The 230,686-nt window shown below is 72.5% G+C and carries 194 protein-coding genes, 1 pseudogene and 1 riboswitch (2 of these 196 running past the window's edge); of the genes and pseudogenes, 61 read left to right on the forward strand and 134 right to left on the reverse strand.

The annotated features are described in order from the left end of the window. The 8 genes from OG553_RS06600 to OG553_RS06635 all read right to left on the reverse strand — a co-directional run. Positions 1-861 carry the 5' portion of a proline racemase family protein gene (locus OG553_RS06600; RefSeq protein WP_405978081.1) on the reverse strand. 159 nt of this gene lie to the left of the window's left edge, so only the first 861 of its 1,020 coding nucleotides appear in the window; it begins with the start codon at positions 859-861; the stop codon falls past the left edge of the window. Further along, on the reverse strand, positions 858-1,862 hold the full coding sequence (locus OG553_RS06605; RefSeq protein ID WP_405978082.1) for a proline racemase family protein: 1,005 nt from the start codon (positions 1,860-1,862) through the stop codon (positions 858-860). Before OG553_RS06605 ends, OG553_RS06600 begins: the two co-directional genes overlap by 4 nt. A 17-nt stretch (positions 1,863-1,879) precedes the next feature. Beyond that, positions 1,880-2,806: a dihydrodipicolinate synthase family protein gene (locus tag OG553_RS06610; protein ID WP_405978083.1), complete on the reverse strand. Its 927-nt coding sequence runs from the start codon at positions 2,804-2,806 to the stop codon at positions 1,880-1,882. Positions 2,807-2,882: 76 nt separating this feature from the next. Then, complete coding sequence (locus OG553_RS06615) at positions 2,883-4,337, reverse strand: NAD(P)/FAD-dependent oxidoreductase (RefSeq protein ID WP_405978084.1); 1,455 nt, start codon at positions 4,335-4,337, stop codon at positions 2,883-2,885. Next, entirely contained in the window at positions 4,318-4,629 is a 312-nt protein-coding gene (locus OG553_RS06620; RefSeq protein WP_405978085.1) for a (2Fe-2S)-binding protein, read from the reverse strand. The genes OG553_RS06615 and OG553_RS06620 overlap by 20 nt, the downstream gene beginning before the upstream one ends. Before the next feature lie 198 nt (positions 4,630-4,827). Then, positions 4,828-5,994 (reverse strand): NAD(P)/FAD-dependent oxidoreductase, encoded by a 1,167-nt coding sequence (locus OG553_RS06625; RefSeq protein ID WP_405982978.1) that lies wholly within the window; start codon positions 5,992-5,994, stop codon positions 4,828-4,830. A gap of 80 nt (positions 5,995-6,074) precedes the next feature. Continuing rightward, entirely contained in the window at positions 6,075-8,462 is a 2,388-nt protein-coding gene (locus OG553_RS06630; protein WP_405978086.1) for a collagenase, read from the reverse strand. 186 nt (positions 8,463-8,648) lie between these two features. Beyond that, positions 8,649-9,545 carry a LysR family transcriptional regulator gene (locus tag OG553_RS06635; RefSeq protein ID WP_405978087.1) on the reverse strand — a complete coding sequence of 299 codons (897 nt, stop codon included), beginning with the start codon at positions 9,543-9,545 and terminating at the stop codon, positions 8,649-8,651. A 101-nt stretch (positions 9,546-9,646) separates the two neighbouring features. Between OG553_RS06635 and OG553_RS06640 the strand changes: the two genes are divergently transcribed. Beyond that, the gene (locus OG553_RS06640; RefSeq protein WP_405978088.1) at positions 9,647-10,393 is read left to right on the forward strand and encodes an SDR family NAD(P)-dependent oxidoreductase; all 747 of its coding nucleotides are present in this window, start codon (positions 9,647-9,649) and stop codon (positions 10,391-10,393) included. Between the two features lie 35 nt (positions 10,394-10,428). Further along, positions 10,429-10,638 (forward strand): 4-oxalocrotonate tautomerase family protein, encoded by a 210-nt coding sequence (locus tag OG553_RS06645; RefSeq protein ID WP_405978089.1) that lies wholly within the window; start codon positions 10,429-10,431, stop codon positions 10,636-10,638. Positions 10,639-10,640: 2 nt separating this feature from the next. Here OG553_RS06645 and OG553_RS06650 read toward each other — a convergent pair whose 3' ends face one another. Further along, on the reverse strand, positions 10,641-11,039 hold the full coding sequence (locus OG553_RS06650; protein WP_405978090.1) for a RidA family protein: 399 nt from the start codon (positions 11,037-11,039) through the stop codon (positions 10,641-10,643). Beyond that, positions 11,036-12,163: an acyl-CoA dehydrogenase family protein gene (locus tag OG553_RS06655; RefSeq protein ID WP_405978091.1), complete on the reverse strand. Its 1,128-nt coding sequence runs from the start codon at positions 12,161-12,163 to the stop codon at positions 11,036-11,038. The genes OG553_RS06650 and OG553_RS06655 overlap by 4 nt, the downstream gene beginning before the upstream one ends. Before the next feature lie 148 nt (positions 12,164-12,311). Here OG553_RS06655 and OG553_RS06660 point away from each other — a divergent pair, with 148 nt between their 5' ends. The 4 genes from OG553_RS06660 (at position 12,312) to OG553_RS06675 (ending at position 16,798) form a co-directional block, all read left to right on the forward strand. Next, positions 12,312-13,931, forward strand: a complete 1,620-nt coding sequence (locus tag OG553_RS06660) for an AMP-binding protein (RefSeq protein WP_405978092.1) — start codon at positions 12,312-12,314, stop codon at positions 13,929-13,931. A gap of 4 nt (positions 13,932-13,935) precedes the next feature. Then, positions 13,936-14,742, forward strand: a complete 807-nt coding sequence (locus tag OG553_RS06665; RefSeq protein ID WP_405978093.1) for a PaaX family transcriptional regulator C-terminal domain-containing protein — start codon at positions 13,936-13,938, stop codon at positions 14,740-14,742. 72 nt (positions 14,743-14,814) lie between these two features. Further along, complete coding sequence (locus OG553_RS06670; protein ID WP_405978094.1) at positions 14,815-15,654, forward strand: GNAT family N-acetyltransferase; 840 nt, start codon at positions 14,815-14,817, stop codon at positions 15,652-15,654. A 160-nt stretch (positions 15,655-15,814) separates the two neighbouring features. After that, entirely contained in the window at positions 15,815-16,798 is a 984-nt protein-coding gene (locus OG553_RS06675; protein WP_405978095.1) for an IS481 family transposase, read from the forward strand. Here the strand turns inward: OG553_RS06675 and OG553_RS06680 are convergent. Both OG553_RS06680 and OG553_RS06685 read right to left on the reverse strand, forming a co-directional pair. After that, entirely contained in the window at positions 16,795-19,056 is a 2,262-nt protein-coding gene (locus OG553_RS06680) for a bifunctional salicylyl-CoA 5-hydroxylase/oxidoreductase (protein WP_405978096.1), read from the reverse strand. The two genes, OG553_RS06675 and OG553_RS06680, sit on opposite strands and share 4 nt — an antisense overlap. 4 nt (positions 19,057-19,060) lie before the next feature. Continuing rightward, entirely contained in the window at positions 19,061-19,888 is an 828-nt protein-coding gene (locus OG553_RS06685; RefSeq protein WP_405978097.1) for an enoyl-CoA hydratase family protein, read from the reverse strand. Between the two features lie 223 nt (positions 19,889-20,111). On the opposite strand from OG553_RS06685, the gene OG553_RS06690 reads away from it, so the two are divergent. Beyond that, the gene (locus tag OG553_RS06690; RefSeq protein ID WP_405978098.1) at positions 20,112-20,534 is read left to right on the forward strand and encodes an ATP-binding protein; all 423 of its coding nucleotides are present in this window, start codon (positions 20,112-20,114) and stop codon (positions 20,532-20,534) included. 57 nt (positions 20,535-20,591) lie between these two features. Here OG553_RS06690 and argF read toward each other — a convergent pair whose 3' ends face one another. The 8 genes from argF to OG553_RS06730 form a co-directional block, all read right to left on the reverse strand. Beyond that, on the reverse strand, positions 20,592-21,602 hold the full coding sequence (gene argF, locus OG553_RS06695) for an ornithine carbamoyltransferase (RefSeq protein ID WP_405978099.1): 1,011 nt from the start codon (positions 21,600-21,602) through the stop codon (positions 20,592-20,594). A 167-nt stretch (positions 21,603-21,769) separates the two neighbouring features. Continuing rightward, positions 21,770-22,996: an arginine deiminase gene (locus tag OG553_RS06700; protein WP_405978100.1), complete on the reverse strand. Its 1,227-nt coding sequence runs from the start codon at positions 22,994-22,996 to the stop codon at positions 21,770-21,772. A gap of 55 nt (positions 22,997-23,051) precedes the next feature. Then, positions 23,052-23,549: a hypothetical protein gene (locus OG553_RS06705; protein ID WP_405978101.1), complete on the reverse strand. Its 498-nt coding sequence runs from the start codon at positions 23,547-23,549 to the stop codon at positions 23,052-23,054. Between the two features lie 170 nt (positions 23,550-23,719). Further along, positions 23,720-26,308, reverse strand: a complete 2,589-nt coding sequence (locus OG553_RS06710) for a polynucleotide kinase-phosphatase (protein WP_405978102.1) — start codon at positions 26,306-26,308, stop codon at positions 23,720-23,722. Next, complete coding sequence (locus OG553_RS06715; protein WP_405982979.1) at positions 26,305-27,825, reverse strand: 3' terminal RNA ribose 2'-O-methyltransferase Hen1; 1,521 nt, start codon at positions 27,823-27,825, stop codon at positions 26,305-26,307. The genes OG553_RS06710 and OG553_RS06715 overlap by 4 nt, the downstream gene beginning before the upstream one ends. A 51-nt stretch (positions 27,826-27,876) precedes the next feature. Further along, positions 27,877-28,107 carry a hypothetical protein gene (locus tag OG553_RS06720; protein WP_401241913.1) on the reverse strand — a complete coding sequence of 77 codons (231 nt, stop codon included), beginning with the start codon at positions 28,105-28,107 and terminating at the stop codon, positions 27,877-27,879. 90 nt (positions 28,108-28,197) lie between these two features. Continuing rightward, complete coding sequence (mmuM, locus tag OG553_RS06725; RefSeq protein ID WP_405978103.1) at positions 28,198-29,064, reverse strand: homocysteine S-methyltransferase; 867 nt, start codon at positions 29,062-29,064, stop codon at positions 28,198-28,200. Positions 29,065-29,075: 11 nt separating this feature from the next. Beyond that, positions 29,076-30,002: an LLM class F420-dependent oxidoreductase gene (locus OG553_RS06730; protein WP_405978104.1), complete on the reverse strand. Its 927-nt coding sequence runs from the start codon at positions 30,000-30,002 to the stop codon at positions 29,076-29,078. Between the two features lie 561 nt (positions 30,003-30,563). Between OG553_RS06730 and OG553_RS06735 the strand changes: the two genes are divergently transcribed. After that, entirely contained in the window at positions 30,564-30,845 is a 282-nt protein-coding gene (locus OG553_RS06735) for a hypothetical protein (protein WP_405978105.1), read from the forward strand. 91 nt (positions 30,846-30,936) lie between these two features. Here the strand turns inward: OG553_RS06735 and OG553_RS06740 are convergent, their stop codons facing one another. The 4 genes from OG553_RS06740 to OG553_RS06755 form a co-directional block, all read right to left on the reverse strand. Continuing rightward, positions 30,937-31,425, reverse strand: coding sequence for a DUF6099 family protein (locus OG553_RS06740; RefSeq protein WP_405978106.1), 489 nt, complete (start codon positions 31,423-31,425; stop codon positions 30,937-30,939). 122 nt (positions 31,426-31,547) lie between these two features. After that, positions 31,548-31,943, reverse strand: coding sequence for a nucleotide pyrophosphohydrolase (locus OG553_RS06745; protein WP_405978107.1), 396 nt, complete (start codon positions 31,941-31,943; stop codon positions 31,548-31,550). Then, entirely contained in the window at positions 31,940-33,241 is a 1,302-nt protein-coding gene (locus tag OG553_RS06750; protein WP_405978108.1) for an ATP-binding protein, read from the reverse strand. Before OG553_RS06750 ends, OG553_RS06745 begins: the two co-directional genes overlap by 4 nt. Before the next feature lie 66 nt (positions 33,242-33,307). Beyond that, positions 33,308-33,706: a cell division protein SepF gene (locus OG553_RS06755; RefSeq protein ID WP_405978109.1), complete on the reverse strand. Its 399-nt coding sequence runs from the start codon at positions 33,704-33,706 to the stop codon at positions 33,308-33,310. Positions 33,707-33,804: 98 nt separating this feature from the next. On the opposite strand from OG553_RS06755, the gene OG553_RS06760 reads away from it, so the two are divergent. The 3 genes from OG553_RS06760 (at position 33,805) to OG553_RS06770 (ending at position 36,232) form a co-directional block, all read left to right on the forward strand. Further along, on the forward strand, positions 33,805-34,467 hold the full coding sequence (locus OG553_RS06760; protein WP_405978110.1) for a TetR/AcrR family transcriptional regulator: 663 nt from the start codon (positions 33,805-33,807) through the stop codon (positions 34,465-34,467). A 43-nt stretch (positions 34,468-34,510) separates the two neighbouring features. After that, positions 34,511-35,248, forward strand: coding sequence for a DUF2470 domain-containing protein (locus OG553_RS06765; protein WP_405978111.1), 738 nt, complete (start codon positions 34,511-34,513; stop codon positions 35,246-35,248). 63 nt (positions 35,249-35,311) lie between these two features. Beyond that, positions 35,312-36,232 (forward strand): NADP-dependent oxidoreductase, encoded by a 921-nt coding sequence (locus OG553_RS06770; protein ID WP_405978112.1) that lies wholly within the window; start codon positions 35,312-35,314, stop codon positions 36,230-36,232. A gap of 62 nt (positions 36,233-36,294) precedes the next feature. On the opposite strand, the gene OG553_RS06775 is transcribed toward OG553_RS06770, so the two are convergent. The 6 genes from OG553_RS06775 to OG553_RS06800 all read right to left on the reverse strand — a co-directional run bounded on the left by OG553_RS06775 (position 36,295) and on the right by OG553_RS06800 (position 42,088). Then, on the reverse strand, positions 36,295-37,626 hold the full coding sequence (locus OG553_RS06775) for an LLM class flavin-dependent oxidoreductase (RefSeq protein WP_405978113.1): 1,332 nt from the start codon (positions 37,624-37,626) through the stop codon (positions 36,295-36,297). Between the two features lie 64 nt (positions 37,627-37,690). Then, on the reverse strand, positions 37,691-38,647 hold the full coding sequence (locus tag OG553_RS06780) for an ABC transporter permease (RefSeq protein WP_405978114.1): 957 nt from the start codon (positions 38,645-38,647) through the stop codon (positions 37,691-37,693). Further along, positions 38,644-39,465, reverse strand: a complete 822-nt coding sequence (locus OG553_RS06785) for an ABC transporter ATP-binding protein (RefSeq protein ID WP_405978115.1) — start codon at positions 39,463-39,465, stop codon at positions 38,644-38,646. The genes OG553_RS06780 and OG553_RS06785 overlap by 4 nt, the downstream gene beginning before the upstream one ends. Positions 39,466-39,471: 6 nt before the next feature. Beyond that, positions 39,472-40,515 carry an ABC transporter substrate-binding protein gene (locus tag OG553_RS06790; RefSeq protein WP_405978116.1) on the reverse strand — a complete coding sequence of 348 codons (1,044 nt, stop codon included), beginning with the start codon at positions 40,513-40,515 and terminating at the stop codon, positions 39,472-39,474. Between the two features lie 14 nt (positions 40,516-40,529). Next, positions 40,530-41,093 carry an NADPH-dependent FMN reductase gene (gene ssuE / locus OG553_RS06795; protein ID WP_405978117.1) on the reverse strand — a complete coding sequence of 188 codons (564 nt, stop codon included), beginning with the start codon at positions 41,091-41,093 and terminating at the stop codon, positions 40,530-40,532. 26 nt (positions 41,094-41,119) lie between these two features. Then, positions 41,120-42,088, reverse strand: a complete 969-nt coding sequence (locus tag OG553_RS06800) for a TauD/TfdA dioxygenase family protein (protein ID WP_405978118.1) — start codon at positions 42,086-42,088, stop codon at positions 41,120-41,122. Positions 42,089-42,965: 877 nt separating this feature from the next. Between OG553_RS06800 and OG553_RS06805 the strand changes: the two genes are divergently transcribed. From OG553_RS06805 to meaB, 4 genes are all read left to right on the forward strand, one after another. Next, positions 42,966-44,189 carry an ROK family protein gene (locus OG553_RS06805; RefSeq protein WP_405978119.1) on the forward strand — a complete coding sequence of 408 codons (1,224 nt, stop codon included), beginning with the start codon at positions 42,966-42,968 and terminating at the stop codon, positions 44,187-44,189. Between the two features lie 63 nt (positions 44,190-44,252). Then, entirely contained in the window at positions 44,253-46,139 is a 1,887-nt protein-coding gene (locus OG553_RS06810; protein WP_405978120.1) for a methylmalonyl-CoA mutase family protein, read from the forward strand. Then, positions 46,129-48,348 (forward strand): methylmalonyl-CoA mutase, encoded by a 2,220-nt coding sequence (gene scpA, locus OG553_RS06815; RefSeq protein ID WP_405978121.1) that lies wholly within the window; start codon positions 46,129-46,131, stop codon positions 48,346-48,348. The genes OG553_RS06810 and scpA overlap by 11 nt, the downstream gene beginning before the upstream one ends. A 12-nt stretch (positions 48,349-48,360) precedes the next feature. Beyond that, positions 48,361-49,344 (forward strand): methylmalonyl Co-A mutase-associated GTPase MeaB, encoded by a 984-nt coding sequence (gene meaB, locus OG553_RS06820; protein ID WP_405978122.1) that lies wholly within the window; start codon positions 48,361-48,363, stop codon positions 49,342-49,344. 61 nt (positions 49,345-49,405) lie between these two features. Here meaB and OG553_RS06825 read toward each other — a convergent pair whose 3' ends face one another. Then, entirely contained in the window at positions 49,406-50,407 is a 1,002-nt protein-coding gene (locus OG553_RS06825) for an asparaginase (RefSeq protein ID WP_405978123.1), read from the reverse strand. A 123-nt stretch (positions 50,408-50,530) separates the two neighbouring features. On the opposite strand from OG553_RS06825, the gene OG553_RS06830 reads away from it, so the two are divergent. Together OG553_RS06830 and OG553_RS06835 are read left to right on the forward strand one after the other, a co-directional pair. Beyond that, positions 50,531-50,980: an Lrp/AsnC family transcriptional regulator gene (locus tag OG553_RS06830; RefSeq protein ID WP_042802011.1), complete on the forward strand. Its 450-nt coding sequence runs from the start codon at positions 50,531-50,533 to the stop codon at positions 50,978-50,980. A 133-nt stretch (positions 50,981-51,113) separates the two neighbouring features. Then, positions 51,114-52,946 carry a BTAD domain-containing putative transcriptional regulator gene (locus tag OG553_RS06835; protein WP_405978124.1) on the forward strand — a complete coding sequence of 611 codons (1,833 nt, stop codon included), beginning with the start codon at positions 51,114-51,116 and terminating at the stop codon, positions 52,944-52,946. Between the two features lie 31 nt (positions 52,947-52,977). Here the strand turns inward: OG553_RS06835 and OG553_RS06840 are convergent, their stop codons facing one another. Beyond that, positions 52,978-53,538, reverse strand: a complete 561-nt coding sequence (locus OG553_RS06840) for a hypothetical protein (protein ID WP_405978125.1) — start codon at positions 53,536-53,538, stop codon at positions 52,978-52,980. A gap of 117 nt (positions 53,539-53,655) precedes the next feature. Continuing rightward, on the reverse strand, positions 53,656-54,444 hold the full coding sequence (locus OG553_RS06845; RefSeq protein ID WP_405978126.1) for a 4'-phosphopantetheinyl transferase family protein: 789 nt from the start codon (positions 54,442-54,444) through the stop codon (positions 53,656-53,658). A 218-nt stretch (positions 54,445-54,662) separates the two neighbouring features. Between OG553_RS06845 and OG553_RS06850 the strand changes: the two genes are divergently transcribed. Next, on the forward strand, positions 54,663-55,670 hold the full coding sequence (locus tag OG553_RS06850) for a TauD/TfdA family dioxygenase (RefSeq protein WP_405978127.1): 1,008 nt from the start codon (positions 54,663-54,665) through the stop codon (positions 55,668-55,670). Between the two features lie 76 nt (positions 55,671-55,746). Here the strand turns inward: OG553_RS06850 and OG553_RS06855 are convergent, their stop codons facing one another. The 25 genes from OG553_RS06855 to sbnA all read right to left on the reverse strand — a co-directional run bounded on the left by OG553_RS06855 (position 55,747) and on the right by sbnA (position 92,367). Next, entirely contained in the window at positions 55,747-58,308 is a 2,562-nt protein-coding gene (locus tag OG553_RS06855) for an FtsX-like permease family protein (RefSeq protein WP_405978128.1), read from the reverse strand. Beyond that, entirely contained in the window at positions 58,308-59,087 is a 780-nt protein-coding gene (locus OG553_RS06860; RefSeq protein WP_405978129.1) for an ABC transporter ATP-binding protein, read from the reverse strand. Before OG553_RS06860 ends, OG553_RS06855 begins: the two co-directional genes overlap by 1 nt. 205 nt (positions 59,088-59,292) lie before the next feature. Then, positions 59,293-59,982 (reverse strand): hypothetical protein, encoded by a 690-nt coding sequence (locus OG553_RS06865; protein ID WP_405978130.1) that lies wholly within the window; start codon positions 59,980-59,982, stop codon positions 59,293-59,295. Positions 59,983-60,130: 148 nt separating this feature from the next. Beyond that, on the reverse strand, positions 60,131-60,952 hold the full coding sequence (locus OG553_RS06870; protein WP_405978131.1) for a 4'-phosphopantetheinyl transferase superfamily protein: 822 nt from the start codon (positions 60,950-60,952) through the stop codon (positions 60,131-60,133). A 31-nt stretch (positions 60,953-60,983) separates the two neighbouring features. Next, positions 60,984-62,381 carry an alkaline phosphatase family protein gene (locus tag OG553_RS06875; RefSeq protein ID WP_405978132.1) on the reverse strand — a complete coding sequence of 466 codons (1,398 nt, stop codon included), beginning with the start codon at positions 62,379-62,381 and terminating at the stop codon, positions 60,984-60,986. Continuing rightward, complete coding sequence (gene eboE / locus OG553_RS06880; protein ID WP_405978133.1) at positions 62,378-63,619, reverse strand: metabolite traffic protein EboE; 1,242 nt, start codon at positions 63,617-63,619, stop codon at positions 62,378-62,380. The genes OG553_RS06875 and eboE overlap by 4 nt, the downstream gene beginning before the upstream one ends. Before the next feature lie 20 nt (positions 63,620-63,639). Beyond that, positions 63,640-64,497: a TatD family hydrolase gene (locus tag OG553_RS06885; RefSeq protein WP_405978134.1), complete on the reverse strand. Its 858-nt coding sequence runs from the start codon at positions 64,495-64,497 to the stop codon at positions 63,640-63,642. A gap of 30 nt (positions 64,498-64,527) precedes the next feature. Next, on the reverse strand, positions 64,528-65,211 hold the full coding sequence (locus OG553_RS06890; protein ID WP_405978135.1) for an EboA domain-containing protein: 684 nt from the start codon (positions 65,209-65,211) through the stop codon (positions 64,528-64,530). After that, positions 65,208-66,107 (reverse strand): sugar phosphate isomerase/epimerase family protein, encoded by a 900-nt coding sequence (locus OG553_RS06895; protein WP_405978136.1) that lies wholly within the window; start codon positions 66,105-66,107, stop codon positions 65,208-65,210. Before OG553_RS06895 ends, OG553_RS06890 begins: the two co-directional genes overlap by 4 nt. After that, positions 66,104-67,120: an SCO3242 family prenyltransferase gene (locus OG553_RS06900; RefSeq protein ID WP_405978137.1), complete on the reverse strand. Its 1,017-nt coding sequence runs from the start codon at positions 67,118-67,120 to the stop codon at positions 66,104-66,106. The genes OG553_RS06895 and OG553_RS06900 overlap by 4 nt, the downstream gene beginning before the upstream one ends. After that, complete coding sequence (locus tag OG553_RS06905; protein WP_405978138.1) at positions 67,117-68,328, reverse strand: inositol-3-phosphate synthase; 1,212 nt, start codon at positions 68,326-68,328, stop codon at positions 67,117-67,119. The genes OG553_RS06900 and OG553_RS06905 overlap by 4 nt, the downstream gene beginning before the upstream one ends. A 79-nt stretch (positions 68,329-68,407) precedes the next feature. Then, positions 68,408-69,196, reverse strand: coding sequence for a Tat pathway signal sequence domain protein (locus OG553_RS06910; RefSeq protein ID WP_405978139.1), 789 nt, complete (start codon positions 69,194-69,196; stop codon positions 68,408-68,410). Positions 69,197-69,410: 214 nt separating this feature from the next. Continuing rightward, complete coding sequence (locus OG553_RS06915; protein ID WP_405978140.1) at positions 69,411-71,039, reverse strand: MFS transporter; 1,629 nt, start codon at positions 71,037-71,039, stop codon at positions 69,411-69,413. Beyond that, on the reverse strand, positions 71,036-72,061 hold the full coding sequence (locus tag OG553_RS06920) for an ornithine carbamoyltransferase (protein ID WP_405978141.1): 1,026 nt from the start codon (positions 72,059-72,061) through the stop codon (positions 71,036-71,038). The genes OG553_RS06915 and OG553_RS06920 overlap by 4 nt, the downstream gene beginning before the upstream one ends. Before the next feature lie 4 nt (positions 72,062-72,065). After that, complete coding sequence (locus OG553_RS06925; protein ID WP_405978142.1) at positions 72,066-78,599, reverse strand: amino acid adenylation domain-containing protein; 6,534 nt, start codon at positions 78,597-78,599, stop codon at positions 72,066-72,068. Continuing rightward, entirely contained in the window at positions 78,596-83,911 is a 5,316-nt protein-coding gene (locus tag OG553_RS06930) for an amino acid adenylation domain-containing protein (protein ID WP_405978143.1), read from the reverse strand. Before OG553_RS06930 ends, OG553_RS06925 begins: the two co-directional genes overlap by 4 nt. 102 nt (positions 83,912-84,013) lie before the next feature. Then, positions 84,014-84,253 (reverse strand): MbtH family protein, encoded by a 240-nt coding sequence (locus OG553_RS06935; protein WP_405978144.1) that lies wholly within the window; start codon positions 84,251-84,253, stop codon positions 84,014-84,016. Between the two features lie 144 nt (positions 84,254-84,397). Further along, positions 84,398-85,579, reverse strand: a complete 1,182-nt coding sequence (locus tag OG553_RS06940) for an FAD-dependent monooxygenase (protein ID WP_405978145.1) — start codon at positions 85,577-85,579, stop codon at positions 84,398-84,400. After that, positions 85,576-87,021, reverse strand: coding sequence for a condensation domain-containing protein (locus tag OG553_RS06945; protein ID WP_405978146.1), 1,446 nt, complete (start codon positions 87,019-87,021; stop codon positions 85,576-85,578). The genes OG553_RS06940 and OG553_RS06945 overlap by 4 nt, the downstream gene beginning before the upstream one ends. Next, positions 87,018-87,749 carry a 2-hydroxychromene-2-carboxylate isomerase gene (locus OG553_RS06950; RefSeq protein WP_405978147.1) on the reverse strand — a complete coding sequence of 244 codons (732 nt, stop codon included), beginning with the start codon at positions 87,747-87,749 and terminating at the stop codon, positions 87,018-87,020. Before OG553_RS06950 ends, OG553_RS06945 begins: the two co-directional genes overlap by 4 nt. Before the next feature lie 46 nt (positions 87,750-87,795). Then, the gene (fabG, locus tag OG553_RS06955; RefSeq protein ID WP_405978148.1) at positions 87,796-88,539 is read right to left on the reverse strand and encodes a 3-oxoacyl-[acyl-carrier-protein] reductase; all 744 of its coding nucleotides are present in this window, start codon (positions 88,537-88,539) and stop codon (positions 87,796-87,798) included. A 104-nt stretch (positions 88,540-88,643) separates the two neighbouring features. Then, positions 88,644-89,738, reverse strand: coding sequence for a beta-ketoacyl synthase N-terminal-like domain-containing protein (locus OG553_RS06960; RefSeq protein ID WP_405978149.1), 1,095 nt, complete (start codon positions 89,736-89,738; stop codon positions 88,644-88,646). Next, complete coding sequence (locus OG553_RS06965; RefSeq protein ID WP_405978150.1) at positions 89,735-91,003, reverse strand: beta-ketoacyl-[acyl-carrier-protein] synthase family protein; 1,269 nt, start codon at positions 91,001-91,003, stop codon at positions 89,735-89,737. Before OG553_RS06965 ends, OG553_RS06960 begins: the two co-directional genes overlap by 4 nt. Continuing rightward, the gene (locus OG553_RS06970) at positions 91,000-91,263 is read right to left on the reverse strand and encodes an acyl carrier protein (RefSeq protein WP_007267082.1); all 264 of its coding nucleotides are present in this window, start codon (positions 91,261-91,263) and stop codon (positions 91,000-91,002) included. Before OG553_RS06970 ends, OG553_RS06965 begins: the two co-directional genes overlap by 4 nt. Before the next feature lie 69 nt (positions 91,264-91,332). Next, a complete protein-coding gene (gene sbnA / locus OG553_RS06975; RefSeq protein ID WP_405978151.1) occupies positions 91,333-92,367 on the reverse strand; it encodes a 2,3-diaminopropionate biosynthesis protein SbnA in 1,035 nt (344 codons plus the stop codon). Positions 92,368-92,543: 176 nt separating this feature from the next. Between sbnA and OG553_RS06980 the strand changes: the two genes are divergently transcribed. The 3 genes from OG553_RS06980 to OG553_RS06990 all read left to right on the forward strand — a co-directional run bounded on the left by OG553_RS06980 (position 92,544) and on the right by OG553_RS06990 (position 96,182). Continuing rightward, positions 92,544-94,142, forward strand: coding sequence for a tryptophan halogenase family protein (locus OG553_RS06980; RefSeq protein WP_405978152.1), 1,599 nt, complete (start codon positions 92,544-92,546; stop codon positions 94,140-94,142). A 101-nt stretch (positions 94,143-94,243) separates the two neighbouring features. Continuing rightward, positions 94,244-94,882 carry a flavin reductase family protein gene (locus OG553_RS06985; RefSeq protein ID WP_405978153.1) on the forward strand — a complete coding sequence of 213 codons (639 nt, stop codon included), beginning with the start codon at positions 94,244-94,246 and terminating at the stop codon, positions 94,880-94,882. Beyond that, complete coding sequence (locus tag OG553_RS06990) at positions 94,869-96,182, forward strand: cation:proton antiporter (protein WP_405978154.1); 1,314 nt, start codon at positions 94,869-94,871, stop codon at positions 96,180-96,182. Before OG553_RS06985 ends, OG553_RS06990 begins: the two co-directional genes overlap by 14 nt. Before the next feature lie 102 nt (positions 96,183-96,284). Here OG553_RS06990 and trpD read toward each other — a convergent pair whose 3' ends face one another. The 7 genes from trpD to OG553_RS07025 form a co-directional block, all read right to left on the reverse strand. Continuing rightward, on the reverse strand, positions 96,285-97,382 hold the full coding sequence (gene trpD / locus OG553_RS06995) for an anthranilate phosphoribosyltransferase (protein ID WP_405978155.1): 1,098 nt from the start codon (positions 97,380-97,382) through the stop codon (positions 96,285-96,287). A gap of 36 nt (positions 97,383-97,418) precedes the next feature. Further along, positions 97,419-97,625: a hypothetical protein gene (locus OG553_RS07000; protein ID WP_405978156.1), complete on the reverse strand. Its 207-nt coding sequence runs from the start codon at positions 97,623-97,625 to the stop codon at positions 97,419-97,421. Positions 97,626-97,889: 264 nt separating this feature from the next. Next, on the reverse strand, positions 97,890-99,218 hold the full coding sequence (locus OG553_RS07005) for a class II 3-deoxy-7-phosphoheptulonate synthase (protein ID WP_405978157.1): 1,329 nt from the start codon (positions 99,216-99,218) through the stop codon (positions 97,890-97,892). A gap of 26 nt (positions 99,219-99,244) precedes the next feature. Continuing rightward, positions 99,245-99,841: an anthranilate synthase component II gene (locus OG553_RS07010; RefSeq protein ID WP_405978158.1), complete on the reverse strand. Its 597-nt coding sequence runs from the start codon at positions 99,839-99,841 to the stop codon at positions 99,245-99,247. Continuing rightward, positions 99,838-101,376 (reverse strand): anthranilate synthase component I family protein, encoded by a 1,539-nt coding sequence (locus OG553_RS07015; protein ID WP_405978159.1) that lies wholly within the window; start codon positions 101,374-101,376, stop codon positions 99,838-99,840. The genes OG553_RS07010 and OG553_RS07015 overlap by 4 nt, the downstream gene beginning before the upstream one ends. A 66-nt stretch (positions 101,377-101,442) precedes the next feature. Further along, a complete protein-coding gene (gene sbnB / locus OG553_RS07020) occupies positions 101,443-102,477 on the reverse strand; it encodes a 2,3-diaminopropionate biosynthesis protein SbnB (protein ID WP_405978160.1) in 1,035 nt (344 codons plus the stop codon). Positions 102,478-102,554: 77 nt separating this feature from the next. Further along, positions 102,555-105,521, reverse strand: a complete 2,967-nt coding sequence (locus tag OG553_RS07025; protein ID WP_405978161.1) for a BTAD domain-containing putative transcriptional regulator — start codon at positions 105,519-105,521, stop codon at positions 102,555-102,557. A gap of 655 nt (positions 105,522-106,176) precedes the next feature. Here OG553_RS07025 and OG553_RS07030 point away from each other — a divergent pair. Then, on the forward strand, positions 106,177-107,277 hold the full coding sequence (locus OG553_RS07030; RefSeq protein ID WP_405978162.1) for an amidohydrolase family protein: 1,101 nt from the start codon (positions 106,177-106,179) through the stop codon (positions 107,275-107,277). A 37-nt stretch (positions 107,278-107,314) separates the two neighbouring features. Here OG553_RS07030 and OG553_RS07035 read toward each other — a convergent pair whose 3' ends face one another. The 8 genes from OG553_RS07035 to OG553_RS07070 all read right to left on the reverse strand — a co-directional run bounded on the left by OG553_RS07035 (position 107,315) and on the right by OG553_RS07070 (position 120,766). After that, entirely contained in the window at positions 107,315-108,184 is an 870-nt protein-coding gene (locus tag OG553_RS07035; protein WP_405978163.1) for an IS3 family transposase, read from the reverse strand. Continuing rightward, positions 108,181-108,489, reverse strand: a complete 309-nt coding sequence (locus tag OG553_RS07040) for a transposase (protein WP_405978164.1) — start codon at positions 108,487-108,489, stop codon at positions 108,181-108,183. Before OG553_RS07040 ends, OG553_RS07035 begins: the two co-directional genes overlap by 4 nt. A 129-nt stretch (positions 108,490-108,618) precedes the next feature. Then, complete coding sequence (locus tag OG553_RS07045) at positions 108,619-109,938, reverse strand: hypothetical protein (RefSeq protein ID WP_405978165.1); 1,320 nt, start codon at positions 109,936-109,938, stop codon at positions 108,619-108,621. Between the two features lie 793 nt (positions 109,939-110,731). Then, entirely contained in the window at positions 110,732-112,393 is a 1,662-nt protein-coding gene (locus OG553_RS07050; RefSeq protein ID WP_405978166.1) for a protein kinase domain-containing protein, read from the reverse strand. Positions 112,394-112,468: 75 nt separating this feature from the next. Further along, a complete protein-coding gene (locus tag OG553_RS07055) occupies positions 112,469-115,675 on the reverse strand; it encodes a type I restriction endonuclease subunit R (RefSeq protein ID WP_405978167.1) in 3,207 nt (1,068 codons plus the stop codon). A 26-nt stretch (positions 115,676-115,701) separates the two neighbouring features. Then, on the reverse strand, positions 115,702-116,928 hold the full coding sequence (locus OG553_RS07060) for a restriction endonuclease subunit S (protein ID WP_405978168.1): 1,227 nt from the start codon (positions 116,926-116,928) through the stop codon (positions 115,702-115,704). 77 nt (positions 116,929-117,005) lie between these two features. Continuing rightward, positions 117,006-119,036, reverse strand: a complete 2,031-nt coding sequence (locus OG553_RS07065; protein ID WP_405978169.1) for an N-6 DNA methylase — start codon at positions 119,034-119,036, stop codon at positions 117,006-117,008. After that, complete coding sequence (locus OG553_RS07070) at positions 119,033-120,766, reverse strand: N-6 DNA methylase (protein WP_405978170.1); 1,734 nt, start codon at positions 120,764-120,766, stop codon at positions 119,033-119,035. The genes OG553_RS07065 and OG553_RS07070 overlap by 4 nt, the downstream gene beginning before the upstream one ends. 215 nt (positions 120,767-120,981) lie before the next feature. On the opposite strand from OG553_RS07070, the gene OG553_RS07075 reads away from it, so the two are divergent. The 3 genes from OG553_RS07075 (at position 120,982) to OG553_RS07085 (ending at position 124,858) form a co-directional block, all read left to right on the forward strand. Continuing rightward, a complete protein-coding gene (locus OG553_RS07075) occupies positions 120,982-122,673 on the forward strand; it encodes a DUF6119 family protein (protein ID WP_405978171.1) in 1,692 nt (563 codons plus the stop codon). A 1,073-nt stretch (positions 122,674-123,746) separates the two neighbouring features. Further along, positions 123,747-124,073: a hypothetical protein gene (locus OG553_RS07080; protein WP_405978172.1), complete on the forward strand. Its 327-nt coding sequence runs from the start codon at positions 123,747-123,749 to the stop codon at positions 124,071-124,073. Then, positions 124,073-124,858 carry a nucleotidyl transferase AbiEii/AbiGii toxin family protein gene (locus tag OG553_RS07085; protein WP_405978173.1) on the forward strand — a complete coding sequence of 262 codons (786 nt, stop codon included), beginning with the start codon at positions 124,073-124,075 and terminating at the stop codon, positions 124,856-124,858. Before OG553_RS07080 ends, OG553_RS07085 begins: the two co-directional genes overlap by 1 nt. Here the strand turns inward: OG553_RS07085 and OG553_RS07090 are convergent. Next, positions 124,845-126,218: a hypothetical protein gene (locus OG553_RS07090; protein WP_405978174.1), complete on the reverse strand. Its 1,374-nt coding sequence runs from the start codon at positions 126,216-126,218 to the stop codon at positions 124,845-124,847. The genes OG553_RS07085 and OG553_RS07090 overlap by 14 nt on opposite strands. Positions 126,219-126,442: 224 nt before the next feature. On the opposite strand from OG553_RS07090, the gene OG553_RS07095 reads away from it, so the two are divergent. Both OG553_RS07095 and OG553_RS07100 read left to right on the forward strand, forming a co-directional pair. Continuing rightward, positions 126,443-126,757, forward strand: coding sequence for a hypothetical protein (locus OG553_RS07095; protein ID WP_405978175.1), 315 nt, complete (start codon positions 126,443-126,445; stop codon positions 126,755-126,757). 588 nt (positions 126,758-127,345) lie between these two features. After that, positions 127,346-127,783 carry a peptidase inhibitor family I36 protein gene (locus tag OG553_RS07100; protein WP_405982980.1) on the forward strand — a complete coding sequence of 146 codons (438 nt, stop codon included), beginning with the start codon at positions 127,346-127,348 and terminating at the stop codon, positions 127,781-127,783. 218 nt (positions 127,784-128,001) lie between these two features. Here the strand turns inward: OG553_RS07100 and OG553_RS07105 are convergent, their stop codons facing one another. After that, positions 128,002-129,651 carry a flavin monoamine oxidase family protein gene (locus OG553_RS07105; protein ID WP_405978176.1) on the reverse strand — a complete coding sequence of 550 codons (1,650 nt, stop codon included), beginning with the start codon at positions 129,649-129,651 and terminating at the stop codon, positions 128,002-128,004. 734 nt (positions 129,652-130,385) lie between these two features. On the opposite strand from OG553_RS07105, the gene OG553_RS07110 reads away from it, so the two are divergent. After that, on the forward strand, positions 130,386-131,480 hold the full coding sequence (locus tag OG553_RS07110; protein ID WP_405978177.1) for an oxygenase MpaB family protein: 1,095 nt from the start codon (positions 130,386-130,388) through the stop codon (positions 131,478-131,480). Positions 131,481-131,779: 299 nt separating this feature from the next. On the opposite strand, the gene OG553_RS07115 is transcribed toward OG553_RS07110, so the two are convergent. Then, entirely contained in the window at positions 131,780-132,400 is a 621-nt protein-coding gene (locus OG553_RS07115) for a chitin binding peritrophin-A domain-containing protein (protein WP_405978178.1), read from the reverse strand. A gap of 357 nt (positions 132,401-132,757) precedes the next feature. Here OG553_RS07115 and OG553_RS07120 point away from each other — a divergent pair, with 357 nt between their 5' ends. Next, the gene (locus tag OG553_RS07120; RefSeq protein WP_405978179.1) at positions 132,758-132,883 is read left to right on the forward strand and encodes a hypothetical protein; all 126 of its coding nucleotides are present in this window, start codon (positions 132,758-132,760) and stop codon (positions 132,881-132,883) included. A gap of 260 nt (positions 132,884-133,143) precedes the next feature. Here OG553_RS07120 and OG553_RS07125 read toward each other — a convergent pair whose 3' ends face one another. From OG553_RS07125 to OG553_RS07135, 3 genes are all read right to left on the reverse strand, one after another. Next, positions 133,144-133,332, reverse strand: a complete 189-nt coding sequence (locus tag OG553_RS07125) for a hypothetical protein (RefSeq protein ID WP_405978180.1) — start codon at positions 133,330-133,332, stop codon at positions 133,144-133,146. Further along, complete coding sequence (locus OG553_RS07130; RefSeq protein WP_405978181.1) at positions 133,329-133,931, reverse strand: hypothetical protein; 603 nt, start codon at positions 133,929-133,931, stop codon at positions 133,329-133,331. The genes OG553_RS07125 and OG553_RS07130 overlap by 4 nt, the downstream gene beginning before the upstream one ends. Before the next feature lie 359 nt (positions 133,932-134,290). Beyond that, on the reverse strand, positions 134,291-134,833 hold the full coding sequence (locus OG553_RS07135) for an EF-hand domain-containing protein (protein WP_405978182.1): 543 nt from the start codon (positions 134,831-134,833) through the stop codon (positions 134,291-134,293). 190 nt (positions 134,834-135,023) lie between these two features. Between OG553_RS07135 and OG553_RS07140 the strand changes: the two genes are divergently transcribed. The 3 genes from OG553_RS07140 (at position 135,024) to OG553_RS07150 (ending at position 136,783) form a co-directional block, all read left to right on the forward strand. Then, positions 135,024-135,698: a hypothetical protein gene (locus OG553_RS07140; RefSeq protein WP_405978183.1), complete on the forward strand. Its 675-nt coding sequence runs from the start codon at positions 135,024-135,026 to the stop codon at positions 135,696-135,698. Between the two features lie 482 nt (positions 135,699-136,180). Continuing rightward, entirely contained in the window at positions 136,181-136,363 is a 183-nt protein-coding gene (locus OG553_RS07145; protein WP_405978184.1) for a hypothetical protein, read from the forward strand. A gap of 96 nt (positions 136,364-136,459) precedes the next feature. Further along, positions 136,460-136,783 (forward strand): hypothetical protein, encoded by a 324-nt coding sequence (locus OG553_RS07150; protein ID WP_405978185.1) that lies wholly within the window; start codon positions 136,460-136,462, stop codon positions 136,781-136,783. 228 nt (positions 136,784-137,011) lie between these two features. Here OG553_RS07150 and OG553_RS07155 read toward each other — a convergent pair whose 3' ends face one another. The 4 genes from OG553_RS07155 to OG553_RS07170 form a co-directional block, all read right to left on the reverse strand. Next, positions 137,012-138,415, reverse strand: coding sequence for a cytochrome P450 (locus OG553_RS07155; protein ID WP_405978186.1), 1,404 nt, complete (start codon positions 138,413-138,415; stop codon positions 137,012-137,014). A gap of 166 nt (positions 138,416-138,581) precedes the next feature. Then, entirely contained in the window at positions 138,582-139,670 is a 1,089-nt protein-coding gene (locus OG553_RS07160) for a hypothetical protein (RefSeq protein ID WP_405978187.1), read from the reverse strand. Positions 139,671-139,787: 117 nt separating this feature from the next. Then, entirely contained in the window at positions 139,788-140,990 is a 1,203-nt protein-coding gene (locus tag OG553_RS07165) for a polyprenyl synthetase family protein (protein WP_405978188.1), read from the reverse strand. Between the two features lie 829 nt (positions 140,991-141,819). Next, entirely contained in the window at positions 141,820-142,881 is a 1,062-nt protein-coding gene (locus tag OG553_RS07170) for an oxygenase MpaB family protein (protein WP_405978189.1), read from the reverse strand. Positions 142,882-143,552: 671 nt separating this feature from the next. On the opposite strand from OG553_RS07170, the gene OG553_RS07175 reads away from it, so the two are divergent. From OG553_RS07175 to OG553_RS07190, 4 genes are all read left to right on the forward strand, one after another. Then, positions 143,553-144,065 carry a hypothetical protein gene (locus tag OG553_RS07175; RefSeq protein ID WP_405978190.1) on the forward strand — a complete coding sequence of 171 codons (513 nt, stop codon included), beginning with the start codon at positions 143,553-143,555 and terminating at the stop codon, positions 144,063-144,065. A 110-nt stretch (positions 144,066-144,175) separates the two neighbouring features. Next, positions 144,176-144,868 (forward strand): class F sortase, encoded by a 693-nt coding sequence (locus tag OG553_RS07180; RefSeq protein WP_405978191.1) that lies wholly within the window; start codon positions 144,176-144,178, stop codon positions 144,866-144,868. Between the two features lie 130 nt (positions 144,869-144,998). Then, complete coding sequence (locus OG553_RS07185; RefSeq protein WP_405978192.1) at positions 144,999-145,187, forward strand: hypothetical protein; 189 nt, start codon at positions 144,999-145,001, stop codon at positions 145,185-145,187. Positions 145,188-145,191: 4 nt separating this feature from the next. Continuing rightward, positions 145,192-145,368 (forward strand): hypothetical protein, encoded by a 177-nt coding sequence (locus OG553_RS07190; protein ID WP_405978193.1) that lies wholly within the window; start codon positions 145,192-145,194, stop codon positions 145,366-145,368. Positions 145,369-145,770: 402 nt separating this feature from the next. On the opposite strand, the gene OG553_RS07195 is transcribed toward OG553_RS07190, so the two are convergent. Both OG553_RS07195 and OG553_RS07200 read right to left on the reverse strand, forming a co-directional pair. Then, on the reverse strand, positions 145,771-146,442 hold the full coding sequence (locus tag OG553_RS07195) for a response regulator (RefSeq protein ID WP_405982981.1): 672 nt from the start codon (positions 146,440-146,442) through the stop codon (positions 145,771-145,773). After that, positions 146,442-147,644, reverse strand: a complete 1,203-nt coding sequence (locus tag OG553_RS07200; protein ID WP_405978194.1) for a sensor histidine kinase — start codon at positions 147,642-147,644, stop codon at positions 146,442-146,444. Before OG553_RS07200 ends, OG553_RS07195 begins: the two co-directional genes overlap by 1 nt. 210 nt (positions 147,645-147,854) lie before the next feature. Between OG553_RS07200 and OG553_RS07205 the strand changes: the two genes are divergently transcribed. Then, on the forward strand, positions 147,855-148,103 hold the full coding sequence (locus tag OG553_RS07205) for a hypothetical protein (RefSeq protein ID WP_405978195.1): 249 nt from the start codon (positions 147,855-147,857) through the stop codon (positions 148,101-148,103). 403 nt (positions 148,104-148,506) lie between these two features. Here OG553_RS07205 and OG553_RS07210 read toward each other — a convergent pair whose 3' ends face one another. Beyond that, positions 148,507-148,881 (reverse strand): hypothetical protein, encoded by a 375-nt coding sequence (locus OG553_RS07210; protein ID WP_405978196.1) that lies wholly within the window; start codon positions 148,879-148,881, stop codon positions 148,507-148,509. Between the two features lie 45 nt (positions 148,882-148,926). On the opposite strand from OG553_RS07210, the gene OG553_RS07215 reads away from it, so the two are divergent. Further along, positions 148,927-149,073 (forward strand): hypothetical protein, encoded by a 147-nt coding sequence (locus tag OG553_RS07215; protein WP_405978197.1) that lies wholly within the window; start codon positions 148,927-148,929, stop codon positions 149,071-149,073. A 12-nt stretch (positions 149,074-149,085) separates the two neighbouring features. Here OG553_RS07215 and merB read toward each other — a convergent pair. The 3 genes and pseudogenes from merB to OG553_RS07230 form a co-directional block, all read right to left on the reverse strand. Continuing rightward, positions 149,086-149,259, reverse strand: a pseudogene (merB, locus tag OG553_RS07220) (organomercurial lyase); the annotation flags it as partial. Positions 149,260-149,643: 384 nt separating this feature from the next. Continuing rightward, on the reverse strand, positions 149,644-150,975 hold the full coding sequence (locus tag OG553_RS07225; protein ID WP_405978198.1) for a class I SAM-dependent RNA methyltransferase: 1,332 nt from the start codon (positions 150,973-150,975) through the stop codon (positions 149,644-149,646). Between the two features lie 102 nt (positions 150,976-151,077). Beyond that, on the reverse strand, positions 151,078-153,132 hold the full coding sequence (locus OG553_RS07230) for an APC family permease (protein WP_405978199.1): 2,055 nt from the start codon (positions 153,130-153,132) through the stop codon (positions 151,078-151,080). A gap of 210 nt (positions 153,133-153,342) precedes the next feature. Here OG553_RS07230 and OG553_RS07235 point away from each other — a divergent pair, with 210 nt between their 5' ends. Both OG553_RS07235 and OG553_RS07240 read left to right on the forward strand, forming a co-directional pair. Continuing rightward, a complete protein-coding gene (locus OG553_RS07235; RefSeq protein ID WP_405978200.1) occupies positions 153,343-154,011 on the forward strand; it encodes a potassium channel family protein in 669 nt (222 codons plus the stop codon). Further along, on the forward strand, positions 154,008-154,673 hold the full coding sequence (locus OG553_RS07240; protein ID WP_405978201.1) for a potassium channel family protein: 666 nt from the start codon (positions 154,008-154,010) through the stop codon (positions 154,671-154,673). Before OG553_RS07235 ends, OG553_RS07240 begins: the two co-directional genes overlap by 4 nt. An 87-nt stretch (positions 154,674-154,760) precedes the next feature. Here the strand turns inward: OG553_RS07240 and OG553_RS07245 are convergent, their stop codons facing one another. The 7 genes from OG553_RS07245 to OG553_RS07275 form a co-directional block, all read right to left on the reverse strand. Then, positions 154,761-155,540: a DUF3159 domain-containing protein gene (locus OG553_RS07245; protein WP_405978202.1), complete on the reverse strand. Its 780-nt coding sequence runs from the start codon at positions 155,538-155,540 to the stop codon at positions 154,761-154,763. A gap of 3 nt (positions 155,541-155,543) precedes the next feature. Next, the gene (locus OG553_RS07250; protein ID WP_007267057.1) at positions 155,544-155,963 is read right to left on the reverse strand and encodes an OB-fold nucleic acid binding domain-containing protein; all 420 of its coding nucleotides are present in this window, start codon (positions 155,961-155,963) and stop codon (positions 155,544-155,546) included. 43 nt (positions 155,964-156,006) lie between these two features. After that, on the reverse strand, positions 156,007-156,693 hold the full coding sequence (locus tag OG553_RS07255) for a response regulator (RefSeq protein ID WP_405978203.1): 687 nt from the start codon (positions 156,691-156,693) through the stop codon (positions 156,007-156,009). Further along, the gene (locus OG553_RS07260) at positions 156,690-159,392 is read right to left on the reverse strand and encodes a DUF4118 domain-containing protein (RefSeq protein ID WP_405978204.1); all 2,703 of its coding nucleotides are present in this window, start codon (positions 159,390-159,392) and stop codon (positions 156,690-156,692) included. The genes OG553_RS07255 and OG553_RS07260 overlap by 4 nt, the downstream gene beginning before the upstream one ends. A gap of 210 nt (positions 159,393-159,602) precedes the next feature. Then, positions 159,603-160,379 (reverse strand): DUF3710 domain-containing protein, encoded by a 777-nt coding sequence (locus OG553_RS07265; RefSeq protein ID WP_405978205.1) that lies wholly within the window; start codon positions 160,377-160,379, stop codon positions 159,603-159,605. 1 nt (position 160,380) lies between these two features. Continuing rightward, complete coding sequence (dut, locus tag OG553_RS07270) at positions 160,381-160,920, reverse strand: dUTP diphosphatase (protein ID WP_125816974.1); 540 nt, start codon at positions 160,918-160,920, stop codon at positions 160,381-160,383. After that, positions 160,920-161,504, reverse strand: coding sequence for a PaaI family thioesterase (locus OG553_RS07275; RefSeq protein WP_125594768.1), 585 nt, complete (start codon positions 161,502-161,504; stop codon positions 160,920-160,922). The genes dut and OG553_RS07275 overlap by 1 nt, the downstream gene beginning before the upstream one ends. A gap of 58 nt (positions 161,505-161,562) precedes the next feature. On the opposite strand from OG553_RS07275, the gene OG553_RS07280 reads away from it, so the two are divergent. After that, positions 161,563-162,033 (forward strand): DUF3093 domain-containing protein, encoded by a 471-nt coding sequence (locus OG553_RS07280; protein ID WP_405978206.1) that lies wholly within the window; start codon positions 161,563-161,565, stop codon positions 162,031-162,033. A gap of 11 nt (positions 162,034-162,044) precedes the next feature. On the opposite strand, the gene OG553_RS07285 is transcribed toward OG553_RS07280, so the two are convergent. The 4 genes from OG553_RS07285 to OG553_RS07300 all read right to left on the reverse strand — a co-directional run bounded on the left by OG553_RS07285 (position 162,045) and on the right by OG553_RS07300 (position 165,570). After that, positions 162,045-162,977 carry a hypothetical protein gene (locus OG553_RS07285; RefSeq protein ID WP_405978207.1) on the reverse strand — a complete coding sequence of 311 codons (933 nt, stop codon included), beginning with the start codon at positions 162,975-162,977 and terminating at the stop codon, positions 162,045-162,047. A gap of 8 nt (positions 162,978-162,985) precedes the next feature. Further along, a complete protein-coding gene (locus OG553_RS07290) occupies positions 162,986-163,282 on the reverse strand; it encodes a DUF4193 domain-containing protein (RefSeq protein WP_007267048.1) in 297 nt (98 codons plus the stop codon). Between the two features lie 385 nt (positions 163,283-163,667). Next, the gene (locus tag OG553_RS07295) at positions 163,668-164,912 is read right to left on the reverse strand and encodes a sensor histidine kinase (protein WP_405978208.1); all 1,245 of its coding nucleotides are present in this window, start codon (positions 164,910-164,912) and stop codon (positions 163,668-163,670) included. Between the two features lie 4 nt (positions 164,913-164,916). Continuing rightward, positions 164,917-165,570 carry a response regulator transcription factor gene (locus OG553_RS07300; RefSeq protein WP_007267046.1) on the reverse strand — a complete coding sequence of 218 codons (654 nt, stop codon included), beginning with the start codon at positions 165,568-165,570 and terminating at the stop codon, positions 164,917-164,919. A gap of 296 nt (positions 165,571-165,866) precedes the next feature. Between OG553_RS07300 and OG553_RS07305 the strand changes: the two genes are divergently transcribed. Further along, entirely contained in the window at positions 165,867-166,034 is a 168-nt protein-coding gene (locus OG553_RS07305; protein ID WP_164720975.1) for a hypothetical protein, read from the forward strand. A 96-nt stretch (positions 166,035-166,130) separates the two neighbouring features. Here OG553_RS07305 and OG553_RS07310 read toward each other — a convergent pair whose 3' ends face one another. Further along, positions 166,131-166,934 (reverse strand): inositol monophosphatase family protein, encoded by an 804-nt coding sequence (locus tag OG553_RS07310; RefSeq protein WP_405978209.1) that lies wholly within the window; start codon positions 166,932-166,934, stop codon positions 166,131-166,133. A 9-nt stretch (positions 166,935-166,943) separates the two neighbouring features. Next, positions 166,944-168,110: a ferrochelatase gene (locus tag OG553_RS07315; protein WP_405978210.1), complete on the reverse strand. Its 1,167-nt coding sequence runs from the start codon at positions 168,108-168,110 to the stop codon at positions 166,944-166,946. A 168-nt stretch (positions 168,111-168,278) separates the two neighbouring features. Here OG553_RS07315 and OG553_RS07320 point away from each other — a divergent pair, with 168 nt between their 5' ends. After that, positions 168,279-169,544 carry an MFS transporter gene (locus OG553_RS07320; RefSeq protein WP_405978211.1) on the forward strand — a complete coding sequence of 422 codons (1,266 nt, stop codon included), beginning with the start codon at positions 168,279-168,281 and terminating at the stop codon, positions 169,542-169,544. Beyond that, positions 169,486-170,823 (forward strand): D-arabinono-1,4-lactone oxidase, encoded by a 1,338-nt coding sequence (locus tag OG553_RS07325; RefSeq protein WP_405978212.1) that lies wholly within the window; start codon positions 169,486-169,488, stop codon positions 170,821-170,823. The genes OG553_RS07320 and OG553_RS07325 overlap by 59 nt, the downstream gene beginning before the upstream one ends. 21 nt (positions 170,824-170,844) lie before the next feature. Here OG553_RS07325 and OG553_RS07330 read toward each other — a convergent pair whose 3' ends face one another. Next, the gene (locus OG553_RS07330) at positions 170,845-171,660 is read right to left on the reverse strand and encodes a hypothetical protein (protein ID WP_405978213.1); all 816 of its coding nucleotides are present in this window, start codon (positions 171,658-171,660) and stop codon (positions 170,845-170,847) included. Between the two features lie 538 nt (positions 171,661-172,198). Here OG553_RS07330 and sepH point away from each other — a divergent pair. After that, positions 172,199-173,230, forward strand: a complete 1,032-nt coding sequence (sepH, locus tag OG553_RS07335; RefSeq protein ID WP_405978214.1) for a septation protein SepH — start codon at positions 172,199-172,201, stop codon at positions 173,228-173,230. A gap of 48 nt (positions 173,231-173,278) precedes the next feature. On the opposite strand, the gene OG553_RS07340 is transcribed toward sepH, so the two are convergent. Next, a complete protein-coding gene (locus OG553_RS07340) occupies positions 173,279-174,112 on the reverse strand; it encodes a sulfurtransferase (protein ID WP_405978215.1) in 834 nt (277 codons plus the stop codon). 176 nt (positions 174,113-174,288) lie between these two features. Here OG553_RS07340 and OG553_RS07345 point away from each other — a divergent pair, with 176 nt between their 5' ends. Then, on the forward strand, positions 174,289-175,080 hold the full coding sequence (locus OG553_RS07345) for a VOC family protein (protein ID WP_405978216.1): 792 nt from the start codon (positions 174,289-174,291) through the stop codon (positions 175,078-175,080). Here the strand turns inward: OG553_RS07345 and OG553_RS07350 are convergent. Beyond that, complete coding sequence (locus tag OG553_RS07350) at positions 175,077-175,871, reverse strand: SGNH/GDSL hydrolase family protein (RefSeq protein WP_405978217.1); 795 nt, start codon at positions 175,869-175,871, stop codon at positions 175,077-175,079. The genes OG553_RS07345 and OG553_RS07350 overlap by 4 nt on opposite strands. Next, positions 175,858-176,430, reverse strand: a complete 573-nt coding sequence (locus OG553_RS07355) for a PadR family transcriptional regulator (RefSeq protein WP_405978218.1) — start codon at positions 176,428-176,430, stop codon at positions 175,858-175,860. Before OG553_RS07355 ends, OG553_RS07350 begins: the two co-directional genes overlap by 14 nt. 108 nt (positions 176,431-176,538) lie before the next feature. Here OG553_RS07355 and OG553_RS07360 point away from each other — a divergent pair, with 108 nt between their 5' ends. From OG553_RS07360 to OG553_RS07375, 4 genes are all read left to right on the forward strand, one after another. After that, entirely contained in the window at positions 176,539-176,979 is a 441-nt protein-coding gene (locus tag OG553_RS07360; protein WP_405978219.1) for a nuclear transport factor 2 family protein, read from the forward strand. 109 nt (positions 176,980-177,088) lie between these two features. Beyond that, positions 177,089-177,505, forward strand: a complete 417-nt coding sequence (locus OG553_RS07365; RefSeq protein ID WP_405978220.1) for a hypothetical protein — start codon at positions 177,089-177,091, stop codon at positions 177,503-177,505. Further along, positions 177,502-177,834 (forward strand): winged helix-turn-helix domain-containing protein, encoded by a 333-nt coding sequence (locus tag OG553_RS07370; RefSeq protein ID WP_405978221.1) that lies wholly within the window; start codon positions 177,502-177,504, stop codon positions 177,832-177,834. The genes OG553_RS07365 and OG553_RS07370 overlap by 4 nt, the downstream gene beginning before the upstream one ends. 215 nt (positions 177,835-178,049) lie before the next feature. Then, positions 178,050-178,796 carry a VOC family protein gene (locus OG553_RS07375; RefSeq protein ID WP_405978222.1) on the forward strand — a complete coding sequence of 249 codons (747 nt, stop codon included), beginning with the start codon at positions 178,050-178,052 and terminating at the stop codon, positions 178,794-178,796. A 9-nt stretch (positions 178,797-178,805) separates the two neighbouring features. Here the strand turns inward: OG553_RS07375 and OG553_RS07380 are convergent, their stop codons facing one another. The 4 genes from OG553_RS07380 to OG553_RS07395 form a co-directional block, all read right to left on the reverse strand. Continuing rightward, positions 178,806-179,456: a thymidine kinase gene (locus tag OG553_RS07380; protein ID WP_405978223.1), complete on the reverse strand. Its 651-nt coding sequence runs from the start codon at positions 179,454-179,456 to the stop codon at positions 178,806-178,808. A 62-nt stretch (positions 179,457-179,518) separates the two neighbouring features. Continuing rightward, positions 179,519-180,724, reverse strand: coding sequence for an alkaline phosphatase family protein (locus OG553_RS07385; protein WP_405978224.1), 1,206 nt, complete (start codon positions 180,722-180,724; stop codon positions 179,519-179,521). Beyond that, positions 180,724-181,320 carry a DUF5998 family protein gene (locus OG553_RS07390; RefSeq protein WP_405978225.1) on the reverse strand — a complete coding sequence of 199 codons (597 nt, stop codon included), beginning with the start codon at positions 181,318-181,320 and terminating at the stop codon, positions 180,724-180,726. The genes OG553_RS07385 and OG553_RS07390 overlap by 1 nt, the downstream gene beginning before the upstream one ends. A gap of 47 nt (positions 181,321-181,367) precedes the next feature. Then, entirely contained in the window at positions 181,368-184,154 is a 2,787-nt protein-coding gene (locus tag OG553_RS07395; RefSeq protein WP_405978226.1) for a GNAT family N-acetyltransferase, read from the reverse strand. Between the two features lie 210 nt (positions 184,155-184,364). On the opposite strand from OG553_RS07395, the gene OG553_RS07400 reads away from it, so the two are divergent. Further along, the gene (locus OG553_RS07400; protein WP_007267025.1) at positions 184,365-184,646 is read left to right on the forward strand and encodes an HPr family phosphocarrier protein; all 282 of its coding nucleotides are present in this window, start codon (positions 184,365-184,367) and stop codon (positions 184,644-184,646) included. A 223-nt stretch (positions 184,647-184,869) separates the two neighbouring features. On the opposite strand, the gene OG553_RS07405 is transcribed toward OG553_RS07400, so the two are convergent. The 4 genes from OG553_RS07405 to OG553_RS07420 form a co-directional block, all read right to left on the reverse strand. Then, positions 184,870-185,535, reverse strand: a complete 666-nt coding sequence (locus OG553_RS07405) for a GntR family transcriptional regulator (protein WP_405978227.1) — start codon at positions 185,533-185,535, stop codon at positions 184,870-184,872. 181 nt (positions 185,536-185,716) lie between these two features. Beyond that, on the reverse strand, positions 185,717-186,520 hold the full coding sequence (locus tag OG553_RS07410; protein WP_405978228.1) for a M23 family metallopeptidase: 804 nt from the start codon (positions 186,518-186,520) through the stop codon (positions 185,717-185,719). Between the two features lie 12 nt (positions 186,521-186,532). Next, positions 186,533-186,692, reverse strand: a riboswitch (cyclic di-AMP (ydaO/yuaA leader). Between the two features lie 217 nt (positions 186,693-186,909). Then, positions 186,910-188,277, reverse strand: coding sequence for a M16 family metallopeptidase (locus OG553_RS07415; protein ID WP_405982982.1), 1,368 nt, complete (start codon positions 188,275-188,277; stop codon positions 186,910-186,912). A gap of 20 nt (positions 188,278-188,297) precedes the next feature. After that, entirely contained in the window at positions 188,298-189,650 is a 1,353-nt protein-coding gene (locus OG553_RS07420) for a M16 family metallopeptidase (RefSeq protein ID WP_405978229.1), read from the reverse strand. Between the two features lie 227 nt (positions 189,651-189,877). Between OG553_RS07420 and OG553_RS07425 the strand changes: the two genes are divergently transcribed. Both OG553_RS07425 and OG553_RS07430 read left to right on the forward strand, forming a co-directional pair. Next, positions 189,878-192,334 (forward strand): DNA topoisomerase (ATP-hydrolyzing) subunit A, encoded by a 2,457-nt coding sequence (locus OG553_RS07425; protein WP_405978230.1) that lies wholly within the window; start codon positions 189,878-189,880, stop codon positions 192,332-192,334. Positions 192,335-192,452: 118 nt separating this feature from the next. Continuing rightward, entirely contained in the window at positions 192,453-194,567 is a 2,115-nt protein-coding gene (locus OG553_RS07430) for a restriction endonuclease (RefSeq protein ID WP_405978231.1), read from the forward strand. On the opposite strand, the gene OG553_RS07435 is transcribed toward OG553_RS07430, so the two are convergent. Together OG553_RS07435 and OG553_RS07440 are read right to left on the reverse strand one after the other, a co-directional pair. After that, complete coding sequence (locus OG553_RS07435) at positions 194,564-195,724, reverse strand: CobW family GTP-binding protein (RefSeq protein ID WP_405978232.1); 1,161 nt, start codon at positions 195,722-195,724, stop codon at positions 194,564-194,566. The genes OG553_RS07430 and OG553_RS07435 overlap by 4 nt on opposite strands. Before the next feature lie 14 nt (positions 195,725-195,738). Then, positions 195,739-196,905 carry a citrate synthase/methylcitrate synthase gene (locus OG553_RS07440; protein WP_405978233.1) on the reverse strand — a complete coding sequence of 389 codons (1,167 nt, stop codon included), beginning with the start codon at positions 196,903-196,905 and terminating at the stop codon, positions 195,739-195,741. 55 nt (positions 196,906-196,960) lie between these two features. Here OG553_RS07440 and OG553_RS07445 point away from each other — a divergent pair, with 55 nt between their 5' ends. From OG553_RS07445 to OG553_RS07455, 3 genes are all read left to right on the forward strand, one after another. Next, complete coding sequence (locus OG553_RS07445) at positions 196,961-198,196, forward strand: citrate synthase (RefSeq protein ID WP_405978234.1); 1,236 nt, start codon at positions 196,961-196,963, stop codon at positions 198,194-198,196. Between the two features lie 121 nt (positions 198,197-198,317). Then, positions 198,318-199,934: an ATP-binding protein gene (locus tag OG553_RS07450; protein WP_405978235.1), complete on the forward strand. Its 1,617-nt coding sequence runs from the start codon at positions 198,318-198,320 to the stop codon at positions 199,932-199,934. Continuing rightward, positions 199,931-200,632: a response regulator gene (locus OG553_RS07455; protein ID WP_405978236.1), complete on the forward strand. Its 702-nt coding sequence runs from the start codon at positions 199,931-199,933 to the stop codon at positions 200,630-200,632. Before OG553_RS07450 ends, OG553_RS07455 begins: the two co-directional genes overlap by 4 nt. A gap of 14 nt (positions 200,633-200,646) precedes the next feature. Here the strand turns inward: OG553_RS07455 and OG553_RS07460 are convergent, their stop codons facing one another. From OG553_RS07460 to OG553_RS07470, 3 genes are all read right to left on the reverse strand, one after another. Beyond that, positions 200,647-202,239, reverse strand: a complete 1,593-nt coding sequence (locus tag OG553_RS07460) for a cation acetate symporter (protein ID WP_405978237.1) — start codon at positions 202,237-202,239, stop codon at positions 200,647-200,649. Beyond that, positions 202,236-202,772 carry a DUF485 domain-containing protein gene (locus OG553_RS07465; RefSeq protein WP_405978238.1) on the reverse strand — a complete coding sequence of 179 codons (537 nt, stop codon included), beginning with the start codon at positions 202,770-202,772 and terminating at the stop codon, positions 202,236-202,238. The genes OG553_RS07460 and OG553_RS07465 overlap by 4 nt, the downstream gene beginning before the upstream one ends. Positions 202,773-202,957: 185 nt before the next feature. Next, positions 202,958-205,078, reverse strand: a complete 2,121-nt coding sequence (locus tag OG553_RS07470) for a type IIA DNA topoisomerase subunit B (protein ID WP_405978239.1) — start codon at positions 205,076-205,078, stop codon at positions 202,958-202,960. Positions 205,079-205,524: 446 nt separating this feature from the next. Here OG553_RS07470 and OG553_RS07475 point away from each other — a divergent pair, with 446 nt between their 5' ends. Next, the gene (locus OG553_RS07475) at positions 205,525-205,758 is read left to right on the forward strand and encodes a hypothetical protein (RefSeq protein WP_361598799.1); all 234 of its coding nucleotides are present in this window, start codon (positions 205,525-205,527) and stop codon (positions 205,756-205,758) included. 215 nt (positions 205,759-205,973) lie between these two features. Here the strand turns inward: OG553_RS07475 and OG553_RS07480 are convergent, their stop codons facing one another. From OG553_RS07480 to OG553_RS07510, 7 genes are all read right to left on the reverse strand, one after another. Then, positions 205,974-206,828: a serine protease gene (locus tag OG553_RS07480; RefSeq protein WP_405978240.1), complete on the reverse strand. Its 855-nt coding sequence runs from the start codon at positions 206,826-206,828 to the stop codon at positions 205,974-205,976. A gap of 284 nt (positions 206,829-207,112) precedes the next feature. Continuing rightward, the gene (locus OG553_RS07485; protein WP_405978241.1) at positions 207,113-208,684 is read right to left on the reverse strand and encodes an RNA polymerase sigma factor; all 1,572 of its coding nucleotides are present in this window, start codon (positions 208,682-208,684) and stop codon (positions 207,113-207,115) included. Between the two features lie 394 nt (positions 208,685-209,078). Continuing rightward, positions 209,079-210,020 carry a FadR/GntR family transcriptional regulator gene (locus OG553_RS07490; protein ID WP_405978242.1) on the reverse strand — a complete coding sequence of 314 codons (942 nt, stop codon included), beginning with the start codon at positions 210,018-210,020 and terminating at the stop codon, positions 209,079-209,081. Positions 210,021-210,167: 147 nt separating this feature from the next. After that, entirely contained in the window at positions 210,168-212,192 is a 2,025-nt protein-coding gene (locus tag OG553_RS07495; protein WP_405978243.1) for an ATP-binding cassette domain-containing protein, read from the reverse strand. A 164-nt stretch (positions 212,193-212,356) separates the two neighbouring features. Beyond that, positions 212,357-213,103 (reverse strand): NUDIX domain-containing protein, encoded by a 747-nt coding sequence (locus tag OG553_RS07500; RefSeq protein ID WP_405978244.1) that lies wholly within the window; start codon positions 213,101-213,103, stop codon positions 212,357-212,359. A 117-nt stretch (positions 213,104-213,220) separates the two neighbouring features. Then, a complete protein-coding gene (locus OG553_RS07505) occupies positions 213,221-215,197 on the reverse strand; it encodes a glycogen debranching N-terminal domain-containing protein (RefSeq protein WP_405978245.1) in 1,977 nt (658 codons plus the stop codon). Between the two features lie 542 nt (positions 215,198-215,739). Then, the gene (locus OG553_RS07510; protein ID WP_405978246.1) at positions 215,740-217,002 is read right to left on the reverse strand and encodes a DUF4192 domain-containing protein; all 1,263 of its coding nucleotides are present in this window, start codon (positions 217,000-217,002) and stop codon (positions 215,740-215,742) included. A 124-nt stretch (positions 217,003-217,126) separates the two neighbouring features. On the opposite strand from OG553_RS07510, the gene OG553_RS07515 reads away from it, so the two are divergent. Together OG553_RS07515 and OG553_RS07520 are read left to right on the forward strand one after the other, a co-directional pair. Beyond that, positions 217,127-219,286, forward strand: a complete 2,160-nt coding sequence (locus OG553_RS07515; protein ID WP_405978247.1) for a RecQ family ATP-dependent DNA helicase — start codon at positions 217,127-217,129, stop codon at positions 219,284-219,286. Positions 219,287-219,501: 215 nt separating this feature from the next. After that, positions 219,502-220,131 (forward strand): hypothetical protein, encoded by a 630-nt coding sequence (locus OG553_RS07520; RefSeq protein ID WP_405978248.1) that lies wholly within the window; start codon positions 219,502-219,504, stop codon positions 220,129-220,131. A 234-nt stretch (positions 220,132-220,365) separates the two neighbouring features. Here the strand turns inward: OG553_RS07520 and OG553_RS07525 are convergent, their stop codons facing one another. The 3 genes from OG553_RS07525 to OG553_RS07535 form a co-directional block, all read right to left on the reverse strand. Next, positions 220,366-221,031 carry a hypothetical protein gene (locus OG553_RS07525; RefSeq protein WP_405978249.1) on the reverse strand — a complete coding sequence of 222 codons (666 nt, stop codon included), beginning with the start codon at positions 221,029-221,031 and terminating at the stop codon, positions 220,366-220,368. Positions 221,032-221,090: 59 nt separating this feature from the next. Then, positions 221,091-221,801 (reverse strand): ribonuclease HII, encoded by a 711-nt coding sequence (locus OG553_RS07530; RefSeq protein ID WP_405978250.1) that lies wholly within the window; start codon positions 221,799-221,801, stop codon positions 221,091-221,093. A gap of 91 nt (positions 221,802-221,892) precedes the next feature. Further along, complete coding sequence (locus OG553_RS07535; RefSeq protein ID WP_405978251.1) at positions 221,893-222,498, reverse strand: TetR/AcrR family transcriptional regulator; 606 nt, start codon at positions 222,496-222,498, stop codon at positions 221,893-221,895. 140 nt (positions 222,499-222,638) lie between these two features. On the opposite strand from OG553_RS07535, the gene OG553_RS07540 reads away from it, so the two are divergent. Further along, entirely contained in the window at positions 222,639-224,192 is a 1,554-nt protein-coding gene (locus OG553_RS07540; protein WP_405978252.1) for an MFS transporter, read from the forward strand. A 139-nt stretch (positions 224,193-224,331) separates the two neighbouring features. Here the strand turns inward: OG553_RS07540 and OG553_RS07545 are convergent, their stop codons facing one another. From OG553_RS07545 to OG553_RS07560, 4 genes are all read right to left on the reverse strand, one after another. Next, positions 224,332-225,246 carry an ADP-ribosylglycohydrolase family protein gene (locus OG553_RS07545; protein WP_405978253.1) on the reverse strand — a complete coding sequence of 305 codons (915 nt, stop codon included), beginning with the start codon at positions 225,244-225,246 and terminating at the stop codon, positions 224,332-224,334. A gap of 11 nt (positions 225,247-225,257) precedes the next feature. Then, positions 225,258-225,917 carry a histidine phosphatase family protein gene (locus OG553_RS07550; protein WP_405978254.1) on the reverse strand — a complete coding sequence of 220 codons (660 nt, stop codon included), beginning with the start codon at positions 225,915-225,917 and terminating at the stop codon, positions 225,258-225,260. Between the two features lie 73 nt (positions 225,918-225,990). After that, positions 225,991-226,596: a YdbC family protein gene (locus OG553_RS07555; RefSeq protein ID WP_267803478.1), complete on the reverse strand. Its 606-nt coding sequence runs from the start codon at positions 226,594-226,596 to the stop codon at positions 225,991-225,993. A 32-nt stretch (positions 226,597-226,628) separates the two neighbouring features. Then, a complete protein-coding gene (locus OG553_RS07560; RefSeq protein ID WP_405978255.1) occupies positions 226,629-227,471 on the reverse strand; it encodes an arylamine N-acetyltransferase in 843 nt (280 codons plus the stop codon). 67 nt (positions 227,472-227,538) lie between these two features. Here OG553_RS07560 and OG553_RS07565 point away from each other — a divergent pair, with 67 nt between their 5' ends. After that, the gene (locus OG553_RS07565; protein ID WP_405978256.1) at positions 227,539-228,498 is read left to right on the forward strand and encodes a DUF1152 domain-containing protein; all 960 of its coding nucleotides are present in this window, start codon (positions 227,539-227,541) and stop codon (positions 228,496-228,498) included. A 94-nt stretch (positions 228,499-228,592) separates the two neighbouring features. Here the strand turns inward: OG553_RS07565 and OG553_RS07570 are convergent, their stop codons facing one another. After that, a protein-coding gene (locus OG553_RS07570; protein ID WP_405978257.1) for a vitamin B12-dependent ribonucleotide reductase crosses the window boundary here: on the reverse strand, positions 228,593-230,686 show its 3' portion. The gene runs 789 nt beyond the window's last position; the window shows 2,094 of its 2,883 coding nt (coding positions 790-2,883); its start codon lies beyond the right edge, outside the window — the gene reads right to left on this strand; its stop codon occupies positions 228,593-228,595.

Below are 230,686 nucleotides of genomic sequence, written 5' to 3' on the forward strand. Positions count from 1 at the left end.
CGCCCCCAGCCGGCCGTCCTCCGCCAGCAGCGCGAGCCGGGCGGAGGTGCCGGAGCCGCAGGGCGAGCGGTCGATCTGCCCGTCGGCGAAGACGGTGACGTTGCGCTGGTGCGGTCCGAAGGGGGTGTCGGGCAGCTCCTCGTACAGCACCACCCCGTAGACCCCGGACAGGAGCGGGCCGCCCGGGTGCCAGGTCGCCGGGTGCGTGGCGAGGGCGGCGCGGACCTCCCGCCCGGCGCGTACGAGTTCGGGCAGGGCGGCGCGGGTCACCTGGAGCCCGAGGTCCCGCGCGGCGACGGAGGCGTAGCAGGCCCCGGCGTGGGCGATGTCCACCTCCGCCAGGCCGAGGGTGGTGGCGACGGGGACCTTGCGGGCGGCCACCCGGGCCGGGACGTTGCGGAAGGTGACCCCGGTGGTGCGGCCCTGGGACCGGTGGACGGTGGCGGCTACCCGGCCCGACGGCACGTCGATGCGCACCTGCGCGTCCCCGTCGTCGGGCGCCGGGACGCGGCCGGTGTCCACGGCCCAGGCGCCGAGCGCCATGGTGCCGTGGCCGCAGGCGGTGGAGTAGCCGTCCTTGTGCCAGAACAGCACCCCGAGGTGGGCCCCGTCGTCGTCCGGGGGCACCACGAACCCCCCGTACATCCCGGCGTGTCCGCGCGGCTCCTGCACCAGCAGGCGCCGCACCTCGTCGAGGGGGCTCCGGCGCGGCATGGTCCCGGAGCCGCCGGGGCCGATGGCGGTGGCGCAGCGCTCGGCGACGGTGTCGCCGGGGACGGGCGGCAGCCCGCCCGCGGTGGTGTCGACGATGCGGAAGGGCTCCCCCGCCGTGTGGTAGTCGGTGGTGCGGACCGTGGTCACAGCAGGAACCCTCCGGGGAAGGGGTCGGTCGGGTCGAGGAAGTACTGGGCGGTGCCGGTGATCCAGGCCCGCCCGGTGACGGTGGGGACCACCGCCGTGACGCCCGCGACCGTGGTCTCCCCGACGAGCCGGCCGGTGAACTCGGTGCCGATGAAGGACTCGTTGACGAAGTCCGTGCCGAGCGGCAGCAGCCCCCGGGCGTGCAGCTGGGCCATGCGCGCACTGGTCCCCGTGCCGCAGGGCGAGCGGTCGAACCAGCCGGGGTGGATGGCCATGGCGTGCCGCGAGCGGCGGGCGTCGGAGCCGGGGGCGGCGAGGTAGACGTGCTTGACCCCGGCGATGGACGGGTCCTCCGGGTGGACGGGTCGGTCGGGTCCCCCGTTGACCGCGTCCATGACGGCGAGGCCCGCGGCGATCAGGTCCTCCTTGCGGGCCCGGTCGAAGGGGAGCCCGAGGGCGTCGAGTTCGACGAAGGCGTAGAAGTTGCCGCCGTAGGCGAGGTCGTAGGTGACCGTGCCGAAGCCGGGCACCTCGGCCTTCAGGTCGAGGCCCACGCAGAAGGCCGGGACGTTGGTGAAGGTGACGGCGGTGGCCGCGCCGTCCTCGACGCGTACGTCGACGCTCACCAGGCCGGCCGGGGTGTCGAGCCGGACCGTGGTGACCGGCTCGACGGCCGGGACCATGCCGGTCTCGACCAGGACCGTGGCCACGCCGATCGTTCCGTGCCCGCACATGGGCAGCAGGCCCGACACCTCGATGTAGAGCACGCCGAAGTCGGCGTCGGGCCGGGTGGGGGGCTGCAGGATGGCACCGCTCATCGCCGCGTGGCCGCGCGGTTCGTACATGAGCAGGGTGCGGACGTGGTCCATGTGCTCCATGAAGTGGAGCCGCTTGTCGGCCATGGTGGCGCCGGGGATCACCCCGACTCCCCCGGTGATCACCCTGGTGGGCATGCCCTCCGTGTGGGAGTCCACGGCGTGGTAGATGTGGCGCGTGCGCATTGCGGTCCCCCCTGGGACTAGTTGAGGCCCTCGGCCAGGGCCTTCTCGGTGGCGGCGCGGACGGAGGCCTCGGTCTCCCCGGTGAGCGGGAAGCGCGGCGGGCGGGTGGCGCCGCCGGGGCGTCCGGCGAGGTCCATCGAGAGCTTGATGGCCTGGACGAACTCCGTCTTGGAGTCCCAGCGCAGCAGGGAGTGCAGGGACTTGTAGAGCGGCAGGGCGGTGGCGAGGTCGCCCGCGACGGCCGCCCGGTAGAGGGTGGCGCAGGACTGCGGCAGGGCGTTGGGGTAGCCGGCGATCCAGCCGACGGCGCCGGCGAGGGCGAGTTCGAGCAGGACGTCGTCGGCGCCGATCAGCAGGTCGAGGCCGGGGGCGAGCTCGGCGATCTCGTAGGCGCGGCGGACGTCGCCGCTGAACTCCTTGACGGCGACGATGCTGCCGTCGGCGTGCAGCCGGGCGAGCAGGGCGGGGGTCAGGTCCACCTTGGTGTCGTACGGGTTGTTGTACGCGACCACCGGCAGGCCGGACCCCGCCACCTCGGCGTAGTGGGCGCGCACGGTCTCGTCGTCGGCGCGGAAGGCGTTGGGGGGCAGGAGCAGGACGGAGCCCGCGCCGGCCTCGGCGGCCTGGTCGGCCCAGCGGCGCGCCTCGGCGCTGCCGTACGCGGCCACGCCGGGCATCACGCGGGCGCCGTCGCCGGCGGCCTCGACGGCGGTGCGGACGACGCGGGCCCGCTCCTCGTCGGTGAGGGTCTGGTACTCGCCGAGGGAGCCGTTGGGGACGACGCCGTCGCAGCCGTTGGCGATGAGCCAGGCGACGTGTTCGGCGTAGGCGTCGTAGTCGACGGAGAGGTCCGCGCGCAGGGGCAGGGCGGTGGCGACCATGATGCCGTGCCAGGGGCGGGTACGGGTGTCGACGCCGGGCGCGGGGGTGGGCGCGTGGTTCATGAGGAGACTCCCTAGTGTGGTGTGTGACATTTTACTAGTGGGTGTGAGTCGGCCACAAGGGTCCGGGCGGACCCGATCAGTGGCCGGGGGCGGGAAGTTCGGCGTCCGGGGACGGGATCTGTTCCAGGGCCGCCAGGTGGCGCAGCGGGACCGGGCAGGACAGGGGGCGGCGGTCGGGGCCCGGGACCCCGCCGCCCGCCAGGGCCGCCACGGCCGGACCGCACATCCGGCCCTGGCACCAGCCCATTCCGGCCCGCGTGAGCAGCTTGACCGTACGGGCGTCCCGCGCGCCGAGCTCCTCCACCGCCTCGCGGATCCGGCCCGCCGGGACCTCCTCGCAGCGGCACACGTCCGTCTCCTCGCGCAGCCAGCCGGTCCAGCCGGGGCCGGGGCGGTGGGCGGCGGCCATGGCGCCGGCGAAGGCGCGCAGGCGGGCGCGGCGGCGGACGAGAGCGGTGGGGGCCGGGCGTCCCGCCACCGCGTGCGCGGCGATCTCCCCCTCCGTGAGGGCGAGTTCGGCGCCGCCGATACCGCCCGTCTCGCCGGCGGACCAGATGCCGGGGACGGAGGTGCGCTGCTCCGCGTCCACGTCCAGGGCGGCGGTGCCGTCGGCCGTCTCGCGGGTGGCGCAGCCGAGGCCGGTGGCCAGCTCCAGCTGCGGCACCAGGCCGTGGCCCACCGCGAGGGCGTCGCAGGGGATCCGGCGGGCGGTGCCGGGCAGCGGACGCCAGTCGCCGTCGAGGCGGGAGACGGTGACGGCCTCCACGCGGGTGGTGCCGTGCGCCTCGGTCACGGCGTGCCGGGTGAGCAGGCGGATGCCGTGGCGCAGCAGGGCGCCGCCGTAGGTGGCGCCCTCGGCGAGCTTGGCGGGGTTGCGCAGGAGGGCGGGGGCCTGGGGGGCGTACGCGGTGTACGAGGCGGCCTCGACGACGGCGGGGACGGTGGCCCCGGCGGCGGCGAGGGAACCGGCCACGGCGAGCAGGAGCGGGCCGGAGCCGGCGACGACGACGCGGCGGCCGGGCAGGACGAGGTTGTTCTTCAGCATGGCCTGGGCGCCGCCCGCGCCGACCACTCCGGGAAGGGTCCAGCCGGGGAACGGCAGCTGGCGCTCGTAGGCGCCGGTGGCCAGGAGGACGTGGCGGGCGCGGAGGGTCGCCGGGGTCTCGTCGGGGGCGTGGCCGGCCACCGCGTGGAGGGTCCATCCACCGTCGCCGGCCGGGACCACCGTCCATACGTGGTGGGCCGGGAGGTATGCGATGCGGCCCGCCGCCCGGTGCGCGCGGAGCGCGGCCTCGCGGGAGGCGAAGGCGGGCCAGCCGTGGTGCAGGGCCTGGGGGCGGGTGGCACCGAGGGTGGGGGCGGGGTGGCGGTAGTACTGGCCGCCGGGGCGGTCGGCGGCGTCGAGGAGGGTGACGCGCAGGCCGAGGCCGGCGGCGGTGACGGCCGCGGCCAGGCCGGCGGGGCCGGCGCCGATCACCGCCAGGTCGGTGGTCGGGGCCGGGGAGGTGTGCTCAGACGGCGAGGTCGGCATGGCCGGCGCCTTCCTGGGTGGTGACGGAGTCTCCGGGGCGGGCCGGGACGAGGCAGGCCCGCTGGTTGGGGCGGCCGTTGACGGTGGCGAGGCAGTCGTAGCAGGCGCCGATGCCGCAGAAGGCCCCGCGGGGGGTGCCGCCCTCGCGGGTGGTGCGCCAGGCGAGGATGCCGGCGGCCCACAGGACGGCGGCGATGGACTGGCCCTGCTGGGCCGGGAGTTCACGGCCGTCGAAGGTCAGCGGGAACGTTGCCGCCGGGCTGCCGCCCACCAGCTCGCGGGGGCTGCGCATCAGGGGTCTCCTCGGGGTGGTCTGCCCTGCCGGGCGGGGTCGGAGTGGGTCGGGGGCGGTGCCCTTGCCCTGGCCGGGCGGGGTGGGGGCGGGCCGGAGACGGGGACGGGGTGGGGTGTCGTCCGGGACGGGCTTCGATGTTCGGCGCCCGATCCGGATCCGGTTGCGCGAGGTGCCTCGCGCCGGATTCATCTCGTTTTAGTCCCGGACGACACCCCACCCCGTCCCCGTCCCCTCCTGGAACCTGTCCGGGCGGAACGGGTGCAGGGGCGTCGGGGGTTCGGCTCCGGTCAGGGCGGCGGCGATGAGGACTCCCGTCGCGGGGGCCAGGCCGATGCCCGCGCCCTCGTGGCCGCAGGCGTGGAAGAGGCCGGGCACCCGGGGGTCGGGGCCGATCGCCGGGAGGTGGTCCGGGAGGTAGGGGCGGAAGCCGTGGTAGGTCCGGATCACCTTGGCGTCCGCGAGCACCGGGAAGAGGGCCGCGGCCTGGGCGGCCAGGCGGCGGAGGGCTTCGGTGGAGAGGGTGCGGTCGAAGCCGACGCGTTCGCGGGTGGCGCCGATGAGGACCGGGCCGGAGGGGGTGCCCTCCACCACCCCCGAGGACTGGAGCGCTGCGGAGTCGCTGGCCACGTCCGCGATGTAGTCGGCCGCGTAGACCTTGTGCCTGACCACACGGGGGAGGGGTTCGGTGACCAGGACGAAGCCCCTGCGGGGGAGGACGGGAAGGTCCGTTCCGGCGAAGGAGGCGATCCGGCCGGCCCATGTGCCCGCCGCGTTGACGACGTTGGGGGTGTGGAGGGTGCGGTGGGTCGTGCGGACGCCCGTGATGTTTCCGTCGTGGGTGAGGAGGTCCGTGACCTCCTCGTTCAGGTACAGCTCGGCGCCCGAGGCCTTCAGGAGGTGGGCGGCCGCCTGGGCCGGCTGGACCTGGGCGTCCTGGGGGTAGTGGAAGCCGCCCGCCAGGCCCGGGGCCAGGTGGGGTTCCAGTTCGTGCAGGGCGTCCGGGCCCACCTCGGTGGAGACGACCCCGGCGGCGCGCTGGCCCTCGGCGAAGTGGCGCAGGGCCTTGAGGGTGGTCTCGTCGGGGGCGACGACCAGGCCGCCCTTGGGTTCGTACTCGACGGCGTGCGGGAGTTCGGCGGCGAGGTCCCGCCAGAGTTCCGTGGAGAGGAGGGCCAGGTCGAGTTCGGGGCCCGCCTCCTTGTCGGAGACGAGCAGGTTGCCCTCGCCCGCGCCGGTGGTGCCGCCCGCGACGGGGCCGCGGTCCACCACCGCCACGGAGAGGCCGGAGCGGCTCGCGTAGTACGCGCACGCGGCTCCGACGACGCCGGCGCCAATGATCACGACGTCCATGGTCAGTAATATGTCACATTCTTTAGAGTGTGCCTAGGGTGGCCCGGCCGGCCCCGCCCCCCGTTCGGATCCGGGGCCGGCCGGGCGCGCGGTCAGCTGCGGAGCGGGCCCTCGCAGCTGTAGGAGGAGGTGCCCGCCGCCTTGTTGTCCCAGATCTCCACCGGGCCGAAGGAGCAGTTCATGTCGGCCAGGTTGTTGGAGGCGGCGCCCGCCCGGTCGAGGATGAAGTAGTCCACCGTCTCCGACATGTCCTTGAAGTTCTGGTCGTCGCTGCGCCAGTTCTTCAGGTTCGCCGTGATCCGGCCGGTACAGGTGAAGCGGCGCTTGCCGGGGTCGCCGTTCTCCACGCAGTCGGGCGTGTTGTACGTGGCCGTCGCGAAGGAGGACTTCACCGAGGCGAGCGCCGCGTCGCGCAGCCGCTCGTTCGGGGTGAAGACGGTGTTCGGGACGTAGAGCTGGTCCACCTTGGCGATCTGGGCGTCCAGGAAGCGGTTGTAGTCGCGCTGGAGGTAGGTGTCCGCGCCCGTGCGGTGGCGCCACGCGTCGTACCCGGCGACGTCGTTGGCGCGCAGGTACCCGTACATCTCGCGCAGCAGCGAGGGCTTCTCGGTCCACAGGAACTCGAAGAAGGTGCCCGCGTAGCTGTAGAAGCGGAAGCCGTCGCCGTCGTAGGTGGCGTTGAGCAGCTGCTCGACGGTCATGCGGGGGCCGCCGCCGGCGGTGTCGTTGATGATGCTCTTGACCAGGGACTTGCGGACGGCGATGCCGTTGTCGCGGGTGGCCCCGTCGAAGAACTCGGCGGTGCCCTCGTCCATGGCGGTGGTGCGGTCGCCCTCGTACCAGGGGCCCTGGCCGAAGAAGCCGGGGACGGCGAAGCGGCCGTTGAGGTAGTGCGTGTACTCGTGGCGGAAGAGCTCTTCCAGGGTGAGGGAGGAGTCCTGCGGGACGCGGCGCTGGTAGGTGTAGAAGGTGGCGCCGTTCTCGATGTAGATGCCGCCGTTGTTGGTGCCGTAGCCGGTCAGGATCGGGTGGTAGTTCTCGTAGTCGGCGCGGGAGGCGTACAGCACGATGTTGAGGGTGCTGTTCGGGTCCCCGGCGAGCGGCTGGTCGGTGCCTATGACGCGGTGGAACTGCGTCTTGACCTGCTTGCTGGCGTAGTAGAGCTGGTCGACGGTGGCCTTGTCGAGGGCGGTGCGGACCTTGATGGCGCCGTTGTCGTAGCTGTAGGTGTAGGGGAAGAGCTGCTTCTCGATGTCCTCCTTGCACACCCCGTACGGCTTGCAGGCGTTGTAGAAGTTGAGCCAGGACACGATCTTCGCCCAGGCGTCGGTGCCGTGGCCGGACTTGACGCGGTCCAGCATGCCGCCGAGGTCGGCGACGACCTGGTCGCGCAGGCCCTCCACCTGGCCGAAGCGGGCGTACTCGCTGAGGGCGTCGCGCACCACCCAGGCGTTGCCGGTGCCCTTGAGGTAGGTGTAGTCGGCGAAGGCCTTGAAGGCGGCGCGGTACGAGGCGTCCCCCGCGACCGCCGCGTGGAAGGCCGCGTCCTGGTTGCCCGGGTAGACGCCCAGGTAGTTGGTGGAGAGGGCGGCGAGGACGGCGCCCGCCCAGCCGGCGTCGAGGTTGGTGGCCGGGTGCGCCGGGTCCATGGTGGCCAGGACCTTCTTGATCAGGCCGATCTGGTGGTGGCGCAGGCCGGGGCCGGCGGCGTAGAGGGCCTCGCGCAGGGTGCGGGCGTTGGACGGGGTGACGTCGAAGCTCCGCGCGGCGTTGCCGAAGTCGTCGATGGCCTGGCGTATCGCGGCGGTGGTGGGGGCGTCGGTGACGTCTATCTCGCCGCGCGAGAAGTCGTGGTAGGCGACGGCGTGCAGGTAGGTGAACATCTCCTCCAGGTGGGAGGAGTTACGGCCGTCGTGGCTCGCGGCCAGGCTGGATATGCGGCGCGAGACGGCCTGGACGTGGGCGTCGGACATGACGGGCGCCAGACGGGCGTCCCAGGTCCAGATCAGCCCGCGCAGGCAGCCGTCGGCGGTGACGGCCTGGTCGCCGAGGAAGTCGGCGAACTGCTCCGGGGTGAGGTTCTTGATCCCGTCGAGGGTGCAGGGGACGCCCGCGGCGACGCTCTTCGCGGTGGGCGCGGCCTGGGCGGACCGCCGGTTCTTCTCGGTGCGTTCGGCGCTCGCGGTGGAGCCCGGGGCCTCCACCGCGGGGGCTGCGCCCGGGACGCGGCCGTCGGTGACGGCGCCGCCGCCGGGGGCCGGGGCGGGCGCCGGGACGAGGGGCTTGGCGTCGGCCAGGCGGTCGACCTCGTCGAACGGGTTGGGCGCCGTGGCGACCGCGCCCTGGACCCCGGCGGAGAAGGTGCCCGTGGGGGTGGCCCGTTCCGCCGCCTGCGTCGAGGCCTGGCCGGCGGTGGCGAGGAGGGTGACCGTGACGGCGGTGGCGAGGAGAGACGTACGCACAGCTCTGTGCTGGAACACCGATGACTCCAGGTGGGAGGGAGGTGGGGGAAAGGTGCGAACTGCCCTGCGTCACGCGGCGTTTGACGGGGATTAACGTGCCGCGGTGTGAGCTGTAACATAGTAATGTGAAATTGCACTGACAAGACCTGCGCGCACACCAGTTCAGCGGTTCTCAAGGCGATTTCGCTCCGAACCGGGACGAACCTAGGCCTTGAGGCGGGCGAGGAGTTCCTCCACGAAGCCCTGGAGGTGGGGCGGGTGGGGGCCCGGCCGGGTGGCGCAGAACCAGGTCCGGGTCAGCGGCCGTTCGCCGATCCGCACCAGCGCCAGGCCGTGCGAGGCCGCGTACGGGGCGGCCGTCCAGTTGGGCAGCACCGCCACCCCCTGGCCGCCCGCCACCATCTCCACCACCAGGTCCGTCACCACCGGCATCGTGGTGATCCGGCCGGGCCGGGCGCCCGCGGGGATCGGCAGCGGCTCCGCCGGGATCCGCCGCTGGTCGTAGAAGTCGTAGAGGACCAGGTCGACGCCGTCGAAGTCACCGGCGGTCAGGTGCGGGAGCCCCGCCCAGGGGTGGCCGGCCGGCACCACCGCCACCATCTCGTCCTCGAAGAGCCGGGTCAGGGTCACCCGGTCCATCTGCGCGTCCGGCTTGGTGACGAGCGCGACGTCGACCCGGTCGGCGAGCAGCGCCGGGATCGGGGCGTCGTCGGGGACGGTCTCGATCCGCACCTCGATGTCCGGCTCCCGCTCCCGGTAGGCGCGCAGCACGGGCGGCAGCCACGGGAAGGTGGTGCTGCACTGGGCGGCGAAGCGCACCCGCCGGTCGTGGCCGTCGCGGATGTCGCGCAGGTCGCGGGTGGCCGACTCCAGCTCGCCGAGGATGCGGCGGGCGGCGACGAGCATCCGGCGGCCGGCCGCGTTGGGCACCAGACGGCGGCCCTTGCGGTCGAAGAGCCGCGTCCCCAGGCGGTCCTCCAGCCGGGTCAGCCGCTGGCTGAGGGCGGGCTGGCTGACGTAGAGCCGCTCGGCGGCGGCCGTCAGGGAGCCCGTCTCGGCGGTGGCGTCGAGGAGTTGCAGGTCCCGCAGGTCGAAATCCATAACCTGGGATTATCACATGCTCCAATTTCCGTCGTGGTGTTATCGGTTGGGGGCTCGTACGTTTCCGGTGTCACCCAGGAACCCCCCGAAAGGCACCGGTCATGACCGACACCACCACCCGCCGCACCGCCCTGATCACCGGCTCCTCCAGCGGCATCGGGCTGGACATCGCCCGCGCCTTCCTGGCCGACGGCGCCAACGTCGTCCTGAGCGGCCGCGACGCCGACCGCCTCGCCAAGGCCGCGGCCGCCCTCGGCCACCCCGGCCGCACCGCGTGGGCGGCGGGATCCATCGCGGCGCCGGAGACCGGCGAGCTGCTCGTGCGCACCGCGCTGGAGCGCTTCGGCGGCATCGACGTACTGGTCAACAACGCCGGCACGTTCGCCTCCAAGCCCTTCACCGAGGTGACCGAGGAGGAGCTCGACGGGTTCCTCACCGGCAACCTCAAGGGCACCTACCTCACCACGCAGGCCGTCGTACGGGCCCTGCGCGCCCAGGGCCGGGGCGGCAGCATCGTGAACATCGGCACCGTGCTGGTGGACCACGGGATCGCGGGCTTCCCGGCCTCCGCCCCGGTGGTCAGCAAGGGCGGCGTGCACGCACTGACGACCAGTCTGGCCGCCGAGCTCGCGGCGGACGGCATCCGCGTCAACCTGGTGTCCCCCGGCATCGTCCGCACGCCGCTGCACTCCGGCGCCGACGTGGACTCCTTCGGCGGGCTCGCCCTGCTGGACCGGGTCGGGGAGGTCTCGGAGATCTCCGAGGCGGTGCTGTACCTGGCGGGGGCCTCCTTCGTCACCGGTCACGCGCTGCGCGTGGACGGCGGCCACGTCACCGGCCGCCCCTGACCACCCTCCACCCCCTGAGCGAAAGGACTTCCGCGATGCCGTACGTGAACGTCAGGATCACCCGCGAGGGGGCCACGGCCGCCCAGAAGGCCGAGATCATCGCCGGTGTCACCGACCTGCTGGTCAGGGTCCTGGACAAGGACCCCGCCACCACCTTCGTCCTCATCGACGAAGTCGCCCTGGAGGACTGGGGCGTGGGCGGGGTCACGACCGACGAGTACCGCCGCCGGCTGGTCGACGGGTAGCCCTACGGGAGCACCGCGATGCCGTCCAGTTCCAGCTGGGCCTCGGTGTCCCACAGACGGACCACCCCGACGACCGCCATCGCCGGGTAGTCGCGGCCCGCGAGGCGGCGCCAGACGCGTCCCAGTTCGGCGGCGTGCGTCCGGTAGGCCTCCACGTCCACCGCGTACACCGTCACCCTGGCCAGGTCCGAGGGGTGGCCGCCGGCCGCGGCGAGGGCGGTCAGCAGGTTGGCGAGGGCCCGCTCGAACTGCTCGGGCAGGCTGTCGCCGACCACCTTGCCGGAGCCGTCCAGCGCGGTCTGGCCGGCCAGGAAGACGATCCGCGAGCCGGTGGCGGACACCGCGTGGGAGAAGCCGGTGGCCGGGGACAGCTCCGGGGGGTTGAGGCGTTCGGGGCTCATCGGGCCGCCACCGCCTTGTAGAGCTCCTTGGCGATGATCGCGCGCTGCACCTCGCTGGCCCCCTCGTAGATCCTGGGCGCCCGGACCTCCCGGTAGAGGTGCTCCAGCAGGTGCCCCCGGCGCAGGGCGGCCGCGCCGTGCAGCTGGACCGCGTGGTCCACCACGTACTGGGCCGTCTCCGTGGCGAGGAGCTTGGCCATGGCGGCGCGGCCCGGAACGTCGGGGGCGCCGCTGTCGTACGCGCCGGCGGCCGCGTACACCAGCAGCCGGGCGGCCTCGGTGCGGGTGGCCATCTCCGCGACGCGGTGCGCGACCGCCTGGAGGTCGGCGAGGACCCCGCCGAAGGCGGTCCGGCCGGCGGTGTGGGCCACGGTCGCGTCGAGCGCGGCCCGCGCCATGCCGACCGCTAAGGCGCCCACGCTGGGCCGGAAGAGGTTCAGGGTCTCCATCGCGACGCGGAACCCCTGCCCGGGGGCGCCCAGTACGTCCTCCCGGCCGACGGGTACGCCGTCGAAGGCGAGCGAGCCGATCGGGTGCGGGGAGAGCATCTCCAGCGCCTCGCCGGTCAGCCCCGGGCGGTCCGCCGGGACCAGGAAGGCCGTGATGCCCTTCGCCCCCGGGGCCTCACCCGTTCGGGCGAAGACGGTGTAGAAATCGGCCTCGGGGGCGTTGGAGATCCAGCACTTGGCCCCCGTCAGCCGCCAGCCGCCCGGCCCGTCGGCCTCCGCCGTCAGGGCGAGGGCCGCGGCGTCGGAGCCGGCGCCGGGCTCGCTCAGCGCGAACGCCGCCACGTGCCGGCCGGCCCGGACCCCGGGCAGCCACCGCTCCCGCTGGGCCTCGCTGCCCGACCGGAGCACCGGGTGCGCCCCGAGCCCCTGGAGGGCGAGGGCCGTCTCCGCTTCGGTACACCCGTAGGCGAGGGACTCCCGCAGCAGGCACAGCTCCAGCGCCCCGGAGCCGAATACCCGCTCCAGCAGGCCCAGTTCCCCCAGTTCGGCGAGGAGGGGCCGGTTCACCCGTCCGGGCTCGCCCTTCTCGGCGAGCGGCCGCAGCCGCTCGCGCGCGAGGGTGCGCAACCGGCCGCACCATTGCTCTTGTTCCGCCCCGAGCGCGAATCCGGCCATCCGAATGCCCCCAAGTCCTGTCGCCGAAGTCCTGCGGACACTCTTATCGCGTCCTGTTGACTGCCGTCACCATCACGATACGCTCGGAACGTATTCGCACGGCCGGCTCCACCACAAAATCCGGACGTTGCAAGGGGGCGAACCCGCCTTGGAGCTCAAGCCATCCGCTCACGCCGACACCTTTGCCCGCGACCACCTGCCGCCCGCCCACGCCTGGCCGCGGCTCCTCTTCGAGCTGCCGGAACTGGCCTACCCGGACCGGCTGAACTGCGGCACCGAACTGCTCGACGCCACCATCGAACGGTTCGGCCCGGACCGGCCCGCCTTCCGGGACGGCACCGGCGGGGTGTGGTCGTACGGGGAGCTCCGCGCGCGCGTCGACGCCCTCGCCCACGTCCTCACCATCGACCTCGGCGTCGTCCCCGGCAACCGGGTGCTGCTGCGCGGGCCCACCGGCCCCTGGCTCGCGGCCTGCTGGCTGGCGGTGATGAAGGCGGGCGCGGTGGCCGTCACCGTACTGGCCCAGCAGCGGGCCCAGGAGCTGGCCACGGTGTGCGCCATGGCCGAGGTGCGGCACGCCCTGTGCCACGTCGACGCCCTCGACGACCTCGTCAAGGCCGAGGTGCCCGGACTGCGGATCACCCCCTACGGCGGCACCGGCGAGGACGACCTGCTGCGGCTCGCGGCCCCGCACACGACCCCGTACCCGGCCGTCGCCACCTCCGCCGACGACGTCGCGCTGATCGCCTTCACCTCCGGGACCACCGGCCGCCCCAAGGGGTGCATGCACTTCCACCGCGACCTCCTCGCCGTCGCCGACACCTTCTCCCGCCGCGTCCTGCGGCCCCGCCCCGACGACGTGTTCGCGGGCAGTCCGCCCCTCGGGTTCACCTTCGGCCTCGGCGGACTGGTCGTCTTCCCGCTGCGCGCCGGCGCCAGCGCGCTGCTGCTGGAACAGGCCACGCCCCGGGTGCTGCTGCCCGCCCTCGCCCAGCACCGGGTCTCGGTGCTGTTCACGGCGCCCACCGCCTACCGGTCGATGCTGGACACCCTGGGCCCGTACGACACGGGGGCCTACGACCTGTCGGCGCTGCGCCGCTGCGTGTCGGCCGGCGAGAACCTGCCCGCCGCGACCTGGCGGGCCTGGTACGAGCGCACCGGGCTGCGGATCATCAACGGCATCGGGGCCACCGAGCTGCTGCACATCTTCATCTCCGCCGCCGACGAGGACATCCGGCCCGGCACCACCGGCCGCGTGGTGCCCGGCTGGGAGGCGCGGGTGGTGGACCCCTACGGGCGGCCCGTCGCCGACGGCGAACCGGGACTGCTGGCGGTGCGCGGACCGGTCGGCTGCCGCTACCTCGCCGACCCCCGCCAGGGCGAGTACGTCCGGGACGGCTGGAACCTCACCGGCGACACCTACGTCCGCGACCCCGACGGCTACTTCCGCTACGTGGCCCGCGCCGACGACATGATCATCTCCTCGGGCTACAACATCGCCGGCCCCGAGGTCGAGGAGGCCCTGCTGCGCCATCCGGACGTGGCGGAGGCCGCCGTCGTCGGCCGCCCGGACGAGCGGCGCGGGCAGGTCGTGGTGGCCTACACCGTGCCGCGCGACGGGGCGGTGCTGACGGAGGAGGCCCTGCGGACCTTCATGAAGGGCGAACTGGCCCCGCACAAGTGCCCGCGCTCCTTCGTCTTCCTGCCCGCCCTGCCCCGCACACCCACCGGCAAACTCCAACGCTTCCGGCTGCGCGATCTAGAGTGACACCGTGGCCGAGCAGCACACTCCGCGATCCCTGATCGTCACCTTCTACGGCGCCTACGGGCGGTCCTTCGAGGGCGCCGTCCCGGTGTCCGCGCTGGTCCGGCTGCTGGGCGCGGCCGGGGTCGACGCGCCGTCCGTCCGGTCCTCGGTGTCCCGGCTGAAGCGGCGCGGGTTCCTGGTGCCCGCGAAGGCCGCCGACGGGTCGGCCGGGTACGAGCCGTCCGAGGAGGCCCGGCTGCTGCTGGAGGACGGGGACCGGCGGATCTACCAGGCCGTGCCGGTGTCCCCGGAGTGGCTGGTGGCCGTGTTCTCCGTACCGGAGCAGGAGCGGCACAAGCGGCACCTGCTGCGCTCGCGCCTGGCCAGGCTGGGCTTCGGGACGGTGTCACCGGGTGTCTGGATCGCCCCCGCCCAGCTGGCCGACGAGACCGCGCACACCCTGGAACGGCTGCACCTGACCGGGTACGTGGAACTCTTCCGCGGCGCCCACGCCGGTTTCGCCCCCACCGCCGAAGCGGTGGCCCGCTGGTGGGACCTGGCCGCGCTGGCCAAGCAGCACGAGGAGTTCCTCGACCGGCACGAACCGGTCCTGCGCGCCCTCCAGTCGGGCCCCGAGCCCACCCCCGAGGCCGCCTACCGGGACTACCTGGCCGCCCTGGACACCTGGCGGCGGCTGCCCTACGCCGACCCGGGCCTGCCCCGCGAGCTGCTCCCGGCGGACTGGCCGGGCGACCGGTCCGCGGCCGTCTTCGCCGAGCTCCACGCCCGGCTGCGCGACCCGGGCGCCCTCTTCGTGCGGCAGCGGCCGTAGACCCCGTCCAGGCCGCCCCTCCCGGGCGGAAATTGCGGTGCGGGCGGGCCTCCGGGGGCGCCAGCATGGGGCATGACATGGACCTTCAGCACTGATCTGGCGGCCTATCTGGCCGCCGCGCGCCCGGCGCTGGCCGCGCAGCCCGTCGTCAACACCACCCTGCTGACCGTCACCGACGCCCTGCAGCGGCGGGGCCCCCGGGCCTTCGGCGACACCGACCCCCTCTTCGGCTGGTGGACCGGCGCGGACGGGACCGTCGACGGGGCCCTGCTGCACACCCCGCCGTTCCCGCTGCTGCTCGGCGCCACGCCACCCGAGGCGGTCCGGGCCCTGGCGGGCGCGCTCGGCTCCGACCCCCTGCGCACCCGGGTCGGCGGGTTCAACGCCCGCCGCGCCGACGCGGAGGCCCTGGCGGCGGGGTGGGGGACGCCGGCCCGGGTCGCGGAGGAGCTGCGCCTGTACCGGCTGGGCACCCTGGCCGCGCCCGATCCGGCCCCGGAGGGCCGGGCCCGGACCGCCGCCGAGCCGGACCTGCCGCTGCTGCTGGAGTGGGTCGAGGCCTTCAACCGGGAGTGCGACATTCCCGGCAGTCCCTCCGAGGCCTCCCTGCTCGACCGGATCTCGTACGGCGGGCTGCTGCTCTGGGAACACGAGGGCCGCCCGGTGTCGCTGGCCGGCTTCTCCCGCCCGATCGGCGGCGCCTCCCGCATCGGCCCCGTCTACACCCCGCCCGCCGACCGGGGCCGCGGCTGCGCCGCCGGGGTGACGCACGCGACGAGCCGGGCCGCGTACGCAGCCGGGGCGGCCGAGGTACTGCTCTTCACCGACCTGGCCAACCCCACCAGCAACGGCGTCTACCAGCGCCTCGGCTACACCCCGGTGGAGGACCGGGTGGTGCTGGAGGCGGTCTGAGCCAGGCCGTGTCTTTTGGATCGGGCCCGGCCTGATCCGAAAGACACGGCCTAGCTGTATTGATCACGAGCGTTGTTGACACTCGGTAGGTCTTGAACATGGCGAAGACCTCCGGTGTGGTGGGAGCTGTCTAGGAACCCATTGCACGACGGAGGTCTTCGTGTCCCACCGTAATGCCCGGCTGACCGTCTTCGGTAGGCAACTGCTGGTCGAACGCGTCCGCTCGGGCCGACCCGTCGCGCACGTCGCGGCCGAGATGGGCATATCCAGGGCCACCGCCCACAAATGGGTCCGCCGCTGGCGCACGGAAGGCGACACCGGTCTTCACGACCGCTCCAGCCGCCCTGGCACGACCCCGCACCGGACTCCTCCGGCGGTCGAAGCCCGCGTCTGTGACCTGCGCAGGAGCCGCAAGCTCGGTCCTGCCCGGATCGGCCCGGTCCTGGGCCTGCCAGCTTCGACCGTGCACCGGATCCTGGCCCGTCACGGCCTGAACCGCCTGGCCTGGCTCGACCGGCCCACCGGAGAGCCGATCCGCCGCTACGAACGCGACCGGCCCGGCGAACTCGTCCACATCGACATCAAGAAACTCGGCAACATCCCCGACGGCGGCGGATGGCGGGCCGTGGGCCGCACGGCCGGCGACCACAACCGGCAGGCCACCACCCACCAGCGCAAGAGCAGCACACCGGTGATCGGCTACAGCTACGTCCACTCCGCCGTCGACGACCACACCCGCCTCGCCTACAGCGAAGTCCTCGCCAACGAACGGCAGGAAACCGCGGCCGGTTTCTGGCAGCGGGCGAATGCCTTCTTCGCCGCCCACGGCATCACCGTCGAACGCGTCCTGACCGACAACGGCTCCTGCTACAAGTCCAAGCTCTTCACCCAGACGCTGGCCTCGGCGGGCATCACCCACAAACGCATCCGGCCCTACCGGCCGCAGACCAACGGCAAGGTCGAACGCTTCAACCGCACCCTCCTCGAGGAATGGGCCTACCTGCGGCCCTACACCTCGAACGACGAGCGGACAGCCGCCCTGGCGGACTTCCTCCACACCTACAACCACCACCGCTGCCACACCGCACTCGCAGGCAAGCCCCCGATCAGCCGCGTGAACAACGCTGCGGGTCAATACACCTAGCCCTTGCCGGTCGGGGGCCTGCGGCTGCCCGCGCGGTAGGGGGCGGGCCACGGGGCGCCGGGGCCCGTGTAGCCCTGTTCGGCGGCCGCGTGCAGCGTCCAGTGCGGGTCGTACAGGTGCGGGCGGCCCAGCGCGCAGAGGTCGGCGCGGCCGGCCAGCAGCAGGGAGTTGACGTCGTCCCAGGAGGAGATGGCGCCGACGGCGATGACGGGGACGCCGAGGGCGTTGCGGATCCGGTCGGCGTAGGGGGTCTGGTAGGAGCGCCCGTACTCCGGGGACTCTTCGGCGACGACCTGTCCGGTGGAGACGTCGACGGCGTCGGCGCCGTGGGCGGCGAAGGCGGCCGCGATCCGTTCGGCCTCCTCGGGGGTGGTGCCGCCGGGGGCCCAGTCGGTGGCGGAGAGGCGGACCGTCATGGGCCGGTCCGCGGGCCAGACCTCGCGGACGGCGTCGAAGACCTCCAGGGGGAAGCGGAGCCGGTTCTCCAGGGGGCCGCCGTAGGCGTCGTCGCGGTGGTTGGTGAGCGGGGAGAGGAACCCGGACAGCAGGTAGCCGTGCGCGCAGTGCAGTTCCAGCAGGTCGAATCCGCAGTCGGCGGCCCGTACCGCGGCGGCCGCGAAGTCGGAGCGGATCGCGGCGAGGTCGGCGGCCTCCAGGGCGCGCGGGACGGCGGAGACCCCCGCCTTGTAGGGCAGTGCGGAGGCGGCGACCAGGGGCCAGTTGCCGTCCGGGAGCGGGTCGTCCATGCCCTCCCACATCAGCCGGGTGGAGCCCTTGCGGCCGGAGTGGCCGAGCTGGACGCCGAGGGCCGTGCCCGGCGCGGAGGTGTGGACGAAGTCGGTGATCCGCTTCCAGGCGGCCGCCTGCTCCGCGGTCCACAGGCCGGCGCAGCCGGGGGTGATGCGGCCTTCGGCGCTGACGCACACCATCTCCGTCATGACCAGCCCGGCTCCGCCGAGGGCCCGGCCGCCCAGGTGCACGAGGTGGAAGTCGCCGGGGACTCCCTCCTCGGCCGAGTACACGTCCATGGGCGAGACCACGACGCGGTTGCGCAGGGTGAGTCCCCGGAGGGTGAACGGGGTGAACATGGGCGGGGTTCCCGTGCTGTCGGCGTCCTCGGGGCAGCCGAAGTCGCGTTCCACCGCGCGGGTGAACCGTTCGTCGCGCAGCCGCAGGTTGTCGTGGGTGACGCGGCGGCTGCGGGTGAGCAGGTTGAAGGCGAACTGCCGGGCGGGCTGGTCCACGTATCCGGCGAGGTCCTCGAACCAGCGCATGCTGGCGGCGGCGGCGCGCTGGGTGCTGGCCACGGCCGGGCGCCGCTCCTCCTCGTAGGCGGCGAGGGCGGAGGGGACGTCGGGCAGCCGGCCGAGGGCTTCGGCGAGGGCGAGGGCGTCCTCGACGGCGAGTTTGGTGCCGGAGCCGATGGAGAAGTGGGCGGTGTGCGCGGCGTCGCCGAGCAGCACCACGTTGCCGTGCGACCAGTGCTCGTTGACGACGGTGCGGAAGCGGGTCCAGGCGGATCGGTTGCCGCGCAGCGGCCGGCCGTGCAGGGCCTCGGCGAAGGTCTTGGCGCAGCGGGAGGCCGATTCGGCCTCGTCGCACAGGTCGAGGCCGGCCGCCCGCCAGACCTCCTCGCGCATCTCGACGATGACGGTGGAGGCATCGGGGGCGTACGGGTAGCCGTGCAGCTGCACGACCCCGTGTTCGGTCTCGGCGATCTCGAAGCGGAAGGAGTCGAAGGCGAAGTCGGCGGCGAGCCAGACGTACCGGCAGCGGCCGGGGGTCTCGGTGGGCCGGAAGTGCGCGGCGCCGCGCGCGCGGGTGGCGCTGTGCACCCCGTCGGCGGCGACCACGAGGTCGTACGCGTCGGCCAGCGCGAAGGCGTCGGGGGCCTCGGCGCGGAAGCGCAGGCGTACGCCGAGGCCGGCGCAGCGTTCGTGGAGGATCTCCAGGAGCCGGCGGCGGCCGAGGGCGGCGAAGCCGTGGCCGCCGGAGGTCAGCAGCCGGCCCCGGTGCACGACGTCGACGTCGTCCCAGCGGACGAACTCGGCGGCGAGGGCGGCGTGGACGACGGTGTCGGCGCGTTCGATGCCGCCGAGGGTCTCGTCGGAGAGCACCACGCCGAAGCCGAAGGTGTCGTCGGGGGCGCCCCGTTCCCAGAGCTCCACCGCGTGGCCCTGGCGGGCCAGCAGCGCGGCGGTGTAGAGCCCGCCGGGTCCGCCGCCGACGACGGCGACCCTCATGGCGCTCGCGGACATGCGGCTACCTGCCCTTCCACTCCGGGGGCCGTTTCGCGGTGAAGGCGGCGTGGAACTCCGCGTAGTCCCGGCCGTTCATCAGCAGGGCCTGGGTGTTGGCGTCGAGTTCCACGGAGGCGGCCAGGGGCATGTCCAGCTCGGCGGTGAGCAGGGCCTTGGTCTGGGCGTGGGCGAGGGCGGGTCCGGCGGCGAGGCGGGCGGCGAGTTCGGCGGCGCGGGCGTCGGCCTTGCCCTCGTCGACGAGTTCGCTGAGCAGGCCGATCCGCTCGGCCTCGGCGGCGCGTACGGGCTCTCCGAGCATCAGCAGCCGGGTGGCGTGGCCGAGGCCGACGACCCGGGGCAGCAGGTAGGCGGCGCCCATGTCACCGCCGGAGAGGCCGACGCGCGTGAAGAGGAAGGCGAAGCGGGCGGAGGGGTCGGCGATCCGGAAGTCGGCGGCGAGGGCGAGGACGGCGCCGGCTCCGGCGGCCACCCCGTGCACGGCGGCGATCACCGGGAAGGGGCATTCGCGGATGGCGCGGACGACCTGGCCGGTCATCCGGTTGAAGTCGAGGAGCTCGGCGGTGTCCATGGCGAGTGTGGCGCCGATGATCTCGTCCACGTCCCCGCCGGAGCAGAAGCCGCGGCCCTCGCCGGCGAGGACGAGGGCGCGCACGGAGCGGGTGCGGGAGAGTTCGGCGAGCAGATCGCGCAGGTCGGCGTAGGCGCCGAAGGTGAGCGCGTTCAGCTTCTCGGGGCGGTCGAGGGTGACGGTGGCCACGCCGTCCTGCCGGGTCACCCGCAGGTGGCGCCACCGTTCGGTCTCTGGTGTGGAACCGGTGAAGGGGCTCACACCGTCGAAGCTATCACCGAAGCGTGACTGCCGTCAGAGAAACGCGACAAGTGGTGACCCGGGCGGCGGTACGGGCGCGGCACACGGGGCGAAGGTCCTCGGGCTCCCCCGCCCTGGTCCCGCGGCATCGCGCCGGGGTGCCCTACGGGGAACCCGGCCCGGTCCGTATCGTTGAAAGCAGGACTTCCCCCGATCGCCCCCCTCACGGAAGGACGGACCCGCCGTGCACGACGCCTCCGCCTGGCGGATCGCCCTCCCGCACACGACCGCCGCCGTACCCATGGCCCGCGCCCTGATCCGCACCGCGCTCACCGACCTCGACCGGTGTCCCGACAGCGACACGGCGGAGCTGCTGACCGCCGAGCTGGTGGCCAACGCCGTCGAGCACACCTCCGGGGGCGCCCCGATCGAGCTGGTCGTGGAGGTGCGGCCGAACGGCTGCCAGGTGGAGGTGCACGACGGCGACCCGCGGCCGCCGGGCGACCTGACCGCCGGGCGCCCCGGGCCGCCCCCCGACCCGTGGCAGGAGGACGGCCGCGGGCTGCTGCTGATCCGGGCCCTCAGCTCGGCCTGCGGCCACCGGCCCACCCCGCGCGGCAAGGCCGTCTGGTTCACCCTGCCGAGCCGGGCGGCGGCGACGGCCTGACCGTCCGGCCGGCCGCCGCCGGAGCCCGCATGACTATGCGGCCGGGTATCCGGCCGACTACGCGGCGGGACGGGCGAGGGTCGCGACGAGGACGGCCTTGATGGTGTGCAGCCGGTTCTCGGCCTCGTCGAAGACGACCGAGTGCGCGGATTCGAACACCTCGTCCGTGACCTCCAGCGAGTCCAGGCCGTGCCGCTCGTGCACCTCCCGGGCCACCTTGGTGCCCAGGTCGTGGTAGGCGGGCAGGCAGTGCAGGAACTTCACGTCCGGGTTCCCGGTGGCGCGCAGCACGTCCATGGTGACGGCGTACGGGACCAGGGCCGCGATCCGCTCGTCCCAGACCTCCTTGGGCTCGCCCATCGAGACCCAGACGTCCGTGGCGACGAAGTCGGCCTGCGCCACGCCCTCCGTGACCTCCTCGGTCAGGGTGATCCGGGCCCCGCTGGCCGCGGCGAGCTCGCGGGCCCGCGCCACGACGGCCTCGGCCGGCCAGTAGGCCTTCGGCGCGACGATGCGTACGTCCATGCCCAGCAGGGCGCCGGTCACCAGGTAGGAGTTGCCCATGTTGAAGCGGGCGTCGCCCAGGTAGGCGAAGGCGATCCGCTCCAGCGGCTTGGTGCTGTGCTCGGTCATGGTGAGCACGTCGGCCAGCATCTGGGTGGGGTGCCAGTCGTCGGTGAGGCCGTTGAAGACCGGCACGCCGGAGTGGGCGGCCAGCTCCTCCACCGCCTGCTGGCTGTCGCCCCGGTACTCGATGCCGTCGAACATCCGGCCCAGCACCCGCGCCGTGTCCCGGACGGACTCCTTGTGGCCGATCTGTGAGCCGGAGGGGTCGAGGTAGACCGTGTGGGCGCCCTGGTCGGCGGCGGCGACCTCGAAGGCGCAGCGGGTGCGCGTGGAGGTCTTCTCGAAGATCAGCGCGAGGTTCTTCCCCTGGAGCCGGCGCTGTTCCGTCCCGGCCTTCTTGGCCGCCTTGAGTTCGGCTGCGAGCTCGACCAGGCCGCGGAACTCGGCGGCGGTGAAGTCGAGCTCCTTGAGGAAACTGCGGCCGAAGAGGTCGGTGGCCATGGGGACTCTCCAGAGTGGCGCTGACAGGGGATGCTGGAAGTCTATACGACGCTCTGCATTGATATACGGAACAGTGGATCACATCACACGGCGTCCGTCACACGGCGTCCATCACACGGCGTCCATCACACCGCGCCCCTCACACGGCGCCCCTCACACGGCCCCCGTCACACCGGGTCCCGCTCCACGGGGCAGCTCATGCACCGCGGACCGCCCCGTCCGCGCCCCAGCTCGCTGCCCGGGATCTCGATCACCTCGATGCCCTCCTTGCGCAGATGGGTGTTGGTGGTGACGTTCCGCTCGTAGGCGACGACCACCCCCGGCTCCACGGCCAGCACGTTGCACCCGTCGTCCCACTGCTCGCGCTCCGCCGAGTGCACGTCCTGCGTGGCGGTGAGCACCCGCACCTTGTCCAGGCCGAGGGCCGCCGCGATGGCCCGGTGCATGTGCTCCGGCGGGTGGTCGCTGACCCTCAGCTCGCTCGCCCCCTCCCCCGGCCTGATCGTGTAGGAGCGCAGCATGCCGAGTCCCGCGTACTGGGTGAACGTATCCGCGTCGACCATCGTCATCACCGTGTCCAGGTGCATGAAGGCCCGCCGCTTGGGCATGTCCAGGGCCACGATGACCGAGGCCGAACCGGCCGCGAACAGGCCCCGGGCGAGCATCTCCACCGCCTGCGGGGTGGTCCGCTCGCTCATCCCGATCAGTACCGCGCCGTTGCCGATGACCAGGACGTCCCCGCCCTCGATGGTCGACGGGTAGTCGGCCTGGCCCTGGGACCAGAAGTGGAAGGGGCCGGCGCCGGTGAACAGCGGGTGGTGCCGGTAGATCGCCTCGAAGTGCACGGTCTCGCGCTGGCGGGCGGGCCAGCGCATGGCGTTGATGGACACCCCGTCGTAGATCCAGGCGGAGGTGTCGCGGGTGAAGAGGTGGTTGGGCAGCGGCCCCAGCAGGAAGCCGTCCGTGTCGAGGGCGTGGAAGCGCACCGAGACCGGCTCGGCGTGCCGCTCCAGGAACTCACGCTTCGTCATGCCGCCGACCAGGGCCTCCGCGAGGGCGGGGGAGGGCAGCCCGTCGAAGACCGCGCGCAGGTGGTCGGTGGCGAGCGGCCCGTACTCCTTCTCGTCGAAGACCCGGTCCAGTACCAGGTGCCGCGCCTCGGGGACGTCGAGGACCTCGCGGAGCAGGTCGCCGAAGAGGTGGACGGCGACGCCGCGGTCGCGGAGCACGTCCGCGAACCCGTCGTGCTCCTGGCGGGCCCGGCGCACCCACAGCACGTCGTCGAAGAGCAGGGCGTCCTTGTTGCTCGGTGTGAGCCGCTTCAGCTCCAGGTCGGGCCGGTGGAGGATGACGCGGCGCAGCCGCCCGGTCTCGGAGTCGACGTGGAATCCCATGCCGTACACATTCCCAGACCGGGCGGCTTTGCGACCTCGGGTCGGCCGTACCCGGTCAGCGCAGGCCGAGAAGTGCCGTCGGGGTGCCGATGAGGTCCGGGGCGGCCAGGCCCAGCTTCGGGACGGCCAGGTTGGGGACGCCGTTGTTGCTCGCGTCCGGCATCGTCAGCGGAGCGCCCACGACCGCGCCGGGGGTGCGGGTGATCAGGGTGGTGGCCGGGGACTCCAGGGAGCCCTCGCCGTCCGTCTCGGGCTCGCCCAGCAGGTTGGGCACCGGGGAGGTGAGGCTGGTCGCCCCGAGGTCGGCGGCGATCGGGACCACCGGGAGCAGTGGGGTGGGCAGCAGGTCGCCCTGGTGGAACCGGGGCGCCTCCGGGGAGCCCACGAGCGGCACCGGGACCCCGGTGGCCAGGTGCGGGGCCGGCACGCCCAGCGTGGTCTCCACCGCCTCCAGCGGGACACCCACCGGGACCGAGTCGGCAACGGCCGGGGAGGCCGCGCCGGCCGCGGCCATACAGGTCATGAGCGCCGCAATGCTTCCGCGCGCGGTCATCTTCATAGGTGACGTTCCGTCCTTCCAGGGTCGCGGACACTCCGCTGCCCTGGATGAACGATCCCGCCGCCGCTTTCCCCGGGCTTCCGCGGCAAAGTTCCCCCATACGACCTAATTCGAGGCCGTACGGGGGCTGCCGCTTTACGCCCCGCCTTTACCCGTGCGGGGGCTCACAGGCGCGGGTCGACCGGCTCCGACTCCAGGGCGAGCACGGCGAACACCGGCTCGTGGACCCGCCACAGCGGCTCCCCCGCGGCCAGCCGGTCCAGCGCCTCCAGGCCCAGCGCGTACTCGCGCAGCGCGAGCGAGCGCTTGTGCCCCAGGAACCTCTGGCGCAGCCGCTCCAGCTGCTCCGGACGCGCGTACTCCGGCCCGTAGATGATCCTCAGGTACTCGCGCCCGCGGACCTTCACCCCGGGCTGGACCAGCCGTCCCTTCCCGTCCCGGGCGTACGCCTGGAGCGGCTTGACGACCATGCCCTCGCCGCCCTCCGCGGTCAGCTCCAGCCACCACTCGGTGCCCGCCCGGACGGATTCCTCGTCGGCGGTGTCCACGTACACCCGGCGGGTGCGGCGCAGCAGCGGCGCGTCCGTGCCCCCGTCGGCGTCGGCGAGCCGGTCCAGCCAGGCGAGCTGCTCGTCGTGCGGTACGGCCGCCAGCGACCGGCCGGCCGCCGCCAGCAGCTGGAACGGCGCGAAACGTACGCCGTCCAGCCCGTCGGTGCTCCAGCAGTAGCGCCGGTACGCCTCGGTGAAGGCGGCGGCGTCGGCGGCCCGCCCGCGGTGGCGCTCCAGCAGCGCGCCGGTGTCCACGCCCCGGGCCGCGGCCGCCTCCAGGGCGGCGACGGCGTCCGGGAGGACGGCGCGGGAGGCGGCGCCCACGGCCGCGTACTGGTTGCGGAGCAGGCCCGTGGACTTCAGGGACCAGGGCAGCAGCTCCCCGTCGAACAGCAGCCAGTCGGTGCCGAGTTCCTCCCACAGGCCCGCGCGGTCGACCGCCGTGCGCAGCCGGGCGAGGAACTCCTCGGTGAGCTCCGGGTCCGGGAAGAAGGGCCGGCCGGTGCGGGTGTAGAGGGAGCCGGTGGGCCCGTCCTCGACCCCGAACCGCTCGCGGGCCGCGTCCGCGTCCCGGCACAGCAGGACGGTGGCGCGGGAGCCCATGTGCTTCTCCTCGCACACGACCCGCCCGATGCCGTCGGCCCGGTACTGGGCGAAGGCCTCGGCGGGGTGCTCCAGGTGGCCCTCCTCCTGCGAGGTGGCCGTCGGCGCCATGGTCGGCGGCAGGTAGGGCACCAGCCGGGGGTCCACCGCGAAGCGGCTCATGACCTCCAGGGCGGCGGCGGCGTTCTCCTCGCGGACGCCGACGTTGCCCAGGTGGCGGGTCTCCACGACGCGTCGGCCGTGGACGTCGGCCAGGTCGAGCGGGCGCCCCTCGTGTCCTCCCGGCACCTCGGCGGCGAGCGGTTTGACCGGCTCGTACCAGACCTTCTCGGCCGGTACGTCGACCAGTTCGCGCTCGGGCCAGCGCAGGGCGGTCATCCGGCCGCCGAAGACGGCGCCGGTGTCGAGGCAGATGGTGTTGTTGATCCAGGTGGTGTCCGGGACGGGGGTGTGGCCGTAGACCACGACCGCCTTGCCGCGGTAGTCCTCGGCCCACGGGTAGCGCACGGGCAGGCCGAACTCGTCGGTCTCGCCGGTCGTCTCGCCGTACAGGGCGTGCGAGCGGACCCGGCCGGAGGTGCGGCCGTGGTACTTCTCGGGCAGCCCGGCGTGGCAGACGACCAGCTTGCCGCCGTCGAGGACGTAGTGGCTGACCAGGCCGGCGATGAACTCCCTGACCTCCTTGACGAACTCCTCGCTCTCCCGGGAGAGCTGCTCGACGGTCTCGGCGAGGCCGTGGGTCTGCTGGACCTTCGATCCCTTGAGGTAACGGCCGAGCTTGTTCTCGTGGTTCCCGGGCACGCACAGGGCGTTGCCGGACTTGACCATGCCCATCACCCGGCGCAGCACGCCGGGGCTGTCGGGGCCGCGGTCGACGAGGTCGCCGACGAAGACGGCGGTGCGGCCGGCGGGGTGGACGCCGTCCTCGTAGCCGAGCTTGGCGAGCAGGGTCTCCAGCTCGGAGGAGCAGCCGTGGATGTCGCCGACGATGTCGAAGGGGCCGGTGAGGTGGGTGAGGTCGTTGAAGCGCTTCTCCAGCACCACTTCGGCGGATTCGGCCTCCTCCACCGTGCGCAGGACGTGCACCTTGCGGAAGCCCTCGCGTTCCAGGCCGCGCAGGGAGCGGCGCAGCTCGGAGCGGTGCCGCTGGATGACCCGGCGGGGCAGTCCGGCCCGGTCGGGGCGGGCGGCGTTGCGCTCGGCGCACACCGACTCGGGCATGTCGAGGACGATCGCGATGGGCAGGACGTCGTGCTCGCGGGCCAGGCGGACGAGCTCGCGGCGGGACTCCTGCTGGACGCTGGTGGCGTCCACGACGGTGAGCCGTCCGGCGGCCAGCCGCTTGCCGGCGATGTAGTGGAGCACCTCGAAGGCGTCCTTGCTGGCGCTCTGGTCGTTCTCGTCGTCGGCGACCAGGCCCCGGCAGTAGTCGGAGGAGAGGATCTCGGTGGGCTTGAAGTGCTTGCGGGCGAAGGTGGACTTGCCCGATCCGGTGGCGCCGACGAGGACGACGAGGGACAGGTCGGTGACGGGGAGCACGCGGTGGGTCCTGCGGTCGGCCGTGCGCTCGGCGGTGGTGGGGGTGGTGGGGGTGGTCATGCTGCCTCGCCCTCCTTCGGGGTCTCGGTGGCGATGGTGAAGACGGCCATCTGGGTCGGGGCCCCGACTTCGGGGTCCTCGTCGCCGACGGGTACGTGGGCGACGGTGTAGCCGTGCCGGCCGGCGACGCGGTCCGCCCAGGCGCGGAACTCCTCGCGGGTCCACTCGAAGCGGTGGTCGCGGTGGCGGACGTGCCCGGCGGGCAGGGACTCCCAGCGGACGTTGTACTCGACGTTCGGGGTGGTCACGAGGACGGTGCGGGGGCGGGCCGCGGCGAAGACGGCGTACTCCAGCGCGGGCAGCCGGGGCAGGTCGAGGTGCTCGATGACCTCGCTGAGCACGGCCGCGTCGTAGCCGGCGAGCCGCTTGTCGGTGTAGGCGAGCGAGCCCTGGAGCAGCCGGACGCGGGAGCTCTGGCGCTCCCCCATCCGCTCCAGCCGCAGCCGGCGGGCGGCGATGGTCAGCGCCCGCACGGACACGTCGACGCCGAGGACCTCCGTGTACGCCGGGTCCTTGAGCAGGGCCTGCACCAGGTGTCCCTCGCCGCAGCCGAGGTCGAGCACCCGCTGGGCGCCGGCCCCGCGCAGCGCGCCGAGGATCGCCTCACGCCGGCGCACGGCGAGCGGTACGGACCGCTCCGGGGCGGCGGGGGTCCCGTCGGGGCCTTCGGGGGTGCCTTCGGGGCCGTCGGCGCCTTCGGGGGTGCCGTCCACGGCGTTGTCGAGCTCCTCGGCCTCGCTCCCGTCGGCCTCCGCCAGCCGGGCCAGCTCCAGGCGCTCCATGGCGTTCTGGGTGAGCCGCTTGTGGCGGGCCAGGTAGCGGGCGGTGATCAGCGCGTGCTCGGGGTGCGCGGCGAGCCAGCCGTCACCGGCGCGCAGCAGCTTGTCGACCTCGTCGGGGGCGATCCAGTAGTGCTTGGCGTCGTCGAGCACGGGCAGCAGGACGTACAGCTGGCGCAGGGCGTCCTCCAGCCTGAGCACGCCCTCCAGCACGAGCCGCACGTAGCGGCTGTCGCCCCACTCCGGGAACCGCTCGTCGAGCGCGATCGGCGCGCACTCCACCCGTTCCCAGCCCAACGGGCCGAACAGGCGGCGCACCAGCTCCGGTCCTCCCCTGGCGGGCAGTACCGGGATCTCGATCCGCAGCGGGCGCGGCCGGCCCGGCAGTTCGGGGCGGAGTGCGCACTGGCCCTTGAGGGCGGTGCGGAAGACCCCGCTGAGCGCGACGGCGAGCAGTGAGGAGGCCGCGTACGGGCGGTCGTTGACGTACTGGGCGAGGGCCGCGTCGGGCGCACCGCCCCGGCCCTTGCCCTGGCCGCGCCGTACCAGCGCGACGGGGTCCACCTCGAGCAGCAGCGCCGCCGTGCACCGTTCGGCCGTGGCCTCGGGGTAGAACACGTGGGCGGTGCCGTGCGAGGTGGAGAACGCCTGCGCCTTGCCGGGATGCTTGTGCAGCAGAAAGCCCAGGTCGGTGGCCGGATTCTCCGTCGTGCCGGTGGTGCTGATCGTCAGGAACATGGGCTCCAGCATGACCCGGGCACCACCGTCGGGGCGAACGGATTTACGGTGTCAGCGCTGCTTGGGGATGTTGAGCGGACGGCCGATGTGCCAGTGGGGCTCGGTGCCGCTGTACGGACAGAGGTAGGCGATCCGTTCGTGCTGCCACGGCTGGATCCGGTTCATCTCGCTCGCGGCGTGTTCCGCCGCGGCCTCGTTCGCGAACTGCTTCTTCTCCCCGCACGCCCTGGAGCGGGTGATGCGGCGCCTGGCGGCGGCGCCCGTCCTGCTGGTGCGCTTCATCTGTCCTGCCTATCCCAGCAGGAGCCGACCAGAAAGAGCCTTCACCCGATCGAGTGATAGTCGGCCGCGGACCCTTGCGTTCGCCCCGGATCAGGCCAGGCGCGGCCCCAGGGCGGCGATGCGGTCCGGGCCGATCCGGCAGCAGCCGCCGACGAGCCGGGCGCCGGCCGCGAGCCAGGCCTCCACGGGCCAGGGGGCGGGCGCCGCTGGGGCGTTCCAGCTGCCGGTGGCGGCGTCCCAGACGGAGCCGTCGTTCGGGTAGGCCACCAGCGGTTTGGCGGTGACGGACGCGGCGGCCTCCAGGGCGGGCAGCACCTCGGCGGGATCACAGCAGTTGACGCCGACCGCGATCACCTCGGGGGCGGCGGCCGCCAGGGCGAACGCCTCCACGAGGGGCTGGCCCGCCCGGGTGCGGCCGCCCTCCACCGTGTACGTGAGCCAGCCGCGGGCCCCCGTGCCGGCCAGCACCCGCAGCAGGGCCTCCGCCTCCAGGGTGTCCGGGACGGTCTCCAGCGCCAGCACGTCGGGGCCGGCCGCCAGCAGTGCCCCGATCCGGGGCCGGTGGAAGGCGGCCAGCTCCGCCGCGGTCAGCCCGTACCGGCCCCGGTACTCGGAGCCGTCCGCCAGGACCGCCCCGTACGGGCCCACCGAGGCGGCCACCCAGACCTGCTGGGAGGCGGCCCGCGCGGCGTCGCCGGCCACCCGCACGCTCCGCTCCAGCAGGTCCGGATCGTGGCCGATCTGGTAGCTCGCGGTGATCAGCACCTCGGCGCCGGCCCGGGCGTACGCCGTGTGGGCGGCCTCCACCTGGGCGCGGCGTTCGGCGAGCACCCGGCCCGTCCACATCCCCCCGGTCAGGTCGCAGCCCTGGTCGGCGAGCTGGTTGCTCAGCCCGCCGTCCAGGAGTACGGCCCTGCGGGCCAGGGTTTCGGCGAGCGGGCCGGTCGCGCGGGGCACGGTCGGCGGCCCTACCGGCCGAGCTGGGACAGGACGCGGGCGGAGATCAGCTCCAGGTGGTCCAGGTCGTCGAGGTCGAGGAGCTGGAGGTAGACGCGCGAGGAGCCGATGGCGGAGTAGGTGCCCAGCTTCTCGACGACCTCGTCCGGGGAGCCGGCCAGGCCGTTGGCCTTCAGCTCGTCGACCTCGCGGCCGATGGCGGCGGCCCGGCGGGCGACCTCGGCGTCGTCCTTGCCCACGCACACCACCAGGGCGTTGGAGTAGACGAGCTCGTCCGCCTTGCGCCCCGCCCCGGCGGCGGCCTCCCGGACCCGGGCGAACTGCCGCCGGCTGTCCTCCACCGAGGCGAACGGCATGTTGAACTCGTCGGCGTAGCGGGCGGCCAGCCGCGGGGTGCGGCGCGCGCCGTGCCCGCCGATGAGGACGGGCACCTTGGCCTGGGCGGGCTTGGGGAGCGCCGGGGAGTTCTCCACCTGGTAGTGGACGCCCCGGTAGTCGAAGGCGGCGCCGGGCTCGGTCGCCCACAGCCCGGTGACGATGGCCAGCTGTTCCTCCAGCCGGGCCATCCGCTCCGCCGGGAAGGGGATCCCGTACGCCTTGTGCTCCTCCTCGAACCATCCCGCGCCGAGGCCCAGTTCCACCCGGCCGCCGGACATCTGGTCGACCTGCGCCACCTGGATCGCGAGGACGCCGGGCAGCCGGAAGGTACCGGCCGTCATCAGCGTGCCCAGCCGGATGCGCTTGGTCTCGCGGGCCAGGCCCGCGAGGGTGATCCAGGCGTCCGTGGGGCCCGGCAGGCCGTCGACGGAGCCCATCCGCAGGTAGTGGTCCGAGCGGAAGAACGCGTCGAAGCCCAGGTCCTCGGTGGCCTTGGCGACGGTCACGAGGGTCTCGTAACTCGCACCCTGCTGCGGTTCGGTGAAAATGCGAAGATCCATGCCCCCATCCTGCCCTTCCCACCCCTGCCGGGTGGTCGGCAGTTGATTTGGCGCGGCAAGGCCTTTCGCCGCACGGTCGCCGGACTCCCCACCGCCCGCTTCCGGGAACGCGCGCGCGGCATGGCCCACCACGCGGGGCTCGTCGTCGTCGCGGTCGATCCCGCCTGCACATCCCGCTGGGGCGGCCAGTACCGGCAGGCCCCACCCGAGGACGTGCGGGACCGCGAGCCCGCCAAGGACCACAGGCACGCCCCACCAGGGCATCAAGACCTGCCGGGACCGAAGCGACCAGCTCGCGCTGCTCCCCGTTTCCCAAGACCGTTCGGGGAGACAACCGGCCGGCCCGGTTCACGGCGATCCGGCCAACAGCGGCCAACATCGCTGGGAATGGTGAATCTGCGTCAACCGGAAGGGCCACCCCCCGCCCTGCCAGTGACCAGCGCCGATGGGGATCGTTGGCTCGGACGGAGCCGGACCGCCCGGCCCGCGCGCCGGCGGCCTCCCGCCGATGCGTCCACCGCCCCCTTCCGCACCGGAAGGGCCAGGGCCGAGGAGGCCGCCATGTCCCACGAGTCCGCGCCAGAGCATCCCGGACAGACCGGACAGGCAGCACACGACCACGCACGTCAGGAGTCCGCGGCACCCGCCCAGGGCGGCGCGCCGAAGGGCCTGCTCCAGCAGATGGAGGAGCTGATGGCGGCGCTGAACGCCGACCTCTCCCAGCTCGACGCCGACCTCCAGCACTCCGCGGACCGCACCGTCCCGGCCGCGCCGGCGGCCCCCGGGGGCCGCGCGTACGAGGGCGAGCTCCGCTCCGACCGCCACTCCGACCGGTCCTTCTGACCGCGCTGGGGTCCCGTCGCGCGCGGCGGGACCCCGCAGCCGCACACCCGCCCGGCCGCGCACCCGCCCGCAACCGCCCGCTCCCGGCCGGTCAGCTCACTCCCGAGGCCGAGCCCCGCTCGCGTACGGCCGCCATCCGGCGCAGCAGCGCCCGCACCCGGTCGCTCGACTCGTCCGCCGCGTCGATCGACTCTATGCACTGCCAGTACAGGCCCTCGTCGTCCGTCGCGCAGGCCACCCCGACGAGGGCTATGCCGACCTCGCCGAGCAGCTCCTGGAGCCCGAGCAGCGCCTGCCGTACGTCGGCCGTCCCCGTCAGCTGTGCCGCCCTCGGCGGCTGTTCGGGAGGTCTTCCCTCACCGCGCAGGGCCGCCCGGTCGATGACCCCGCACCCTCTGCCTCCTGATTCCCCCAGCCCCCGTGCCTCCGCTCTCAGCTCCGGCGGCCCGGTGACCGCCAGCCAGCTCCCGATCCCCTGTGCGAGCGCCTGGGCCTGCCAGGCCTCGCCCACGATGTCCCATGCCTCCCCGCTCCGTGCCAGCGCGTGCCGGCCGGCCGCGATGAGCCGTACCGCATCCATATGCCGTCCCCCGTCCGCACGACATCCCGCCGTTCTCCACTACCCAGAGTGAAGGCAACGAGCCAGTAAAGCCAGGGGTATTCGGAAATCTGTGGACACAAACATGGTTGTGGACGACGCCATCACTCCGAAGAGTGACGATCTGGTGTCGAAGTACCGGTTACCGGGAAGCGGCGCTCGTTCCTCTCGATCTTCGCGGCCAGCGCATCCAGCACATCAACCCCGAGGACCTCACAGAACTGCAGCAGGTACGCCATCACGTCGGCGACCTCGTCGGCCACTCTGTGTGCGTTCTCGGGCTCTTCCATGACCTTCGCCGACTGTTCCGGGGTCAGCCACTGGAAGATCTCGACCAGTTCGGATGCCTCCACGCTCAGGGCCACGGCCAGGTTCTTGGGCGTGTGGTACGGGGCCCAGTCCCGGGCGGCCGCGAATTCGGCCAGCCGTCGCTGGAGTTGGTACAGGCGTTCGCCTTGCCGGGGTGCGGGCCCGTCACCCGTGGGTGCTGCGTCGTTCATGGGGACAGGTCTACCACTGAGACGCCGGGGACCCCCCGTCCGGTTCCCGCGGTGTCCTCGCCGACCGCCGCCACCAGCCCGATGTGCCCGCGCGCGCCGGACAGCAGGGCCAGCCGGAGCAGTTCGGCGGTCTGCCGCCGGTCCAGCCCCCGGTCCATGCCGTCGGCGAGGACGGTGAGGGCCTGGCGGGCGGAGAGCAGTTCGGCGGCCGGGTCCACTTCCAGCACCCCGGGTCCGGTGAGCAGGACCAGCGCCAGCGCCAGGAAGCGCAGTTCGCCCGCGCCGAGCCGGTCGAGGCCGGTCTCGGGCCGGCCGGGGCCGCGGTCCAGCACGGCGGCCACGAGCCCGGGGCGGCCCGCGCCCGCCCTTACGTCCAGCCCCGCGACCGGCCCGGCGCAGCCGGCCCGCGCCGCCCCGGCGAGCAGCGCGTGGCGGGTGCCGCATTCGTGGCGGGTCCGGCGCAGCACGTCGGCCAGGTTGCCGCAGTCGGTCCGCAGCCGGCCCTCGCCGGCCGGGACGGGCTCCCGCATCCGGCCGGGTTCCGGGTCGCAGGCGAACACCGCGCGCAGGGCCACCACCACCTGCTCGGCGGCGGCCAGCACCCGGCGCTGGCCCGCCGTGGACCCGGCGACGCGCAGCGGCAGCAGTCCGGTGCCGAGGCGGTCGTCGGGCATCGGCGCGCGGGTCACGCCCACGGTGCCGCCGGTGAACCAGGCGGCCTCGACGGTGCGTCGGCGGGGGTCGCGCAGGGCGGTGGTGAGCAGGATCCGGCCGTCCTGGGAGAGGCGTTCGCCGGCGATGCGCAGTACGGGCTCGGCCTGGACGGCGAGGTCGAGGCGGACGGGGCCGGAGGGGCCGTCGACCGTGCAGCCGAGCCGGAAGCCGCGCCGCCCGCCGCCGTCGGGCAGGGCCCGGTCGGGCACCCGGGACCCCGGGGCGGGGAAGGCCTCGCGCAGGGTGGCCCCGGAGGCGAGTGCGGCCAGCGCCCGGTAGGCGTCCAGGGCCTGGGTCTTGCCGCTGCCGCTGGGGCCGGCGAACAGGGTCACGGGGCCCAGCGGGAACACGGCCGACCGGTGCGGCCCGAAGGCGGAGAGCCGCAGCTCGGTGACGGCCGGGCGTAACGGGCCGCCGGATCCCCCGAGGCCGCCGGAGCCCTCCAGGCGGTCAAGGCCCTCATTGCCCCCGAGGCCGTCAGGGCCGTCGAACGGGCCGTCAGCCGCGGGCTCGGCGCAGGGCGGTGTACCGGTCGGGGCGGCGGCGGGCCGGCCGCGCCCCACCGTGTCCAGGGTGGCGTCCATGGCCGGACCGTACGGCCCGCCCGGGTGCCGGGGCGCCCGCCGAACCGTTCCGCCGCCGCGACCTTCCTACGATCGGGGGACGGCGGCCGCCGCGATCCCCTCCACCTCGGTCCCGACGGGGGCCAGCAGGAAGACGTTGCGGTCGACCCGGTGCATGCCGCTGCCCAGTCCGAAGACCACACCGCTGCTGAAGTCGAGGATCCGCTTGGCCACTTCGCTGTCCGCGCCGGTGAGGTCGAGCAGGACCGGGATCTGCGCGATCAGGTACTCCGCCACCTCCCGCGCGTCGGCGAAGATCTGGACCCGGATCACCACGAAGCGCCGCTGCTGTTCCGCCGCGGCCGCTCCCGCGGCCTTGGGGATCGTGCGGTGGTCCACCCGGGAGGGCCATTCGTTGCGACTGCGCAGCGGCACCACCTGCGCGAGTCCCTCCCACTGCTCGTCGGTGACGTCGTACCTGCTCACCGGGCCGCCTCGGCCGTGCGCTTCATGTGCATCCACCCATCCTCTCGTGTTTCACCCGTTCAGCCCAACACCGACACGAAGGACGTAGGGTCGCCGCCATGACCAATGGCGACGAGGTCCGCACGTTGAGCGACATCGCGGGCTCCGGGCCCGCCCCGCGCGGCGCCGGGGGGACCGGCGGGGCCGTACGGCCGCTGCGGCGCGAGGACGCGATCCGCAACCGCGCGCAGATCCTCGCCGCCGCGGAGCAGCTGTTCACCGAGCGGGATCCGCGCGGCGTGACGATGGACCACATAGCCAAGGCGGCCGGCGTCGGCCGGGCCACGCTCTACCGCCGGTTCCCCGATCCGGCCTCCGTGGCCGCCGCGCTGCTGGACGAGCACGAGCGGATCCTGCGCGGGCGCCTGGCGTTCGGCCCGCCGCCGCTGGGGCCCGGCGCTCCTCCGGCGCAGCGGCTGGCCGCCTTCTACGCGGCGGCCCTGGAGCACCTGGAGCGGCACCTTCCGCTGGTGCTGGGCATCGGTCCGGGTCCGGCCCGGTTCGCGGGCGGCACGTACCGGCACTGGCGCGCGCACGTCCGGGCCCTGCTCGTGGAGGCGGGCGCCGACGATCCCGACGTCAGCGTGGACGCCCTGCTCAGCCCGCTCTCCCCGGAGGTCTACCAGTTCCAGCGGCACACCCTGGGCTTCGCGCCCGAGCGGATCGCCGGGACGCTCGGGCGGCTGGCGCGCGGGGTACTCCCCGACTCGGAGATAGGTTAGGTTAGGCATACCTAAGTCAATCTCCGATGAGGGAGAGATCCGCATGCGCCTGCCCGGTGCCCCCGCCGCCACGCCCCCCGCCCGGCCCACCGAGGCCGAACTGGTCCGCTCCGTCCTCGCCGCCGCCCACTCCATGACGGTCGTCATCGACGGCGAGCGCCACGAGGTCCGCAACCTGGACGGCGGGGACGTGCTCGGCCGGCTGCACCTGCACCCCGCCGCACCCCTGGCCGGACACCCCGCCTCCCTCCTGAACGACGGACTGCCCGCCATCCGTCTGGAGTTCACCGACATCGCCCCGACCCCCGTACGCGACCGGGTGCGCGCCCGCGTCACCGTCCTGGGCCACCTGCTGACGCCCTGGGCCGACGAGTCCTCCGCCCCCGGCACCACCACCTGTGTGGAGTACGGCCAGGCCGTACTGGAGACCGCGCGGGGCACCTCGTACATCGGTCTGGACGAACTGGACGAGGCCTGGCCCGACCCGCTGGCCCCCTACGAGGCCGGGATGCTCACCCACCTCCTCGACGACCACCCCGAGCTGGTCACCCTGCTGCTGCGGCTGGTGCGGCCGCTGCCCTCGGCCGCCGTCGTCCGCGCGCTGCCGCTCGCCATGGACCGGTACGGGATCACCCTGCGCCTGGAGGAGCGCACCGGCCACCGCGACGTACGGCTGCCCTTCCCCTCCGTCCTCGACGACGTCGACCAGGCGGGCACCCAGATCCAGGCGCTGCTCAGCGCGGCCCGGCGGCGCTCGCACCGCAACTCCCTCCCCGCTTGAGGACCGCTCGATCCGGGGTGTCGGCCCGGAATTCCCGCCGTGACCTGCTCGGTTGTGGCGTACATGAAGGCAATCACGTACAGCAGCTACGGAACTCCGGCCCCGTTGGAGCTCGTTGAGGTACCCGAGCCCAAGGTCGGCCCGGGGGAGGTCCTGATCCGGGTCAAGGCCGCCGGGGTCAACCCGGTGGACTGGAAGCTCGCCGCCGGATACCTCGACCCGATCCTCGAAGTCCGCTACCCCGTCGTACCCGGCTGGGACGTGGCCGGAGTCGTCGAGGCCGTCGGCCCCGACACCTTCGACTTCGCCGTCGGCGACGAGGTCTACGGGTACGTCCGCAAGGAGTGGGTCGAGCTCGGCACCTACGCCGAGCTCGTCTCGGCCCCCGTGCGGACGCTGGCCCGCAAGCCGCGCGCCCTGACCTTCGAGCAGGCCGCGGGCATCCCGCTGGCCGGCCTCACCGCGTACCAGTCCCTCACCCGCGTGGGCCTCAAGGCCGGCGAGACCGTCGTGATCCACTCCGCGGCGGGCGGCACCGGTTCCTTCGGCGTGCAGATCGCCGTCGCGCTCGGCCTGCGCGTCATCGGCACGGCCGGCGCGCACAACCACGACTACCTGCGCTCGCTGGGCGCCGAGCCCGTCCTGTACGGGGACGGCCTCGCGGACCGGATCCGCGCACTCGCCCCCGAAGGCATCGACGCCGGGCTGGACTTCTTCGGCGACGGCGCCGTGGACATCCTCCAGTCGCTCGTCAAGGAGCGCGGCCGGGTGGTCTCCATCGCCGACTACGAAGCCGCCGCCAAGGGCGCGCACCAGATCTGGGTGCGCCCGGACACCGACGACCTGACGTTCCTGGCGGAACTCGCCGACACGGGCCGGCTCGCGGTCAACGTCGAGCACGCGCTGCCGCTCGCCGAGGCCGCGAAGGCCTGGGAGCTCAGCGCTGCGGGCCGCACCCGCGGCAAGATCGTCCTCACCCTCTGACGACATGCGGCGGCCGCCGGAGTACGGGACTCCGGCGGCCGCGCGCCCCGCTGCCGCAGCCCCTACCCGACGGCCTGCGCGTACCGGTTCGCCGGACGTGCGAGGCCGTAGTTCTCGCGCAGGGTCGTACCCGTGTACTCGGTGCGGAACAGGCCCCGGTCCTGGAGGATCGGCACGACCTGGTCGACGAAGTCGGTGAGGCCGGTGGGCAGGACGGGCGCCATGATGTTGAACCCGTCGGCGGCGCCCCGGGTGAACCACTCCTCCAGCTGGTCCGCGATCTGCTCCGGGGTGCCGGCGAAGACGCGGTGGCCGCGGCCGGCGCCGAGGCGGGCGATCAGCTCCCGCAGGGTGAGCCCGTCACGGCGGGCGATCTCGGCGACCAGCGTGAAGCGGCTCTTGTTGCCGTTGATCTCCCGCTCCTCGGGAAGTTCGGGCAGCGGGCCGTCCAGATCCGCCCCGGTGAGGTCGGTGCCCAGCATCCCGGAGAGCTGGGCGAGCCCGTACTCGGGCACCTGGAGCTCGGTGAGCTCCCGCTCCAGGGCCTTCGCCTCGGCCTCGGTGGCACCGATGACGGGGGCGATGCCCGGCAGGACGAGCAGCTCGTCCTCGCCGCGGCCGTAGCGGGCGAGGCGGGACTTGAGGTCCTTGTAGAAGGTCTGGCCGTCGGCGAGGGTCTGCTGCGCCGTGAAGACGGCCTCGGCGTACTGCGCCGCGAACTCCTTGCCGGCCTCGGACGAACCCGCCTGCACGAGCAGCGGGTACCCCTGCGGTGAGCGGGGCACGTTGAGCGGACCCGCCACGCCGAAGTAGTCGCCCTTGTGCGCGGCGGGGTGGAGCTTGTCGATGTCGGCGTAGACGCCGCGCTCCTTGTCGAGGACGATCGCGTCGTCCTCCCAGCTGTCCCAGAGCTTGGTGGCGACGTCGAGGAACTCGCGGGCCCGGTCGTAGCGCAGCCCGTGCTCCAGGTGCTCCTCCCGGTTGAAGTTGCGGGCCTCGTCGAGGGTGCCGGAGGTGACGATGTTCCAGCCGGCGCGGCCGCCGCTGATGTGGTCGAGGGAGGCGAACTTGCGGGCGAGGTTGTACGGCTCGTTGAAGGTGGTGGAGACGGTGGCGATCAGGCCGATGTGCTCGGTGACGGCGGCGATCGCGGAGAGCAGGGTGATCGGCTCGAAGCCGCCGAGGGCGTTGTACCGGGCCTTGCCCCACAGGGCCACGCCGTCCGCGAAGAAGATCGAGTCCAGCCGTCCGCGCTCGGCGGTGCGGGCCAGCTCCTGGAAGTAGCGCACGTCGGTGACGCGCTCGGGGCTGCTGGCCGGGTGCCGCCAGGCGGCGTCGTGGTGGCCTGCGTTCATCAGGAAGGCGTTGAGGTGGAGCGTACGGGGTGCGGGCATGTCTGTTCCCTGGGTCGGGCGGGCAGGCGGGAAGGCGAGGGGTGCGGGGCGCGCGGGCCGGGGGTCAGGCGGGGACGCGCCAGAGGCTGAGCCGGCGTTCGACCGCCACCAGGACCTGGTTGAAGGCCACGCCGATCGCCGAGATCGTGACGATCCCCGCGTACATCTGCGGGATGGCGAAGTTGAACTGCGAGGCGTTGATCAGGTAGCCGAGCCCCGCCTTGGCGCCGATCATCTCGGCGGCCACCAGGACCAGGATCGACACGGCCCCTGCCAGCCGGATGCCGGTGAAGACGGCGGGGACCGAGGCCGGCAGGATCACCTTCTGGAAGAGCCTGGGGGTGGAGAGGTCCATCGACCGGGCCAGCCGGACCAGGGTGGGGTCCGCGTTGCCGACGGCGCTGATGGTGTTCAGCAGGATCGGCCAGACGCAGGCGTAGACGACGATCGACACCTTCGAGGTCTCCCCGATGCCGAGGAGCAGCACGAAGACGGGGAGCAGGGCGAGGGCCGCCGTGTTGCGGAACAGCTCCAGCAGCGGGCCGAGGAACACCGCGACGGGCCGGTACCAGCCGATCAGCAGCCCCAGCGGGACGGCCACGGCGACGGCGATGGCGAAGCCGCCGAAGGACCGGGCGAGGCTGGCCCGGGCGTGCTCCCCGAGCTGACCGTCGCCGAGCAGCTCCCACCAGGCCCGCGCCACCTCGCTGACCGGGGGCAGGAAGGTGGCGTCGACCAGCCCGAGCCGGGGCGCGGCCTCCCACAGCGCGAGCAGGGCGAGGATCGCCGCCGACCGCAGCAGCCCGGCCCGCAGCCACCGCAGTACCGGGACCCCCCGGGCCGCCCGGCGGACGGCCGGCGCGGCGGGGGCGGGGGCGGCGGGGGCGGCGGGGGCGGGAGCCGCCGGCCGGGGCGCTTCCCGTACGTCCCCCGGGGCCGGCAGCGGCTCGGCGCGCGTGAGCGCGGCGGTGATGTCGGCGGTGACGCCGACGGGTGCGGGTGCCGGTGCTTCGGTGCTCATGCGGCGGCCTCTTCCTTCTCCAGTTGCTGGGCGCGGGCCACCTCGTCGTGGAGCAGGCTCCAGATCTCGTGGCGGTAGCGGGCGAACTCCGGGCTGGAACGCAGGTCCTCGCCGGTGGCCCCGGTGAGCCGGTCGCCGAGCGAGACCGGGACGACCTCCTTGACCCGGCCGGGCCGGGAGGTGATGACCGCCACCCGCTGCCCGAGGTACACGGCCTCCTCGATGCCGTGCGTGATGAACACGACCGTCTTTCCTGTCCGCTGCCAGATGCGCCGCAGCTCGTCCTGGAGGGACTCGCGGGTCTGCGCGTCCAGCGCGGCGAAGGGCTCGTCCATCAGCAGCACGTCCGGGTCGTACGCCAGCGAGCGGGCGATCGCGACCCGCTGGCGCATCCCGCCGGACAGCTCGTGCGGATGCCGGTCCTCGAATCCGCCGAGTCCCACCAGATCCAGGAACTCGCGCGCCTTCGCCGCCCGTTGTCTGCGCGGGACGCCGGTGGCCTCCAGGCCGAACTCGACGTTGCCGAGCGCGGTGCGCCAGGGCAGGAGCGCGTACTGCTGGAAGACGATGCCCCGGTCCAGACCCGGCCCGGTGACGGGCGCGCCGTCGAGCAGGATCCGGCCGGAGGTGGGCGGGGTGAGGCCGCCGAGGAGGTCCAGCAGCGTGGACTTGCCGCAGCCGCTGGGGCCGACGACGACCAGGAACTCCCCCGCCTCGATCTCCAGGTCGATGCCGTCGAGCGCGGTGAACTCGGCTCCCCGCCCTCCCCCCTTGACCGGGAACGTCTTGGTCACGGACTCGAACACGATCTTGGCCACGCCGGATCAGCCCTTCCCCTGGCCGTTGAACTCGTTGGTGTACAGGTCGGCGGCCTTCAGCTGGCCGGGCTTGATCTCGCCCCGCTCGCCGAGCCAGTCCAGCCAGAGCTGGAACTCCTTGTCCTCGATGCGCCCGTACTGCCCGGCGACCCCGTACGAGCGCCAGTACTGGAGCGTGGCGGTGTCCTCGTTGCGGCCCCGCTTCCTGACGATCTCGGTCTGACGGGCGATGACCTCCTCGCGCGGGGTGGTGCGCGACCATTCGATGGCCTTGCCGACCCCGGTGACGAAGGTGCGTACGGTGTCCGGGTTCTCCTTCACGAACTGCTTCGTCATCACGTACGAACCGGCGCTGAACTTGCCGAGCAGGTCGTAGTCGCTGAACAGCGGCCTGATCCCGCCGGACGCGAGCGCCTTGTCGCGCAGCACGCCGCCCAGCACGCCGACCTCGATCTGCTTCTGCCGCAGCACCTGCTCGGTGTTGACCGGCGGCACGACGAGCGCCTCGACCTTGGCGGAATCGGCCTTCGACAGCCCGTTGCGGCTCAGGTAGATGTCCAGGAGGGCCTGGGAGTGCGCGCCCAGGGTGTTCATGCCGACCTTCTTGCCGAGCAGGTCGCGGGCCGAACGGATCGGGCTGTCCTCCAGGACGTAGTAGCCGCTGAACGCGTCCTGGTCGACCCCGTAGTAGGAGATGACGGACGTGATCGGAGCCTTGCTGGAGGCGAGTTTGACGATCGCGCCGTTGAAGGCGCCGCCGAAGTGGATCTGGCCGGTGGCGGCCGACTGGATGTCCTGCGGGCCGCTGATGGTGTTGCCGACCCATTCCAGCTTGAGGTCCCCCAGGTGGCCGAGGTCGGCGGCCAGCTCGGGAAGGGTGACGGAGCCCACGTTGCCCTGGTACTTGAGCGTGGTGACCTGGCCGCCGGAGCGGCCGGAGCCGCCTCCGGTGGCGGTGGCCGTGCCGCAGCTCACCGCGGCCGCCGAGATGCCGAGCAGGGTCAGGAACTGGCGCCGGGAACGGGTGGCCGTGGTGGGTGCTGCGGACATGACGGTTCCTTGGGTTACGGGACGGTGGTGAGGGCGGAGAAGGCGGGGAGGGAGCGGAAGGCGTCGGCGAACTCGTCGACGGCCTGGAAGAGGTCCAGCTCCGCCTCGGGACGCAGCCGGTCGGGGCCGGCCCCCCGCTCGACGGAGGAGTCCAGGACGAACCGGCCGGCGGTGACGTGCCGGGCGCCGAGCGCGGCGAGCACCGGGCGCAGGGCGTAGTCGATGGTCAGGACGTGGGCGAGGCTGCCGCCGGTGGCCAGCGGCAGGACGGTCTTCCCGGCCAGGCCGTCCTGCGGGAGCAGGTCGAGGAAGGCCTTGAGCAGCCCGGTGTACGAGGCCTTGTAGACCGGCGTCGCGATGACCAGGCCGTCGGCTTCGGCGACGGCCTCCAGGGCGCGGCGGATCTCCGGCTCACCGCGCCGGGCGGAGAGCAGGTCGGCGGCGGGCAGGGTGCGCACGGCCAGGTGCGCGGTCTCGAACCCGGCATGGGCCAGGCGCCGCAGCACGTGATCGGCGACGACCTCGGTGCGGGAGTGGGCGGAGGGGCTGCCGGTGAGGGCGAGCAGCTTGGACGGCACGGCGTACTCCGTTCTCGGGCGTGGGGTCAGACGGAGGCGGAGGAGGAGGCCCCGGACGCGATCCCGAAGGACGGCTCCGGCACGCTCTCGGGGCTGATCAGGCGGGACGGCTCCCCGTCGGGCCCGACCGGGACGTCGCCGTCGACGGTGACCCGGCGCAGGGTGCGCTCGTGGTCGTCGGAGTCGTCGACGCCGTAGTGCTGGGTGGCGCGGTTGTCCCAGATCGCGACGTCACCGGCGCGCCACTGCCAGCGCACGGTGTTCTCGGGGCTCTCGACGTGCGCCTGGAAGAGGTCCACCAGGGCCCGCGAGTCCCGGCCGGTCAGGCCCTGGATCCGCTGCACGAAGTTGCCGAGGAGCAGGGTCCGCTCGCCGGTCTCGGGGTGGACGCGGACCAGCGGGTGCTCGGTGAGGAACTTCGTGGACGTGAACACCTCGCGGTACTGGGCGAGGGCCTCGGGAAGGGCGTCGGGCTTCAGGGCGGCGTAGTCGTACTCGTTGGAGTGCACGGCCCGCAGCCCGTCGGCGAGCGCCCGCAGCGGCTCGGGCAGGTGGGAGTAGGCGGTGGCCGTGTTGGCCCACAGGGTGTTGCCGCCGTACGGGGGGATGGTGACGGCCCGCAGGATCGAGAAGGCCGGGTAGGCCGGGACGAAGGTCACGTCGGTGTGCCACTGGTTGGCGCGGGCGCCGTGGTGGGAGTCGATGCCGAGCGCGTACCGGCCGTCCGCGGAGGGCACGGTGGGGTGCGCGACGGGCGTCCCGAGCAGCTGGGCGAAGGCCTCGTGGGAGGCCTCGTCGAGGTGGTCCTGGTCGCGGAAGAAGACGACCTTGTGGGCGAGCAGGGCGGCCCTGATCTCTGCGACGGTCCCGGCGTCGAGATCGCCGCCGAGGCGTACGCCGCCGATCTCGGCGCCGATACGGCCGCCGATCTTCGTGACGGTGGTGGTGTGGGAGGTGGTGTCGGTCGCGGTGTCGGTGGCGGTCGCGGTGGCCATGAGGACTCCTGGGTTTATTTCCGCAGCGGAAGAAATGGGCGCAGCATTGACCCGGACCCGGCGGTACGCCGGGGCACGGCAGAACGGTGGCGCTGGAGCGGCCGGGGCTGCGCCCCGGGCCCCGGCGCGATCACGCGGCGGGGGTGCGGGGCGGCCGGGGGCCGACGGGTCGGGGGCTCAGGCCCCGAGAAGGGCCGGACAGCGGCCCGGACACCGGCCCGGCGCGCTACAGGGGCCGGAGATGTGGAGCCGCGGGGCGAGGTGCGCGTTCGCGGTCATGGCTCGGAGCCTGTCAGCGCCACCGCACGGGGTCAACCCCCGCCCCACCACCCGACGAACCCCTGCCGCACCCCTCCTGCACCCCCGCTGACCTGCAACTTCTCCACACTGCCCGGCCGAAAACCCCTGGCCGGATTTCACGGCCCCGCAACGCCCCCGCCATGTCGCGGTGCGGGGGGACGGGGAGAGCGGGGCCCGGCCTGGGCCGTCTCTGAGCGGCCCAGGGAGCACCGCTCCCCCACCCCATCGCCCCGCAACCGAAGCCGCCCATCGCCCGGCGGGGCCTGGAGCCCCCGCGCCCCGCGGCCGCGCGCTGCGCACCCCGGCACACCCCGGGCCAACACCGCCCCGCCCCGCTCCGGCCGGGCCGTCGAACCTGCCCCCACGAGCCGACGTACGCACCCACCCGCACCCAGGGAGGCGGGTGGGCAACCACCGAGCGGGCCCGGGGGGTCGAGGGGGAGATAGCGGGCCCGCACCGCGCGCCCCGTCCCGCACCGCACCGCACCGCGCCGGCCGGCCCCACGAGTCGGCGTACCCGCCCGCGGCCGGGGGCCCGCACCGCGAGTGCCCCGTCCCCGACCGGCATCATCGACCCATGAGCAGAATGCCCGGCGACGGCCGGGGTGCCGTCAATGCCGCCGCCGTGTTGCGGACCGTGCTGGACCACGGGCCCGTCGCGCGGAGCGGGATCTCCGCGTTGTGCGGGCTGAGTCCGGCCGCGGTGTCGCGGCAGGCGACCGGGCTGTTGCGGGCCGGGCTGCTGCGCGAGTTGCCCGGGCCCTCGGCGCACGCCGGGTCCGGGCGGCCGCGCGTGCCGCTGGACCTGCACACCGGGGCCGTCGGCGGGCCGGTCGCCGCCGGGCTGCACATCGGGGTGCCCGCCTCCACCTTCAGCCTCGTGGACCTGCGCGGCCGGACCCTGGCCCGCCGCTCCCTCCCGCACCACGCCGGGCGGAACGACCCCGCCCGTATCGCCGCCGGGCTCCGTGACTTCCTCCGCGACTCCCTGCGCGAGTCCGGTACCGGCGGCCGCCCCCTCCTCGGTGTCGGCGCGGCCCTCGGCGGCTGGGTCCGCCCCGATACCGGGACCGTCGTGCGCCACCCCGCGCTCGACTGGCACGACCGCCCCCTCGCCGAGGAGCTCGGCGCCGCCCTCGGGCTGCCCGTACGTGTGGACAACCATGCCCGGGCCGTCGCCGCCGCCGAGGTCCTGTTCGGGCACCCGGCGGCCCGCCGCAGCCTCGTCCACCTGTTCATCGGCAACGTCGTCGACGCCGCGTTCGGCATCGAGGGCACCGTCCACCGGGGTCCGGGCTCGGCCGCCGGCGACGTCGCGCACCTCCCCGTGCCCGGGTCCGCCGCCGTCTGCGCCTGCGGCCGTACGGGGTGCCTCCAGGCGGCGGCCTCCGACACCGCGCTCGGCGCCGAGGCCGTGCGGCGGGGCATCGTCCCCGACCCGTCGGTCCCGCTGCTGGCCGACGCCGCGGCCGCGGGCGACCCGCGTGCGGACCGCCTGCTGCGCGAGCGCGCCCGGGACGTCGGCCGGGCCGCGGCGCTCCTCCTCGACGTGTTCAACCCGGCGGTCATGGTCGTCACGGAGCTCTCCAGCGTCCTGCACGACGAGTACCTCGACGAGATCCGCACCGCCGCCCTGGAACGGTCCCGCGCGTGCGACGACCCGGCCCGGATCGTCGCCCCGCACGCCGGCCCCGCCGTGCTCCCCCAGGCGGCCGCGACGGTCCTGCTCGGCCCCCTGTTCCGGGACCCGGCGGGCGGTGCCCAGGGGTCCGCCGCGTCCGCCTACCCACAGCTCATCTGAGAGGGGGAGATCACATCCGGTGGTTCTGGTAACCGTCGAGTAGCCACCCCTAGCATTCGAGCCATGACGGTCCTGCCTGACGACGGGCTCTCCCTGGCCGCCGAATTTCCTGACGCGACACATGAGCAGTGGCAACGCCTCGTCGAGGGCGTACTGCGCAAGTCGGGCAAGGAAGTCACCGGCGAGGCAGCGGAAGCAGCACTGTCCACCAAACTAGAGGACGGGCTCATCACCCGCCCGCTGTACACGGCGCGCCCCGACGCGGCCGGCCCCGACGCGGACTCCCCGGACACCGGCTTCCCCGGGTTCGCGCCGTTCGTGCGGGGCGGCACCCCCGAGGGGAACAGCGCCGCGGGCTGGGACGTGCGCCAGCGCATCTCGGGCAGTGATCCGGTACGGGTCAACGAGGCGGCGCTCGCCGACCTGGAGAACGGCACCACCTCCCTCTGGCTGACCGTCGGCCGGGAGGGCGTCCCCGCCGGGGAGCTGGGCCGCGCCCTGCAGGACGTCTACCTCGACCTCGCCCCGATCACCCTGGACGCCGGCGCCGGATACGCCGACGCCGCCCGCGCGTTGCTCGACCTCTACGCGGAGCGCGAGGTGGCCCCCGGGGCCGCCCGCGCCGCGCTCGGCATCGACCCGCTGGGCCACGAGGCCCGCACCGGCGAGGCCCTGGACACGGCCCCCGCCGTGGAGCTGGCCCGTGAGGCGGCGGCGTCCTGGCCGGGCGTGCGCGCGCTGACCGTGGACGCCCTGCCGTACCACGAGGCCGGCGGCTCGGCGGCCGAGGAGCTCGGGCTGTCCCTCGCCACGGGTGTCGCGTACCTCCGCGCCCTCACCGGGGCGGGTCTCGGTACCGAAGCCGCCTTCGGGCAGCTGGAGTTCCGTTACTCCGCCACCGCCGACCAGTTCCTGACCATCGCCAAGCTGCGGGCCGCGCGCCGCCTGTGGGCGCGGATCGCCGAGGCCTGCGGCGCGCCCGGCGCGGGTGCCCAGCGGCAGCACGCCGTCACCTCGCCGGTGATGATGACCCGCCGCGACCCGTGGGTGAACATGCTGCGGACGACCGTCGCGTGCATGGCGGCCGGGGTGGGCGGCGCGGACTCCGTCACCGTGCTCCCGTTCGACAGCGAGCTCGGCCTGCCGGACGCGTTCGCACGCCGCATCGCCCGCAACACCTCGACCGTCCTGCTGGAGGAGTCGCACCTGGCACGGGTGATCGACCCGGCGGGCGGCTCGTACTACGTGGAGCAGCTCACGGACGAACTGGCCCACGCGGCCTGGGAGTTCTTCCAGACCGTGGAGCGGGCGGGCGGCCAGGCCGCCGCGCTGCGCTCCGGTCTGGTCGCGGAGCGGCTCGCGGCCACCTGGGCGGCGCGCTCGAAGAAGCTGGCCACCCGTCGCGAACCGATCACCGGTGTCAGCGAGTTCCCGCTGCTGTCGGAGAAGCCCCTCGTGCGCGAGGCGGCCCCGGCCGCTCCTTCCGGGGGTCTGCCGCGGGTGCGGCGCGACGAGGCGTACGAGGCGCTGCGCGCCCGCAGTGACGCGCACCTGGCTGCGACCGGCGCCCGGCCGCGGATCTTCCTCGCCGCCCTGGGTCCGGCCTCCGCGCACACCGCGCGGGCGACCTTCGCCTCGAACCTGTTCCAGGCGGGCGGCGTCGAGCCCGTGCACGACCCGGTGTCGGTGGACGCGGCGGGCGCCGCGGAGGCGTACGCGGCGAGCGGCGCGGACGGCGTGGCGGTGCTGTGCTCGTCCGACGCGCTGTACGAGGAGCAGGGCGCGGCGGTGGCCGCCGCGTTGCGCGGGGCCGGTGCGACGACCGTGTTCCTCGCGGGCAGGCCCGGTACCTGTGCCGACGCCGTGGACGAGTACGTGTTCGCCGGCTGCGACGCGGTCGCCGTGCTGTCCTCCGTACTCGACCGGATGGGAGTCCCCCATGGCCAGTGAGCGCCGCGTGAGCAGCATCCCCGATTTCTCCGAGCTGGCCCTCGGCGCGGCGCCGGGCGGCGCTTCCGAGGACCAGTGGCGTGCCGCGGTGAAGGAGTCCACCGGCGCCACCCCGGCCGACCTGCTGTGGGAGACGCCGGAGGGCATCGGCGTACAGCCGCTGTACACGGGCCGGGACCTGGAGGGCCTGGACTTCCTGGGGACGTACCCGGGTGTGGCCCCGTACCTGCGCGGCCCGTACCCGACGATGTACGTGAACCAGCCCTGGACGATCCGGCAGTACGCGGGGTTCTCCACGGCCGAGGAGTCGAACGCCTTCTACCGGCGCAACCTGGCGTCCGGCCAGAAGGGCCTGTCGGTGGCCTTCGACCTGCCGACGCACCGGGGCTACGACAGCGACCACCCGCGCGTGACGGGTGACGTCGGCATGGCGGGCGTGGCGATCGACTCGATCTACGACATGCGGCAGCTGTTCGACGGGATCCCGCTGGACAAGATGTCGGTGTCGATGACGATGAACGGTGCGGTGCTGCCGGTCCTCGCGCTGTACATCGTGGCGGCGGAGGAGCAGGGCGTCTCGCCCGACAAGCTCGCCGGGACCATCCAGAACGACATCCTCAAGGAGTTCATGGTCCGCAACACGTACATCTATCCGCCGAAGCCGTCGATGCGGATCATCTCGGACATCTTCTCGTTCACTTCGCAGAAGATGCCGCGCTACAACTCGATCTCGATCTCCGGGTACCACATCCAGGAGGCGGGGGCGACGGCGGACCTGGAGCTGGCGTACACGCTCGCGGACGGTGTGGAGTACCTGCGGGCCGGTCGGGGTGCCGGGCTGGACGTGGACGCGTTCGCGCCGCGCCTGTCGTTCTTCTGGGCGATCGGCATGAACTTCTTCATGGAGGTCGCGAAGCTGCGGGCGGCGCGCCTGCTGTGGGCGAAGCTGGTGAAGCAGTTCGACCCGAAGAACGCCAAGTCGCTGTCGCTGCGCACGCATTCGCAGACGTCGGGCTGGTCGCTGACGGCGCAGGACGTGTTCAACAACGTGACGCGCACGTGCATCGAGGCGATGGCGGCGACGCAGGGCCACACCCAGTCGCTGCACACCAACGCCCTGGACGAGGCGCTGGCGCTGCCGACGGACTTCTCGGCGCGCATCGCCCGCAACACCCAGCTTTTGTTGCAGCAGGAGTCGGGGACCTGCCGGTCGATCGACCCGTGGGGCGGCAGCGCGTACGTGGAGAAGCTGACGTACGACCTGGCGCGCCGGGCCTGGCAGCACATCCAGGAGGTGGAGGCGGCCGGCGGCATGGCGCAGGCCATCGACGCGGGCATTCCGAAGCTGCGCGTGGAGGAGGCCGCGGCCCGTACGCAGGCGCGGATCGACTCGGGCCGGCAGCCGGTGATCGGCGTGAACAAGTACCGGGTGGAGAACGACGAGCAGATCGACGTGCTCGTGGTCGACAACTCCTCGGTGCGCGCGCAGCAGATCGCCAAGCTGCGGCGGCTGCGCGAGGAGCGCGACGAGGCGCGTACGCAGGACGCGCTGCGGGCGCTGACGAACGCGGCCGAGCGCGGTGCCGGTCAGGGGCTGGAGGGCAACCTCCTCGCGCTGGCGGTGGACGCGGCGCGGGCGAAGGCGACCGTGGGTGAGATCTCGGACGCACTGGAGAAGGTGTACGGGCGGCACGCGAGCCAGATCCGTACGATCTCGGGTGTGTACCGCACCGAAGCAGGCGAGTCCCCGTCCGTGGAGCGCACCCGTGCGCTGGTCGACCGGTTCGAGGAGGCGGAGGGCCGTCGTCCGCGCATCCTGGTCGCGAAGATGGGCCAGGACGGCCACGACCGCGGCCAGAAGGTCATCGCGACGGCCTTCGCCGACCTGGGCTTCGACGTGGACGTCGGCCCGCTGTTCCAGACCCCGGCGGAGGTGGCCCGTCAGGCCGTCGAGGCGGACGTCCACGTGGTGGGCGTCTCGTCGCTGGCGGCCGGCCACCTGACCCTCGTTCCGGCGCTGCGCGAGCAGCTGGCGGAGGAGGGGCGCGAGGACATCATGATCGTGGTGGGCGGTGTGATCCCGCCCGCGGACGTCCCGACGCTGCTGGAGATGGGTGCGACGGCGGTGTTCCCGCCGGGCACGGTCATCCCGGACGCGGCCCACGACCTGGTGACGCGGCTGGCCGCGGACCTGGGCCACGAGCTGTAGGCGGCCGAGCGGATGCCCCCGAAGATCGACATCGACGTGTACGCGAAGGGCGTGCTCGACGGGAAGCGCGCGCACATCGCGCGCGCCATCACCCTCGTCGAGTCCACCCGGGCGGACCACCGGGCGCTGGCCCAGCGGCTGCTGACGGAGCTCCTGCCCCACACGGGGAAGGCGCGCCGGATCGGCATCAGCGGGGTGCCGGGGGTGGGGAAGTCCACCTTCATCGACGCGTTCGGCTCGATGCTGACGGGCCTCGGGCACCGGGTCGCGGTCCTGGCGGTGGACCCGTCGTCCACGCGTACGGGCGGCTCCATCCTGGGTGACAAGACCCGGATGGAGCGGCTCGCGGTCGACCCGGCGGCCTTCGTACGCCCTTCCCCGTCCGCCGGAACGCTGGGCGGGGTGGCGAAGGCCACGCGCGAGTCGATGATCGTGATGGAGGCGGCGGGCTACGACGTGGTCCTCGTCGAGACGGTCGGCGTGGGCCAGTCGGAGACCACGGTCGCCGGCATGGTCGACTCCTTCCTGCTCCTGTCCCTGGCCCGTACGGGCGACCAGTTGCAGGGCATCAAGAAGGGCGTCCTGGAGCTGGCGGACGTCCTGGCGGTGAACAAGGCGGACGGCCCGCACGAGCGCGACGCGAAGGCCGCCGCCCGGGAACTGTCGGGCGCGCTGCGGCTGATGCACCCGGCGGACGCGGCGTGGACCCCGCCGGTGCTGACGTGCAGCGCGCGGGAGTCGTCGGGCCTGGACGAGGTCTGGAACCGCCTGGAGCAGCACCGGGTGCTGCTGGAGGCGGGCGGCCGGCTGGCCGCCAAGCGGGCGGCGCAGCAGGTGGAGTGGACCTGGTCGATGGTCCGCGACGAGCTCTTGGAACGGCTCCGCTCGAACCCGGCGGTCCGCGAGCTCGCCCCCGCCCTGGAAGCGGCCGTCCGGGCGGGCACGGTCACGCCGACTTCGGCGGCGGACCGGATCCTGGGGGCGTTCGGGGGCTGAGTGCCGGTGCCCCGGCCGGGCCCGTCGCCGCGTCACGCGGTGGCGGGCCCGTCTGCGTTCCCTACGCGTCGACCAGTGCCGGGTCCGGGGTGCCGAGGGTGGCGCGGAGGGTGCGGGTGCGGGCCGCCGGGTCGGTGGTCGAGAGGAGGGCCGCGAGGACGGCGATGCGGGCCTGGCCGGCGCGGAGGGTGCCGGTGGGGACGGCGCCGGCGGCGACGAGGTCGACCGCTCCGCCGTGCGTGTAGATCTCGGTGACCGGGCCGGCGGCGACCCGTGTGGTCAGGGCGACGAGGACGCCCCGGGCCACGGCGGCGCGTACGGCTTCGACGATCTCGGGGGTGGCGTTGCCGGCGCCGGTGCCGATGAGGACGATGCCCTGGGCGCCGGCCTCGACGGCGGCGTTCAGCAGCAGCGGGTCGCCGTCGGCGTGGTGCATGACCATGTCGACGCGCGGCGGCAGCTCGGGCATGGCGGGCAGGGTGAGGGGGGCCGGGCGCTCGGGGTGGCGGAGTACGGCGACCTTGCCGAAGCCGATCTTGCCGAGCAGTTCCTTCGAGGGGTCCGCGAAGGCGTCGAGGGCGACGGCCTGGGTCTTCACGGTGCCGCGGGCGGCGTGCACCCGGCCGGCGAAGGTGATCAGGACGCCGAGCCCGCGCGTGGTCGCGGCGGTGAGGAGGGCGTCGTAGAGGTTGCCGGGGCCGTCGCCGTCGGCGGAGCCCATGGGGAGCTGCGAGCCGGTGAAGACGACGCTGCGCGCGTCGTGGTGGTGCAGGTCGACGAGGAAGGCCGACTCCTCCAGGGTGTCGGTGCCGTGGGTGACGACGATGCCGTCGACGCCGGGGTCGGCGAGGACCTCGTGGACGGTGCGCAGCAGGGTCAGCTGGTGGGCGGTGGTGAGGCGGGGGCTGTTCACGCTGAACAGGTCGACGACCTCGACGCTGACGCCTTCGGGCAGCGGTGCGGTGGCCATGACCTCGCGGCCGTCCGCCTCGGCGGCGAAGCCCGAGCCCATCCACCGGCTGGCTATCGTCCCGCCGGTGCTGATGACGACGATGCGCCCCATGGTCACCCGTCCTTCGTGTCTTTCGTACAGATTTTCTGGAGGGGGCAATGATAGTGAGATCTACGCGCAATGCGATTGCGTGTTCGAGCTGATCTGTAATACAAGCTGAGTGATAATTGCGCGATGGACGCGATTGACCGTGAAATCTTGCGCGAGCTCCAGCGCGACGGCCGGCTCAGCAACCAGGAGCTCGCCCAGCGCGTGGGCCTGACCCCCTCCCCCTGCATGCGCCGGGTGCGGCAGCTGGAGCAGGACGGGGTGATCCAGGGGTACCGCGCGGTGATCGACCCCGAGGCGGTGGGCCGCGGCTTCGAGGTGCTGGTCTCGGTGGAGGTCCGCCGGGACCGGGACGCCGTCGAGGCGTTCGAGGCGGCGCTCCAGGACATCCCCGACGTGGTGGAGGCCTACCGGCTCTTCGGCAGCCCCGGCTGCCTGCTGCGCATCGCCGTCGCGGACCTGCGCGCGTACGAGCGGCTGTGGATCGAGCGGCTGACGGCGCTCGAAGGGGTCACCGAGGTCAACTCCCAGATCATCATGAAGCGCGTCAAGGACCCCACGGGCCTGCCCGTGTGACCCGGCGCCACCCTCCCGGCCTGCGGATATCGCCGCGGGCCGGCAGGCGCACGGCGAGCGATAACCCTCCAATAAGGCCCCCGCATAGCTTCTGGACTCCAGAACGGATGCTCACACCAGAAGGGGGTGCCGCATGGACTTCCGGCTGCTAGGGCCGATCGAGGCCAAACGGGGAGGCGGCGCTACGATCCCGCTCTCCGGTTCGAAGGTGCACACGGTGCTCGCCGCGCTGCTGCTGTCCGAGGGACGCGTGGTCTCCGATGCACGGCTCAGCGCGCTCCTGTGGGGGTGGGACCCGCCGGCCACGGCGAGCGCGCAGATCTACACGTACATGTCGAGGCTGCGCAAGCACCTCGGCGAGGAGATCGAGATCGTCCGGCGCCAGCCCGGCTACGTGCTGCGGGCGCCCGGGGCGTGGATCGACCTGACCGAGTTCGCCCGGCTCGACCGGCTGGGCCGCGAGGCCCTCGCCGACCGGCGCTTCGAGGAGGCCGGAGCCCTGCTGCGCGACGCGCTGGACCTGTGGCGGGGCACCGCGCTGGCCAACGCGACCGAGCAGATGATCGAGGCGGAGCTGCCCCCGCTGGAAGAGGCGCGGATGATCGCGCTGGAGAGCCGGATCGAGGCCGACCTGGCCGTCGGGCGGCACGAGCAGGTGACCGCCGAGCTGACCGGGCTGGTCGCCGAGCACCCCGTACGGGAACGCCTGCGCGCCCAGCTGATGACGGCCCTGTACCGCTGCGGGCGGCAGGCCGACGCGCTGCACACCTACTACGAGGGGCGCGCGGTCCTCGCCGACCAGCTGGGCGTGGACCCGGGCGAGGCGCTGGGCTCCACCTACCAGGCGGTGCTCGGCGGCGGACTGGGGCTGGCCTCGGCCGCGCCCGCGCCGGCCCCCGCGGACAGCGCCCCGGCCGCCCCGGCGGCACCCGCGGGGCGGACCGCGCCCTCGACGCTGCCGGCGCCCTACGGGGAGTTCACCGGCCGTACGGCCGAACTGGCCGCGCTGCGCGAGCGGTTGACCCGGGAGGACGGCCGCCCGCGCCGGCTGCTGATCACCGGCATGGCCGGGGTCGGCAAGACGGCGCTCGCGGTGCGTGCCGCCCAGGACTGCGCCGCGCGGTTCCCGGACGGGCAGCTGTACGTGGAGCTGTGCCACCCGGACGGGACCGCGAAGGAGCCCGCCGAGGTGCTGGTGCGGCTGCTGCGCGCCCTCGGGGAGCCGCCGCCGGCGTCCGCCGCGCAGGACCTGGAGGAGCTGGTGCGGCTGTACCGGACCCGGACCTCTGGGGCGCGGCTGCTGCTGGTGCTGGACGGGGCGGTGGGCGACCGGCAGGTGGCGCCGCTGCTGCCGGGCGGCCCGGAGGCGGCGGTGCTGATCACCAGTCAGGCCCGGCTGGCCCGGGTGGCGGGCGCGGACACCACCGCGCTGACCCCGGTCGACGACGACGAGGCGATGGAGCTGCTGGCCTCGCTGGCCGGCCGGGACCGGCTGGAGGCGGATCCGGACGCGGCCGACGACCTGGTCGCGTACTGTGCGGGGCTGCCGCTGGCCCTGTCGGTGACCGGGGCCCGGCTCGCGGCGCGGCCGCACTGGCCGGTGGCCCGGCTGGCGGCCCGGCTGGCCGATCCGGACGGCCGGCTGGCGGAACTGGCGTACGGGGACGTGAGCGTGCGCGAGGCGCTGGTGCACTGCGTACGCCGGGTGGGCGGCCCGGAGCTGGCCACGCTGACCGGACTCGCCGACTGGGACGGGGAGCCGTTCTCCGCCCAGTACGCGGCGCTGGTGCTGGGCTCCGCGGAGGAGGAGGCGGAGGCGGCCCTGGACGCCCTGGTGGACGGCGCCCTGATGGAGCTGTCCGGGCTGGACGCCCAGGGCAGGCCGCTGTACCGGTGCAACGACCTGGTGCGGCTGCTGGCGGCCTCGCTGACCACGCGGGACGCCTTCCCCTCCGCGGTGCGGTGAACCCGTGGCGGGCCGGGCACCTACGGGGCGCTCACCAGGAGCTGTGGGAGCGCGGCTGGAAGGTGCCGGCCGGCCGCAGGGCGGGCTCGATGGTCTCCCGGACGATGGTCCACACGTCGCCGACGACCCGCTCGCGCGGCGGGCGCGGCGACTGGGAGAGGGCGTCGGCCGCGATGGCCCAGGCCGACGCGACGGCGGCGGTGGCCCGTACCTCGGCGGAGGGCTTCGCCGCCTTCGCCCGGGCCCGGCCCACGTCGATGCGGAACGCGAGTTCGGCGGCCTGGCCCAGCTGTACCTCGCGGATGAGCCGGGTGACGGGCAGCGCGAAGACGGCCGGCGAGAGCGGGTGTTCGTAGACCCGGCGGACCCAGGTGGAGAAGCGCAGCCGCTCCCGCTCCTCCCAGCCGCCGCGCGCGGCCGGGCCCGGGTCGTCCTGCTCGACGGCTTCCGCGATCCGGGTGAAGTAGGTGTTCAGGTCCTCGGCGGTCAGGCCCAGCAGGCTGGTGCCGGCCGGGGCCTGGGACGCCTGGTGCCCGGGGAGGGAGTTGGCGGCGATCAGCTCTTCCACGGGGAAGAAGGACTCGATGGTCATGGCTCTGCGGGCCTTTCGCTGAGGCGGTACCGGGGCGGTCGGGCGGGACGGGTGCGTGCGGATGCGCTGCGTACGGACGCTGTGCGCGGACGCGGAGTACGGATGCGGGGCGCGGGTTCAGGGGGCGGTCGGCCGGTCGGTGTGGTGGTGGACGGGGCCGTGCGCGGCGGGTCCCGCCGGCCGGGCCAGTGCCACCGCGATCCCGTCGAACACCCGGAGGTCCTCCACGGTCCAGGCGGTGGTCCGGCCGCGGTGGGTGTGGGTGACGCGGACCGGTCCGGTGCGGGCCGGATGGGTTTCCAGCAGGCCGAGTTCGACACCGGACAGGCCCAGGCCGGTGGCTTTGACCACGGCCTCCTTGCGGGTCCAGATCCGGTGGAAGGCCTCGTCGCGTTCGGGTCCCTGCGGCAGGGCGGCCAGGTGGGCGCGCTCGGCGGGGGTCAGGTCCGGGTCGGTGGTCGCCGAGCGGCGTACGGGGCGCAGTGCCTCGGCGTCGATGCCGATCGCGGGGCCCGCCCCGAGCACGAAGACCCCGCAGCCGTTCGTCCGGCTCATGCTGAGGGCGAGCGGCACGGGCGGTACGACCAGCCGGGGCGGACCGTGGCTGCCGTCGCCGCAGCCGGGACAGTCGTCCCGGCCGAGGGCGATGTCCCGGGGTTCGAGGCGGAACAGTTCCCCCAGTGCCCGGCGGGCGGCGGCGCGGGAGCGGACGAAGGCCGCGGCGTCGCGTTCCGCCGGCAGGGACAGGGCCCGCCGGAACTCCTCGGTGTCCAGCAGCGGCAGATCCGCCGGATCGGTGTTCTCGGGCGGACGCCACCACCAGACGTGGGCCTCCCCCTGGGCGCCCAGTGCGCCGGCCGCGGCGATCGCGGCGGCGCGGGCGGGGTCCTCTTCCCTCAATGCCATGAAATCCTCCCTTCTTCTCCCCCGTCGAACGGTGCGGGAACTGCGGCCTGCCGGTGTCCTCACCGGGGACAAAGCCGCCCCATAAGCATTCGGCGGGCGACTATGGCCCGCCTATACCTATTTCCGCTGCCCGTTCGGGAGTGTTTTCCATAGGAATGTGATAGGGCACGTCCGGAAACTGACTCGGGTCAAGGCTCGTCTACCCCGAGGAATTCTTCATGCCAAGGACGCGAGAGCACACCCTTACCCTTACCGCGACCGGTACGACGCCGGACGCCTTCAGCCTCACCGACGCCGAGCGCGACGAGCTGGTCGCCCTGGCCACCGGGCTGCTGGCTTCCGGACCGGCGCTGATCGACGAGCCGGCCTGGCTGGACACCGTCCGGGACGCCTCGGCGATGCTGCCCCGCAGGATCCTGGCCGAGCTGCGCCGTTTCCGGCACGACGCCGGACCGGACGCGGTGCTGCTGCTGCGCAACGTCCCGGTGGTGGCGAACGACCCGCTGCCGGAGACTCCGAGCGTGCCCGGTTCCGTGGAGCGGGTGCCGGCCGTCGCGTCGGCCCTGGTCACGGCGGCGATGCTGCAGCTCGGCGAGGTCATCGCCTATCGCAGCGAGAAGACCGGCGCCCTGGTGCAGAACGTCGTGCCGGTGCCGGGGAGCGAGAATTCCCAGAGCAATGCGGGATCGGTTCTGCTGGAACTCCACGTCGAGAACGCCTTCCACGACAACAAGCCCGACTACGTCGGTCTGCTCTGCGTGCGCGAGGATTCGACGGGCGACGCGAAGCTGTGCACGTCCTCGATACGGCGGGCGCTCCCGCTGCTTTCCGAACGCACCGCCGCGGTACTGGCCGCGCCCCGGTTCCTCACCGAGCCGCCGCCGTCCTTCGGCGACCTGAACTCCGTCACGCCGGCGCACCCCATCCTGGTCGGGGACCCCGAGGACCCGAACATCCTGGTGGACTTCGCCGCGACCCACCCGCTGGACGACGAGGCCGCGGCCGCCATGGCCGAGCTCCGCGAGGCGCTCATGCGGACGATGTCGGCGCTGGCGCTGCGGGTCGGCGACCTCGCCGTGGTGGACAACCGGCTCGCCGTGCACGGCAGGACCTCCTTCACCCCTCGCTACGACGGCCAGGACCGCTGGCTCCACCGGGTGTACGCGCACCTGGACCACCGGCGCAGCCGGGTGGACCGCAAGGGCGGCGGGGCGGTGCTCAACTGAGGACCGGGACGCACGCACCGAAGGCCGGAGGGCCGGCCCCCACCAGGGGGGCCGGCCCTCCGGCCGTTCGCGGCGGCTACTGGCGCGAGCCGATGACGTCCGCGGGGCGGCCCGCCAGGGCGAGGCGGCCCGGGACGAGCGTGGCCAGGGCGGTGAGCACCGCGGCGAAGCCCAGCACCCCGAGGTACATCCAGGGGTCGATGGACGGGGACGCGGAGCCCGTCATCCCGATGCTGAAGGCGGTGAGCACCGCGAAGGCGATGCCGGTGCCGAGCACGGCGGAGATGATGACCACCAGGGCGGACTCGATGCGGAGCATGCCCATCACCTGTCGGCGGGTGGTGCCGACGAGCTGGAGCAGGGCGAACTCGCGGATCCGGTCGGAGACCGACATGGCCAGGGTGTTGACCACGGCGATCGCGGTGAAGGCGATGATCAGGCCCATCGCCACGTAGTTGACCTCGGCGTTGGACTGCTGGACCTCGGCCTGGAGGTCCTCGACCTGGTCGCGGTCGAGGACGCCGACGCCGGGCAGCGCTCCGACGGCCTTCTGCAGCTCGGCGCGGCCGGCCCCGCCGTCGCCGGCGGTCTTGACCAGCAGCGAGGAGGCGAGCGGGTTGTCGACGTGCTTGACGACCAGCTCGTGGGACATCGTCAGGTCGCCGAAGCCGAGCCCGCGGTCGTAGACGGCCGCGACGTTCAGCTCGGTCTCGGTGCCGTCGCCGAGGGTCAGCTTCAGCTTGTCCCCCGGCTTCTTGCCCAGGTTGTCGGCGGCGACGTCGCTGAGGGCGACGGACTGCGGTCCGAAGCCGTCCAGGGTGCCGGCGCTGACGCCCGGGTCCCAGGTGTGGGTCAGGCCCTGGGTGGAGACGCCCTGGGCCGGGTACTTCTCCAGGCCGACGCGCACGGAGGTGCGTACGACCTCGGTCACCGCGGTGACGCCGGGGACCCGGCGGAGGCTGTCGGCGGCCTGTGCGGGCACACCGGGGCCGGCCGAGCCGACGACCCAGTCGGCCTTGTTGCCGGCCTTGGCCTGGGCGGTGGCCGCCGCGCCCATCGTGGTCTGGACGAAGAACACCGTGCAGGCCATGCCGATCAGCAGGGCGAGCGGGGTGACGGCCGCGGACAGCCGCTTGGTGTTGGCGCGGGCGTTGGCGGTGGCCAGGTAGCCGCCGACCCGGGAGGCCTTGAGCGGGACCCCGAGGACGGCGACGGCGATCCGGGCGATCAGCGGGCCGAGCAGCGACACCGCCACCGCGAGGACCACGACCGACAGGAAGGTCACCGGGGTGGACGCCGGCTCGCTGCGCAGGACCGAGAGGACCACGAGCAGGACGACGCCGCCGGCCAGGAACGCGGCGCCGGCGCCGAGCCGGCCCCAGGCGAAGTTCCGCTGCTCCATGGCCGCTTCGGACAGGGCCTCGGCGGGGCGGATGCGGGCGGTGCGGCGGGCGGAGATGCGTGCGGCCGCCCAGGCGCCCAGCAGGGCCGCACCGATCGCCGCGAAGAACGGGAAGACGCTGAAGGTGACTTCGAGGGTGTCGGGGATCGCCTTGAAGCCGACGAACTTGCCGTGCAGCCAGTAGGCGATGGGCAGGCCGGTGACCGAGCCGAGGACACCCGCGAGGGCGCCGACGATCAGTGCCTCGCGGCCGATGAGCTGGCGGATCTGCTTGGGCGTGGCCGCGATGGCGCGCAGCAGGGCCAGTTCGCGGTAGCGCTGCTGGATGGACAGGGCGAAGGTGCCGACGACCACGAGGATGGCGACGAGCAGCGAGGTGCCGCCGATGGCGCCGCCCATGGAGACCAGCTTGATGCGGGCCTTGGCCGCGTCGAGGAACTCGACCGGGCCGCGCTCGCCGCCGGTGACCACCTGGGCGGTGGTGCCGTCGAGGGCCTTCTCCACCTGCTTGGCGAGGTCCGCGGTGGACACGCCGGGCTTGGCCAGTACGCCGACCACCGCGACCTGTCCGGCGCGGCCCGAGAGCCGCTCGGCCTCGGCGTCGGAGAAGAAGAGGGAGGTCTGCTGTTCCAGGTCTCCGCCGGTGGGGGCGGCGATGCCGCTGACCCGGTACTTGCGCGGGGAGCCGGTGGCCTGGACGGTCAGCTCGGTGCCGGGCTTGATGCCGGCGCGGCGGGCGAGTTCGCGGTCGACGACGACCTCGTCGGAGCCGGCCGGGGCGGCGCCCTCGGCCAGGGTGAAGGGGGTCAGGGCCGCGGAGGTCCAGGAGTGGCCGTAGGAGGGCTTCCCGTTGACGCCCTGGACGACCTGCCCCTTGGGGCCGACCGCGTAGGCCGGGAAGGTGACCTCGGGCAGCGCGGCCTTGACGCCGGGCAGCGAACCGAGGGTGGCGGCGGTGTCGGCGGGCAGCCAGACCCGCTCGCCGAGCGGCTTCTCCTTCTCCTTGGTCTTGGTCTTGTCGCCCTTGTTCTTGACGGTGACCTGGTGGACGTTCTGGTCACCGCCGACGATCACCGGGGCACCGGCGTAGCGCTCGGTGCCGATCTCTCCTCTCAAACCCGTCTCCAGGAGGATCCCGCAGGCCGTGACGAGCGCGGCGGCGCAGAAGAGGGCGAGGAAGGCCCCGATGAAGCCGCCCTTGCGGGCGCGCAGGGTCTGCAGGGCGTAGCGCAGCATCAGGCCCACGCTCCCAGGTGGGTCATGCGGTCGGCGACGCGGTCGGCGGTGGGGGCGTGCATCCGGTCGGCGATGCGGCCGTCGGCGAGGAAGAGGACGGTGTCGGCGTAGGAGGCGGCGACCGGGTCGTGGGTGACCATGACCACGGTCTGGCCGGTCTCGTCGACGCAGGACCGCAGCAGGGAGAGGATCTCCTTGGCGGTGACGGTGTCGAGGGCGCCGGTGGGCTCGTCGCCGAAGATGACGTCGGGGCGGGTGATCAGGGCGCGGGCGATCGCCACGCGCTGCTGCTGGCCGCCGGAGAGTTCGGCGGGCCGGTGGGTGGCGCGGCCGCCCAGGCCCACGCGGGTGAGGATCTCCTCCAGCCAGACCGGGTCGAGGCGCTCGCCGGCCAGGCGCAGCGGAAGCTCCACGTTCTGGCGTACCGAGAGGGCCGGGATGAGGTTGAAGGCCTGGAAGACGAAGCCGATGCGCTCGCGGCGCAGCTTCGTCAGCTGGGTCTCGTTCATCCCGCCGAGTTCGGTGTCGCCGATGTAGGCCTTGCCGCTGGAGGGCTTGTCGAGGCCGGCCGCGCAGTGCAGGAAGGTCGACTTTCCGGAACCGGAGGGTCCCATGACGGCCGTGAACGAGCCGCGCTCGATGCCGACCGAGACCCCGTCCAGGGCGCGCACGCCGCGTCCGCTCTTTCCGTACTCCTTCACGACCCCGTCCAGGCGCAGCGCGAACCCGGGGGATCCGGTGCTGCTCTGCCCACGGAGGCTGTTCGTCTGGGTCCGCATGCGCGACCAGTCCTTCCCATGCGTTTGAGGGGGGTTTGTCAGCAGCCCCATCCGCCCAAGTCGGCGGATGCAACACGCCGATCCTTGAGGGCGGGTCTATATTCCCTCTACGCGAGAAGGCCCCGGGCGCGCGTTTCCGGCCGGGGGCGGTGCCCTCCGGCCGGAACCGTGCGGTCCGGGGCCGTTCGGTCAGCGGAAGGGGCGGTCAGCGGGGGCGGCGGCCGCGGGTGAGGCGGTACGCGAGGGCGGCGACGGTGGCGGCGCCGCACAGGGCGTAGCAGGCGACGACCCAGCCTGCGGGGGGGCGGCCGGCGCCGAGTCCGTGGACGAGGCCGACGGCCCAGCCGGCGTACGCGGCGCCGTGCAGGACGCGGAAGGGACGGATCCAGCGGCGGGTGGCGAAGACGCCCCGCCACAGGCCGGTGAGCAGGGCGAGCACGAAGAGCTGGGCGGCCAGGGTGCCGAGGTCGACCAGGAGGTCCCCGCTCCCCCAGCCGAGAACGGCGTCGGCCGCGCCGATCTTCTCCCCGGCGACCTTGACGCCGATGTGGACGAGGAGGAAACCGACGCCCGCCAGGCCCGCCGCGCGGTGCAGGAGCTGGGCCAACTGCCGCTGGGCGGGGGTGAGTACGTCGCGGAAGACGGTGGCGAGGCCGAGCATCACGGAGCCGGAGAGTGCGACGAGCGCGAACACGCCGGCCATCCGGTCCAGGAACTCCTGGACGGCGCCGCCTGCGAGGGGGCCCGCGCACAGCAGCAGGGCGACGACGAGCAGCCCGCCGGTGACGGCCGCGGCCCCGGGGGCGGGGGTGTGCGGCGGCCCTGGCCGGGCGGGGGCGGGGGCCTGCGCGGCGGGGGCCGGGTCGGCGGTGCGGGTGGCGGTGGGCTGAGCCATGGGGTGCTCCGGGAAGGGGTCGGTCCTCCGTGCGGGGAGGTCGGCCGGACCGGGCCCGGACCCCACGGGGGAGGGATCCGGGCCCGGAGCCTGGTGGTGGACGCCGCTGCCCTGCCGGGCGGGGCGCCGGGATGGTCTCCGGCCGGGGCTACGCCGGGCGGTGGCGGTGGACCGGGCCGAGGGGGGAGCCGTCCACCGGGCGGGCCAGGGAGGCCGACCAGTTGCCGTCCAGGTCGAGGTCGTCGATCTGCCAGCGGCTGACCTCGCCCTGGTAGCCGTGTTCCACCTCGACCGGGCCGGGCGTGCCCGGGGTGACGTCCAGGGCGTTGAGGTCGATGCCGAGCAGCCCCAGCCCGACCCCCTTGAGCACGGCCTCCTTGCGGGTCCACACCCGGTGGAAGGCGGCGGTCCGCTCCGGTCCGGCGGGCAGCGACAGGATGTACGCGTGCTCCGCCGGAGCGAGCACCACGTTGGCCAGGGAGCCGGACTCCACGGGCCGCAGCGCCTCGACGTCCACCCCGATCCAGTCCCCCGCGTGCAGGGCGAGCACCCCGCAGCCGCTGGTGCGGGTCAGGCTCACGGCGAGTCCGACGGCGGGGCTGGCCACGGCGGGCGGGCCGTGCTCCAGGTCTCCGCAGCCCGGGCAGACGCGGCGGCCGAGGGCCACCGTACGGGCGTCCACCCCCAGCAGTCCACCGATCGCGCGCCGGGCGGCGGCCCGGGTCCGGATGAACGCGGCGGCGTCCTTCTCGGCCCGGTAGCGGCGGGCGCGTACCTGCTCGACCTCGTCCAGCAGGTCGAAATCGGCCTGGTCCACCCGGTCTTCGAGCGGCCACCACCACACGTGCGCCTCGCCCGTGGCGCGCAGTCTCGCGGCCTCCCGTGCGGCCGTTGCGGGCACGGGCAGTACACCGGTCGTGGCGGTGTGGTCGATGCGGCCGCGCACGGCGGTCAGGGTCTGGCTCGTCATCGGGTCCTCCTCTCCCCCCTTGAGGGCGTTGTCAGGTCAGTCCGCCCAGGCGCAGGAGCAGGTCCTTCACCTCGGTGGCGTGGTAGCGGGGCCGTTCCTGGGACGGGTCCGAGCAGAGCAGCACGGGCGCGTCCCGGTCGTCGCCGGGCAGTCGTCCGTGGCTGCCGCGGACACAGCCCGGGTCGAGCGGCACCACCTGGAGCGGTGCGCGCATCCCCGCCTTCTTCTTCAGCACCGCGAGGGCCGCCTTCGCCTTGGCCGCCGGATCGGCGGGGTCGAAGAACAGCTCGGCCGGGTCGTAGCCCGGTTTGCGGTGGATCTCGACGCCGCGCGCGAAGTCCGGGGCGCGGGCGTCGTCGAGCCAGTAGTAGTAGGTGAACCAGGCGTCGGGTTCCGAGACGGCGACGAGCTCGCCCGCGTTCGGGTGGTCGATGCCGTAGTCGGCCTGCTGGGTGCGGTCCCAGACCTCGTCGACGCCGTCCAGGGACTTCAGCACGTCGCGCACGCGCGGGACGTCGGCCGGGTCGGCCACGTAGACGTGGGCGGCCTGGTGGTCGGCGACGGCGAACGCCCGGGAGGTGTACGGGTCGAGGTACTCCATCCCGCGCTGGGCGTAGACGGACAGCAGGCCCTCGCGGCGCAGGGCGCGGTTGATGTCGACGGGCCGGCTCACGGGCGAGATCCCGTACTCGCTGAGGGCGACGACGGTGGTGCCGCGGTCGCGCAGGTCGGCCAGGAGCGGGCCGAGGGCGGCGTCGGCCTCGCGGGCGGCGCGGACGGCCTCGGGGCTGTCGGGGCCGAACCGCTGGAGGTCGTAGTCCAGGTGCGGGACGTAGATGAAGGACAGGTCGGGGTCGCGGGTGTCGGCGACGTGCCGGGCGGCGCCGGCGATCCACCGGGTGGAGGTGAGCGAGGCGGTCGGGCCCCAGTAGTTGAAGAGCGGGAACTCGCCCTGTGCGGCGGTCAGTTCGTCGCGCAGGGCGGCGGGGACCGTGTAGCAGTCGGGGGCCTTGCGGCCGTCGTAGTGGTAGACGGGGCGCGGGGTGAGGACGGTGTCGACGTCCGCGCCCATGGCCCACCACCAGCACAGGTAGGCGGTGGTGTGGTCCGGGTCGTGGCGGCGGGCGGCCTGCCAGACCTTCTCCCCCCGCACGAGGGCGTTGTGCTGGCGCCACATCATCACTTCGCCGTGGTCGCGGAAGTACCAGCCGTTGCCGACGGCGCCGTGCTCGCGGGGCAGGGTGCCGGTGGTGAGGGTGGCCTGGACGGTGGCGGTGACGGCGGGGAACACCGTGTCGAGCGGGGCGGTGAAGCCCTGCTCGCCGATGGCCCGGACGTTCGGCATGTGCGGCAGCAGCCGGGGGGTGAGGCCGACGGTGCACAGGACGGCGGTCTTCTTCCGCCGGACGGCGGGGGTGGGGGCGGTCATGAGCCGGGCTCCTTCTGCGCGGCGGGTGCGGCGGATGCGGCGGGTGCGGCGGATGCGGTGGCGACCGGGGTGAGTGCCGTGAGGCCGAGCGCGGTCAGCTCCCGTGCCGTCCAGTCGAGTTCGGCGGCGATGCCCCGGGCGAGGCCGGCCTCGCCGACGGGCCGGGACTCCTCGGGCAGCACGGACCAGGTGTAGGTCTCCACCTCGATGTGGTCGGTGACGGCGTGGTCCCCGCCGAACAGGGTCCGCAGGGTCTCGCGGAGCACCGGCCCGGTGGAGGCCAGCGGCGGGGCCGGCTCCTCGTGCAGCGGCACGTGGTAGTGGATGCGCCAGGGGGCCTTGCCGGGCAGGGCTCCGGCCAGGGCCGGCCCGAGGTCGTCGGAGCCGTGGAGTCCGGTGCCGTCGGGCCCGGCCTCGCGGGTCTGGTGCAGGAACCTCGGCTCGGCGAAGGCGGCCAGCGCCTCCCGGACCCGGGGGTCCTGCGGGTCGGTGGCCTCCAGGGCGCTGGAGGCCTGGAGCTTGACGACCTGGAGTCCGGCCGCGAGCAGCCGGCCGACGGCCGTGCCGGGGTCCTCGTGGGCGACGGCCAGGTGGCAGGCGTCCAGGCAGAGGCCGATCCGGTCGTGGTCGACTTCGGCCAGCACGTCGACGGCCTGCTCGGTGGTCTCGGCGACGCAGCCCGGCTCGGGTTCGACGGCGACGCGCACGGTCCGGCCGGTCTCCTCCTCGATGCGGGCGAGGCCCGCGGCGAGCGCGTCGAGGTTGCGGGCGGCGGCGGCCGTGCGGGTGCGCGACCAGGCGGTGCGCCAGGCCAGCGGCAGGGTGGAGACGGAGCCGCGCGCGGCGTCGTCGGGCAGCAGTCCGGCGAGGATCCGGGCCAGGTTCAGGGTGTAGTCGAGGCGGGCGGGCTCGGACCAGTCCGGGTAGTACACGGCCCGCTTGACCACGGGCGCGTGGAATCCCCGGTAGGGGAAGCCGTTGAGGGTCACCGTCTCCAGTCCGCGGGCGGCGAGCTGCCCGCGCAGCCGGGTGACGGCGGCCGGGTCGGCGGCGAGGGCGGCCGCGGCGTCCACGGGCAGCCACAGGCCGAGTCCGACGAGGGGCTCGCCGGTGGCCCGGCGGACCGGTTCGGCGTACGTGTCGAGCTGGGCGGTGATCCCCGCCAGGGTTTCGGCGGGGTGCACGTTGGTGCAGTAGGCGAGGTGGACGGCGGTGCCGTCCGGGTGGCGGAATCGCATCAGGCGTCCCTTCCTCCTGATCAGTTTCCGCCGCGGGCGATGGAGTTGCCCGCGTAGAGGCCGGCGGCCTGGACGTCCGTGTATCCGTCGAGGCCGAGGCGGCCCGACTGGGAGTAGAAGGCCACCGGGTTGCGCCACAGCACGCGGTCCACGTCGTCCTCGTCGAAGCCGGCGGCGAGCATGGCCTCGGCGGTGGCGCGGGTGAGGAGCGGGTCGCTGTGGCCCCAGTCGGCGGCGGAGTTGACGAGCATCCGCTCGGTGCCGTGCTCCTTGAGGATGGCGACCATGCGGTCGGGGGTCATCTTGGTGTCGGGGTAGATGGAGAAGCCCATCCAGCAGCCGGAGTCGCGGACCTCGCGGACGGTGACCTCGTTGAGGTGGTCGAGGACGACGAAGCCCGGGTCGATGCCCGACTCGCGGATCACGGCGAGGGAGCGTTCGGTGCCGCCGGCCTTGTCGCGGTGCGGGGTGTGGACGAGGGCCGGCAGGGCGAACTCCACGGCGAGGGCGAGCTGGACGGCGAAGGCGTGGTCCTCGGCCTCGGTGACGGTGTCGTAGCCGATCTCGCCGACGGCGACGACCCCGTCCTTGGCGAGGTAGCGGGGCAGCAGGTCCAGTACGGGCGTGCAGCGCGGGTCGTTCGCCTCCTTGGGGTTGAGGCCGATGGTGCAGTGGTGGCTGATCCCGAACTGGGCCGCTCGGTACGGCTCCCAGCCGAGGAGGGCGTCGAAGTAGTCGGTGAAGCTGGCGGGGGAGGTGCGGGGCTGGCCCAGCCAGAACGCGGGCTCGACCAGCGCGCGCACGCCGGCGGCGTGCATCGCCCGGTAGTCGTCCGTGGTGCGGGACGTCATGTGGATGTGCGGGTCGAAGATGCGCATGGTCGGGCTCCGGTAGGGATCGGTGGGGCGTCAGTTGTCGAGGGCGGCTACGACCCAGAGGTCGGCCGGTACGGTGCGGTCGGCGGCGCGCCGTTCGGCGGCGAAGCCGTGGGCCATCCGGGCGAGTTCGGCGTCGCGGCGTTCGTGCAGGCCGGCCACCTTGGCGAGCGGGATGCCGGTGAACAGGCACTTCAGGACGGCCTGGCGCCAGCGGTACTGGTCGAGGTGGGCGCGGGCGTAGGGGCCGAGGGCGGCGGCGACGAGCCGGTTGTCGTTGGTGCGCACGGCGTCGTCGGTGAGGTGCACGGCGCGGTCGCCGACGGGCAGGAACGGCAGGGCGCGCAGGACGCCCCGGCGTTCGGCGGCGTCGCCGTGCACGTACCGTTCGGCGGCTTCGGCGGCCAGGGCGGCGCCGGAGGTGCCGTACCGGGTCAGGGCGAGCAGCAGGACGGTGCGTACGGCGTCCTCGACGGCCCAGTCGGCCCAGCCGGGCAGGGGGCCGCGGCCGTACTCGCGTCCGGCGGCGGGGAAGCGGCGGTCCAGGGCGGTGGGGCCCTCGGCGGCGACGGCGTCCTCGGCGGCGGTGAGGCGGGCCCGGTGTTCCTGGTCGAGGACGGAGCGCAGGGACTCCCGGAGGGTGCGCAGGGTCAGCGCGTCGTGCACGGCGCCGTCCGCGAGGGTGGCGGCGGGCGGGGCGAGGGTGGGGGCGGTCATACCGGTACGGCCTCCTTCTGGTGCGTCCCCTGCTGCCGCGGGCTCCGGCCGGCGGCGGCGTGCAGGAAGGCGATGCTGTGGCGGGCTGAGTCGGCTCCGGCGTGGCTGTGGCGCGGGAGTTCGACGGAGACGAGCCCCTGGTAGCCGGTGTCGGCGAGGGCGCGCAGGACGGGCGGGAAGTCGATCTCCCCCTCGCCGAAGGGGAGGTGCTCGTGCGTGCCCCGGCGCATGTCCTCGATCTGGACGTGGGCGAGGCGGTCGGCGGACAGGGCCACGCAGTCGGCGACGGGCCACGGCTCCAGGCACCGGCAGTGCCCGAGGTCGAGGGTGAGGCGGAAGCGGTCGGGCCGGCCGAGGTCGGCGAGGAGCCTGCGGTAGCCGGCGAGGTCGGCGACGAGCATGCCCGGCTCGGGTTCGAAGGCGAGGTCGATGCCTGCGGCTTCGGCGTGCCCCAGGGTCTCGGCGCAGCCGTCGACCAGCCGCTGCCAGGCCTCGTCGGCGGTGGTGTCCGGGTCGGGGGTGCCGCTCCAGAAGTGGACGGCTCCGGCTCCGAGGACCGCGCCGATGCCGACGGCCCGGCGCAGCAGGTCGAGGCGGAGCGCGCGGCCTTCCGGTTCGGCGGACAGCAGGGTGGGCCGGTGCTTGCGGCGCGGGTCGAGGAGGTAGCGGGCACCGGTCTCGATCACGACGTCGAGGCCGGTTTCGTCCAGGGCGCGCCGGATCCCGTTGAGGCGGGCGGCGAGGCCCGGGGCGTACGGGTCGAGGTGCTGGTGGTCCAGGGTCAGGGCGACGCCCTCGTAGCCGAGGTCGGCGAGGAGGCGCAGGGCGTCGCCGAGGCGGTGGTCGGCGAGGCCGTTGGTGCCGTACGAGAACCGGAGCGCGGCGGGTGCGCTCATGTCGGGGAGACCTTCCGGGCGAGCCGGCGCACCACCGGCAGGGCGGCGGCGAGCGTGACGGCGAGTCGGGGGGCTCCGGCCCGGGCGGCCAGGGCGGCCTGGAGGGGCAGGAGGGCGTGGATGCCGGCGCCGACGGCCCTCCGCACCTCGGGGGCCGCGGGGCGGCGCACCGCGCGGGCGAGGGCGGGGCCGTAGCCGGCGCCGTAGAGGGCGAGGGCGGCGCCCTGAACGGGTCCGGTGCCGCGGCGGAGGGTGCCCGCGGCCGCGGCGGCCGAGGCCAGTGCGGTCAGGGCGGCCTCGTGCGGCGGGGCGCCCGCGACCTCGTGGCGGCTGAGCCGGGTCAGGGCCAGGGTGTGGCCCGCGACGGCGGCGGCCGGCGCGAGGGCCGGGCGGGCGGGGCCGGGGCCGGTGCCGTGCAGGACGTCGAGGCCGCGGGCGGCGGCCATCACGGCGGGCCCGAAGGGGGTGTCCTTGGCTCCGAGGTCGTAGGCCCACACGGCGGCGGCCAGCGGCAGGGTCCGGGTGAGGACGGTACGGGTCCCGCCTGCGAGGGCGGCGGCGCCCAGGCCGGCGGCGGTGAGCGCGGCGGCCGTGGTCAGGGCGGCGCGGGGACTGATCCGGCCGGACGGCAGGGGCCGTTCGGGCCGTTCGGCGGCGTCGAGTTCCCGGTCGGCCCAGTCGTTGAGGGCCATGCCGGCCCAGTAGAGGCAGACGGAGGAGCCGGCCAGGCCCAGGGTGCGGGGCCCGGCGCCGCGTCCCGCGGCCAGCGCCCCGGCGAGGACGTCGCCGGGGACGGTGATCGCGGCGGGCGCCCGGAGCAGTTCGGCGTAGGCGCGCAGGGTGCGGCGGGCCCGGAAGGCCCGGCCGGGGAAGGGCGGCAGGCGCAGCGGCCCGTCGGGGGCGGTGGCGTCGGGGGCGGTGGCGTGGAGGGTGCTGGTGTGGGGGCGGCCCGCCCGGCCGGCCGCGGCGGCGGCCCTGTCGGGGCTGAGGGCCGGGCCGGACGGCGGGGTCACGGCCGGGCTCCGGTCAGCGGGTCCGGGCGTACCGGCGCGGGGGCGCCGGCCGGGGCGGTGGCCCAGGCGCGGAGGGTCTCGTACTGGAGGGTGAGGTTGTGCTCGGTGGAGCCGGCCGGGTCCTTGAAGAAGAAGCCGAGGGCGGCCAGCGCCCCGGCCTCGCCGCGCCGGCCGGCCAGCGCGGTGAGCCGTACGAGGTCCAGGACCAGCGGGGCGGCGAGCGCGGAGTCGCAGCCCTGCCAGGTGAACTGCATGGTCATGCGGACGCCGAGGAAGCCCTCGAAGGAGATGTGGTCCCAGGCGGTCTTCCACTCCCCCATCTCGGGGACGTTGTCGATGTGCGTCTGTCCCTGGACGGCGTGCCCGACGGTCTCCTCCAGGCTGCGCTGCTTGGACTCGGTCTTGGAGCGGGCCGCCGCCGGGTCGGCGAGGGTCGCGCCGTCGCCGCCGCCGAGCAGGTTGGTGCCGGACCAGGAGCGCAGGCGCAGCGCGCGCTGGGTGAACATGGGGGCGAGGGCGCTCTTGACGAGGGTCTCCCCGGTCTTGCCGTCGCGGCCGGCGTGCGGGACGCGGCGCAGCCGGGCCAGTTCCTCCAGGGCGGGCAGGGCGGCGCCCGCCGAGGGGGTGAAGTTGACGTAGGAGCAGCCCGCGGTGAAGGCGGCGTAGGCGTAGAGGGAGCTGGCGGGCAGGGTCACCGAGCCGGCGGCGAGGCCCGCCTCGAGGGCGGTGAGGTCCAGGAAGGCCGGGTCGGGCTCGGGCATCGGCTCCGTGGAGGAGACGTTGACGACGACGACCTGTTCCAGGGCGTGCCGGTCGCGGAAGGAGGCCATGTCCTCGGCGAGCCGGGCGGCGGTCTCGGACTGGGACTCTCCGGGGCGGGCGGATCCGTCGCGGATCTCCAGCTCGGCGGCGGCCAGCGGGGTGTCCAGGGCCCCCAGGACGGACGCGGGCAGCACTCCCGCGTCCACGAGCTGCCGGGCCCTCGCCGACAGCTTTGTGCCGACGACGTCGTGGCCGCCGAACACCAGGTCGGCGAGGGCCGGGAGGGGCGCGTCCGCGAAAGGGGGAGTTTCGGTGACGCACCCGACGGGGGAGGCGGCACCCGCGACGATGGCGGCGGCGCCGGCGACGGCGGCCGTGGCGACCGAGCCTCGCGCGCCGACCATCCAGACGCCGATTCGGGGTGCTGATCCGGTCGTGTCTCGCATGGTGTGCCAATCCTCCTGGGTCTTGAGGGGTGTGGGGTCCGGGGCCCGTCCGGTGCGGCGGACGGGCCCCGGTCGGGGGCTACTTGCCCATGTCGGCGGGGTGGGGCCAGACGTCGAAGGCCGCGGTGACCTTGGCGTCGGAGCGGCACAGCCACTTGGCGGTGACCTTGTTCACCGTGTGCCGGGGCAGGTGCTTGTTGTCGTTGGCGTCGTTGACCGGCTTGCCGATCGACTGGAGCTCCCAGGCCATGCCGGTGAGGCGGTTGATGTGCGCCCAGAAGCGCCGGTCGATGTCCAGCAGCTGGAAGGACTGCAGGTAGGCGTGCCAGCGGTGGTAGGCCTGGGTGGGGGTGGGCGGCGTGTAGTTCATCATGTGGACCTTGTTGCCGGCGGGGCGGCGCGGGTCGAACAGGGTGCCCTGGCCGAACTCCTGGAAGGCGAAGACGAGGCCCTTGGGGTCGCGGCCGTACCACTTGTCGTAGACCTTCTTCTGCTCGCGGGAGAGCAGTTCGAAGTGGGCGCGGTTCGGCTGGATGATCTCCATCCAGCTGCGCGGGTAGCGGCCGCCCTTGCGGGTGGCGACCCAGGCGTCGTACGACTTGGTGAACCCGCCGAAGGGGGCGGTGATCGCCCCGACCGCGGCCTTCATCTCCGCGGTGGGGTTGTAGTACGACATTTCGTCGTAGTCGTACCAGAACTCGCTCGCCCAGCGGTCGCCGACCAGGCCCTCGACCTTGGGCAGCTCGGGGCGGTGGCGGCCGTGGGCGGCGGCCGGCGTCGCGCCGACGAGTCCGACGGTGGCGGCGGCTCCGGCGACGCCGAGGGCGGTCCGCAGGACGCTCCTCCGGTCCATGGAGTTGAGCTGCATTGTCGTGCTCCTTCAGGGTCTGGCGCGGATGCGGACGGGCATTCGGGTGACTGCGATGACCTGTACTTTTCCGTGGCCCGCTATGGCCGCTCTATACGTCCCGTACGTCTGCCCGGGCCCCGGGAACACGACCGCGCAGGCCCCCTGGGCGGGGGCCTGCGCGGGTGCGGGACGGTGCGGAACGGGGGCGGGACGGGGGCGGGACGGGGTACGGCTAGGCGTCGAGGGGGTTGCGGCGCAGGGCGGGCGAGAGCAGCGCGGCGAGCGCGGTGAGGCCCATGGCGACGCTGAGGCCGAGGACGGTGCGGGTGGGCCCGTACGCCTCCAGGGCGAAGCCCGCGGCGACGGGTCCGGCGGCCATGGCCCCGCCGCCGACCAGCATGGCGAGGGAGTTGGCCCTCCCCCGCATCCGGTCTGGGGCGACGCGGACCATGAAGACCCCGCCGGCGACGTTGAAGACGCCGCCGACGTAGCCGCTGGCCGCGAAGAGGGCGCCGAGGGCGAAGGGATCGCGCAGGAAGGCGACGGGCACCATCAGCGCGGTCCAGACGGCCAGTCCGCCGAGGACCAGGGTGCGCAGGGAGAACCGGGTGGCCCACCAGCCGCCGCTGATGGCGCCGACGAGCCCGCCGGCCCCGCTCAGGGAGAGGACGAGGCCGATCTCGAACTGGGAGCCGTGGTTCTCCTGGATCCCGGTCATCACGGCCAGGTTGAGGCCCTGGAAGAGCAGGTTGGAGACGGCCACGGCGGCCATGACGGCGCGCAGGAAGTGCTGGCGCCACATCCAGACGAGGCCCTCCTTGACGTCCGCGACGAGGTCGGGGCGCGGGCCGGTGCGCTCGGCCTGGAGCTTGCCGCGGACCCCGAACAGGAGTGCTACGGAGGCGAGTTGGCCGACGAGTGCCGCCACATAGGGGAAGGAGGCCCCGATGGCGACCAGTCCGCTGCCCAGGGGCTGGCCGGCGATGGCCGCGCCGCGGGTGCGGGCCTCGTTGCCGGTGAGGGCGGCCGGGAGCTGCTCGGCGGGGACGACGGCGGGGACGGCGGCCCGCTCGGCGAGCTGGTGCAGCACGCCGAGGGTGCCCTCGACGAAGGCGGCGGCGAGCAGGGCCCACAGCCAGACGTGCCCGCTGAGCAGCAGGGCCGCGACCGCTCCGGCGACGAGTGCCTGTCCGAGCCCGGCGCCGAGCATGATCCGGCGCCGGTCCCAGCGGTCGACGAGGGCGCCGCCGGGGAGCTGGACGAGGAGCTGCGGGAGGAGCAGGGCGGTGCCGACCAGGCCGGCGTCGCCGGGAGAGCCGGTGAGCCACAGCACGGTGAGCGGGTAGGCCACGGCGGTGGCCCGCCCGGCGAGCAGGGACAGCCCGGCGCCGCCCCAGAGCAGCGAGAAGTCCCGGTTCCGCCGCAGCGGTAGGGCCGCCGCCGCGTCGTCCCCGTCCGAGGCTCGGGCGGGGCTCCCGGCATCCGGCCCGGCCACGGACCCGGCGGGGGCTCCGGTCCCAGCCCCTGCCCGGTCCCCGGGCCCTGCCTCGGCAACGGCTTCGGTCACGTCCCCGGCCCGGGTGCCCTCGGCCACCGGCCCGGCGCCGTCTCCGGCCTTCGCTCCGGCTCCCGCCTTGGCCAATGCGGCAGCGGAACCACCGGCCGCGGCCGCGGCTGCGGCTCCGGCTCGGTCCTCGGTCGCAGCCGCGGCGGGGGCCGACATGACGGCTCCGGCGGGGGCGGCCCCCGCCGGGTTCCCGGCGCCGGAGGCGCCCCCGGCGTCGGAGGCGGCGTCGGTGTCCTCGTTCAGGTGCCACTGGAGGACCGCCGGGTCCGTCGCCGTTCTCGGCGGCGGGGTCACCGTACGGCCAGGGCGGGGCGGAGCCCGGCCAGGTCGTGGGCGGCCTCGGCGGCGGCGTGCGCGTCGGGGCCGGAGTGGGTGTACTCCAGCACCGCCATGGCGCTGTGCATCTTGTTCGTGGCCTGGGCGAAGGCGATGCTCATCGGCCCGTCCAGCACCTCCGCGGTGACCTCCTCGCCCCGGTGGGCGGGCAGGTCGTGCATGAAGACGGCGCGCGGGCTGGCCTCCCACAGGCCGGCGGTGACCTGGAACGGGGCGAAGATCTCCCGCCAGTTCGCGTCCGGCTTCTCGGTTCCCGTGGTCTGCCAGCGCGTCGTGTAGACCACGTCGAAGCCCTCGGGCAGCACGTCCATGTCGTGCCGCTCCACGAGCACCGCTCCGGTGCGCTCGGCCTGGGCCGTGGCCCGCCGGGTGATGGAGGGCAGCAGCCCGTAGCCGGGCGGGGTGCGCAGCTCGAAGTGGACGCCCGGGAAGCGGGTGAGGGCCAGGGCCAGGGCGGCGGCGGTGTTGTTGCCCTCGCCCACGTACAGGATGCGCAGCCCCTCGATGCGGCCGAAGTGGCGCAGCAGGGTGGTGAGGTCGGTGAGGGCCTGGGTGGGGTGTTCCTCGGCGCTCATGGCGTTGACGACGGCCATCCGGTCCTGGGCGGCCCAGCCGCGCAGTTCGGCCTCGGGTCCGGCGGTGCGGGCGACGAGGACGTCGAGCATGCCGGACAGGACGCGGCCGGTGTCCTCGACGGACTCCCCGGTGTTGAGCTGGAGGTCGCCGGGGCCGTAGGCGACGATGCGGGCGCCGACGCGCAGGGCTCCGGAGGAGAAGGCGGTGCGGGTGCGGGTGGAGGTCTTGGCGAAGTAGATGCCGGCGACGAGGCCGTCGAGGGCGTCGGAGCCGGTGGCGGTGCCCGCCGAGAACTGGGCTCCGCGGGCGACGATCCGGCGCAGGTCCAGGTCGGTGAGGTCGTCGATGGAGATCAGGTGGCGGGCGGGGCGGCGGCCCTGCCGGTCGGTGGTGTGGCGGTCCATCGGATCAGCCCTTCCGGGGGTGGTCTGCGCCGTCCTGGCGGGCGGCGGCGGCTTCGAGCGCGGTGGCGGTCTGGGCGACGGTGTGGTTGCGGAGCGCGGTGGCCAGGTCGAGGGCCAGTCCGTGCCGACGGGCGGTGACGAGCAGCGGGGCCACCAGCAGGGAGTCCCCGCCGAGGTCGCGGAAGTCGTCGTGCACGCCGACCTGTTCGAGGCCGAGGACCTCGGACCAGACCTCGGCGAGCACCTTCTCCAGGTCGGTGCGGGGGGCGGTGTAGGGCAGCGGGGTCGCGGTGGCCTGCCGGGAGGCCAGGGCGGCCTTGTCGCGCTTGCCGTTCGCGGTCAGCGGGAGCTGTGCGACGACGGTGACGGTGGCCGGGATGACGGCGGCGGGCAGGACGGCGCGCAGCCGGTCGCGCAGGGCGGGGACCTCGACGGGTGCCCCGTCGGCGGGGACCACCCAGGCGGCGAGCCGCTTGCCGCCGTCGGCGGCGTCCACCGGGGTGACGAGCGCCTCGCGGACGGCCGGGTCGGCGGTGAGGGCCGCTTCGGCCTCGCCGGGTTCGACGCGGTGGCCGCGGATCTTGACCTGCTCGTCGGCGCGGCCGGTGAACTCCAGGATCCCTCCGGGCAGCAGGCGGGCCAGGTCGCCGGTGCGGTAGATGCGGGTGCCGGGGAGCCCGTACGGGTCCGGCAGGAACGATTCGGCGGTGAGTGCGGGCTGCCCGGCGTAACCCCGGGCCAGTCCCTCGCCGCCGAGCCAGACCTCGCCCGCGATGCCGTCCGGCACCGGCCGCAGCCGCTCGTCGAGGATCCGCACCAGCACCCCGGGCAGGCTGGAGCCCAGCGGGACCAGCGTGCGGCCGGTGTTCGGGCGGACGTACCCGAAGGTGGCGGCGACGGTGGCCTCGGTGGGCCCGTACTCGGCACCGAGCAGCATCCGCCCGCCGGCCGCGGCGATCCGGGCGGAGACCCGCTCGGCCTGGGCGGTCGGGTAGGCGTCGCCGGCGCAGACGGTGATCCCGGCGAGGCCGCCGAGTTCGGAGTCCGTGAGCTGCGCCTCCAGCAGCCGGAGGTGGCCGGGGGTCAGCCCGACGAAGGAGTACGGGGCCCCGGACAGCAGCAGCGGCCCGAACTCCCCCGGCTGCCAGTCCTGCGGCAGCAGGTGCACCGGCTGCCCGGTGAGCAGCGGCGCGTACAGGGCGGGCAGGCCCAGGTCGAAGCCGACCGAGGTGAACCAGGGCGCGCCGCCGGTGCCCGCCTCCGCGTAGGCCCGTACGGCCCAGTCGAGGTAGTGGGCGAGTGCGCGGTGGGTGACCTCGACGCCCTTGGGGGTGCCGGTGGAGCCGGAGGTGTGCAGGACGTACGCCAGCCGGTCCGGGTCCGGGCCGAGGCCCAGCGGGCTCCCGTCGCCCTCGTGGGAGACGTCCTCGGCGGCGAGCACCCGCCCCTCGGGCAGGATCCCGGCGAAGCGTCCGGCGTACGAGGCCTGCGTGAGGGCCAGTTCGAAGCCGAGCCCGGCGATCCGGGCGTCCGGGGTGCAGGGGTCGACCGGGAGCTGCGCCGCGCCGGCCTTCCACACGCCGAGCAGGGCGGCCACCAGCTCGGGTCCGCGGTCCAGCAGGACGGCGACCCGGGTCTCGGGGCCCGCGCCGAGGGCGCGCAGCCTGCGGGCGATGCGGTTGGCCCGCTCGTCGAGCTCGGCGTACGAGGTGCCGGGGGTGCCGGCGCCGGTGAGGGCGGTGGCCCACGGGGTGCGGGCGGCCCGCGCCTCGAAGCCGGCGAGGACGTCCACCGGGGTCTCGGGGTGCGGCAGGGCCGGTGCGGCGAGGCGGGTCTTCTCGTAGGCGCTGGGGAAGGCGCCGGTGGCGTCCCCGTCGGCGCCGGTGCGGGCCATCTCGGCGAGCACGGCCTTGTAGAGCCCGGCGAGGCGTTCGGCGTTGGCCTTGGCGAGGGTCCTCGTACGGGAGGCGATCGACATGTGGCCGCGGACCGGGGTGCCGACGACGAGCGGGAACTCGTTGGGGCTGTCGTCACGGCTGGCCATGATGTCGATGAGTTCCACGTCGACCTGGTGGAAGTCGAGGTAGTGGAAGAGCACGTCGATCAGGTGGCTCTCGCCGCCGGCCACGCGCATGGCGGGCATCGGGTAGCGGCGGTGCGGCCACAGCGAGACCTCGCGGGCGAACACCTCCTGGGCCAGCTCGCCCCAGGTCGCGGCGCCCTTGCGGTAGGGGAAGGGCACGGAGTTGAGGTACATGCCGGAGACCCGCTCGGCGCCGGCCTCCTCGGGGCGGGCGTCGGCGACCATGCCGCCGCGGAAGGACCCGGCCCGGGTCAGCATCGACAGGACCTTGCTGTGCGCGGCGTGCAGGACGCTCTTGTACGGGACCTGCGCGGCCGAGGCGAGGGCGCGCAGGCCCGGCTCGGCCTCGGCGAGGTCGATGTCGATGCGGTAGCGCTCGTCGATGCCGTGCGGGTCGCCGCCCCAGCCGGTGGGGATGGTGAACTTCTCGTGGGAGTCGACGAGTTCGCGCCAGTAGTCGCGGTCCTCGGTGCTGGCCAGGGAGCGCAGTTCGCCGGCGATGAAGTCGGCGTAGCGGACGGCCGGGACGGGCGGGGCCGGTTCGGGTTCGCCGCCGGTGCGGATCGCGTTGTAGGCGCGGAGCAGCTCCATCAGCTGGGAGTGGTAGCTCCAGCCCTCGATGACGGGGTGGCACTCGGTGATGGACAGCCACCAGCTCTCGTCGTCGACGAGGTGGACGGCCATCCGCATGAGGGGGGCGGTGGTGAGGTCGAACAGTTCCTCGCGGTCGCGGTCGGCGAAGGACCACAGGGTGGACTCGCGGTCCTCGCGCGGCAGGTGGCGCAGGTCCTCGAAGACGCACGGCATGGTGACTGTGCCGACGGCGTGGACGAGCTGGAGCGGCTCGCCGTAGCCGGCCATGGCGAAGGAGGTCCGCATCACCTCGTGGCGTTCGACGATCAGGTCGGCGGCGCGCTGGAAGACCTCGGGGTCGAAGGGGAGGGAGTCGCGGATCCGGAAGGAGGTGATGTTGTGGTAGCGGTTCTCGCCGCTGCGGCCGTGCATCTCGACGAGCATTCCGGCCTGGATCCGGGAGACCGGGTAGGCGTCGGTGACGTCGGCGGGCAGGGTGAGCCGGTCCTCTTCGGAGATCAGGGCGAAGGGGGCGACGGGCCCGTCGGCGCGTTCGGCGGAGCCGTCGCCGGCCTGGTCGCCGAGGGCGGCGCGGAGCTTGGCGACGGTGCGGTGTTCGAAGACGTCGCGGACGCTGGTCTCCCAGCCGGCCTCGCGCAGGGCGCCGACGAGGGAGACGGCCCGGATGGAGTCGCCGCCGAGGTCGAAGTAGTTGTCGTGGACGCCGACCTTCTCCAGGCCGAGGACCTGGGCCCAGACGGCGGCGATGGAGGCCTCGGCGGCGTCGCGGGCCTCGACGTGTTCGCCGACGGCGGTGGCCTCGCGGCCGGGGGCGGGCAGGGCGCGCCGGTCGAGCTTGCCGTTGGCGGTCAGCGGGAGGGCGTCCAGGCTCAGGTAGGCGGAGGGGATCATGTAGGCGGGCAGGGCCTCGGCCAGCGCGTCCTTGAGGGCGGCGGGGGCGAGTGCGGCCCCGTCGGCTCCGGGGGCGGGGACGAGGTAGGCGACGAGCTGCTTGTCGCCGGGGGTGTCCTCGCGGACGAGGGCGACGGCCTCCTCGACGGCGGGCAGTGCGGTCAGGGCGGTCTCGATCTCGCCGAGTTCGATGCGGTAGCCGCGCAGTTTGACCTGGTGGTCGATGCGGGCGACGAAGTCGAGGCTGCCGTCGGGCAGGACCCGGGCGAGGTCGCCGGTGCGGTAGATGCGGGCGCCGGGGGCACCGTACGGGTCGGGCAGGAAGCGCTCGGCGGTCAGGTCGGGGCGGCCGGCGTAGCCGCGGGCCAGGCCGGTGCCGCCGATCCACACCTCGCCGGGGACGCCCAGCGGCAGCGGCCGCAGCTGCTCGTCGAGGACGTACATGGTGGTGTTCGGGATGGCCCGGCCGATGGAGACGAGCTCGGTGGTGACGGGGCCGTGGGGGGCGCCGTCGGCGGCGAGGAAGTGCGCCGAGTTGCCGACGGTGATCTCGGTGGGGCCGTACTCGGCGGCGAGGCGGGTTCCGTCGGGGCCCGCGGCGGCGGCCCAGCGCTCGGCGAGGCGGTGGGTGAAGGAGTCCCCGGCCGCGATGACCAGTCCGGCGAGGTCGCGGACCTGCGCGGGCTCCAGCTGCTGGGAGAGCAGGTCGAGGTGGCCGGGGGTGAGCTTGATGAAGGCGTACGGTCCCCCCTCCGCGAGGAGCGCGCCCAGGTCGGCGGTGTCGAAGTCCTGGGGCAGCAGGTGGACGCTCTGCCCGGTCATCAGCGGGGCGTACAGGTCGGGGACGCCGAGGTCGAAGGCGACGGAGGAGAACAGGGGCGCGCCGCCGGTGCCGGCCGGGGCGTAGGCGCCGGCGGTCCAGGTGAGGTAGTTGGCCAGGCCCCGGTGGCCGATGAGGACGCCCTTGGGCCTGCCGGTGGAGCCGGAGGTGTAGATGACGTAGGCGAGCTGGTCGAGATCGTACGCGGCGGGCAGTTCGGCCTCGGCGGTGGCGAGGGCGGTCCGCTCGGCCGGGTCGTCGACGACGACCAGGTCCGGCCCCTCGAAGCGGTCCGCGTGCCGGGACTGGGTGACGACGAGCCGGGTTCCGGTGTCGCCGAGCATGAAGGAGATGCGCTCGTCGGGGTAGCCCGGATCGATCGGCACGTACGCGGCGGCGGCCCGCCAGATGCCCAGCAGGGCGGCGACCAGGTCGGGGCCGCGGTCCAGGAGCACGCCGACGGTGTCGTCGGGGCGTACGCCGAGCTGGACCAGGCGGCGGGCGAACCGGTCGGCGCGGGCGTCGAGTTCCGCGTAGGTGAGCTCGCCGCCGGAGTACCGGACGGCGACCGCGCCGGGGGTGGCGGCGATCCGCTCGGCGATGGTCTCGAAGACGGGCCGCAGGGCGGCGGCGTCCACGGGGGCTCCGACCGGCTCGGCGGGGCCGTCGAGGAGCAGGGCGCGCTCGGCGCCGCCGATGAACTCCAGGGTGGACAGGGGGGCGCCGGGGCTTTCGGCGACGGCGGCGAGCAGCGCCGCGTAGTGGCCGGCGATCCGTTCGGCGGTGGCGTCCTCGAACAGGTCGGTGGCGTACTCCAGGGCGCCGTGCAGGGAGCCGTCGGGGCGCTCGGCGAGGTGCATGGTGAGGTCGAAACGGGCGATCCGGCCGCTGGCGGCGACCGGCCCGACCGTGAGGCCGGGCAGGTCGGGGCTGTCGGAGCCCTGCCCGGAGGCCAGGTCGAACATCACCTGGAAGAGCGGGGTGGTGGACAGGTCGCGTTCGGGCTCCAGCTCGTCGGCGATCCGGTCGAACGGGGTGTCCTGGTGGTCGAAGGCGTCCAGGACGGCGGTGCGGTTGCCGGCGAGCAGCTCGCGGAAGTCCGGGTCGCCCTGCCAGCGGCCGCGCAGCACGAGGCTGTTGTAGGCGTAGCCGGCCATCCGCTGGAGTTCGGGGCGGGTGCGGCCGGAGACGGCGGTGCCGACGCTGACGTCCTGCTTGCCGGTGTAGCGGCCCAGCAGTGCCTGGTAGGCGCTGAGCAGGACCATGAAGAGGGTGGCGCCCTCCTGTTCGGCGAGGGTGCGCAGCCGGGCGGCGGTGGCGGCGGGCACGTCGAACTCGGCGACGGAGCCGGCCCAGCCGCGTACGGAGGGCCGGGGCCGGTCGGTGGGCAGGCCGAGCGGTTCGGTGCCGGCGAGCTGTCCGCGCCACCAGTCGAGGGCGGCCTCGGCGGCGGGGCCGCTCTGGCGGGCGTTCATCCAGGCCGCGTAGTCGGCGTACTGGACGGGCGGTTCGGGCAGTACGCCGTCCAGCGGGCCGGTGACGGTGCCCGCGGCCCGGTAGCAGGCGGCCAGGTCGGCGAGGAGCAGCGGCCGGGTCAGCGCGTCGCAGGCGATGTGGTGCATGACCACGACCAGGACGTGGTCGTCGGCGGCCAGGCGCAGCAGCCGCACCCGCAGCGGGGCCTGGGTGGCCAGGTCGAAGACCTCGGTGGCGCGGGCCCGGACGAAGGCGGCCGCGGCGGCGTCCCGGTCGCCCTCGGCGACTCCGGCGACCTCGGTGACGGCGTAGTCGACGGGGCCGGCCGGGTCGATGGTCTGGCGGGGTTCTGCGCCGTCGAGGAGGTAGCGGGTGCGCAGGATCTCGTGGCGGGCGGCCAGCGCGTCGAAGGAGCGGCGCAGGGCGTTCTCGTCGAGGGGGCCGCGCAGCCGGTGGGCGAGCGGCAGCAGGTACTCGGGGCTGTCCGGGTCGAGCTGGTGCAGGAACCACAGCTGGCGCTGGCCGGCGGAGAGCGCCAGCGGTGCCCCCCGGTCGGCGCGCGGGATCCCGGTACGGGCCGGGACGCCCGCGGCGCGGCCCGCGCGGCCGGCGAGCCGTCTGCGCAGCAGCTCCGCGCGCAGCTCGTCCTGCGTGGGTGCGGTGGGTGCGGTCACGGCTGGTACTCCCTGTGGGCGATGGCGAGTTCGGCGTGGTCGAGGGTCTCGATCTCGAGGCGGACGGCCTCTTCGACGGCTGCGGCGAGCCCGGCGACGGTGGGGTGTTCGAAGACGGCGCGCAGCGGCATCTCGACGTCGAACTCCTCGTGGAGGCGGGCGATGACGCGGGCGGCGAGGACGGAGTTCCCGCCGATCCGGAAGAAGCCCTGGCGGGCGCCGATCCGGCGGGTGGTGCCGTCCTCCCCGGCGAGGACCTCGGCCCAGATCTCGGCGACGATCTCCTCGACCGGGCCCTCGGGCGCGGTGTACGGCTCGTCGGAGAGGGCCGCGGCGAGGTCGGGGGCGGGCAGGGCCGCCGTGTCGACCTTGTTGTGCCGGGTGAGCGGGATCTCGGGTACCGGCACCAGCAGTGCGGGGACCATGTAGTCCGGCAGGCTGCGGGCGCAGTGGTCGAGGAGTTCGGAGTCCCCGGGCGGGGTGGGGCCGCCCGGCACCCAGTAGCCGACGAGCGCGGCGGTGGAGCCGGTGCCGTGCACGACGACGGCGCACTGCGAGACCCCGGGGTGCCCGGCGAGGACGCCCTGCACCTCTCCGGTCTCCACGCGGCGGCCGCGGATCTTGGCCTGGCCGTCGGCGCGGCCGGCGAACTCGATGGTGCCGTCGGCGGACATCCGGGCGCGGTCGCCGGTGCGGTAGAGGCGGGCGCCGGGGGCCCCGTACGGGTCGGGCACGAAGCGTTCGGCGGTCAGGTCGGGGCGGCCGTGGTAGCCGCGGGCCAGGCCGGCGCCGCCGACGCAGAGTTCGCCGGTGGTGCCGTACGGGACGGGCTCCAGGTGGTCGTCCAGGACCCGGGCGGTGATGTGCGGGTAGGCGCGGCCGACGGGTACGGCGGTGGCGTTGTCGTGGGCGTCCCAGCGGGTCGCGGCGATGGTGGTCTCGGTGAGCCCGTACTCGTTGACGAACCGCAGCAGGCGGCGGGACAGGTCCCGGGCCAGGGCGGGCGGGCAGGGCTCGCCGCCGGTCTGGCCGACGAGCGGGCGCCGGCCGAGGCCTGCGTCGATGAGCATCTGCCAGTGCGGCGGGGCGACCTGGAGGTGGCTGACGCCGTGCTCCTCGATGAGCCGCAACTGCGCGGCGTGGTCGTTCAGGTCCCGCTCCTGGGCCAGGACCACCCGGCCGCCCGCGACGAGCGGCATGAGCAGCTCGGTGCAGGAGATGTCGAAGGTGGGCTGGGCGAGGGCGAGCCAGGCGTCGTCGGGGCCCTGGCCGAAGTCCAGGTGGGCCTGCGAGGCGCGGAGCATGGCCAGCAGGGTCCGGTGCTCGACGGCGACGCCCTTGGGACGGCCGGTGGAGCCGGAGGTGTACATGATGTACGCGAGGCGCACCGGGTCGGCCGGTGCCTCCGGCGGTGTGGTGGGCCAGGACAGCAGCCCCTCGGTGTGCTGTTCGCCCGCGCCTTCGGTACGGGTCCACGAGGCCAGGCCGTCCGCGGCGAGCGCGGGGTCGCTGGCCGAGGCCAGGGCGGCCGCGCCCGCGGCGGCGGCGAACTCGGCACTGGGCGCCCAGGTGGCGAGCCCGACGGCGGGCCGGGCGGTGGCCTCCGCAGCCGGCCCGGAGCCGGACGCACCGGCGACGGGGCCGGCGGGGGCGGACCCCGCGCGCACCCCCGCCGGACCGCCGGAGGCCGCGGCGAGACGGTCGTCGGTGTCCACCGCCAGCCAGGGGGCGTCGTGGTGGCCGCGCAGGCGGGTGGCGCCGGCCAGGTCGGAGACCAGCAGGGTGGCGCCGGCGTCCCGGAGGACGTAGCCGAGGCGCTCGTCGGGGGCCGCCGGGTCCAGCGGTACGTAGGCGGCGCCGGCCTTCCAGGTGCCGAGGTAGGCGGCGATCAGGTCGGGGGTGCGGCCCAGCATGACGGCGACGGTGGTCTCGGGGCCCGCGCCCAGTTCCCGCAGCCGCTGTCCGAAGGCCTCGGCGCGGCGCTCCAGCCGGGCGTAGCTCCAGCTCTCGCCGCCGCAGACGACGGCGGTCTCGTCCGGGGAGCGGCGGGCGACGGCCGCGATGGCGGTGTGCACGGCCTCCTCGTCGGTCCGGCCGGTGCCGGGTTCGGGGGCGCCGGGGCCCAGGGCGAGGATCTCGGCGCGCAGGGCGTCCGGGAGCAGGCCGGCCCGGCCGAGGCGGACCCCGGGGTCGGCGGTGACGGACTCCAGGAGCCGGACCCAGCCGGCCGCGAACCGTTCGACGGTGGCCGCGTCGAAGAGGGAGGTGGCGTACTCGACCATGCCGAGCAGGGAGCCGTCGGCCTGCCGCTGCACGACGAAGGTGAGGTCGGTGCGGGCGGACCGCCAGGCGCCGCGGAAGGCGTCGACGTCGTCCGCCGCGGTGGCGGTGCCGGTGCGGCCTTCCTCGTGCAGGTCGAACATGACCTGGTAGAGGGGGGTGCGGCCGGGGTCGCGGGCCTCGTCCAGTTCGGCGACGAGCCGGTCGAAGGGCAGGTCCTGGTGGGCGAAGGCGGCGCGGGCGGTGTCGCGCACCCGGACGAGGGCCTCGGTGAAGGTGGCGTCGGCGGGGGCGTCGCAGCGCATCACGAGCGTGTTGAGGAAGAAGCCGACGACGTCGGCGACCTCGGGCCGCTCGCGTCCGGCGACGGGCACGCCGACCGGGACGTCCCACTGGCCGGTGAGCCGGGCCACGAGGGTGCCGAACACGGTCAGCAGGGTCTGCTGGAGGGTGGCGCCGTGGCCGCGCCCGAGGGCGGCGGCCCGTTCGGCCAGCTCGGCGGGGACGGTGAACACGTGGGCGGCGCCGAGTCCGTCGCGGACGGCCGGCCGGGGCCGGTCGGCGGGCAGGTCGACGGGGAGGATGCCGTCCAGGGCCTGCTTCCAGTACGAGAGTTCCGCGCCGGCGGCGGATCCGGCCAGCCGGCTCCGCTGGTGGGCGGCGTGGTCGGCGTACTGCACGGGCAGGGCGGGCAGTTCGGCGGTGGTGCCGCGGTGGGCGGCGTCGGCGAGGGCGAGCAGGTCGCGTTCGAGGACGACGGAGGACCAGCCGTCGCAGGCGATGTGGTGGACGGACAGCACGAGGTGCAGGGAGTCGGCGCCGCGCACGGTGAGGGCGCGCCAGACGGGGCCGTCCTCCAGGTCGAAGGGGCGGCTGAACTCGTCCTCGATCAGGGCGTGGCGGGCGGCGGCCGTCCCGGCGCGGGTGGTGCGCAGTTCGACGCGGGCGTCGGCGTCGGCGATCTGGACGGGCTCGGTGCCTCGCAGGACGTAGCGGGTGCGCAGGATCTCGTGGCGTTCGGCGAGGCCGGTCAGGGCGGCGGCGACGGTGGCGTCGGCGTACTCGTGGGGCAGGGTGATGAAGACGGGCGCGTTCCACTCGGCGCTGCCGGGGCGCATCCGGTCCATCAGCCACAGGCCCTGCTGGCCGGGAGACAGGGGCAGGCCCTGCTCGGGGCGGTCCACGGGCCGGACGGTCTCGTCGGCGTCGGTTCCGGCGGTGGCCAGGGCGGGGCCGTCGGCGAGCAGGGCGGCCTGGGCCTCCACGGTGGTGGCGGTGAACAGGGCGCGCAGCGGGACCCGGGTGCCGGAGGCGGCCGTGAGGGCCTCGGCGAGCCGGCTGAGGAGCAGGGAGGCGCCGCCGAGCTGGAAGAAGTCGTTGGTGGCGCCGATCTCCTCGGCGGGGATGCCGAGGAGGGCGGACCACTGCTCGGCGACGACCCGTTCGGCGGGGGTGCGCACGGGGACGTGCGGGCCCTCGGCGGCGGAGGCGGCCGCGGCGGCCGGATCGGGCAGGGCGGAGCGGTCGATCTTGCCGTTGGCGGTGAGCGGGAACTCGGCGACGGGCACGTAGACGGACGGGATCAGCGGGTCGGGCAGGGCGCGGCGCAGGAAGGTGCGCAGTTCCTCGGGGCGCAGGAGTTCGCCGCGGGACTGGACCCAGGCGACGAGGCGGTGTCCGCCGGAGCCGTCGGGGACGGCGGCGGCGACGGCGGCGCGGACCCAGGGGTGGGCGGCGAGGGCGGCCTCGACCTCGCCGGTCTCGATGCGGACGCCGTTGACCTTGACCTGGTGGTCGAGGCGGCCGAGGTACTCCAGGGTGCCGTCGGCCAGCCAGCGGACCCGGTCGCCGGTGCGGTAGAGCCGCTCGCCGGGCGTGCCGTACGGGTCGGGTACGAAGCGTTCGGCGGTCTGGTCGGGGCGGCCCTGGTAGCCGAGGGCGAGGCCGACGCCGCCGGCGTGCAGTTCGCCGGGGACGCCGACGGGTACGGGCCGGCCGGCGGGGTCGAGGACGAGGGCCCGCATGTGGGCGATGGGACGGCCGATGGGGACGGCGCCGGTCTGCTGGGCGGGGTCCCAGCGGTGTTCGGTGACGTCGACGGAGGCCTCGGTGGGGCCGTAGGTGTTCCAGATCTCGGCGCACGGGGCCAGCTCGGCGAGGGCCCGGCAGAGTTCGGCGTGCAGCGGCTCGCCCGCGCTGAAGATCAGCCGCAGGGCGCCGGCGTCCTCCCAGCCGGACTGCTCGACCAGGCGCCGGTAGACGGAGGGCACGCCCTGCAGGACGGTGACCCCGTGCGCGGAGACGGCGCGCAGCAGGGCGGCGGGGTCGCGTTCGGCGTCCTCGGGGGCGACGGCGACCGCTCCCCCGCTGATCAGGGGGGAGAAGACCTCCAGGCCGGCGGCGTCGAAGCCGATGGTGGTCTTGAGCAGGAAGCGGTCGGTGGCGCCGAGCTTGTGGCGGTGGGCCAGCCAGCGGACCCGGTTGGCGATGCCGCCGTGCGGGACGAGGACGCCCTTGGGGCGGCCGGTGGATCCGGAGGTGTGCAGGACGTACGCGGGGCGGGCGGCTTCGGGGGCCAGGGGGAAGGCGGCGGCCTCCTCGTCCGGCACGGTCCGCGGGGCGTCGGCGACGTCGAGGACGGTGGTGCCGGCGGGCAGCCGGGCGGCGGTGGCCTGCGAGGCGAGCACGACGGCCGCGCCGGCGTCCTCCAGCACCAGGGCGAGGCGGGCCTCGGGGTAGTTGGGGTCGAGGGGGACGTAGCCGGCGCCCGCGAACCAGACGCCGAGCAGCGCGGCGATCAGTTCGGGGCCGCGCGGCAGGCAGACGCCGACGAAGTCGCCGGGCGCCACTCCGCGGGCGCGCAGGGCCGCGGCGTAGCGGCCGGCGAGCCCGTCCAGGGCGGCGTAGCCGAGGGCGGATCCGTCGGCGCCGAGGACGGCGGGGGCCTCGGGGGTACGGGCGGCCTGGGCCCTGAACAGGGCGGGCAGCAGCAGACGGCCGGGGGCGGATCCCGACTGCGTACGGTCGTTCACGTGCTCTCCTTCATCGGGATCGGGTGGCGTCGGCCGTGCCCGAGGCCTGGACGGACCGGGACTGGCCCGGCGGACCGGGACGGGCCCGGTGGTGCGGGTGGGTCAGGCCGCGGCGGCGGACATCCGCCGGCGCAGGCTGGCGGGACGCAGGTCGGTCCACACCTCGGTGATGCGGGCCAGGCATTCCTCGCGGGTGCCCTCGGTGCCCTCGGCGGTCCAGCCGGCGGGGAGTTCGCGCCCGGCCCACCAGATCGAGTACTGCTCCTCGTCGTTGAGGACGACGCGGTAGCGGGTCTCCGCCTGTCCGTCGCCGGGCCGGGTGTCGTTCTGCTGTTCGCTCATCGCTGTTCCCTTCGCGTGATCAGGTGCCGCCATCCTTGAAGAGGGCGCTATCGATGCCCTATCGAGCGCATATACGGGCCGGAAAGCGGGACGGGCCCCCGGCGCCGGATGGCGTCGGGGGCCCGTGGGAAGGGGAGGGTCGGTTCAGGCTGCCGTGCTGGTCACCGGGGTGCGCAGGGCGGCTTCCACGTCGTGGTCAAGGATCCAGCTCACGTCGGCGGCAGCGCCCTTGACGTCGCCGCCGGGGCCGCCGGGGCCGCCGCGGGGCTTGCCGCCCTCGCGGGAGCCGAGCTGTACCCGGGTGGTGTGGGGACGGCGGAGCGCTTCGTAGCGTTCGAGGGCGGCGGCGGTGCCGGGTGCGCCGGGGGCCGCCTCGGCGAGGCAGACGGCGAGGGCGACGGCGTCCTCGACGGCCTGGTTGGCGCCCTGTCCGTGGTGCGGGAGCATCGGGTGGGCGGCGTCGCCGAGCAGGGTGGTGCGGGCGGTGCTCCAGCGTTCCAGCGGGGCCCGGTCGTACAGGGCCCAGCGGCGCACCTCGCCGGCCGCGCCGACCAGTTCGCGCACCTGCGGCGCCCAGCCGGCGAGCACGGAGTCCAGGTCGGCCCGGTCGCCGGCGCTGGTCCAGGATTCGGCGTCGCCCTCGGGGGCCGGGGCGACCACCACGTAGGTGAACTCCCGCCCGCCGGAGACCGGGTAGCACAGCACCCGCGCGCCGGGACCCGCGAACATGTACATCCGGGCCGGGTCGAGCCCGGGTACGTCGGCCGCGGCGACGAGTCCGCGCAGGGCGCTGTTCCCCGAGTACACGGGGGTGTCGTCGCCGGCCAGGGCGCGGCGCACCGCCGAGTGCACCCCGTCGGCCCCGACGAGTACGTCGGCCCGGTCGGTGGTGCCGTCGGCGAACTCCAGCAGTACCCCGTCGGGGCGCTCCTCGTGGCGGACCAGTTCCTTGCCGGTGCGCACCCGGTCGGCCGGGACCAGGCCGGCCAGCATGCGGTGCAGGTCGCCGCGGTGGACGGTGAGGTAGGGGGCGCGGAACTGCCGCTCCCAGGCCTCGCCCATCTCCTGTACGGCCACCCGGGCGCCGTCGTGGAAGGCGCGGACCTCCAGCGCCTCGGGGCGGACGGCCAGTTCGGCGAGGCGGGGGCCCAGGCCGAGGCGTTCCAGCAGCCGGGTGCCGTTGGGGCCGAGGTGCATGCCGACGCCCTGTTCGCGCAGGGTCTCGCCGCGCTCGTACACGGTGACGTCCAGGCCTCGGGCGTACAGGGCCGCAGCGGCGGCCAGGCCGCCGAGTCCCGCGCCGATGACGGCGATGCGCGGGCTCACCGGTGCTCCCGGGCGTTCTCGAAGGACTCGAACTCGTCGAAGCCGTCGAAGCCGTCGAGGTCAGTGGCGGTGGTACCGAGGGCCAGCAGGGCCTCCAGCTCGTCCGCGCCGGCGAGTTCGACGTCGGCGACGGGGGTGTCCGGCTCCTTGACGGCGGCCGCGAGCATCCGCTCGTAGCCGTCGGCGAACCGGGCGACCGTCTCGCGGTCCAGTACGTCCGTGTCGTAGGAGAAGACGGCCGTGACCCCGTCCGGGGTCTGCTCGATGCGCAGCAGCAGGTCCAGCTGGCCCTCCTGCTGGGGTACGTCGATCAGGGCGATGTCGAGGCCCGCGTACGGGACGGACGGTCCCTCGCTCGCGCCGGGCGGCACGTTGGGCACCGGCGGTTCCATGCGGTCCATCTGGACCAGGAACAGCGCGGTGCGGAATACCGTGGCGCGGGGGAAGGCCAGGGCGCAGGGGTAGCGGACGTTGACCATGCCGCGCATGACCCGTTCGCCGGCCTGGGCGGCGGCGCTGCGGAAGGTGGAGCGGGCGTCGAAGTCGGCGCGGACCGGCATGGTGTTGAGGAAGCAGCCGATCACGTCGCGCTGGGCGCGGCCCATCCGGCTGGTGGCGGGGACGCCGAGGACGAAGGCGTCCTGGCCGGTCCAGCGGTGGGTGAGGGCCTGGAAGACGGAGAGGAGGTACGCGAAGGGCGTCACTCCGGCGGCGGAGGCCGCGGCGGGCAGGCCGTCGGCGGTGTCCTTCGCGAGCTGCCGCACGACGGTTCCGCCGCGGTAGGAGCGCAGGGCGGGCCGGGGCCGGTCCAGGGGCAGTTCGGCGGCGGCGGCACCGGCGAGCGACTCGTGCCACAGGGCGGCGGCCCGCTGTCCGGCCTCGGAGGCGGTGTAGCGCAGCTCTTCGGCGGCGTGGTCGGCGTAGGAGCCGGGGATGGGGCGCCAGGCGGGCTCGGCGGCGGCGGCGATGCCCGCGTAGGCGTCGAGGACGTCGCGGACCAGCAGCCAGCGGGAGGTGAAGTCGCTGACGATGTGGTGGGCGGAGGTGACCAGGGCCCAGTCCGAGTCGGAGCGGCGCAGCAGCACCACCCGGAAGGCTCCGGACTCCAGGCGGAAGGGGCGGGCGCCGGCCTCTTCGGCGGCGCGGTGCAGCTCGGCCTCGCCGGCCCCGTCGAGGTCGTGGAACTCCAGGCGGACCAGGGGCTTTTCGCTGACGGTGCGGCGGACTCCGGCGGCGGACTCGGTGAAGACCGAGCGCAGCAGTTCCTGGCGGGCGCCGACGGCGGTGACGGCGGCGTCCATGGCGACGGGGTCGACGCGGCCGCGCAGCCGCAGCGGCATGACGATGTTGTAGGCGGAGGCCTCGGGCGAGACCCGGTAGGCCGTCCACATGGACTGCTGGATCGCGGTGAGCGGCAGCGCCTCCACGGTGGTGGTGCTCATCCGCAGCCTCCTGCGTGGCTCATGTCCGTGGTGCGGCCGGCTCCGACGGCGGCGAGTTCCTTCTCCTCGGGCCGCGCGGCCGGGGCGGGGGCGCCTTCGGCGGGGGCCGCGTCGGCGAAGGAGGCGGCGAATTCCCGGACGCGGTCCAGGCCCCAGTAGGGCTCGCTGCCGTTGATGAAGTACGGGACCCCGAAGACCCCGTCGCGGTGCACGTCCATCAGGGCGGCGGCGCCGCGGGCGCGCAGGCCTGCGTCGTCGGTGGCGGCGGCCACGGCGGCGGCGTCCAGGCCGATCTCCGCGGCCAGTTCGACGACGGTGGCCGGGTCGCAGATGTCGCGGCCCTCCAGCCAGCGGGCGCGTCCGGCGCGGGCGACCCATTCGCGGCCGAGGCCCGCGTCCTGGGCGAGGAACCAGGTCAGGTGGGCCGGCTCCCACCACGGCGCGCGGTCGGCGGGCCAGGTCAGCGGCAGGCCCCGGTCGGCGGCGAGGCGGCGTACGTCGCGCAGGATGTAGAACTGCTTGGCGCGGCTCATCGGCGTGTACGGGAACTGCCCGCCGGCCTCGTCGAGCAGTCGGCCGGTGGTCTCGTCGGGCTCCCAGAAGGGGCGCCATTCGAGGCGGTCGAGCAGTCCGGGGTGCTCGCGCTCGATGTCGTGCAGGGCGAAGAAGTTGTAGGGGCTGCGCAGGTTGAAGTAGAACCGGGGCGGTTTGGCGGCACGGCCGGCCATGTCGAAACTCCTCTGTGAATCAGGCTGGTCCCGGTGGTCGGGCGGGTCAGACGACCAGACCGCCGTCGATGTGGAAGACCTGTCCGGTGATGTAGGAGGCGCGGTCGGAGGCGAGGAAGGACACCAGTTCGGCGACCTCGTGCACCTCTCCGAAGCGGCGCAGCGGGATGCGGGCCGCCATCTCCTTGGCGTGCTTCTCGGACAGGCCGCCGACCATGTCGGTGGCGATGAAGCCGGGGGCGACGGCGTTGGCGCGCAGGCCGCTGCGGCCGGACTCCTTGGCGAGGGCCTTGGTGAAGCCGATGATCCCGGCCTTGGTGGCGGAGTAGTTGCTCTGGGTGGCGTTGCCGGCGGCGGCGACCGAGGAGAGGGTGATGATGGTGCCGCGGCGGCGCTTCATCATCGGGAAGGCCACGGCCTTGGCGAAGTTGAAGGTGCCGTCGAGGTTGGTGCGGACCACAGCGTCCCAGTCCTCGTCCTTCATCATGGCGAGGTGGCCGTCGCGGACGATGCCGGCGGCGGTGACCAGCACCTCGACCGGGCCCAGCTCCGCCTCGGCCTCCGCGGTGAAGGCCCGGACCTGTTCGCGGTCCGTGACGTCCACCCGGCGGGCCAGCACCCGCGCCCCCAGCGCCTCGGCGGCCTTCGCGGCGAGCCGGGCGGCCTCCTCGTTGGACTGGTAGCAGAAGGCCACGTCGTGGCCGTCCCGCGCCAGGATCTCCACCACGGCCCGGCCGATGCCGCGGGAGCCGCCGGTGACGAGGGCTACCGGCCTCGGTGTCTCGGACATGGATAGGTGCCTCTCTCTCGGGACGCGGGTGTGCGTGTTCGGGGCGGGGTGCGGGGGGCGGGGGGGGCGCTGTCGGCGTGCGCCCCCCGCCCGGACGGGCCGGGTCAGCCGAGCCGGAGCAGGGTGGCTCCGACGGTGCCGTCCCGGTCGATGGCGGTGACCAGGGCGAGCCGGTCGACCAGGGCGGGCCGGGCGCCGGCGTGGGCGAGGACGGCGGCCAGCTGGAAGGCGGCCGAGGCGGCGGTGGCGTCGCCGACGAGGGGGCGTACGGCGATCCGCTCGCCCGCGACGGGCTCCAGCGCGGACTCCTCCTGCTTGCCGAGCAGTCCGGCGGGGTTGCCGGGGGCGACCAGGGCGACGTCCTCGGGGGCGGCGCCCGCGTCGGCGAGGACCGCCTCGACGCAGCGGGCCAGCGCGGAGCCGGCCCGGCCGCTCTCGGGGAAGGCCCGGAAGCGGGAGCCGAGCACGGTGGCGAGGACCTGGCGGCCCCCGTCGCGGGCGGCGTCCCCGCTCTCCAGCAGGAACAGCGCGGCGCCCTCGCCGAGCGGGTCGGGCTCGGCCCCGCCGTGGTCGGCGACCCGCTCCAGGCGGGCCCGCTGGACGGAGTACTCCTCGGCGGCGCCGGCCAGCAGCGCGTTGGCGTGGCCGCCGCGCAGCAGCCGGGAGGCGTAGTTCAGGGCGAGCAGGCCCGTGGCCGAGCCGCCGGAGACGGTGACGTTGGGGCCCTTGAGGGTGTGCCGGATGGCGCTCTGGCCGGTCGGGCAGTTCATCACGGTGTTCGGGAACCGGGCCGGGTCGACGAGGTAGGGCTTGTCGCCGGTCAGGGCGTCCTTGGTGAAGTCCATGATGGACTGGACGCTGCCGGAGGTGCCGAGCACCAGCCCGGTCTTCTCCGGGTCGGCGGCCAGGCCCCGGCCGAAGTCCTCCAGCAGTTCGCCGACGGTGACGACGGCGATGCCGGTGGCCCGGTCCATGGAGCGGGTGCCCTTGCGGCCGAGCACCTCCTTGATGTCGAAGCCGGGGATCAGGCCCGCGTCCTCGTAGGGGACGGGCCACTTCTCCGTGTCGACGGGGGCGGTGGCCGCCGTCTCCGCGAGGAGTCCCTCGGCGAAGGCGCGGCGGCCCAGCCCGTACGGGGAGCTGACCGCCCAGCCCGAGATGACGAGCTGCCGCTCGCGGGGTTCCGCTGCCGTGCTCATGCGACGGCGCTCCTCTCGTCTTCCCAGTGGCCGAGGACCAGCACGGCGTTGTTGCCGCCGAAGGCGAGTCCGTTGTTCTGCACGACCTTGAGGTCGGCCTCGACGGCCTCGTTCGGTACGCAGTCCACCCCGCACTCGGGGTCGGTGGTGCGGTGGTTGATGGTCGGCGGGATGAACCCCTCGCGCAGAGCCAGGGCGCAGGCGGCGGAGGCCAGGGCGCTGGCGGCGCCCATGGTGTGGCCGATCATCGACTTGATGGAGACGGTGCGGGGCAGGTCCTCGCCGAACACCTGGCGGATCGCGCCGACCTCGGTGACGTCGTTGGCCTTGGTGCCCGTGCCGTGCGCGGAGATGAAGTCCACGTCGGCGGGGGTGATGCCGGCATTGGCGTGCGCGGCGGTGATGCAGCGGGCGATCGAGTCCCGGTCGGGGGCGACCGGGTGGCTGGCGTCGCACGACAGCCCGTACCCGAGCACCTCGGCGTAGATCCGGGCGCCGCGGGCCAGGGCGGATTCCAGGGACTCCATCAGCAGGATGCCGGCGCCCTCGCCGGTGAGGATGCCCTGCCGGTCGGCGTCGAAGGGCCGGCACACGTCGGGGGCGATGGTGCCGAGCCGGTAGAAGCCGGTGAAGGTCTTGCGGCACAGGGCGTCGGCGCCGCCGCAGAGGGCCATCTCCACGTCGCCGGAGCTGATGGCGTCGTAGCCGTAGCCGACGGCGTAGTTGCCGGCGGCGCAGGCGGTCGGGACGGTGACCGTCTCGACGTCCTCCAGGCCCAGTTCGCGGACGATGCCGGCGGAGAGCCGGCCCGGCCAGACGCGCCGGGCGACCACCGGGTCGAGGGTGTCCTCGCCCTGGGCGACCTGGAGCCCGGTGAGGTGGTCCAGGTCGCGGGACTCGCCGTCGGTGGTGCCGACCGAGACCAGGGAGCGCCTGGCCCGGACGTCCGCCTCGGTGAGTCCGCCGTCGGCCACCGCCATGCGGGCCCCGGCGACCGCGAACTGTGCGGCCCGGCCGAGCTCGTCGGCGGGCAGCTCGCGCAGCCAGGCCTCCGGCTCGAAGTCGGTGATCTCGCAGGCGTTGGAATGGGCGAAGCCGGTGGTGTCGAACGCGCTGATGGGCTTGGCCCCGCTGCGTCCGGCCCGCAGGCCCTCGGCGAAGGCGTCGACGCCCGTGCCGATGCTCGTCACGACGCCGAGCCCCGTGATCACCACCCGGTGCCGGGCAGCGGGTCGCCGCCCCGTCGCGGCCGTCTGGGAGGTCACTTGCCCTCGGCCTCCGCGATCACGGCGTACACGCCGACCAGGTTGACCATGCGGCTGAGCTCGGCCTGCTCCAGCGTGATGCCGAAGACCCGCTCCAGCGAGGCGAGGATCTCGATGGTGCGCAGGGAGTCGGCGTCGTGCTCCTCCTTGAAGAGGCTGGTCTCGGTCACCTCGTCGAGGTCGAGCTCCAGGATGTCGCAGACGATCTCCTTGATCTGCTCCTTGCGCTCGGCGTCGAGGGTGGCGATCTGGGTGGTCATCCGAATTCCTCCGTTGGGTGGGGATCGTGCGGGGGGGGGGAGCGTTGGGTTCGATGGTGGGAGCGGCCGCTATCCGTGGCCTATATCCACCAGGTGCGGGGTGACCGCGGGCTGCGGGTCCTTCCACAGGTGGGAGACCTCGCCGAACTGGCGGCGCACCCAGGCGTCGTCGTAGATCGTCTCCAGGTAGCGGTCGCCGCCGTCGGGCAGGACGAGCACCACGTTGGAGCCCGGGATGATGTCCGGGGCGATCCGTTCCAGGGCGGCGACCACGGCCCCCGAGGAGCCGCCGGCGAGCACGGCCTCCTGGCGCACCAGCCGGCGGCAGCCCACGACGCAGTCGAGGTCGCCGACGTGGATGACCCGGTCCGCGTCCGAGGGGCGCAGCAGCCGGGGCACGACCGAGGCGCCGTGGCCCGGGATCAGCCGGGTGACGCGCTCGGGCGGGGCGAAGAGCACGCTGCCTATGGCGTCGACCGCGTTGACGGTGGTGTTCATGCCGTGCCTGCGGATGTACTCGGCGCAGCCGCCGAGGGTTCCGCTGGTGCCCGCGGCCACGACGAGCTGGTCGACGCGGCCGTCGAGGGCCTCGGCGATCTCGCGCATCGTGTTCTGGTGGGCGATCGGGTTGAGCGGGTTGGAGTACTGGTCGGGCCAGTAGGCGTCGGGGGTCTCGGCGACGAGGTCGGCGACCCGTCGCAGCCGGGCGGGCAGCAGCTCGCCGGTGACCGGGTCGGGGTCGACGACGATCTCGACCTCGGCCCCGTAGGCCCGCAGGATCGCCACGTTCTGCCGGGTCGTGCGGGCGTCGACGACGCAGATGAAGCGCAGGCCGAAATAGCCGCAGATCTGGGCGAGCCCGATCGCGAGGTTGCCCGAGCTCGACTCGATCACCGTGGATTTGCCGGGGACGAGTTCCCCGGACCTGATGCGCGCCAGCACCATGGAGAGTGCCGAGCGGTCTTTGATACTTCCTCCGGGATTGAACCGCTCCACCTTCGCGAACACCCGCGAGCCTAGGCCCGGCAGCAAACGCTCCAGTTCGATGAGCGGCGTTCCTCCCACTGTAGAGAGGATTCCCTTCGTCCCTTCGTCGTACGGCATCTGATGCAGCCATCCTCTGCTGGGAGTTGCGGGGTGCGGATACAACGGGACCGAGATTCGGCCAATCCGCTATATCGACGCCATACGGCTGGTTATAGGTGGCGCATAGTCGACGGTCCGAATCTCTTCCCATCGCACAACGGAACTCCCCAGCAGACGGAAGAGAGAGTCCCCACATGACCGGCACCGACTCGCGCATTCAGAAAGTCGTCATCCTGGGCGGCGGTACCGCCGGCTGGATGACCGCCGCATATCTCGGGAAGGCCCTGCAGGGCACCGTGGACATCACGGTCCTGGAGGCGCCGGCGATTCCGCGGATCGGTGTCGGCGAGGCCACCGTCCCGAACCTCCACAAGGTCCTCTTCGACTACCTCGGCATCGCCGAGGAGGAGTGGATGCGGGAGTGCAACGCCAGCTTCAAGATGGCGGTGCGGTTCGTGAACTGGAGAACCGGCGGCAAGGGGCAGCCGGACGCGCGTGAGCTGGAGAACGGCGGCCCGGACCACTTCTACCACCCGTTCGGCATCCTGCCCGACAGCGACAACGTCCCGATGTCGCACTACTGGGCCAAGCGGAAGCTGGAGGGCCAGACCGAGGAGCCGTTCGACTACGCGTGCTTCCGCGAGCCCCCGGTGATGGACGCGAAGAAGTCCCCGAAGTGGCTCGACGGCACCCCGTCCACCCGCTACGCCTGGCACTTCGACGCCGCCCTCGTCGCCGACTTCCTGCGCCGCTTCGCGACGGAGAAGCAGGGCGTCAACCACGTCCAGGACGAGATGACGCACGCGGAGAAGGACGAGCGCGGCTTCGTCAGGGCCCTGCACACCAAGGCCGGCCGGGTGCTGGACGCCGACCTGTTCGTGGACTGCTCCGGCTTCCGCGGCCTGCTCATCAACCAGGCCATGGAAGAGCCGTTCATCGACATGAGCGACCACCTGCTCTGCGACAGCGCCGTCGCCACCGCGGTGCCGCACGACGACGAGGCGAACGGCATCGAGCCGTACACCTCCGCCATCGCGATGTCCTCCGGCTGGACCTGGAAGATCCCGATGCTGGGCCGTTTCGGCTCCGGCTACGTCTACTCCAGCAAGTTCACGACGAAGGAGGAGGCGACGAAGGAATTCAGCGACCTGTGGGGCCTGGACCCGGAGACGACGAAGTTCAACCACGTGAAGTTCCGGGTCGGCCGCAACCGCCGCGCCTGGGTGAACAACGTGGTGAGCATCGGCCTCTCCTCCGCCTTCCTGGAGCCGCTGGAATCCACCGGCATCTACTTCATCACCGCGGCCATCTACCAGCTCGCCAAGCACTTCCCGGACCGCAACTTCAACCCGGAGCTGACGAACAGCTTCAACCACGAGATCGAGGTGATGTTCGACGACACCCGCGACTTCATCCAGGCGCACTTCTACTACGCGCCGCGCAACGACACGCCCTTCTGGCAGGCCAACAAGGAGCTGACCCTCCCGCAGAACATCCAGGAGAAGATCTCCGCCTACAAGGCCGGCCTGGCCATCAATTCGCCGATCGCGGACGAGTCCACGTACTACGGAAACTTCGAGGCCGAATTCCGCAACTTCTGGACGAACGGCAGCTACTACTGCGTCTTCGCCGGCCTCGGCCTGGAGCCGGACGCCCCGCTGCCGATCCTCGCGCACAAGCCCGACTCCGTGGCCGGCGCCGAGGCCCTGTTCGGCAAGGTCAAGCAGGAGCAGGACCACCTCCTCGACACCCTCCCCAGCACGTACGACTACCTGCGCAAGCTGCACGGCTAGTCCCCCCGACGCTTCCTTCCGGTGCACAGGCCCGGAACCGGCCCCTCCCTCCGGTTCCGGGCCCCCGCCGCACCCCTCTGATCCCAGGAGAGTCCCCACTCATGACAGCCACCTCGCAGCCGTCCCCCTCCGCCCGCGCCGGCCTCGCCGAAAGCGCGGCCGAAGCCGACATCAGGCCCCTGATGTCGGCCTTCCCCTCGGGCGTCTCGGTGATCACCACGATCGGTACGGACTCCGAGCCGCGCGGCATGACGTGCAGCTCGCTCGCCAGCGTCGCCCTCTCCCCGCCCACCGTGGTGCTGTGCCTGCGCACCGCGAGCCCGACCGTCCAGGCCGTCCTGGAGACCGGGCACGTGGCGGTCAACCTGCTCCACGAGAACGCCCGCCCCGTCTCCGACCTGTTCGCCTCGGGCGCCCCCGACCGCTTCGAGAGCGTCGAGTGGCGGCTGCCGCTGGGCGCCGGCGGCCCGCACCTGGCGGAGGCCTCGCACGCGGTGGCCGACGGGGAGGTCACCCAGGCCGTCGAGTTCGGCGACCACACCGCCGTGTTCGTCCGGATCACCCGGGTCTCGCTGCGCGAGGACGAGGCGCCCCTGCTGTACGGCAAGCGCCGCTACGCCCGCTGGACCGACGCCACGGCCGTCCCCGGCCCACCCGCGGCGGCCCCTCCCCTGCCGGCGATACCCGCCCCGCTCGCCGTCCCGCAGGCCCCGGAAGGAGCGGCCCGTGTCCGCCCGTGACCCGCTGCCCGACCTGCTGATCGCCATCCCCGCCGTCATCATCGCGTGCAAGGCCGGCGCCATGCTCTTCCGCCGGCTCGGTCAGCCGCCGGTGGTCGGCGAGATCGCCGTCGGCATCCTGCTCGGCCCCTCGCTGCTCGGCTGGCTCTGGCCCGATGCCCAGACATGGCTGTTCCCCGGGACGGTCCTGCCGTTCACCGGGGCGTTCGGAAACATCGGTCTGCTGGCGTTCATGTTCCTGGTGGGCCTGGAACTCAACCTCTCGGCCCTGCGCGGGCACAGCCGTACCGCCATCGGCGTCAGCCAGGCGAGCATCGCGCTCCCGCTGGTCCTCGGCTCGGGCCTGGCCCTGCTGATGTACGACACGATGGCCCCCAAGGGGGTCACCAAGCTCGCGTTCGTCCTGTTCATCGCCGTGTCCATGAGCATCACGGCCTTCCCGGTGCTCGCCCGGATCCTCACCGACCGGGGGCTCTACAACACCCGGATCGGCGCGCTGGCCATGGCCTGCGCGGCGGTGGACGACGTGACCGCCTGGTGCCTGCTGGCCGCCGTGGTCGCCGTCAGCACCAGCAGCTCCCCCGTCGAGGCGGCCACGACCGCGGCGCTCGCGGCCCTGTTCCTGGCGTTCATGATCTACGCGATCCGGCCGCTGCTCGCCAAGTGGGCCGTACGGGCCGCCCGCACGGTGGACTCCGTCGTCCTGGTGGTGCTCTTCAGCGGGCTGTGCCTGTCGGCCTTCACCACCGACAAGATCGGCGTGCACGCCCTGTTCGGGGCCTTCGTCTTCGGGGTGATCACCCCGCGCGGCTCCCGGGTGATCGAGCTGTGCGCGGCCCGGCTGCGGGCCTTCACCATCCCCATCCTGCTGCCCCTGTTCTTCGTCAACACCGGTCTGAAGACGGACGTGGGGCTGATCGCCGCCGATCCGATGATGTGGCTGTGGGCCGGCGCCGTCATGGTCGTCGCCTTCCTCGGCAAGTGGGGCGGCAGCACCGCGGCGGCCCGCGCCACCGGCCAGTCCTGGCGGGACGCCATGTCGATCGGGGCGCTGATGAACTGCCGCGGCCTGACCGAGCTGGTGGTGCTGAACCTGGGGCTGGAGCTGGGGGTGATCGGGCCCGAGCTGTTCACGATGCTGGTCCTGATGGCCCTCCTGACCACGGCGATCACCTCGCCGGCCCTGTCCTGGATCCGCAAGGGCGTACCCCCGGGCAAGGAGGCCGACGACGTGGCCGACGGACCACTGGTCCACGAGCCGGTACGGCTGCCGGCGAAGGCGGCCGCCCTGTCCCCCTGACCCTTCGGCCCCGACCGCCGCCGGTGCGGCCGAGCCGTCCCCCTCCCAGGGACCGGCCCGGCCGCACCGCGGCGCGTCCGCGTTCCGTACGGTGCGTACCGCTCACCGCCCCGCGGCGGCGAGCGGCGCTCCGGCGTGTCCGGACGCCGCCCGCGCCCAGCGCTCCAGGACCGCCTCCGCGGCCCCCGAGTCCAGGGAGGCCGCCGCGGCGGCGACCCCCTCGCGCAGCCGCTCGGTGACCGTACGGCCCCGGGACGGCTCGGCCGCGGCCAGCGCGGCGGCGGCCGAGAGCAGCACCGCGTCGCGTACCGGACCCCGCTCCCCGCCGGCGAACAGCCGCCGGGCCACCTCCGCGTTGTGCGCGGCGTCCCCGCCGCGCAGCGCGTCCACCGGGGCGGGCGCGATGCCCGCGTCGCGGGGGTCGAAGGATTCCTCCCGGACCCTTCCCCCCTCGACGCTGAGCACGGTGGAGGTGGTGGTGACGCTGAGCTCGTCCAGGCCGTCGTCCCCCCGGAACACCAGGGCGCTGCCGCCCCGGCGGGCAAGTACCCCGGCGATCAGCGGGAGCAGCCGGGCGTCCGCCACGCCGACCGCCTGGGCGGTCGGACGGGCCGGGTTGGTCAGCGGCCCGAGCGCGTTGAAGACGGTCGGGATCCCCAGCTGCTTGCGGACGGCGGCGGCGTGCCGCATGGACGGGTGGAAGTCCGGGGCGAAGCAGAAGGTGATCCCCGCCTCCTCCACGAGCGCTGCCACCCGCGCCGGCTCCAGGCGCAGCCGCACGCCCAGCGCTTCCAGCACGTCCGCGGAGCCGGAGGCCGAACTCGACGCCCGGTTGCCGTGCTTGACGACCCGGGCACCCGCGCCGGCCGCGACGATCGCGGACATGGTCGAGATGTTGACCGTACGGGCCCCGTCGCCGCCCGTGCCGACCACGTCGACCGTGGCACCGGGGACGTCGAGGGGGACCGCGTGGTGGAGCATGGCCCGTACCAGACCCTCCAGTTCACCGACCGTCTCCCCCTTGCCGCGCAGCGCGACCAGGAAGCCGGCGAGCTGCGCGTCGGTGGCCTCGCCGCTCATCACCCGGTCCATGGCCCACGCGGTGTCGGCGGCGGCCAGGTCACGGCCGGCCAACAGGGTCTCCAGCAGGGCGGGCCAGCTGCGCGCTTCGCGGGCGGGTTCTGGTCTGGCGGTGGTCACTTGGGTCTCCCTCGGTTGGGTCGTCGGTGTGGCGGCCTAGCTCCACTCCTCCCAGTCCTTCGAAGCGGTCGGCGTGGGGGTGGGCTGGGCGGCCGGGGCCGCCGGAGTGGTGGCGTCCGCGGTGACGCTGGTCGGCGCGGCCGCAGGTCCCTCGTTCGCGATCTGCACCCCGCCCGCCATCGCCACCGCCGCGATGATCGCGACGGTGATGCGCTTGACCTGGGTGCGCCACGTGTTCTGCATCTCTGTTCTTCTCCCCGTTGAGTACTGCTTGAGCTTCGCTTTGTTCCGGTGAGAAGAACACTAGGAAGGAGCGGCTTCGAGCTGATATCGCTGTGCCTTCCGAGGCTGCGCAATTTCGATAAGGACGATATACCTGCAGGTCAAGAGGGGTCCGTGCAGCGATAACGCACTCCGCGAACCCCTCTTGACGACTGCTTGCGGGCCACTTGAGGGGCCCTCGGGACACCCTCGGGGACACCCCGCGATAACGGCGATAACCGGAATTCAACGTTCCCGGTACATCTCGGCGACCAGGAATGCGAGATCCAGCGACTGGGTGCGGTTGAGCCGGGGGTCACAAGTGGACTCGTAGCGTTCGCTCAGCCCGTCCAGGCTCACCTCCTCGCCGCCTCCCACGCATTCCGTGACGTCGCCCCCGGTGAATTCCAGGTGCACGCCCCCGGGATGCGTCCCGAGCTCGCGGTGGACCTCGAAGAAGCCCTTCACCTCGTCGACGATGTCGTCGAAGCGCCGGGTCTTGAGGCCCGACGGCGCCTCGAAGGTGTTGCCGTGCATGGGGTCGCTCACCCAGGCCACCGGCGCGCCCTCCGCCGCCGTCTTCTCCACCAGTTCCGGCAGCCGGTCGCGCACCTGCCCGGCGCCCATCCGGACGACGAAGGTCAGCCGGCCCGGCTCGCGGTCGGGGTCGAGCCGGTCGATGAGCCGCAGCACGGTGTCGGAGTCCGTCGTCGGGCCGAGCTTGACCGCGACCGGGTTGGCGATCTGCGAGAAGAACTCCACGTGGGCGCCGTCCAGGTCCCGGGTGCGCTCCCCGATCCAGAGCATGTGCCCGCTGGTCGCGTAGCGGCGGCCGGTCGCCGGGTCCTCGCGGACCAGCGGCTCCTCGTACTCCAGGAGCAGGCCCTCGTGGCTGACGTAGAACTCCACGGCGTGCTGGATGCGTTCGTCGGCACCGCAGGCGCGCATGAAGTTGAGGGCCTGGTCGATCTGGGTGGCGAGCGCCGAGTAGCGCTCGCCGACGGGCGATCGGGCCACGAAGTCCTGGTTCCAGGCGTGCGCCTGGCGCAGGTCGGCGTAGCCGCCGGTGGTGAAGGCCCGTACGAGGTTGATCGTGCCGGAGGCGGCCTGGTGCATCCGCAGCAGCCGGTCCGGATCGGGGGTGCGCTCGGCCGCCTCGAAGGGGAAGCCGTTGACGGCGTCGCCCCGGTAGGCCGGCAGCGTCAGCCCGCCGCGGGTCTCGGTGGGCTTGGAACGGGGTTTGGCGTACTGGCCCGCCATCCGGCCGATCTTGACGACCGGGACGGAGCCGGCGTACTGGAGGACGAGCGCCATCTGCAGCAGCGTCTGCACCTTGCGGCGCACCGAGTCCTCGCGGACGTCCGCGAAGGTCTCGGCGCAGTCCCCGCCCTGGAGCAGGAAGGCGTCGCCGCGGGCGACGGCGCCGAGCCGGTACTTGAGCTGCTCGCACTCGGCGGCGACCACGAGCGGGACGGCCTCCCGCAGTCGTTCCCGTACCTCGGCCAGGGCGGCGGGGTCGGGCCATTCGGGCTGTTGTGCGGCGGGCCGGGCCCGCCAGGAATCCACGTGCTCCACGAGATCGCTCCTTCGAGGCTCCTGCGTCACCCGGCGAGGGTGCCGGCCGGCCTGGTCCGTGCGCTGGTGAGGAAGTTCCGCAGCAGCGGCATGCCGCCGACGGTGGTGATGGACTCGGGGTGGAACTGCACCCCTTCGACCGCGAGGGTGCGGTGGCGCAGGCCCATCACGTAGCCGTCGTCGACGGCGTGCGCGGTGGCGAGCAGCTCCTGCGGCAGGGGTTCGGCGACGATGAGGGAGTGGTAGCGGGTCGCGGTCATGGTCTCGCCGAGCCCGGCGAAGACCCCGGCCCCGTCGTGGGCGACCTCGCTGGTCTTGCCGTGCTTGAGCCGGTCGGCGACCTGTACGCGGCCCCCGTAGGCCAGGCCGATGGCCTGGTGGCCCAGGCAGATGCCCAGCAGGGGGACCCGTCCCGCGAACCGGTGCACCAGCTCGACGTGGCCCGACTCGGCGGGGTGGCCCGGTCCGGGACCCAGGACCACGGCGTCCGGCAGCCGCGCGGCGAGCTCGTCGGGGCTCTCGGTGCGGGAGCGGACGACCTCGGTGTCGGCGCCCAGGGTGCGCAGGTACTGGTCGATGATGTGGGTGAAGCTGTCGTAGGCGTCGACGAGCAGGACCTTCACGGGAGCAGCTCCTCACCGGTGAGCGCCCAGTAGGCCGCCCCCATCTTGTGCAGGGTCTCGCGCCACTCGGCGGCGGGCGAGGAGTCGGCGACGATGCCGGCGCAGCTCTGGGTGGAGTAGGCCGTTCCGTCGTGGGTGACCGTGCGGATGCACAGGGCGAGCCGGGACCAGCCGCGTACGTCGACGAGGCCGACGGCGCCCGCGTACATGTCGCGGGGCTCGGACTCCAGTTCGGAGATGATCTCCATGGCACGGATCTTGGGGGCGCCGGTGACCGTCCCCGCGGGGAAGGTCGCGGCCAGCGAGGACCAGGTGTCCTCTCCGGGGGCGAGGCTGCCCTCGACCGTGGAGACCAGGTGGAAGACGTGGCTGAAGGTCTCGACGGTCATCAGCTGGGGGGCGTCGAGGGTGGTGGGCAGGCAGACCCGGCCGATGTCGTTGCGGCACAGGTCGACCAGCATCACGTGCTCGGCCTGCTCCTTCTCGCTGGCGAGCAGGGCCTCGACGCGCGGCCCGTCCACGGCGGGGTCGCCGCTGCGGGGTGTGGTGCCGGCGATGGGGCGCATCACGATCCGGTCGCCCTCGGTGCGGAAGAGCACCTCGGGGCTGGCTCCGATCAGCGTGGAGCCGTCGCGCGGGACGAGGTACATGTACGGGGACGGGTTGCGTCCGCGCAGCCGCCGGTAGACGTCGAGCGGGGTGAGGTCGGTGTCGACCTCGATGCGGTGGCCGATCTGGATCTGGTAGATGTCGCCGACGCCGATGTGCCGCAGGCAGCGCTCCACGTTGGCGCGGAAGGCCTCCTCGTCGGTGCTGTCGCGGACGGCGCGCGGGGCGGGGGCGGCGGGGACGCGGCCGGCGGGCTCGGTGATCCCGGAGGTCAGCCGCTCGACGATGCCGGCCAGGTCGGTGCGGGCGGCGGGGCCGCCGTCGGGGCCGAAGGCCTCGCTGCGGGCCGCCAGCCGGACGGCCGTGCCGGCGTCCAGGTCGTACCAGACGGTGTCCTGGAACAGGGTCAGGACCAGGTCGGGGGCGCCCTCGTCGGTGTGCTCCCGGACGGGCAGGTCCTCCATGTACCAGGCGGCGCCGTAGCCGATGGTGGCGAGGAAGCCGAAGGCGTAGTCGGGGCGGCCGCTGTCGACGTCGAAGCGTGCCTGGACGGCCCGCAGCACGTCCCAGACCTGGCCGGGGCGTTCGAAGATCCGGTCGCCCCCGGGGCCGGCGGCCAGCCCGAGCCCGTCCGCGACCCGTGACAGCTCGGCCAGTACGGGCGCCACGCCGACGGCGGAGATCCGCCCGGCACGGACGCGCAGCTCGGCGAGGCGGCCGAAGCCGACGACGGCGGAGTTCCCGTCGAACTCGGGGCTCTCCAGGGACTCCAGGAGGAAGACGTCCTCCCCGAACCGCGCCCGCAGGGCCTCGTACAGCTCGATCGGGGGGTGCGGGTCGAGGACTGTCTCCTCGATCCGGACGGGGAGGGGGCGCCGGCCGTGTGCGGCCGGCGCCCGAGTGGCGGTGTCGAGCAGTGTGGTCACTGAATCACTTTCCTCGGATGGCTCGGGGCCGTTCGGGGCGGCCGGGTGTGCGCGGGGGGGCGGGGCTCAGCCGTAGCGGCGCATTTCGTGGAAGAAGTCCTCGACGACGGCGAGGTCGCCGCGCTCACGCAGGCTGTCGTAGATGTGCCGGCCCACCGCGAGGTCGAGGACGCCCAGCCCGAAGGGCGAGAAGAAGACGGGCTTGTCCTCGGGCACGGACAGCTGCCCGGAGAGCACGTCGTACAGCGTCCCGTCGACGAAGTCGCGGCTTCCGGTGAGCTGTTCGGCCAGGTGGGGGGAGGTGTCGGCCTTCAGGCAGTGCTCGACGTCGTCGACCACGTTGAAGCCGGAGAGGATGACCTCGGGCGACAGGTCGCGCAGCGAGACGTGCAGCACGAGCGGGTTGTGGCCGAACCAGTCGGGCTCGGTGACGTGCGGGGTGCCGGCGACGGTCGCGAAGACGACGAGGTCGCTGTTGCGGATCAGCTTCTCGGCGCTGTCGTGGACGGTGACCGGGCCCTGCTCGCCGGAGCGGGTGAGGTAGTCGGCGAAGCCGTCGGCGTGCTCGGCGGACAGGTCGTGGACGCCGATCTCGTCGAACTCCCAGCCCGTGCCGGCCAGGTACTGGTGGATGAAGCGGGCGATCAGGCCGACGCCGAAGAACCCGATCCGGCGCGGCCGGCGGCCCGCCGGGCTGAGCCGGTCGGCCGCCAGGGCGGCGGAGGCGGCGGTGCGGGCCGCGCTGATGATCGAGGATTCGAGGCAGGCGAGGGGATATCCGGTCTCGGGGTCGTTGAGTATGAGTACGGCGGAGGCGCGCGGAATTCCGGCCGCCACGTTCTCGGGGAAGCTGGAAATCCACTTCACCCCGTCGACCGGTGCCGCTCCCCCGATCGACGCCGGCAGCGCGATGATCCGCGAGGTCGGACGGTCGGGAAAGCGCAGGAAATAGGACGGCGGATTGACCGTCCCGCCCTCGCCGTGCACCCGATAAGCGGATTCGATCAATCCGACCACTTCGGGCGCACGGCCGTCGAGGACTTCGTGCACCTGGGCACCCGGGATCACGGCAAAGGAAGGCGCACCGGCCGTACGTGACATCGCAGACTCCACAACTTGGCGGTTTTCTCGTCTGCGATGACGCTAGGGAGCCGCTTTATCGCCGGGTTATTGGCCGGTTACGCGCGCTCCTGCGACACCTCCCGGAGTCGTTCCAGCGCGGCGGCCGCCTTCTCCTCCCAGGGCGGGGAGCCGATCCCCTGGAATATGGTGAGGGCAGCGGTCAGCTGGGCCCGGCTCTCGTCCGTGCGACCGCTCCCGTGGTGGAGCTGGCCCAGGCCGAACCGGATCTGCCCCTCGAGCAACGGACTGTGATGACGCCGGGCTAGGTCCAGCGCCTCGTGGTACGTCTGCTCGGCCAACTGGACCGATCCGGCCGACCCCCGGGTCTCCGCGAGCCCCAGCAGAGCGTGCGCGAGACCGATCAGGTCGGCCTTCTCCTTGACGATCCGGACGACCTCGCCGAAGGCCGCCTCCGCGTCCTCCAGCTGGCCCAGCGCCAGGTGGGAGCCTGCCAGCCGGTACATGGCCAGGGCGAGACCGCGCTGCTGGTCGTTGCCGATGCTCCCCGAGACGCGCACGGACTCCCTGCTCAGTTCCAGGGCGGTGTCCGGCTGCCCCTGGTACAGGGCGAACTGGGCCATGCTCTGCAGCGTGTAGGCCTCCGCCACCCGGTCCCCGACCTCGCGGAACACCGACAGCGCCTCACGGAGCCGCTCCATGCCCTGCTCGTAATCGCCCCGGATCCGGTCGATGCCGGCGAGGTTGCTCAGCACCAGCGCCGAACCGTGCGCGTCCTGCGCCCGCTTGAAGAGCCCGAGGGCGGTCTCCTGCCGCCGGCAGGACTCGGGCAGGTTGCGCAGCCGCAGTTCGACGACGCCCAGCTGTCCGTGCATGGCCGCCTGACCACGGAGGTTGCCCGCGATCCGCGCCGCCTCAAGGGCGTAGCCACTGCACGTGCGCCAGTCCTCCAGGTAGTTGCGCGTCTCGAAGAGGACCTGCATGGACATGACGAGATCCCAGGCCAGATCGTCCATGCCCAGCTGGGCCGACTGCTCCACGACCGCGACCAGCGAGAGCCGTTCGGCCTCGAACCATTCCAGGGGTGTCGCCAGCAGCTCGTCCAGCAGGACGGGGTCGACCTCCCGGCGCGGCACATCGCCGTGCACGATGTCGTGGTCGCCGCCCTTCTCCCTCCGGAAGGCCTGCTCCGCGATGGCCAGACACGTCCGGAACACCCGGTCGCACGCCTCCCGCCGCTCCTCCTCGCCCTCCTCCTCCCGCGCCAGCTCCTCCGCGTACAGCCGCATCAGGTTCTGGAAGCGGTAGCGCAGCTGCCCGGTGGCGTCGACGCCGACGACCTCCAGGAACTGCGCGTCCACCAGGTGCTCTATCAGCCGCTCCGCGTCCATGACGTCCCCGTCCAGCAGCGCGGCACCCACCCACGTGGTGAAGTCGGGTACGCCGAGCAGCCCGAGGAGCCGGTAGAGCCGGGCGGCGTCCTTGTGCAGGTAGCGGTAGCTCAGCTCGAAGCTGGCCCGGACCTGGGACTCGCCCTGGCTGAGCTCGTCCAGCCGGCGCCGCCCGTCGTTGAGCCGGGTCACCAGGTGGCGCACCGTCCAGTGCGGCTTCGAGGCCAGCCGGGCCGCCGCGATGCGCAGCGCCAGCGGCAGCCGGTCGCACAGCTCGGCCAGCCGGGCGGAGTCCTCGGGGGCGGCCTGTATCCGGGCCTCGCCGACGATCCGCCCGAGCAGCTCGACCGAATCGGCCTCCGGCAGCACGCCCAGGTGCACCCGGGCCCGCTGCGGCCAGGTCACCAGCTGCTCCAGCTGCTCGCGGCTGGTGACGAGCACGGTGGAGCCGCCGCTGCCCGGCAGCAGGGGCCGGATCTGCGCGAAGGTGCGTACGTTGTCCAGCACGATCAGCACCCTGCGCTCCGCGAGCACGCTGCGGTACAGCGCGATGCGGTCCTCCAGGCCGTTGGGCACGTCGTCGCTGTCCACGCCGAGCGAGCGCAGGAAGCGGCTGAGTATGTCCCCGGCGGTCGTCGGGGCATGGTGCTCGTCATATCCCCGAAGGTCCGCGAAGAGCCTCCCATCGGGGTACTGTTCGGTAACACGATGCGCCCAGCGCACCGCGAGACCGGTCTTGCCCACCCCCGCGACGCCGGTGATCAGCCCGACCGTGGAAGCCCGGCCGCCCTCCCCCTGCCCTTCCACCAGGCTGTCGAGCGAGGCGAGTTCCGCACCGCGGCCCGCGAACCCGGGCACGTCGGGCGGCAGTTCCGATGGCACGACGCGCCCGCGTGCCGCTAAGGCGTCCGCGGCACCATCCGTCCCATCCCCCTGGACGGGCGCTTCGAAGGCCAGGGACGGATCATCCCGCAGGATCGCGTCGTGCAGCTCCTGGAGTTCGGGGCCCGGGTCCATGCCGAGCTCGTCGATGAACTGGCGCCGCGCCTCCCGGAAGCTCTCCATCGCCTCGGCCCGGCGCCCCGAGCGGTACTGGGCCAGGATCAGGTGGTACCGGGTGCGTTCGCGCAGCGGGTGTTCCCGTACGGCGGCGGCCAGTTCGGGCAGCAGCAGCTGGTGCCGGCCCAGCTCCAGCTGCACGCCCGTCAGCGCCTCGTAGGCGTTGATCCGGACCTCTTCCCAGCGGGCCGCCTCGTCCTCGACGAGCTGCCCGGTGACTCCGGTGAGCGCGGGCCCGCGCCAGAGCCCGAGCGCCTCGGCGTAGCAGCGCGCGGCGTCGGCGGTCCGGTGCGTGCGCACGGCTTCCTCGGCCTCGGCGACGAGCCCGCTGAAGGTGACGGTGTCGAGCACGTGCCCGTCGGGGCGCAGCAGGTAGCCGGGGTGCGCGGTGGCGATGACCTCCTCGGCCACTCCCTCGCTCTTGATCGCCTTGCGCAGGGCCGCGATGACGATGGCGACCTGGGTGCGCGCGGTGGCTGGCGGACGACCGTTCCAGACCACGTCCACCAGGGTGTCAACCGGAACGATTCGCCCCGGACTCAGGAGCAGAAGGGCCAGAATCGTACGTTGCCGGGCACCTCCGACCTGAACGGTCCGTTCCCCTACGGTGACCATGAGTGGTCCGAGAATTCCGAATCTGAGTGGCTCGCCCAACTGTGTCTCCCCCCGTCGCCACCGGGCCCGGCAGCGCGATCACCCTACCTGTCTGCCGCTGACAGAAAAGAGACCAGACCCAAGCTTTGCGCCTGGTGGGGCACCATGACCGAAAGCTGATCGATCATCTCGCGAATGGCCGGAATCGATCGGAACCCTACCGCCGCTCAAGCGGCAGCCACGAGGTCGACATCCAGCCAAACCCAAGGAACAGGAGACTCCCCTTCACGCCTCCCCAAAGCCACCCGAACGCCACCTCCCGTCCCCTTCCGCGAGGACATCCCTCCCGATCCCGTCAACCTCGAAGTGGCGCCCTTCGCACCCGTCCAACCGCCGGCACCGCGCACCACGCCCCGGATTTCACGCACCCGACACGCGACGCCCGCCCCCCACCGACCGCAACCGGCCACCCTCCCCCACCACGGCCTCCCCCACGAACCCGATCCGGCCGCCCGCCAGTTCGAGGAGCCCCGGACCGCCAGCGGGTTGACGCCGCCTTGAAGCGGCCCGTGGCAGCCTCAGCCCCATGACGCACGCGGTGATATCGGCGGGACGCATGGTCTCCGGGCCCGGCGGAAGAGCGGTACCAGACGGGGCCGTGCTCGTTCAGGGGGCTGTGATCACGGCCTCCGGCCCGCGGGCCGAGGTCGAGGCACTGGCCGGACCGGAGGCACGCCGACTGGCGTTCCCCGACGGCACGCTGCTGCCGGGCCTCGTGGACGCCCACGTCCACCTCGCGCTCGACGCCGGCCCCGACCCGGTGGCGGCCCTGCTCGCCGCGTCCGACACCGAGCTGTACGCCGCGATGGCGGCGCGCGCGGAGCAGCTCCTCGCCACGGGCGTGACGACCGTACGCGACCTGGGCGACCGGGGCGGACTGGCGGTCCGGCTGCGCGAGGAGATTGCGGCCGGGCGGCTGCGGGGCCCGCGCGTCCTCGCCGCCGGAACCCCGTTGACCGCGCCCGGCGGGCACTGCTGGTTCTTCGGCGGGGAGGTCGAAGGAGAGGACGCGATCCGGGAAGCGGTGCGACGCAACGCGGCGAGCGGCGCCGACCTCATCAAGGTGATGGCCACCGGAGGCGGCATCACCAAGGGCGGCCCTCCCACCTGGCAGTCCCAGTTCACCGAGCCGGAACTGCGCGCCGTGGTGGAGGAGGCCCGTCGGGCCGGCCTGCCGGTCGCCGCCCACGCACACGGCACGGACGGCATCGCGGCAGCCGTGGCGGCCGGGGTCGACACCATCGAGCACTGCACCTGGACGGCCCGGCACGGCTTCGACGTACGCGAGGACCTGGTGGCCGCCATGGCCGCCCGGGCCATCGCGGTCTGCCCCGCCGCCAGCCCGGACTGGGAGGGCTTCGCGGAACGCTTCGGCACGCACCGCGCCGAGGAGATGTTCCGGCGCATCGGCCGGATGGCCCGGAGCGGCGTCCGCCTCCTCCCCGGCACGGACGCCGGCGTCCCCCGCGCCGTCTTCGACGGGTTCGTCTCCAGCCTGGAGTTCTTCGAACACATCGGCATGACCCCGCCCGAGATCATCGACGCGGCCACGGCAGGCGCGGCCGATGCCCTGAACCTCACCCACGACACCGGCCGGCTGACACCGGGCCACCGCGCCGACCTCCTGGTCGTCGACGGCGACCCCCTCACGGACCTGAACTCCCTCCGCACGGTCCGCCTGGTCCTGGCCGCGGGCCCGGCCCTTCACCCCGACTGAGGTTGTTCCTGTTTGGCGGACAGGTTCGATGTGTTGGTCAGGTTGCTGTGGTTTCGTACTCGGCTGGGCTTTGGTAGCCGAGGCTGCTGTGGAGTCGGCGGGTGTTGTACCAGCCCTCGATGTACTCGAAGATCGCGCTTTTGGCGGCGGCTCGGGTGTGCCAGTTGTGTCGGCTGACCAGCTCGGTCGCCAGGGTGGCGAAGAAGGACTCGGCGAGGGCGTTGTCCCAGCAGACGCCGGTGCGTCCGACGGAAAGCCGGATGGACAGGTCGGCTGCGAGGCGGGCGAAGGCGTGGCTGGTGTACTGGGTGCCGCGGTCGGTGTGGAAGACGACCGGGCCCTTGGGCCGGCGCTGGTGGCAAGCGGTGGTGAGGGCCTCGGCGGCCAGGCTGGTGCCCAGGTGGTCGACGGTGGCCCAGCCGACCACGCGGCGGGAGGCGATGTCGATGACGGTGGCCAGGTAGAGCCAGCCCTCGCCGGTGGGGATGTAGGTGATGTCGCCGCACCAGCGGGTGTCGGTCGCGGCCGGGTGGGTGCGGAAGTCGCGTCCGACCAGGTCAGGTCGAGTGCCGGAGGCCGGGTCGGGGATGGTGGTGCGGTGGTTTCGGCGGCGGTGCCGGCCGATGATGCCGGCCTGGCGCATCAGGCGGGCGACCCGGCGCCGTCCGCAGGCCAGGCCTTCACGCAGCAGAGCGGCGTGGATCCTGGGGGCGCCGTAGGTGCCGCGTGAGAGGTCGTGGATCTCGCTGATCCGGCCTGTCAGTTCTTCGTCCCGCAGGGCCCGCGGCCCGCGGGTTTCCTGGCGGCGTTTGTAGTAGTCGGACCGGGAGACCTTCATCAGCTCACAGGCGCGTTTGACGCTGTGACCTGCGTGTTTCTCCGCCTCGATGAACGGGTGCACCGTCACCGGGTCCCCCTCGCGAAGAAAGCCGTGGCCCGCTTGAGGATCTCGATGTCCTCTCGCAGGCGGCGGTTCTCCCGCCGCAGCTGGGCCAGTTCCTCCCGGTCGTCGCGGTCCAGGTCCTTGGGCTGGTGACTGTCGTCGGACTGCGCAAGCCACAGCCGCACCGCGGACTCGGTCAGGTCGAAGTCCTTGCAGATATCGGGCACCGACCGGTCCCCGCGCAGGCACAGCTCGACGATCTCGGCCTTGAAATCGGCCGTGAACTGCCGCCGCTGCCGCGGCTTCTTCTTCGGCATGTTCTCCATCATGGACATCCCTCCCCGAGCACGGGCCCGGATCTCGGATGTCCGCCAAACCGAAGCAACCCCACCCCGCCGCACTGACCTCTGGCCGTGCTGATCGGGATCGTACCGGCAGATCGTGGGATCACCGTGGGTTCAACCCGCCGAGCCACCTCTGCGCTCTCTGGTGCGTTCGGCTTGCGTCATGTCGTCGCCGATGAGGGCGGCGAAGACAAGGGAACGCGAGCCGTTGAGGCTGGCTTCGATTTGGTCCCGGATGATCTCGCTCGCCTTGCCTCGCGTGCCGATCCAACCGTCTTGGACAAGCTGGGTGAAGGTCGTGTTGTCGAAGTAGCGCGGCACCGTGTGATACCCGAACAACTCTCCCCGTCTCGGACCAGTGGCAAGGTCGGGATGTTGACGAAGCCACTCGACGTGCTCGCGAGCGAGGTACATGCCACCGATCAAGGCGTCCCCTCTCGGTGCGGTCTGCTCGGACTTACAGAATTTGATCCAACAGGGCTGAGGAGCAAGGCGATAGTCGAGCAGCGGATCCTGATCGAGCCTTGTGCACGCCTCCTCTACCTGCCTCATGCGCTCCAGCTGGTCGTCCAGGTCAGTATCCGGACGATAGCCCCACTCGCTGCGGCCCGAGCCGACCTGCTGCATCTTCTTGTACTGCACAAGGATGAAGCTGTCCCGGTTCACATGGTGGTAGATCAGGTCGATCCCCAGCGTGTCCTCGGCCGGCAGACGGTTGACGTTGGCGATGAAGAGCTTCTGGTCTCCCTTCTGGAACAGACGCTTCGCGAGGTGCTCCGCATCGCTACCGACCCAGTCCGAGAACCGTTGCGCGTCGTGAAAGACAAGGTGGTCCTCGTGCGCCGGGTGACCTGGAAGAGTGGCTAGAACCGGCACTCTGGACCCGTTCTCATCCGGAAACCGAGCCTCACCGATGATGCTCCGGTCGAATCCGCCCAGCTGAAGAGCCAGCCCGGTGGCATCCCGTTCCTCTACAAAGAGCTCCCGCACCCGGCTGAGGATCTGGAAGCCACCTGTCCGCTCCTGCAACCGGGCGATGACACCGGCCAAATCGGCCCGACACGTGGTGAGTGCGTCCAGCAGCTCTTCCCCGGCGCGCTTCGACAACGTGCCCGACATACCAGTGGCGTATCTGTGACGAGGGTGGACTAGATCGGACAACGTCTCGATGGGGACGGGAGGCGCGATGCGATGAAGCTGCGTCACCTCGATCGTCTTTCCAAATGTGCCCGCACGTCGACCGCTCCTGGCGTGCCCGACGTACTCAACGAGCGGCCTACGACTCGCCTGTCCGGTCACAACCAGGACGACGTGGCTGCTCTTCCACGCATCACGTTCCCCTAATGACTCCCAGCCGGCCTCGAACTGTGTCGGCCGTCGGAAGCCGGCAAGGAACTTCTCTTCATCAGGAGTGCATCGCAGGATCGCCACCATAGGTTCACCGTACGTCTAGCTTGATCCAGCCCGCCCCTACGGGGGCTCCGTCACAAGGATGCCAGCCCCAACTACGCTTCGGCCTGGCGGTCTTGCGAGGAGCCGAACGCATCCGGCTCCGGGCTGAACCTAGCGGAGAAGCTGTGCGCATTGCTGGAGCTCGCACGGGGAAGCGTGGGGCCGCGTTCCGGGCGGTCCGGCCTCGATCCCGACCGCCCGCAAAGGCCGACCCTCGTATCGCCACCTAGCAAGGCCCGAGAGGGCGACCATTCGTCGCTGACGGCCCATCAGAAAATTCACAGGTGGGCGTCATTCGAGCGTCAAGATTCTGAGCGATTCCGATGCTGCTACCGCCGAACCCCTGCCCTGGTCACCCAAAGCCGCAGGTCAAGCAGATCGCGGCAGCCGCAACAGCGACCGCATTCACTCGACCTGTTGTCCGTCCGGAAATAGGTCGAGCGAACTGCAGGAACCGAGAAGCCGCAGGTCAGGCGACCTTCGCGATGGGTTCAAGGATCGCGACGCACTCCACGTGGTGCGTCATCGGGAAGAAGTAGTCACCTACCTAGAGCACAAAACAGCAGGTCAGAGGGTTGCGCCACTCCAGCCACGGGACCCGTGCGTCAAACCAGCGTCACAACGGAGAACGGAATAGCGCGCGGTGATCCCAGCACGAGGCTGTGCAAGCGCTGGCGAGCGCTTGCACAGCCGAATACAGCCGCCGCCGACTTGCTCCGCAAGAGCGCAGCGGCCACTCATGCGGTGCGCAACCTACCGACCCAGAGTCGGCCGATCAGCCCAGGTCCTGACGAAGGCGGCGGAGATAGGTATCGATCTGTGCCAGCCCAGGCCAGTCGCTTCCCCGTAGGCAGGAGGTTTCCGACCGGAGCCGTTCTCCTATGTCCAGCGCCTGGGGAAGGCTTTCCGTCGCGGCGTACAAGCTCATCAGCCGTGCGAGAGCATCGAGGTGGCGGTTGACGGCGTCCTCGTCGCCCTCGTCGGGCGTGATCTCACCGATTCGGTCAAAGGCTTGGATGGCGGCGGTAGCTTCGCCAAGTTCCATCCGGCATTGCCCGGCGTAGTACCAGCACAGCTGGACTTGCTCGTCTTGGTCGCCATAGCGGTCGGTGTACTTGTGGGCGAGCGGCTCGAAGAGCGCGAGGGCCTCTCGGTGGCTTCCGGCCAGGAATCTCACCTGGGCGAGACTGAACTGCATGCCTTCTCGGAGCTCCAGGTCAGTGGCTCTTGCGATCGCCTCGGCCAGTGCGTCAGCTGCCTGCGTGAACTGGCCCTGCTGAGCCAGCCCCGCCGCCCGGTCGGAGACCGCGTCCGCCTCCTGCTCGGTCAGTGCAGCAGGGTCTGTCGCCAGCGCCAGCGCCAGCAACGCGCCTGCCATTGAGGGCGCCCACGGTGAGGGAACGACGACTGTGGGTGTGTACGAGGCGGAGACACTAGGGCTGGGCTCCCGGCCGCCGAAGGGTCGCAGAAACGGCAGACGGGGGTCGAGCATGCCCTCGGCGGTCGTAGCGGCGATGCCGGTGGAGGCGTGGACGAAGGGCAGGAGGGTGTCGTAGACCGACATCGCATCCATACGCTGCTCGGCTTCCTTCGTGAGCATCGCCAGCAGGAGCTTTTCGATCTCGGCCGGCAAGTCCGGACGCAGGGTGCAGATGGGCGGAGGCGGGGTGTGGACGTGGTGCCACATGTGGGAGCGGCTGTCGTCGGGGGTGAACGGCGGCTTGCCGGTGAGGAGTTCGTGGAGTACGCAGGCGAGGGCGTAGACGTCTGCGGCGGGGCCGACGGCGTTGGCCAGGCTCTGTTCGGGGGACATGTAGGGCGGGGTGCCCACAGTCATGCCGACCTGGGTGAGGCGGGGCAGGGTACCGACTCCGCGCAGGGCGGCAACGCCGAAGTCGAGGACCTTGACCACGCCTCCGGGGGTGAGCATCAGGTTGGACGGTTTGATGTCGCGGTGCACGACGCCGTGACGGTGAACGGTGTCAAGGACGGAGGCGATCTGGGCACCGACAGCCGCGGCCCAGGAGACCGAAACCGTCTCGCTTTCGTAGTCGGTCTCGTCGATGAACGTCTGCAGTTCGCGTCCCTGCAGGAGCTGCATGACGACGAACAGCCGTCCACTGGCCTCATCGGTTCCGGTGTCGTAGACGGCCGGCACACCCAGGTGTTCGATACCGGCGGTGATCTGGACCTCGCGCAGGAATCGGGCACGGCGGGTCTGCAGGGTCTCTTCGAAGGCCGCTCCCTGGAACCCGGGCGGGACCGGGCTCTCGGCCAGCATCATCTTGACCGCGACCCGGCGATCCAGGCGCTCGTCGTACGCCTGCCAGACCTCGCCCATGCCACCCGCGCCGATGGGCGTGTGCAGCCTGTACCGGCCCGCGATCACGCGAGCCGGTACGCCAGCGTCGAAAATCGGCGTACCGCCCTGCACCATACGAGGTCCCCCTCTGTGTGGTCGGAGCGTGACCACCCCGTTCGGCCTCTTGTCTGACGTGCTGCAAAGCACAGGCTATGCGGTCGGCGGTTCCGCCCGACGGCTTCCGGACGACTTGAGCTCGGCGGCCCGCTGCTCGGTGGCCCGGCGCTCGGCCTCTCGTCGGACCGGGCGTCGGATGAGCTGGTATGCCTGCTGGGTCGCGACCTGCTTGAACAGGCGGTTGACGTCGGCGTCGTCGAAGTAGCGCACCATCAGGGCGTCGTTGGACGCCGCCTGGTCGATGACGATCCGGTCGAGGTCCTTCTCCAGTTCGCCGCCGAAGACGTCCTGGTCCTGGTGCAGGGCGATGGCCCGGAGTTCGGGGTCTTCGCTGACGGCAACAACGAGTTGACCGAGCAGGATCTGGTCGGTGGTGGACAGCCCGGTCCCGTACTCCTCGTTGACGGACTGGATCACCTCGGCCAGCGACATCTCCTCCGCCTCGGCCACTGCTCCGGCCGCCTCGGGGACCAGGCCAGGCAGTACCTGGGCACCCGCCGCCTCCAAGCGCAGCTCCGGGGTGCCCGTCTTGGCGATGCGCATGTGACTCGGGGCGGCCGTCCCTATGTCGGCGCCAGCGCTGCGGGCGGGTGCGGGAAGGCGGCGCAGCAGGAAGCGTCCGTACTGGTAGAGCCGTTCCAGCTCGAGGTTCTCGAATCCGATGACGTGGGAGAGCCAGCCGTACGCCCTGGTGTAGGAGTCCAGGGCGCGGCGGAATTCGGCGGCGGTGTCCGGTTCGGCGGCGTTGAGTGCGTTGAAGCGGTCCAGCGCGGGCTGCAGGTAGCCGTAAAGGCGGGCGTGGGCCTTCATGATGGCAGTGTCGGTGGCCGAGCCCCCCTGGAAGGCCGCGAAGTACGCGGTCACGAAGGCGTCCATCTCCGCTTCCACCAGGAGCTGGTATGCCATCACCTCGCGTTCGCGGTCGAACAGCAGGTTGGGGTCGGTGGGCTCGCTGACCGACGCCTCGTAGTACTGCTGGAAAGCCTGCTCGATGTCCTCCGGCCGGTTGGCGAAGTCGAGGATGAAAAGGTCCTCGGTGGTCTTGAGCCGGTGGGTGCGGTTGAGCCGGGAAAGCGTCTGCACCGCGGCCAGCTTCACCAGGACCTTGTCCACGTACATGGTGGTCAGTAGCGGCTGATCGAAGCCGGTCTGGTACTTCTCGGCGACGACGAGAATGCGGTGCTCGGGCTTGGGGACGGAAGGCGGGTTCGGGTCGTCCGCGCGGGTGTAGCCGAAACGTGCAGGCAGTTCGCGTTCGGGGAAGCCGTTGAGCTTGGCCTCGGTGTACTCGATCCCGTCGAGCGTCAGGGCCCCGGAGAACGCGACCAAGGTGCCGCAATCGGTGAAGCCCCGCTGGTCGATATACGCCCGCATGGCCTGGTACAGCCGTACGGCGTGATCACGGCCGGAGGTGACCACCATCGCCTTGGCCCGGCCGCCGAGGCGCGGGCTGGAGTGCGACCGGAAGTGGTCGACGATGATCTTTGCGCGGGAGGCCATCGACGCTTCCGACATCAGCGCGGCCCGCACTAGCCGCGAGCGCGCCTTACGCGGGTCCACCTGCTGCTCCGCCTCTTCGGCGGCAGCTTCCTGGAGCTTGAAGTACGTGGCATAGGTGATGTAGTTGCCGAGCACATCGAGGATGAAGCCCTCCTCGATGGCCTGCCGCATCGAGTAGACGTGGAACGGTCCCTTCTCCTGCTCCCCCGAGCCGGGATTCGCGTAAGGGGTGCCGAAGAGATCGATCGTCTTCGCCTTGGGGGTGGCCGTGAACGCGAAGAAGGACAGGTTCGGCTGCTTGCCGCGCGCCAGGGCCGCGGCCGTCAGCGGGTCACCGTCCTCGTCCACCGCGTCCGAGCCGAGACGTCCCAGCGCCTTCTTCAAGGCCGCTGCGCTTTCCCCACCCTGCGAGGAGTGCGCCTCGTCGATGATCACCGCGAAACGCTGACTTCCCAGCCCCGCGACCCTGTCCAGGACGAAGGGGAACTTCTGCACCGTGGTGATCACGATCCGGGCCGTCGGCCCGGTCAGCGCGTCCGCGAGCTGCTGGGAGTTCTCGTCGATCCGCACCACCACGCCAGCCTTGTGGTCGAACTGGTAGATGGTGTCCTGGAGCTGCTTGTCCAGTACCCGCCGGTCGGTGATGACGATGACCTTGTCGAAGACCAGCTTGTTCGCCCCCAGACCGGAGGCGAGCGCAGCGGGTGCGATCTGCCCAAGGTCGTGAGAGGTATGCAGGCTGGACAGGTGGTGCGCGAGCCAGGCAATGGTGTTGGACTTGCCCGAGCCGGCCGAGTGCTGGATCAGGTAGTTCTCCCCCGCCCCGTGGCGGGCCGCGTGCGCGATGAGCTTGCGCACCGCGTCCCACTGGTGGAACCGCGGGAAGATCAACGGCTGCGTGTGCGCGCTACCCGGCTTGTGCGACGGCGCCCGGCCGGCCTTCGCGGCTGCGTCCTCGACGTGCAGGAACCGCTGCAGCAGCTCCAGCCAGTTGTCCCGGGCCCATACCTCGTCGAAGAGGTAGGAGGTGGGGTACTTCCCATCGGTCGAGGCCGGGACGTTGCCCGCGCCGCCCATCTGGCCAGGGCCACCAGAGCCGGTGTTGAAGGGGAGGAAGCGGGTGGCGTCGCCGGCCAGGCGGGTCGTCAGAAATACCAGCGCCGGATCGACCGCGAAGTGGACCAGGCTGCGCTTGGCAAAGAACAGCTCCTTCGGGTCGCGGTCGCGGCGGTACTGCCGCTTGGCGTCCTCGACGGTCTGGCCCGTCAGCCCGTTCTTCAACTCCACCGAGGCGACCGGCAGTCCGTTGAGGAAGAACGCCATGTCGAGGCTGTCGGCCGGACGCGCAGCGGAGTAGTGGAACTGGCGCACGAAGGTGAGGCGGTTGGCGTCGTACTCGGCCAGAGCGTCGGCGGCGAGAGTGTGCGCGGGACGGAAGTATGCAAGATGGATCTTCACGTCCCGGTCATTCACGCCTCGACGCAGCACATCCAGCAGGCCACGCGAGTCAATCTCCCGCGCCACTCGCTTCGCGAACCGGCCGATGGCCTGCTCTTCGTCCTCGCCGTAGGCGGCCTGGAGCGCCAGCCACGCGTCGTTCTGCGACGCACCGAGGAACGCGGCCAGTTCGGAGGTGTCGATGCCGAGCGTGGGGTCGTAGGTGTTCGACAGCCCGCGCTGCCAGCCACTGCGCAGCAGCGCCGCTTCCACGGCGTTCTCGAAAGCCTTCTCGGTGTACACGCGGGCATCGTTCATCTGAATCCCCCTCAGAGATCGCGGTCGTGCGTCGGACGGGCAGTGGTGACGTCGAGCTGGCCAGTGACGGCAGCGGTAATCAGTGCCTGGCGGCGCTCGACGAGGGATGCGAGTTGCCTAGTCAGCACCCGCCTCAGCTCGCTGTCAGCCCTCGCGGCAGAATCGAGCTCGGCAACAATCCTGCGCTGGACCTCGACATCCGGGAATGGGAATCGCTGGGGCCTTAGTTGCTCTCGCGTCAAATGCGTCATCGTGCTGGTATTACCCTGGGCCGCGAAGACGTTCAGACGCTCGGCGGCCATCAAACAGTAGTAGAGCCAGCCAGTGAGAGAATTCCCCCTTGGGCGCAGTCGATGCAGCGCCTTCTGATAGTAGATTTCCTGGATTGAGCCGTCCCAGATTGCCGCCCGTCCGGGCCAGCTACCTCCCTCACAGACCAGGAGGTCACCCTGTTGCAGCGAATAGCGGCGGCGCTCTTCTGGCGGAAAGTCCATTTGCACTAGATCATCCGTGCTGACCTCTCCCCACTGAACATTCGCCACACGGAGATAGGGCCTCATGTGCACGCCTCGCGCCCGGTCCGGATTCAGCATCTTTCCGAGGTCTACATCGAAAAAGTGGGCAACCGCCGCTACCGGCCACTCCTTCGGAACATCACCCAGCCACGGGAGCCCGCTGTCTTTGCGGACCCCCGGCACGTTTTCGCCACGGATAGCAGCGAACACTCGGGATACCCCTGCCTCCGTCAGGAGGTCCAACTGTCGTTCTCGCAGGGTAACGAGGCCATCAATCTGGGCAATCTCAGCGTCGAGGAAGTCGGCAATGCGGCGCTGCTCGTCCACAGAGGGCAGCTTGACCGAGAGCACGCGCAGCAGGTCGTTGTCGATTTCCACCTGCCCCGGACGCACGCCCCGGGACAAGGATGCAAACTCCGCTGCATAGATTGTCGAGCGGAGTAGCCAATTAAGGAAGGAGTTCTCCTCTTGATGCTTCGGCCGAAAGCAGATGTAATGCCCAGAGACAATTCCACGATACGGAGAAATGCCAACCGACCCCTGCCAGGCCTTCATGCGGTTTACCACAAGCCACCCTGGGTGGACCAGCTGGTAGATATTTCGGTCAGGCGCCGCCTTATTGAAGTTATCTTCCCTCCCTGACCGCTTCACAACACCGTGCTCACGGTACACGCTGAGCAATTCCTCATTCGGATGGCCAACGTCTTTGACTCGGTCGAACATTGCCCACAAGGGAACCGCTCGCCAGCCCGAAGGCCAGGAAGCCGAAGAAAGGACAGATCGAGTACTCCGCACCGAGTTCACCCCGCCACCTTGCCGAGCAGTGCCTGAATCTCGGCCTCCAGCGACTTCAGTTCCGCGTCGATTTCTGCGAGCGGCCTCGGCGGCGTGTAGACGTAGAAGTGGCGGGTGAAGGGGATCTCGTACCCCACCTTGAACCGCTCAATTTCCTTCGTCTTCGGATTGCGGGTTTCAGCAATCCAGGCATCCGGGACGTGCGGCAGGACTTCGCGGTCGAAGTACTCGTCGATGTCCTCGCTCAGCGGGACGTTTTCGTTGTCGCGCAGGTCGGGGTCAGGCTCGGGCTTGCCCTTGATGAGCTGCACCTCGCCCCCCGGGTCAGTGACGCCCACCGCGTCGCGCAGGGCCTTCTGGAACGGTGCGGCAGAGGGCCACAACACACCGTCGGCTGCCATCGCCGTCCGCAGGGCATCCCATGCCTCGGCCCTCGTCGACCACTGCGATCCAGTCAGCGGCTTGAGCGCAGCGAGCAGCTGCGCGACCTCAGTCTCACCTCCGATCGCCTTTTTCACGGCGGCGGACGCTCCGAGCTGGGTCAGACTGTCATCGGTCAGCTCAAATCGGAGCTTGAGCGGACGATCCACGGTGATGCGCTGGTAGCCGAAGTCCCGGTTGGCCAAGACCTTCACCCGTCCAAGGTCCGGATGGGCCTCGTTGCCGGCGATGCTGAGCGCGTCACGGTAGATGAGGCCGATGTGCCCGATCTGTTCCCGAGTCATCTGCTTGCGCTTCTCACCGAGGCCCTTGCGCATCTTGGTCCACTGGTCGCGAGCGTCGAGCAGGATCACGCGGCCCTTGCGATCGGCGGGCTTGCGGTTGGTGATGATCCAGAAGTACGTGGAGATGCCGGTGTTGTAGAAGAGCTGGTCCGGGAGGGCAACGATCGCCTCCAGGTAGTCGTGCTCGATGATCCACCGGCGGATCTCCGACTCGCCCGACCCGGCGCCGCCAGTGAACAGAGGGGAGCCGTTGAAGACAATGGCCAAGCGGGTACCGCCGACCTCATCGCCTGCCGCGTCCTTCTTAAGCGGCTGCATCTTGCTCATCATGTGCTGCAGGAACAGCAACGAACCGTCATTGATCCGAGGCAGGCCGGCTCCGAAGCGGCCGTCGAATCCGCGGTCCTCGTGCTCCTGGCGTACGACCTTCTCGACCTTCTTCCACTCCACACCGAAGGGCGGGTTGGCGAGCATGTAGTTGAAGGTCTCGCCGTCGTGGCCGTCCTGGCTGAAGGAGTTGCCGAAACGGATGTTCTTGGCCGTGTGGCCCTTCAGAAGCATGTCGGAGCGGCAGATCGCGTACGACTCGGCGTTCAGCTCCTGTCCGAACAGGTTGACGCGCACGCGCGGGTTCAGCTTGCGGATGTGCTCTTCAGCTGCCGAGAGCATGCCGCCGGTGCCACAGGCCGGGTCGAGGATCTTGACGACCTGGCCTTCTCCGTTCAGCCGGTCGTCGTCCGGGGCGAGCAGCAGCTCGACCATGAGCTCGATGACCTCGCGCGGGGTGAAGTGCTCACCGGCGGTCTCGTTGGAGGCATCGGCGAACTTGCGGATCAGCTCCTCGAAGACGTAACCCATGTCGTGGTTGTCCACGGCCTCGAAGCTCAGGTCCAGGCCGGCGAACTTCCGCACCACCTGGTAGAGCAGGTCGGCGTTGTCCAGGCGGTCGATCTGGAGGTGGAACTCGTAGCGGTTGATGATCTCGGTGGCCTCCGAGGAGAATCCCCGGATGTAGTCCTTGAGGTTCTTCGCCACGTTGGCCGCGTCGCTGCTGATCGTGTCGAAGGTCTGCTCGGACAGGTTGTAGAACTTGAGTTTGGACGCTGCCAGCAGCAGTCCGTCCTTGTTCTCTCCGGTGTAGGAGGCCGCCCGGTCCCACACCGCCTGGCGGGTCCGGGCCATGACGCAGTCCAGTCGGCGCAGCACCGTCAGCGGCAGGATGACCTTCCCGTACTCCGAGCGCTTGTAGTCACCGCGCAGGAGGTCGGCCACCGACCAGATGAAGTCGGCCAGTTCCTGGTTCTTGCTCAAAGTGTCCTGTCCTCTCGCCCCACTGCGGCGTCTCCGTCGATCGTCGTGCTTTGGTGTTCAGAGTTCCCGCCGTCACGTGTCGCCGGCGGATCGAGTGCGCCGCCCGTGAGGCCGTCGCGGGCGAGCTGCGCAGCCCGGTCGCCCATGCTGGCGAGTTCGGCGAGTTCACGCTCGAACGCGCCCAACGAGCGAAAGGCGTCGCCGTAGCGGCGCTGTCGCTCAACGTCCATGCGGGGCAGGCGCGCCGCCTGCAGCTCCGCTCGGAACGTACCCGAAGAGGACGTGCTACGACGGACGTTCGCCGCGCTGCTGGCGAATCCACGCACGTAGTCGGGGTCCAACTGGTCACTGACGGAGGTGAGCTCATCACCGTCCAGGCTGACCAGGCCGGCGGCCAGCAGGTCACTCACGGCCACCGGGACGCCATCGTCCAGAGCGTCGGCCCGGCCACGTGGTGGCAGCTCGGGAAGCAGCACCCGAAGGCGGCGCAGGCGCGTGTCCAGATCCTCACGCAGCTTGGCGTACTCCACCGCGTAGTCGGGTTCCGGCTCGCGTACGTAGCGGCTGGGAGTGAGGTCCACCTCGTTGTCCAGCAGATCGATCAGCTGCACCTCCGCCTCCTGGTGCGGCTGAGGGTCCCACGGTCCGTCCGGGCTGTTGGCGGTGAGATCGACCATGCGTACGGTCCCCGCCGCCCGCCCAGGGCTGGAGGGACGGCTCAGCAGCCACAGGTGTAGCGGAAGTGCATGACTGGCGGCGAGGCCGGGCGGTAGAGCCACCACTGCGGTGACGCAGCCACGACGCACCAACTCCGCACGGATTCTGCGACCGGAGCGGCGATGGGCGACCGATGCCGGCAGGACCACCACGGCTCGCCCGCCGGGTGCTGTGTGGTGGTAGCAATGCTGAAGCCAGGCGAGTTCGCTCTCCCCGCGCGAGGGCACACCCGCCTCCCAGCGCGGATCGACGAGCAACTGCTCGCGGCCCCAGTCGGCCACAGCGGTCGGCGGCTCGCACACGACCAGGTCTGCGCGGAGATCGGGGAACGCGTCAGCCCGCAACGAGTCGCCTGCCACGACCTGAACCGGCGCCGCTGTACCAGTGGCGACCAAGGCCGCACGCACTTGGGCTACGCGTGCCGCATCTGCCTGTGTGTCCTGCCCCAGTCTGCTCTGGACCGCACCGCCGCCCACCGCAACGAGGAGCGAGCCGATGCCGCACGCGGGGTCAAAGACGGTGCCTGCGGTCTCACCAGCGAATTCTCGGACCGCGCGAGCCAGCTGCAATGTCGAGGCCCCGTCCAACGCGGCGCGCGCGGTGGAATCCAGCAGCCGGGCGACCAGAGCATCCATCACCTCGGTGGGCGTCCGGTCGGCGACCAGCCCGTCCGCCGCCTCTCGGGCGACCTGGTCGGCAAGGTCTTCTGCATCGCCCCGGAGATATTCCCCGACAGCAGCCAGCGCCCCGGCCATTTCCTCGCCGTAGACGCCGCGCAGCGCCTGCCAGAGCCGGACCTCCCCGCTGACCTCTCGCCCTTCACGCTGCCCTTCCAGCCACTGCCGTACCTCGGCGAGCGAGAACAGGGGACTCGCCGAAGTGCCACCTACGGGCGCGGGGAAGTCCGAACGACGCCTGCGCCAGTTGGACACCGCGGCACGCGTCACGCCTGCCCACCGTGCGATCTCCGCAGCGGTCGCCGTGGCATCGGGCGCCTCGTTTCCTCCGGTCATGGCGCGACCGTACACCGTTCGCGCTTGAATTTCCAAGTTACATTACGTTGACGGTGTTAACTGGATCCTGTTCACTTGGTATCACGCGCCAAGAACTGACTCCGACACCGCACAGCGCACCGGAGGAGAACCGGGCGTGAGCACGAAGGCACGCGGATCGAGGAGAACGACCCCGCGGCACTGACCTCCGGCACCTCGACTCGAAGGAGCATCACGTGGCGGCCAAGGAGAAGAACAGCACCGGCACCCGAAAGTCCACGTTGCACCGGCTTACTGTTCCCGACGGTGGCGAGGTGGAACTCCGCACTCTTGTGCGCCCTCACTATCTCGACAGACCCGGTTACCAAGTCCGCGAGTTCGCCTGGGAGGGCGTCACCGGGCTGCTGGTGAACGGGGGAATCCCCCGGGACCGCGCCGACTGGTGCCCGGCTGTCGAGCGGATCACCGGCCTGGAGGTCAACGAACGGAATCACTCTGCTGCGGGCCTGGTGGTCATGCGCACCGAGCGCGGCCTGTACGCCCTGAGTTACGGGGTCGGCCAGCACATGCTGGACCCGTACTACCGTGATGATGAGTTCGGCCTGGAGTTCGCCACCCGTTGCCTCGACGAGGACGGCATCATCAAGGTGCGCAATCAGATCATGGACGGACGGGGGCGTGTCGACGAGTACTCCGTCGCCCGCGGGGAGCGAATCGACGGCTTCGGCCTCGACCGGTTCGGCGCAGTCGTCCGCCGCATCTGCGGAACGGTCAGTGGCATCCCGTTGACTTCACTGCCCTCCGGTACCTCCAAGCATGTTCGGGTCGAGTGTTCCGAGTCGACCATCAAGCTGCCGCTGGCCACGACCCCGGACGAATTCCTCAACGACCTGCGCGCGATAGAGGAGGTCTGCTCGCGCCCGGATCCGCTGCCCGAACTGGGCTTCGTCGATCGGCTCCGCACGCTGGACAACCGCAGCCGCAAGGCGGTAAACGCCCAGGCAGTCCTTGAGCGCATGCTCGCCGACTCGAGTCACCCGCGGCTCACGCTGGGAGTTCCGGAGAGCTGCCAGGAAGGCTTCGGCTCCGCCCAGGCGTTCCGGATCAGCTCGGGTAGCCGCAGCATCGACGTCACCGACCTGGACCTTCCTGTCCTCCTCGAGTTCGTCTCGGACAAGACCGAAGGCGAGCGCCTCAAGGCGCTCGGCCAGGTCCGGGTCGTCATGTTCAGCGACGACGACTTGAAAACGCCGGCCAGCGCCGCGACCACCGGCAAGGAGTGGCTCATCGCGGACGTCCCCGTGGAAACGGTGCGGTACTTCTACGGCCACGGAAAGTGGTACGAGGTGGGAGCGGGATTCCTCGAAACGTTGGAGGAAGAGCTCCGGGAGCTACTGGGCAAGTCGTCCAGTGTCCAACTGCCCGCCTGGCCGAAGGGAGTACCGAACGCCAAGGGGCGGGACTCTCACGATGAGGACTGGTACAACAAGCAGGCAGCAGGCCAGGAGGGCTACCTCCTCTTCGACAAGAAAAACATCGTCACGGACAAGTTCAACGGTGGCGGACTGGAGGTCTGCGATGTCCTCGGCCCGGACAACCAGCTGATCTGCGTCAAGAAGGCCACCAGCAGCGACGGCACCGCGCCGCTGAACCACCTCTTCGCCCAGGCGGTCACTGCCGTCGAAACCCTGCGCAGCGACGAAGCTATCCGCAGTGCTTTCCTAGGACAGGTTGCGGACCATAGTCCCGATCACCGTCTCCTGAGCGACTTCGGCACGCTGAAGGTCGTGCTCGCCATCCTCCTCAAGGAGGGAAGGGAGATCAGCGTCGACTCCCTCTTCGCCTTCGCTCAGGTCTCCCTCCTCCAGTCGGCACGTCGTTTGCGCGCGATGAACGCGGAGGTAGAAGTCATCGCAATCCGACGCTGAACCCGCACTGCTGCAGGGTGCTACAGCGACCGCGGACAACAAGAGCGGGCTGGAACCTCCTCAGCGAAGGATCAACAGCAGCGCCGCGCGCGCAGCCGCGCCGTTGACTGGTGCGCTGACAGGCTGATCGAGCGACGGCATCCCAGGTCGCTACAGTCCGCGCTGAGCACCCCCCGCCATCACACAAAGTGACATCTGCACTCGGATGCTCGCCAAGATCGGACGGCCACACCCCAAGCCGTCCGGCGCCGGCCTGTACTCGCGAGAGGCGCGAAGAACACCGGTCAGGCCGACCCAAGTAGCGACCGCCCCTTGCTGATGGACCATCAGCAAGGGGCGCTGGATGAGCGTCATTCGTGCGTCAAGACACTGAGCGATCCAGCGAGGCCTCGACCACGTCCCCTCCTTAGCCACCCAAAACCCCAGGTCAGGGGGCCGCAGTCGTGAACATCGGTCTCCACCTGTTGTCGGTCGGAAAACAGGTGGAGTTGCCTACTTAAACGAAAATCCGCAGGTCAGGAACCTTCTCGCACCGGCTCCAGGATCGCCACGCACTCCACGTGGTGGGTCATCGAAATAAGATCTATCAAAAACAGGTCAAAGAAAACCGCAGGTCAGCGGCTCACTAGGAACAAATTGGACAGGTTGCCGGTGTGCGTTACGTGCAGAGTGGGCGGTATGTGCGGCGCTCTGACGCTCTTTGCCTGCCTCTTTTCGCGGAAAGGCCCAAGCAGCCCAGGAAGCCGGTCAGGCACGAAGGGGACACCGCCGGCTCGACGAGGACGTCCGGAGAACCATTCCAACGTGACTGCGGGACCCCGACGCCCGCCCCAGGACTCTCGCCGAGGCAGCCCGCGCCGTCTCTCTCTGTGTGTGGCTGCCTCGCCCCTCTTGCAAGGGTTGGGATCTTGGTCGGCGGTACTCCCGGGAGGCGAAACGCCCAGACCCAGCCCGGTCAGATGCCTGGAACACGGAGGTGAGCGTGCCACGCGCCCGCCTCGGTCGGCTCACGGGAGCGCTGCCATCGCCGGTATGCGTACCGCGGGGCCACGGTTTCGGGCATGCTGGTGAGCATGAGCAGCAGGTACGCACAGCTTCGGCCGTACACCCTGCCGGGCTCGCTCGGGGAGCTGAGCGGGCCGGCGGACGGTTTCGTGGTACTGCCCCGACACCTGGACTGGGGCCCGCCCTACGAGTACGACCTGGCCGATGACGCCGATGTCGTACTGATGTACGAGCGAGTGATCCGCGAGGCTCAGACGCCCGAGGACCTGCACGCGCACCTCGATGCGGAGGTGCTGCGGAGCCACTGGCAGGCACTGTTCCTGCCCCGCCCGGCCAGGGCCGCGTGGGAGTACCGCTTCCCCGAGCTCGCCAGTGCATCGGCGGCGGCCGCGTAGTGGAAGAACTGCACCATCGGCTCATCCGCATCGGCCTGGAAGCGCTCGCCGAGGACTTCGGCTACCGGCTCGCGGGCGGATACGCCGTCCAGGCTCATCGCCTCGTCAGCCGCGTCAGTGACGATGTCGACCTGTTCACCCCGATCGGACGCGCCGAGGGGGAGCTGCCACAGGCGATCGCACGCCTCGTCGAGGCGTACCAGGCGGCCGGGTACCTCGTCCAGGTCACTCAGCAGGCACAGGTGTACGCGCGCCTGCACGTCACGGATCCCGCCTCCGGCGCCCAGTCGAAGGTGGAGTTGGTCGGCGACCTGCTCCACCACCCGCCCGTCGCATCGGACCTCGGTCCGGTCCTCCACCTCGACGATCTCGCCGCCGCCAAGACCGGCGCTCTCTTCGGCCGCGCCGAAGTCCGGGACGCCATCGACGTCAACGCGCTCCTGAAGGCCGGCTACACCCGCGCTCGACTGCTCGAACTCGCCGCACAGAACGAGGCCGAGCCCAGTCTCGACGAGTATGAGTCCGCCCTCGCCCGCGTCCAGCACCACACCGACAAACAGTTCGCCGCATACGGCCTCGATGGCCCGGCCGCGGCCGCCATCCGCCAGGAGTTCGCCGCCTGGCAGCGCGAGCTCACCGACCAGGTGCATGCCGAGGCCGCGAGAATCCGCGAGCAGGTCGAGTCGTCCACTGAGCAACCCGGCAAACGGTCCGGAGATCCCCTCCCCGCCCCAGCGCCGCGTCCCGGCCCGAACCCGAATCCCGGAAGCCCTACCAGGCGGTAACCGGAGGGTGGCCCTTCAGGTACGGCTTCAGCTCCTCCGCCTCGGGATCGCGGGGCTCCGGCATCCCGGGGAGCTCTCGCAATGGGTCCAGAGATCTCACGTAGGCGCGGGCCCACTCCAGCCACTGCCGGCTGGAGACTGTTTCCGGGGCTACGGAATCGCCTGACGCGGCCAGCCGCCGCTCCAGGGCATCGCAATACCTGCTCAACTCGTTCACCTGATGCCAGTCCTTGGCCTGCTCACACAGGACAGCGGCGAGCTGGGCCAGGATCGCCTGCTCCCGCGCCGAGTCCATCGCCACCCGCCACCGGACCTTCCGGTCCTCCTCAGCCCGCTTCTCCTCGATCCGGCGTCGGGCGTCTTCCCCAGACCGGACCTCCACCTCGCGCAGGACCGCCCCGAGGACGTCCTCCAGCCTCCACCGCTTCCGGTCGGCCCATGTGTTCCTGCGGCCCGATCGGCTGTACGGGAGCTCGAGCATCAGACTCCGTGCCCGCTCCGGATCCTCGGACAGCGGGAATTCCTGCTTGATGGTCACCGTGTACGTGAAGCCACCGACGTCCAGGTCCAGCTCGCCCTCACGCCGGGAGGGACGAGAGGGGATGTACGTGCCGCCGTACGCATAGGCCCGACTGCGGTAGTTCTCATCCATCGGGCGCTCACGTACCGCGTAGCCGCGCTTCACCGCTTCCGCGCACAGGCCCTGGAGTAAACGGAGAGCCCTGTTCCGAAGAGGCGCGGACACAGTGAGCCGACTCGCGTCTTCCTTGAGAGCAGCCACCACCGGATGAAGGGACCGCAGTTGGACAGGCACAGGAAGGAGCGGCGCACCCTCCGGTCTCTCGCTCTTCGCGTCGCGATGCGGCCCGTCCTCCAGGGAGATCTGAAGGTCGCCGTTCCACAGGCGGAGTTTGTCGATGCGCTTCCCCGGCGGGGCGAGGTTGTACCGCTTCGCGTAGTAGATGGCCCGCCGGTATTCGGCTTCCGTCGCCTCGTCGGGCTCAGGGATGACCACCCGCCGCTCAGCCACAAGCCGCTCGATCAACTCCACCGCCTTGGCACGCCGCGCTCCGGCCACAGCCCTCTCCGAGTACGGGACGGGCGGCTTCTCGGTTCCGTCCTGGGACACGGCGGTGTACTGCGGATCCTCCGGGTGGTGACCGTGCTCCAGATAGAACTTCCCGGCGTCGGTGACCTCGGTCCGCACCACCCCGCCACGACGTACGACAACCAGCAGCCCTCGGTCGCGCAGTGCATACGCGGAGAGCCGTTCGGCCGACACCGCGCCCAGCTCATCGTCGGCATCCAGCCGCTGCAGGAGCTCTCGTTGGCGGTCGTTCAACGGGGACCAGCGGCGCATGCGCCCACCTCATGCTCTCAGCCGACAGATGCCTCCGCTCTACCGGACATCGACGGCCATCAAGCCCAGAAGCGGGGAAATGATCCCGCAGCGATCGGTATCGACCAGGTGGGACTTGTCCGGCCGATCGCCGGGCGCCCGCGCGAAGCCTGTGGACGCGGGGTGCGGTAGATGCCATGATCACGCTCACGTCTGGCGCGGGCCCGGCGCGCAGGAGAGAGACCATGAAGCTGTACCTCGCCGCATCTGTCGTTGTCATCGCTTTGCTCATCGCCGCCTCTGGGATGGCGGCGGTCACACGCGGCTGGGTGCTCCCCATGAACCGGCGCCACGTCCGCAGCCCTCGCCTCTACGGCGTGGGCCAGCTGGTGGCGGCCCTCGCGCTCTGCTGGCAGGTGGTCTTCGGGCTGGTGATCGACGACGCCGACACCCGGCTCTGGGGCACCTTGACCGGCGGCGCGATTCTGGTCGTCGGCCTCATCGTGATGTTGGTGGGCCAGCTCGCGCGTGGTCTTCGGGATGGCAGCGGTACACCGTAGGTAATGCGGTCATGTCCCGAGCCAGATGACGAAGGATCATTCCTCCTGAGCGGCCGGGCTCCCCGGATGACCGGTCACACCGACGGCGGCTCATCTCAAGCTCTCCCCTCTCTTCTCCGGCCACCTTTCTTGGCTCCGACCGCCGGTGATCCGTCAGGACTTGACCGGTCGCCGTATCGGTCTGGTTATGGGGTGGCCGCGGGAGGGCGGTTGCAGGGATAGCTTTGGTGGAGGCCCCGGAGTGCCTCCCCGCATCCGGGGCCTCCACTGCCACTCGTGGTTCCTCTGGGAGGAGCCTGGAACTCATTGCCGCGCGCACCGCGCACGGGCCCGCCCACGACGCCCGCGGGTTGGAGCAGGAGAAGATGGCCGCTGCCTTGGGGTTGAACGTCGGACTCCCGGTTGCTGCTGGCCCGCTACGGCGGTGTAGGGCACTGGCGAGTCGCTGTACTGCCGCGGCGGTGACCTTCTGGACGGGGGGGCGTTGATCATGCGATTCGCGCTCACAACTTTCGGAGGTATCGCATGCACATCGACCGCGCACGAGGGCTCACGGTCGTCGCTGGCTTACTCATCGCTTTGGCGCCGGTGTTGCCCGGCGGGCCTGCCGCTGCCGCGGAGGGGCAACCCGACACCTTCTACGTCCAGGGCGGCCACGGGTACGAGGCATGCCCGGACGGATACCTGTGCATCTACGACGACGTCCAGTGGAACACCAAGGGAGGGTTCCCCAGTAAGGAACCCAAGTCCCCCACCGGCGGATCGATGTGGGCGACCAAGGTCAGCGACCCCAATCTCAACGGCATGAGCGACCGCGCCTCCTCCCTCATCAACAACACCGGCCGCCGGGTCACGATCTACCAGGACCACAAATTCAGCGGGCACAGCTTCACCACCACGGCTCGCCGCCGCACCGCCTACACCACCCTCGGCCAGGCCCCCACCGGCAAGGCCGACCAGGCCCCGTACGGGCCTGAGGCCACTTTCAACTGGAACGACCAGATCACCTCGGTGAAGATCAACTGATCTCTCTGGCGTGCGGCCGAAACTGAAGCCGGCAGCAGTAGGCACGAGCCGGTTCAGGAGGCGGGGAACGCCTGCCGAGGCGTGCCGACGGCGACCAACCGCCACGCACCGACACCTTTGATCAGGAGCTTCCTGTCTGCGCGGCCCCGATGGTTCCAGGGCCCGACGGGTCCGGGTCTCGCCGTTCGTGCGGCAGACCCGGACCTGGGACGGAGCGGTCAGCGGGGGTGGACTTCCAGGAAGGCGCGTACGGCTGATTCCAGGGATCCTTCGATCCAGGCGGGCTTGAGGCTGGTGTGTTCGCCGGCGAAGTGGACCCGGCCCTCAACGGTGCGCGTCGCGGGGTGCAGTTCGTGGAGCTGGCCGGGAGTGAACATGGCCGCCTGGCCGAGGGCGTAGCGCGCCCGGGTCCAGGACTGAGTGACGCCGACACCCGTGTACTCGCGGCGTACGACGCGGCCGAAGAGGCGCTCCATGTCGTCGAGCGCGAAGGCGCGACGCTCGCCCTCGGTGAGGGAGTCCCAGCGCATGGCGTCGTCGGACCAGCTGTAGGAGGCGAGGACGACGCCACCCGGTGATCCGGCGGGTGCGTGGGAGGGCAGGTAGGTGAAGCGGCTCGGGCTGTCGGATGTGCAGCCGCCGCCGGTGAAGCCGCCCGGTCCCTTCTCCCAGAAGCGGGACTTGAACTCCAGGAGCACCTTGGTCGCCGGCGCGTAGTGGAGGTCTGCGACGGCACGGCGCTTGGGGTAGGACATCAGCGGTTCGACGGAGCAGAAGCGCAGCGCGCTGAAGGGGATCGTGACGATGGCGTAGTCGCCCTCGAAACTCTGGACGGGCCCGGTCGGCGCGCCGTCGCAGGACTCCTCGTCGCCGCTTTCGGCGGCGGTTTCGATCCGGACACCGCTCTCGCTCTGGACCAGACGCGTCATCCGCCGGCCCATGCGGATGTCGTTCTTGAGCGGGGCCGCCATGGCGCTGGTCAGGACGTCCATGCCGCCTTCCAGCTCCCAGTAGCGGTTGGTCGGGGTGATGGTGGCGTTGTCCATGAGGGCGGTGATCACGGAGTAGTGCAGCCTGGAGGTGAGGTTCTCCAGGGTTCCGGCGGCCTGGATGTCGGCCAGCTCCCAGCCCGCCTCCTCGACGAGGTAGCGGTGCGTGGAGTAGTCGTCGTACTTGCCCAGGACATCGGCCCATGCGCTGATCCGGTCGTCGATGCTTCCTTCGGACCGTACGGTGACCGGCTCTAGCGCCTGGTCCAGGGCCGACGCCATCGTGGTGACGCTCTTCGCGCCGAAGCTCGCGTTCAGCCGGCGCGGGTTCGAGGCATAGGCGCCTCGGCTGGTGGCCATCCCGTTGACGTGGATGAGCCTGCGTCCGGTGGAGGGGGGCGAGGCGAAAGCCGCCTCGTCTCCGGCCCGGCCGTTGGTCCACGTCCGGCCGGCGAAGGACCGGTAGAGCACCGGCGGCCGGGCGCCCTGGGGCTTGGCTCCCGGGGCCACGTCGGCGTTGTAGAAGAGCCGCCGCTTGAGACCCAGCTTGTCGGCGAGGGCGAGGACCAGGGGGTGGAAGTCCGGCAGCCGCATCGCGCCCGCCTCCGCGTACAAGGCCTTGTCGGAGAAGTTCCGGAAGGTCTTCAGGCGTCCGCCCACACGGCTCGCGTTGGCCTCGATGACCACCACCTCGTGCCCGGCCTGCTTGAGCAGCCCCGCGGCAGCCAGCCCGGCCACACCCGCCCCCACGACCAGGACCTTCTTGCGGCGTGCTCGCGCGGGCATCTGCCCGTCGATCAGGATTCGCAGATTGCGCAGGGTGAGGTCCTCACCGGCGTCACCGACCATCAGGAGCTTGCGGGCCAGATCCCGGCTCACCTGAGGATCGTGGCCAGCCGTGGTCGGCTTCGGAGAGGCCGCGGCCGGGCGCCCACCCAGACCGACAGCACCGGCGACAGCCGCCGCAGCGGCCGAACCGAGGAGGGTGCGGCGGCCTACTCCTAAGGCTCCGTCGCGGGAGGAACCAGACTCAGGTGTGGAGGGGTTGGACATGTGAAGACTCCTGATGAATCGCAACCGACGGACGCAAAGATCAACTCCGTGGGGGTCCGCAGGGAAACGGGTACGCCAGAGGCGATCGGCTGCCATCCCCGACATGTGGGTGCTTGTGTCGGCCGGTGCAGCGATCGACGGAGGGCCTTGGCGAGGGCCCCCTCACAAAGCCGACGCCTGGACCGTGGCCAGACGCAGCCGGCAGCCGGGCGGGCCGTCTCCCAACAACCTGGCCCGCCTTCAGCCGGCATGGACCAAGCAAGCCACCGTCCCACGGGCACTCGCCCATGAGGGTCTGAAGACCCGGGCGCGACCGATTTGTGGAGTCGCCGACAAAAATGGAGATCACCGTCATCCAAACGAGCGGATCTTGGTGTTCCGATGCGGTACTGGCGGCGCCGACCGACCAAGATCGTCGAATGAGCAGCTCCATGACACGACGTCACGTTCTCGCCTCCGCAGCGGTGGTCGGCACCACGACATTCCTCGGAGGCGGGCCCCCGGCACCCGCCGCTCGGGCTGCATCAGGCCCCGCACCTGCACGGACTATCACGGCCGACGTGCCCCCTGAGGAGAAAGCCCATCTGGAAGCCCTGAAGCAGATCGCTGACCCGCCCTGCGACGAGGCCATCACCGACGCCTTCGAGCGGGGCCAGGGCGCGGCCGTCAATGAGGCCCTCAAGGGATGGAGTACAAACAGTCAGGCCATCCCCGACGGGATCCCCACCAAGCTGCGCGACTTCCTGGCGTCGACACGGCAGTTGCCGTCCTGGGCCGACCAGTCCCTCATGGCCGCGGGGCACCGCTTCGCCCGGGCCAACGCCCAGCAGATCGCCTTTGCCGCGGTGCTGGACGTTACTCCCGAGCGGATGCGCTACCCCGCCGCAGCGGCGGCCATCTTCGGCATCGAGGGCCCGCATGACAACAAGAAGGGCTTCGCCAAGGCCCTGCGAGCGGTCGGCGACATGTTGCACAAGGACCCCTACGGCCCCACCGGGTCGGGGTTCGTCACCCCGGCGAGGGTCCGCATGGCCCACTCCGCCGTCCGCTACCTCCTGCACACCGAAGGAGGCTGGGACACCACGAAGTGGGGCGCCCCGCTGAGCCAGCTGGACATGCTCGCCGAGGGAAACTTGTTCACCAGCTACCTGATCGACCACCTGTACAAGCTCGGCGTCCACCCCACTGAGCAGGAAGCCGAGCACTACTTCCACGAATGCCGCGTGGGCGGCCACCTCCTCGGCATGTCGGAGGACGGCATGCCCTCGACCCTCGCCGCAGCCCGCAAGCGGGCGACGGCCGTCGACACCCTGCACGCCCGGGTCACCCCACAGTCCGCGAAATACGTGCAGGCCACGATCGAGTACTTCTCCTCCCTTGTCGGCCCGAAGGAGATGACCGTGGCGCCGGCGACCGCGCTGGTGCGCTACATGGTCGGCGACGGGGACGCCGACGCCTTCAACCTCGCACGCTCCACCTGGGACGGGGTCGTACCTACCGCTGTGAAGGGCTTCTTCACCGGCACGCAGGCCGGCGGACTGCCCACGCCGTCCGCGCAGATGACCCAGATGGCGACCACGATGGTTCAGCGTGCGATGAACGACGGCAAGAAGATCAACCTGACGATGCCTCTGCATCTGTACGGACACCGGTAGGGCCTGCTCCGGCACTCGTCTGCGCGCCACCTGCCGGGAATGTGATGGCTTCCGTGCGGCGAGTTTCCTGACAACTCCTGCTAAATCGGAGGTTCTTCGTCAGAATCCAGAACGGCCGAGTGTCCACAATGCTCGTGATCAATACACCTAGGGCTCCACTGCCGGGGCCGCCTCGCAGTTGGTCCTTCCGCGGAGTGAGATGGCCCCGCCGGGCGGCCTGACGGGAGGCGGCATCTGGGGTCACGGCTGATGGGTTGGCCGGGTTCGACCGCGGCCGGCCGGCCCGTCAGCCTACGGATTCAAGATTTCCGCTTGATACTTCCGGTGGCCTGGTCCGGGTGGGCGATCTCGGAGTTCTCGGCGTACACGGCCTTGTATCCACGCAGCAGGGTGGCGGCCGGGACGGTCAGCCCGGTCTTGCTGTTGCATGACGCGCTGCTGATCGTGTCGGGTCCCGGGGCGTTGAACCCGCCGGGCTTGTCCGTGGTGGCGGTGCACAGCACCACACCGGTCATCGTGGTGAAGGTGATCTTCTCGCCGATGAGCCCCTGCTTCATGATCGCGGTGAGCCCGGTGACCTGGCGCTTGTCGGGATCGTAGAGGGCGGGCTCGGCGCGCAGTGCGGTCACTGCGGGGCGCGGGCCGTGGGTGTAGACCTGGTCGGGCCAGTCGCAGACCGGGCCGGGCCGGGCCTCCTCGTTGAACAGCAGGCCGTCGGGGCAGCGGTGCCGGTAGGGACGGTAGGCGTTGTCGCACTGGTAGAAGTAGCGGCCGTCCTGCCTGTGCTGGTAGTAGCCGCCGGGGCGCTTGCAGATGTCCCGGTTGGCGGGCGGCGGGGGTACGGCCGCCGCCGCGGTGGGGACTGCTGCGAGCAACGGGGCCACGACGGCCAGGGATGCGAGTACGCGTCGGATCTTCATTGGCACAGCGTTGAAGGCAACAGGGTCCTGCCGCAGCCTGATCCGCCTTCATTCACTCGCGCGGATGGCGGGGGGCGGCCTTGAGAACGGCAGATCACGATTGGCCCTTGCGCCCGATCGGGTGAGATCAGGCGGGCTTTCCAGCCATGGCCTTTCCGCGCTCAGGCGCGACCCGGGGCAGCCGCAGCGGCCTTTCGTCACCTACTCAGGCGAGGTACGCAGGTTCCCACAACCCCTTTCGGCCAAAGAGCGAATCCTTGATCACTCTCGGCTATGGGAGGGTCCCCTCGCGGCGTCCCACGCAAGATCACGGCGACGCCGCCCCACCCCGCCCCGTACGCGAGAAGGAGCACACCCATGACCGAGCAGTTCATCACCACGACCGCCGAGGACGGCACGGAGATCACCGTGGGGACCCTTGAGGACGGCACCGAGGTCACGATCGAGCACGCCGACACCGACGGCGAGATGGAGAGCATGTAGCCGCTGTACGGCACATCGACGGCCCCGTGCCACCCGGACAGGAACCCCCTTCCACCGCAAGGCCAGGTTCCACCGCCAGCTCTGCGCCAGGCGAACGCGGGGCCGTCACACAAACACGGCCGTAGCCGGTCGCGCTATCCCCCTGGGTCTCCACGAAGACCACCTCCCTCGATCTCGTAGCGCCGTCGGTCGCCCGTGAGGTCTGAGCAGCGCGATGAAACTGGTCACGACCCGCCCTGTCGCAGGTGCACGGGAGACGCCTACGGCTTCGGGGCCGGCTTTGTCAGCGTGCCGGTCTTGAGCGAGGTCTCGATCAGTTGCAGAGAGGGCTTGAACTCCGCTGCCCGCTCGCGCAGGTTGGCGGGAACGTCTTCACACGAGGTCAGTCCCTCGACCAGAGCCCGGACCTTCTGCCCGCCGAGGGCCAGCGGCTCGACCGCTCGGTTCACAGGGCGTAGTCGCAGGTGAGTCGGTTGTCGTTGAAGAGCAGGCCGTATGAGCACTTGCGAGCGTTGCTGCCAGTGGCGGCGAGCTCGACGTAGGGGGCGTCGGAAACGGGGCCGAGCAGGTTCAGGGCCGGGCCCATGGGTGTGAGCTCGATGTCCAGCCCCTCGGCGGGGCCGGAGGTGACCCTTCCCAGGAACGGGCAGATACCGGCGGCGCCGAGGGCGCAGGTCGCGTTGAGGGGGGTGGCGACGGTGCGGCCGTCTGCCAGGTGCCAGATGATCGTGGCGGTGCCGGTGTAGCTGGACAGCAGGGTGGAGGCGCTGCCGGTGAAAGTCCCGCTGATTTCCATCCAGCTCACACTGGTGCCGAGGGGCTGTTGGGGGCTGGCCAGGGCCGAGATCCCGACGCAGCCCTCCCCCCTGCCCTGGATGGTGAGGGTGGTCGGTTTGGTGAGGAGGGTCAGAGCCGGCTCGTAGTGCAGGTTGCCGGTGACGACGCTGCAGTGCGAGCCGCCCACGGCCTGAGCAGGGGCCGCACTCACGAGAGTCGCAGCGAGTAAGGCGATGGCCGCGCTTACGGCGGCGATAATGCGTCGGGTCATGTGAGGGAGCCTTCCGAGGATGCGGGAACGCCCCGTTCACGGCTCGGACGGCCTGGCCCGGTCGACACGAGGCCGACTGGACCGGAGCACGGCCTCGGGGGCGACGCTCGGAGGCTAGCAACGGATGATCTTCGGTGTTCGGCATTCAGGGGAATTGCTGACTCCGCGAGGACCAGAATCCCCGTTCCGCGGATGCCCGGCGGGGATTCCTCGAAGGCGCGGTCACGGCGGCGGACCCGGACTTCGGCCGACGGGCGAAACGCGGCCGCTACCGGCTCTCAGCCCTCGGCCGGCGGTGGCCACGAGCCGACGGGAAAGGATCCGGCACGGCCGTCTCGCGCGGTACCGGACGAGACGCGTCAGGCGGGCACGGCGAAGGCCCGTTGGGGTTCGCTGGTGGTGTAGTAGGCGGTGACGGCGGCGAGGATTTCCTCCTCGGTGATGTGCCCGGTGGGGTCGGTGCGGTGTTCGGCGGCGACGCGCCGCGCCTGGTCCGGTTCCGCGCCGAGCGCGACCAGCATGCGATGCACCGCGCTCACGGTGATGCGGCGGTCGCCGTCGCGGTCGGCGGCCGTGAACACCGCCTGGTGCCAGGGCAGGGCGATCCGCGTGAACGCTTCCGGGTCCTGGTGCAGGCCTGCCAGGGCGGCGCTGACGAATTCCCCGCGGGTGATGCGGCCGTCGAGGTCTCGGTCCGCGAGGGCGGCCATGCCTTCCCAGTACCGGTCGGCCGCCTCCTGTAGGGCGGCGGCCTGGTCCGTTCCGTCGACGACGTCGAAGGCCCGCGCGACCCGCTCCGCCATGAGCCGGAAGTCCCGGCGGGTAATGCGGCCGTCGCCGTCCTGGTCGAAGGTGTGGAAGCGGGCCGCCATCTTGGCGGCGTAGTCGTCGAGCTCATTCACGGGGAAACCTCGTCGGTCGTCACGGCTGGGAGAGAGTCGAGACTAGGCGGGCGAAGAAGGCCGTGAGGGAGCCGTGCATGTGCCCCCGTGCGCCGCTGCCGCGCCCCGCCGCGCTCCCGAGCACTGTTCGAGGATGAGGCCTGCCTGCCCGCCTCGTGCGGCCTGACGCTCCCGTCGCAGACCTGAAGGGATGACCGTGATCACCCTGACCGAGACGCTCGCCGTCCGCACCGTGTCCGGATTCCTGGACCCGAAAGAGATCTCCGATCTCACCGCGCTCCTTGACGATCATCTCGCGGCCACGGGCTGGCGGCCTGCCTATGTGGGCGAGGAACTCGAAGACCTGCCTGCCCGCGTGCACGAGGTACTCGACAGCGCGGTCGCCCGGCATCTGCCGGAGATCCGTCAGGTGTTCCCGTCGGCGCGGGGCGCGTCGCCGTGGCAGTTCATCGAGTTCGGGCCCGGCGAGGGCGCGGTCCGTCACCTCGATGGCATCGGGCCCGATCCGCTGGCCCATCCGCGCCACGTCGCCCGGATCGGCGTGACCATCGAGGACGCCACCGCCGGAGGCGAGTTCTTCATCGAGAGCGGCCCCGGCGACGGTGTCTGGGACACACGGCTCGATGCCGGACCCCACGTCGGCTACGAGCCCGGCATGCGGTTCACCCGCATCGCGCCCCACGACAAGATCTCCCGAGGCGAGCAGGACACGTCCTGGATCCACACCGTCACCGGCAGCCCCAGGGTCCTGCCCGCCGAAACCGGCACCGCCACCGTCTACGGGGCCCAACTCATCCACGGCATCAACCCCGTCCACCGTGGCCGCTGCCGCAAGTTCATCACGGGCCTCATCGCCGGCCGGTGACTGATCCCCGCATCGCCCCTGCAGAACGCTGACCTGCGGCCGGCGCTCCAAGCGGGGGCGGCGCAAGCGGCGAAGCGGCCTCCGCCGCGGGGACTGCTGCGAGCAACGGGGCCATGACGGCCAGGGATGCGAATAGGCGCCGGATCTTCATGGGCACAGCGTTGAAGGCGACAGGGCCTGCCGCAGCCTGATTGCCCCTCATTCACCCGCGCGGATGGCGGCGGCCTGCCGTGCGGACGCCGGATCGCGGTGGGTACTCCGCGCCCGATCGGGTGAGGTCAGGCTGGCTTTCCGGCCACATCATTCCTGCGGCTCAGGCTCGGCCTGGGCCTCAGCCCCAGCTTTCCCTTACGGCCGCGCGGCAGACACGCGATCTCCACAACCCCTTTCAGCCAGAGAGTGGATCTTTGATCACTCTCGGTTGTGGAAGGGTGCCTCGCAGTATTCCGCTCCCACAGTCTCCCCTATGAAGGAAGTGTCGTATGTCCGATGCGCAACTCCCGGGCTCCCACGACGAAGCCGACGGCCTGATGGCTGGGGCCGATGCAACCGAGGCGGATGCGGACCAGGATGGCCTGGGCCTCGTCATCGACGCACCTGAGGGCTTCGACAAGCCGGCCGCAGCCGCCGGCCGCTCCACCCTCATGGACCAGGGCCAGAGCTAGTCACCCCCGGACTCATTCTTGGAATCCGGCATACCGACCTTCGCGCTTTGCGTACGAACGCAAGGCCCAAGACAACCCACTACTGGAGAGATCACCATGTCTGGATTCGACGGCAGCAACGACCTCACGGGAAACCGGCCGTACAACGAGCAGGAGTCGCGGGAGGTGAAGGAGGCCGAACGGGACGAGAACCGTACCTGGCACGTCACGGTGACGGGCGGAGACAAGGACGTTCTCGACACCCTGATCTCCGAGCGGAACCCCGAGTACTCGGGGGAGGAACGTGCGGACCTGCTGGACCGCCAGGACAACTCGTTCACCGTCGCCTACGAAGACAGGCACGCGGCCAAGCGAGCCGCCGACCTCTTCCAGACCGCCGGCGCCTCCGTCGACGTCCAGGCCAAGGACAACGTCTTCTAACCCCTGAGAACAGGCGCACGAGGGCCGGCGACTCGTGCGCATTCCGACGTCGGCCTCGTCCCTGGCTGTCCACCACGGGGGACGAGGCCGAGCACGGTCGACGGGACCGAGGACGCCCCGGCTTAATGGACTGGGTGCGGTCCGGCGCGACGTCCCCCGGGTGGTGCCGGGATGTGGTCGGGCGTGGTGAGTGCTCACTCGACGGCCGGAGCCTGCGGTGCGGGCCGTCTATCGGTTGCGGGGTTCGGCGGTCATGGGGAGCCGGTTGGGATGAACGTCGCCGCGGGCGACCTCGCGGACGCGGACCCCGGGGGCGGGGCGCAGGCGCCAGCGGCGGCAGATGACCGCGACGGTGAGGGCCATCTCGGTGAAGGCGAGGGAGTCGCCGATGCACTTGTGGGCTCCGGCCGAGAAGGGGATGTAGGCGCCCTTGGGGATGGAGCGTGCACGGTCGGGGAGCCAGCGGTCGGGGTCGAAGCGTTCGGGGTCGGGGAACCAGCGGGGGTCGCGGTGTAGGGCGTAGGCGCTGTAGAGGATCTCTGTGCCGGCGGGCAGGGTGGCCTCGCCGAGTCGGACGGGGTCGAGGGTGCGGCGCATGACGATCCACAAGGCGTGCAGGCGCAGGGTTTCGGTGATGACGCGGCCGGTGTACTTCAGCGCGGGTACGTCGGCGTGGGTGGGCGGGCGGTCGCCGAGGACGGTGTCGATCTCCTGATGGACGCGCGCTTCGATGTCGGAGTGCCGGCCGAGTTCGTGGAAGATCCAGGCCAGGCTGGCGCCGGTGGTTTCGACTCCGGCGAGGCCGAATCCGATGAGCTGGTCGCGGATCTGCCGGTCGGTCAGCGGGTGCCCGTCGGTGTCCCGGGCGGCCAGCAGCACGGACAGCACGTCGCCGTGATCTTCGCCGTTGGCGCGGTAGGAGTGGACTGCGTCGTCGATGGCCGTGCTCATGGAGTGCACGGCGCGATCGAAGCGACGGTTTCCGGGGAGGGGGAGCCGCGTCCACCACTCGGGCATGAGGGTGCGGACGATGAGCCCGCCGGCCAGGACGGGCAGCGAGCTGCGGATCTGGGCGGCAGCGGGCGCGCCGGCCTCGGCTTGGAAGAGGGTCTTGGCGAGCATGGTCAGGGACAGCTCGTTCATGACCCGGTCGACCGCGATCCTCTGCCCCGGCTTCCAGGAGTCGCTCGTGTCCTGTGCTGCCCGCAGGATCGCCGGGGTGGCGGCTGCGATCCGCTCCCGGTGGAAGGCGGGCTGCAGGATGCGGCGTTGGCGGCGGTGCTCGGCGCCGGAGGCAGCCAGGAGGCCGTCGCCGAGGAACGGGCCCGCCTTGTCGAAGATGCGGCCCCGCGCGTAGTTGCGGGCGTCGTCCACCAGGACCTGCTGCACGAGGTCGGGGTGGGTGAGGGCGTAGACGGGCAACGGGCCGAGCCGGATCCGGACGATGTCGCCATGGGCGGCCAGCGAGGTGACGAATCGCAGGGGCCGGCGGATCAGGGACGGCACGTGCCCGGCCAGCGGCCAGGCTCCTGGCGCCGACTGCGGACGGGCGGGGGCGAAGCCGCCGTCCGTCGACGGGTTCTCACCTGGGGGCCGGTGATCCAGTGCTGTCTCTTCGGGGGTGCCGGGCATGCGCGGAGGTCCTCTTCGGTGGCGGAGGTGACGAGCGGGGGCGCGAGGGCACCGGGTCCCCGGCAGGCCGGGGACCCGGTCGATGGCCCGGGGCTGTTGCCGGGTCCGGCCGGGGCGTGCCGGGGACAAGGGCGAACTGCCGGGAGGGCTCGCGCGGGTTTAGGGGTCAGGCGCCGTTGCGGCCGAGGCTGCGGACCTGGTCGTCGGGGAGCAGGTCGGCGAGGTAGGCCGGGTTGGCGCCGGGCGTACCGCGGTCGATGTCGTCGAGGGCGGTGGTGTAGCGCAGGTGCCGGTTGTGGACGATCTCGGTCCATTTCATGCAGCCGCCGAGGGCGAGGAGGACTCCGTCGAACCAGCGTTGGACGGAGTCGCGCTCGGCGGTGTCGAGGCTGAAGATGTCCATCATCTCCGGGAGCTGTCGCTGGGCGCGGAAGATGTTCTCGTTGAGGCCGCTCGACATGGTGTGGGCTTGGTCGACGGCCTCTTGGAGGGTGCACCGTTTTTCGTTCTGCAGGATGTAGACGAGGTTGTTGACCGAGTGCTGGTTGCTTTCCTTGACGAGGGAGACCACGTCGTTCTGCCAGTTGATGATGTTGGCGGCGTCGAAGAGGAAGTCGTTCACCCACACCGATTCGCGGAACCGGTAGGGCAGCGCCACGTCCTCGGCGAGCTCGACCACGTCGTACACGGGGACGACGCAGCCGCTGTGCACGCGCATGTGGATGTACTCGCGCAGGCTCGGGTGGCGGCGGGCGAAGCGGTTCTCGGTCTCCCAGATGTAGGCCAGCATGAACTGGCTGATGCCGCGCCCCAAGCGCCGCATGCTGTCCTGGCCCAGGCGCTTGCCGAACGCGCCGACCACGTCGGCGAGCCCCTGATAGGGGGCGGGCGCGCTCGCGGGGGCCGGAGCACCGTAGAGGATGGGGATGATCCCGGTGGCGATGGTTTTGGCCTTGGCGACATCGAGGCCGGTGTGACCGTCGTCGAACTGATCGTCGAAGATCCAGAACCAGCCCATCATGTTCGTCAGGAGAATCAGGTCCTCCAGCGACGCGGTGGGATAGAACCAGGCGTTGCCCTCGACGTTGCGCGCCTTGAGGTAGTGCTCCATCGCCTTGCCCGTCGGCGCCAGACCAAAGCGGTCCATCCACTCCAAGTGCGCGGCCTCCACCTGTCGGACGGCCGGGTTCTGCCGGTGGGGAAAGGGAATGTGCCAGGTGGGCCACACCAGGCCGTTCAGTGAAGATCCATCCATGATCGGCTCCCAAAGCTCGACGGTACGGGGCATGCGTGCGGGTGAGGCCAAGGTCCGGGCCGGTGAGCCACGGTGCATTCGGCCCCGCTGGGCAGGGCAATGGAGGTGGGCTGGTGTTCAGCGATCCCGGCTGGTGATCATCCGGGTGAGCGCGCTCAGGCCGTCGTGGGCCGGCCCTGTCAGGGCTGCTGCCTCCAGGCTGGACAGCGCGTCGGCGATGCGAAGATGGGCCTCGCGCTCCGCCCAGGCACGCCCGCCGGCCGCTTCCACGAGTTCGGCAGCCTTCACGAGATCCACTTCGGAGAGTTCTCCGGGCGACCGGTACAGGAGCTCCAGCTCTTCGCTCGCCGGGTGAGGGGAGGAGAGGGCTGCGATCACGGGCAGGGACTTCTTGCGCGCTCGCAGATCGGACCGGGCGGGCTTCCCGGTGACCTGGGGGTCGCCCCAGATGCCCAGGATGTCGTCGGTCAGCTGGAACGCCGCTCCCACCTCGTATCCGAACCGCCGCAGATGGGCGACCTGCGTGGGCCCGGCTCCTGCGGCGAGAGCCCCGAGGACGCAGGACAGCGCGATCAGCGCACCCGTCTTCGCGGCCGCCGTGGCCAAACCATCCACGAGAGGCACCTGATCGCGCTCCTCGGCCAAGGTGTCGGCGAACTCGCCTTCGACGAGCTGCTGGACCGCGTCATCGAGCAGCGCCGGGCCCGCCGAACCCAAAGGAGCCGCCGCTTCGAACAGGACACGTCCGGCCAGGGAGAGCAAGGCGTCGCCGGTCAGGATCGCGGCTGGAAGGCCGAACACCGACCAGGCGGTGCGGCGGTGACGGCGCAGCGCGTCTCCGTCGATGACGTCATCGTGGAGCAACGACATGCTGTGGACGAGCTCCACCGCGATCGCTGCCGGCAGTGCCTGCTCCTGCCGTCCGCCGGCGCCCTCGCAGGCGAGGAGAACCAGCGCCGGACGCAGGAACTTCCCCGCGGGCTCTGAGACAGGCGCACCTTGAGGATCCACCCAGCCGAGGTGATATCCGGCGACCGCCCGCGCCGACGCGGGCAGACGCCCGACGGCCTTGCGGACTTCCGGCTCCACCACGGCCCGGACTTCGGCCAGGAAGAGTAGCGGGTCCGTGGCTTCGTGGGCGGGCGAGGATATCGGGATCACCGGGCCCCCTCCCGGGCCTTGAAGCCACTGCGAACGCAAGCAGCGCGCGACCGGTGCGAGCGGTCCATCGACACCCTCCATCGAGCTCTTCACCAGAAGGCGGACCGGCCCCATGCCGTTCCGCGCGAGGTACTGCGGCCTTGCGATGCGCGTGCTCACCGTGCCAGCTGGTTCCGCAATCGCCCCGACCCAACGTGGTCACGGAATGATCATGTGGGTTGGACCGAGGTGCTGCCCTCCCCGGGCCTGAACCTAGGCGGTCTTTGGCTAGAAGCGCCTTCTTGGAACCGGCAATCCGGTTGTACAGGAGCCCCCGTTCCACACCTGAGAGCCGCGGCCGCCACCAGGTGAAGGTCGAGCTGCCGTCTCGGGCAAGGGAACCGGGGTTCCTCGGTGGCGCGGCGCGCACGGCCGCTGGGCACCCGGCCTTCGGGGCGAAAGGGGCCGCCGACCGGCACGGGCCGCACGCGCTACGGACGCGGTGTCTGGGGTTGCGCAGGCGTCCAGGGCGGGGGCGGGACGGGCGCAACCAGGCGTCCGGCCCCCGGCCGAGGGGTGCCCGGGTCCTAGAGGTGATGGATCTCCCGGGCCCGTGTTGTGGATGCCGCAGGGGACGCGGTGTGTACCTGCAACACCGACGTAACGACCTCCTCGCCCACCGGGTTACGGCGTACCCGATCGAGGTGGATTCGCGGTGAACGAAGACACTGAGACAGCCATGCTGACTCCCTGACCAGCCCTCGGACCGCTACCACCGGCCGGCGCCGCCTCACCGGCAGAGACCCGGCCGGGACGACCGGCCGGGTCCGTCATCCGCCGCTCGCGGGGAGCCGCCACGCAGTCAGGCAGGCGCAGTCGTGGGCCGCCGATGCGTGGCGCCCGCCGACAGCATTCGCCCACACCCCACCCGCTGGAGTGGACACCAACTCCGCCCGAAGCTCGGCGTGGTGATGGCGACCTCGCAGCCGGACGGAGCGGATCCTGCCCGCTACCGGTGTCCGTACAGGTGCAGGGGCATGGTCAGGTCGATCTCCTTGCCGTCGTTCATCGCGCGCTGCACCATCTGGACCGCCACGCGCGTCATCGTCGCCGACGGTGTCGGCAGCCCGCCCGCCTGGGTGCCGGTGAAGAAGCCGTGCACGGCGGACGGCACCACCGCATCCCACGAGGAGCGGGCCAGGCCGAAGGCGTCGGCGTCCACGTCACCGATCATGTACCGCACCAGAGCGGTAGCCGGCGGCACCGTCATCTCCTTCGGGCCGACCAGCGAGGAGAAGTACTCGATCGTCGCCCGCACGTACTTCGCGGACTGCGGCGTCACCCGCGCGTGCAGTGCGTCCCCCACTACCGCACGCTTGCGCGCCGCGGCCAGAGTCGAGGGCATGCCGACTTCGGAGACCCCCATCAGGGACGCGCCGACGCGGCACTCGTGGTAGTAGTGCTCCGCCTCCTCCTCGCTGGGGTGGACGCCCAGCTTGGGCAGGTGGTCGATCAGGCGACTGGTGAAGAGGCTTCCCTCGGCGAGCAGATCCAACTGGTTGATCGGCAGGCCCCACTTGCCGGTGTCCCAGTGCCCCTCGGTGTGCAGCAGGTAGCGCACGGCGGAGTGCGCCATCCGTACCCGTGCCGGCGTGACGAAGCCTGCCCCCTGGGGTCCGTAGGGGGTCTTGTGCAGGATGTCGCCCACGGCGCGCAGCGCCTTGGCGAAGCCCTGCTTGTTGTCGTGCGGGCCCTCGATCCCGATGATGGCCGCGGCTGCGGCGGGGAAGCGCATCCGCTCCGGCGTCACGTACAGCACTGCGGCGAACGAGATCTGTTGCGCGTGCGCCATGCCGAAACGGTGACCGGCGGCCAGTGCCTGCGGGTCGACCCAGGACGGCAGTTGACGGGTCGTCTCCAGGAAGTCGCGCAGCTTGGCGGGCAGCCCCTCGGGGATGGCCTGGCCGTTGGTCCCCCACCCCTTGAGGGCTTCGTTGACAGCCGCACCCCGCCCCCGCTCGAAGGCGTCGGTCACGGCCTCGTCGCACTGCGGGTCCGCGACCTGCTTCAAGCCTTCCAGGAAGGCCCTCTCTTCAGAAACGGCATCGGCTGCGAGGGGCCGCGAGGGCGCGGGACCCGATACGGCCCGGGCCGGGGATGCCGCGGTTCCGCTGCCGAGGAGGGTGGTGGCGCCAACTACTGCTGTCGCACCCAGCATATGACGTCGCGTCATGGGATTACTCATGCGGCGATCTTGGTCGATCGGCGGCGCAGGCATCGCATGGGATTCCACAAGTCCCCCCGATTGGGCGAAGATGCAGAGCCACTTCAACGGGTCCGCCGGCAGCCGCGCTCGCCGAGCTGGGCGTCCAGTGGCCCGTGCTCTGATCCAGCGGTGCGGGCTCTCGAGTCGTGCGCACCCTGCCGCCCGCGCCGAACAGGCTGGGGCGCCAGGGCGGCACAGGCAGGGTGTGTGCCACCGGTCTGACCGCCACCAGGTGATCCAGACGTGAGGAGCCGTCATCCGTTCAGCCGAACTCTGCAACCTCATGATCGAACCGCCTGATATGCAATCTGACCTGCGAGTTTGCCGATTCCGAAGTCCTGGCGTGTACGCGACACGCCGAAGGGGTGGCCCTGTTCCGAGATGCGCCGGATGGGGGCCGGTCGTGTGCTGATCCCGGGACGCGGTTCCTGCCTTACACGGGGGTGGCTCCGTGGCCGCGTCCAGGGGAGAAGACCATGCGTACGTCCTCGATACTCACCGGTGGTGCCCTCGTCCTCGCGGCAGGCTTCGGCCTCGCCGGCCCGGCTGCCGCAGCCTCCAACCCGGTCGTGATCCAGCCCAACCCAGTCGCTCCGGGAGGCCAGTTCTCCGTTTTCGACGGGGGCAACTGCAAGGGCAAGGAAGGCCTGGCCACCTTCAAGACCGGTTCCACCGGCTCGGACATCCCGACCGTCAAGCTCGCCACCCTCAAGAACGAAGTCGGCGGCGTCGGCACCGTTCCCGCAAACACCAAGCCCGGCTCCTACGAGGTCTCCGTGGTCTGCGACGACGGCAAGGGCAACGTCGAAGGCCCCTTCACCGGCACCCTCACCGTCTCCGCGGCCCACCCCAAGGGAGCGGTGAAGACCGGCCTCGGCGGCACCCAGGGCTCCGGCACCAACCTCGCGATGGGGATCGGCGCCCTCGGTGCCGCAGCCGTGGGCGGTGTGTTGATGGTGCGTCGGCGGTCGGCCTCCGGCCAGGCCTGACCGACCTGCGGCCCAAGGCCGCACCACCACAGTGGTGTCGGATCCGGTGCCCCGAGCCCGGTTCCGGCGCCGCTGCCGGGCACCGATAACACACCGAGCAGGGGGCGTACATGCCGGACGGGCGTCGCCGGGGGAACCGGACGATCGGATCCGTGACCGTACTCACGGCAGCCGTGGGGATCTGGCTGATCACCACCGACGACGTTCCCCAGCCGCCGCCCCAGCCCTCCCAAACCCAAGGCTTCCTCGGCACCGAACGCCGCCTCCTCGGCGAACTGAGCGACGAGCGCCGCCAAGACCGCGGCCGCACAGCCGGTTCCCAGCCCGTAGCGATGGCCCCCGCCGAACCCGAACGAGTCCGCATACCCTCGCTCCGCATCGACGCCCCCCTCACGGCACTGGGCCTCGAAGCCGACGGCAGCCTCCAAGCGCCTCCGCCCGACGACAAGAACCTCGCCGGCTGGTACGCGGACGGCACACCCCCCGGCTCCGACGGCACGGCCGTCATCGCCGGCCACGTCGACAACAAACAGGGCCCCGCCGTCTTCTACCAACTCGGAGCCCTCAAGAAGGGCGAGCGCATCGAAGTGCTCCGCCGGGACGGAACCACAGCGGCCTTCACCGTCGACGCGATCGAGATCCACGACCGCAGAAACTTCCCCGACCAACAGGTCTACGGCGCGACAGGCCGTCCCGAACTGCGCCTCATCACCTGCGGCGGCACGTACACGAAGAAGGCCGGATACCCGGCCAACGTCGTCGTGTACGCCCACCTCACATCCCTGCGAACCGCCACGCCCTGAGCCACTGGAGGTCCCGTGGTGCGCCCTCGGACCGCGGGTGCCACCCATATCCTGAGACGCCACACAGACTTCACTGCTTTGCAGGCTGTCTGCGGTATTCCGGGCCCCAGCGGGCGGGGAGAAGGACCGAATGATCGACGGGGACTGCAGCGCCAAGGGCGTGCCGCCCCCAGCTGCGCTGCCTGGCCAGGCCGGATCGTTCGGCCGCTGGCCCGAGCAGGGCGAGATGGACGACGTGGACAGTAACGCTGATGCCGGCTTTCTGGAGCTGACTGTCTCCGCCGTGGTGCGGTCTCCCAGCGGCAGGAATGGGCGGTAAAGCTGTGGCGTCGGCCGAGCTGAGAACCCAGACCCTGCTGTGCCCGCACTGCGCAGCGGGACCGGCCGACGGGCAGGCCCGCACCATCGCTGCGGCCGGGGATCACCTCGCGGTGACGTGGCACCGCCTGTCCTGCCCGCACTACGCGGCCGACCGCGTCCTCGCAGGAGAAGAGGACTGAGGTCCGGCCCCTTGTACGACTGGCTCTTGTCTGGGGCACGACCGATCCGGCAGGCGTCGACCCGCTCGCGCGGGAGGCGATGCTGAACGTCTGTCCCGGGCGTAGCAGAGGCCGCGGAAGGCATGGAAGGCGCCGACAGTCCTTCGGAGGGTCTACAGAGCATTTAGGGGGTCGCACAGTTGGGCACCATCGGCTCGGCTGTTCCGGAGCCGTCGGCGATCGAGGTCTCCGGCAACCTGGGCGCACGGTAGCCGACCGAGTTGGAAGTCGGCCTGCTCTCGCCGGGGTCCGCATAGTCCTCAGACTGCGACCTCCCTACGCTCCTGCCCAGAGCTGGTTGCGTGAGGTAGGGAAACCGGGCGGCGTGGACACGAGCCCGCCGGCCCCGGCCGCCTTGCGCCGTCAGGTGAGTCCGGCTCGGTAGACGAGGAGGGCGATCTGGACGCGGTTGTTGAGACTCAGCTTGGTGAGAATGTGCGAGATGTGGGACTTCACGGTGGGGACGCTCATGTAGAGGTCCTCGGCGATCTGGGCGTTGGTCCTGCCTGTGCTGACTGCGAGGGCAACTTCCAGTTCCCGGTCGCCGAGCAGGCCGAGTTGTTCCCGCGTGGCGGTGGCCGGGGCGGGCCGCGGGTCCGGTGCGGCGACCGGGGCGGTGACGGTCCCGATCAACTGGCTGAGGGCCTCGGGAGACATGACGGGGTCGCCTGCCGCGGCCTGCCGTACCGCCTCGATGATGCGGGTGGGGCTGGTGTGCTTGAGGAGGAACCCGGCCGCACCGGCCTGCAGGGCGCGCAGGACGTAGTCGTCGGTGGTGAAGGTCGTCAGCATCACGATCTCGGGGGCACCGGGGCGGGCCCGCAGTCGGTGGGTGGCTTCCAGGCCGTCGACGCCCGGCATGCGGATGTCCATCAGGACCAGGTCGGGGCGGTGTTCGTCCACCAGCGCCTCGACCTCGCTGCCGTCGGCGGCTTCGGCGACGACGGCGATGTCGGGGGCGGAAGCGAGCATCATCCGCAGTCCGGCGCGGACCAGGGCGTCGTCGTCGACGAGCAGAACGCCGATGACTCCGATCACGCGGGCCACGGCAGCCGTGCCCAGACCCGGTGGGTCTGCCCCTCGCGGCCGTAGGCCAGTTCGCCCCCGACGAGGGCGGCACGTTCGCGGAGGCCTTCGAGGCCCGATCCGCTTCCCGGCAGTGAGGGCTGGCTGTGCCCGGTCGTCGGCATCGTGTTGGTGACCTCCAGGTCGAGCCCACGTCCGGGGGCACCGCGCAGGGTGATCCGCACGTCTTGACCGCGGGCGTGCTTGTGCGCGTTGGTGAGAGCTTCCTGCACGATCCGGTACGCCGTCCGTCCCGTGGTCGCGGGCACCGCGGCGCGGTGGGTGATGTCGTCGCCCACGTCGATGCGCATGCCGGCGGCCCTGGACTCGTCCATCAGGCGGGCGAGGTCGGCGAGGGTCGGCTGGGGCGGTTCCGGCCGGGCGCCCTCGGGCTGGAGCGGGGTGCGCAGGACACCGAGGACCTGCTGCAGGTCCTCCATGGCCTGGTGGGCGCTGGAGCGGATGACTCCGACGGCCTGCGCCACCTGCTCGGGCGGGGCGCCGGGATTCACCTCCAGGGCGCCGGCGTGGACGCTCAGCAGGGAGAGGCGGTGGGCGAGTACGTCGTGCATCTCCCGGGCCAGGGACTCCCGCTCCCGCTGGCGAGCCTGCTCCGCACGCAGCAGGGCCTGCGACCTGGCCTGCTCGCCGCGATCGTGCAGGGCGCGCAGGAACAGCCCCCAGCCCACGGCGCCGCCGACCAGCACGCCGCCGGTCACCGCCGTGGCCAGCGGAACGGCGGACAGAGACGGCTGCAGGGCCACGTAGAGGGGCAGGGGAAGCAGGGCCAGCGCGGTCATGGCGGCCGTGGTCCGGGCCGAGCGCACGGAGGCGACCGTGAACAGGGCGGCCAGCGCGGCAGGGATCAGTGTCGTGACCGTCGACAGGAGGACCAGAAGCACGGCGACGGCCACGGGGCGGCGCCTACGCCACAGGAGCAGCGCACTGCCGGCCAACGGCACCAGCCCGTAGTGCGCGAAGCCCGCGACAAGCACGGGCAGCCGGCCCTCCAGCGGAACCCCGGTGAACGCGAGCGATGAGAGCTGCGGGTACACCCGCAGGCCGCGCGTCTGCGCGAAACCCACCGTCACGCACAGGGCCGCGGCTCCGGCCACGACGAGCATGTCGATGCCCCGGCGCCGGCCGACGCCGTCCCTCTTTCCCCAATCCATAACGCTCAAGAGTACGGGCCGGGAAAACTTCCCAGCCCCGAGCGCCCCCCTATCGACCTGTCCCCGCACACTCGTATACCAAAGTATGTTCCGGGCCGAGGACTCATACTTTCGCCGCCCGCACATCACCGACTTTTCGCCGAAGGCAAGACCCCGTCACGGTTCCTAACGTCTTCCCTATCGAACTTCCCGCCTCGGAAAGAAGAACCCGTGACGAACCGCCCGACCCTCGCCGTCCGCCCCATGCTCGCCGCGATGGCGCTCATCGCCGGCGTACTCAGCGTTGCCGCAGGCCTGCCGCTGGGCACCCGCCTGACCGGCTTCCTCTCGCAGTTCCTCTTTGATGGCCTCTTCTACGGCCCCGTGCTGAGCCAGCTCATCGTCCTCGCGGCCGGCCTGGCCGCGTTCGCGATCGCCGTGCACCGCACGCTGCGCCCCCTGGCTGCCGACGGCCGATGATCCACGGCGCCGGCGCCCGGTGATACCGGGCGCCGGTGCCATTCAACCGCCCACCCTGTCCCCAACAGGGCTGGCCCGTGACTTACGGCCCCGCAGCGGTAGGACTTACGCCCCTTGTGCGCGTGGGGTGCCCACATAGATTTGACGTGGGAGATTGCGATCAATTCAGCAGAGGAGCTGCGGACCATGAGTGAGATCTGCTGGGAAGCGGGCCCCTATCGGATCCGCGTGTCTTTGCCGGAGTCGGACGCCCCGTGGGCGGCCGAAGGCACAAAGGGACTGATAGGAATCCGCCCCCGCTTTCAGGGGCGAGGGCCTGAGCCGCGTCCGGTCGTCGAATACGGCGGTATGGACCCTGCGGTACTCGGCGCGCTCGGCAAGGGGTTCTGAGCGCCGACCGACCTCACCGGCGCCAACCTTCGCCGGTGGGCAGCGCGATGAGGGTGACTCGCTGCCTGAGGGCGTCGTTTTCAACGGCGAGCCGGCGGATGACTTCCTCGTACAGGTACAGGGTCCTGCGCAGGCCGGCATTCTCCTGCCGCAGGCGCCTCAGGTTGTTCTGGCCGTTTTCGGTGTCCTGAAACGGGATTTCCGGCTGGCTGGCAGGCGTCACGCGGGGTTGGAAATAGCGGTGATCAGGCCTTGGGTGACGGTAGAAGGTGGCGTGGGTGACGTCGAGGCGCCGCTCGACCGCGGTGACCGTGGCCCGGCGCCCGGCGGCCGCCGCCTCGGCGAGCAAGGCGTCCATGGAGGTGCGGACGGTGTCCGTGGCGGGCATCGGGGGCTTCATGTGGGCTCCGGGGTGTGTCCGGTGAGGAAGCCGATGATGTCTTGGCGCTGCTGTACGGACACCCGTACATCGATCCGGCGCGGAACCCTGCTGCGCGGCGCGCCCGCACTGCGCCGCCTGGCCACGCGCATCGACGGCGAGACGGCCCGCAAGGTCTTCAAGGTCTCCGGCCTGCAATGACCGTCACATCGGTCAGTCGTCCCGCAGGACCGGGCCGAAGACCCCCTGCCCGATCTGGACGGCGCATGCCTGGCTGCCGATCTCCCCGCGTACCTCGGGGTGCGCCTGTTGCCACTGCTGGGCCAAGGACGGGCCAGCGAAGAGGTTCAGGATGTCGCAGCACACCGCGGCCGCTGGGCCCCGGCCATCGCGGCGCCCGACCCCACCGACCTCGACACCTGCTCCGAGGGCGAGATCTGCACCATCCTCACGCGGCCCCTGACCGACTCCGGATCACGTGAGCGCCCAGCGGGACGACGAGGCTGACTTCACCATCCGCTACAGAGCGTGTTCGTAGGGGCCAGCTCAGCCGGTGAGCGAATGAGGCCGACGCCAGACCGCGCGACACGCGGCGAAGCCGCCCCCAGGCCGGGCGCAAGCCCGGCCCATGAGGCACCCCACCGAGAGCTGACACTGCATCAGAAATTGCTCCGGACGAGCGTCAAATGAGCGTCACGAGCGTCAGATCAGCGTCAAGATATCGCCCGTAACGCCCACAACGCACATAATGCACATCGACAAACCTGCAGGTCAGGAGCTCTTAGCGACCGGTTCAAGGATCGCCACGCACTCCACGTGGTGGGTCATCGGGAAGAGGTCGAAGACGCGCAGCGTGCGGACGCGGTAGCCCGCGTCCTTGAAGTAGCCCAGGTCGCGGGCCAGGGCCGCCGGGTCGCAGGCGACGTACGCGATGCGGCGGGCCGAGAGGCTCGCGATGTGGCGGACCGTCTGCTTGCCGGCGCCCGCGCGGGGCGGGTCCAGGACGACCAGGTCGCACTCGGTGATGCCGGTGCGCGGGAGGGCGGTGTCGACCTTGCCCTGTTCGATGCGGACCCGGGGGAAGTCCGCCAGGTTGTGGCGGGCGTCCTCCACCGCGCGCTTGCCCGACTCGATGCCGAGGACGGCGCCGGTCTCGCCGAGGCGCTCCGCGAGGGCGCCCGCGAAGATGCCCACGCCGCAGTAGAGGTCGAGGGCCATCTCGCCCTTGCGCGGCATCAGGCCCTGCATGACGGCCTTGATCAGGGTGTCGGCGGCCTGCGGGTGGACCTGCCAGAAGCCGCCCATGCCGACGCGGTACGTACGGCCGTCGGCGCGCTCGCGGACGAAGGGGCGGCCGTGGACGCGGTGCACGCCGCCGTCCTTCTCCTCGACGCGCAGGACGGAGACCGGCTTGTCGAGCTCGACGAGCGGGAGGCGGCCGCCGGGGCGGGGGGTGAGGACGACCTGGCGGTCCTGGGAGCCGGTCGCGGCGATCGCCTCGACGGTGGCCATCTGCGGCCAGTCCTGCTTCTCGATGCCGAGCTCGCTGACGCCCGGGGCGGCGATCATGCAGTGGTCGACGGGCTCGATGTCGTGCGAGCGGTGCTTGCGCAGGCCCGCCCGGCCCGTCTCGTCGATCGCGTACTGCACGCGGGTGCGCCACTGCGGGACCTGCCCGGCGGGCAGCTTGTCGCCCTCGGCCGGCATGACGGTGCCGTCCCAGCCGGCCTCCTCCGGGGTCAGCCCGGCGAGCCGCTTCAGCTGCTCGGCGACGACCTCGCCCTTGAGCCGGCGCTGGGCGCCCGGCTTGGCGTGCTGCCAGTCGCAGCCGCCGCACTTGCCGGGGCCGGCGTACGGGCAGGGGGCCTCGACGCGGTCCTTGGAGGCGGTGAGGACGGTGATCGCGTCGGCGCGCAGGAAGCGGGAGTCCGACTCGCCCTCGGTGACCTTTGCGATGACCTTCTCGCCCGGCAGCGTGTGGCGGACGAACAGGACGCGGCCGTCCGACGTACGGGCGATGCAGTGGCCGCCGTGCGCGACGGGGCCGACCTCGACCTCGTACTCCTCCCCGACCAGTGACTGCTTCTCGTTCTGCTCGGTCATGGTGGGGAGGCTCCAAGGATCAAGGGGAGGAAGGGAAAAAGAACGGCCGGAGGACCGACCCACCAGTTTACGTGGGTCTCCTCCGGCCGTTCACCACCAGGACTACTTGCCCGCCGGGTCCTTCTGGCGGGGCCGCGGCGTGTCGACGGGGCCGCGGCGCACCGCGCCCGGGGCGTTCCACTCCTGGCGCTTCTTCGCCCGCCGCTTGGCGAGCTCCGAGGACTCCAGCTGGTAGGGCACCGAGGTGACCATCACGCCGGGCGTGAACAGCAGCCGGCCCTTGAGGCGCAGCGCGCTCTGGTTGTGCAGGAGGTGCTCGTACCAGCGTCCGACGACGTACTCGGGGATGTAGACGCTGACCGCGTCGCGCGGGTTCTCGCTGCGCAGCCCCTTCACGTACTCGACCACCGGCCGGGTGATCTCGCGGTAGGGCGAGTCGAGGATCTTCAGCGGGACGTTGATCCCGCGCCGTTCCCACTCGGCCCGCAGTGCCTTGGTCTCGGCCGGGTCGACGCTGATGCTGAGCGCCTCCAGCCTGTCCGAGCGGGTCAGCTTGGCGAAGGCCAGGGCGCGCAGGGTGGGCTTGTGGACCTTGGAGACCAGGACGATCGAGTGGACCCGGGAGGGGCGCACGCTGTCGTCGGTGGGGCCCTCGTCGGCGGCGATCTCGGCGGCGACGCGGTCGTAGTGCTTACGGATCGCGGTCATGGTGCCGTAGAAGATCAGCATGCCCAGCAGGGCGACCCAGGCGCCGTGCGTGAACTTGGTGGCGAGGACGACGACCAGCACCATGCCGGTGAAGAAGGCGCCGAAGGTGTTGATCGCCCGCGAGCGGATCATGCGGCGGCGGGCGGCCTGGTCGCGCTCGGCCTTCAGGTGGCGGTTCCAGTGCCGGACCATGCCGATCTGGCTCAGCGTGAAGGAGACGAACACGCCGACGATGTAGAGCTGGATGAGCTTCGTGGAGTCGGCGTCGTAGATCCACACCAGCAGTATGGCCGCGCCGGCGAGGAGCACGATGCCGTTGGAGAACGCGAGGCGGTCGCCGCGGGTGTGCAGCTGGCGCGGCAGGTAGCGGTCCTGGGCGAGGATCGAGCCGAGCAGCGGGAAGCCGTTGTAGGCGGTGTTCGCGGCCAGGAACAGGACGAGGGCGGTGGCGGTCGCCAGCACGATGAACAGGAAGCTGCCGTTGCCGAAGACGGCCTCGGCGACCTGGGAGATCACCGGGTGCTGGACGAACCCGTCGCCGACCGGTACGCCGTTCTCCAGCAGGTTGGTGGCGGGGGCTTCGGCCATCTTCACGTCGGTGGCCATGGCCAGGCCGATGATCCCGCAGAACATGGTGACGGCCAGGCCGCCCATGAGGGCGAGGGTGGTGGCCGCGTTCTTGCTCTTGGGCTTGCGGAAGGCCGGTACGCCGTTGCTGATCGCCTCGACGCCGGTCAGGGCGGCACAGCCGGAGGAGAACGCGCGCAGCAGCAGGAAGACCAGCGCGAAGCCGGCCAGTCCCTGGTGTTCCGCCTTGATCTCCAGGTTGGCGGTCGGGGCCTCCATCGTGTCGCCCATCACGAGGCCGCGCCAGGCACCCCAGGCGATCATCACGAACACGGCGCCGACGAACACGTACGTCGGGATGGCGAAGAGCTTCCCGGATTCCTTCACTCCGCGCAGATTCATCAGCGTGAGCAGCAGAATCATGACGATCGCGGAGAGCACCTTGTGCTCGATGACGAAATCGACGGCGGAGCCGAGATTCTCGACTCCGGAGGAAATGGAGACGGCGACCGTGAGGACGTAGTCGACGAGCAGGGCGCTCGCCACGGTGAGGCCGGCCTGGGGTCCGAGGTTGGTGTTGGCCACCTCGTAGTCGCCGCCGCCGCTGGGGTAGGCGTGGACGTTCTGCCGGTAGGAGGCGACCACGGTGAACATCAGCACGACGACCGCGACCGCGATCCAGGGGCTGAAGTGGTACGCCGACACACCCGCGATGGACAGGACCAGCAGTACCTCACCGGGGGCGTACGCCACCGAGGAGAGGGGGTCGGATGCGAACACAGGAAGGGCGATCCGCTTGGGGAGGAGCGTTTCCCCGAGGCGGTCGCTGCGCAGCGCCCGGCCGATCAGGATCCGTTTGGGCACGTCGGTCAGTTTGGACACGCAGAGGATCGTAAGCGTTCGAAATGTGGCTGACGAACCCCCTGCCCCCGATCCGCACCAATGCGCCTCCAATGAAGCACCCGCCGGACCCCAAATGGTCACACTGGTGACCGCCCGTGTGTAGCTTGGGCCATGGTCTGAGACCCTGATTAGCCAGAGCATGCAATGAGGCTGGAAACCAGCGAGCAGCTGTCAGCCGGAAGGACGGCCGTGCACATCGTCATTATGGGCTGCGGAAGGGTGGGCTCCGCCCTCGCGCAGACCTTGGAACAGCAGGGGCATACGGTCGCCGTGGTCGACCAGGACCCCACCGCATTCCGCCGGCTCGGGGCCTCGTTCGGCGGCCGCCGCGTCACCGGTGTCGGCTTCGACCAGGACACGCTGCGGGAGGCCGGGATCGAGGAGGCGGGCGCGTTCGCGGCCGTCAGCAGTGGTGACAATTCCAACATCATCGCAGCCCGCGTGGCCCGCGAGATGTTCGGCGTGGAGAACGTCGCCGCCCGCATCTACGACCCCAAGCGCGCCGAGGTCTACCAGCGCCTCGGCATCCCCACCGTCGCGACCGTGCGGTGGACCGCCGACCAGATGCTGCGCCGGCTGCTCCCCTCGGGCGCCGAGCCGCTGTGGCGTGACCCGAGCGGCGGCGTGCAGCTCGCGGAGGTGCACGCGTCCGCGGCCTGGATCGGCCACAAGGTCAGCAAACTGCAGGAGGAGACCGGCGTCCGTGTCGCGTTCCTCACCCGTCTGGGCGAGGCGACGCTGCCGACTTCGCAGACCGTCCTCCAGGAGGGCGACCTCGTCCACGTGATGATGCGCACGGACGAGATCGACAAGGTCGAGGCGGCCTTCGCCGAGGGCCCCGAGGAGGCACACGCATGAGGGTCGCGATCGCCGGAGCCGGGGCCGTGGGCCGCTCCATCGCGGGCGAGCTGCTGGAGAACGGCCACGAGGTGCTCCTCGTGGACAAGGCGCCGACCGCCATCTCGGTGGAGCGGGTGCCGCAGGCGGAGTGGCTGCTGGCCGACGCCTGCGAGATCACCTCGCTCGACGAGGCGGCGCTGCAGCGCTGCAACGTGGTCATCGCCGCGACCGGCGACGACAAGGTGAACCTGGTCGTCTCGCTGCTCGCGAAGACCGAGTACGGGGTCCCGCGCGTGGTGGCCCGCGTGAACAACCCGAAGAACGAGTGGCTCTTCAACGAGTCCTGGGGCGTCGACGTCGCGGTGTCCACGCCGCGCCTGATGTCGGCCCTGGTCGAGGAGGCCGTCAGCGTCGGCGACCTGGTGCGGCTGCTGCGCTTCAGCCACGGCGACGCCAACCTCGTGGAGCTGACCCTGCCGGCCGACTCCTCGGTCGCGGGCACCCAGATCAGCGAGATCGCCTGGCCGGAGGACACCTCCCTGGTCACGATCATCCGCGGCAACCGCGTGCTCACCCCGCACGGCGAGGAGACGCTGGAGCCGGGCGACGAGCTCCTCTTCGTGGCCGCCCAGGCCCGCGAGGAGCAGCTGGAGGAGCTCCTCCAGGCGCGGCACCCGTAGAACCGGCGTACGTACGAAGGGGCGGGGTGACCGGTGGTCACCCCGCCCCTTCGTACGTACGAACCGCGTTCCCGCGTTCCCGCGTCCTCAGGCCCGCTTGTGCCGGCCCGACTGGCCGGGCTGCGGCGCCTGCCCGGACTGCGCCGCCTTCTCGGCCTTCGCGGCCTCGTGCGCGGCCTCCTCGGCCTCGTACTCGGCGATCACGTCGATCGGCGGCGGCGCCTTCGCCAGGAAGACCCAGGTGAAGTACACGGCCAGCACCATCGGCGGGAGCTTGAGCGCGATCAGCACCCAGCCCAGCTGCGTCTCGTCACCCCACCAGTACAGCGGGAAGAGGATCGCGTACTTCGCCAGGAAGATCAGGCCCCAGGCCAGGCTGGCCTTGACGTACGCCTTCTTGCGCCCGGGGTTGCGGGTGCGCCAGGAGAGGTTCTCCTTGAACACCGGCCCCAGGATCACGCCCAGCAGCGGGAACCCCACCAGCGCCGAGAGCGTGAACGCCAGGCCGAGGCAGACCCCGTAGATCATGCCCGGCAGGTAGAAGCCCTTGGCGCTGCCCGTGAAGAGGGCGAAGGCCACGCCCACGCCGACGCCGAAGACGCCGCTGAAGGCGTGCTTGACGGTGTCCTTGCGCGCCAGGCGGACGACGACCAGCAGCACCGCGACGACGCCCGCCGCGATGGCGGACATCTTCACGTCCTTGTTGATCGTGTAGATCATCACGAAGAGCAGGCCGGGGAGCATCGTCTCCACGGTGCCCCGGACGCCGCCGAAGGCGTCGAAGAGCGCAGCCTGCGTGACCGCGCTCTGGTCGTCGGCGGGCGCGGCGCCCGGCTCCGGCGCGGTCGGTTTGTCGAGTGACGTCACCGGTCAGTGCTCCTGTCCGAGAGGGCGGAGTTCGTACTTCGGGTTGAAGAGCACCCGGCGGCCGTGACTCATCGAGACGCGGCCGGATGCGATCATGCGCCGTCCGGGTTCGATTCCCACGATCGAGCGACGCCCGAGCCAGACCACGTCCAGCGCGGCCGAGCCGTCGAACAGCTCCGCCTCCAGGGCGGGCACGCCCGCGCGCGGCCGGAGGGTGACGGTGCGCAGGGTTCCGGTCACCTTCACTATCTGGCGGTCGTGGCAGTCGCAGATCCGCGTGCACCCCGCGGCTTCTGCGTCCTCCTGCAGCTCCGCCGAATGCAGCTCCTCCTGGGAGGTGGACAGCCGCTCTATCATCCGGCGGAACCGGCCCGCCGGCCTGGCCGGTTTCGCGGGCTTCTCGGGACGCGGTTCAGCACTCATACAGGAAGCGTACCGGCGCCCCCGTCGCCTCTCGAAGCCCCCGCTACTTCTCGAAGCGGTACCCCATGCCGGGTTCGGTGATGAAGTGCCGGGGGTGCGAGGGGTCCGCCTCCAGCTTGCGGCGCAGCTGGGCCATGTAGACCCTCAGGTAGTTGGTCTCGGTCCCGTAGGAGGGCCCCCAGACCTCCTGGAGCAGCTGTTTCTGGCTGACCAGCTTCCCGCCGTTGCGCACGAGCACCTCCAGCAGGTGCCACTCGGTGGGGGTGAGGCGTACGTCGCGCCCCTCCCGCACCGCCTTCTTGGCGGCGAGGTCCACCGTGAAGCCCTCGGTCGAGACGACCACCTCTTCCTCGCCGGTCCCGGCGGACGGCTCGGCCCGGCGGACGGCGGCGCGCAGCCTGGCCAGCAGCTCGTCCATGCCGAAGGGCTTGGTGACGTAGTCGTCGGCGCCCGCGTCGAGGGCCTCGACCTTCTCGTCGGAGCTGTGCCGGGCGGAGAGCACCAGGATCGGGACCCGCGTCCAGCCGCGCAGCCCCCTGATGACCTCGACCCCGTCCATGTCGGGCAGGCCGAGGTCGAGGACGACCACGTCGGGGTGGCGGGCGGCGGCGAGTTCCAGGGCTCCCGCCCCGTCGGCGGCCGCGTCGACCTCGTACTTGCGCGCCTTGAGGTTGATCACGAGGGCTCGGACGATCTGCGGCTCGTCGTCCACCACGAGCACCCGGGTCATCGGGGACCTGCTTTCTGTCGTTCGGGGCGGTCCCCGGCTTCGGTCGGTTCGGTTCCGGCGGTTCCGGCGGTTCCGGCGGTTCCGGCAGTTCCGGCAGTTCCGGCAGTTCTGGCGGTTCCGGCGGTTCCGGCGGTTCCGGTCGTTCCGGTCGTTCCTGCGGTTCCGCCGGTTCCCCCGGGCTCCGGCGGCGGGCCGCCGCGGGCCGCCGCCCGCAGGGTGAGCACCATGGTCAGCCCGCCCCCGGGAGTGTCCTCGGCGACGAGGGTGCCGTCCATGGCCTCGGCGAAGCCCCTGGCCACCGCGAGCCCCAGGCCCACGCCCGCGCCGCGCGGGGCGTCGCCGTGCCGCTGGAAGGGGGCGAATATCCGGTCCTTGGCCTCGTCGGGCACCCCGGGCCCGCGGTCGACGACGCGCACCTCGACCCGGTCTCCGAGGAAGCTGGCCGCGACCAGCACCCGCTCTCCGGCGGGGCTGTACTTGACGGCGTTCTCCACCACGTTGGCCACGGACCGCTCCAGCAGCCCCGGGTCCACGGCCACCATCGGCAGGGTCTCCGGCACGTCGAGCAGCACGCTGTCCTCCGGTACGCCGCCCAGCGCCATCGGGACCACCTCGTCGAGGTCGATCTCCCGGATCAGCGGGGTCACGGTGCCGGTCTGGAGCCGGGACATGTCCAGCAGGTTGCCCACCAGGTGGTCGAGCCGGTCGGCACCCTCCTCGATCCCGGCCAGCAGTTCGGCCCGGTCCTCCTCGGACCACTCCACGTCGTCGGAGCGCAGGGAGCTGACGGAAGCCTTGATGGAGGCCAGGGGCGTACGCAGGTCATGGCTGACGGCGGCCAGCAGGGCGGTCCGGATCCGGTTGCCCTCGGCCAGCCGGCGCGCCTCCTCCGCCTCCCCCACGAGCCGCTGCCGGTCCAGCACCACGGCGGCCTGGGCGGCGAAGGCGCCGAGCACCCGGCGGTCCTCGGCGGGCAGTACCCGCCCGGACAGGGCGAGTGCCATGTGGTCGCCGACCGGCATGTCGACGTCGGCGTCCTCGGGCCGGGCCGCCGGACGGGGCCCGACGCTGCCGGCCGGGGTCCAGGGCTCCACCTCGCCCGCCCGCTCCAGCAGGGCCACCGACTCCATCGCGAAGGTCTCGCGCACCCGCTCCAGCAGCGCGTCCAGGGCGGTCTCCCCGCGCAGCACGCTCCCGGCCAGGGTGGACAGCACCTCGGACTCGGCCCGCAGCCGGGCGGCCTGGTGCGTGCGCCGGGCGGCGAGGTCCACCACCGAGGCCACCGAGACGGCGACGCCGAAGAACACGGCGATGGCCATGATGTTCCTGGGGTCGGAGACGGTGAACCGGTGCAGCGGCGGGGCGAAGAAGTAGTTCAGCAGCAGCGAGCCGAAGGCCGCCGAGGCCAGGGCCGGCCAGAGCCCGCCCAGCAGCGCGGCCGCGACCGTCAGCGCCAGGAAGAGCAGCATGTCGTTGGCGAGGCCGGGGTCGGCGTCGATGTTCGTCAGCAGGGCGCACAGCAGCACGGGGAAGACCACGCCGACCACCCAGCCGGCCACGAGCCGGGGCCTCCCGAGCCGGGCCGCCGAGCGGACCACGGGCAGCCCCCGCCCCCGGGCGACCTCCTCGTGGGTGACGATGTGCACGTCGAGGTCGGGCCCGGAGTCACGGGCGACGGTGGCGCCCACGCCGGGCCCCAGCACGTACTGCCAGGCCTTGCGGCGGCTGGAGCCGAGCACGATCTGGGTGGCGTCGACCCCGCGGGCGAAGGCGAGGAGGGATTCGGGGACGTCGTCGCCGATCACATGGTGAAACGTTCCGCCAAGGTCCTCGACCAGGGTCCGCTGTACCGCGAGCTCCTTGGGCGAGGCCGAGGTCAGCCCGTCGCTGCGGGCGATGTAGACGGCGAGCACCTCGCTGCCCGAGCCCTTTGCCGCCATCCGGGCGGCCCGGCGGATGAGGGTGCGGCCCTCGGGCCCGCCGGTGAGGCCCACCACGATCCGTTCGCGGGCCTGCCAGGCCGAACGGATGTCGTGGTCGCCCCGGTACTGCTGGAGGTACTCGTCGGCCCGGTCGGCGACCCACAGCAGAGCCAGCTCGCGCAGCGCGGTCAGGTTGCCCGGCCGGAAGTAGTTCGAGAGGGCCGCGTCGACCTTGTCGGGCTGGTAGATGTTGCCGTGCGCCATGCGCCGGCGCAGCGCCTGCGGGGACATGTCGACCAGCTCGATCTGGTCGGCGCGGCGCACCACCTCGTCCGGCACGGTCTCGCGCTGGCGCACCCCGGTGATCTTCTCCACCACGTCCCCGAGGGACTCCAGGTGCTGGATGTTGACGGTGGTCACCACGTCGATCCCGGCGCGCAGCAGCTCCTCCACGTCCTGCCAGCGCTTGGCGTTGCGCGAGCCGGGGACGTTGGTGTGCGCGAGCTCGTCCACCAGCGCCACGGCGGGCCTGCGCGCGAGGACCGCGTCCACGTCCATCTCCGTGAAGGCGGCCCCCCGGTACGAGAGCTCCCGCCTGGGCACCTGTTCGAGGCCGTGCAGCATCACCTCGGTGCGCGGCCGCCCGTGGTGCTCGACGAAGCCGACGACGCAGTCGGTGCCCCGCTCCACGCGGCGGTGGCCTTCCGAGAGCATGGCGTACGTCTTGCCCACACCGGGTGCCGCGCCGAGATGGATCCTTAGCCTGCCGCGTCCCATGCGCTCATTCTCGGGGACGTTCCCGCTGTTCACGCACCGGAAGGGCGTCCGCCGGACATCCCTGACGCATCCCTGACGCGGACGCCCGTGCCCCGGACACCTGCGCCCCGGACTCCCGTGCCCCGGACGCGCGAAGGCCCGCGGGCCCCGCCCCTCGGGGGGAACGGGGCCCGCGGGCCGGAAAAGACCTTCGCGGGGCCGGCTGACGGGTCAGCGGACCTCGGTGATCTCCGGGCCGCGCTCCAGCTGGCCCATGCCGCCGGAGAAGCGCGAGCCCTCCTGCTCCTCGGCCGTCTGCACGCCGTCCGGCACCATCTGGGCGTCGTTCGGCAGCTTCAGGACGATCGGGTCGCGCGGGGCCATCGGGCCGTCGCCGCGGACGATGACGGTCTCCCGGAAGATCTGCTCCAGCACGCCGGCCGACTCGGGGCGCACCGCGCCCTGGCCGGAGATGACGCCGCGCAGGAACCAGCGCGGGCCGTCGACGCCGACGAAGCGCACCAGCTGGGCGCCGGTCTGGCCGTCGGGCAGCGGGACGGGGACCTGCGCGCGCAGCTCCCAGCCCAGCGGGCCGTCGACCTCGTCGATGATGCCGCCCTGCTGGGTGATGCCCGAGGCGATCTCGTCGCGGACCTCGCCCCAGATGCCCTCCTTCTTGGGGGCGGCGAAGGCCTGCAGCTGCACGGCGCTGTCGCCCAGGACCACCGTGGCGGCCACGATCGCGTCACCGGCGACCTCGACGCGCAGCTCCATGCCCTCGACGCCGGGCACGAGGATGCCGCCCAGGTCGACCCGGCCGTCGGCCGGGTTGCCGAGCACCTCTGAGACGTCCCACGGGCCGTCGGGCCGCGGGGCCGGGGGCAGGTTGAGCCTGCGGGGCGCGGCGGATTCGTCGCCGGCCTGCTCGTCGGCAGCCACGCCGTTCACGACCTGCTCGGCCGCGCCGCCGTCATGGGCGGAGTCGTTCTTCTTGCGACGTCCGAACACGTCACTGTCCTTCCCGGTCGGATACGACCGAAGCGTAGCCATTCCCACCCTGCTGCTGACCAGCCCCGGATCCGGCCACGGCCGCATGGCCGCCGGTGGAGCCGAACCCCCCGTCGGCCCGGGCCGAGCCTGGAAGCTCCGCCACCTCGTGGAAGCGCACCTTCTCGACCCGCTGGACAACCAGCTGGGCAATGCGGTCGAATCGCTCGAACCGGACGCTCTCGCGCGGGTCGAGATTGACCACGATCACCTTGATCTCCCCACGGTACCCGGCATCCACCGTCCCCGGGGCATTCACGAGCGCGAGCCCGCAGCGGGCGGCCAGGCCCGAGCGCGGGTGCACGAAGGCCGCGTACCCGTCGGGCAGGGCGATGGAGACGCCGGTGGGCAGCACGGCCCGCTCCCCGGGCTCCAGCTCGGCGGCCACGGTGGTCACCAGGTCGCAGCCGGCGTCGCCGGGGTGACCGTAGGCGGGAATGGGCACCTCGGGGTCGACGCGCCGGATCAGCACGTCGACGGGCGCATGGGTGTTCTGGGACATCAGGGGTTCACCTCGAAGGCGCGTGCGCGCCTGACCTGGTCCGGGTCGGACATCGCCGCCCGGATCTCCTCGGGCCGACCGTTGTCGATGAAGTGGTCGACCTTCACCTCGATGAAGAGCGCGTCCGCGCGGACGGCGACGGGGCCGTCCGGGCCGCCTATCCGGCCCACGGCGGTGGAGTAGATCTTCCGGCCGGCGACGGCGGTGACCTCGGCCTCCAGGTACAGCACGGTGTCCACCGGCACGGGCCGCACGAAGTCGGTCTCCAGCCGGCCGGTCACCGCGATGACGCGCAGCAGCCAGTTCAGGGAGCCCAGCGTCTCGTCGAGCGCGGTGGCCAGGACGCCGCCGTGCGCGAGCCCGGGCGCGCCCTGGTGGGCGGGCTTGACGGTGAACTCGGCGGTGACGCGTACGCCCTCGCCCGCGCGGGCCTCCAGATGGAGCCCGTGCGGCTGGCCCCCGCCGCACCCGAAACAGTGTTCGTAGTGCGCGCCGAGGAGCTCCCCCGGCGCCGGGGCATCGGGGTGCCGGACCGGTGCGGAGGCATCGGCCGGGGGCGTCAACGCCGTGTTTCGTCCACTCACAGGCGCTGACCTTACCCGCGCGGCTACCCGCCGGTCGCCCCGTGGGAGGCTAGGTGCCATGCAGCTCTCCCCCGCGCACCACGACGAACGACTCTCCGCGCCCCGCTCCTGGTGGGGCATAGCGGCCCTGACCGGCCTGGCGTGCGCGCTGATGCTGCTGCCGCTGGGCACCCTGCCGCTGCTGGCCGGGCTGGTCGGCGGCGCCGCGCTGACGGGGATGCTGGTGAGCTCGTACGGTTCCGCGCGCGTGCGCGTGGTGAACGGCGCGCTCGCGGCCGGTGACGCCCGGATCCCGGTGACGGCGCTGGGCGAGCCCGAGGTGCTGGAGGCGGAGGAGGCGCGCGCCTGGCGCACGTACAAGGCGGACACCCGGGCCTTCATGCTGATGCGCAGCTACGTCCCGACGGCGGTCCGGATCGAGGTAACCGACCCGTCGGACCCGACCCCGTACGTGTACGTCTCCACGCGCGAGCCCCAGGCCCTGGCGGCGGCCGTCCGCGCGGCGAAGGCCGCCGCGGCCGCGGCCTGATCCGGCGGGACTCAGCTCCCGTCCGGCCGGCGCCCTTCGAGGGCGGCCCTGGTGGCCTCGGGAAGGGCCTCGGAGGGGCGTTCCAGGGGCGGCAGGGCGGGGAGGGCGTCCCACGGCACGGCACGGCTCCGCAGGTCCCCACGGACCTTCTCGGCGAGTTTCCGGGTGTCCCTGCGGTTCATCACCGCCCCGACGGCCGCGCCGACCATGAACGGCATGAGGTTCGGCAGGTTGCGGAACATCCGCTTCATGATCTGCTGGCGCAGTTCTCGCTTCATCTGCCCGCCGAGCGCCGCGTTCAGCGTGGTCGGCTTGGTCAGGTCGATACCGCGCTCCTGGGTCCAGGAGGTCAGGTAGGCGAGGCTGCGGTCCTTCAGGCCGCCCGGCGGCCGCTGCCCGTAGACCTCGTGCAGCTCGGCGATGAGCTTCAGCTCGATCGCGGCGACCCCGGTGATCTCCGCGGCCAGCTCCGCCGGCATCGCGGGCGGGACCGGCAGCATGGCCGCGGCGCCGATGCCGGCGCCCACGGTCGAGGTGCCGTTGGCGGCCCCGGCGATCAGCTTGTCGGCCAGCCGGTCGGGACCGAGGTCCGGGAACTGCGCCCGCAGGGTCGCGAGGTCCCGTACCGGAACGCGCGGGGCGTTCTCGATGATCAGGTCGGTGATGTACAGGGCGGCGGCCTTCGCGCCTTCGCCGCCCTTGCGCACACCGTTCTTGACGGCTTGCATCCGACGCGTCCCGGGCCTGCCCCGGGACTCCTCGTCCGCCACTGCGGCCGACGGCACCGCCGCGGCGGTGTCGGACGGCACCACAGTCGTCCCGAAGGGCTGGTCACCGGCGGCCGCGGGGCCCGTTTCCGGGCCCGTGGTCACCGCGCGAGCCTGCCCCTCCGGATCGCCAGATTTCCGGAAGCGTCGCCTCCGAAAGGGCGTCGAGCCGGTCACGGCCGTCCTCAGTCGCAGTCGCGGCAGATCGGCTGGCCGTTCTTCTCGCGCGCCAGCTGGCTGCGGTGGTGCACCAGGAAGCAGCTCATGCAGGTGAACTCGTCGGCCTGCTTGGGCAGCACCCGGACGGCCAGCTCCTCGTTGGAGAGGTCGGCACCCGGGAGCTCAAGGCTCTCGGCTCCGTCGAAGTCCTCGATGTCGACGCTCGACGTGACCTTGTCACTGCGCCGAGCCTTGAGCTCTTCGATGCTGTCGTTGTCGACGTCGTCGTCGGTCTTGCGTGGGGTGTCGTAGTCCGTTGCCATTTTGTTCGCTCTCCCCCTCTGGGATTTAGCGGTGTCTCAGCGCACGTAACGCGCGAGAGGCCGGACTTGTGCCCGACCTGAGGCGGAGATTTTGCCTCACATCAAGGTCTGTTACTCAATCGACACCCAGCCGCGCGCCCGAAGGACTCCGTAGCCGGGATGTCGAGCGGGACCGTACACGGTCAGGGGGTCGTCTTGCACAAACGCCACCCCGTGTATTTCCCGCCATCAGGGGGGCCGGAAACCCGGACTTCCCGGGCTTTCCGGCCACCTTGGGGTCACAGAACGCACATGACCCGCCACTCGACACTGTGATCGATCACACAGGAACCGCCCGCCGCGGCCGGCGGCGCGTTCCGCTGACGGCGAACAGGACCCGGGTGGATCAAAGGGGCAGCGTGACACGCATCACGAGGCCACCGCCCTCCCTGGGCGTCGCGATGATGCGGCCGCCGTGTGCGCGCGCCACGGAGCGCGCGATCGACAGACCGAGCCCCACACCCTTGTCGCTGCCCGTTCGCTCCGTACGCAGCCGCCTGAAGGGCTCGAAGAGGCTGTCCACCTCGTACGCGGGAACCACTGGACCCGTGTTCGAGACGACGAGCACCGCCTGACCGTGCTGGGCCTCGGTCGTGACCTCCACCCAGCCGCCCTCCGGCACGTTGTACCGGACGGCGTTCTGCACCAGGTTGAGGGCGATCCGCTCCAGCAGGACGCCGTTGCCCTGGATCACCGCCAGCGCGCGCTCGCCGCGGATCTCCACGCCCTTGGCGAGGGCCTCGCCGCGGGCCTGGTCGATGGCGCGCGAGGCGACCTCGGCCAGGTCGACCGGTTTGCGCTCGACGATCTGGTTCTCGCTGCGGGCCAGCAGCAGCAGGCCCTCGACCAGCTGCTCGCTGCGCTCGTTGGTGGCGAGCAGCGTCTTGCCCAGCTGCTGGAGCTCAACCGGCGCTCCGGGGTCCGAGAGGTGGACCTCCAGCAGCGTCCGGTTGATCGCCAGCGGGGTCCGCAGCTCGTGCGAGGCGTTGGCGACGAAGCGCTGCTGGGCGGTGAAGGCCCGCTCCAGGCGGTCGAGCATCTCGTCGAAGGTGTCGGCGAGCTCCTTCAGCTCGTCGTCCGGCCCGTCCAGCTCGATCCGCCGGGTCAGGTCGGAGCCGACCACCCGGCGGGCCGTGCGGGTGATCTTGCCCAGCGGCGAGAGCACCCGGCCGGCCATCGCGTAGCCGAAGGCGAAGGCGATGACGCTGAGGCCCAGCAGGGCCATCAGCGACCGGCTGAGCAGGTCGTCCAGGGCGTGCTTGCGCTGGTCGAGGATGCACTGCGAGATCGCGGCGTTGAACTGGTCGATCGACTGGTCGATGCCCACGCCTGAGCAGGTGGTGCTGGAGACCTCGACCTTCTGGCCGCCGACGATCTTGAAGGGGAGCGCGTTGCCCTCCCTCAGGGCCTGCGCGGCCAGCAGGTAGATGATCGACAGCAGCAGGATCCCGGCGATCAGGAACATGCCGCCGTACAGCAGCGTGAGCCTTATCCGGATGGTCGGCCGCAGCCAAGGGAAGGGACCCTCGGGCTGGCCGGGGTCCCAGGTCGGTTTCGGTGGCGCCGCGGGTGGCGCCGGGGTCGGGGCCACCGGGTCAGATCCGGTAGCCGGAACCGGGCACGGTCACGATGACGGGCGGCTCCCCGAGCTTGCGGCGCAGGGTCATGACGGTCACCCGGACCACGTTGGTGAACGGGTCGGTGTTCTCGTCCCAGGCCTTCTCCAGCAGCTGCTCGGCGGACACCACGGTCCCCTCGCTGCGCATGAGCACCTCCAGCACCGCGAACTCCTTCGGCGCCAGCTGTACCTCACGGCCCTCCCGGAACACCTCGCGGCGGTTCGGGTCCAGCTTGATGCCGGCCCGCTCCAGGACGGGCGGGAGCGCGACGGTGGTGCGCCGCCCGAGGGCGCGCACGCGGGCGGTCAGCTCGGTGAAGGCGAAGGGCTTGGGCAGGTAGTCGTCGGCGCCCAGCTCCAGGCCCTCGACGCGGTCGCTGACGTCGCCGGAGGCGGTGAGCATCAGCACGCGCGTGGGCATGCCCAGCTCGATGATCTTCCGGCAGACGTCGTCGCCGTGCACCAGCGGAAGGTCCCGGTCGAGGACGACCACGTCGTAGTCGTTCACCCCGACGCGCTCCAGCGCCGCGGCACCGTCGTACACGACGTCCACGGCCATGGCCTCCCGGCGCAGGCCCGTGGCCACCGCATCGGCGAGCAGCTGCTCGTCCTCGACGACGAGTACGCGCACGTCGTTTCCTTCCTTCGAGCCCTTCAGGGCACACGTGTATTGCGCCTCCATCCTGCCGGTTTCGGCCGTAAACCGGCTGTAAGGCGCCCCTGCGGGGCCTCCGGGGGCGTGCGCGGCGGGTGGAAGCGGCGTGGAAGCGGGGTGTGGGCGCGGTGGAAGTGAGGATTCCCTCGCCTTACGAGGTTTCTGCGCCCAGGGTGCCGGGGAGGACGAGGAGCACACCCCAACCACACCCTGAAGCGGCGGACTGCCCCGTGCTCTCCGCCGTCGACCCACGCAGAGGGGGCGCACCCACCATGGACGCATTCACCGCGGGTCTCCTGCAGCGCATCAAGGCCACGCAGTCGGACCTCAGCAAGGCCCGTGAGACGGGCGACGACTACCTCGCGGATGTGGAACAGGCCGAACTGGAAGACCTCCAGCGGCTCGCCGCAGAACACGGCGTACCGGTTTCCGCCGCCTGACCCGACGGCATCTCCGAGCTCACAGCGCACCCACCGGGCCCCGGCCGCCGCGAGGCGGCCGGGGCCCGGTGCCGTCCGCCCCGGGCGGGCGCCCGGTCAGTCGTGCCAGGCCCCGGCCTCCTCCAGCAGCAGCTGGAGCGGGGCGAAGACCGCCGGGGTGGCCGCCAGCGCCAGCTCCCCCGAGGCCGGCTCCGAGGGCCGCCCGCCGGTCAGGGCGCCCGCCTCACGGGCGATCAGCTCGCCCGCGGCGAGGTCCCAGGGGTTGAGCCCGCGCTCCCAGTACCCGTCGAGGCGCCCCGCGGCGACGTCGCACAGGTCGAGCGCCGCCGAACCGCCGCGCCGGATGTCCCGAACCACCGGGATGATCCGCGCGGCGACCTCGGCCTGGTGGGCCCGCCTCGTCTGGAGGTAGCCGAAGCCGGTGGCGATCAGCGCCCGGTCGAGCGGAGCCGCCGGCCGGCAGGCCAGCCGTGCGGTGCCCGACCAGGCCCCGCCGCCCAGCACCGCGTGGTACGTCTCCCCGCGCATCGGCGCCGCGACGACGCCCACCACCGTCTCGCCCCGGTACTCGGCCGCGATGGACACGCCCCAGCTCGGGAGCCCGTAGAGGTAGTTGACGGTGCCGTCCAGCGGGTCGACGACCCAGCGCACCCCGCTCGTGCCGGGGCTGTCCGCGCCCTCCTCGCCCAGCAGCCCGTCCGCGGGGCGGCGCTCGGCGAGGACGCCCGTGATCAGCTTCTCGGCGGCGATGTCCATCTCGGTCACCACGTCGATGGGGCTGCTCTTCGTCGCGGCCACCGCCAGATCGGCCGGCCGGCCGTCGCGGAGCAGGTCCCCGGCCCGCCGGGCGGCCTCCTGGGCCACGTCCAGCAGTTCGGCCTTCAGGTCTTGCGGGATCACGCTTTCCCCCTACGCGTACGGGCTGTCCGTGCCGGCGGCCGCCGGCCGGGGCGCGCGGGCCGGGCAGCAGCCCACCGCGCACAGGTCGTGGCTCTGCCCCAGGGTGCCCACCCAGCACTCCCGCGGCCGTTCCCCGCGCTCGCGGGCGGCGCGCTCCAGCACGAGTTCGCGTACCGCGCCGGCGAACCGGGGGTCGGCGCCGACGGTCGCGGAGCGCTCGGCGGGCAGGCCCAGTTCGGCCGCCTTCGCCTTCGCCTCGGTGTCGAGGTCGTAGAGGACCTCCATGTGGTCGGAGACGAAGCCGATCGGCACCATGACCACGGCGGGCGCGCCGTCGGCGTGCAGGGCCTCCAGGTGGTCGCAGATGTCCGGCTCCAGCCACGGGACGTGCGGGGCGCCGCTGCGGGACTGGTAGACGAGCTGCCAGGGGTGCGCGGTGCCGGTCTCCGCCTCGACGGCGTCCGCGATGACGCGGGCCACGTCGAGGTGCTGCTTGACGTAGGCCCCGCCCCCGCCGCCCTCGGTGTGGTCCTCGACCGGGCCGGAGGTGTCGGCGGCCGAGTCCGGGATGGAGTGGGTGGTGAAGGCCAGGCGGGCTCCGTCCCGGACGCCGTCGGGCAGTGCCGCGAGCGAGGCCAGCACCCCGTCGATCATGGGCCGGACGAAGCCGGGGTGGTTGAAGTAGTGCCGCAGCTTGTCCACGCGGGGCAGCTCCAGGCCCTCCTCCTCCAGCGCGGCGAGCGCGTCGGCGAGGTTCTCGCGGTACTGGCGGCAGCCCGAGTACGAGGCGTACGCGCTGGTGGCGAGGACGGCGATGCGGCGGCGGCCGTCGCGCACCATCTCCCGCATCACGTCGGTCAGGTACGGGGCCCAGTTCCGGTTGCCCCAGTAGACGGGCAGGTCCAGCCCGTGCTCGGCGAAGTCCTTGCGCAGGGCGTCCAGCAGCTCGCGGTTCTGCCCGTTGATGGGGCTGACCCCGCCGAAGCCGAAGTAGTGCTGCCCGACCTCCTTGAGCCGCTCGCGCGGGATGCCCCGGCCGCGCGTGACGTTCTCCAGGAACGGCACGACGTCGTCGGGCCCCTCGGGGCCGCCGAAGGACAGCAGCAGCAGGGCGTCGTAGGGGGCGGCGAGGCCTTCGGCCGGGGGCGCGTCGGGGGCACGGAGCTGGTCTGACATGCCTCGAATCCTGCCACTCGGGGTCCGCCGGGGAGAACCGGCCGGTCCGCATCCCGGACGCGGCGTAGGTAAGGTGACCCTAAGTTGAAGCGTTGATTTTTCCCCATGCGGGTGCCTTGTCGGCAGTCGTAACCTGTATGGGCCTCTGACGTCCCTTACGGAGCGACCTTGTCCAGTCCCTACCGCGCGATCTTCGCGGCCCCCGGCACCAAGGGGTTCAGCGCAGCCGGCCTCATAGGCCGGCTCCCGATATCCATGGTCGGCGTCGGCATCCTCACGATGATCTCGGAGATGACCGGCCGCTACGCGATGGCCAGCGCACTGACCGGCACCCTGGCCCTCGCCGCCGCGTTCATCGGCCCCCTGGTCTCCCGCCTGGTGGACCAGCACGGGCAGCGCCGGGTGCTGCGCCCCGCGACCCTGATCTCCACCGCGGCCGTGACCGGCCTGGTCCTGGCCGCCGCGAACGGCCTGCCCGACTGGACCCTCTTCGTCTTCGCCGCCGTCGCCGGCTGCGTGCCGAGCGTCGGCTCGATGGTCCGCGCCCGCTGGACCGAGCTCTACCGGGACTCCCCGCGCGAGCTGCACACCGCGTACTCCTTCGAGTCCGTGATCGACGAGGTGTGCTTCATCTTCGGCCCGATCCTCGCCATCGGCCTGTCCACCACCTGGTTCCCCGAGGCCGGACCGGTGATCGCGGCCGGCTGCCTGCTCGTCGGGGTCTGGCTGCTCACCGCCCAGCGCTCCACCGAGCCCGCCCCGCACCCGCGCAGCCCCGACGCCGACCGCGCCTCGGCCCTGCGCTCCCCCGGCCTCCAGGTGCTGACGGCCACCTTCGTGGCGACCGGCGCGATCTTCGGCTCCATCGACGTGTCCACGCTGGCCTTCGCCGAGGAGCAGGGCAGCAAGTCGTCCGCGAGCTTCATCCTGGCGATCTGGGCGGCGGGGTCCTGTATCGCCGGAATCGTCTTCGGCCTGCTGCACCTCAAGGGCAAGGCCGAACGCCGTTGGGTACTGGGCATATGTGCGATGGCCGTGAGTATGATCCCCCTCCTACTGGCCGGGAACCTTCCGTTTCTGGCCGTGGCGCTCTTCGTCTCGGGCCTCGCCATCGCTCCCACGATGATCACCACGATGGCCCTGATCGAATCGCACGTACCACGCGCGAAGCTCACCGAGGGCATGACCTGGATCAGCACCGGCCTGGCGGTCGGGGTCGCGGTCGGGTCCTCGGTGACCGGTCTGGTCATCGACGCGGCCGGGGCCCAGCGCGGGTTCGTGGTCTCGATCTCCTCGGGAGTGGCCGCGGCGGCGGTGGCGTTCGCGGGTTACCGCCGGCTGACGAGGCCGGCGCAAGGGGAGGAGCCTGCCAGCGATGGCGACGTCGGGGACAGCAGCAGCAGCAGCGAAGAACGCACCGGCCGCGTGGCGTAACTGGGCGGGCAACGTCCGTGCCACGCCCGCGCGCGTGGTGACTCCGGCCTCGGTCGGGGAGCTCCGGGAGGCGGTCCGCCGGGCCGCGGAGGAAGGGCTGCGGGTGAAGGCGGTCGGCACCGGCCACTCCTTCACCGCGGCGGCCGCGACCGACGGGGTGCTCGTACGGCCGCAGGCGCTCAGCGGGATCCTGTCGGTCGACCGGGCGGCCGGCACCGTCACCGTGGCGGCGGGCACGGCCCTCAAGGACCTGAACCGGGACCTGGCCCGGCAGGGCCTCTCGCTCGCCAACATGGGCGACATCATGGAGCAGACGGTCTCCGGCGCCACCGGCACCGGCACCCACGGCACCGGCCGCGACTCGGCCTCCATCGCCGCCCAGATACGCGCACTGGAGCTGGTCACGGCGGACGGCAGGCTGATGACCTGTTCGGAGAAGGAGAACCCGGAGGTCTTCGCGGCGGCCCGGATCGGCATCGGCGCCCTGGGCATCGTCACCTCGATCACCTTCGCGGTGGAGCCGCTCTTCCTCCTGACCGCCCGTGAGGAGCCGATGCGCTTCGACCGGGTGACGTCCGAGTTCGACCAGCACGTCGCGGAGAACGAGCACTTCGAGTTCTACTGGTTCCCGCACACCGGCAACTGCAACACCAAGCGCAACAACCGCAGCCAGGGCCCCGCCGCTCCGCCCGGGGCGGTCAGCGCCTGGATCGAGGACGAGCTGCTCTCCAACGGCCTCTTCCAGGCGGTCAACTCCCTGGGCCGCGCCGTCCCGGCCGCCATCCCCTCCATCGCCCGCGTCGCCAGCCGAGCCCTGTCGGCCCGCACCTACACGGACATCCCCTACAAGGTGTTCACCAGCCCGCGCCGGGTCCGGTTCGTGGAGATGGAGTACGCCCTTCCGCGCGAGCGCGCGATCGAGGCGCTGCGGGAGCTCAAGGCCATGGTCGACCGCTCCGGCCTGCGGATCAGCTTCCCGGTGGAGGTGCGCACGGCTCCGGCGGACGACATCACCCTGTCCACCGCCTCGGGGCGGGAGACGGCCTACATCGCGGTGCACATGTACCGGGGCACCCCGCACCAGGCCTACTTCACGGCGGCCGAGCGGATCTTCACCGCCCACGGGGGACGGCCGCACTGGGGCAAGGTGCACAGCCGGGACGCGGAGCAGCTGGCCGCCGTCTACCCGCGCTTCGCCGAGTTCACCGCGCTGCGGGACCGGCTGGACCCGGACCGGCTGTTCGGCAACGACTACCTGAGGCGGGTGCTCGGGGACTGACCCCCGGGGACCGGCCCCCGCTCAAGGAGCGCCGGGCGACGGCTCCCGGCCGCCTGCCGGGCCGCCGGAGCCCGGGGTCGGGCCGGGATCCGGGCTCTGCTTCGAGGGGGTCGGGGCGGGCGTCGGACCCACCGGCCCCTTGGACCCGGAGGGGGTCGGGGACGGTTCCTGGCCGCCGCCCGAGCGGGAGGGGCTCGGGGAGGTGCCGGATCCGGGGGCCTTCCCGTCCGTTCCCGCCGTGCCGCCCCGGCCCTCCTGGCCGCCGGGCTCGCCGCGCCGGCCCGTCCCGTTCCCGCCGCCGTCCTTCTCCGGGTCCCGCTTCCGCGGGGCGGCCTCGTGGTCGGGGGCGGTGCGGGAGCCGCCCGACAGGAGGGTGCGGCCGTCGCTGCTGACCGAGGTACCCGCGAAGGCCTCGTACGTCCCGAGGCCGCCGAGGGCGAGGGCGAAGGCGGCCCCGGAGGCCACCGCCGTGCGCTTCCAGCCCCGTACGCGGGTGCCGTGCACGGTGGCCTCCCCGAACTCCCCCGGCGCCGGGGCCGGGACGGCGGGGTCCGGCTCCGCGCCGGGCGGCGGGACCTGACGGGACCTGGGGCGGGCGCTCTCGCGGAGCTGGTCGCCGGTGCGGCGGAACAGGTGCTGGATGACGGGGCCGCCCGCGGTGGCGACCACGCTGACCACGCCCGCGCCGAGGATGGTCCCGTAGACGCCCATCTTCGAGGCGAGCAGGGCAGCCGCGACGGTGGCGAGGGAGCTGCCCGCGACCTGGGTCGCGCTCAGGTCGAGCTTCCTGCGCCCCCGTTCCTCCTGGTCCGCCGTTTCCTCCGTCTTCTGACCCATCGCCATCCCCGGTGTGTCCCGCCTCTCGCGCCTCTCCTCTTCCAGCAGTTACTGACCTCTGAGCGAAATGGAAAGTTCCGTTTCTGCGGATTCTGTGAAGCAGGACACCCCGAAACGGCCCTGTCCGCAGGTGGACCCGGATGCCGACCCGATTCCGGGCAGGCCAACTCCCGCCGCCCGCGACAAGTTCGGCGGCGCGGCGGTCCACCCGGGTGGCCCGAATGGAGTACTGTGGCGAGCCCTGGGACCGTCCTTCCTTCCGGATGTCCGGACCCGGGAGAGGGGGCCGGCTGATGGAGAAGCGGCGCTCAAGACCGGTGATGCCGCGGTATCGCACGGGCTCCTGCTGCGCACAGTAACCACTTGGTCACTGTGCGTGCCCAACAGGTAACCGTGCCATAACGTCGATCAAGGGCGCATGCCCGACACGCCGGTTTAACTCGGCAAGGTTGTGGCAGGCTGCACCCGGGCAGGCCACACTCGACTAGCGGAAGCAGCGACGCACGTGACGTCGGCAGGCACCACCCGGGAGGTCCCCATGCCCGAACTGCGTGTCGTGGCCGTCTCAAATGACGGAACACGACTGGTGCTCAAGGCTGCGGACAGCACGGAGTACACGCTTCCGATCGACGAGCGGCTGCGGGCTGCCGTGCGCAATGACCGCGCGCGCCTGAACCAGATCGAGATCGAGGTGGAGAGCCACCTCCGCCCCCGTGACATCCAGGCCCGCATACGGGCCGGTGCCTCCGCGGAGGAGGTCGCCCAGCTCGCCGGCATCCCGGTCGACCGGGTACGCCGCTTCGAGGGCCCGGTGCTGGCCGAGCGCGCCTTCATGGCCGAACGCGCCCGCAAGACCCCCGTGCGCCGCCCCGGCGAGAACACCGGACCGCAGCTCGGCGAGGCCGTGCAGGAGCGCCTCACGCTGCGCGGGGCCGACAAGGACTCCGTGCTGTGGGACTCCTGGCGCCGCGACGACGGCACCTGGGAGGTGCTGCTGGTCTACCGGGTGGCGGGCGAACCGCACTCGGCGAGCTGGTCGTACGACCCGCCGCGCCGGCTGGTCGTCGCCGTCGACGACGAGGCCCGCTCCCTGATCGGCGAGGCCGACGACCTGCCCTCCACCCCGGAGCCGAGCTTCCCGTTCGTGCCGAGGATCGCCCGGCTGCCCCGGGACCGGCCGCTGGACCGCGCCCTGGACCGGCAGCTGGAACGGCCCGACAGCCGGCCCGCCCCGCCGCCCGCGCCGGAGCCGGAGGAGGAGCGGGACACGCTGACCAGCCTGCTGGAGGCGGTCCCGAGCTTCCGGGGCGACCTGGTGGTGCCGGACCGTACGGAGGCTCCCGCCGAGGAGCCGGAGGCCGAGGAGCCCCCGGCCGCGGCGGCGTCGGCGGGTGCCGGCGCGGCGTACGCCGACGTGCTGATGCCGCGCACGGTGGCGGGTCACCGCGAGCGGCTGACCGGTACCACCGACCGGCAGGCCGAGGCCGACGGGGTCCGGCCGGGACGCCGGGCGGCCGTGCCCAGCTGGGACGAGATCGTCTTCGGGACCCGGCGCAAGAAGCAGGAGTAGCCCGCGCGCGGCGGCGCCCCCGAGGGGGCGCCGCCGGCCGCGGACGCGTCAGGGGTTGGGGCCGGTGGCCACGGGCCGCTCCGGGTCCGAGGACCACTGCGACCAGCTGCCCGCGTACAGGCTGGCCGGAATTCCGGCCACCTCCAGCGCGAGGACCTCGTGCGCCCCGGAGACCCCGGAGCCGCAGTACACGCCCACCGCCGTGTCCCCCGCGGCGCCGAGCGCCGCGAACCGGGCGCGCAGCTCCCCGGCCGACAGGAACCGGCCGTCCGGGCCCACGTTCTCGGTGGTCGGGGCCGACACCGCGCCCGGGATGTGCCCGCCGACCCGGTCGATCGGCTCCACCTCGCCGCGGTAGCGCTCGCCCGCGCGGGCGTCCAGCAGCAGGCCCGTACGCGCCAGTGCGGCCGCGTCGTCGGCCTCCAGCAGGCCGAACGCCCCCGGGTTTGGCTTGAAATCGCCCTCCACGGGCTTCGGCGCGTCGGTGGTGAGCACACCGCCCGCCGCCGTCCACGCGGCCAGGCCGCCGTCCAGGACGCGCACGTTCCGGTGACCCGTCCAGCGCAGCAGCCACCAGGCGCGGGCGGCCGCCCAGCCGAGACCGCCGTCGTACACGACCACCGGCTCGTCGGCGCGCACCCCGGCCCGGCGCATCGCGGCACCGAAGTCCTCGGGGTCGGGGAGCGGATGGCGGCCGCCCGCCCCCGGCGGACCTGCCAGTTCGAGGTCCAGGTCGACGTACACGGCGCCGGGCAGGTGCCCGGCTTCGTAGGCGGGGCGCTGGTCGGGGCCGCCCAGCTGCCAGCGGACGTCCATGAGGGCCGGCGGGCGGGAGCCGGCGAGCTCGCCCCGCAGTTCGGAGGCCGAGAGAATCGCAGTCATGGGCCCATCTTCCTCCCCGCCCCCGAACCCGTGTAACAAGCCCGACATCGACGGGGCGCAGTGATTCGGACATCTCTGTTCCGCGCCCCGGTCGCGCGGCCGGTCGGGACGCGCGGGGTGCCGCGGAGTGCAAGCATCTGCGGGGAACAGGGACACGACGGCGGGAGACGGCTGACATGACGGAGGCATCGGGGACTTCGCGGCGCACGCCCGGCACACCGTGCTGGGTGAGCCTGATGGTGCACGGCCTCGGGAGCACGGAGGACTTCTACGCCGACCTCTTCGGCTGGGAGTACGAGCCCGGCCCCACCCAGTTCGGCCCGAGCGTCCGGGCCTTCCTCGACGGTCAGGAGGTCGCCGGGATCGGCGAGATGCCGCCGGACCGCCACCTTCCGGTGGCGTGGACCACGTACTTCGCCACGGACGACGCCGACTGCACCGCCGAGTCCATCCGGTCCTGCGGCGGCACGGTCGCGGTGGGCCCGCTCGACGCGGGCGCGGCGGGGCGGATGGCGATCTGCTCCGACCCGATGGGCGCGATCTTCGGGATCTGGCAGAGCGACGGGCACCCCGCGGCCCGCCGGGCGGGGGCGGAGGGCACCCCGGTGTGGAACGAGCTGCTCACCCAGGAGTCCTCGACGGTCGGCAAGTTCTACGAGCACGTGTTCGGCCACGAGGCCGAGCGGCACCCGGCCGTCCCGTCCGACTTCGACTACCTGACGCTGCGCCTGGGCGGCCGACCGGTCGCCGCCGTGCACGGGGTCGGCCGGTCGCTGCCGCACGACCGGGGGCCGCACTGGATGACGTACTTCGAGGTGGCGGACCCCGACGCGGCCGCCGCCCGGGTGACCGGCCTGGGCGGCAGGGTCGTCACCCCGCCCCGGGAGCGCATCACGGGCCGGCTGGCCGTGGTCGCGGACCCGGAGGGGGCGGTCTTCGCCCTGGTGCGGACGCCGTCGGTGAACTAGGGGCGGCCTCGAAGGGTGGCCTGGACGGGCAGCAGCTGCGGGCGCTTCGCGGTGCGGCCGTCGCCGGAGGAGGTGCCGCGCAGCCGGCGGCCGAGCCAGGGGCCGAGGAACCCGGCCAGCCAGGCCGCCTCGGCGGCGACGGTCCCGACGAGCGCGCGGGGCGGCCCGGGCGGCAGCGGCTCCCGCCAGGCACCGCCGCTGCCGGGCAGCTCCAGGGCTTCGGCCAGGGCGGCGGCGATCCGGGCGTGGCCGAGGGGGCTGGCGTGCAGCCGGTCGGTCGCCCACATCCGCGGGTCGGTGGCCGCGGCCTCCAGGCCGGTCTCCGCGACCACCACCCCGTGGCGGGCGGCGGCGGCCCGGATGTGGTTGTTGAGCTCGCTCACGCGGGGGCTCAGCGGCCGGGCCAGGGGCGCGATGCGGGCCACGTCGGGGAAGGTCACGGTGGCCACCCTGGCCCCGGCGCCGGTCAGCGCCGCGAACACCTCCTCCAGCTCCCCGGCCACCTCGGCGGCGTCGAAGCGCGGCCGGAGCAGGTCGTTGACCCCGGCGACGACGGTCGCGACGTCCGGCCGCAGCTCCAGGGCGGGCCCGAGCTGTCCGGCGCGGACCTGTCCGGCGAGCCGGCCCCGGACCGCGAGGTTGGCGTACCGCAGCCCGGGGGAGGCGGCCGCGAGGTGACCGGCGAGGCGGTCGGCGAAGCCCCGCAGGCCCACCGTGTCGTCGCCGTCCCCCAGCCCCTCGGTCTGGCTGTCGCCCAGGGCGACGTAACGCAGGTACTCAGTCTTCCGCACGGGTGGTCCCCTCCCTCTTCCCCAGCACGTCGGCGGCGCGCAGGCACCAGTCCCGGTGGCCCTCCTCGAAGGCCACCCCGCGCAGGCAGGTCAGGTAGCCGCCGATCCGTTCGCCGCGCAGCAGGAACTCGTCCTCGTCCAGCTCGCCGCGCATGCCGCGCAGCAGCTTGTGGAGCAGCTCCAGCTTGGCCTCGGCGGCGGCCGCCCGCTCCAGGAGCTGCTCGACGACCCGGGCCGTGCCGATGCGGTCGGCGCTCTGGACCTTCACGAGGAGGTCGTCGCGGATCGAGGAGGGCTTGGACGCCGCCCCGGCGAACCGCTCCAGTTCGGCGCGGCCGGTGCCGGTGACCCGGAACAGCCGCTTGTTGGGCCGGGACTCCTGCACCACCTCCCGGCCGGCGACCAGCCCGTCCGCCTCCAGCCGCGCCAGTTCGGCGTAGAGCTGCTGGGGCGAGGCGTGCCAGAAGTTCGCGACGCTGATGTCGAAGGCCTTCGCCAGCTGGTAGCCGCTGTACTCGCCGTCGAGCAGTGCCGCCAGTACCGCGTGCCGCAAGGCCATGACCGCTCCCTCTTCCCTTTCGGTGCCCGCACCGGCACCATACTCAAAAACATGACTACTCGCATTCTTGAGTAATCGACCGGCATTACCGACAGGAGGAGGGGCCACATGGGGACCGTGGACACCGCGGGGACCGCCGAACGCTTCCGCGCCGCCGTGGAGAAGGGGGATCTCGCCGCGCTGGACGACCTGTTCACGGACGACATCCGGCTGTACAGCCCGGTGAAGTTCAGGCCGTTCGAGGGCAAGGCCGCCGTCCTGGGCCTCTTCGGCGTCCTGCTGCGCACCTTCGAGGACCTCCGCTACCTCGGCCGGCTGGACGGCGGCGCCGAGACCACCTCGGGCGGCGAGGAGGCCCCGACCGTGATCCTGCCCTTCCGCGCGCTGGTGGCGGGCAAGCAGATCCACGGCATCGACCAGCTCCAGTTCGACGGGGCGGGCCGGGTGAAGGAGTTCACGGTGATGGTCCGCCCCCAGTCCGCCGTCCAGGCCCTGGGCCAGGCGGTCCTGGCCGGCCTGGTCGCGGACGGCCTCGCACCGGAGTCCTGACGCCGTCCCGCGGTCGCGGACCCGATCCCCGGCAAGTACTTGCTAAAGTGGCAAGTACTTGCCGGGCAATGGCACACGGAGCCGCCCGGCCGTCACACGGGGGACCACCATGAGCGAACGGACCGCCGCCGCAGCGGCGTTGAAGGGCATCGCGCGGATCGAGGCGGGCGCACGACAGCGGAGCCGACGGCCGACCGGCTGCCTGTGGGCCTTCGCCGGATGGCAGCTCGTCCTCGTCCCCACCGTGCTGCTGTGGCACGGGCGCACCGGCACGCTCGTCAGCACGCTGGCGAACGCGGTCGTGGTGATGGCACTGTCCGCGTTCGCCGTGCGGCAGCCCGTGACGCCCCGGGGCCACGCCCGCCGCTACCTCCGCGCCATCGGTGCCTGGGCCGCCGCCTACGTGCTGTCCCTCGCGCTGGGCCTCACCGTCCTCGCGGACAGCACCGCCTTCGTGGCCGGCGCCGCCCTGCTGTGCGCGCTGCCGCCCGCCGCCGCGGCCTGGCGGGAGGGCCGCGCGGCATGACGCCCTCCCCCGGAGCCCCGGCCGACCGGACCCCGCACCCGCGCCACGCGCTCGCCCCGCTGCTCTCCTCGGCCGTGCGCCTGTCGATCGTGGCGGCCCTCGCACCCGTGGAGAAGGCCGAGTTCGGCTACGTGCGGGACCTCGTGGAGATCACCGACTCCGCGCTGTCGAAGCAGGTCGCGCGCCTGGAGGAAGCCGGCTGGGTGACGGTCGAGAAGGGGCGCGTCGGGCGCATGCCCCGGACCTGGCTCCTGCTGACCGGGGAGGGCCTGGACCGCTACCGGAGGCACGTCGCCGCCCTCGCCGCCATCGCGGGCCCGGCGCACTGATCGCGGCGTGTCACCGCCGGGTGCGCCCCGCGCCGGTACGAGGATGGGCCGGGCGTTTCCGCACCTGACGGACCGCGCCCACGCGGCTACGCAGACGCCCCGGGGAGCCGCCCACGAGTACTGTGGAAGGGCTCCCGGGGGCGCACCGGCGGATGGGGTTCACCGTGTCGACATCGAGTCACGAAACGTTCGGCGCACCCTGTTGGGTCAGCCTCATGGCCCGCGACCTCGACGCGGCGAAGGAGTTCTACAGCGCGGTCCTCGGATGGGAGTTCGGCCCCGCCCACCTCGGCGAGGCCTTCGCCGTCGGCTTCGCCTCCGGGGTCCCGGTGGCCGGGATCGGCGCGCTGCCCCCGACGCTCAGCATCCCCGTCGCCTGGACCCCGTACTTCGCCGTGGACGACGCCGACGTCACCGCCGCACGCATCCGGGAGCGCAGCGGGACCGTCGCCGTCGGCCCCCTGTCCTTCGGCACCGGCCGGGCCGCGCTCGCCTCCGACCGGGACGGCGCGGTCTTCGGGATCTGGCAGGGCGAGGCCATCCCGGACTGGGGCATGGGCGGCGAGGCGGCGCCGGCCTGGCTGGAGCTGCACACCCGGAACGCCTTCGACGCGGCCATCTTCTACGGCGAGGTCCTGGAGTGGGCCTGCGACCACGCGGGCTGCTGCGAGGTCGCCTACGTGGAGGAGGACGACCGCATCCTGCTCCGCCGCGCGGGCCGGACCGTGGCCCGCCTGCACGGCGGCACCCTCGCGGAGGCCCCCGACCCGCACCTCAGGCCCCGCTGGCGCGCCCACTTCCGGGTCCCCGACCTCGACGCCGCCGCGGAGGCCGCCACCGCCCTCGGCGGCAGCACCGTCCCCGCGGCGGACTCCGGAACCTTCCCCCACGAGCGCACCCTGCGAGACCGCGACGGCGCCACGTTCAGCATCGTCGGCCCGACGGCGCCGGGCCGCTTCTGAGGGGCCGAGCTAGGCGTTGTTGACCGGGAGGACGTCCGGGGAGAGGCTGCCCGCGCGGGCGGAGGCGGAGGTCATCAGGCGGCGGTGGTGACGGCGGCACAGGACCTCGTAGCCGATCTCCTCCGCCGGGCGGTTCACGTCGCCGACCACGACCTGCGCTCCCTCGACCACCATCTGCCCGCCCACCGTACGGGCGTTGTGGGTGGCGCGGGCGCCGCACCAGCACAGGGCCTCGACCTGGAGCTGCTCCAGGCGGTCCGCCAGCTCGATGAGGCGCTGGGAGCCGGGGAACAGCTTCGTGCGGAAGTCCGTGGTGATGCCGAAGGCGAACACGTCCAGGCCGAGGTCGTCCACGGTCCGGGCCAGCTGGTCGATCTGCTCGGGCGCCAGGAACTGCGCCTCGTCGACGATGACGTAGTCCGCCTTGCCGCCCTTGGAGAGCCGGTCGACCAGGTACGCGTACAGGTCCATGCCCTCCCCCGCCTCGACGGCCTCCGTGACCAGGCCGAGGCGCGAGGAGATCTTGCCCTCGCCGGCCCGGTCGTCGCGCGTGAAGATCACGCCCTGGAGGCCGCGCGCGGAACGGTTGTGGTCGATTTGCAGAGCCAGCGTGCTCTTTCCGCAGTCCATCGTTCCGGAGAAGAACACCAGCTCGGGCATGGGAGGTACGGGACCTTTCGGGTCAGGGTGGGAGGAGAGGGGCGGGGCGGGAGCGGGGGCGGTCAGGTGCGGATTTCGAGCAGCGGGACCAGCTGCTCGGCCGCGGTCATCGAGCCGTGCATCCCGGTGAGCGCCGACTCGTTGGGCTCGTTGCGGGAAGCGGTGATCGCGACGTCGGCCTGGGCCGCGGCGATCACGTCGCCGATCCGCCCGAGGACCCGCTCGTCGCACTCCCCCGGCGTCCCGAACCAGCCCAGCGCCAGGGCCTCTTCGCGGCTCGCGACCCAGAACCGGTCGCCGAGCACCTCGCGCCACACGGTCAGCACGTCGGCCTCGGCACCCGGCACCGCGTAGACGTGCCGGGCCCGGCCCTCGCCGCCGAGCAGGGCCACGCCCGCGCCCAGCTCCCAGTCCTCGTCGAAGTCGATCCGGGAGTCCTCGTCGAAGGGCACGTCGACCATGCCGTGGTCGGAGGTGACGTACAGGGCGGTGCGCGGCGGCAGCTGCTCCGCGAGGCGCTGCACGAGCCGGTCGACGTACATGAGCTGGCCGCGCCAGGCGTCGGAGTCCACGCCGTGCCGGTGGCCGGCGCCGTCGAGTTCGCTGAAGTACGTGTACACGAGGGAGCGTTCGCCGCCCGCGAGCTGGATCGCCGCGAGGTCCATCCGCTCCTCGCCGGTCATCCGGCCGTGGAAGGTGCCGCCGCTGAGCGCGATCTTGGTGAGCGGGGTGGTCTGGAAGTTCGGCGCGGACACCTGCGCGGTGTGCACCCCGGCGGCGTCGGCGAGCTGGAACACCGTCGGGTACGGCTGCCAGGGCTTCGGCGGGGTCCACGGGTGCCAGCGGAGCTGGTTCATCAGCTCGCCGGAGGCCGGGTTGCGCACGGCGTAGCCGGGCAGGCCGTGCCGGGCGGGGGGCAGGCCGGTGCCGACGGAGGCGAGGGAGGTGGCCGTGGTCGCCGGGAAGCCGGAGGTGATCGGCAGGCCGGTGCCTCCTCGCGAGCTCGCGAGGAGGGAGGTGAGGAACGGGGCCTCGTCCGGGTGGGCCTTGATCTGCTCCCAGCCCATGCCGTCGACCAGGAACACGCAGTTCCGGTCGGCCGGCGCCAGCTCGGTGATCCCGGCGGTGAGGCCGGGTACGCCCTGGCCGGCCGCGAGGGTCGGCAGCAGGTCGGCGAGGGAGCCGGAGCCGTACTGCGGGACCGGGGCGCCCGCGAGGTCGAGCGGTTCCGGCTCGTCCTGCCAGTTCGACGGTACGGAGTAGGACATCAGCGGGCGGGACCGGAGGTTGCCGCCGTCGCCTCGCTGAGCGCCTGCGCGAAGACCAGCGCCTGGCGCACCGTCTCGGGGCCGTCGCCGGCCTCGCTGACGCGCAGGCTCAGGTCGTCGGCGGTGGAGTTGCCGGTGTAGCCGTGGTCGGCGTCGCAGTTCTGGTCGCCGCAGGCGGCGGGCTCCAGGTCGATGCGCGAGACCGCTCCCCAGCCGATGGTCAGGACGACCTCGCGGGGCAGCTGGCCGGGCGTGTACGACTCCGGGTTGGCGACGACGCGGCTGAGCACCACGGAGGAGATGCTGGAGAGCTTCACCGACTCGGTGGAGGTGGTCGCGTACGGGGACGGCGACCCGGCGTCGGCGGCCTGCTCGTCGGTGTGGCTGACGATGAACCGGTTTCCGGTCAGGACCAGCACGGTGACGTGCCGGCGCACCTCGTTGGAGTCGAAGGTGGTCTCCTGGTGGACCAGGTACGACGAGATCGGCTCGCCGCCCACCGCGGCCTCCACCGCCTCGGCCACGAGGGCCGGGTAGTAGCCGCTGCGCTCGATGGCCGCGCGCAGTCCCTGGGTCGTCGTACCGGATTTCGCCATGAGGTCCATCCTAAGGCCCGTACGGGCTCCCCCTGCCTGCCGTGCGCTCAGTAGCTCGGCAGCGTGCGCGGGCCGAGGTCGGTCCGGGCGGGCGGGTGGGCCACCCGGACGGTGGCGCTGAGGACGGAGAGGCCCTCGGTGGCGACGACGACCGGCTCCAGCGAGATCCCGGTCACTTCCGGGTGGTCGTCCAGCAGGCGGGACAGCCGCAGCAGCAGCTCCTCCAGGGCGGGGGTGTCGACGGGGTCGCTGCCGCGCCAGCCGAAGAGCAGCGGGGCGGCGCGGATGGAGCGGATCAGGGCGGCGGTGTCCCGGTCGGTGGCCGGGACCAGGCCGTGGGCGGTGTCGCCGAGCAGCTCGGAGGGGACCCCGGCGAGGCCGAAGGAGAGGACGGCTCCGGCGGCGGGGTCGACGGTGGCGCGGACGACGGTGTCCACTCCGCGCGGGGCCATGGCCTGCACCACGGGCTGCAGCTCGGCCGGCTTGCCGAAGGCTTCGGTGAGCTCCTCGTACGAGCGCCTGAGCTCGGCCTCGGTGGTGAGGTCGAGGCGTACGCCGCCCAGGTCGGCGCGGTGGCGCAGGTGCGGGGCGGTGGTCTTGAGGGCGACCGGGTAGCCCAGGACCCGGGCGGCGCGGACGGCGGCGTCGGGGCCGGGGGCGGGGAGGGTGGGCAGCACCCGGATCCCGTAGCGGGCCAGCAGTTCGCGGGCGTCGGCCTCGTCCAGGGTCAGCGCGGCCCCCTCCTCGACTCCCGCGAGCAGGGTGGCGAGCCGGGCGGCGGCACCCGCCTCGTCGATGTCCTCGTACTCGGGGACCTGTCCGGTCTCGGCGTTGTCCCGGCGCCACCGGGCGTACCGCACGGCTTCGGCGACGGCCTTCACGGCGCGCTCGGCGGCCGGGTAGGCGGGGATCCGGCCGGCCCCGTCCAGGGGGTGCGGGGCGCCGCCGCCGGGGACCTCGGCGGGCGGCGGGGGCGAGGCGGGGGGCGTGTCGCCGGCCGCGGCGGCCAGGGCTTCGACGAGGTCGCCGAGTTCCACGTGGACCACGGCGACGGGCTTGCCGGGGACCTCGGCGACGGCCTCCCGCAGCGCCTGCGCGAGGTCGTCGGCGAGCCGGCGGTCGCTCACGGACGGGATGGCGGTGACGACGACGGCGTCGCAGTCGTCGGAGGCGAGCGCGGCGCGCAGGGCGGCCCGGAAGTCGGCGGGGCCGGCGGCGGTCGTCAGGTCGAGCGGGGGCAGTGGCCGCAGTCCCTCGGTCAGGCAGGCGTCGTAGGTGAGGACGCCGAGGGACTCGGAGTTGCCGAGGATGGCCACCCTGGGCCCGGCCGGCAGCGGCTGCCCGGCCAGCAGCAGGCCGACGTCGACCAGCTCGGTGACGGTGTCGACGCGGATGACGCCGGCCTGGCGGAGCAGCTCGGAGACGGTGGCCTCGGGGAGCCGGGTGCCGGGGACGACGTGTCCGGCGGGGGTGTGGCGGCCGCCGAGGGCGACGACGACGGGCTTGGCGGCGGCGGTGCGGCGGGCGAGGCGGGTGAACTTGCGCGGGTTGCCGAGGGTTTCCAGGTACATCAGGGCGACTTCGGTGGCCTCGTCCTCGTACCAGTACTGGAGGATGTCGTTGCCGGAGACGTCGGCCCGGTTCCCGGCCGAGACGAAGGACGACAGCCCCTCGCCGCGCCGCAGCAGGGCGGACAGCAGGGCGATGCCGATGGCCCCGGACTGGGTGAACAGGCCGATCGGGCCGCGGACGGAGGCGGGGGCCGGGGCGAGGCAGGCGTTCAGCTCCACCTCCGGGGCGGTGTTGATCACCCCGAAGGCGTTGGGCCCGATGAGCCGCATCCCGTACGAGCGGACCTGCCGCACCAGTTCGCGCTGGCGGGCGAGCCCGGCGGGGCCGCTCTCGCCGTATCCGGCGGACAGGACCACGAGCCCCTGCACCCCGTGCTCGCCGCAGGCGGCCACGGCGTCGGGCACCCGGTCGGCGGGGACGGCGATCACGGCGAGGTCGACGGGGGCGCCGATGTCGGCGAGGCCGCGGTAGGCCCGTACGCCTTCGAGGAGGTCGCCCTCCATGCCGGGGGCGCGGGCCTCGTTGACGGCGTAGAGGTGGCCGCGGAAGCCGCCGTCGCGCAGGTTGCGCAGGGCGGTGGCGCCCACGCCCGCGCCGGAGCGGCTGGCGCCGATCACCGCGACGGAGCCGGGGGCGAGGAGGCGCTGGACGGAGCGGGCCTCGGCGCGCTGCTCGCGGGCGCGCTGGACGGCGAGGGACTCGGCGGTGGGTTCGAGGTCGAGGGTGAGGTGGACGGAACCGTCCTCGAAGCTGCGCTTCTGCTGGTAGCCGACGTCCGTGAACACCTTGATCATCTTGGTGTTGGCGGGCAGCACCTCGGCCGCGAACCTGCGGATCCCGCGTTCCCGGGCCACCGCGCCGATGTGTTCCAGGAGGGCGGAGGCGACCCCGCGGCCCTGGTGGGCGTCCTGGACCAGGAAGGCGACCTCGGCCTCGTCGGCGGGGGCGGAGGCGGGGCGTCCGTCGGGGCCGATGCGGTCGAAGCGGACCGTTCCGATGAACTCACCGCCGATGGTCGCGGCGAGGCCGACCCGGTCGACGTAGTCGTGGTGCGTGAAGCGGCGGACGTCGCGGTCCGAGAGACGGGGGTAGGGCGCGAAGAAGCGGTAGTACTTCGACTCGTCCGAGACCTGTTCGTAGAAGCTGACCAGGCGGCCCGCGTCCTCGGTGGTGATGGGGCGGATCCGGGCGGTGCCGCCGTCGCGCAGCACGACGTCCGCTTCCCAGTGGGCCGGGTACGAGGGGTCCGACGCGGTGGTCATGGGGCCACCTTAAGGGGCGGTCCGGCCAGGTGTGCGAGTGCGGTGGGCGGCCCGCCCGGCGCGTGCGCGGCGAAGACGGCGCACCGGGGCGAACCGGTGCAAGCTGGGGAGGGTCGAACGGCAGTGGACAGGGGCCGAAGGTCGGTCCGAGCATTCCGGACGGCGTGAGAGACTGGTCTAGACAACCCGTAGAACCTGAAGGGCATCACCATGGCAGAGCGCCGCGTCAACGTCGGCTGGGCCGAGGGCCTGCACGCTCGTCCCGCCTCGATCTTCGTCCGGGCGACGACCGCCTCCGGAGTCCCGGTGACCATCGCGAAGGCCGGCGGCGACCCCGTCAACGCCGCGTCGATGCTGGCGGTCCTGGGCCTGGGCGCCCAGGGCGGCGAGGAGATCGTCCTGGCTTCCGACGCCGAGGGTGCGGACGCCGCGCTCGACCGCCTCGCGAAGCTGGTCGCCGAGGGCCTCGAGGAGCTCCCCGAGACCGTCTGACCCTTCGGGTCCGGTAGACCGGAAGCCGCAGTCCCCACCACCCCGGGGGCTGCGGCTTCCGCTTTTCCCCTTCGGGGATCCGGTCGGTGCACCCGGTCGGGAAATCCTGGAATTCGGATTCGGCGTGAGGGGACCGGGCCGCGGTCGCGCAAAACGGACGGGAATTCCACCGGCGTCCGGGACGGACGGTTCCGGGATATCCCTCCGTTGTATACGGGAATTGTTAATTCGGAGCGCTCGCCGTGTTTACGGCAGGTTGCGGATTCCTCACCCGCGGCCGGTGCGCCCCGGCCGACCGCTGCGCGTGCAGCGCGGTCAGCGCCCTGGCCCGCTCCGCGTCCCCGCGCGCGACGGCGTCCACGATCGCGGCGCGCTCGGCCCAGCACTCCGCGGGCTGCGCGGGGGCCTCGACCGCGTACATCCAGGCGATCTTGTGCCGGGTCTGGGTCAGCAGGGCGATCAGCCCCGGGCTGGCCGAGGCCTGGGCCAGCGTCTCGTGGAACCAGCTCCCCAGGGCGCGCAGGTCCTCCCCCTGGGCCCGCCCGGCCCGTTCCCGGCCCAGCCTGACCAGCCCGCGCAGCACCTTCAGGTGGCCGTCGGTACGCCGGCGGGCGGCCCGGGAGGCGGCGAGCGGCTCCAGCAGCGTCCGCAGCTCCAGGAGGTCGGCGGCCTCCTGCTCGGTCGGCTCGGCAACGCAGGCGCCCGCGTGCCGCCGCGTGGTGACGAAGCCCTCGGACTCCAGGGTCCGCAGCGCCTCGCGGACCGGCACGCGCGAGACCCCGTAGCGGCGGGCCAGCACCTCCTCGGTCAGCCGGCCGCCCGGCCCGAAGAATCCGGAGACGATATCGTCGCGGATCGCTGTGCACACCGCGTGCGCCGGAATACGCAAGGCCGGACCTCCGCTGGTTTCGGTTCGGTTTATCGTGGCCGTTCCGCGACTCTATGGCAACAGGCGACGGATTTCCGAGCGGGTCGGCGAACAAGGCCGGAAACAGGGGCGGAAATACGGAGAAGGCCCCGGCTCTGTGAGCCGGGGCCTTCTTCGGTGAAGCGTGCTGTGTGCCTGCGGGTCAGATGCCCACGCCGTGGCTGCGCAGGTAGGCCAGCGGGTTGATGTCCGTGCCGTACGTGGCGCCGGTGCGGGCCTCGAAGTGCAGGTGCGGGCCGCTGGAGTTGCCGGTGGAGCCCGACAGGCCGATCTGCTGGCCCGGGGTGACCGTTTCGCCGGCGGAGACGCTCAGCGAGTCCAGGTGCCCGTACTGGGTGTACGTGCCGTCGTTGTGGCGGATCACGACGTTGTTGCCGTAGGCGCCGCCCCAGCCGGCCTCGACGACGGTGCCCGCGCCCACGGCGTGGACGGAGGTGCCGGAGTCGGCGTGGAAGTCGATGCCCGTGTGGCTGCCGGAGGACCACATGCCGCCGCCCGCGCCGTACTGGGTGCTGACGTACGAACCGTCGATCGGGGAGACGAAGGTGTTGAGGCGCTTGCGGGCCTCTTCCTTGGCGGCCTTCTCGGCGGCCTCGCGCTCGGCCTTCTCCTTGGCCTCGGCGGCGCGCTTGGCCTCGGCTGCCCGCGTCTTCGCCTCGGCCTCGGCCTGGGCCTGCGCGGCCACGGCCTCGGCGGCGCTCTGCTGCGTCGCGGCCTGGACCTCGATGTCGTCCTGCAGACCGTCGGCGACGACGATCGCGTTCTGACCGGTGTCCTCCATGGACGGAGCGCTGCTGTTGTCCGCCGCGAAGGCCGGAGCGGCCAGGGTGCCGACCACGCCCGTGGTGGCGAGGGCGGCGACGCCGGCGAAGCCGGCGGTCTTGCGGCTCAGACGGCTGGAACCACGGTGCTTACCAGAACCGGCGGCACGACTGCCAAACGCCATGAAGGGGGTGATCCTTTCCTTCCCTCTCGCCTACCGGGTTAGCTGACGGGTTCGGAGCAGGAAGGTCTCCTACGGGCCTCCTCTTGCGAGGGGGTCCGATTCACCCCAGGGACGCATGTGGGTCCCCGGCTCCCCAGGCTCGCGCCTGACGGGGACTCGGCGATCGCTGTCCGGTGCCGCGGGTGCGGCGGTTACAAACTGACGAACAGCACGGCCGACGCTAGGCGGATCATCAGTCAATCGCCAAACAGACGAGCGGTTTTGTTGCGTACGCCACACCGCATACCTGCAACCACACCACTAAACGGACAAAGGGGGCTCCGGTGGGCGTTCCACCGGAGCCCCCTGGAAACGGGCCGGACACCGGCCCGTCTCGGGCCTCGCGCCGCTCAGTTGGAGACGACGGTGACCTCACCGATGCCGAGGGCCAGGACGGGCTCCTCGATCTGCGCCGCGTCACCCACGAGGATGGTGACCAGACGGTCCACCGGGAAGGCGTTCACGACCGCCGAAGTGGCCTCCGCCGTACCGGTTTCGGCGAGCCGCGCGTACAGCCGCGCCTGGTAGTCGTCCGGCAGCTCCTGCTCGACCTGGTCGGCCAGGGTGCCGGCGACGGAGGCGGCCGTCTCGAACTTCAGCGGGGCCACGCCCACCAGGTTCTGCACCGCCACGTCCCGCTCGGCGTCGGTCAGTCCGCCCTCGGCGAGGGTGCGCAGCACCTTCCACAGGTCCTCCAGCGCCGGACCCGTGTTGGGGGTGTCCACCGAGCCGCTGATGGCGAGCATCGAGGCGCCCTTGCCGTCGGCGGTCGAACGCAGCACCTGCCCGAAGGCGCGCACGCCGTAGGTGTAGCCCTTCTCCTCGCGCAGCACCTTGTCCAGGCGGGACGTGAGGGTGCCGCCGAGGCAATAGGTGCCGAGCACCTGCGGGGCCCAGACGATGTCGTGCCGGTCCGGCCCGATCCGGCCGATCAGCAGCTGCGTCTGGACGGCGCCCGGCCGGTCCACGATGACCACGCGGCCCGTGTCGTCGGCCGTCACCGGCTGGACGGGGCGGGCCGCGGCGGTGTCGCCGGTCCAGGCGCCCAGGGTGTCCGCCAACAGGGCGTCCAGGTCGATGCCGGTCAGGTCGCCGACGACCACCGCGGTGGCGGTGGAGGGGCGTACGTGGGCCTCGTAGAAGGCGCGTACGGCCCCGGAGTCGATCCGCGCGACCGTCTCCTCGGTGCCCTGGCGCGGGCGGGACATGCGCAGCGTGGCCGGGAACAGCTCCTTGGAGAGCTCCTTGGCGGCGCGGCGCTGCGGATTGGCCAGCTCGTGCGGGATCTCGTCGAGCCGGTTGCGCACCAGGCGGTCGACCTCGCCGTCGGCGAAGGCGGGCGCGCTCAGGGCCTCGGCGAGCAGGGCGAGCGCCTTGGGCAGCCGGGAGGCCGGAACCTCCAGGGAGACCCGCAGACCCGGGTGGTCGGCGTGCGCGTCGAGGGTGGCGCCGCAGCGCTCCAGCTCGGCGGCGAACTCCTCGGCGGAGTGCTTGTCGGTGCCCTCCGACAGGGCGCGGGCCATGATGGTGGCCACCCCGTCGAGACCCTCGGGCTCGGCGTCCAGCGGCGCGGCGAGGTTGACCTCGACCGCCACCACCTGCTGGCCGGGGCGGTGGCAGCGCAGCAGGGTCAGGCCGTTGGGGAGCGTGGAGCGCTCCGGGGCCGGGAAGGCCCACGGCTTCGCCTCGCCGGCCTGCGGCCGCGGGTGGAAGGTCATCGTGACGGCTGCGGTGTCGCTCACTGCTCCGCCCCCTCGTTCTCGTCGTGCTGCTCGGTCTCGTGGGCCTCGGCGCCGGCCAGCGGCTCGTAGACCAGTACCGCGCGGTTGTCGGGGCGCAGCCGGGCCGCGGCCACGGCCTGCACCTCCTCGGCGGTGACGTCCAGCACCCGCTGGACGGCGGTCAGGGCGAGCTGGGGGTCGCCGAACAGCACCGCGAAGCGGCACAGTTCGTCCGCGCGGCCGGCCACCGTGCTCAGCCGGTCCAGCCACTCGCGCTCCAGCTGCGCCTGCGCGCGCTCCATCTCCTCGGTCGTCGGGCCCTCGGCGGCGAACCGCGCGAGCTCCTCGTCGACGGCCGCCTCGATGGCGGGCACCTCCACGCCGCTGGAGGTCTTGACGTCCAGCCAGCCCAGCGAGGGCGCACCGGCCAGGCGCAGCATGCCGAACCCGGCCGCCACGGCCGTCTGGTCACGGCGTACCAGGCGGTTGTGCAGGCGGGAGGACTCGCCGCCGCCCAGCACGGTCAGCGCCACGTCGGCGGCGTCGCACTCGCGGGTGCCGTCGTGCGGCAGGCGGTAGGCGGCCATCAGCGCGCGCGCCGGGACCTCCTCGACGATCTCCTCGCGCAGCTGCCCGCCCATGACCTCGGGGAGCGAGCCGTCGCGCGGCGGCTGCTTGCCGTCGTGCGCCGGGATGGTGCCGAAGTACTTCTCGACCCAGGCGAGGGTGCGCTCCGGGTCGATGTCGCCCACGACCGACAGGACGGCGTTGTTGGGCGCGTAGTACGTACGGAAGAAGTTGCGCGCGTCCTCCAGGGAGGCGGCGTCCAGGTCGGCCATCGAGCCGATCGGGGTGTGGTGGTACGGGTGGCCCTCCGGGTAGGCGAGGGCGGTCAGCTTCTCGAACGCGGTGCCGTACGGGACGTTGTCGTACCGCTGGCGGCGCTCGTTCTTGACGACGTCGCGCTGGTTCTCCATGGACTCGTCGTCCAGGGCGGCCAGCAGCGAGCCCATGCGGTCCGCCTCCAGCCACAGGGCGAGCTCCAGCTGGTGGGCCGGCATCGTCTCGAAGTAGTTGGTGCGCTCGAAGCTGGTGGTGCCGTTCAGCGAGCCGCCGGCGCCCTGGACGAGCTCGAAGTGCCCGTTGCCCGGTACGCTCGCCGAACCCTGGAACATCAGGTGCTCGAAGAGGTGAGCCAGACCGGTCCGCCCCTTGACTTCGTGGCGCGAGCCGACGTCGTACCAGAGGCAGACGGCGGCGACCGGAGTGAGGTGGTCCTCGGACAGCACCACGCGCAGGCCGTTGGCCAGCCGGTGCTCGGTCGCTGTCAGGCCGCCGGAGCCGGCCTGAGCTGTGGCCGTGTGACCCATGGGCATGTGGTCCCTTCGATCGCGATGCAGAGATTTCTGTCAGACCTGCCACTGTATGCAAGCGCACCGACGGCCGGATAAGTTCCCGGGTCACTCCCGCCGACTCCGTACGGGGGACCCCCGGGGTCGGAGTCGGCGTTGTCGGTGCCTCGGGCCACAATGGTCCGCGTCAACCACGCCAGATCCACCCAGTACACCCCGAACCTTGGTTAAGGAGCCGCGCAGCGATGGCCCGCCGCAGCACGAAGACCCCGCCGCCGGAGGATTTCGAGGAGAAGATCCTCGACATCGACGTCGTCGACGAAATGCAGGGCTCCTTCCTCGAGTACGCGTACTCGGTGATCTACTCCCGCGCCCTGCCCGACGCACGCGACGGCATGAAGCCGGTGCACCGGCGCATCGTCTACCAGATGAACGAGATGGGCCTGCGGCCCGACCGGGGGTACGTCAAGTGCGCCCGCGTCGTCGGCGAGGTCATGGGCAAGCTCCACCCGCACGGCGACCAGTCGATCTACGACGCCCTCGTGCGCATGGCCCAGCCCTTCTCGATGCGGCTCCCGCTGGTCGACGGCCACGGCAACTTCGGCTCCCTCGGCAACGACGACCCGCCGGCCGCGATGCGCTACACCGAGTGCAAGATGGCCGACGCCACGTCGCTGATGACGGAGTCGATCGACGAGGACACCGTCGACTTCACCGCCAACTACGACGGCCAGGAGCGCGAGCCCGTCGCCCTGCCGGCGGCCTACCCGAACCTCCTCGTCAACGGCGCCTCCGGCATCGCCGTAGGCATGGCCACCAACATGGCCCCGCACAACCTGGGCGAGGTCATCGCGGCCGCCCGGCACCTGATCCGGTACCCGGAGGCGGACCTGGAGGCGCTGATGCGCTTCGTACCGGGCCCCGACCTGCCGACCGGCGGCCGGATCGTCGGCCTGTCCGGGATCAAGGACGCCTACGAGAGCGGCCGCGGCACCTTCAAGATCCGCGCGACCGTGTCCGTGGAGGACGTGACGGCGCGCCGCAAGGGCCTGGTCGTCACCGAACTGCCCTTCACGGTGGGTCCCGAGAAGGTCATCGCGAAGATCAAGGACCTGGTCGGCTCGAAGAAGCTCCAGGGCATCGCCGACGTCAAGGACCTCACCGACCGCTCGCACGGCCTGCGCCTGGTCATCGAGATCAAGAACGGCTTCCACCCCGAGGCCGTCCTGGAGCAGCTGTACAAGCTGACGCCGATGGAGGAGTCCTTCGGCATCAACAACGTCGCGCTGGTCGACGGGCAGCCGCTGACGATGGGCCTCAAGGAGCTGCTGGAGGTCTACCTCGACCACCGCTTCGAGGTCGTGCGCCGCCGCAGCGAGTTCCGCCGGGGCAAGCGCCGCGACCGGCTGCACCTGGTCGAGGGCCTGCTCGTGGCCCTGCTCGACATCGACGAGGTCATCCGGATCATCCGCGACAGCGACAACTCCGCGCAGGCCAAGGAGCGCCTGATGGAGCGCTTCTCGCTGAGCGAGGTCCAGACCCAGTACATCCTGGACACCCCGCTGCGCCGCCTCACCCGCTTCGACCGGATCGAGCTGGAGGCCGAGCGCGACCGGCTGACCGGCGAGATCGACGAGCTGACCGGGATCCTGGAGTCGGACTCGGCGCTGCGCAAGCTGGTCTCCGCGGAACTGGCGGCGGTGGCGAAGAAGTTCGGCACCGAGCGGCGCACGGTGCTGCTGGAGTCGGCCGGCACCTCGGTCGCGGCCGTCCCGCTGGAGGTCGCCGACGACCCGTGCCGGGTGCTGCTCTCCTCCACCGGCCTGCTGGCCCGTACGGCCAACGCCGGCCCGCTCCCCGTCGAGGAGGGCGGCGGCCGCGCCAGGCACGACGTGATCGTCTCGCAGGTCGCGGCGACCGCCCGGGCCGACGTCGGCGCGGTGACCTCGTACGGCCGCCTGCTGCGCCTCGCGGTGATCGACCTGCCGCAGCTGCCGGACACGGCCGCCGCGCCGAACCTGGCGGGCGGCGCCCCGGTCTCGGAGTTCCTCTCCGGGCTGGAGGCCGACGAGACGGTGGTCTGCCTGCTCTCCCTCGACGAGTCCTCGCAGGGCCTGGCCCTGGGCACCGAGCAGGGCGTGGTCAAGCGGGTCGTGCCCGACTACCCGGCGAACAAGGACGAGCTGGAGGTCATCACCCTCAAGGAGGGCGACCGGATCGTCGGCGCGGTCGAGCTGCGGACGGGCGAGGAGGACCTGGTCTTCATCACCGACGACGCCCAGCTGCTGCGCTACCCGGCCGGCCAGGTGCGTCCGCAGGGCCGCCCGGCGGGCGGCATGGCGGGCATCAAGCTCTCCGAGAACGCCAAGGTGATCCACTTCTCGGCGGTGGACCCGGCCCGGGACGCCCTGGTGTTCACGGTGGCGGGCTCCCACGGCACCCTGGACGACTCGGTGCGCTCCGGCAAGCTGACCCCGTTCGACCAGTACCCGCGCAAGGGCCGCGCGACCGGCGGCGTGCGCTGCCAGCGGTTCCTGAAGGGCGAGGACCTGCTGACGCTGGCCTGGGCGGGGAACGCCCCGGTCCGCGCCGCCGCGGCGAACGGCTCCCCGGCCGCGCTGCCGGAGCCGGACCCGCGCCGCGACGGCTCGGGCGCCGCGCTGCCGGCCGTCGTGGAGACGCTGGCGGGCGCCGCGCTGTAACCGCGAACGGGGGCGGGCGGAGCGGGTGGACCGGGTGGACGGATGCGTTCCCCGGGTCATCCGCCCCGCCCGCCCACTACTGTTTTCCCGGTACACGCGGGTGGGGGGAGCAGAGCTGATGAGTCGTCGGTCCAGCGGGATGATCGGCGTCTGGGCGGAGGCCCAGCGACAGCAGCAGCAGACGCAGGTGATCCAGATGCGCGAGGCGGAGCGCCGGGAGCGGGCGTACGAGCGCGAGGCCGCCCGGGACCGGCGCGAGCAGCAGGCCGCGTACAAACAGCACCGCGAGGCCGCGGCGCGGCGCCTCACGGAGCAGCTCGACGCGCAGGTGGCGGCCCTGCAGGAGCTGCTGTCCGCAGGCTGCCGGGCGCCGGCGTTCCGGATGGCCTCCCTGGTGCGGCCCGAGCAGCTCCAGCCCTTCGACCCCGGCGGCCTCGGGCAGCCGGTGCCGATGCCGCAGCTGGCGCAGTTCCACCAGCAGGGCGGCGGCTGGGCCCTCGGCTCGCGCGGCCGGGCGGAGCGGGAGGCCCACGACCGGTACACCCGGGCCTGGCAGGCCGCGACCGCCGCCGAGCAGGAGCGCCTGCGGCAGCTGGCGGCGTACCGGCAGCAGTACGACCGGTGGGCGGCGGAGCAGCTCGCCGGGATCCGCCGGCACAACAGCGGCCTCACCGATCTGGCCGCCTCCCTGCGCGCCGGGGAACCCGACGCGGTGGTGGACTACTTCTCGGCGGCCCTGTACGCCTCCACGGCCTGGCCCGGGGAGCTGCCCCGGCAGGTGTCGGCGGCGTACGACGCCGCGTCGCGCCAGCTCGTACTGGACTGGGAGCTGCCCCGGTACGAGGTGGTGCCGGAGGTGAAGTCCGTGCGCTACATGCCTAGTACGGACCAGGACCGGGAGACCGCGAGGCCGGCAACGCAGCGCCGGGCGCTGTACCGGGACCTGCTGGCGCAGAGCCTGCTGCTGGTGCTGCACGAGCTGTTCGCGGCGGACGAGTTCGGGGCCCTGGAATCGGTGGTCGTCAACGGGTTCGTGGACGACCACGATCCGGTGACGGGCCGTGAGGCGCAGCTCGTACTGGCCACCGTGCAGGCGGCGCGCGGCGCCTTCTCCGGGCTGCGGCTGGAGCAGGTGAGCGCGGTGGACTGCCTGGTCGAGGGGCTGCGGGGGCAACTGTCGGCGCGCCCGGACCAGCTGACGGCCGTCCGGGCGGGCCGCCGGCCGGGCGAGGTCGGCGGGGACGTCGTCAGCCACGGCGGGCACGCCGCGGGCGGCGAGGACGAGCCCGACCTCTTCCAGATGGACCCGATCGCCTTCGAGAACCTGGTCGCGGAGCTCTTCCGGGCGATGGGCATGGAGGCGGTGACCACGCAGCGGTCCGGCGACGGAGGCGTGGACGTCGAGGCGCTGGACCCGGCCCCGATCCGGGGCGGGCGGATCGTGGTGCAGGTCAAGCGCTACCGCAACACCGTGCCGCCGACGGCGGTACGGGACCTGTACGGCACGGTCCAGGACAAGGGGGCGAACAAGGGGGTGCTGGTCACCACCGCGTCCTTCGGGCCCGGGTCGTACACCTTTGCCAACGGCAAGCCGCTGGAGTTGGTTCCCGGGGCCGAGCTGGTGGAGCTGCTGCACCGGTACGGGCTGCGGGGGCGCCTGGGCGGCGGCCCCGTCCCGGCCCAGCGGACCTCCGAGGAGGCGGCCGCGGCCGCCACGCCCACCCTGGCCGATCCGTCTCCGGCCCCCGCCGACCACAACGTGCTGGGCATGTTCTGGTCGGGGTCGGTGGCGCTCGACGTGTGCGCGCTGGTCTGCACGGGCGGCCGGGTGCTGAGCGAGGACCACTTCGTGTTCTTCAACAACCCGCGCACCCCGGACGGCTCGGTCCGCTCCCGCCCGCACGCCGCCCCGGACAAGGCCGCCGTCGAGGTGGGCTTCGACGCCCTGCCCCCGGAGGCCGACCGGCTGGTGCTGGTGGCGGCCGTGGACCCCGAGGTCAACCCGGACGCCGACCTGTCGGGCTTCACCGACGCCGGCATCCGGCTGCTGGACGCGGCGGGCGGGGAGCTGGGCCGGCTGGAGGTCTCCGACGGCCGGGCCGGCGAAACGGCCCTGGTGCTGGGCTCGTTCCGGCGGCGGGCGAACGGGGACTGGGACTTCGTGGTCGGCGGCAAGGGCTACCGCGGCGGCCTGGAGGCCCTGCTGGGCGACTTCGGCATCGAGGTCGCCTAGACCGCGCCCGGGTCCTCGCCCGCGTCCTCGGCGAAGTCCTGGGCGGGGATGTCCTGCGGCCGTTCCCCGGGCGGGGTGTCGCCCTCCGCCCCGGGGTCGTCCCCCCGGTCCGCCGCCGCCACGTAGCGCAGGACCCCCCACATGCTCTCCGGCGGCGTCTGTTCGGGGAACTCCTCGCGGCAGGCGTCCAGCTCGCGCAGCAGGCCCGGCCCGTCGGTGCCGGAGCCGATCAGGACGAGCTGCGTGCGGCGGGGTTCGCCCCGCCCCCAGGGGCCGGGGGCGAAGCGCAGGAAGCGGCCGACCGCGTGGACCTCGTACCGTTCCCGGTGGCCGGGCACGCCGAACCAGACGAAGCCCTTGATCCGGTAGAGGCCGGCCGGGCGCCGGTCGAGGAAGTCGATGAAGCGGCGCGGGGACAGGGCCTGGTCGGAGGTGAACTCGACGCTCTCGTAGCGGGCGTGGGCGTGGTCCGCGTGCGCGTCGTGGCCGTCGTGTTCCTCCGCCTCCGCGATGAGGTCCTCGAAGGACAGCTGGCCCCGGGTCTCGGTCCAGGGGCGGCGGTCGAAGAGCAGTTCCGGGTCGATCCGCCCGTGGTCGGCGCCGACCATGGGCGTTCCCGGGGCGCAGAGCGCGGCGATCTCCCGCTCGATCCGGGCGCGTTCGGCGGGGTCGACCCGGTCGGTCTTGTTGAGCACCACCAGGTCGGCGACGGCCAGGTGGCGGTCGGTCTCCGGGTGTGCGGCCCTCGTCCGGTCGAACTCCGCCGCGTCGACGACCTGGACCAGGCCGCCGTAGCGGATCGCGGGGTTCTCGTTGGCGATCAGCATCTTGACCATCTCCTGGGGCTCGGCGAGCCCGCTGGCCTCGATGACGATCACGTCGATCCGGTGGACGGGGGCGGCGAGCCTGTCCAGGTACGCGTCCAGCTCGCTGCCGTCGACGGCGCAGCACAGGCAGCCCCCTCCGAGGGAGACCATCGAGTCGCCGACCTGTCCGGCCACCGACATCGCGTCGATCTCGATCGAGCCGAAGTCGTTGACGACGACCCCGATCCGGGTGCCGCCCCGGTTGCCGAGGAGGTGGTTGAGGACCGTGGTCTTGCCGGAGCCGAGGAATCCGGCGAGGACCACGACGGGAATGGGCTGGACGCTGTTCACCCGGACGATCGTAGTCAGCCCGCGTCGGGGACGGGCTGGGGCGGGACGGGGCCGGTGTAGCGGGCGGCCGGACGGATGATCTTCGAGTCGGCGGCCTGCTCCAGGACGTTCGCGCTCCAGCCCACCACGCGGGCGGCGCAGAAGGTCGGGGTGAACATCTCCCGCGGCAGCCCGCACAGCTCCATGACCACGCCCGCGTAGAACTCCACGTTGGTGTGCAGCTCCCGGCCGGGCTTGAGCTCGGCGAGGATCTCCTCCACCTGCCGTTCGACCTCGACGGCGAAGTCCACGAGCGGCCCGCCGAACTGCCGGGCGATGTCGCGCAGCATCCGCGAACGCGGGTCCTCGGTGCGGTAGACGGGGTGCCCGAAGCCCATGATCCGGTCCCCGGCCAGGACCCGTTCCCGGATCCACGGGCCGATGCGGTCCACGGTGCCGATGGCGTCCAGGGTGTCCAGGGCCCGGCTGGGCGCCCCGCCGTGCAGCGGGCCGGAGAGCGCGCCGATCGCCCCGGTCAGGCAGGCGGCGACGTCGGCGCCGGTGGAGGCGATGACGCGGGCGGTGAAGGTGGAGGCGTTGAAGCCGTGGTCGACGGTGGAGATCAGGTACCGCTCGACGGCCCGGGCCTTGACGGGGTCGGGCTCCTCGCCGGTGAGCATCCACAGGTAGTTGGCGGCGTACGGCAGGTCGTCGCGCGGCTCGACCGGCTCCAGGCCCCGCCCCAGCCGGTGCAGGGCGGTGAGCAGGGTGGGCACGGCGGCGCAGGCGGCGAGCGCGTCGGCGGCCCGGCGCCCGGGGTCGAGGTCGTACACCGGGCGGAAGCCGGAGCAGGCGCCGAGCAGGGAGAGGGCGGTGCGCAGTCCGGCGAGCGGGCCGGAGAGTGCGGTGGCGCCGGCGAGGGCGGGGAGCGCGTCACGGACCTGGGCGGGCAGGTGCCGCAGCGGGGCGGTCTCGGCGGCGAAGGCGGCCCGTTCGGCGGCGTCGGCGGGGAGCGCGCCGCGGAACATCAGGTGCCACACGTCCTCGAAGGTGCGGCTCCCGGCGAGCTCGACGGCCGAGTACTGGCGGTAGTGGTAGAAGCCCTCGCGGCCCCGGACGTCACCGAGCCGGGTTTCGGTGACCACGACTCCCGCGAGACCGCGGGGTACTTCGACGGTGGTGTTCATGGATTGACCATCCATCCTTGATTGGATCGATGTCAATATTGATTGAATCAACATATGTAGGCTGTGCGTCATGAGCGAAGACGAGAGGCGGCTCACCACCCGGGAGGCCGCGCAGCTCCTCGGGGTGAAGCCCGCGACCGTGTACGCGTACGTGAGCCGCGGCCAGCTCGGCAGCCGCCGCGACGCGGTCGGGCGGGGCAGCACCTTCGACGCTCGGGAGGTGGAGGCCCTGGCCAGGCGCAGCCGACGGGAGGCCGCGGCGCCCGCCGGGGAGCTCTCCGTACGCACCTCGCTCACCCTCATCGAGGACGACCGGTACTACTTCCGCGGCGTCGACGCCGTCGGGCTGGCCGCACGGTACCCGTACGAGGAGGTCGCCGAGTGGCTCTGGACGGGGAGCCTGCCGCGCGGGGCCCGGTTCAGCGCTCCCCCGGAGGCGCTCGCCGCCGCCCGGCGGGCGGTGGCCGCGCTGCCCGAGCACAGCGGGCCCCTCGACCGGCTGCGGGTCGCGGTCGCCGCCGCGGCGGTGGTGGACCCGCTGCGCTTCGACCTGTCCGAGGAAGCGGTACTCGGCTCCGCGCGCTGCCTGATCCCGACGCTGGTCGGCGCCCTCCCCGGGGCGGACGGGGCGGAACCGGCTCCGGCGCCGGACGGCGACGGGCGGCTCGCGCGGGCGCTGTGGCCCCGGCTGACCGGGCAGCACCCGGACCCGGCGGCCGTCGACGCCCTGGACCTGGCGCTGGCCCTGCTGGTCGACCACGACCTCGCCGCGTCCACCCTCGCGGTACGGGTGGCCGCCTCGGCGCGGGCCCACCCGTACGCGGTGGTCTCGGCCGGGCTCGGCGCGCTGGAGGGGCCCCTGCACGGGGCGGCCGGGCGGCTCGCGCACCGGATGCTGGAGGAAGTGCTGGAGCGGGGCGGGGCCGCGCCCGTGGTGGCGGAGCACCTGCGCGCGGGACGCCGGGTGCCCGGCCTCGGCCACCGGCTGTACCGGGGCGAGGACCCGAGGGCCCGGGCGCTGTTCGGGCACCTGGAGGGGCTCCCGCAGGCCGCCCCGGCGCTCGGCGCGGCACGGGACGTGGCGGCGGTGATGGCCCGGCACGGGCTGCACGCCAACGTGGACCTGGCGCTGGCGGCGCTGACGGTGTCCTGCGGGATGACCGCCGAGGCCGGCGAGACGGTCTTCGCGGTCGCCCGGACGGCGGGCTGGATCGCGCACGCGCTGGAGGAGTACCAGGAGCGCCCCCTGCGCATGCGCCCGAGCGGCCACTACACGGGCACCCGCCCGCCCCGCCCGCTGCCCTGACCGGCACCCCCGCCCGGGCCGCGGCGCCCGTGCACCGCCGCCCGCGACGGCCGCTCCGGGTGGGGCTTCTCATAGACGGGGGAAATTCCGCTTCCGCCCCCACCGACCTACGGTGCTAGTCATGCGGTTCCTCCCCACGGGCGCTCGGCGCCTCGGGCTGCCCAGACGGGCCGTCTCGCAGATCCTGCTGACCCAGCTGGCCATCGCGGCCGGTGTCGCCGTCCTGGCGACCGGGCTCTTCCTGGCCCCCCTGAGCGGCCAGCTGGACGACCAGGCGATGCGGCGGGCCCTGGCCATCGCCCAGAGCACGGCCGCGGACCCGTCCCTGGCCGCCGACCTGCTGCGGTCGCGGCCGGCGGCGGACAGCCCCGTGCAGTCCGCGGCCGAGCGGATCCGCAGGGCGACCGGCGCCGAGTACGTGGTGGTCCTCGACCTCCACGGGATCCGCCGCTCCCACCCCAGCCCCGACCGGATCGGCGAGCCCGTCTCCACCGACCCGAGCGACGTGCTCGCCGGCCACGAGGTGATGGAGATCGACGAGGGCACCCTGGGCCGCTCCGCCAGGGGCAAGGTCCCCCTGGTCGCCGCCGACGGGGAGGTCGTCGGCGCCGTCTCGGTCGGCATCGCCTACGACAACGTCCGCGACCGGCTGATCGCGGCCATCCCCGGACTGCTCGCCTACGCCGGCGGCGCCCTGGCGGCCGGTGCGCTCGCCGCCTACCTCCTCTCCCGGCGGATCCAGCGGCAGACCCACGACCTGGCCTTCTCCGATATCGCGGGCCTCCTCGCGGAACGCGAGGCCATGCTGCACTCCATCCGCGAAGGCGTGATCGCCCTCGACCCGGACGACCGGGTGCGGCTCGTCAACGACGAGGCCGCCCGGCTGCTGGGCCTTCCCCCGGACAGCGCCGCCACCCTCGCCGGCCGCCCGCTGGACGAGGTCCTCGGCACCGGCCGCACCAGCGACGTCCTGACCGGCCGGGTCACCGGCCGGGACCTGCTCACCGTCCAGGGCCCCCGGGTCCTGGTCGCCAACCGGATGCCGACCGCCGACGGCGGAGCCGTCGCCACCCTGCGCGACCGCACCGAGCTGGAGCGCCTGGGCCGCGAGCTGGACTCCACCAAGGGCCTGATCGACGCCCTGCGCGCCCAGGACCACGAGCACGCGAACCGCCTCCACACCCTCCTCGGCCTGCTCGAACTGGGCCTGCACGAGGAAGCGGTCGACTTCGTCAACGAGGTCGTCGGAGTCCACCGCACCACGGCCGAGCAGATCACCGAGAAGGTCCACGACCCCCTGCTCGCGGCCCTGCTCGTGGGCAAGGCCACCGTCGCCGCCGAACGCGGCGTCGCGCTGCGCCTCGCGCCCGCCGCACTCCTCCCCGACCGCCTGGTGGACCCGGGCGGCCTCGTGACGGTCCTCGGCAACCTCGTGGACAACGCCCTGGACGCGGCGGCCGGCTCGGCCGCGCCCCTGGTCGAGGTCGACATCCGCGCGCAGGGGCGCACCGCCGTGCTGCGGGTGCGCGACAGCGGTCCGGGGATCCCCGCCGGCCGGCACGAGGAGATCTTCACCGAGGGCTGGTCGACCAAGCAGCCCGCGGCCCACCGCGAGCGAGGGCTGGGGCTGGCCCTCGTACGCCGCCTCGCGGAGCGGCAGGGCGGAAGCGCCCGGGCCGGGGCGGCAGAGGACGGAGGGGCGGAGTTCTCCGTCGTGCTCCCGGAGGCCCTGCGATGAGCGAGACCCCGATCCACGTATTGGTCGTCGACGACGACGTGCGTGTTGCCAGGATCAACGCGGCGTACGTGGCGAAGGTTCCCGGGTTCCTGGTCTGCGGCGAGGTCCATTCGGCGGCCGAGGCCCTGGACTTCCTCACCGCCCGGCCGGTGGACCTGGTCCTCCTCGACCACTACCTCCCGGACGAGAACGGCCTCGACCTGGTGCGCCGCCTGCGCCAGCTCGGCCACCACACCGACGTGATCATGGTCACGGCCGCCCGGGACCTGGCCACCGTCCAGGCGGCCATGCGGCTCGGCGCCCTCCAGTACCTGGTCAAGCCGTTCACCTTCGCCGGGCTGCGCGCCAAGCTGGAGGCCTACGCCTCCCTGCGCCGCTCCCTCTCCGGGGGCGGCGAGGCCGAACAGGCCGAGGTCGACCGGATCTTCGGCGCCCTCGCCGCGGCCGGCACTCCGAACGAACTGCCCAAAGGGCACTCCCCCACCACCGCCGAGCTGGTCCGTGGGGTACTGCGCGCCGCCGAAGGCCCCCTGTCCACCCAGCAGATCGCCGACCGAGCCGGCATCAGCCGGCAGACCGCCCAGCGGTACCTGAAGCTCCTGGACCGGGCCGGCCGCGTCACCCTCGCCCTGCGCTACGGCGAGACCGGCCGCCCCGAACACCGCTACGCCTGGCGCCCGTCGGACTCCCCCGGCTAGCCCGGCGGACCGCGTCACACCGCGCCGGCCCCCGTCAGGGAGCGGACCTCCGTCTCGGCGTGCTTGCGCTCGTCCGCCTCCTCCGCGGAGGTGACGGTGCCCAGCCAGCCCGCCAGGAAGCCGAGCGGGATCGAGACGATGCCCGGGTTCTGGAGCGGGAAGTACTGGAAGTCCGCGCCCGGGAAGAGGGATTCGGGACTCCCGGACACGACGGGCGAGAGGACCACCAGCAGCACCGCCGGAACCAGCCCCCCGTACACCGACCAGACCGCCCCCCGCGTGGTGAAGCCTCGCCAGAACAGCGAGTACAGCAGCACCGGCAGGTTGGCCGAGGCCGCCACGGCGAAGGCCAGCCCCACCAGGAAGGCCACGTTCAGGTCCTGCGCGAGCAGCCCCAGGGCGATGGCCACCGCCCCGATCCCGACGGCCGCGATCCGCGCCACGGCCACCTCGCTGCGCTGCCGGGCGTGCCGGCGCCTGAGGGAGGCGTACAGGTCGTGCGCGACGGAGGCCGAGGAGGCCAGGGTGATCCCGGCGACCACCGCGAGGATCGTCGCGAAGGCGATGGCGGCCACGATCGCGAACAGCACCGCGCCCCCGGTGGACTCCGCACCCCCGCCCAGGAAGGCCGCCAGCAGCGGTACGGCCGTGTTCCCGGACGCGTTCGAGGCCCGCACCTCGTCGGGCCCCACCAGCGCGGCCGCCCCGAAGCCGAGGACGACGGTCATCAGGTAGAAGCCCCCGATCAGCGCGATCGCCCACACCACCGACCGGCGGGCGGCCCGCGCGGTCGGCACGGTGTAGAAACGCGACAGGATGTGCGGCAGCCCGGCGGTGCCCAGGACCAGCGCCAGGCCGAGGCTCATGAAGTCGACGCGGGCGGTCCAGTCGCCGCCGTACTTGAGGCCGGGGCTCAGGAAGCGCGCCCCGTGCCCGCTGCGCTCGGCGGCGCCGGTGAGCAGCTGGTCGAGGTTCCCGTGGAAGCGGAGCAGCACCAGCACGGTCAGGGCGACGGCCCCGCCCATCAGCAGCACCGCCTTGACGATCTGGATCCAGGTGGTCGCCCGCATCCCGCCGAAGGTCACGTAGACCACCATCAGCGCCCCGACCCCGATCACGGTCAGGGTCCGGGCGGCGGGGCCCGAGTCCGAGAGCAGCAGACCCACCAGGCTGCCCGCACCGACCATCTGCGCGACCAGGTAGAGCACGGAGACGACCACCGACGACGTACCCGCGGCGATCCGGACGGGCCGCTCGCTCATCCGGGCGGCCACCACGTCGGCGAGGGTGAAACGCCCGCAGTTGCGCACCAGTTCCGCGACCAGGAAGAGGACCACCAGCCAGGCGACGAGGAAGCCCACGGAGTAGAGCAGGCCGTCGTATCCGAAGAGGGCGATCAGCCCGGAGATCCCCAGGAAGGAGGCTGCGGACATGTAGTCGCCGGCGATGGCGAAACCGTTCTCCATCGGAGAGAAGAGCCGCCCGCCCGCGTAGAACTCCTCGGCCGAGCCGTGCCGGTTGCGGCTGACCCAGGTGGTGATGCCGAGGGTGACCGCGATGAAGGCGCTGAAGAGGATCAGCGCGAGGGTCTGGTGCTCGGTGGTCACGCCCCCTCCCCCCGGACCGTCCGCGGCCGGCCGCGCTCCTGCTCGCGGAGGGACGCCCGGCCCTGCGCGCGTTCCTGCACGCGCTCCTGCTCGAACACCGTCCAGCGCAGGTCGAGCGCGGCCCGGTCCCGGCGCAGCCGCGCGTGCCTGGCGTACGCCCAGGTCAGCAGGAAGGTGCTGAGGAACTGCCCGAGGCCGGCCAGCAGGGCCACGTTGACCGCGCCGGCCACGGGCCGGGCCATCAGCCCCGGCGCCGCGGTGGCGGCGACCACGTACGCGACGTACCAGAGGAGGAAACCGGCGGTCGCGGGGACGACGAACCTGCGGTAGCGGCCGCGGACCTCCTGGAAGGCGGCGCTGCGCTGCACCTCGAGGTAGATCTCGGACGCGCCGGGCGCCGCCCGGCCTCCGGCGGCCGGGGCGACCTGGGCCGGGACCGGGTCCTCGCCCTCGCCCCAGCCCACGGCCAGTGCGTCGTACCAGGGGTCGTCCAGCCGGATCGTTCCGGCATCACGACCTTCGTGCTTGTCCACCGAACTCTCCTTGTCCGCCGCCGCATTGGCCGCGTGCCCACAAGGATGTGCCGGATGGTCGGTTTCCGGACTGATGTACCGGTGTGCTTCACCCCTTCAGGTGATGGAGCGAGCGGCACCGGTGTGCCGGAACGCCGTTTCCGCATCCGCGGTACCGGCCGTGGAGGGCCGGTACCGCGCAGGGGTCAGGCGTCGATGCGCGAGCGGTCCAGGGTGGCCGCGGAGCCGGTGATGAACTCCTTGCGCGGGGCCACCTCGTTGCCCATGAGCAGGTCGAAGACCTGCTCGGCCGAGTCCAGGTCGCCGATGTTGATCCGCCGCAGGGTGCGGTGGCGGGGGTCCATGGTGGTCTCCGCCAGCTGGTCCGCGTCCATCTCGCCGAGGCCCTTGTAGCGCTGGATGGCGTCCTTGTACCGGATGTTCTTGCGCTGGTACTCCAGCAGGGTCTGGCGCAGCTCGTTGTCCGAATACGTGTAGACGTACTTGTCCTGGCCCTTCTTGGGCTGGACCAGCTCGATCCGGTGCAGCGGCGGCACGGCCGCGAAGACCCGGCCCGCCTCGACCATCGGGCGCATGTACCGCTGGAAGAGCGTGAGCAGCAGGCAGCGGATGTGCGCGCCGTCGACGTCGGCGTCGACGAGGAGGACGATCTTCCCGTAGCGGGCGGCGTCGATGTCGAAGGTACGGCCGGAGCCGGCTCCTATGACCTGGATGATCGCGCCGCACTCGGCGTTCTTGAGCATGTCCGAGACCGAGGACTTCTGGACGTTGAGGATCTTGCCCCGGATCGGCAGCAGCGCCTGGAACTCGGAGTTCCGCGCGAGCTTGGCCGTACCGAGGGCGGAGTCCCCCTCGACGATGAAGAGCTCGCTGCGGTCCACGTCGTCGCTGCGGCAGTCGGCCAGCTTGGCCGGCAGCGAGGAGGACTCCAGCGCGGTCTTGCGGCGCTGCGCCTCCTTGTGCTGACGGGCCGCGATCCGGGTCCGGGCGGCCGCGACGATCTTCTCCATCACGGCGCGGGCCTGCTGCTTGTCGTCGCGCTTGGTGGAGGTCAGGAAGGCCTTGAGCTCCTTGGCGACGACTGCGGCCACGATCCTGGTGGCCGCGGAGGTGCCGAGCACCTCCTTGGTCTGGCCCTCGAACTGCGGCTCGGCGAGGCGGACGGTCACGACCGCCGTCATGCCCTCCATGGCGTCGTCCTTCACCACGTCGTCCTCGGCGACGCGCAGGAGCTTCGCGGAGCGCAGCACCTCGTTCACGGTCTTGGTGACCGAGCGTTCGAATCCGGAGACGTGGGTGCCGCCCTTGGGGGTGGCGATGATGTTCACGAAGGACCTGACGCCGGTCTCGTACCCCGTACCCCAGCGCAGGGCGATGTCCACGCCGAGCTCGCGGGTGACCTCGGTGGGGGTCATGTGGCCGCGGTCGTCGAGGACCGGGACGGTCTCCTTGAAGGTGCCGGTACCGGTCAGCCGCAGCACGTCGCAGACGGCCTTGTCCTGGGCGAGGTACTCGCAGAACTCGCTGATGCCCCCGTCGAAGCGGAAGGTCTCCTCGGTCTTGCCCGCGCCGTCGATGCCGCGCTCGTCGCGGACGACGATGGTCAGGCCGGGGACGAGGAAGGCCGTCTGGCGGGCGCGCTGGTACAGGTTCTCCAGGGAGAGCCGGGCGTCCTTGAGGAAGATCTGCCGGTCGGCCCAGTAGCGGATCCGGGTGCCCGTCTTGCCCTTGGCGATCCGCTTGGCCTTGCGCAGGCCGTTCGCCGGGTCGAAGGGGCTCTCGGGGCCCTGCTCGGTGAAGGCGCCGGGGACGCCGCGGCGGAAGCTGATGGCGTGCGTGGAGCTGTTCCGGTCGACCTCGACGTCCAGGCGGGCGGAGAGGGCGTTGACCACGGAGGCGCCGACGCCGTGCAGGCCGCCGGAGGCCGCGTAGGAGCCCCCGCCGAACTTGCCGCCGGCGTGCAGCTTGGTCATGACGACCTCGACGCCGGACAGGCCGGTCTTGGGCTCGACGTCGACCGGGATGCCGCGGCCGTTGTCCCGGACCTCGACCGAGGCGTCGTCGTGGAGGATCACCTCGATGTGGTCGCAGTAGCCGCCCAGGGCCTCGTCGACGGAGTTGTCGATGATCTCCCAGAGGCAGTGCATCAGGCCTCGGCTGTCGGTGGAGCCGATATACATGCCGGGGCGCTTGCGGACGGCCTCGAGGCCTTCGAGGACGAGCAGGTGCCGCGCGGTGTAGTTGGAACCGTCCCGGTCTGCTCCGGACAGCAGCGCGCTGGAAGGCACGGACGTGTCGGCGGTCACGCAGTTCGCTCCTCGCTGAATTTCTTTTCTGGCCCGGTCGGGCGCAGGGGTGGCTGGGTCGCCGGTCGAAGGGTACCGAGGCCTGGTAGAGCCGATGCAACGCCACCCTCGTGGGTTCCACAGCCTAGTGCAGATCCGCACGGGTGTTCGATCCCCCGTGGGGGTGAAGCAAACATCACGTTCCCTTCGACGCATGAACCATTTAGGGTTCGGGCACGTCCTCATGAACAACCGGCACTCAGCCGGGGAGGACGAGAACTGCTACAAGCGAACGACTGACAACGCGAAACCGTAAAGCAATGCAATACGGCTCCTTCGCCGCCAACCGGCAGCAGCCGGCCAGCTTCGGAAGGAAGTTTCGAGGAAAAGCCGCGAGCGGGAACGTTTTCGGCCTGGTTGGATGTTGACCCTGGTACGACAGCTCGTCGAGCTAGAGAAGAGGCGACGTGACTACTGTTCTGACACCCGCGACCCCGCTGACGGCCGCTGACCGATGCGACCGTTGCGGCGCCCAGGCATATCTGCGCGTCGTCCTCCTGAGCGGTGGTGAACTGCTCTTCTGCGCCCACCACGGGCGTAAGTTCGAGCCGGAACTCAAGAAGATCGCCGCGGAAATACAGGATGAGACCGAGCGGCTTACGTCCGCTCCGGCCGCCGGCGCGGCCGACGAGGACCGCTGACACAAGGCCTGAACCTCGCATCCGACGAGCCAGGACCGGCCAGGCCGGTCGACGGGCGGCACCCCTGAGATCCAGGGGTGCCGCCCGTCCTCATGTCACCGGGCGCCCGGTGCGACCCGGCGCCTTCCCTCCGGGCACCGTCCCCGGCGGCCCGGATGCCCCTTCCCGGGGCCTGCCGGGCACCTGGAGCCCCTCCGGGCGCTCCGTGCGGTGCCCTAGACCCCGCTCGGCCGTGCGCGCTTCTCGGAGCCGTTCACGAAGTCGACCAACGGTGCGATCCGCGTGTACACCCCCGGGCTGTCGGCGCGCCCGCAGCCGCGCCCCCAGGACACCAGCCCGATGAGCCGCCCCTGCGCCACCAGCGGCCCGCCGCTGTCCCCCTGGCAGGCGTCCTTCCCGCCCGAGCGGTCGCCCGCGCACACCATGGAGTCCTCCCGGTACTGACCGTCGGAGTCCCCCGGGTACGCCCGGTGGCAGACCTCATCGGCCAGTACGGTGACCCGCGCCGCCCGCAGCCCGTACGCGTAGTCGCCGAAGCCGCTGGTGTCCCCCCACCCGTACACGGCCGCCTCGGTGCCCGCCCCGTACGCGGCGTGGCCCGCCCCGGCCATGGGGAGCACGTGGTCCGCCGGCACCGCTTCGGCCAGCTCCAGCACGGCGAGGTCCCCGGCATTGGTCCCGGGGTCGTAGGCGGGGTTGACCCGGGCCCCGGCCACCGCGATCTCCCGGCCCTCGGGCGCGCGGAGCTCCGTACGTCCGGTGATCACGCGGAAGTCGGCGACGGATTCGACCGGCCCGCCGAGTACCTGGCGGCCGAGGCAGTGGGCGGCCGTCACCACGGTGGTCGGGGCGACGATGACCCCGCCGCAGAACTGCCCGTCACGGATACCTCCGAACCGGTCACGACTGGCGAGGGCCACCACCCAGGGACTGTCCGCGACCCGTACCGGGCTCCCGCCTATGACGACGCTGTCCGCGGACACCCTGGGCGCCTGGGCCAGCGGCACCGCCGCCGCTCCCGCCACCAGGGTCAGAGCGCCCGCCAGGGCACGGGCGAAGGGACGACGCATGAGGCCTCCTGACTCTGAGTGTGCTCGATTACACCCAGAGTGGGATGGCCCGGGAACATGCGCACCTGCGGCCCCGGCCCGGACCGGGAGCGGGCCGCGGCCCTCGAAGGGCGGTCCAGGACCGCCGGGCGTACGCTCAAGACCCGGTCGGGCGGATCCGGCCGGGTCCGGGGGCGGGAGCGACCCCGGACCCGGCCCGGCGCGCGCCGGTCCGGTCCTCCGCGGACCGGCTCGGTCCAGGGCGGACGCCCGGTCCGGGCCCGGTCAGTCCAGGCGGACCCGCCTCAGTCCAGGTAGTCGCGCAGGACCTGCGAACGCGACGGGTGGCGCAGCTTCGACATGGTCTTGGACTCGATCTGGCGGATGCGCTCACGGGTGACCCCGTAGACCTTGCCGATCTCGTCGAGGGTCTTCGGCTGCCCGTCGGTCAGGCCGAAGCGCATCGAGACCACGCCCGCCTCGCGCTCGCTCAGCGTGTCGAGCACGGAGTGGAGCTGCTCTTGCAGGAGCGTGAAGCTCACGGCGTCGGCCGGGACGACCGCCTCGGAGTCCTCGATGAGGTCACCGAACTCGCTGTCGCCGTCCTCGCCGAGCGGGGTGTGCAGGGAGATCGGCTCGCGGCCGTACTTCTGGACCTCGATGACCTTCTCGGGGGTCATGTCGAGTTCCTTGGCCAGCTCTTCCGGGGTGGGCTCGCGGCCCAGGTCCTGGAGCATCTGGCGCTGCACGCGGGCGAGCTTGTTGATCACTTCGACCATGTGCACCGGGATGCGGATGGTGCGGGCCTGGTCGGCCATGGCCCGGGTGATCGCCTGCCGGATCCACCAGGTCGCGTACGTGGAGAACTTGTAGCCCTTGGTGTAGTCGAACTTCTCGACCGCGCGGATCAGACCCAGGTTGCCCTCCTGGATCAGGTCCAGGAAGAGCATGCCGCGGCCGGTGTAGCGCTTGGCGAGGGAGACGACGAGGCGGAGGTTGGCCTCCAGCAGGTGGTTCTTGGCGCGGCGGCCGTCCTCGGCGATGATCTCCAGCTCGCGCTTGAGCTTGGGGGCCAGCTTGTCGGAGTTCGCCAGCTTGTCCTCGGCGAAGAGGCCCGCCTCGATGCGCTTGGCGAGCTCGACCTCCTGCTCGGCGTTGAGGAGGGGGACCTTGCCGATCTGCTTGAGGTAGTCCTTGACCGGGTCGGCGGTGGCACCGGCCACGACGACCTGCTGGGCGGGGGCGTCGTCCTCGTCGTCGGAGATGACGAAGCCCTTGTTCTCGCCGGCCTCTTCCTCTTCCTCGCCCTCCGCCTTCGCGGCGTCGGGGCCCTCTTCGGGAGCCTCCTCGTCGCCCGCGTCGGCGTCCTTCTTGGCCGAGGTCTTCTTCGCCGCCGTCTTCTTCGCGGCGGCCTTCTTGGCGGGTGCGGCCTTCTTGGCCGCCGTCTTCTTGGCCGCGGTCTTCTTCGCGGCGGGCTCGGCTGCGGGCTCCGCGGCGAGCACGCCGGTGGTGTCGGGGTCCGCCGCCCCCGCCTCCGCCACGGTGTCGGCCACTGCCGGGGCGGCCGCCGTCTTGGCCGCGACGGTCTTCGTCGCCGTCCGCTTCGCGGGAGTCTTCGCTGCGACGCTCTTGCGTGGGGTGCGCTTGGGCGACTCCGCGGCACTGACCATCAGCGTCACACCCTCTTCCTCGAGGATCTGGTTGAGGCTGCGCAGGACATTCTTCCACTGGGTCGCAGGAATCTGGTCAGCCTCGAAGGCCCGACGCACGTCATCGCCGGCGATCTGCCCCTCGGCCTTGCCCCGCTCGATGAGCGCCATCACAGACTCGGAATCGGCGATCTCCGGCGGGAGCGTACGGGATGTGCTGGCCGACACGAACAACCTCTCGGAACGATGGGAACGGCTTCCGACCCCGGCCTGGTGCTGGACCGGAGCCGACGACCACCGACTGGGGATGGGCCGGGGGCGCGGGCAGGGGCCGGGGAGCTGCACAGCATCCCCAAGGGCTGCTGTCTTCCCTCCGTCGGCCATCACCTCTTAGGTCATCGCGTGACGTCGCGGAGCGTTACGCCCAATCTTCGTGTCCCGAGTGCACCCCGTGGTGGCCTGCGTCACACCGCATGTGCGGCCGGGCCGGTACCGCGGTCGTGCGCACGCGCCGGGGGCCGCCCGCGAGGGTCCCGCGCGCGGAGCCCGCACGCCGCTGTCGCCGGGCCCGAACGGGCCCGGCGACCGGTGGTGCGCTCCCACGCCCCCGTGCGTCGGAGCGTCAGTGCTCGCGCGGGGCGGGGACCACGCGCTCGACCTCCGGATGCACCGTCAGGAGCTGGCGCATGGCGCTCTCGGCACCCGCGCCGTCGCCGGAGGCCAGGGCCTCCACCATCCGCGCGTGGTGGGCCACGCAGGTCTCGCTGGGGCGGTCGCAGGAGGTGATGGGGCTGCCGGAGACCTGGAGGGCGGCGGAGACGATGCCCGAGAGGTGCTCCAGCATGCGGTTGCCCGCGATCTGGATCAGGAGCGCGTGGAATTCGTGGTCGGCGCGGGCGAAGGTGATCGCGTCGCCCTGGCCGAGGGCGTGGCCCATGATCTCGACCATGTCGGAGAGGCGCTGCTGGACGTCGGGGCGGTCGTGGCCGGCGGCGAGGCGGGCGGCCAGCGGCTCGATGGTCCAGCGGAGCTCGTTGAGCTCGCGGCGCTGGTCGTCGCGCTGGGGGCCGAAGGCGCGCCACTCGATGATGTCGGGGTCGAGGAGGTTCCAGTCGGCGACCGGCCGGACCCGGGTGCCCACGTTGGGACGGGCGCTGACGAGGCCCTTGGCCTCCAGGACCCGCAGCGACTCGCGGACGACGGTGCGGGAGACCTCGAAGCGCTGGCCGATCTCCTCGGGGACCAGCGGACGGTCCGCGCCGAGGTCGCCGGAGACGATCATCTGACCGAGCTGCTGGACGAGTTGGCCGTGCAGGCCACGGCCGCGACTGCCGGCCGCCCGGCGTCCGACGCGGCTCAACTCGACGTCGGCGCCGTCCCAGTGGGGTGGTCCGACCCGGTCGGGGCCGGCGGCCTCCGCGTAGGGGTAGCGGTCGAGTTCGCCCGAGCCGGCGAGGCCGGTGTCGGCATGGCGGGCGGCGGTCATCATGGTGTGCGCAAGGGTACTCACGAATCCTTTGTCGGCTGCGCCTCCATGACCCTTGAGGTCTTTGGTGAAAAGCACACGAAAGGGTGATCGGTGCCACCTGCGCAATTGACGCCTTATCGTAAGGAACCGGGCTTTTTGCGGGGAGTTGCGGTCCGCTTCGCGTGATTCCGCGCGAAGCGGACTTCTACGATCGCCCCGCAGTCGCCTCCCGCACCGGAACGATCACCAACGGACTCGGGCGCGCAGTCCTGTGAACCCATAGGCGCACAACAGGACCATCAACGACAACACGAGTGCGGTTCCCACGGGTTGGGCCATCACCCGAAGGGCCCCCAGTACGAGGCGGTCCCCTTCCGGCGGCCAGGGTGCGGAGACCAGGGCGCGCAGCCGGGAGGCGATTCCGCTCGCGGGGTACGCGGACTGCCCCTCCAGGGCCTTGCGCACCAGCGGTACGACCGCCACCGGTACGGCGAGCACGGCGCCCAGGCCCGCGAGCGAGGACCGGAAGACCCCGGAGGCGAGCACCCCGGCCCATGCGCAGCCGACCAGCAGTCCGGCCCAACTCGCCGCCGGAACGAGCCACTCGGCCGGGGCGCGCAGCGGGGCGACCCCGAAGACGAGGCGGAGCGCGGCGGCGTCGGCGGTGACCGCGAGGGCCCCGAGCACGAGGGCGAGGGCGGCGCACACCCCGAGCTTGGCGGTGAGCAGCCCCAACCGGCGCGGCACGGTGCCCCGGTCGGCGGCGAGGGCGGGGTACCGGTACTCCTCGCCGAAGGCCAGCGCCCCCAGCAGTCCGGCGCCGATCGCGGCCGGGGGCAGCGGGAACACCTGCGGCCACGCGGCGAGGACCCGGTTCTGCGAGGTGTGTCCGGCGCGGGCGAGCACGAGGGCGGTGGCGGCGGAGACGGCGACGACGAGGGCGGCGGTGAGGAAGGGGGTGGCGGTGCCGAAGGCGCGGCGCAGCTCGTAGCGCAGCGGTCGCAGCGGGCCGCCCACGCGGCGCACCGCCGGGGTGGGGCGCGCGGGCCGGGCGTGCCGGGCCCGCCGCGCGAGGGGCCGCGTACGCCCGGCGGACTCGGGGGCGGCCGCCGGGGCGTCGCCGCCCGGCCCGCCGGGCCCGCCGGCGGCGGGGACGGGGCCAGGGCCAGTGCCGGCAGCGGGGACAGGGGCAGGGACGGTACCGGCGGCGGGGACGGGGACGGGAGCGGTGCCGGCAGCGGGTCCGGCGGCGGACTCCGCACGGGCGCCCGCGTCGCCTCCGGCCGCGGTGGCGCCCGGGCCGGTGCGGACCTGCGCCGCGGCTTCCACCCGGGCCTCCACCCGGACCCCCGAGCCGGTCCGGGTGCGGGCCTGCGGCACGGGCGGGACGGGCGCACCGGTGTCGCCCGTCTCGTCCGCGAGCTGGTGGACCAGTACGCCGTGGCGGAACGCGGCCTCGCCGACCTCGGCGCAGTTGCTCCCGTACACCGAGAGCCGGCTGCCGCTCTCCTCGACGATCTCCACGACCCGGTGCGCGGCCCGGGCCTCCCGGCCCAGTACGTCGGCGAGCCGGGCGGCGTGCGGGGTGCGCACGGCGACCCTGGGCCGCAGCCGGGTGCGCGCGAAGTCGGCGGCGTCCTGGTCGGCGACGAGCCGGCCCGCGGCGACGGAGACGACCCGGTCGGCGTTGCGGGCGGCTTCCTTCGCGTCGTCGGTGGTGAAGAGCACGGCCCCGCCCAGGGAGGCGTGGCCGCGCAGCAGCCCGTGCAGCCAGGCCCGCTCGCGGGGGGCCAGCCCGGCGGTGGGCTCGTCGAGGAGCAGGGTGCAGGGGTCGGCGAGCATGGCCGCCGCCAGCCCGACCCGGCGGTCCATCCCGGCCGAGAGCGAGCCGAGGCGCTGGTCGCGCAGGCCGCCGATGCCGACGACCTCCATCATGGCGTCGGCCCGGGAGGCCGGGACGCCGACGGCGGCGCAGAGCATCCGGAGCTGGTTGCGGACCGTCCGCGACGGGTGCCCGGGGACGTCGCCGAGGAGGACCCCGACCTCACGGCCGGGATGCGGGATCCGGTGCAGCGGGCGGCCGCGGAAGTAGGTGACGCCGCGGCCCGGTTCGAGTTCGAGCATGAGCCGCAGCGCGGTGGTCTTGCCCGAACCCGGCTCTCCGAGCAGGGCGGTCACGCACCCCGGGCGGGCCTCGAAGGTGAGGTCGTCCACGAGGGGCGGGAGATCTCGACGGGGTGTGCTGGTGAGTCCGATGGCCTGGAGCATCGCTTCTCTCGCGGGGTGTGAGACCGCTTTGCGGCAGCGTGAGTACCGCATGCAAGATAACGCGATATGTCCGATTTTCTACGCAACCTGCCCGACTCCGTGCCGATATGGCCGCAGGCCGGCCCCCGGACGGCGGAGGGCACCACCGCCGGGTCTCCGGCAGATCAGACCTCGGGGCGCAGCATCGGCGGGTTGAGCAGGGTGGCCCCGCCGGCCCTGAACAGCTGGGCGGGCCGCCCGCCCTGACGGGTGGTCGTCCCCCCGGCGGGTACCAGGAACCCGGGGGTGCCGGTGACCTTGCGGTGGAAGTTGCGCGGGTCGAGCGCCACGCCCCACACGGCCTCGTACACCCGGCGCAGCTCGCCGACGGTGAACTCGGGCGGGCAGAAGGCGGTGGCCAGCGAGGAGTACTCGATCTTGGAACGGGCCCGCTCCACGCCGTCGGCGAGGATCGTCGCGTGGTCGAACGCGAGCCCGGCGGAGGCCTGGTCGGGGCCTTCGAGGAGTTCGTCGACGGGAGCCCAGCGGGCGCTGTTGGCGTCGCCCCCGGCCCGCGGGGCGGGCAGGTCCGGGGCGAGGACCAGGTGCGCCACGCTGACCACCCGCATCCGGGGGTCACGCTTCGGGTCCCCGTAGGTCGCGAGCTGTTCGAGGTGTGCGCCGTTGTCCACGCCGGGCGCGGCCGGGTCGTGCGCGCACAGTCCGGTCTCCTCGGAGAGTTCCCTGGCTGCGGCGCCCGCCAGGTCCTCGTCCCCGCGCACGAAGCCTCCGGGCAGCGCCCAGCGCCCCTGGAACGGCTGCTCACCCCGTCGGACGACCAGCGCGCAGAGCGCGTGGCGCCGCACGGTGAGCACGACCAGGTCGACGGTGACGGCGAAGGGCGGGAAGGCCGACGGGTCGTAGGGCGACATGCCGCGATCATAGTCGTCTGCCTGACGATAAACAGTCGTTTCGTGATCCCGAGGACGGTGATCTGGACCCCAGTCAGGATCCTCCCTAGCACCGGTGGCCACCGCGCGGGCCTCTTCTCAGCCTCCCAGTTGGAGCCCATCGGCCGCCTCCTCCACCATGCCGATGCCGAGACGGCTGATCCGGACGGTGAAGGGCTCCCCCGCCACCCGCAGCCCGGCGAGGCGCAGGGCGCCGAGGGGGGCGCCCGCCCTGGGGGTCACGGCCACCGTGCCCGCCGGGGCGTCCGGGCGGATGCCGGCGAGGGCGGTGAGCGCGTGGATCCCGGCGGCCGCGGCCACCGCGGCCGGCCGGCAGGCCGCCGGGTGGGGCAGGGGCGCGCTGCCCGCGGTGCGCTGCTCGGCGGCGTGCATCTCCGCCAGCCGGTACCCGAAGGCCTCGGCCGCGTCGAGCAGCCCCCGCAGCAGACCGGAGGCCTCCTTCTCGAAGCCCGCCTGGGCGAGCCCGGCCACCGCGACGGCGCTCTCGTGGGCCCGGACGGCTCCCGAGCGGTGGCCGAAGGGGTTGTGCCCGGGCTCCCGGGCCGCCATGCTCCGCAGCCCCCACCCCGAGTCCATGGCGGGGGCTCCGAGCAGCCGGGCGAGCTGTTCGGTGCGGACGGGGTCCAGCAGCCCGGGCGCCATCCGGCCCCCACCCAGCAGGCCCGTGTCCAGCAGGTGCGCGGCGGCTCCGGTGAGCCGCGGCAGCGGCCGCCCGTCGGGATGCAGGGCGGCCGCGGGGCGGCCCCCGTCCGGACCGTCGATCCAGAACCGGGCCCGGAACCTCTCCCGCAGGGCGGCCGCCCATTCCCGCCACTCCCCCGCTCCGCCGCGCCCGCACCCGTCCAGCAGGTCGGCGCCCAGCAGCGCGGCCCGGTGCGCGTGGGCCTGGGTCTCGCAGCGGCGGGGCCCCGGGTCGGGGTCGGCGAGGAAGCCGTCCTCCCCCAGCGCCCCGCGCAGCCAGTCCAGGCAGCGCTCGGCGGCGGGCAGCAGCCGGGCCACCTCGCCCTCGGGCAGGCCCCACCGCCGCGCCTCGGCGAGCACCGCCGGGAAGCCGAGGGTGGCTTCGGTCCCGGTGCACCCGGGCGGCAGCTGCGGCCCGGCGGCCCTCAGCGGACCCGGGATCTTCCCCGCGTCCGGGCCCCGGCCCCCGGTCTGCCCGCGGGCCAGGGTCCGCAGCGTGGCGGCGGCCAGTCCGGTGCCGAGCGGCAGTGCCATCCGCGCGGCCCACAGCGACTCCGCAGGGGCCGGCCCGAGCCGCCACGGCACTCCCGCCGCCGCGAAGGCGTCGCCGGGTTCGGCGGGGTCGCGCAGGAGCAGGGCCCGGAGGTCTTCGAGACTGGTGCGGAACCACGCGTCGGCCCTCGGGTCGTCCCCCTCGGCGCGGGCTGCGGCCAGGGGGTTCGCCACCTGCCCGGCGGGGGCCCGCGCGGTGCGGTCACGGGTGGTCCGCAGCTCGATGGTGCGGGACTCGCCGGGGCCGAGGTCGAGCTCCCAGCGCAGCAGCCCTGCCGAGGCGAGGGCGTCGTCGGGGGCCGGTTCGGCGGTGGTGACGGCCAGGGCGTCCCCGGTGCTCCAGCGCAGCCCGGCCGCGTGCACCCCGGCGGCGAGCTCCGGCCCGGCCCGGCCGGCGGCGATCGCCGCCAGTTCGGCCAGGTCGGTGCCGAGGGAGACCTCCACGGGCAGTCGCAGGGGACGGGCGGCGTAGCTGCGCACGGTGATGCGCTCGGTGCCGTCGGCGTGGCGGATTCGTTCGACGCCGATGTCGGGGTCCGGTCCGGGCTCGACCCCGGTGCGGACGGTGGCGGTGAAGGCGGCCCGGTCGGCGCCGATGCTGCGGCCCTGGACGGATACCGGGTCCCGCCCGGCGACGCGCAGTACGCAGCGGGAGAGCAGCCTCCGCCCGGAGCGGTAGATCCCGTCGATCCCGCGGCCGGTCAGCTGGCCGTGCTCGGGGGAGATGGCCAGGCAGGGCGCGGCAACGCAGATGAGCGCCCCGTGCACCGGCGGCAGCTCGGCCCGCCGCCCGGCACCCCCGGCGGCCGTCTGCCCGGGCACCCCGGCACCGTCCTCCGGCCCCGAAGCCTGCCCCGGCGAAGGCCCGGCAGCGGCACCCCACCCTGCACCCGCACCCGCACCCGACGGCTGCCCGGCCAGCGCGGCACTCCCCGACGACGAGCCGGCCGAGCGGTCAAAGCCGTCCAAGCGGTCCGAGCCGGCCAAGCGGTCCAAGCGGTCCAAGCGGTCCGAGCCGACAGGACGGTCCAGGCCGACAGAACCGTTCGGGCCGGCCTGGCGCTCCGGCGGGCGCTCCGCCGGGTGTCCGGGCGCGGATTCCGGCCAGCGGGGTACTGAAGCGGGAGGGGGCCCGGAAGGGCCGCTGCGGGGTACGGGGGGAGCCATGTGCCGCCTTGTCTGCGCTCCGGCCGGTTCTGCGGGGCGGCGGCGCGGCCGGGCCCCCACCACCCCCCAGCTGAACGCCCGCACCCCCGCCCGGGTCACGGGCCCCGGTGGTGGCTGCCCGCACCGGGCGGGCCGACTCCGGCGCCGGTCCCGGCCCACCGCACCGCACAGGACCCCTGCGGGGCCCCGGCGGGGGCTCACTGCCCGCTCCCCTCGGTGCGGCGGGAGGCGCGGCGGCGCTGTCCGGTGCGACGGCCGGGCGGGCGGGTGGCTCCGGCGGGCCGCTTGCGTCCCGGCTCCCGGCGCCTGCGCTCCTCCCGCAGGCACTCCCGCAGCCCCTCGGGGTCGATGCCCTCGTTGCAGGCGTGGTGGAGGAGCTGGGCGAACCGGTACTCGGCGTCGGCCCGCAGCGCCAGCCCGAAGGCGATCCGGGCGGTCGGCTCGTCCCCCGTGGACCACGACACCCAGCCGGCCAGGGTCAGCGGGGCCGCGGCGTGCTCCCCGTAGGCGCCGACGCAGCGCCTGGCCAGGGCGCGCCACAGCCTCAGGGCGGGCGCGGCCTCCTCGTCCTCCATCCACTCGGCGGCGATGTCGCGGATCTCCCGGTCCTGGAGTCCGAGGATCACGGCGGCGGCCTCGTCGTGGCCGAGCAGTGCGTCGTCCCAGTCGTCTGCGCGGGGGCCGCCCTCGGCGGGCGGCGCGAGGGTCATGCGCCTCATCAGGGTCCGCGCCAGGGCGAGGGTCTGCTCGCCGACCTCCTCCCGGGTGGCCCCGTCGAGGATCCTCGGCACCAGCGCGGTGGCCGCCCGCTCCAGTGCCTCTTCCTGTTCGGCGGCCCAGGCCCCGTCGAGCGGGGTCAGCCGGCCCTCGATCTCCTTGAGAGAGCCGCGTACCCGGAGCCCCGCGAAGGTGGCCGCCGCGGCCATCACCGAGGTGCCGGGCGGCGCCAGCGGGTTGCCCTCGGCCGGGCAGCACCCGTCGTCGCCGCAGGTGTAGGACCAGTAGCGGCCTGCGGAGAGGCACAGCGCCTCCAGGACCGGGACGTCCAGGGCGCCGCAGGCGATCCGGATCCGCTGGGCGAGCGGCCGCAGCCGGGTCATGACCCGCTGCCCGCTCTCGCCGCCCCGGGGGTCCTGGCAGAGGAAGACCACGATGCCGTCGGGCTTGCCGCCGCGCCGCTCGCTCCCCCGGATGAGGCATTCGGCGACCTGCCGGGCGGTGTCCTCCCATTCGGCGGGGGCGAGGGGGATGCCCACGCGCAGGCGGCCGCCGAAGCGTCCGTTCTCGCCGTGCACGGCGACCATGACGAGGGAGTCGGTGGGGTGGAAGCCGAGCATGTAGGGCAGCGCGTCGGCCAGTTCGGCAGGGCTGCGCAGGGTGATCTGGGGTTCGGTGGGGACTCCGGACGGGCTGATGGAGGGCTGTCCGGACGGGCTGGGTGATTCGTGGTTCGTCGTCATGCGTCCGACGGTCCCGTGCCCGCTCCGATCCCGAAACCCCTGTGGATAACTCGTTCGATCTTCAATTTCCACAGGTCCGGATCCGCATTGGCGCGATGTCAGAGCCATCGGGTTGCATGGGGGCATGAACGCAGACCTGAGGTCCTCGGCCGATTCCGTCCTCGCCCGTCTCGTGGGCGACCCCACGGGCACCGCGCGGCTGCGCGAGGACCAGTGGCGGGCGATCGAGGCCCTCGTCGCGCACAAGCGGCGCGCCCTGGTGGTCCAGCGCACCGGCTGGGGCAAGTCCGCGGTCTACTTCGTGGCCACGTCCCTGCTGCGGGCGAGCGGCGCCGGACCGACCGTCATCGTCTCCCCGCTGCTGGCGCTGATGCGCAACCAGGTCGAGGCTGCCGCGCGGGCGGGCATCCACGCGCGCACCATCAACTCCGCCAACCCGGAGGAGTGGGAGGGCATCCAGGCGGAGGTCGCGGCGGGCGAGGTGGACATCCTGCTGGTCAGCCCGGAGCGGCTCAACAATCCCGACTTCCGCGACCAGGTGCTGCCCAAGCTGGCGGCCGCGACGGGCCTGCTCGTGGTCGACGAGGCGCACTGCATCTCCGACTGGGGGCACGACTTCCGTCCCGACTACCGCCGGCTGCGGACGATGCTCGCCGATCTCCCGCCGGGCGTCCCGGTGCTGGCGACGACCGCCACCGCCAACGCCCGGGTGACGGCCGACGTCGCGGAGCAGCTCGGCACGGGGGCGGGCACGGACGCGCTGGTGCTGCGCGGCCCGCTGGACCGCGAGAGCCTGAGCCTGGCGGTGCTGGCCCTGCCCGACGCCGCGCACCGGCTGGCCTGGCTCGCCGACCACCTCGCCGCCCTGCCCGGCTCAGGGATCATCTACACCCTGACGGTGGCCGCCGCCGAGGAGGTCACCGCCTACCTGCGCCACCGCGGGCACACGGTGTCCTCGTACACCGGCAAGACGGAGAACGCCGACCGCGAGCAGGCGGAGAGCGACCTCCAGGCCAACCGGGTCAAGGCCCTGGTGGCGACCTCCGCCCTGGGGATGGGCTTCGACAAGCCCGACCTGGGCTTCGTGGTGCACCTGGGCTCGCCGTCTTCCCCCATCGCCTACTACCAGCAGGTCGGCCGCGCCGGCCGCGGGGTGGAGCACGCCGAGGTGCTGCTGCTGCCGGGCCGTGAGGACGAGGCGATCTGGCAGTACTTCGCCTCGGTGGCGTTCCCCCCGGAGGAGCAGGTGCGCCGCACCCTGGACGCGCTGGCCCAGGCGGGGCGGCCGCTCTCGCTGCCCGCGCTGGAGCCGCTCGTGGACCTGCGCCGCACCCGGCTGGAGACGATGCTGAAGGTGCTCGACGTGGACGGCGCCGTCCACCGGGTGAAGGGCGGCTGGACCGCCACCGGCGAGCCCTGGGTGTACGACGCCGAGCGGTACGCCTGGGTCGCCCGGCAGCGGGCCGCCGAGCAGCAGGCGATGCGGGACTACGCGGCCACGACCGGCTGCCGGATGGAGTTCCTGCGCCGCCAGCTGGACGACGAGGAGGCGGCCGCCTGCGGCCGCTGCGACAACTGCGCCGGCGCCCGCTTCACGGCGGACGTCTCCGGTGCGGCGCTGGACACCGCCCGGGGCGAACTGGGCCGTCCGGGAGTGGAACTGGAACCGCGCAGGATGTGGCCGACCGGGCTCGCCGCGGTGGGTGTGGACCTCAAGGGGCGGATCCCGGCCGGGGAGCAGTCGTCGTCCGGGCGCGCCCTGGGCAGGCTGTCCGACATCGGCTGGGGCAACCGGCTGCGCCCGATGCTGGCCCCGCAGGCGGCGGACCAGCCGGTCCCGGACGATGTGGCTCAGGCCGTGGTGGCCGTGCTCGCCGACTGGGCCCGGGGGCCCGGGGGTTGGGCCTCGGGCGCCGCCGACGCTTCGGCCCGGCCGGTGGGCGTGGTCGCACTGCCTTCGCGCAGCCGCCCCCAGCTGGTCGGTTCGCTGGCCGCGCGCATCGCCGAGGTGGGGCGGATCCCCCTGTTGGGGACGCTGGAATACACGGATCAGGCGCCGCAGTTCGGGCTGCCGTCCTCGAACAGTGCCCAGCGGGTCCGGGGGCTCCACCAGGCGTTGACCGTGCCGCCAGCCCTGGCGGCGAGCCTTTCCGAGGTCCGGGGTCCGGTGTTCCTCGTGGACGATCGCGCGGAGAGCGGTTGGACCCTCGCGGTGGCCGCCAGGCTGCTGCGGCGGGCGGGGGCCGAGGGGGTGTTTCCGCTGGTGCTGGCGCTCCAGCCGTAGCGGAATGCGTCGTCTTCGGCGTGACGGGGCAAGGATATGAGCGGCATACCGGCGAATTCCGGTCCGCGGCCGCAAATGCTCATTGCCCCATCCGAGCGGGCCACGCGAGAATCGGAGTGCTCCCGCTCGGCTCGTCGGCACTCTCCTGGGCCGCGCTGCGGCGCGCCCACACCTCAGCCGTGCCCGTACGCGGGCGTGTACCCGAAGGGAGGACCGTGACCTTCGGATTCGCCCCGTCCTCGACCACGTCACTGGCAGCGGCGGCCGGTGGCGCCAGCCGGCACGGCAGACTGCTCGAACCCTCCGAGTGGACCGCGGCGGGGGTTCCCCTGCTCCGCAATCCGCGCGAGGTGGTCAGCGGCCTGCACTCCCGGCACAGCCCGGCGCCCTCCACCGCCGTCATAGCCGTGCTCGGTCCCGAGGAAGAGCTCGTCGCGAGCGCCTCGTTCGTGCAGAAGTCCGCTTCGGCGGACGGCTGGGAGTACCGCAACGCGCTGCTGTCGCGGCTGCGCCGGGTGATCCCGCACGACCTGCGGCGCCGCACTCCGGTCCGGACGGCGGTGCTGATGTACTGCCGTGACGGCGACGAGCGCTGGACCGAGGAGGACGGCGCCTGGATGTGGGGGCTGCGCGACGCCTGCACCCTGCACGGGCTGCGCTGCGGCGCGTACATCACGCTGACCCGCGGCGGCTGGCAGGTGGTGGGTGAGGGGCGGGGCGGGCGCCGTCCCGGTTCGGACTCCCGGCCCGAGCCGCTCGGTTCCCGGACCCCCGAGCTCACGCCGCTGACGCTGAGCACCGTGGGCGGTACCTCGGAGCCCCTGCGCCGGACCGCCGCGCGCTGAGCCCCCCGCGCGCCGGCGGGCCCGCGGGGGTCCCGGGCTCCGGTGGCGGGGTCCCGACCCCCTTCGGCGGCAGGACCCGTACGCCTTCGGAAGCCGTCGGGCACCGCCGCATACGGGCGGGGGCAGCCCTCACGGCCGTACTCCCGGGACGGGGGTACGGCTGGTCGGGCTCCGGACTTCAGCGGGGCCGGCCCGAGGCCCGCCCCGCCCCTCGCCCGTGCGGGATACGGGGCGTCAGACGCCCGCACCCAGCACGGAGTTGATCTGCGTGACGTCGCCGCACACGATCAGCAGGGCACCCGCCCGGCCGAGCGCCACCGGCAGTGCGGTGGAGGTGGCCGAGGCCGGTCCCCCGTTGGCCGCGAAGACCACGACGGGGCGGCCGGAAGCACGCTGCACGTGCGCCGCGTCCGCGTAGAAGACGTCGTCCCCGGCGTCGTGCTGGGCCCAGTAGGAGGCCTCGCCGAAGGACAGTTCGTGGGCGGCCCACGGGTGCGGGTCGCCGGTGGTGATCACCAGGATCTCGCCGGGCGCGCGCCCGGTGTCGAGCAGCAGGTCCACGGCCTCCTCGGCCGCGTCCAGCGCACCCTCGGCGGAGGCCGGGATCAGCTGGACCTGCGGGACCGCCGCCGAGACCGACGGTGCGGTGGGGGCTGCGGGAACGGGTCCGGGGGTGGGCTCGGCCGCGCGCGGCGCGGGCGGACCGGGCCGGGGGGCGACACCCGCGCGGTTCGCCGCGGCGGGGGTGGGACCGGGGCGCCCGGGCCGGGGAACGGCTGCGGGACGCGGACCAGGTACGGGGCGGGGGGTCTGCGCGGTGCGGCTCGCGGCCGGCGTGACGCGGGGACCCTGGGCACTCTCGTGAATCTGAGGCTCCTCGATGGCGGGGGTGAGAGGCATGAGTTGATATCTATCAAACACCGGTACGAAACGTACCGGTCGGTGGCACGTGGGTGCGATCAGAAATCGAAGCCGAGTTGGCCTCCGTTTTCCAGCTCCAGCGCTTCCTCGCTGCGGCGCACCTTCTTCAAGTGCCGCCACTGGGGCAGCGCGTCGAGGTAGGACCACGAGAGCCGGTGGTACGCGGTGGGCCCGCGCAGCTCCAGCGCGGCCCGGTGGACCGGCGAGGGGTAGCCCGCGTTCGCGGCGAAGGCGAAGTCCTCGGTTCCGTCGCCCGGTTCGCCGAGTTCGGCCATCATCCGGTCGCGCCGCACCTTGGCGATCACCGAGGCCGCGGCCACGGCCACGCAGGACTGGTCGCCCTTGATGACCGTCCGGACCCGCCAGGGCGGGCCGAGGTAGTCGTGCTTGCCGTCGAGGATCACCGCGTCGGGCCGCACCGGGAGCGCCTCCAGCGCGCGTACCGCCGCGAGCCGCAGGGCCGCCGTCATCCCGAGCTCGTCGATCTCCTCCGGGGAGGCGTGCCCGAGGGCGCTCGCGGTGACCCAGTCCTCCAGGACCTCGAGGAGGGCGTCGCGTCGCTTCGGGGTGAGCAGTTTGGAGTCGGTGAGCCCCTCGGGCGGCCGGCGCAGGCCGGTGATCGCCGCGCAGACGGTGACGGGACCGGCCCAGGCCCCTCGTCCGACCTCGTCGACCCCGGCGATGACCTTGGCGCCGGTGGTTGCACGGAGGGAGCGCTCGACGGTGTGGGTGGGTGCTTCGTACGGCATGGCGCCAGCAAGGTTACGCCGCCCCGGGCCGCCTGCACACCCCGGCCCGGGGCAAGCGCCTCCGCGGCTCCCGCCGGGGCTTCCCGGCGGTTCACGCCCGGAGCATCGGCACCATCAGCGCGTCGATCATCTCCGCGATCTCGACGTCCGGCCATTCGCTTCCGCACACCTTGGCGCGGTACATGAGCATCGCCGGGATCACCTCGGTGAGCATGGGGCTCGTGGCGTCGGAGCGAACCTCTCCCCGCTCGATTCCGCGCTGGAACAGCTCGCATATCACCTCGTGCGCCGGTTCGTGCAGGCCTTTCCAGATCACCTCACGGAACAGGCCGGCATGGGCGTGGTCGCATTCGTGAAGGACCGCGCGCAGCGCCACCCCGGCCTGGGAGCGCATGACGTCCCGCATCCGCACGCACAGCCGGTACAGGTCCTCGCGCACCGATCCGTGGTCGGCGATCTCCCCCAGCGCGGGCAGCCCCGCCCTCAGCACCTCCGCCACCAGATCGGTCTTGGTGGGCCAGCGCCGGTAGACGGCCGCCTTGCCGGTGCGCGCCCCGGCGGCGACCGCCTCCATGGTGAGGGCGTTCCAGCCGACGGTGCTCAGCTGCTCCAGCGCCGAGTCCAGAATCGCCCGTTCGAGCGCCGGACCCCGTCTGCGCGCCGGCGCCGCCCCCGCCGACCAGCCCGAACCCGCCATACCCGTACCTCCGACCGGCCGACGCGTTTCTCGCGCGCATTTTCGGCCTTAGTGAACGCTTGTGTTCCCTGCGTCCGGGCTCCTACCGTGGACCCGCAGTGAACGGTTGCGTTCACTATTTCACTTCGGGGGGATCCACCGTGACAAGCGTCCAACTCGCGAAGCCACGGATTCCGGGGGCCGCCCGACGGCCCGGACGTCCTGGGGTGGCGCTCGCCGTCATCGCCGCCTGCCAGCTGATGGTCGTCCTCGACGCGACCATCGTGAACATCGCGCTCCCGCACATCCAGACGGCCCTCTCCTTCTCCACCACCGACCTGTCCTGGGTGATCAGCGCCTACACCCTCGCCTTCGGCGGACTGCTGCTGCTCGGCGGCCGGGCCGGCGACATCCTGGGCCGGCGCCGCGTCTTCGTGGCCGGAATCCTGCTGTTCACCCTGGCCTCCCTGCTCGGCGGCTTCGCCCAGGAGCCCTGGCAGCTGATGGCGGCCCGCGCCCTCCAGGGCGTCGGCGGGGCCATCGCCTCGCCGACCGCACTCGCCCTGATCACCACGACCTTCGCCGAAGGCCCCGACCGCAACCGCGCCTTCGGGGTCTTCGCCGCCGTGTCCGCCGGCGGCGGCGCCGTCGGTCTGCTGGCCGGCGGCATGCTCACCGAGTGGCTGGACTGGCGCTGGGTGCTCTTCGTCAACGTGCCGATCGGCGTGCTCATCGCCGTCCTCGCCCCGCTCTACATCAACGAGTCCGAACGGCACCCGGGCCGCTTCGACGCCGCCGGCGCGCTCACCTCCACCGCCGGAATGACCTCGCTCGTCTACGGGTTCATCCGCGCCTCCGAGGACGGCTGGCGCGACTCCCTGACCATCGGCTCCTTCGCCACCGCCGTCGTCCTGCTCGGCCTCTTCGTGCTCATCGAGTCGCGCGCCGCCGAACCGATCATCCCGCTGCGGATGTTCGCCGACCGCAACCGCGCCGGCACCTACCTGATCATGCTCGGTCTCGCCGCCGCCATGTTCGGCATGTTCTTCTTCATCGTCCAGTTCGTGCAGAACGTACTGGACTTCTCGCCCGTCCGGTCCGGCCTCGGCTTCCTGCCGGTGACGGTGGCGATCATCGCCGCCGCCGGACTCTCGCAGCGCTTCCTGCCGCGCCTGGGCCCCAAGCCGTTCATGGTCGCCGGCTCGGCCCTGACCGGGATCGGCCTGGCCTGGCTGACCTTCATCCGCACCGACAGCACCTACCTGTCCGGCGTGCTCGGCCCGATGCTGCTGTTCGGCTTCGGCATGGGCCTCAACTTCGTCACCCTCACCCTCACCGCCGTCTCCGGCGTGGCACCCCAGGAGGCCGGCGCGGCCTCCGGGCTCCTGAACGCCAGCCAGCAGGTGGGCGGTTCGCTCGGCCTGTCCATCCTGGTCACCGTCTTCGGCACCGCCGGCCGCGACGAAGCCGCCAAGCAGGTCCCGGACTTCATGGCGCACGCCGAACCGGGCCGGCTGGCCGCCTTCAAGGAGAGCGGCCGGCTGCCGGACCCCTGGGGGGACCTCGTCCTCACCCGGGGCATCTCCACCGCCTTCATCGCCGCCGTCGCCATGGCGGGGCTGGCACTGGCCACCGCGCTCCTGGTGATCCGCGTCCGCAAGAGCGACCTGGAGGCCCTGAGCGGAGCCGCCGCCGGGGCCGGCCCCGCGGCCTGAACACCCGGCCCGGCCCCTCCCCCACGACGGAGCGGACAGACGTACGAGGAACACCGGGCGCGGAACCACCCCCGCGCCCGGCACCCGCCCACCCGGCACCGGCGCCACCCGGCCGGTACCCCTCAGCAGCCGGTACCCGTCAGCCGGGCAGGCCCGGCAGCCACGCCGGAAGCGCCTCGGTGCGGTCCAGCCACGCCTGCGGCAGCGCCGCCTCCCCGCGCCCGCCCAGGACGCCGCCGACGATCGCGCAGGTGGTGTCCACGTCACCGCCCACCTGGGCGGTGGTCCAGAACGCCCGCTCGAAGTCGTCCAGCGCCCGGGCCGCCGACCACAGCGCGAAGGGCACCGTGTCGTGGGCGCTGGTGCGCCGCCCGCAGCCCAGCACCGCGGCGACGGTCGTCGCGTCGCCGTAGTCCAGCATGTCCCGCGCCCGGCGCACGCCCGCACCGACGGCGCTGCGCGGCACCAGCGCGATCACCCCGTCCAGCAGGTCCGCGGCGGTCGGCGGCCCGTCCGGGGACGCCGCCAGCGCGGCCGCGGCGGCGACGGCCATCGCCCCGCACACCGCTTCGCGGTGCTGGTGGGTGGTGTAGGCGGAGATCTCCGCCTGGTGCGTGGCCTGCTCGGGGTCGTCCGCGTACCAGGCGCCGAGCGGGGCGATCCGCATCGCGGCGCCGTTGCCCCAGGAGCCCTGCCCGTTGAAGAGCTCGGCGGCCAGCGTGCGCCAGTCCTCGCCCTCCCGGACGAGTCGCAGCATCCGGTTCACGGCGGGCCCGTAGCCGCGGTCGAAGTCGTGGTGGTCCGCGAAGGAGGCCGCCAGCGCGTCCTGGTCGACGCGGCCGTGCGAGGCGAGCACCGCCAGCACCGAGCAGGCCATCTCGGTGTCGTCGGTCCACTGCCACGGCTCGCTGCCGGCCGGCAGCTCGCGCCGCTTCAGCAGCGGATAGTTGACGGGAACGAAGTACTGGGAGCCCAGGGCGTCCCCCAGGGCCAGCCCGCGGAGGCTGGACAGGGCGCGTGCGTAACGCGTTTCGGAAGTGGATTCAGCGGTCATCGCGCGTCACTTTAGCCGTCCAGGTCATAAGGCTCGGGTGTGGTCCACCGCTCAAACGGGCGGTCCATCCGGTACCGGCCGTCGGGTCCGAGCAGCAGGACGCGGTACTCGCCGTTGCCCGGGTTGGAGAGGGCCTCGAACTCGGCCACCGACCAGTGGAACCAGCGCATGCAGAACAGCCGCATCGTCAGCCCGTGGGTGACCAGGAGGACGTTCTGCGGATGGTCGGGGGCCTCGAAGCTGCGGTAGAGGCTCTCCAGGAAGGAACCGACGCGGTCGTACACGTCGGCGCCCGACTCGCCCTGCGCGAAGCGGTAGAAGAAGTGCCCGTACGCGTCCCGGTACGCCTTCTGGAGCTTCACGTCGTCGCGGTCCTGCCAGTTCCCCCAGTCCTGCTCGCGCAGCCGGGGCTCCTCGCGCACGCGTACCCGCGACGGGTCCAGCCGCAGCTCGCGGAAGGTCTGCAGGGTCCGGCGGTAGGGGGAGACGTACGCGCTGATGCTCTCCTCGCCGAAGAGCTCGCGCAGCCGCTCCCCGGCGGCCGCGGCCTGCTCCTGGCCGGTGCGGGTCAGCCGCAGGGCGTGGTCGGGCTCCCGCTCGTACACCGTGTCATCGACGTTCCCCTCCGATTCCCCGTGCCGGACAAGGACGATGCGCCGTGGTCGAACCATCCCCCGACCCTATTCGGCCGCCGGGGCCGGTGCGCCCCGGGCACGCCGGACGGGGGCGGCGCTTGTCCTACGGTCATACCGTCCAGCTGGGTTCGAGGTCGACGACGTCCCCGGTGAGCGCCTCCACGTCGGCCTCGGTCTGCGCGCGCAGCGAGAGCCGCTCGACCCGCTCCTGCCGGTACTTGCCGTGCTCCGCCGCCGCCCGCCACATCGACAGCACCAGGAACTCCCGGCCGGGCGCCTCCCCGAACAGGCCCCGGATCATCCCGGGCGATCCCGCCATGGCGGGGTTCCAGACCTTCTCCTGCATCAGCGCGAAATGGTCCACCCGCCCCTCCCGCACCCGGGTGTGGGCGACGCGCACCACGTCGGCGTCGCTGAAGCGCGGCTCGAAGCCGGTCTTCACGTCGAAGCGGTGGTCGAAGAGCGTCACCCGGGCATCGGTGTAGGTGCCGTTCTGCGAGGCCGCCAGCCTGTCGTGCGAGCGGGCCATGAAGGAGTCGTAGAAGGAACGGCTCTCCCAGAACGCGAAGACATGCGCGACCCCCTGCCGGCCTCTGCTCCAGCCGCCGCCCTGCCCCCGGAATCCCGGTTCGCCGGGCAGCCCCGCCCACTTGCGCTGCCCGCGCTCGAACCCGCGTCGGTCCGTCACCGTGCAGCGAATCCACTTGACCAGCACCGCGCCATCGTACGGGCCGGGCGCGGTCCCGGTCAGTCCCCGGAGCCGTGGATCCGTACCAGTTCCGCCGCATCCCGCTCGGGCAGCCGAAGACCGAACTCCCGGTCGAGGAGGGCGATCAGCCGGTCGGATTCCACCGGCTCCCGCTCGGTCCGCCCGTCGGGGAACAGCCGCGTCAGCTCGCGCCCGACGAGCGTCCTGCGCACGGCCTCCCCGGGGTGCTGCACGATGGTCTTCCCGACGAAGGCGGACCGGGGGTGCGTGGAGCTGTAGTGGTTCAGCACGACGAAGTCCACGGGGTGGTACCGCTGCGGGGAGAAGGCGTACAGGTCCCACCAGCCCTCCCCGCGGCGGGCCCGCAGGACGAGGACGCCCCCCTCCTCCTCGTGGACCGCGTACGTCCAAGCGCCCTGGCGGACCTCGGTGCCGGGCCGCGCGAGGGGGACGGGCTCGCGCGGGCCCATGTAGCCGAATCCGGCGTCGCAGAGCCACGGTTCGCCCCCGACGGTGACGACCAGCACGGCGTGCGTCACCGCCAGCAGGGAATCGCCCCGGGTGCGGTTGCGGGCGCCGCGCCCGGACACCTCGAAGCCGATCCGCTCCAGGGCGGCGGCCAGCAGCGAGTTCTGCTCGTAGCAGTAGCCGCCCCTGCGGGCGCGTACGAGCTTGTCCTCCAGCGCCTTGACCTCCAGCTCGACGGGGCGGCCGAGCAGGACGTCCAGGCTCTCGAAGGGGATGGCGGCGGTATGGGCCCGGTGCACCTCGTACAACGTCCGGAGGTCCGGCCGGAGTTCCCCCGGCGCCCGGCCCGTTCCGCCGCCGAGCCCGATCCGTGCCAGGTACGCGTCCAGGTCCAGCTCGTCACCGCTCCACATGGCTCTCCACTCCCCCGCCGTGAAATCCCCGTGCCCGCGCGCGCCCGGGCCACGCACAATGATCGCCATGACCGCCCTGCACACCAACCCCCTCTTCGGCCGTCTGGCCACCGCCGAGCGCGTGCTCGTCGCCGGCGCCGGCGGGGGCTTCGACGTCTACTCGGGCCTGCCCATCGCGCTGTCGCTGCTGCACCAGGGCAAGGAGGTGTACCTGGCGAACCTCTCCTTCAGCACCCTGGCCGGCCTGCCCGCCGAGGACTGGGCGGCCCCCGACCTGGCCGCCGTCACCCCCGACTCCGCGCCGCACCTGTCCTACTTCCCGGAGCGGACCCTCGCCCGCTGGCTCCGGCTCCACCACTACCCCTCGACTGTGTACGCCTTCCCCCAGGTCGGGGTGCAGCCGCTGCGCGCCGCCTACCGGGCCCTGATCGACCTCCACCGGATCGACGCGGTGGTGCTGGTCGACGGGGGCACGGACATCCTGATGCGGGGCGACGAGGCCGGCCTCGGCACGCCCGAGGAGGACCTGACCAGCGTGGCGGCGCTGGCCGCGCTGGACGACGTACCGGAACGGCTCGTGGTGTCGGTCGGCTTCGGCGTGGACGCGTACCACGGGGTCAGCCACGCCCTGGTCCTGGAGAACATCGCGGCGCTGGAGCGGGAGGGGGCGTACCTCGGCGCGTTCTCGATACCCCGGGCGACCCGGGAGGGGGCGCTCTTCCTGGACGCCGTGGCCCACGCCCAGGACCACACGCCGGACCGGCCGAGCATCGTGGCGGGTTCGATCGCGGCGGCTGTCCGCGGCTCCTTCGGCGACGTCCGGTTCACCGAGCGCACCCGGGGCAGCGAGCTCTTCGTGAACCCGCTGATGTCCCTGTGCTTCGCCTTCGAGCTGCGCGGGCTGGCCGACCGCTGCCTCTACCTGGACCGCATCGAGGACACCCACCTGATGCGCCAGGTCCACTCGAGGATCGCCGAGTTCCGGGAGGACCTGGTCACCCGGCCGTCCCGGGCCATCCCCCACTAGCGGGGCCCCGCGCGGGTACGGCGAAGGGGACCGGCCACGGGCCGGTCCCCTTCGTTCACGTGCGGCGGGTCAGCGGTCCGCTACCCGCACGGGCTCAGCTGCAGCCGCTGGTGGAGCCGCAGCCCTCGCAGATGTAGCAGGAGCCGGCGCGCTGCATCTTCGTACCGCACGAGAAGCAGAGCGGAGCGTCGGCGGAGACGCCCATCTGCATCTCGACCAGTTCGGCGTTGCTGTGCGCCGTCTTGGGGGCCGGGACCGGGACGATCGCCACCGGCTTGGCCACGGCGGCGACGGGCGCCGACTGGGCGAGGGACTCGGTGTCGAGCTCCTCCTCGTCGAGCGGCTCGTAGGAGCCGGTGTCGAGGTGGCGCTGACGCTCCTCGGCGGAGTGGATGCCGAGCGCCGAGCGGGTCTCGAAGGGCAGGAAGTCCAGCGCCACGCGACGGAAGATGTAGTCGACGATCGACTGCGCCATGCGCACGTCCGGGTCGTCCGTCATACCGGCCGGCTCGAAGCGCATGTTGGTGAACTTCGCGACGTACGTCTCCAGCGGGACGCCGTACTGCAGGCCGACGGAGACGGCGATCGAGAAGGCGTCCATCATGCCCGCGAGGGTGGAACCCTGCTTGGACATCTTCAGGAAGACCTCGCCCAGGCCGTCGTCCGGGTAGGAGTTGGCCGTCATGTAGCCCTCGGCGCCACCGACCGTGAAGGAGGTGGTGATCCCCGGGCGGCCCTTGGGGAGGCGCTTGCGGACCGGACGGTACTCGATGACCTTCTCGACCGCCGTGCGGATGGTCTCCTCGGCCTTCTCGGTGATCTCGGCCTTCTCCTCCTCCTTCTTCTTGGCGGAGAGGGGCTGGCCGACCTTGCAGTTGTCGCGGTAGATCGCGAGCGCCTTGACGCCCATCTTCCACGCCTCGAAGTAGATCTCCTCGATCTCCTCGACGGTCGCCGACTCCGGCATGTTGACCGTCTTCGAGATCGCGCCGGAGATCCACGGCTGGATCGCGGCCATCATGCGGACGTGGCCCATCGCGGAGATGGAGCGCTCGCCCATCGCGCAGTCGAAGACCTCGTAGTGCTCGGTCTTCAGGCCCGGGGCGTCGACGACGTTCCCGTGCTCGGCGATGTGGGAGACGATCGCCTCGATCTGCTCCTCGATGTAGCCGAGGCGGCGCAGGGCCTGCGGGACGGTGCCGTTGACGATCTGCATCGAGCCGCCGCCGACGAGCTTCTTGAACTTGACCAGGGCCAGGTCCGGCTCGACACCGGTGGTGTCGCAGGACATCGCGAGACCGATGGTGCCGGTCGGCGCGAGGACGGAGGCCTGGGAGTTGCGGAAGCCGTTCTTCTCGCCGAGGCGCAGGACGTCCTGCCAGGCCTCGGTGGCCGCGGCCCAGATCGCGTTGTCCAGGTCCTCGGTGCGCGGCGCGACGGCGTTCGCGTCGGCGTGCTGCTTCATGACGCGCTTGTGCGAGTCGGCGTTGCGGGCGTAGCCGTCGTACGGGCCGACGATGGCGGCCAGCTCGGCGGAGCGCTTGTACGCGGTGCCGGTCATCAGCGAGGTGATCGACGCGGCGAGGGTGCGGCCGCCGTCCGAGTCGTACGCGTGGCCGGTCGCCATCAGCAGGGCGCCGAGGTTGGCGTAGCCGATGCCGAGCTGGCGGAAGGCGCGGGTGTTCTCGCCGATCTTCTGGGTCGGGAAGTCCGCGAAACAGATGGAGATGTCCATCGCGGTGATGACGAGCTCGACGACCTTGGCGAAGCGCTCGGCGTCGAAGGACTGGTTGCCCTTGCCGTCGTCGTTCAGGAACTTCATCAGGTTCAGCGAGGCGAGGTTGCAGGACGTGTTGTCCAGGTGCATGTACTCGCTGCAGGGGTTGGACGCGGTGATGCGGCCGGACTCGGGGCAGGTGTGCCAGTTGTTGATCACACCGTCGTACTGGATGCCCGGGTCGGCACAGGCCCACGCGGCCTCGGCGAGCTTGCGGAACAGCGCCTTGGCGTCGACCTTCTCGATGACCTCGCCGGTCATGCGGGCACGCAGGCCGAAGTCGGTGCCGTTCTCGACGGCCGTCATGAACTCGTCGTTCACGCGGACGGAGTTGTTGGCGTTCTGGTACTGGACGGACGTGATGTCGTCGCCGCCCAGGTCCATGTCGAAGCCCGCGTCGCGCAGGGCGCG

It is taken from the genome of Streptomyces sp. NBC_00158, assembly GCF_045160885.1.
In the GTDB taxonomy this organism is placed as follows: domain Bacteria; phylum Actinomycetota; class Actinomycetes; order Streptomycetales; family Streptomycetaceae; genus Streptomyces.

Bases quoted from the DNA above. Each gene is read 5' to 3' on its own strand.
- OG553_RS06605 (WP_405978082.1), bottom strand. From the start codon at position 1,862: ATGCGCACGCGCCACATCTACCACGCCGTGGACTCCCACACGGAGGGC.
- OG553_RS06610 (WP_405978083.1), bottom strand. From the start codon at position 2,806: ATGAACCACGCGCCCACCCCCGCGCCCGGCGTCGACACCCGTACCCGC.
- OG553_RS06615 (WP_405978084.1), bottom strand. From the start codon at position 4,337: ATGCCGACCTCGCCGTCTGAGCACACCTCCCCGGCCCCGACCACCGAC.
- OG553_RS06620 (WP_405978085.1), bottom strand. From the start codon at position 4,629: ATGCGCAGCCCCCGCGAGCTGGTGGGCGGCAGCCCGGCGGCAACGTTC.
- OG553_RS06635 (WP_405978087.1), bottom strand. From the start codon at position 9,545: ATGGATTTCGACCTGCGGGACCTGCAACTCCTCGACGCCACCGCCGAG.
- OG553_RS06640 (WP_405978088.1), top strand. From the start codon at position 9,647: ATGACCGACACCACCACCCGCCGCACCGCCCTGATCACCGGCTCCTCC.
- OG553_RS06645 (WP_405978089.1), top strand. From the start codon at position 10,429: ATGCCGTACGTGAACGTCAGGATCACCCGCGAGGGGGCCACGGCCGCC.
- OG553_RS06650 (WP_405978090.1), bottom strand. From the start codon at position 11,039: ATGAGCCCCGAACGCCTCAACCCCCCGGAGCTGTCCCCGGCCACCGGC.
- OG553_RS06655 (WP_405978091.1), bottom strand. From the start codon at position 12,163: ATGGCCGGATTCGCGCTCGGGGCGGAACAAGAGCAATGGTGCGGCCGG.
- OG553_RS06670 (WP_405978094.1), top strand. From the start codon at position 14,815: ATGACATGGACCTTCAGCACTGATCTGGCGGCCTATCTGGCCGCCGCG.
- OG553_RS06680 (WP_405978096.1), bottom strand. From the start codon at position 19,056: ATGTCCGCGAGCGCCATGAGGGTCGCCGTCGTCGGCGGCGGACCCGGC.
- argF (WP_405978099.1), bottom strand. From the start codon at position 21,602: ATGGCCACCGACCTCTTCGGCCGCAGTTTCCTCAAGGAGCTCGACTTC.
- OG553_RS06700 (WP_405978100.1), bottom strand. From the start codon at position 22,996: ATGGGATTCCACGTCGACTCCGAGACCGGGCGGCTGCGCCGCGTCATC.
- OG553_RS06705 (WP_405978101.1), bottom strand. From the start codon at position 23,549: ATGACCGCGCGCGGAAGCATTGCGGCGCTCATGACCTGTATGGCCGCG.
- OG553_RS06710 (WP_405978102.1), bottom strand. From the start codon at position 26,308: ATGACCACCCCCACCACCCCCACCACCGCCGAGCGCACGGCCGACCGC.
- OG553_RS06715 (WP_405982979.1), bottom strand. From the start codon at position 27,825: ATGTTCCTGACGATCAGCACCACCGGCACGACGGAGAATCCGGCCACC.
- OG553_RS06720 (WP_401241913.1), bottom strand. From the start codon at position 28,107: ATGAAGCGCACCAGCAGGACGGGCGCCGCCGCCAGGCGCCGCATCACC.
- OG553_RS06730 (WP_405978104.1), bottom strand. From the start codon at position 30,002: ATGGATCTTCGCATTTTCACCGAACCGCAGCAGGGTGCGAGTTACGAG.
- OG553_RS06735 (WP_405978105.1), top strand. From the start codon at position 30,564: ATGTCCCACGAGTCCGCGCCAGAGCATCCCGGACAGACCGGACAGGCA.
- OG553_RS06740 (WP_405978106.1), bottom strand. From the start codon at position 31,425: ATGGATGCGGTACGGCTCATCGCGGCCGGCCGGCACGCGCTGGCACGG.
- OG553_RS06745 (WP_405978107.1), bottom strand. From the start codon at position 31,943: ATGAACGACGCAGCACCCACGGGTGACGGGCCCGCACCCCGGCAAGGC.
- OG553_RS06750 (WP_405978108.1), bottom strand. From the start codon at position 33,241: ATGGACGCCACCCTGGACACGGTGGGGCGCGGCCGGCCCGCCGCCGCC.
- OG553_RS06760 (WP_405978110.1), top strand. From the start codon at position 33,805: ATGACCAATGGCGACGAGGTCCGCACGTTGAGCGACATCGCGGGCTCC.
- OG553_RS06765 (WP_405978111.1), top strand. From the start codon at position 34,511: ATGCGCCTGCCCGGTGCCCCCGCCGCCACGCCCCCCGCCCGGCCCACC.
- OG553_RS06770 (WP_405978112.1), top strand. From the start codon at position 35,312: ATGAAGGCAATCACGTACAGCAGCTACGGAACTCCGGCCCCGTTGGAG.
- OG553_RS06775 (WP_405978113.1), bottom strand. From the start codon at position 37,626: ATGCCCGCACCCCGTACGCTCCACCTCAACGCCTTCCTGATGAACGCA.
- OG553_RS06780 (WP_405978114.1), bottom strand. From the start codon at position 38,647: ATGAGCACCGAAGCACCGGCACCCGCACCCGTCGGCGTCACCGCCGAC.
- OG553_RS06790 (WP_405978116.1), bottom strand. From the start codon at position 40,515: ATGTCCGCAGCACCCACCACGGCCACCCGTTCCCGGCGCCAGTTCCTG.
- OG553_RS06800 (WP_405978118.1), bottom strand. From the start codon at position 42,088: ATGGCCACCGCGACCGCCACCGACACCGCGACCGACACCACCTCCCAC.
- OG553_RS06805 (WP_405978119.1), top strand. From the start codon at position 42,966: ATGAGCAGAATGCCCGGCGACGGCCGGGGTGCCGTCAATGCCGCCGCC.
- OG553_RS06810 (WP_405978120.1), top strand. From the start codon at position 44,253: ATGACGGTCCTGCCTGACGACGGGCTCTCCCTGGCCGCCGAATTTCCT.
- scpA (WP_405978121.1), top strand. From the start codon at position 46,129: ATGGCCAGTGAGCGCCGCGTGAGCAGCATCCCCGATTTCTCCGAGCTG.
- meaB (WP_405978122.1), top strand. From the start codon at position 48,361: ATGCCCCCGAAGATCGACATCGACGTGTACGCGAAGGGCGTGCTCGAC.
- OG553_RS06825 (WP_405978123.1), bottom strand. From the start codon at position 50,407: ATGGGGCGCATCGTCGTCATCAGCACCGGCGGGACGATAGCCAGCCGG.
- OG553_RS06830 (WP_042802011.1), top strand. From the start codon at position 50,531: ATGGACGCGATTGACCGTGAAATCTTGCGCGAGCTCCAGCGCGACGGC.
- OG553_RS06835 (WP_405978124.1), top strand. From the start codon at position 51,114: ATGGACTTCCGGCTGCTAGGGCCGATCGAGGCCAAACGGGGAGGCGGC.
- OG553_RS06840 (WP_405978125.1), bottom strand. From the start codon at position 53,538: ATGACCATCGAGTCCTTCTTCCCCGTGGAAGAGCTGATCGCCGCCAAC.
- OG553_RS06845 (WP_405978126.1), bottom strand. From the start codon at position 54,444: ATGGCATTGAGGGAAGAGGACCCCGCCCGCGCCGCCGCGATCGCCGCG.
- OG553_RS06850 (WP_405978127.1), top strand. From the start codon at position 54,663: ATGCCAAGGACGCGAGAGCACACCCTTACCCTTACCGCGACCGGTACG.
- OG553_RS06855 (WP_405978128.1), bottom strand. From the start codon at position 58,308: ATGCTGCGCTACGCCCTGCAGACCCTGCGCGCCCGCAAGGGCGGCTTC.
- OG553_RS06860 (WP_405978129.1), bottom strand. From the start codon at position 59,087: ATGCGGACCCAGACGAACAGCCTCCGTGGGCAGAGCAGCACCGGATCC.
- OG553_RS06865 (WP_405978130.1), bottom strand. From the start codon at position 59,982: ATGGCTCAGCCCACCGCCACCCGCACCGCCGACCCGGCCCCCGCCGCG.
- OG553_RS06870 (WP_405978131.1), bottom strand. From the start codon at position 60,952: ATGACGAGCCAGACCCTGACCGCCGTGCGCGGCCGCATCGACCACACC.
- OG553_RS06875 (WP_405978132.1), bottom strand. From the start codon at position 62,381: ATGACCGCCCCCACCCCCGCCGTCCGGCGGAAGAAGACCGCCGTCCTG.
- eboE (WP_405978133.1), bottom strand. From the start codon at position 63,619: ATGCGATTCCGCCACCCGGACGGCACCGCCGTCCACCTCGCCTACTGC.
- OG553_RS06885 (WP_405978134.1), bottom strand. From the start codon at position 64,497: ATGCGCATCTTCGACCCGCACATCCACATGACGTCCCGCACCACGGAC.
- OG553_RS06890 (WP_405978135.1), bottom strand. From the start codon at position 65,211: ATGACCGCCCCCACCCTCGCCCCGCCCGCCGCCACCCTCGCGGACGGC.
- OG553_RS06895 (WP_405978136.1), bottom strand. From the start codon at position 66,107: ATGAGCGCACCCGCCGCGCTCCGGTTCTCGTACGGCACCAACGGCCTC.
- OG553_RS06905 (WP_405978138.1), bottom strand. From the start codon at position 68,328: ATGCGAGACACGACCGGATCAGCACCCCGAATCGGCGTCTGGATGGTC.
- OG553_RS06910 (WP_405978139.1), bottom strand. From the start codon at position 69,196: ATGCAGCTCAACTCCATGGACCGGAGGAGCGTCCTGCGGACCGCCCTC.
- OG553_RS06920 (WP_405978141.1), bottom strand. From the start codon at position 72,061: ATGGACCGCCACACCACCGACCGGCAGGGCCGCCGCCCCGCCCGCCAC.
- OG553_RS06935 (WP_405978144.1), bottom strand. From the start codon at position 84,253: ATGAGCGAACAGCAGAACGACACCCGGCCCGGCGACGGACAGGCGGAG.
- OG553_RS06945 (WP_405978146.1), bottom strand. From the start codon at position 87,021: ATGAGCACCACCACCGTGGAGGCGCTGCCGCTCACCGCGATCCAGCAG.
- OG553_RS06950 (WP_405978147.1), bottom strand. From the start codon at position 87,749: ATGGCCGGCCGTGCCGCCAAACCGCCCCGGTTCTACTTCAACCTGCGC.
- fabG (WP_405978148.1), bottom strand. From the start codon at position 88,539: ATGTCCGAGACACCGAGGCCGGTAGCCCTCGTCACCGGCGGCTCCCGC.
- OG553_RS06960 (WP_405978149.1), bottom strand. From the start codon at position 89,738: ATGAGCACGGCAGCGGAACCCCGCGAGCGGCAGCTCGTCATCTCGGGC.
- OG553_RS06970 (WP_007267082.1), bottom strand. From the start codon at position 91,263: ATGACCACCCAGATCGCCACCCTCGACGCCGAGCGCAAGGAGCAGATC.
- sbnA (WP_405978151.1), bottom strand. From the start codon at position 92,367: ATGCCGTACGACGAAGGGACGAAGGGAATCCTCTCTACAGTGGGAGGA.
- OG553_RS06980 (WP_405978152.1), top strand. From the start codon at position 92,544: ATGACCGGCACCGACTCGCGCATTCAGAAAGTCGTCATCCTGGGCGGC.
- OG553_RS06985 (WP_405978153.1), top strand. From the start codon at position 94,244: ATGACAGCCACCTCGCAGCCGTCCCCCTCCGCCCGCGCCGGCCTCGCC.
- OG553_RS07000 (WP_405978156.1), bottom strand. From the start codon at position 97,625: ATGCAGAACACGTGGCGCACCCAGGTCAAGCGCATCACCGTCGCGATC.
- sbnB (WP_405978160.1), bottom strand. From the start codon at position 102,477: ATGTCACGTACGGCCGGTGCGCCTTCCTTTGCCGTGATCCCGGGTGCC.
- OG553_RS07025 (WP_405978161.1), bottom strand. From the start codon at position 105,521: ATGGTCACCGTAGGGGAACGGACCGTTCAGGTCGGAGGTGCCCGGCAA.
- OG553_RS07040 (WP_405978164.1), bottom strand. From the start codon at position 108,489: ATGATGGAGAACATGCCGAAGAAGAAGCCGCGGCAGCGGCGGCAGTTC.
- OG553_RS07045 (WP_405978165.1), bottom strand. From the start codon at position 109,938: ATGGTGGCGATCCTGCGATGCACTCCTGATGAAGAGAAGTTCCTTGCC.
- OG553_RS07050 (WP_405978166.1), bottom strand. From the start codon at position 112,393: ATGGTGCAGGGCGGTACGCCGATTTTCGACGCTGGCGTACCGGCTCGC.
- OG553_RS07060 (WP_405978168.1), bottom strand. From the start codon at position 116,928: ATGTTCGACCGAGTCAAAGACGTTGGCCATCCGAATGAGGAATTGCTC.
- OG553_RS07070 (WP_405978170.1), bottom strand. From the start codon at position 120,766: ATGACCGGAGGAAACGAGGCGCCCGATGCCACGGCGACCGCTGCGGAG.
- OG553_RS07080 (WP_405978172.1), top strand. From the start codon at position 123,747: ATGAGCAGCAGGTACGCACAGCTTCGGCCGTACACCCTGCCGGGCTCG.
- OG553_RS07090 (WP_405978174.1), bottom strand. From the start codon at position 126,218: ATGCGCCGCTGGTCCCCGTTGAACGACCGCCAACGAGAGCTCCTGCAG.
- OG553_RS07095 (WP_405978175.1), top strand. From the start codon at position 126,443: ATGAAGCTGTACCTCGCCGCATCTGTCGTTGTCATCGCTTTGCTCATC.
- OG553_RS07115 (WP_405978178.1), bottom strand. From the start codon at position 132,400: ATGAAGATCCGACGCGTACTCGCATCCCTGGCCGTCGTGGCCCCGTTG.
- OG553_RS07120 (WP_405978179.1), top strand. From the start codon at position 132,758: ATGACCGAGCAGTTCATCACCACGACCGCCGAGGACGGCACGGAGATC.
- OG553_RS07130 (WP_405978181.1), bottom strand. From the start codon at position 133,931: ATGACCCGACGCATTATCGCCGCCGTAAGCGCGGCCATCGCCTTACTC.
- OG553_RS07140 (WP_405978183.1), top strand. From the start codon at position 135,024: ATGACCGTGATCACCCTGACCGAGACGCTCGCCGTCCGCACCGTGTCC.
- OG553_RS07145 (WP_405978184.1), top strand. From the start codon at position 136,181: ATGTCCGATGCGCAACTCCCGGGCTCCCACGACGAAGCCGACGGCCTG.
- OG553_RS07150 (WP_405978185.1), top strand. From the start codon at position 136,460: ATGTCTGGATTCGACGGCAGCAACGACCTCACGGGAAACCGGCCGTAC.
- OG553_RS07155 (WP_405978186.1), bottom strand. From the start codon at position 138,415: ATGCCCGGCACCCCCGAAGAGACAGCACTGGATCACCGGCCCCCAGGT.
- OG553_RS07160 (WP_405978187.1), bottom strand. From the start codon at position 139,670: ATGGATGGATCTTCACTGAACGGCCTGGTGTGGCCCACCTGGCACATT.
- OG553_RS07175 (WP_405978190.1), top strand. From the start codon at position 143,553: ATGCGTACGTCCTCGATACTCACCGGTGGTGCCCTCGTCCTCGCGGCA.
- OG553_RS07180 (WP_405978191.1), top strand. From the start codon at position 144,176: ATGCCGGACGGGCGTCGCCGGGGGAACCGGACGATCGGATCCGTGACC.
- OG553_RS07185 (WP_405978192.1), top strand. From the start codon at position 144,999: ATGATCGACGGGGACTGCAGCGCCAAGGGCGTGCCGCCCCCAGCTGCG.
- OG553_RS07200 (WP_405978194.1), bottom strand. From the start codon at position 147,644: ATGGATTGGGGAAAGAGGGACGGCGTCGGCCGGCGCCGGGGCATCGAC.
- OG553_RS07210 (WP_405978196.1), bottom strand. From the start codon at position 148,881: ATGCCCGCCACGGACACCGTCCGCACCTCCATGGACGCCTTGCTCGCC.
- OG553_RS07215 (WP_405978197.1), top strand. From the start codon at position 148,927: ATGATGTCTTGGCGCTGCTGTACGGACACCCGTACATCGATCCGGCGC.
- OG553_RS07225 (WP_405978198.1), bottom strand. From the start codon at position 150,975: ATGACCGAGCAGAACGAGAAGCAGTCACTGGTCGGGGAGGAGTACGAG.
- OG553_RS07240 (WP_405978201.1), top strand. From the start codon at position 154,008: ATGAGGGTCGCGATCGCCGGAGCCGGGGCCGTGGGCCGCTCCATCGCG.
- OG553_RS07250 (WP_007267057.1), bottom strand. From the start codon at position 155,963: ATGAGTGCTGAACCGCGTCCCGAGAAGCCCGCGAAACCGGCCAGGCCG.
- OG553_RS07255 (WP_405978203.1), bottom strand. From the start codon at position 156,693: ATGACCCGGGTGCTCGTGGTGGACGACGAGCCGCAGATCGTCCGAGCC.
- OG553_RS07260 (WP_405978204.1), bottom strand. From the start codon at position 159,392: ATGGGACGCGGCAGGCTAAGGATCCATCTCGGCGCGGCACCCGGTGTG.
- dut (WP_125816974.1), bottom strand. From the start codon at position 160,920: ATGTCCCAGAACACCCATGCGCCCGTCGACGTGCTGATCCGGCGCGTC.
- OG553_RS07280 (WP_405978206.1), top strand. From the start codon at position 161,563: ATGCAGCTCTCCCCCGCGCACCACGACGAACGACTCTCCGCGCCCCGC.
- OG553_RS07290 (WP_007267048.1), bottom strand. From the start codon at position 163,282: ATGGCAACGGACTACGACACCCCACGCAAGACCGACGACGACGTCGAC.
- OG553_RS07305 (WP_164720975.1), top strand. From the start codon at position 165,867: ATGGACGCATTCACCGCGGGTCTCCTGCAGCGCATCAAGGCCACGCAG.
- OG553_RS07315 (WP_405978210.1), bottom strand. From the start codon at position 168,110: ATGTCAGACCAGCTCCGTGCCCCCGACGCGCCCCCGGCCGAAGGCCTC.
- OG553_RS07325 (WP_405978212.1), top strand. From the start codon at position 169,486: ATGGCGACGTCGGGGACAGCAGCAGCAGCAGCGAAGAACGCACCGGCC.
- OG553_RS07330 (WP_405978213.1), bottom strand. From the start codon at position 171,660: ATGGGTCAGAAGACGGAGGAAACGGCGGACCAGGAGGAACGGGGGCGC.
- sepH (WP_405978214.1), top strand. From the start codon at position 172,199: ATGCCCGAACTGCGTGTCGTGGCCGTCTCAAATGACGGAACACGACTG.
- OG553_RS07340 (WP_405978215.1), bottom strand. From the start codon at position 174,112: ATGACTGCGATTCTCTCGGCCTCCGAACTGCGGGGCGAGCTCGCCGGC.
- OG553_RS07345 (WP_405978216.1), top strand. From the start codon at position 174,289: ATGACGGAGGCATCGGGGACTTCGCGGCGCACGCCCGGCACACCGTGC.
- OG553_RS07355 (WP_405978218.1), bottom strand. From the start codon at position 176,430: ATGGCCTTGCGGCACGCGGTACTGGCGGCACTGCTCGACGGCGAGTAC.
- OG553_RS07360 (WP_405978219.1), top strand. From the start codon at position 176,539: ATGGGGACCGTGGACACCGCGGGGACCGCCGAACGCTTCCGCGCCGCC.
- OG553_RS07365 (WP_405978220.1), top strand. From the start codon at position 177,089: ATGAGCGAACGGACCGCCGCCGCAGCGGCGTTGAAGGGCATCGCGCGG.
- OG553_RS07370 (WP_405978221.1), top strand. From the start codon at position 177,502: ATGACGCCCTCCCCCGGAGCCCCGGCCGACCGGACCCCGCACCCGCGC.
- OG553_RS07375 (WP_405978222.1), top strand. From the start codon at position 178,050: ATGGCCCGCGACCTCGACGCGGCGAAGGAGTTCTACAGCGCGGTCCTC.
- OG553_RS07380 (WP_405978223.1), bottom strand. From the start codon at position 179,456: ATGCCCGAGCTGGTGTTCTTCTCCGGAACGATGGACTGCGGAAAGAGC.
- OG553_RS07385 (WP_405978224.1), bottom strand. From the start codon at position 180,724: ATGTCCTACTCCGTACCGTCGAACTGGCAGGACGAGCCGGAACCGCTC.
- OG553_RS07390 (WP_405978225.1), bottom strand. From the start codon at position 181,320: ATGGCGAAATCCGGTACGACGACCCAGGGACTGCGCGCGGCCATCGAG.
- OG553_RS07395 (WP_405978226.1), bottom strand. From the start codon at position 184,154: ATGACCACCGCGTCGGACCCCTCGTACCCGGCCCACTGGGAAGCGGAC.
- OG553_RS07400 (WP_007267025.1), top strand. From the start codon at position 184,365: ATGGCAGAGCGCCGCGTCAACGTCGGCTGGGCCGAGGGCCTGCACGCT.
- OG553_RS07410 (WP_405978228.1), bottom strand. From the start codon at position 186,520: ATGGCGTTTGGCAGTCGTGCCGCCGGTTCTGGTAAGCACCGTGGTTCC.
- OG553_RS07415 (WP_405982982.1), bottom strand. From the start codon at position 188,277: ATGACCTTCCACCCGCGGCCGCAGGCCGGCGAGGCGAAGCCGTGGGCC.
- OG553_RS07420 (WP_405978229.1), bottom strand. From the start codon at position 189,650: ATGGGTCACACGGCCACAGCTCAGGCCGGCTCCGGCGGCCTGACAGCG.
- OG553_RS07425 (WP_405978230.1), top strand. From the start codon at position 189,878: ATGGCCCGCCGCAGCACGAAGACCCCGCCGCCGGAGGATTTCGAGGAG.
- OG553_RS07430 (WP_405978231.1), top strand. From the start codon at position 192,453: ATGAGTCGTCGGTCCAGCGGGATGATCGGCGTCTGGGCGGAGGCCCAG.
- OG553_RS07440 (WP_405978233.1), bottom strand. From the start codon at position 196,905: ATGGATGGTCAATCCATGAACACCACCGTCGAAGTACCCCGCGGTCTC.
- OG553_RS07445 (WP_405978234.1), top strand. From the start codon at position 196,961: ATGAGCGAAGACGAGAGGCGGCTCACCACCCGGGAGGCCGCGCAGCTC.
- OG553_RS07450 (WP_405978235.1), top strand. From the start codon at position 198,318: ATGCGGTTCCTCCCCACGGGCGCTCGGCGCCTCGGGCTGCCCAGACGG.
- OG553_RS07455 (WP_405978236.1), top strand. From the start codon at position 199,931: ATGAGCGAGACCCCGATCCACGTATTGGTCGTCGACGACGACGTGCGT.
- OG553_RS07480 (WP_405978240.1), bottom strand. From the start codon at position 206,828: ATGCGTCGTCCCTTCGCCCGTGCCCTGGCGGGCGCTCTGACCCTGGTG.
- OG553_RS07495 (WP_405978243.1), bottom strand. From the start codon at position 212,192: ATGCTCCAGGCCATCGGACTCACCAGCACACCCCGTCGAGATCTCCCG.
- OG553_RS07500 (WP_405978244.1), bottom strand. From the start codon at position 213,103: ATGTCGCCCTACGACCCGTCGGCCTTCCCGCCCTTCGCCGTCACCGTC.
- OG553_RS07510 (WP_405978246.1), bottom strand. From the start codon at position 217,002: ATGACGACGAACCACGAATCACCCAGCCCGTCCGGACAGCCCTCCATC.
- OG553_RS07515 (WP_405978247.1), top strand. From the start codon at position 217,127: ATGAACGCAGACCTGAGGTCCTCGGCCGATTCCGTCCTCGCCCGTCTC.
- OG553_RS07525 (WP_405978249.1), bottom strand. From the start codon at position 221,031: ATGCCTCTCACCCCCGCCATCGAGGAGCCTCAGATTCACGAGAGTGCC.
- OG553_RS07530 (WP_405978250.1), bottom strand. From the start codon at position 221,801: ATGCCGTACGAAGCACCCACCCACACCGTCGAGCGCTCCCTCCGTGCA.
- OG553_RS07535 (WP_405978251.1), bottom strand. From the start codon at position 222,498: ATGGCGGGTTCGGGCTGGTCGGCGGGGGCGGCGCCGGCGCGCAGACGG.
- OG553_RS07545 (WP_405978253.1), bottom strand. From the start codon at position 225,246: ATGACCGCTGAATCCACTTCCGAAACGCGTTACGCACGCGCCCTGTCC.
- OG553_RS07550 (WP_405978254.1), bottom strand. From the start codon at position 225,917: ATGGTTCGACCACGGCGCATCGTCCTTGTCCGGCACGGGGAATCGGAG.
- OG553_RS07560 (WP_405978255.1), bottom strand. From the start codon at position 227,471: ATGTGGAGCGGTGACGAGCTGGACCTGGACGCGTACCTGGCACGGATC.
- OG553_RS07565 (WP_405978256.1), top strand. From the start codon at position 227,539: ATGACCGCCCTGCACACCAACCCCCTCTTCGGCCGTCTGGCCACCGCC.